205 protein-coding genes, 1 tRNA gene and 2 pseudogenes (2 of these 208 cut by a window edge) are annotated in these 224,393 nt (G+C 69.4%); 104 read left to right on the forward strand and 104 right to left on the reverse strand.

Features of this window, described 5'->3' with window-relative positions:
* The 10 genes from ACWFRU_RS15255 to ACWFRU_RS15300 all read right to left on the reverse strand — a co-directional run.
* A protein-coding gene (locus ACWFRU_RS15255; RefSeq protein WP_453687071.1) for a phage tail tube protein crosses the window boundary here: on the reverse strand, positions 1-524 show its 5' portion. The gene continues 463 nt to the left of window position 1, outside the view; 524 of the gene's 987 nt are visible here — the first part of the coding sequence; its start codon is at positions 522-524; its stop codon lies off the left edge, out of view.
* A 455-nt stretch (positions 525-979) separates the two neighbouring features.
* A complete protein-coding gene (locus ACWFRU_RS15260) occupies positions 980-1,348 on the reverse strand; it encodes a hypothetical protein (RefSeq protein ID WP_453687073.1) in 369 nt (122 codons plus the stop codon).
* Positions 1,349-1,419: 71 nt separating this feature from the next.
* Positions 1,420-2,622: a phage major capsid protein gene (locus ACWFRU_RS15265; protein ID WP_453687074.1), complete on the reverse strand. Its 1,203-nt coding sequence runs from the start codon at positions 2,620-2,622 to the stop codon at positions 1,420-1,422.
* Positions 2,622-3,278: an HK97 family phage prohead protease gene (locus tag ACWFRU_RS15270; RefSeq protein ID WP_453687076.1), complete on the reverse strand. Its 657-nt coding sequence runs from the start codon at positions 3,276-3,278 to the stop codon at positions 2,622-2,624. The genes ACWFRU_RS15265 and ACWFRU_RS15270 overlap by 1 nt, the downstream gene beginning before the upstream one ends.
* Complete coding sequence (locus ACWFRU_RS15275; RefSeq protein ID WP_453687078.1) at positions 3,271-4,539, reverse strand: phage portal protein; 1,269 nt, start codon at positions 4,537-4,539, stop codon at positions 3,271-3,273. The genes ACWFRU_RS15270 and ACWFRU_RS15275 overlap by 8 nt, the downstream gene beginning before the upstream one ends.
* A gap of 112 nt (positions 4,540-4,651) precedes the next feature.
* Positions 4,652-6,202 carry a terminase large subunit domain-containing protein gene (locus tag ACWFRU_RS15280; protein ID WP_453687080.1) on the reverse strand — a complete coding sequence of 517 codons (1,551 nt, stop codon included), beginning with the start codon at positions 6,200-6,202 and terminating at the stop codon, positions 4,652-4,654.
* Positions 6,203-6,216: 14 nt separating this feature from the next.
* Entirely contained in the window at positions 6,217-6,585 is a 369-nt protein-coding gene (locus ACWFRU_RS15285; protein ID WP_453687592.1) for a phage terminase small subunit P27 family, read from the reverse strand.
* Between the two features lie 268 nt (positions 6,586-6,853).
* A complete protein-coding gene (locus ACWFRU_RS15290) occupies positions 6,854-7,201 on the reverse strand; it encodes an HNH endonuclease (protein ID WP_453687082.1) in 348 nt (115 codons plus the stop codon).
* An 82-nt stretch (positions 7,202-7,283) separates the two neighbouring features.
* A tRNA-Lys gene (locus ACWFRU_RS15295) sits at positions 7,284-7,356 on the reverse strand.
* Positions 7,357-7,774: 418 nt separating this feature from the next.
* Positions 7,775-9,562: a recombinase family protein gene (locus tag ACWFRU_RS15300; protein ID WP_453687084.1), complete on the reverse strand. Its 1,788-nt coding sequence runs from the start codon at positions 9,560-9,562 to the stop codon at positions 7,775-7,777.
* Positions 9,563-9,578: 16 nt separating this feature from the next.
* Between ACWFRU_RS15300 and ACWFRU_RS15305 the strand changes: the two genes are divergently transcribed.
* The 3 genes from ACWFRU_RS15305 to ACWFRU_RS15315 all read left to right on the forward strand — a co-directional run bounded on the left by ACWFRU_RS15305 (position 9,579) and on the right by ACWFRU_RS15315 (position 11,653).
* Positions 9,579-9,815 carry an SCO4848 family membrane protein gene (locus ACWFRU_RS15305; RefSeq protein ID WP_453687086.1) on the forward strand — a complete coding sequence of 79 codons (237 nt, stop codon included), beginning with the start codon at positions 9,579-9,581 and terminating at the stop codon, positions 9,813-9,815.
* A 53-nt stretch (positions 9,816-9,868) separates the two neighbouring features.
* On the forward strand, positions 9,869-11,110 hold the full coding sequence (locus tag ACWFRU_RS15310) for a metallophosphoesterase (protein WP_453687088.1): 1,242 nt from the start codon (positions 9,869-9,871) through the stop codon (positions 11,108-11,110).
* A 147-nt stretch (positions 11,111-11,257) separates the two neighbouring features.
* Entirely contained in the window at positions 11,258-11,653 is a 396-nt protein-coding gene (locus ACWFRU_RS15315; RefSeq protein ID WP_363208830.1) for an ATP-binding protein, read from the forward strand.
* A 130-nt stretch (positions 11,654-11,783) separates the two neighbouring features.
* On the opposite strand, the gene ACWFRU_RS15320 is transcribed toward ACWFRU_RS15315, so the two are convergent.
* Together ACWFRU_RS15320 and ACWFRU_RS15325 are read right to left on the reverse strand one after the other, a co-directional pair.
* Positions 11,784-13,229, reverse strand: coding sequence for a sensor histidine kinase (locus ACWFRU_RS15320; RefSeq protein WP_453687089.1), 1,446 nt, complete (start codon positions 13,227-13,229; stop codon positions 11,784-11,786).
* Complete coding sequence (locus ACWFRU_RS15325; protein ID WP_453687594.1) at positions 13,226-13,891, reverse strand: response regulator transcription factor; 666 nt, start codon at positions 13,889-13,891, stop codon at positions 13,226-13,228. The genes ACWFRU_RS15320 and ACWFRU_RS15325 overlap by 4 nt, the downstream gene beginning before the upstream one ends.
* A gap of 267 nt (positions 13,892-14,158) precedes the next feature.
* Here ACWFRU_RS15325 and ACWFRU_RS15330 point away from each other — a divergent pair, with 267 nt between their 5' ends.
* Positions 14,159-16,666: an MMPL family transporter gene (locus tag ACWFRU_RS15330; RefSeq protein WP_453687596.1), complete on the forward strand. Its 2,508-nt coding sequence runs from the start codon at positions 14,159-14,161 to the stop codon at positions 16,664-16,666.
* 37 nt (positions 16,667-16,703) lie between these two features.
* Here the strand turns inward: ACWFRU_RS15330 and ACWFRU_RS15335 are convergent, their stop codons facing one another.
* Positions 16,704-17,633, reverse strand: coding sequence for an SMP-30/gluconolactonase/LRE family protein (locus tag ACWFRU_RS15335; protein ID WP_453687091.1), 930 nt, complete (start codon positions 17,631-17,633; stop codon positions 16,704-16,706).
* A 150-nt stretch (positions 17,634-17,783) separates the two neighbouring features.
* On the opposite strand from ACWFRU_RS15335, the gene ACWFRU_RS15340 reads away from it, so the two are divergent.
* Complete coding sequence (locus tag ACWFRU_RS15340; protein ID WP_453687598.1) at positions 17,784-18,239, forward strand: Lrp/AsnC family transcriptional regulator; 456 nt, start codon at positions 17,784-17,786, stop codon at positions 18,237-18,239.
* Here ACWFRU_RS15340 and ACWFRU_RS15345 read toward each other — a convergent pair.
* The 4 genes from ACWFRU_RS15345 to ACWFRU_RS15360 form a co-directional block, all read right to left on the reverse strand.
* Entirely contained in the window at positions 18,167-18,415 is a 249-nt protein-coding gene (locus tag ACWFRU_RS15345; protein WP_453687093.1) for a hypothetical protein, read from the reverse strand. The genes ACWFRU_RS15340 and ACWFRU_RS15345 overlap by 73 nt on opposite strands.
* 58 nt (positions 18,416-18,473) lie before the next feature.
* Positions 18,474-18,944: a VOC family protein gene (locus ACWFRU_RS15350; protein ID WP_453687095.1), complete on the reverse strand. Its 471-nt coding sequence runs from the start codon at positions 18,942-18,944 to the stop codon at positions 18,474-18,476.
* A 125-nt stretch (positions 18,945-19,069) separates the two neighbouring features.
* The gene (locus ACWFRU_RS15355; protein WP_453687097.1) at positions 19,070-19,564 is read right to left on the reverse strand and encodes a hypothetical protein; all 495 of its coding nucleotides are present in this window, start codon (positions 19,562-19,564) and stop codon (positions 19,070-19,072) included.
* A 5-nt stretch (positions 19,565-19,569) separates the two neighbouring features.
* Complete coding sequence (locus tag ACWFRU_RS15360) at positions 19,570-23,376, reverse strand: RHS repeat-associated core domain-containing protein (RefSeq protein WP_453687099.1); 3,807 nt, start codon at positions 23,374-23,376, stop codon at positions 19,570-19,572.
* 248 nt (positions 23,377-23,624) lie between these two features.
* Here ACWFRU_RS15360 and ACWFRU_RS15365 point away from each other — a divergent pair, with 248 nt between their 5' ends.
* Complete coding sequence (locus ACWFRU_RS15365; protein ID WP_453687101.1) at positions 23,625-23,918, forward strand: hypothetical protein; 294 nt, start codon at positions 23,625-23,627, stop codon at positions 23,916-23,918.
* A 63-nt stretch (positions 23,919-23,981) separates the two neighbouring features.
* On the opposite strand, the gene ACWFRU_RS15370 is transcribed toward ACWFRU_RS15365, so the two are convergent.
* The 5 genes from ACWFRU_RS15370 to ACWFRU_RS15390 form a co-directional block, all read right to left on the reverse strand.
* Positions 23,982-24,752, reverse strand: coding sequence for a succinate dehydrogenase iron-sulfur subunit (locus tag ACWFRU_RS15370; RefSeq protein WP_365823312.1), 771 nt, complete (start codon positions 24,750-24,752; stop codon positions 23,982-23,984).
* Positions 24,752-26,506, reverse strand: a complete 1,755-nt coding sequence (sdhA, locus tag ACWFRU_RS15375) for a succinate dehydrogenase flavoprotein subunit (RefSeq protein WP_453687103.1) — start codon at positions 26,504-26,506, stop codon at positions 24,752-24,754. The genes ACWFRU_RS15370 and sdhA overlap by 1 nt, the downstream gene beginning before the upstream one ends.
* 16 nt (positions 26,507-26,522) lie before the next feature.
* Positions 26,523-27,005 carry a succinate dehydrogenase hydrophobic membrane anchor subunit gene (locus tag ACWFRU_RS15380; RefSeq protein ID WP_351172835.1) on the reverse strand — a complete coding sequence of 161 codons (483 nt, stop codon included), beginning with the start codon at positions 27,003-27,005 and terminating at the stop codon, positions 26,523-26,525.
* Positions 27,006-27,013: 8 nt separating this feature from the next.
* A complete protein-coding gene (sdhC, locus tag ACWFRU_RS15385; protein ID WP_076684883.1) occupies positions 27,014-27,394 on the reverse strand; it encodes a succinate dehydrogenase, cytochrome b556 subunit in 381 nt (126 codons plus the stop codon).
* 149 nt (positions 27,395-27,543) lie between these two features.
* A complete protein-coding gene (locus ACWFRU_RS15390) occupies positions 27,544-28,077 on the reverse strand; it encodes a 2-oxo-4-hydroxy-4-carboxy-5-ureidoimidazoline decarboxylase (protein WP_453687106.1) in 534 nt (177 codons plus the stop codon).
* A gap of 400 nt (positions 28,078-28,477) precedes the next feature.
* Here ACWFRU_RS15390 and ACWFRU_RS15395 point away from each other — a divergent pair, with 400 nt between their 5' ends.
* The 3 genes from ACWFRU_RS15395 to ACWFRU_RS15405 all read left to right on the forward strand — a co-directional run bounded on the left by ACWFRU_RS15395 (position 28,478) and on the right by ACWFRU_RS15405 (position 31,426).
* Entirely contained in the window at positions 28,478-30,079 is a 1,602-nt protein-coding gene (locus ACWFRU_RS15395) for a beta-N-acetylhexosaminidase (RefSeq protein WP_453687108.1), read from the forward strand.
* Between the two features lie 173 nt (positions 30,080-30,252).
* Positions 30,253-30,759: a hypothetical protein gene (locus ACWFRU_RS15400; RefSeq protein WP_363208842.1), complete on the forward strand. Its 507-nt coding sequence runs from the start codon at positions 30,253-30,255 to the stop codon at positions 30,757-30,759.
* A 31-nt stretch (positions 30,760-30,790) separates the two neighbouring features.
* On the forward strand, positions 30,791-31,426 hold the full coding sequence (locus ACWFRU_RS15405; protein WP_453687111.1) for a hypothetical protein: 636 nt from the start codon (positions 30,791-30,793) through the stop codon (positions 31,424-31,426).
* 114 nt (positions 31,427-31,540) lie between these two features.
* On the opposite strand, the gene ACWFRU_RS15410 is transcribed toward ACWFRU_RS15405, so the two are convergent.
* Positions 31,541-34,192 (reverse strand): FG-GAP-like repeat-containing protein, encoded by a 2,652-nt coding sequence (locus tag ACWFRU_RS15410; protein WP_453687600.1) that lies wholly within the window; start codon positions 34,190-34,192, stop codon positions 31,541-31,543.
* Positions 34,193-34,610: 418 nt separating this feature from the next.
* On the opposite strand from ACWFRU_RS15410, the gene ACWFRU_RS15415 reads away from it, so the two are divergent.
* The 4 genes from ACWFRU_RS15415 (at position 34,611) to ACWFRU_RS15430 (ending at position 38,509) form a co-directional block, all read left to right on the forward strand.
* Positions 34,611-35,405 (forward strand): hypothetical protein, encoded by a 795-nt coding sequence (locus ACWFRU_RS15415; protein WP_453687112.1) that lies wholly within the window; start codon positions 34,611-34,613, stop codon positions 35,403-35,405.
* A 113-nt stretch (positions 35,406-35,518) separates the two neighbouring features.
* Positions 35,519-36,106 (forward strand): RNA polymerase sigma factor, encoded by a 588-nt coding sequence (locus ACWFRU_RS15420; protein ID WP_453687114.1) that lies wholly within the window; start codon positions 35,519-35,521, stop codon positions 36,104-36,106.
* Between the two features lie 664 nt (positions 36,107-36,770).
* Positions 36,771-37,436: an RNA polymerase sigma factor gene (locus ACWFRU_RS15425; protein ID WP_365823293.1), complete on the forward strand. Its 666-nt coding sequence runs from the start codon at positions 36,771-36,773 to the stop codon at positions 37,434-37,436.
* Complete coding sequence (locus tag ACWFRU_RS15430) at positions 37,436-38,509, forward strand: hypothetical protein (RefSeq protein WP_453687116.1); 1,074 nt, start codon at positions 37,436-37,438, stop codon at positions 38,507-38,509. Before ACWFRU_RS15425 ends, ACWFRU_RS15430 begins: the two co-directional genes overlap by 1 nt.
* 269 nt (positions 38,510-38,778) lie before the next feature.
* Here the strand turns inward: ACWFRU_RS15430 and ACWFRU_RS15435 are convergent, their stop codons facing one another.
* Complete coding sequence (locus tag ACWFRU_RS15435) at positions 38,779-39,600, reverse strand: L,D-transpeptidase family protein (protein WP_453687118.1); 822 nt, start codon at positions 39,598-39,600, stop codon at positions 38,779-38,781.
* A 166-nt stretch (positions 39,601-39,766) separates the two neighbouring features.
* Here ACWFRU_RS15435 and ACWFRU_RS15440 point away from each other — a divergent pair, with 166 nt between their 5' ends.
* Positions 39,767-41,347: an acyl-CoA mutase large subunit family protein gene (locus ACWFRU_RS15440; RefSeq protein ID WP_453687120.1), complete on the forward strand. Its 1,581-nt coding sequence runs from the start codon at positions 39,767-39,769 to the stop codon at positions 41,345-41,347.
* Between the two features lie 137 nt (positions 41,348-41,484).
* Positions 41,485-42,138, forward strand: a complete 654-nt coding sequence (leuE, locus tag ACWFRU_RS15445; RefSeq protein WP_453687122.1) for a leucine efflux protein LeuE — start codon at positions 41,485-41,487, stop codon at positions 42,136-42,138.
* Between the two features lie 51 nt (positions 42,139-42,189).
* Here the strand turns inward: leuE and ACWFRU_RS15450 are convergent, their stop codons facing one another.
* Positions 42,190-42,654, reverse strand: coding sequence for a MarR family winged helix-turn-helix transcriptional regulator (locus ACWFRU_RS15450; RefSeq protein WP_453687124.1), 465 nt, complete (start codon positions 42,652-42,654; stop codon positions 42,190-42,192).
* Positions 42,655-42,711: 57 nt separating this feature from the next.
* On the opposite strand from ACWFRU_RS15450, the gene ACWFRU_RS15455 reads away from it, so the two are divergent.
* Positions 42,712-42,879, forward strand: a complete 168-nt coding sequence (locus tag ACWFRU_RS15455; protein WP_453687126.1) for a hypothetical protein — start codon at positions 42,712-42,714, stop codon at positions 42,877-42,879.
* On the opposite strand, the gene ACWFRU_RS15460 is transcribed toward ACWFRU_RS15455, so the two are convergent.
* Genes ACWFRU_RS15460 through ACWFRU_RS15470 form a run of 3 tightly spaced genes read right to left on the reverse strand, consistent with a single transcriptional unit; the run spans position 42,863 to position 46,328 of the window.
* The gene (locus ACWFRU_RS15460; protein WP_453687128.1) at positions 42,863-44,005 is read right to left on the reverse strand and encodes an acyltransferase family protein; all 1,143 of its coding nucleotides are present in this window, start codon (positions 44,003-44,005) and stop codon (positions 42,863-42,865) included. The genes ACWFRU_RS15455 and ACWFRU_RS15460 overlap by 17 nt on opposite strands.
* The gene (locus ACWFRU_RS15465) at positions 44,002-45,351 is read right to left on the reverse strand and encodes an alpha-2,8-polysialyltransferase family protein (protein ID WP_453687130.1); all 1,350 of its coding nucleotides are present in this window, start codon (positions 45,349-45,351) and stop codon (positions 44,002-44,004) included. The genes ACWFRU_RS15460 and ACWFRU_RS15465 overlap by 4 nt, the downstream gene beginning before the upstream one ends.
* Positions 45,351-46,328 (reverse strand): glycosyltransferase family 2 protein, encoded by a 978-nt coding sequence (locus ACWFRU_RS15470; RefSeq protein WP_453687131.1) that lies wholly within the window; start codon positions 46,326-46,328, stop codon positions 45,351-45,353. Before ACWFRU_RS15470 ends, ACWFRU_RS15465 begins: the two co-directional genes overlap by 1 nt.
* 198 nt (positions 46,329-46,526) lie before the next feature.
* Here ACWFRU_RS15470 and ACWFRU_RS15475 point away from each other — a divergent pair, with 198 nt between their 5' ends.
* The 13 genes from ACWFRU_RS15475 (at position 46,527) to ACWFRU_RS15535 (ending at position 63,344) form a co-directional block, all read left to right on the forward strand.
* Entirely contained in the window at positions 46,527-47,864 is a 1,338-nt protein-coding gene (locus ACWFRU_RS15475) for a DUF6716 putative glycosyltransferase (protein ID WP_453687133.1), read from the forward strand.
* Positions 47,865-47,926: 62 nt separating this feature from the next.
* Positions 47,927-49,213: a cytidylyltransferase domain-containing protein gene (locus ACWFRU_RS15480; protein WP_453687135.1), complete on the forward strand. Its 1,287-nt coding sequence runs from the start codon at positions 47,927-47,929 to the stop codon at positions 49,211-49,213.
* A gap of 26 nt (positions 49,214-49,239) precedes the next feature.
* The gene (locus ACWFRU_RS15485) at positions 49,240-50,178 is read left to right on the forward strand and encodes an N-acetylneuraminate synthase family protein (protein WP_453687601.1); all 939 of its coding nucleotides are present in this window, start codon (positions 49,240-49,242) and stop codon (positions 50,176-50,178) included.
* 42 nt (positions 50,179-50,220) lie between these two features.
* Complete coding sequence (locus tag ACWFRU_RS15490) at positions 50,221-51,330, forward strand: hypothetical protein (protein ID WP_453687137.1); 1,110 nt, start codon at positions 50,221-50,223, stop codon at positions 51,328-51,330.
* Positions 51,331-52,794: 1,464 nt separating this feature from the next.
* Positions 52,795-54,069 (forward strand): M20 family metallopeptidase, encoded by a 1,275-nt coding sequence (locus ACWFRU_RS15495; protein WP_453687139.1) that lies wholly within the window; start codon positions 52,795-52,797, stop codon positions 54,067-54,069.
* 288 nt (positions 54,070-54,357) lie between these two features.
* Positions 54,358-55,413: a BMP family lipoprotein gene (locus ACWFRU_RS15500; RefSeq protein WP_453687141.1), complete on the forward strand. Its 1,056-nt coding sequence runs from the start codon at positions 54,358-54,360 to the stop codon at positions 55,411-55,413.
* Between the two features lie 209 nt (positions 55,414-55,622).
* Positions 55,623-56,678, forward strand: a complete 1,056-nt coding sequence (locus ACWFRU_RS15505; RefSeq protein ID WP_453687143.1) for a BMP family lipoprotein — start codon at positions 55,623-55,625, stop codon at positions 56,676-56,678.
* Positions 56,679-56,894: 216 nt separating this feature from the next.
* On the forward strand, positions 56,895-58,520 hold the full coding sequence (locus tag ACWFRU_RS15510; protein WP_453687603.1) for an ABC transporter ATP-binding protein: 1,626 nt from the start codon (positions 56,895-56,897) through the stop codon (positions 58,518-58,520).
* Complete coding sequence (locus tag ACWFRU_RS15515; RefSeq protein ID WP_453687145.1) at positions 58,517-59,659, forward strand: ABC transporter permease; 1,143 nt, start codon at positions 58,517-58,519, stop codon at positions 59,657-59,659. Before ACWFRU_RS15510 ends, ACWFRU_RS15515 begins: the two co-directional genes overlap by 4 nt.
* Entirely contained in the window at positions 59,656-60,918 is a 1,263-nt protein-coding gene (locus ACWFRU_RS15520; protein ID WP_453687147.1) for an ABC transporter permease, read from the forward strand. The genes ACWFRU_RS15515 and ACWFRU_RS15520 overlap by 4 nt, the downstream gene beginning before the upstream one ends.
* Positions 60,915-61,304 carry a cytidine deaminase gene (locus ACWFRU_RS15525; RefSeq protein WP_453687149.1) on the forward strand — a complete coding sequence of 130 codons (390 nt, stop codon included), beginning with the start codon at positions 60,915-60,917 and terminating at the stop codon, positions 61,302-61,304. The genes ACWFRU_RS15520 and ACWFRU_RS15525 overlap by 4 nt, the downstream gene beginning before the upstream one ends.
* Before the next feature lie 134 nt (positions 61,305-61,438).
* The gene (locus ACWFRU_RS15530; RefSeq protein WP_453687151.1) at positions 61,439-62,716 is read left to right on the forward strand and encodes a thymidine phosphorylase; all 1,278 of its coding nucleotides are present in this window, start codon (positions 61,439-61,441) and stop codon (positions 62,714-62,716) included.
* A gap of 235 nt (positions 62,717-62,951) precedes the next feature.
* On the forward strand, positions 62,952-63,344 hold the full coding sequence (locus tag ACWFRU_RS15535) for an STAS domain-containing protein (RefSeq protein ID WP_453687153.1): 393 nt from the start codon (positions 62,952-62,954) through the stop codon (positions 63,342-63,344).
* Here ACWFRU_RS15535 and ACWFRU_RS15540 read toward each other — a convergent pair.
* Both ACWFRU_RS15540 and ACWFRU_RS15545 read right to left on the reverse strand, forming a co-directional pair.
* A complete protein-coding gene (locus tag ACWFRU_RS15540) occupies positions 63,231-64,238 on the reverse strand; it encodes a sigma-70 family RNA polymerase sigma factor (protein WP_453687154.1) in 1,008 nt (335 codons plus the stop codon). The genes ACWFRU_RS15535 and ACWFRU_RS15540 overlap by 114 nt on opposite strands.
* A gap of 122 nt (positions 64,239-64,360) precedes the next feature.
* Positions 64,361-65,662, reverse strand: a complete 1,302-nt coding sequence (locus ACWFRU_RS15545; protein ID WP_453687156.1) for an MFS transporter — start codon at positions 65,660-65,662, stop codon at positions 64,361-64,363.
* Between the two features lie 62 nt (positions 65,663-65,724).
* Here ACWFRU_RS15545 and ACWFRU_RS15550 point away from each other — a divergent pair, with 62 nt between their 5' ends.
* Positions 65,725-66,723, forward strand: a complete 999-nt coding sequence (locus ACWFRU_RS15550) for a LysR family transcriptional regulator (protein WP_453687158.1) — start codon at positions 65,725-65,727, stop codon at positions 66,721-66,723.
* Positions 66,724-66,739: 16 nt separating this feature from the next.
* Here the strand turns inward: ACWFRU_RS15550 and ACWFRU_RS15555 are convergent, their stop codons facing one another.
* On the reverse strand, positions 66,740-67,504 hold the full coding sequence (locus tag ACWFRU_RS15555) for an alpha/beta hydrolase (protein WP_453687160.1): 765 nt from the start codon (positions 67,502-67,504) through the stop codon (positions 66,740-66,742).
* A gap of 102 nt (positions 67,505-67,606) precedes the next feature.
* On the opposite strand from ACWFRU_RS15555, the gene ACWFRU_RS15560 reads away from it, so the two are divergent.
* Both ACWFRU_RS15560 and ACWFRU_RS15565 read left to right on the forward strand, forming a co-directional pair.
* Positions 67,607-68,776, forward strand: a complete 1,170-nt coding sequence (locus ACWFRU_RS15560) for an adenosine deaminase (protein ID WP_453687162.1) — start codon at positions 67,607-67,609, stop codon at positions 68,774-68,776.
* Between the two features lie 142 nt (positions 68,777-68,918).
* Positions 68,919-69,338, forward strand: coding sequence for an ATP-binding protein (locus tag ACWFRU_RS15565; protein WP_453687605.1), 420 nt, complete (start codon positions 68,919-68,921; stop codon positions 69,336-69,338).
* Positions 69,339-69,427: 89 nt separating this feature from the next.
* Here the strand turns inward: ACWFRU_RS15565 and ACWFRU_RS15570 are convergent, their stop codons facing one another.
* The 5 genes from ACWFRU_RS15570 to afsQ1 form a co-directional block, all read right to left on the reverse strand.
* Complete coding sequence (locus ACWFRU_RS15570; protein ID WP_453687163.1) at positions 69,428-69,631, reverse strand: PspC domain-containing protein; 204 nt, start codon at positions 69,629-69,631, stop codon at positions 69,428-69,430.
* A 111-nt stretch (positions 69,632-69,742) separates the two neighbouring features.
* On the reverse strand, positions 69,743-70,333 hold the full coding sequence (locus tag ACWFRU_RS15575; protein WP_453687165.1) for a VanZ family protein: 591 nt from the start codon (positions 70,331-70,333) through the stop codon (positions 69,743-69,745).
* Positions 70,334-70,386: 53 nt separating this feature from the next.
* Positions 70,387-70,989 carry a hypothetical protein gene (locus tag ACWFRU_RS15580; RefSeq protein ID WP_453687167.1) on the reverse strand — a complete coding sequence of 201 codons (603 nt, stop codon included), beginning with the start codon at positions 70,987-70,989 and terminating at the stop codon, positions 70,387-70,389.
* Positions 70,986-72,566 carry an ATP-binding protein gene (locus ACWFRU_RS15585; protein ID WP_453687169.1) on the reverse strand — a complete coding sequence of 527 codons (1,581 nt, stop codon included), beginning with the start codon at positions 72,564-72,566 and terminating at the stop codon, positions 70,986-70,988. Before ACWFRU_RS15585 ends, ACWFRU_RS15580 begins: the two co-directional genes overlap by 4 nt.
* Entirely contained in the window at positions 72,563-73,240 is a 678-nt protein-coding gene (gene afsQ1, locus ACWFRU_RS15590; protein ID WP_030779097.1) for a two-component system response regulator AfsQ1, read from the reverse strand. The genes ACWFRU_RS15585 and afsQ1 overlap by 4 nt, the downstream gene beginning before the upstream one ends.
* A 182-nt stretch (positions 73,241-73,422) precedes the next feature.
* Here afsQ1 and ACWFRU_RS15595 point away from each other — a divergent pair, with 182 nt between their 5' ends.
* Positions 73,423-74,202, forward strand: coding sequence for a SigE family RNA polymerase sigma factor (locus tag ACWFRU_RS15595; RefSeq protein WP_453448097.1), 780 nt, complete (start codon positions 73,423-73,425; stop codon positions 74,200-74,202).
* A gap of 176 nt (positions 74,203-74,378) precedes the next feature.
* On the opposite strand, the gene ACWFRU_RS15600 is transcribed toward ACWFRU_RS15595, so the two are convergent.
* Positions 74,379-75,017: a uridine kinase family protein gene (locus ACWFRU_RS15600; RefSeq protein ID WP_453687171.1), complete on the reverse strand. Its 639-nt coding sequence runs from the start codon at positions 75,015-75,017 to the stop codon at positions 74,379-74,381.
* A 123-nt stretch (positions 75,018-75,140) separates the two neighbouring features.
* On the opposite strand from ACWFRU_RS15600, the gene ACWFRU_RS15605 reads away from it, so the two are divergent.
* Positions 75,141-75,545, forward strand: a complete 405-nt coding sequence (locus ACWFRU_RS15605; RefSeq protein WP_453687173.1) for a hypothetical protein — start codon at positions 75,141-75,143, stop codon at positions 75,543-75,545.
* A gap of 118 nt (positions 75,546-75,663) precedes the next feature.
* Here the strand turns inward: ACWFRU_RS15605 and ACWFRU_RS15610 are convergent, their stop codons facing one another.
* The 3 genes from ACWFRU_RS15610 to deoC are packed head-to-tail and all read right to left on the reverse strand — an operon-like array spanning position 75,664 to position 78,946.
* The gene (locus ACWFRU_RS15610; RefSeq protein ID WP_453687175.1) at positions 75,664-76,551 is read right to left on the reverse strand and encodes an aldehyde dehydrogenase family protein; all 888 of its coding nucleotides are present in this window, start codon (positions 76,549-76,551) and stop codon (positions 75,664-75,666) included.
* Complete coding sequence (locus ACWFRU_RS15615; protein ID WP_453687177.1) at positions 76,544-77,983, reverse strand: aldehyde dehydrogenase family protein; 1,440 nt, start codon at positions 77,981-77,983, stop codon at positions 76,544-76,546. The genes ACWFRU_RS15610 and ACWFRU_RS15615 overlap by 8 nt, the downstream gene beginning before the upstream one ends.
* 3 nt (positions 77,984-77,986) lie before the next feature.
* Complete coding sequence (gene deoC, locus ACWFRU_RS15620; protein ID WP_453687606.1) at positions 77,987-78,946, reverse strand: deoxyribose-phosphate aldolase; 960 nt, start codon at positions 78,944-78,946, stop codon at positions 77,987-77,989.
* Between the two features lie 145 nt (positions 78,947-79,091).
* On the opposite strand from deoC, the gene ACWFRU_RS15625 reads away from it, so the two are divergent.
* Positions 79,092-79,742, forward strand: coding sequence for a PH domain-containing protein (locus ACWFRU_RS15625; protein ID WP_453687178.1), 651 nt, complete (start codon positions 79,092-79,094; stop codon positions 79,740-79,742).
* A 27-nt stretch (positions 79,743-79,769) separates the two neighbouring features.
* On the opposite strand, the gene ACWFRU_RS15630 is transcribed toward ACWFRU_RS15625, so the two are convergent.
* From ACWFRU_RS15630 to ACWFRU_RS15645, 4 genes are all read right to left on the reverse strand, one after another.
* Complete coding sequence (locus ACWFRU_RS15630; RefSeq protein WP_453687180.1) at positions 79,770-81,017, reverse strand: hypothetical protein; 1,248 nt, start codon at positions 81,015-81,017, stop codon at positions 79,770-79,772.
* A gap of 155 nt (positions 81,018-81,172) precedes the next feature.
* Positions 81,173-82,825, reverse strand: a complete 1,653-nt coding sequence (locus tag ACWFRU_RS15635; RefSeq protein ID WP_453687608.1) for a phospho-sugar mutase — start codon at positions 82,823-82,825, stop codon at positions 81,173-81,175.
* A 597-nt stretch (positions 82,826-83,422) separates the two neighbouring features.
* Positions 83,423-84,244, reverse strand: coding sequence for a purine-nucleoside phosphorylase (locus ACWFRU_RS15640; RefSeq protein ID WP_453687182.1), 822 nt, complete (start codon positions 84,242-84,244; stop codon positions 83,423-83,425).
* A gap of 112 nt (positions 84,245-84,356) precedes the next feature.
* Positions 84,357-84,794: a gamma-glutamylcyclotransferase gene (locus tag ACWFRU_RS15645; protein ID WP_249588135.1), complete on the reverse strand. Its 438-nt coding sequence runs from the start codon at positions 84,792-84,794 to the stop codon at positions 84,357-84,359.
* A 140-nt stretch (positions 84,795-84,934) separates the two neighbouring features.
* Here ACWFRU_RS15645 and ACWFRU_RS15650 point away from each other — a divergent pair, with 140 nt between their 5' ends.
* Together ACWFRU_RS15650 and ACWFRU_RS15655 are read left to right on the forward strand one after the other, a co-directional pair.
* A complete protein-coding gene (locus ACWFRU_RS15650; protein WP_453687184.1) occupies positions 84,935-86,383 on the forward strand; it encodes an NAD(P)H-quinone dehydrogenase in 1,449 nt (482 codons plus the stop codon).
* A gap of 210 nt (positions 86,384-86,593) precedes the next feature.
* Entirely contained in the window at positions 86,594-87,571 is a 978-nt protein-coding gene (locus ACWFRU_RS15655; RefSeq protein WP_363208891.1) for a DeoR/GlpR family DNA-binding transcription regulator, read from the forward strand.
* On the opposite strand, the gene ACWFRU_RS15660 is transcribed toward ACWFRU_RS15655, so the two are convergent.
* Together ACWFRU_RS15660 and ACWFRU_RS15665 are read right to left on the reverse strand one after the other, a co-directional pair.
* Complete coding sequence (locus ACWFRU_RS15660; RefSeq protein WP_453687186.1) at positions 87,557-88,207, reverse strand: TetR/AcrR family transcriptional regulator; 651 nt, start codon at positions 88,205-88,207, stop codon at positions 87,557-87,559. The genes ACWFRU_RS15655 and ACWFRU_RS15660 overlap by 15 nt on opposite strands.
* A 164-nt stretch (positions 88,208-88,371) precedes the next feature.
* Positions 88,372-90,144 (reverse strand): acetyl/propionyl/methylcrotonyl-CoA carboxylase subunit alpha, encoded by a 1,773-nt coding sequence (locus ACWFRU_RS15665; protein ID WP_453687188.1) that lies wholly within the window; start codon positions 90,142-90,144, stop codon positions 88,372-88,374.
* Positions 90,145-90,493: 349 nt separating this feature from the next.
* On the opposite strand from ACWFRU_RS15665, the gene ACWFRU_RS15670 reads away from it, so the two are divergent.
* On the forward strand, positions 90,494-90,970 hold the full coding sequence (locus ACWFRU_RS15670; RefSeq protein ID WP_453687190.1) for a hypothetical protein: 477 nt from the start codon (positions 90,494-90,496) through the stop codon (positions 90,968-90,970).
* Positions 90,971-90,993: 23 nt separating this feature from the next.
* Here ACWFRU_RS15670 and ACWFRU_RS15675 read toward each other — a convergent pair whose 3' ends face one another.
* The 4 genes from ACWFRU_RS15675 to ACWFRU_RS15690 form a co-directional block, all read right to left on the reverse strand.
* The gene (locus tag ACWFRU_RS15675) at positions 90,994-91,614 is read right to left on the reverse strand and encodes a nucleoside triphosphate pyrophosphatase (RefSeq protein ID WP_453687192.1); all 621 of its coding nucleotides are present in this window, start codon (positions 91,612-91,614) and stop codon (positions 90,994-90,996) included.
* A gap of 66 nt (positions 91,615-91,680) precedes the next feature.
* Positions 91,681-91,809, reverse strand: a complete 129-nt coding sequence (mmpB, locus tag ACWFRU_RS15680) for a morphogenic membrane protein MmpB (protein ID WP_363208896.1) — start codon at positions 91,807-91,809, stop codon at positions 91,681-91,683.
* 96 nt (positions 91,810-91,905) lie between these two features.
* Positions 91,906-92,112 (reverse strand): acyl-CoA carboxylase subunit epsilon, encoded by a 207-nt coding sequence (locus tag ACWFRU_RS15685; RefSeq protein ID WP_453687194.1) that lies wholly within the window; start codon positions 92,110-92,112, stop codon positions 91,906-91,908.
* 35 nt (positions 92,113-92,147) lie between these two features.
* Positions 92,148-93,803, reverse strand: coding sequence for an acyl-CoA carboxylase subunit beta (locus tag ACWFRU_RS15690; protein ID WP_453687196.1), 1,656 nt, complete (start codon positions 93,801-93,803; stop codon positions 92,148-92,150).
* 137 nt (positions 93,804-93,940) lie between these two features.
* Here ACWFRU_RS15690 and ACWFRU_RS15695 point away from each other — a divergent pair, with 137 nt between their 5' ends.
* The 5 genes from ACWFRU_RS15695 (at position 93,941) to hutH (ending at position 100,385) form a co-directional block, all read left to right on the forward strand.
* Positions 93,941-94,837, forward strand: a complete 897-nt coding sequence (locus tag ACWFRU_RS15695) for a biotin--[acetyl-CoA-carboxylase] ligase (protein ID WP_453687197.1) — start codon at positions 93,941-93,943, stop codon at positions 94,835-94,837.
* A gap of 245 nt (positions 94,838-95,082) precedes the next feature.
* Complete coding sequence (locus ACWFRU_RS15700) at positions 95,083-96,261, forward strand: adenylate/guanylate cyclase domain-containing protein (RefSeq protein ID WP_453687199.1); 1,179 nt, start codon at positions 95,083-95,085, stop codon at positions 96,259-96,261.
* Positions 96,262-96,357: 96 nt separating this feature from the next.
* The gene (locus ACWFRU_RS15705) at positions 96,358-97,167 is read left to right on the forward strand and encodes an enoyl-CoA hydratase/isomerase family protein (RefSeq protein ID WP_453687201.1); all 810 of its coding nucleotides are present in this window, start codon (positions 96,358-96,360) and stop codon (positions 97,165-97,167) included.
* A 118-nt stretch (positions 97,168-97,285) separates the two neighbouring features.
* A complete protein-coding gene (locus ACWFRU_RS15710) occupies positions 97,286-98,455 on the forward strand; it encodes a diguanylate cyclase domain-containing protein (protein WP_453687203.1) in 1,170 nt (389 codons plus the stop codon).
* A 391-nt stretch (positions 98,456-98,846) separates the two neighbouring features.
* Positions 98,847-100,385, forward strand: a complete 1,539-nt coding sequence (hutH, locus tag ACWFRU_RS15715) for a histidine ammonia-lyase (RefSeq protein ID WP_453687610.1) — start codon at positions 98,847-98,849, stop codon at positions 100,383-100,385.
* Between the two features lie 72 nt (positions 100,386-100,457).
* Here hutH and ACWFRU_RS15720 read toward each other — a convergent pair whose 3' ends face one another.
* Together ACWFRU_RS15720 and ACWFRU_RS15725 are read right to left on the reverse strand one after the other, a co-directional pair.
* Complete coding sequence (locus tag ACWFRU_RS15720; protein ID WP_453687205.1) at positions 100,458-101,246, reverse strand: PepSY domain-containing protein; 789 nt, start codon at positions 101,244-101,246, stop codon at positions 100,458-100,460.
* Between the two features lie 124 nt (positions 101,247-101,370).
* Positions 101,371-101,694 (reverse strand): hypothetical protein, encoded by a 324-nt coding sequence (locus ACWFRU_RS15725; protein ID WP_453687207.1) that lies wholly within the window; start codon positions 101,692-101,694, stop codon positions 101,371-101,373.
* A gap of 110 nt (positions 101,695-101,804) precedes the next feature.
* On the opposite strand from ACWFRU_RS15725, the gene ACWFRU_RS15730 reads away from it, so the two are divergent.
* From ACWFRU_RS15730 to ACWFRU_RS15740, 3 genes are all read left to right on the forward strand, one after another.
* The gene (locus tag ACWFRU_RS15730) at positions 101,805-102,176 is read left to right on the forward strand and encodes a hypothetical protein (RefSeq protein ID WP_453687209.1); all 372 of its coding nucleotides are present in this window, start codon (positions 101,805-101,807) and stop codon (positions 102,174-102,176) included.
* A gap of 251 nt (positions 102,177-102,427) precedes the next feature.
* On the forward strand, positions 102,428-103,690 hold the full coding sequence (locus tag ACWFRU_RS15735) for a L,D-transpeptidase (RefSeq protein WP_453687211.1): 1,263 nt from the start codon (positions 102,428-102,430) through the stop codon (positions 103,688-103,690).
* Between the two features lie 209 nt (positions 103,691-103,899).
* Positions 103,900-107,244 (forward strand): S8 family serine peptidase, encoded by a 3,345-nt coding sequence (locus ACWFRU_RS15740; RefSeq protein WP_453687213.1) that lies wholly within the window; start codon positions 103,900-103,902, stop codon positions 107,242-107,244.
* A 12-nt stretch (positions 107,245-107,256) separates the two neighbouring features.
* Here the strand turns inward: ACWFRU_RS15740 and ACWFRU_RS15745 are convergent, their stop codons facing one another.
* Positions 107,257-107,634, reverse strand: coding sequence for a YybH family protein (locus tag ACWFRU_RS15745; RefSeq protein ID WP_453687215.1), 378 nt, complete (start codon positions 107,632-107,634; stop codon positions 107,257-107,259).
* Positions 107,635-107,694: 60 nt separating this feature from the next.
* On the opposite strand from ACWFRU_RS15745, the gene ACWFRU_RS15750 reads away from it, so the two are divergent.
* Positions 107,695-108,105, forward strand: a complete 411-nt coding sequence (locus ACWFRU_RS15750; RefSeq protein WP_453687217.1) for a winged helix-turn-helix transcriptional regulator — start codon at positions 107,695-107,697, stop codon at positions 108,103-108,105.
* Complete coding sequence (locus ACWFRU_RS15755; protein ID WP_453687219.1) at positions 108,102-108,872, forward strand: globin domain-containing protein; 771 nt, start codon at positions 108,102-108,104, stop codon at positions 108,870-108,872. Before ACWFRU_RS15750 ends, ACWFRU_RS15755 begins: the two co-directional genes overlap by 4 nt.
* 34 nt (positions 108,873-108,906) lie before the next feature.
* On the opposite strand, the gene ACWFRU_RS15760 is transcribed toward ACWFRU_RS15755, so the two are convergent.
* A complete protein-coding gene (locus ACWFRU_RS15760; RefSeq protein WP_453687221.1) occupies positions 108,907-109,824 on the reverse strand; it encodes a helix-turn-helix domain-containing protein in 918 nt (305 codons plus the stop codon).
* Between the two features lie 118 nt (positions 109,825-109,942).
* Between ACWFRU_RS15760 and ACWFRU_RS15765 the strand changes: the two genes are divergently transcribed.
* From ACWFRU_RS15765 to ACWFRU_RS15775, 3 genes are all read left to right on the forward strand, one after another.
* Entirely contained in the window at positions 109,943-111,001 is a 1,059-nt protein-coding gene (locus ACWFRU_RS15765) for an NAD(P)-dependent alcohol dehydrogenase (RefSeq protein WP_453687223.1), read from the forward strand.
* Positions 111,002-111,172: 171 nt separating this feature from the next.
* Complete coding sequence (locus tag ACWFRU_RS15770; RefSeq protein WP_453687225.1) at positions 111,173-111,511, forward strand: DUF1330 domain-containing protein; 339 nt, start codon at positions 111,173-111,175, stop codon at positions 111,509-111,511.
* A 139-nt stretch (positions 111,512-111,650) separates the two neighbouring features.
* The gene (locus ACWFRU_RS15775) at positions 111,651-112,037 is read left to right on the forward strand and encodes a VOC family protein (protein WP_453687227.1); all 387 of its coding nucleotides are present in this window, start codon (positions 111,651-111,653) and stop codon (positions 112,035-112,037) included.
* On the opposite strand, the gene ACWFRU_RS15780 is transcribed toward ACWFRU_RS15775, so the two are convergent.
* Positions 112,034-112,837, reverse strand: a complete 804-nt coding sequence (locus tag ACWFRU_RS15780) for an alpha/beta fold hydrolase (protein ID WP_453687229.1) — start codon at positions 112,835-112,837, stop codon at positions 112,034-112,036. The genes ACWFRU_RS15775 and ACWFRU_RS15780 overlap by 4 nt on opposite strands.
* Before the next feature lie 67 nt (positions 112,838-112,904).
* On the opposite strand from ACWFRU_RS15780, the gene ACWFRU_RS15785 reads away from it, so the two are divergent.
* Positions 112,905-113,840 (forward strand): aminoglycoside phosphotransferase family protein, encoded by a 936-nt coding sequence (locus tag ACWFRU_RS15785; protein WP_453687231.1) that lies wholly within the window; start codon positions 112,905-112,907, stop codon positions 113,838-113,840.
* Between the two features lie 65 nt (positions 113,841-113,905).
* The gene (locus ACWFRU_RS15790) at positions 113,906-114,322 is read left to right on the forward strand and encodes a helix-turn-helix domain-containing protein (RefSeq protein ID WP_453687233.1); all 417 of its coding nucleotides are present in this window, start codon (positions 113,906-113,908) and stop codon (positions 114,320-114,322) included.
* Between the two features lie 24 nt (positions 114,323-114,346).
* Here ACWFRU_RS15790 and ACWFRU_RS15795 read toward each other — a convergent pair whose 3' ends face one another.
* The 3 genes and pseudogenes from ACWFRU_RS15795 to ACWFRU_RS15805 form a co-directional block, all read right to left on the reverse strand.
* Positions 114,347-114,955, reverse strand: a complete 609-nt coding sequence (locus ACWFRU_RS15795) for a ClpP family protease (protein WP_453687235.1) — start codon at positions 114,953-114,955, stop codon at positions 114,347-114,349.
* A 5-nt stretch (positions 114,956-114,960) separates the two neighbouring features.
* Positions 114,961-115,602, reverse strand: coding sequence for an ATP-dependent Clp protease proteolytic subunit (locus ACWFRU_RS15800; RefSeq protein ID WP_453687237.1), 642 nt, complete (start codon positions 115,600-115,602; stop codon positions 114,961-114,963).
* A gap of 147 nt (positions 115,603-115,749) precedes the next feature.
* Positions 115,750-115,896 (reverse strand): annotated as a pseudogene (locus ACWFRU_RS15805) (peptide-methionine (S)-S-oxide reductase MsrA); the annotation flags it as partial.
* Positions 115,897-115,943: 47 nt separating this feature from the next.
* Here ACWFRU_RS15805 and ACWFRU_RS15810 point away from each other — a divergent pair.
* Together ACWFRU_RS15810 and ACWFRU_RS15815 are read left to right on the forward strand one after the other, a co-directional pair.
* Complete coding sequence (locus tag ACWFRU_RS15810) at positions 115,944-116,270, forward strand: recombinase family protein (protein WP_453687239.1); 327 nt, start codon at positions 115,944-115,946, stop codon at positions 116,268-116,270.
* The gene (locus tag ACWFRU_RS15815) at positions 116,258-117,430 is read left to right on the forward strand and encodes a recombinase family protein (RefSeq protein WP_453687241.1); all 1,173 of its coding nucleotides are present in this window, start codon (positions 116,258-116,260) and stop codon (positions 117,428-117,430) included. Before ACWFRU_RS15810 ends, ACWFRU_RS15815 begins: the two co-directional genes overlap by 13 nt.
* Before the next feature lie 220 nt (positions 117,431-117,650).
* On the opposite strand, the pseudogene ACWFRU_RS15820 reads toward ACWFRU_RS15815, so the two are convergent.
* The 3 genes and pseudogenes from ACWFRU_RS15820 to ACWFRU_RS15830 form a co-directional block, all read right to left on the reverse strand.
* A pseudogene (locus tag ACWFRU_RS15820) lies at positions 117,651-119,141 on the reverse strand (replication initiator).
* A gap of 1,009 nt (positions 119,142-120,150) precedes the next feature.
* Positions 120,151-120,417, reverse strand: coding sequence for a DUF7848 domain-containing protein (locus tag ACWFRU_RS15825; RefSeq protein WP_453687243.1), 267 nt, complete (start codon positions 120,415-120,417; stop codon positions 120,151-120,153).
* Entirely contained in the window at positions 120,414-120,761 is a 348-nt protein-coding gene (locus tag ACWFRU_RS15830; protein WP_453687245.1) for a hypothetical protein, read from the reverse strand. The genes ACWFRU_RS15825 and ACWFRU_RS15830 overlap by 4 nt, the downstream gene beginning before the upstream one ends.
* Positions 120,762-121,067: 306 nt before the next feature.
* Here ACWFRU_RS15830 and ACWFRU_RS15835 point away from each other — a divergent pair, with 306 nt between their 5' ends.
* Entirely contained in the window at positions 121,068-122,189 is a 1,122-nt protein-coding gene (locus tag ACWFRU_RS15835) for a helix-turn-helix domain-containing protein (protein ID WP_453687247.1), read from the forward strand.
* A 186-nt stretch (positions 122,190-122,375) separates the two neighbouring features.
* Here ACWFRU_RS15835 and ACWFRU_RS15840 read toward each other — a convergent pair whose 3' ends face one another.
* The 5 genes from ACWFRU_RS15840 to ACWFRU_RS15860 form a co-directional block, all read right to left on the reverse strand.
* Entirely contained in the window at positions 122,376-122,960 is a 585-nt protein-coding gene (locus tag ACWFRU_RS15840; protein WP_453687249.1) for a hypothetical protein, read from the reverse strand.
* Between the two features lie 70 nt (positions 122,961-123,030).
* Complete coding sequence (locus tag ACWFRU_RS15845; protein ID WP_453687251.1) at positions 123,031-123,987, reverse strand: hypothetical protein; 957 nt, start codon at positions 123,985-123,987, stop codon at positions 123,031-123,033.
* 182 nt (positions 123,988-124,169) lie between these two features.
* The gene (locus tag ACWFRU_RS15850) at positions 124,170-124,586 is read right to left on the reverse strand and encodes a hypothetical protein (protein ID WP_453687253.1); all 417 of its coding nucleotides are present in this window, start codon (positions 124,584-124,586) and stop codon (positions 124,170-124,172) included.
* Positions 124,587-124,770: 184 nt separating this feature from the next.
* Positions 124,771-125,487, reverse strand: coding sequence for a peptide-methionine (S)-S-oxide reductase MsrA (gene msrA / locus ACWFRU_RS15855; protein ID WP_453687254.1), 717 nt, complete (start codon positions 125,485-125,487; stop codon positions 124,771-124,773).
* A gap of 110 nt (positions 125,488-125,597) precedes the next feature.
* Positions 125,598-126,716: a hypothetical protein gene (locus tag ACWFRU_RS15860; RefSeq protein ID WP_453687255.1), complete on the reverse strand. Its 1,119-nt coding sequence runs from the start codon at positions 126,714-126,716 to the stop codon at positions 125,598-125,600.
* A gap of 90 nt (positions 126,717-126,806) precedes the next feature.
* Between ACWFRU_RS15860 and ACWFRU_RS15865 the strand changes: the two genes are divergently transcribed.
* Entirely contained in the window at positions 126,807-127,961 is a 1,155-nt protein-coding gene (locus ACWFRU_RS15865; protein WP_453687257.1) for a cystathionine gamma-synthase, read from the forward strand.
* Between the two features lie 13 nt (positions 127,962-127,974).
* Here ACWFRU_RS15865 and ACWFRU_RS15870 read toward each other — a convergent pair whose 3' ends face one another.
* The 3 genes from ACWFRU_RS15870 to ACWFRU_RS15880 all read right to left on the reverse strand — a co-directional run bounded on the left by ACWFRU_RS15870 (position 127,975) and on the right by ACWFRU_RS15880 (position 129,314).
* Entirely contained in the window at positions 127,975-128,229 is a 255-nt protein-coding gene (locus ACWFRU_RS15870; protein WP_453687259.1) for a hypothetical protein, read from the reverse strand.
* Positions 128,226-128,708 carry a sigma factor-like helix-turn-helix DNA-binding protein gene (locus ACWFRU_RS15875; RefSeq protein ID WP_453687261.1) on the reverse strand — a complete coding sequence of 161 codons (483 nt, stop codon included), beginning with the start codon at positions 128,706-128,708 and terminating at the stop codon, positions 128,226-128,228. Before ACWFRU_RS15875 ends, ACWFRU_RS15870 begins: the two co-directional genes overlap by 4 nt.
* Positions 128,709-128,810: 102 nt before the next feature.
* Entirely contained in the window at positions 128,811-129,314 is a 504-nt protein-coding gene (locus tag ACWFRU_RS15880) for a MarR family winged helix-turn-helix transcriptional regulator (RefSeq protein ID WP_365819893.1), read from the reverse strand.
* A gap of 145 nt (positions 129,315-129,459) precedes the next feature.
* On the opposite strand from ACWFRU_RS15880, the gene ilvA reads away from it, so the two are divergent.
* The 3 genes from ilvA to ACWFRU_RS15895 all read left to right on the forward strand — a co-directional run bounded on the left by ilvA (position 129,460) and on the right by ACWFRU_RS15895 (position 132,828).
* Positions 129,460-130,689: a threonine ammonia-lyase gene (gene ilvA, locus ACWFRU_RS15885; protein ID WP_453687264.1), complete on the forward strand. Its 1,230-nt coding sequence runs from the start codon at positions 129,460-129,462 to the stop codon at positions 130,687-130,689.
* A gap of 259 nt (positions 130,690-130,948) precedes the next feature.
* Positions 130,949-131,962: an ATP-binding cassette domain-containing protein gene (locus tag ACWFRU_RS15890; protein WP_453687266.1), complete on the forward strand. Its 1,014-nt coding sequence runs from the start codon at positions 130,949-130,951 to the stop codon at positions 131,960-131,962.
* Entirely contained in the window at positions 131,959-132,828 is an 870-nt protein-coding gene (locus tag ACWFRU_RS15895) for an ABC transporter permease (protein WP_453687268.1), read from the forward strand. The genes ACWFRU_RS15890 and ACWFRU_RS15895 overlap by 4 nt, the downstream gene beginning before the upstream one ends.
* Before the next feature lie 61 nt (positions 132,829-132,889).
* Here the strand turns inward: ACWFRU_RS15895 and greA are convergent, their stop codons facing one another.
* Both greA and ACWFRU_RS15905 read right to left on the reverse strand, forming a co-directional pair.
* Positions 132,890-133,387 carry a transcription elongation factor GreA gene (gene greA / locus ACWFRU_RS15900; RefSeq protein ID WP_367044595.1) on the reverse strand — a complete coding sequence of 166 codons (498 nt, stop codon included), beginning with the start codon at positions 133,385-133,387 and terminating at the stop codon, positions 132,890-132,892.
* A 211-nt stretch (positions 133,388-133,598) separates the two neighbouring features.
* Entirely contained in the window at positions 133,599-134,006 is a 408-nt protein-coding gene (locus ACWFRU_RS15905) for a DUF4307 domain-containing protein (protein WP_453687270.1), read from the reverse strand.
* 117 nt (positions 134,007-134,123) lie between these two features.
* Between ACWFRU_RS15905 and mca the strand changes: the two genes are divergently transcribed.
* Both mca and ACWFRU_RS15915 read left to right on the forward strand, forming a co-directional pair.
* Entirely contained in the window at positions 134,124-135,005 is an 882-nt protein-coding gene (gene mca / locus ACWFRU_RS15910) for a mycothiol conjugate amidase Mca (RefSeq protein ID WP_453687272.1), read from the forward strand.
* Positions 134,998-135,237, forward strand: a complete 240-nt coding sequence (locus ACWFRU_RS15915; protein WP_453687273.1) for a hypothetical protein — start codon at positions 134,998-135,000, stop codon at positions 135,235-135,237. The genes mca and ACWFRU_RS15915 overlap by 8 nt, the downstream gene beginning before the upstream one ends.
* On the opposite strand, the gene ACWFRU_RS15920 is transcribed toward ACWFRU_RS15915, so the two are convergent.
* Positions 135,234-138,437 carry a tetratricopeptide repeat protein gene (locus tag ACWFRU_RS15920; RefSeq protein ID WP_453687275.1) on the reverse strand — a complete coding sequence of 1,068 codons (3,204 nt, stop codon included), beginning with the start codon at positions 138,435-138,437 and terminating at the stop codon, positions 135,234-135,236. The genes ACWFRU_RS15915 and ACWFRU_RS15920 overlap by 4 nt on opposite strands.
* A 164-nt stretch (positions 138,438-138,601) precedes the next feature.
* Between ACWFRU_RS15920 and ACWFRU_RS15925 the strand changes: the two genes are divergently transcribed.
* On the forward strand, positions 138,602-140,614 hold the full coding sequence (locus ACWFRU_RS15925; protein ID WP_453687277.1) for a thioredoxin domain-containing protein: 2,013 nt from the start codon (positions 138,602-138,604) through the stop codon (positions 140,612-140,614).
* 45 nt (positions 140,615-140,659) lie between these two features.
* Here the strand turns inward: ACWFRU_RS15925 and ACWFRU_RS15930 are convergent, their stop codons facing one another.
* From ACWFRU_RS15930 to trhA, 4 genes are all read right to left on the reverse strand, one after another.
* Complete coding sequence (locus tag ACWFRU_RS15930; protein ID WP_453687279.1) at positions 140,660-141,403, reverse strand: Mut7-C RNAse domain-containing protein; 744 nt, start codon at positions 141,401-141,403, stop codon at positions 140,660-140,662.
* A gap of 74 nt (positions 141,404-141,477) precedes the next feature.
* Positions 141,478-142,140: a TetR/AcrR family transcriptional regulator gene (locus ACWFRU_RS15935; RefSeq protein WP_453687281.1), complete on the reverse strand. Its 663-nt coding sequence runs from the start codon at positions 142,138-142,140 to the stop codon at positions 141,478-141,480.
* A 5-nt stretch (positions 142,141-142,145) separates the two neighbouring features.
* Entirely contained in the window at positions 142,146-143,702 is a 1,557-nt protein-coding gene (locus ACWFRU_RS15940; protein WP_453687283.1) for an MFS transporter, read from the reverse strand.
* 135 nt (positions 143,703-143,837) lie between these two features.
* On the reverse strand, positions 143,838-144,596 hold the full coding sequence (gene trhA / locus ACWFRU_RS15945) for a PAQR family membrane homeostasis protein TrhA (RefSeq protein ID WP_453687285.1): 759 nt from the start codon (positions 144,594-144,596) through the stop codon (positions 143,838-143,840).
* Positions 144,597-144,905: 309 nt separating this feature from the next.
* Here trhA and ACWFRU_RS15950 point away from each other — a divergent pair, with 309 nt between their 5' ends.
* Both ACWFRU_RS15950 and ACWFRU_RS15955 read left to right on the forward strand, forming a co-directional pair.
* Positions 144,906-146,780, forward strand: coding sequence for a phosphoenolpyruvate carboxykinase (GTP) (locus ACWFRU_RS15950; protein WP_453687287.1), 1,875 nt, complete (start codon positions 144,906-144,908; stop codon positions 146,778-146,780).
* 190 nt (positions 146,781-146,970) lie between these two features.
* Positions 146,971-148,713, forward strand: coding sequence for an Ig-like domain repeat protein (locus tag ACWFRU_RS15955; protein WP_453687289.1), 1,743 nt, complete (start codon positions 146,971-146,973; stop codon positions 148,711-148,713).
* Between the two features lie 69 nt (positions 148,714-148,782).
* Here ACWFRU_RS15955 and ACWFRU_RS15960 read toward each other — a convergent pair whose 3' ends face one another.
* Together ACWFRU_RS15960 and ACWFRU_RS15965 are read right to left on the reverse strand one after the other, a co-directional pair.
* Positions 148,783-149,193: an SCO4983 family protein gene (locus ACWFRU_RS15960; RefSeq protein WP_453687290.1), complete on the reverse strand. Its 411-nt coding sequence runs from the start codon at positions 149,191-149,193 to the stop codon at positions 148,783-148,785.
* An 81-nt stretch (positions 149,194-149,274) separates the two neighbouring features.
* On the reverse strand, positions 149,275-150,486 hold the full coding sequence (locus ACWFRU_RS15965) for a pyridoxal phosphate-dependent aminotransferase (RefSeq protein WP_453687292.1): 1,212 nt from the start codon (positions 150,484-150,486) through the stop codon (positions 149,275-149,277).
* A gap of 250 nt (positions 150,487-150,736) precedes the next feature.
* Between ACWFRU_RS15965 and ACWFRU_RS15970 the strand changes: the two genes are divergently transcribed.
* The 3 genes from ACWFRU_RS15970 (at position 150,737) to ACWFRU_RS15980 (ending at position 153,437) form a co-directional block, all read left to right on the forward strand.
* Positions 150,737-151,570 carry a S1 family peptidase gene (locus ACWFRU_RS15970; RefSeq protein ID WP_453687294.1) on the forward strand — a complete coding sequence of 278 codons (834 nt, stop codon included), beginning with the start codon at positions 150,737-150,739 and terminating at the stop codon, positions 151,568-151,570.
* A gap of 187 nt (positions 151,571-151,757) precedes the next feature.
* Positions 151,758-152,630 carry a trypsin-like peptidase domain-containing protein gene (locus ACWFRU_RS15975; protein WP_453687295.1) on the forward strand — a complete coding sequence of 291 codons (873 nt, stop codon included), beginning with the start codon at positions 151,758-151,760 and terminating at the stop codon, positions 152,628-152,630.
* 195 nt (positions 152,631-152,825) lie between these two features.
* Positions 152,826-153,437 (forward strand): hypothetical protein, encoded by a 612-nt coding sequence (locus ACWFRU_RS15980; RefSeq protein ID WP_453687297.1) that lies wholly within the window; start codon positions 152,826-152,828, stop codon positions 153,435-153,437.
* A 29-nt stretch (positions 153,438-153,466) separates the two neighbouring features.
* On the opposite strand, the gene ACWFRU_RS15985 is transcribed toward ACWFRU_RS15980, so the two are convergent.
* Together ACWFRU_RS15985 and ACWFRU_RS15990 are read right to left on the reverse strand one after the other, a co-directional pair.
* On the reverse strand, positions 153,467-155,065 hold the full coding sequence (locus ACWFRU_RS15985; RefSeq protein WP_453687299.1) for an N-acyl-D-amino-acid deacylase family protein: 1,599 nt from the start codon (positions 155,063-155,065) through the stop codon (positions 153,467-153,469).
* Between the two features lie 387 nt (positions 155,066-155,452).
* Complete coding sequence (locus tag ACWFRU_RS15990; protein ID WP_453687301.1) at positions 155,453-156,760, reverse strand: amino acid deaminase; 1,308 nt, start codon at positions 156,758-156,760, stop codon at positions 155,453-155,455.
* Between the two features lie 166 nt (positions 156,761-156,926).
* Here ACWFRU_RS15990 and ACWFRU_RS15995 point away from each other — a divergent pair, with 166 nt between their 5' ends.
* The 4 genes from ACWFRU_RS15995 (at position 156,927) to ACWFRU_RS16010 (ending at position 160,781) form a co-directional block, all read left to right on the forward strand.
* Entirely contained in the window at positions 156,927-157,982 is a 1,056-nt protein-coding gene (locus tag ACWFRU_RS15995; RefSeq protein WP_453687612.1) for a sugar kinase, read from the forward strand.
* Positions 157,979-158,737: an IclR family transcriptional regulator gene (locus tag ACWFRU_RS16000; RefSeq protein WP_453687303.1), complete on the forward strand. Its 759-nt coding sequence runs from the start codon at positions 157,979-157,981 to the stop codon at positions 158,735-158,737. The genes ACWFRU_RS15995 and ACWFRU_RS16000 overlap by 4 nt, the downstream gene beginning before the upstream one ends.
* Positions 158,738-158,744: 7 nt before the next feature.
* Positions 158,745-159,155 (forward strand): RidA family protein, encoded by a 411-nt coding sequence (locus tag ACWFRU_RS16005; RefSeq protein WP_365819936.1) that lies wholly within the window; start codon positions 158,745-158,747, stop codon positions 159,153-159,155.
* A 132-nt stretch (positions 159,156-159,287) separates the two neighbouring features.
* Positions 159,288-160,781, forward strand: a complete 1,494-nt coding sequence (locus tag ACWFRU_RS16010; RefSeq protein WP_453687305.1) for a GntP family permease — start codon at positions 159,288-159,290, stop codon at positions 160,779-160,781.
* A 63-nt stretch (positions 160,782-160,844) separates the two neighbouring features.
* On the opposite strand, the gene ACWFRU_RS16015 is transcribed toward ACWFRU_RS16010, so the two are convergent.
* Entirely contained in the window at positions 160,845-162,185 is a 1,341-nt protein-coding gene (locus ACWFRU_RS16015; RefSeq protein WP_453687307.1) for a M14 family metallopeptidase, read from the reverse strand.
* A 161-nt stretch (positions 162,186-162,346) separates the two neighbouring features.
* Here ACWFRU_RS16015 and ACWFRU_RS16020 point away from each other — a divergent pair, with 161 nt between their 5' ends.
* Positions 162,347-163,678, forward strand: coding sequence for an Nramp family divalent metal transporter (locus ACWFRU_RS16020; RefSeq protein ID WP_453687309.1), 1,332 nt, complete (start codon positions 162,347-162,349; stop codon positions 163,676-163,678).
* An 85-nt stretch (positions 163,679-163,763) separates the two neighbouring features.
* Here the strand turns inward: ACWFRU_RS16020 and ACWFRU_RS16025 are convergent, their stop codons facing one another.
* Positions 163,764-164,732, reverse strand: a complete 969-nt coding sequence (locus tag ACWFRU_RS16025) for a chitinase (RefSeq protein WP_453687614.1) — start codon at positions 164,730-164,732, stop codon at positions 163,764-163,766.
* Positions 164,733-165,027: 295 nt separating this feature from the next.
* Between ACWFRU_RS16025 and ACWFRU_RS16030 the strand changes: the two genes are divergently transcribed.
* From ACWFRU_RS16030 to ACWFRU_RS16080, 11 genes are all read left to right on the forward strand, one after another.
* Positions 165,028-165,945 (forward strand): hypothetical protein, encoded by a 918-nt coding sequence (locus ACWFRU_RS16030; RefSeq protein WP_453687311.1) that lies wholly within the window; start codon positions 165,028-165,030, stop codon positions 165,943-165,945.
* A gap of 93 nt (positions 165,946-166,038) precedes the next feature.
* On the forward strand, positions 166,039-166,752 hold the full coding sequence (cpaB, locus tag ACWFRU_RS16035; RefSeq protein ID WP_453687313.1) for a Flp pilus assembly protein CpaB: 714 nt from the start codon (positions 166,039-166,041) through the stop codon (positions 166,750-166,752).
* Positions 166,753-166,843: 91 nt separating this feature from the next.
* On the forward strand, positions 166,844-168,454 hold the full coding sequence (locus ACWFRU_RS16040) for an AAA family ATPase (protein WP_453687315.1): 1,611 nt from the start codon (positions 166,844-166,846) through the stop codon (positions 168,452-168,454).
* A gap of 116 nt (positions 168,455-168,570) precedes the next feature.
* Complete coding sequence (locus tag ACWFRU_RS16045) at positions 168,571-168,900, forward strand: TadE/TadG family type IV pilus assembly protein (protein WP_453687316.1); 330 nt, start codon at positions 168,571-168,573, stop codon at positions 168,898-168,900.
* A gap of 9 nt (positions 168,901-168,909) precedes the next feature.
* Positions 168,910-170,268: a CpaF family protein gene (locus tag ACWFRU_RS16050; protein WP_453687318.1), complete on the forward strand. Its 1,359-nt coding sequence runs from the start codon at positions 168,910-168,912 to the stop codon at positions 170,266-170,268.
* A 60-nt stretch (positions 170,269-170,328) separates the two neighbouring features.
* Complete coding sequence (locus ACWFRU_RS16055) at positions 170,329-171,270, forward strand: type II secretion system F family protein (RefSeq protein ID WP_453687320.1); 942 nt, start codon at positions 170,329-170,331, stop codon at positions 171,268-171,270.
* Between the two features lie 38 nt (positions 171,271-171,308).
* Entirely contained in the window at positions 171,309-172,184 is an 876-nt protein-coding gene (locus ACWFRU_RS16060) for a DUF5936 domain-containing protein (RefSeq protein WP_453687615.1), read from the forward strand.
* 499 nt (positions 172,185-172,683) lie between these two features.
* Positions 172,684-172,902, forward strand: a complete 219-nt coding sequence (locus ACWFRU_RS16065) for a hypothetical protein (protein ID WP_363208956.1) — start codon at positions 172,684-172,686, stop codon at positions 172,900-172,902.
* Positions 172,899-173,507 (forward strand): pilus assembly protein TadG-related protein, encoded by a 609-nt coding sequence (locus ACWFRU_RS16070; RefSeq protein ID WP_453687322.1) that lies wholly within the window; start codon positions 172,899-172,901, stop codon positions 173,505-173,507. The genes ACWFRU_RS16065 and ACWFRU_RS16070 overlap by 4 nt, the downstream gene beginning before the upstream one ends.
* A gap of 32 nt (positions 173,508-173,539) precedes the next feature.
* On the forward strand, positions 173,540-174,139 hold the full coding sequence (locus ACWFRU_RS16075) for a hypothetical protein (protein WP_453687324.1): 600 nt from the start codon (positions 173,540-173,542) through the stop codon (positions 174,137-174,139).
* 3 nt (positions 174,140-174,142) lie between these two features.
* Complete coding sequence (locus ACWFRU_RS16080; RefSeq protein WP_453687326.1) at positions 174,143-174,823, forward strand: OmpA family protein; 681 nt, start codon at positions 174,143-174,145, stop codon at positions 174,821-174,823.
* A gap of 285 nt (positions 174,824-175,108) precedes the next feature.
* Here ACWFRU_RS16080 and ACWFRU_RS16085 read toward each other — a convergent pair whose 3' ends face one another.
* On the reverse strand, positions 175,109-175,462 hold the full coding sequence (locus ACWFRU_RS16085; RefSeq protein ID WP_453687328.1) for an antibiotic biosynthesis monooxygenase family protein: 354 nt from the start codon (positions 175,460-175,462) through the stop codon (positions 175,109-175,111).
* 182 nt (positions 175,463-175,644) lie between these two features.
* On the opposite strand from ACWFRU_RS16085, the gene ACWFRU_RS16090 reads away from it, so the two are divergent.
* Together ACWFRU_RS16090 and ACWFRU_RS16095 are read left to right on the forward strand one after the other, a co-directional pair.
* Positions 175,645-176,400: a class I SAM-dependent methyltransferase gene (locus ACWFRU_RS16090; protein WP_453687329.1), complete on the forward strand. Its 756-nt coding sequence runs from the start codon at positions 175,645-175,647 to the stop codon at positions 176,398-176,400.
* Between the two features lie 118 nt (positions 176,401-176,518).
* Positions 176,519-176,944, forward strand: a complete 426-nt coding sequence (locus tag ACWFRU_RS16095) for a winged helix-turn-helix transcriptional regulator (protein ID WP_453687331.1) — start codon at positions 176,519-176,521, stop codon at positions 176,942-176,944.
* Between the two features lie 270 nt (positions 176,945-177,214).
* Here the strand turns inward: ACWFRU_RS16095 and ACWFRU_RS16100 are convergent, their stop codons facing one another.
* Positions 177,215-177,544 carry a DUF192 domain-containing protein gene (locus ACWFRU_RS16100; RefSeq protein WP_453687333.1) on the reverse strand — a complete coding sequence of 110 codons (330 nt, stop codon included), beginning with the start codon at positions 177,542-177,544 and terminating at the stop codon, positions 177,215-177,217.
* Positions 177,545-177,881: 337 nt separating this feature from the next.
* Between ACWFRU_RS16100 and ACWFRU_RS16105 the strand changes: the two genes are divergently transcribed.
* Positions 177,882-178,454: a hypothetical protein gene (locus ACWFRU_RS16105; RefSeq protein WP_453687335.1), complete on the forward strand. Its 573-nt coding sequence runs from the start codon at positions 177,882-177,884 to the stop codon at positions 178,452-178,454.
* Between the two features lie 15 nt (positions 178,455-178,469).
* Here ACWFRU_RS16105 and mgrA read toward each other — a convergent pair whose 3' ends face one another.
* Positions 178,470-179,507 (reverse strand): L-glyceraldehyde 3-phosphate reductase, encoded by a 1,038-nt coding sequence (mgrA, locus tag ACWFRU_RS16110; protein ID WP_453687337.1) that lies wholly within the window; start codon positions 179,505-179,507, stop codon positions 178,470-178,472.
* A 153-nt stretch (positions 179,508-179,660) separates the two neighbouring features.
* On the opposite strand from mgrA, the gene ACWFRU_RS16115 reads away from it, so the two are divergent.
* From ACWFRU_RS16115 to ACWFRU_RS16130, 4 genes are all read left to right on the forward strand, one after another.
* Complete coding sequence (locus ACWFRU_RS16115) at positions 179,661-180,422, forward strand: isoprenyl transferase (protein ID WP_365820672.1); 762 nt, start codon at positions 179,661-179,663, stop codon at positions 180,420-180,422.
* Positions 180,423-180,750: 328 nt separating this feature from the next.
* Positions 180,751-182,073 (forward strand): PhoH family protein, encoded by a 1,323-nt coding sequence (locus ACWFRU_RS16120; RefSeq protein WP_453687339.1) that lies wholly within the window; start codon positions 180,751-180,753, stop codon positions 182,071-182,073.
* Between the two features lie 407 nt (positions 182,074-182,480).
* Positions 182,481-183,209: an aggregation-promoting factor C-terminal-like domain-containing protein gene (locus ACWFRU_RS16125; protein WP_453687341.1), complete on the forward strand. Its 729-nt coding sequence runs from the start codon at positions 182,481-182,483 to the stop codon at positions 183,207-183,209.
* Between the two features lie 125 nt (positions 183,210-183,334).
* A complete protein-coding gene (locus ACWFRU_RS16130) occupies positions 183,335-184,687 on the forward strand; it encodes an AI-2E family transporter (protein WP_453687343.1) in 1,353 nt (450 codons plus the stop codon).
* Between the two features lie 69 nt (positions 184,688-184,756).
* Here ACWFRU_RS16130 and ACWFRU_RS16135 read toward each other — a convergent pair whose 3' ends face one another.
* Positions 184,757-185,290: an alkyl hydroperoxide reductase gene (locus ACWFRU_RS16135; RefSeq protein WP_363307894.1), complete on the reverse strand. Its 534-nt coding sequence runs from the start codon at positions 185,288-185,290 to the stop codon at positions 184,757-184,759.
* 15 nt (positions 185,291-185,305) lie between these two features.
* Positions 185,306-185,860, reverse strand: a complete 555-nt coding sequence (locus ACWFRU_RS16140) for a redoxin domain-containing protein (RefSeq protein WP_160506938.1) — start codon at positions 185,858-185,860, stop codon at positions 185,306-185,308.
* A gap of 129 nt (positions 185,861-185,989) precedes the next feature.
* Here ACWFRU_RS16140 and ACWFRU_RS16145 point away from each other — a divergent pair, with 129 nt between their 5' ends.
* Positions 185,990-186,928, forward strand: coding sequence for a LysR substrate-binding domain-containing protein (locus tag ACWFRU_RS16145; protein ID WP_453687345.1), 939 nt, complete (start codon positions 185,990-185,992; stop codon positions 186,926-186,928).
* Between the two features lie 36 nt (positions 186,929-186,964).
* Here the strand turns inward: ACWFRU_RS16145 and ACWFRU_RS16150 are convergent, their stop codons facing one another.
* The 3 genes from ACWFRU_RS16150 to ACWFRU_RS16160 are packed head-to-tail and all read right to left on the reverse strand — an operon-like array spanning position 186,965 to position 190,601.
* Positions 186,965-189,394: an FtsX-like permease family protein gene (locus ACWFRU_RS16150; protein ID WP_453687347.1), complete on the reverse strand. Its 2,430-nt coding sequence runs from the start codon at positions 189,392-189,394 to the stop codon at positions 186,965-186,967.
* On the reverse strand, positions 189,391-190,077 hold the full coding sequence (locus ACWFRU_RS16155) for an ABC transporter ATP-binding protein (protein WP_453687349.1): 687 nt from the start codon (positions 190,075-190,077) through the stop codon (positions 189,391-189,393). The genes ACWFRU_RS16150 and ACWFRU_RS16155 overlap by 4 nt, the downstream gene beginning before the upstream one ends.
* On the reverse strand, positions 190,074-190,601 hold the full coding sequence (locus ACWFRU_RS16160; RefSeq protein WP_160506940.1) for a PadR family transcriptional regulator: 528 nt from the start codon (positions 190,599-190,601) through the stop codon (positions 190,074-190,076). The genes ACWFRU_RS16155 and ACWFRU_RS16160 overlap by 4 nt, the downstream gene beginning before the upstream one ends.
* A gap of 237 nt (positions 190,602-190,838) precedes the next feature.
* Between ACWFRU_RS16160 and ACWFRU_RS16165 the strand changes: the two genes are divergently transcribed.
* Positions 190,839-193,103, forward strand: a complete 2,265-nt coding sequence (locus tag ACWFRU_RS16165) for a transglycosylase domain-containing protein (RefSeq protein WP_453687351.1) — start codon at positions 190,839-190,841, stop codon at positions 193,101-193,103.
* Positions 193,104-193,173: 70 nt separating this feature from the next.
* On the opposite strand, the gene ACWFRU_RS16170 is transcribed toward ACWFRU_RS16165, so the two are convergent.
* The 4 genes from ACWFRU_RS16170 to ACWFRU_RS16185 form a co-directional block, all read right to left on the reverse strand.
* Positions 193,174-195,252 (reverse strand): SpoIIE family protein phosphatase, encoded by a 2,079-nt coding sequence (locus ACWFRU_RS16170; RefSeq protein WP_453687353.1) that lies wholly within the window; start codon positions 195,250-195,252, stop codon positions 193,174-193,176.
* Positions 195,253-195,307: 55 nt separating this feature from the next.
* Positions 195,308-196,000: a class I SAM-dependent methyltransferase gene (locus ACWFRU_RS16175; protein WP_453687355.1), complete on the reverse strand. Its 693-nt coding sequence runs from the start codon at positions 195,998-196,000 to the stop codon at positions 195,308-195,310.
* Between the two features lie 127 nt (positions 196,001-196,127).
* Complete coding sequence (gene fomD, locus ACWFRU_RS16180) at positions 196,128-196,814, reverse strand: cytidylyl-2-hydroxypropylphosphonate hydrolase (RefSeq protein ID WP_453687357.1); 687 nt, start codon at positions 196,812-196,814, stop codon at positions 196,128-196,130.
* Positions 196,815-196,892: 78 nt separating this feature from the next.
* Positions 196,893-198,305 (reverse strand): class II fumarate hydratase, encoded by a 1,413-nt coding sequence (locus ACWFRU_RS16185; protein ID WP_453687359.1) that lies wholly within the window; start codon positions 198,303-198,305, stop codon positions 196,893-196,895.
* A gap of 120 nt (positions 198,306-198,425) precedes the next feature.
* On the opposite strand from ACWFRU_RS16185, the gene ACWFRU_RS16190 reads away from it, so the two are divergent.
* Positions 198,426-199,991 (forward strand): ricin-type beta-trefoil lectin domain protein, encoded by a 1,566-nt coding sequence (locus ACWFRU_RS16190; RefSeq protein ID WP_453687361.1) that lies wholly within the window; start codon positions 198,426-198,428, stop codon positions 199,989-199,991.
* Positions 199,992-200,074: 83 nt separating this feature from the next.
* Here ACWFRU_RS16190 and ACWFRU_RS16195 read toward each other — a convergent pair whose 3' ends face one another.
* Positions 200,075-201,742, reverse strand: a complete 1,668-nt coding sequence (locus ACWFRU_RS16195; RefSeq protein WP_453687363.1) for a fumarate hydratase — start codon at positions 201,740-201,742, stop codon at positions 200,075-200,077.
* 168 nt (positions 201,743-201,910) lie between these two features.
* On the opposite strand from ACWFRU_RS16195, the gene ACWFRU_RS16200 reads away from it, so the two are divergent.
* Both ACWFRU_RS16200 and ACWFRU_RS16205 read left to right on the forward strand, forming a co-directional pair.
* A complete protein-coding gene (locus ACWFRU_RS16200; RefSeq protein ID WP_453687365.1) occupies positions 201,911-202,591 on the forward strand; it encodes a DUF1707 SHOCT-like domain-containing protein in 681 nt (226 codons plus the stop codon).
* 148 nt (positions 202,592-202,739) lie between these two features.
* Entirely contained in the window at positions 202,740-203,120 is a 381-nt protein-coding gene (locus tag ACWFRU_RS16205; RefSeq protein ID WP_361055699.1) for a WhiB family transcriptional regulator, read from the forward strand.
* A gap of 124 nt (positions 203,121-203,244) precedes the next feature.
* Here the strand turns inward: ACWFRU_RS16205 and glpX are convergent, their stop codons facing one another.
* A complete protein-coding gene (glpX, locus tag ACWFRU_RS16210; protein WP_363208983.1) occupies positions 203,245-204,276 on the reverse strand; it encodes a class II fructose-bisphosphatase in 1,032 nt (343 codons plus the stop codon).
* Between the two features lie 226 nt (positions 204,277-204,502).
* Between glpX and ACWFRU_RS16215 the strand changes: the two genes are divergently transcribed.
* Positions 204,503-205,021 (forward strand): DUF4245 domain-containing protein, encoded by a 519-nt coding sequence (locus ACWFRU_RS16215; RefSeq protein ID WP_453687368.1) that lies wholly within the window; start codon positions 204,503-204,505, stop codon positions 205,019-205,021.
* Between the two features lie 92 nt (positions 205,022-205,113).
* Here the strand turns inward: ACWFRU_RS16215 and ACWFRU_RS16220 are convergent, their stop codons facing one another.
* From ACWFRU_RS16220 to ACWFRU_RS16235, 4 genes are all read right to left on the reverse strand, one after another.
* Positions 205,114-205,704, reverse strand: coding sequence for a malonic semialdehyde reductase (locus ACWFRU_RS16220; RefSeq protein WP_453687369.1), 591 nt, complete (start codon positions 205,702-205,704; stop codon positions 205,114-205,116).
* A gap of 144 nt (positions 205,705-205,848) precedes the next feature.
* Positions 205,849-206,100, reverse strand: coding sequence for an exodeoxyribonuclease VII small subunit (locus ACWFRU_RS16225; RefSeq protein WP_453687371.1), 252 nt, complete (start codon positions 206,098-206,100; stop codon positions 205,849-205,851).
* Between the two features lie 63 nt (positions 206,101-206,163).
* Entirely contained in the window at positions 206,164-207,414 is a 1,251-nt protein-coding gene (gene xseA / locus ACWFRU_RS16230) for an exodeoxyribonuclease VII large subunit (RefSeq protein WP_453687373.1), read from the reverse strand.
* A 154-nt stretch (positions 207,415-207,568) separates the two neighbouring features.
* The gene (locus ACWFRU_RS16235) at positions 207,569-208,960 is read right to left on the reverse strand and encodes an APC family permease (RefSeq protein ID WP_453687375.1); all 1,392 of its coding nucleotides are present in this window, start codon (positions 208,958-208,960) and stop codon (positions 207,569-207,571) included.
* A gap of 76 nt (positions 208,961-209,036) precedes the next feature.
* Between ACWFRU_RS16235 and ACWFRU_RS16240 the strand changes: the two genes are divergently transcribed.
* The gene (locus tag ACWFRU_RS16240; protein ID WP_453687377.1) at positions 209,037-210,029 is read left to right on the forward strand and encodes a 4-hydroxy-3-methylbut-2-enyl diphosphate reductase; all 993 of its coding nucleotides are present in this window, start codon (positions 209,037-209,039) and stop codon (positions 210,027-210,029) included.
* A 35-nt stretch (positions 210,030-210,064) separates the two neighbouring features.
* Positions 210,065-210,811 carry a polyphosphate--glucose phosphotransferase gene (gene ppgK / locus ACWFRU_RS16245; protein ID WP_453687379.1) on the forward strand — a complete coding sequence of 249 codons (747 nt, stop codon included), beginning with the start codon at positions 210,065-210,067 and terminating at the stop codon, positions 210,809-210,811.
* Positions 210,812-210,857: 46 nt separating this feature from the next.
* Here ppgK and ACWFRU_RS16250 read toward each other — a convergent pair whose 3' ends face one another.
* Positions 210,858-211,502, reverse strand: a complete 645-nt coding sequence (locus ACWFRU_RS16250) for a DUF6542 domain-containing protein (RefSeq protein ID WP_453687381.1) — start codon at positions 211,500-211,502, stop codon at positions 210,858-210,860.
* Positions 211,503-211,699: 197 nt separating this feature from the next.
* On the opposite strand from ACWFRU_RS16250, the gene ychF reads away from it, so the two are divergent.
* The 3 genes from ychF to ACWFRU_RS16265 all read left to right on the forward strand — a co-directional run bounded on the left by ychF (position 211,700) and on the right by ACWFRU_RS16265 (position 213,747).
* Positions 211,700-212,788 carry a redox-regulated ATPase YchF gene (gene ychF / locus ACWFRU_RS16255; RefSeq protein WP_453687383.1) on the forward strand — a complete coding sequence of 363 codons (1,089 nt, stop codon included), beginning with the start codon at positions 211,700-211,702 and terminating at the stop codon, positions 212,786-212,788.
* Positions 212,789-213,067: 279 nt separating this feature from the next.
* Positions 213,068-213,352 (forward strand): hypothetical protein, encoded by a 285-nt coding sequence (locus ACWFRU_RS16260; protein WP_453687385.1) that lies wholly within the window; start codon positions 213,068-213,070, stop codon positions 213,350-213,352.
* Positions 213,334-213,747, forward strand: coding sequence for a PIN domain-containing protein (locus tag ACWFRU_RS16265; protein ID WP_453687387.1), 414 nt, complete (start codon positions 213,334-213,336; stop codon positions 213,745-213,747). The genes ACWFRU_RS16260 and ACWFRU_RS16265 overlap by 19 nt, the downstream gene beginning before the upstream one ends.
* A gap of 337 nt (positions 213,748-214,084) precedes the next feature.
* Here the strand turns inward: ACWFRU_RS16265 and ACWFRU_RS16270 are convergent, their stop codons facing one another.
* From ACWFRU_RS16270 to brxD, 3 genes are all read right to left on the reverse strand, one after another.
* On the reverse strand, positions 214,085-214,825 hold the full coding sequence (locus ACWFRU_RS16270) for a DUF3800 domain-containing protein (RefSeq protein WP_453687388.1): 741 nt from the start codon (positions 214,823-214,825) through the stop codon (positions 214,085-214,087).
* 94 nt (positions 214,826-214,919) lie between these two features.
* The gene (locus ACWFRU_RS16275; RefSeq protein ID WP_453687390.1) at positions 214,920-217,055 is read right to left on the reverse strand and encodes a DEAD/DEAH box helicase; all 2,136 of its coding nucleotides are present in this window, start codon (positions 217,053-217,055) and stop codon (positions 214,920-214,922) included.
* The gene (gene brxD, locus ACWFRU_RS16280; protein WP_453687392.1) at positions 217,055-218,377 is read right to left on the reverse strand and encodes a BREX system ATP-binding protein BrxD; all 1,323 of its coding nucleotides are present in this window, start codon (positions 218,375-218,377) and stop codon (positions 217,055-217,057) included. The genes ACWFRU_RS16275 and brxD overlap by 1 nt, the downstream gene beginning before the upstream one ends.
* A 245-nt stretch (positions 218,378-218,622) precedes the next feature.
* Between brxD and pglW the strand changes: the two genes are divergently transcribed.
* Together pglW and pglX are read left to right on the forward strand one after the other, a co-directional pair.
* The gene (pglW, locus tag ACWFRU_RS16285) at positions 218,623-223,152 is read left to right on the forward strand and encodes a BREX system serine/threonine kinase PglW (RefSeq protein WP_453687394.1); all 4,530 of its coding nucleotides are present in this window, start codon (positions 218,623-218,625) and stop codon (positions 223,150-223,152) included.
* Positions 223,149-224,393, forward strand: the start of a protein-coding gene (pglX, locus tag ACWFRU_RS16290; protein WP_453687395.1) for a BREX-2 system adenine-specific DNA-methyltransferase PglX. The gene runs 2,376 nt beyond the window's last position; 1,245 of the gene's 3,621 nt are visible here — the first part of the coding sequence; it begins with the start codon at positions 223,149-223,151; its stop codon lies off the right edge, out of view. The genes pglW and pglX overlap by 4 nt, the downstream gene beginning before the upstream one ends.

The following is a 224,393-nucleotide window of genomic DNA, read 5'->3' on the forward strand; positions in this document are numbered from 1 at the left end:
GCGGGATACGTGGGCGCGATGATGTCACCCGGAACCTTGGAGTGGGTCACGTCCCGGAAGTCAAAGCCGACCGTGAGAATGGAAGCCTCTTCGGTCTCGGCAGTCAGTTCCCACTCAGTGGCGACACACCCCAGGTGCTTGTAGGCAACCTTCGTACCGTCCACGGTGGGGCGAACCATCTGCGCCGAGAACGAAGGCGACTGCACGTCAGACGAAGTCTCAAAGACCCACGTACGCGTACCGTCTCCGTTGCTCGTGACCGTGGCCTTGTCGAACGCCGCAGCGAAGAGAGACCCTGCCCCCGCGTCGAGAAGGTCAATCTCAAGCTCGCCTTCGCCACCCATGTTGACGATGTTCCGGCGGTCAGCGCGGTTGGTCTGCATACCGGCACGGAAGCCGACAGACTCAATGAACTCACGGGTTGTCTTCCACGAGTCGGCGTGGCCTTCGTACCCCTCAACGGTGCCGGACAGCGTCCCGTAAGTGGACTCCTGCCCAATGCCAATGCTTGCGTCAAGCGCCATGCTTGCGCCCCCTTCTACTGGTAAACGCGACCACGAACGCGGACGCGAACTGTGAGAGCGCTGTACGCTCCGTCAGTCGTCTCGGAAGTCTCGACTGAGGCTGACTCCGGCCGAAGGTCTACGAGCCCCGTCACGGCCGTTCTGTCGACCGTTGCGCACGCGTCAGTGATGCTGTCCCGCAGCACGTACACGGAGCGTTCCGCGTCGATCGGATTACCGGGGGTGATAGCTACGGCGTGAACTTCCACGTAGCCCGTGACGTTCGTGGGCTTCCGGCCTTCTCGCATGCCGGCTGACGCAAGGTCGTCGTCAGTGGACGCGCCTAGCCACACCTGTTGCCGCCGGGAATCCTCACCGGTCTGTGCGTAGGTGCACTGAACTCCGGCCGGAACCGAAGCCTTGAGCCGATCGAACAGCGCGGACTTCGTCTCAAACATGAACGCCACGCGGTCCCCCTACATGAAAATGAACGGCAACCGCGCGCGGAACAGATTCAGCTTCGCGTTCACTTCCGGCAGCGAAGTCGGACGGAACGAGCCCCCGGCTTGTGCAAGCTGAATGCTTCCGAATTCGGATTGAAGCTGTAGCGCGCGGTCAGGAATGCGGGACACAGTGTCAAGCACGTACTGACGCGCAATCGTGCGCACGCACCAACGGATGATTTCCGGGGTGGGGTTGTCCACGGTGTCCCACTTCTGCCCGCAGTAGACTTCAACGGTCTCAACCGCGAAGTCGATTGCTTCGGACAGAAGCGCGTCACTGAACAGCCCGGAGTCTTCCAAGCCGTCCAGCGCGCGAATGTCTGTAATATCGGCGTACGCCACGTGACCCCCTCAGCGGGGAAGGGGGCAACCTACTCTTGAGAGTGGGCTGACCCCCTTCCCGTCAAGCGGGATTAGGCACCCGCACCAATGGTCAGAACCTTCGCGGAGCGCTCATCCACAAGGAGACCGTCCGCGCGCTGAATGAACCGATACACGATCTGGTCATTCATGAACTTGTAGTCAACGGAGCGCTCAACGCGGAGCGGACCGGCAAGGCGGACCCGGTACTTGCTCAGGTCACCGAACAGAACCTTCGTCTCAGGCACACCGTCATCAGTCAGGACCGGCTTACCGTTGAAGGTGTCCGGAGCGCCGGCCACGAGACCGGAAGCCCACAGATACTGACCGTTCGCGTCCTTGAGCTTGCGCATGAGCGCGGCAGTCTTGTCCGCCACGACGTACTTAGCGTCCCGGCGGTACGACTGAGTCAGCTCGTACGACAGATCAATGAGCGCGTCAGCAACCACACCGTCAGCCGAGTCAAGCGCGAACGCGGCAGTGGCAGCGGGGGCAGACGTGATGATGCCCTTCGGCTGACCCGTACCGGTGCCGGTCAGGAAGTGTCGGCCCATACCGTCACCGATGGCCGGACCCGCGTCCCCGACAAGGAAGCCGACAAGGTCAAGCGCCTGATCCGCGATGAACTCACTAGACACCGTGGACGCGTACGCGTACTTGTAGGCGCCCACCGAAACCTGATAGGTGCTCGGAGCACTCTCAGGGATGGTGCCGTTCTCGCCAACGATGGACGCGGAGGCGCGACCGTTGACAACGGTAAAGTCGATCGGCTCACCGCTGGACGTGGTCACGATGCTCGCACCGTTGCGCATGATCGTGGAGCGCTCAACAGCCTGAGCGAGGAGCTGACCGAACAGGGTCCGGCTCAGGACGTTCGGGTTGCCGGGACGGTCAACAGCGCGGGTCTCAACGTCACCGTGCTCCGACCGGAACTCAAGCATCTTGCCGAAGCCGTCAGCCCCGCCCAGGGACCGAAGCAGAGTCGCAGCGTCCGCAAGCTTGTCCTGAGTGTCCTTCTTGCTGCCGGAGCCCTTGAGCCCCTGCATGAGCGAAGTGACGTTCTCAGTCGCAGCGAGAGCGTCAACGCCACGCTTGATCCGACCGTCAAAGTCCGCAATGGCAGTGAGAAGGTTGGTCTCCTTCTCGCGCGCCTCAGCGGACATGTCCTTACCGGCGAACTCGTCAGTCAGAGAACGAAGCTCAGACGTTGCACGCTCACGAGCCTCAAAGTTGGCGCTCAGGGTCTTCGCGTCCATTAGGCACCCGCCCTTTCATGAGCGCGGAGAAGCGCCCGTTCGTTGAAAAAAGGAACCGGCTCCGATGTGTCGGAAGCCGGTGTGTCGTTTCGCTCTTCAGATTCGGGCGGAGGGGGAGCGAAGTCCCCTATGCCTAGCGCCTGTTCGACGGACCGAAGCGCTGCCTGAGTAGTCGGGTAAGCCGGGTTAACCACCGGTCCGACTTCGGCAACGTCCATGGCCGTAATCTCCCGAACGGGGAGACCGGTCTCAGGGTCGTCGTCATCTGCCCGACGCTGCCCACCGTCCAGCACGCGGAAGGTGAAGGAGCTACCGCGAAGGTCCCCACGCTTGAGGAGAGCGGCAACGTCACGGCCGGTCGTGGTGTCGGGTAGGTCAATCTCGTAGAACCCGCCCTCACGGTCTTCACCGACCCGGAGCGTTCCCGCACCCGTCCGCCCAAGCAGGGCATTGACGTTGTGGTTGAACGTGGCAAGTACGTCGTTCTGTCGCAGCGACGGAGCCCCAGCACCCGGAACGATCCGCTCACGGAAGCCGCCCAAGTCGTGACTCAGCTCGTTGAAGCGGTAGGCGTAACCGCGCATCACGATCGCGCCGTTGTCCGCCTTGCGCTCTTCCGGTGGGCTGACCGCGAACCTACGCTCAAGGTCAGTCATCGGTACCCCCTTCGTCTTCCGGCTCGTCTTCGGCCGGCTCTTCGTCCGGCTCGTCTTCGGCCGGTGGTTCGATAGCGGGGGGCTCAACGGCGGGCTCAGGTTCGGGCTCAGGCTCCGCGCCAACCTCAGCAAGGTTCATGGGGACGCGGTACGCCTTACCCAACTTGTCCGGCAGCGGGGGAAGATCCTCAGCCGCGCGGACTTCGTCAATGCTGTAGATGCCGTTCTGCAATCCGAGTGAGTACAACTCCATACGTTCCTTCGGAGCGCCACGCTTGATCTCGTCAAGGTCGAACTTCACGAAGCGGAAGCGGTCGGCAGACTCCGCGTACAGAAGGCGCGTGAACCCTGCCTCAATGCGCTCAAGCCACGGGCGCAGAGAGAACATGCTGAATGCGATGTTCTGTTCAGCGAGACCGGAGCCCCACGAAGTGGAGTTCGTAGCGTCGCTGATCAGGTGAGGCGGAACACCGAAGATGCGCGCAATCTCAGGAACCTGAAACTGTCGCGTCTGCAAGAACTGTGCTTCGTCGGGGCTCATGGCCACCTTGGAAAACTTCGCACCTTCGGTCAGCAACGCGACGCGGTGAGAGTTGTCAACGCCTGTGTTCGCTGTGCGCCACGCTTCACGCGCGCGCTTCAATCCGTCCTCAGACATGGTGCCCGGAACTTCAACAACCGCACCGGGGACAGCGCCGTTCGCGAAGAACTTGCTCCCGTACTTCTGTGCAGCGAGAGCGAGACCGATGGACTCACGCGCGTACGTGATGGGGGAGCAGCCGGCGAACTCACCGGGAAGCATCATCCCGGGAATGTGGAGAATGTCCCTAGGCGTGAACCACCCAAGCAGTACTTCATTGCCATCGTCGTCTACGTCGAACGCCTCAAACACCTTCCGGCGCTGACCGTCCACCATGACCATGTGCGGGATGATGGCCGTAGGGTCAAGCACGTCAAGCCCTACGATGTTCGGACCCTGCCAACGAACGGCAAGGTACGCGTTCCCATCAAGCAGGAGACTGAGAACGGTCTGAGACAGAATGTCAATCCTGCCCATACCCCCCGGCTCCGCGTTCGGGTAGTCCAGCCAATCGGGGGACGTGATCGCACGCTGAGACCCACCACGCTTCGTGTACGTGGCGACGGGCAGCGTGGCAATCGTCTCCGAGAGCAGACGGACACAGCCGAAGACCGCACTCACTTGAAGCGCGTCGGACGGAGTCACCCGCTCACCAGAAGCAGCGGTCAGGGTGCCGTACAAGCTTGGGTCATACGGCACCCACTCACGCGATTCGGTCGGGGTCTCCTTCGGGCGGATCAGGTCTGACCAGAAACCCACCGGGTCCCCCTTCCTGCCTACTCTTGAGAGTGGGCTAGTCGTCGAACATCCCGGCTTCTCCGCCGATGATGTGAACGCCTTCGTCGTCTTCGTACGTGGCGAGAATCGCCGTATTGACGAAGTCCCCGTTGTCTTCGCGCCACATCACAGCGCCGTGAACGGCAAGGATCATGGCAACGGCAAGGTCAATCTTTCGGCGCGACGAAGCATGTTCCTTCGTGATGCGCGCACCACGAGCGTCTTCACGAATGACCGCGTTACCGATGTGGCGAGCAAGAGACGGGTTGCCGTCGTGGCTCATCCGACCGTCACGAGCCGCGTCGTACACGGCCTGAGTGGCAGGCACCATGCGCGCGAGTGAGTTCGTCGGAAACGCCTCAACCGGGAAGCCCTCAGCCTCAAGGTTGTCTAGCGTCTCTTCCCAGCGGTACGGGTCAGCGACAAGGTTCACGACCCGGTACATGTCCAACGCTTCCCGCAATGCCTCACGCACGTCGGGCATGGGCACGCGCCAATGAGCGTCACCCTGGGGCGCTTCCCAGTGGCCTAGGACGAACACCCGAAGGTCTTCAACGCGGCAAGCCACGAGCGCTGTGCTGTCACCCTTCCATGACCCGTCAAAGCCCAACACAACGGCTTGACCGGGTAGAAGGTCGTCGTCCCCTGCAAGGCTGTCCCACAGCCCGTGAGGCAGCCACGTAGACGCGCCACGCACGAACTGAGACAAGCGGTAAATCCTGAACGACGCTTCCGTTGACCGCTGAGCGGCTGCCTTGAAGTCGTCTTCGTTCAGAATCTCGTACGACGGGTTACACGCTTTCCAGACTTCCGGGTCAAGGTGGTCCACGGTGTCACCGATGCGCGGACCCCATGAGCGGTAGAACAACGTGGGGTCACTGACCTCACCAGAGTTCACACGCTCACCGGTCTCGCACAGTGCGGCGAACGGTCCGTCAGGATCAGGGCCGGCGGTCGACACCACCCAAGTCATGGGTTGGTTACGCGCGGCAGAACCCAGCGTCAGCGCGTCGAACAGATCGGCGTTCTTGCTGAACGCGTACTCGTCCAACGACACAGCGCACGGGTTCAAACCCTGTTGCCGCCCCGCGTCCGCGCTCACGACCCGGTACGTGTTGTCCTTGTACCGGATAATGTCGCGCTGCACGTCGCACACGGCGCTGAGCTTCGGGGACGCGTTGACCATTTGTTTGGCCGCGTCGAAAACCATACGCGCCTGATTGCGGTCATTCGCCGCAGCGATCACCTGACGTTGCATGTCCGCGCGATCAGCGATCAAGTGGTAAAGCATGATGGCTGCCGCAATCGTGCTCTTCCCGTTCTTACGGGCAATGCACACAACGGCCATACGATGCTTGCGCTTCCACTGACCGAACGCGTCTTGCTCAAGCCGGTATGCGTCAACGAGGAGTTCACGTTGCCACGGAAGGAGTGTGAACTTCTGTCCGGCGAATGAGCCAGTCAGATAGCAGAACTCCTCAATCCACTTCGTGACGCGGAACCCCTCCGAAGGGAACGGCGCGTCAGCGGGAATGTGTCGGGCGATGACCGGATCAATCTTGCTCACCGGTCACCCCCTGCCTAGAAGTCTTCGGGTCCCGCTTGAACCTTGCGGGCTTCGGCAGCCACGATTCCGAGACGCATACGCGCTTCGGGAGTGAAGCCAATGACGGTCTCGATAGCGCGAAGTTCCTTCTCCGTGCTTTCCACGTACCGCATTGCCGGGTGAACAACAGGCTGACCCGTACTGCCAATCGTCATGAGACCGTCAGCGTCCACAGCGTCAAGGAGCTGAGAGCGTCGGTCGTACAGTTCCGCGTACCGAAGGATCAGGTTGCGGTCGGTGTCGGGGGAGTAGGCGCCTGAGCCGGCTTGCCAGACTGAGCGCCAAATCTCCTTGCCCGTGTTACCCAGGTGACCCGGAGCACGGGGAGCGCGACCTTCGTACACAACCGGTGCCTCAGCCTCAGCGGCGTAGTTGGCGTTTCCGGTGCGTAGCTCAGGGCTCTTAGCGTGGCTCATGGCACCCCCTAACGGAGCGTTCATCCCCCTTAGCGGGTGCCTTCGTGGCGGGTACAAAGTGGGGCATTCGTGCTGTCACCCCAGGTGAGCGGCAGTCACGCTCAGCCAAAAACGACCATGCACCTAGCGCGCGTTTTTCGAGCTGGGGCCAGGATCGCTGAGAGGAATTGGCGGGAACTTTCGGAGCGCTCTCCCCCTAGAAGGGGCGCTTGCCGAAGTCCACTGCCGTCTTCGTCTTGTGGCATTGCTTGCAGAGCACTTGCACATTGGTGCCAATGTCTTCGCCACCCTTGGCAAGGGGCAACACATGATCAATGTCTACCTGAGAAGGCAGGAACCAACCCATGCATGTAGTGCACTGCCCAGCAACAGCCTTGCGCACAGCCCTGCGAAGACGAGCGGCAGCATTGTTGCCACGCGCTATTGCCTCGCGCCTCTTGATGTGAGACTGCACGGACCTACGTGCTGTGTAGTGGCTGTGGTGCAGTGCGCACCTACCACTGTGGGTAGCCCACTCCCTACATTCGAGACACCGTGTACGCATGGGCTACCCACCCCCCTTCTGTAGGTACCCCCTATGGGTGAGTACCCCCCTACCCACTCTTGAGAGTAGGCATCACTACGAGTGGATCAGGTAGGACTTGAACCTACAACGCACGGGTTAAGAGCCCGCTGCTCTGCCGATTGAGCTACTGATCCGAAGTGCTGTGGCTCAACCCGGTGAGAGACCGGGGAACACGCAGACACTCATGAGCCGGTGGGTTCTGACCGCCGTATCTGATGTGGAAGGGTGCGCGTTACCTCTTCCGGCTCACTACTACTAGAGCGGAAGGGATTCCTAGAGCGGAGGGGATTCCCGCGCGGGGGTTGCTGTGGTCCGCCGGCTGACAGCGGGTGGTGCAAGTTTGTAGGTTTGCAGTCTCGTCCCGTTTCTCTATAGCTTTTCTATAGTGTTACCAAGATCAGGTACAGAACTGCACTACTGCATAAGTCCAGGTCACGAAGGGGATTCTCACGGGGGGTCATGCAGGATCACGGTAGGTAGTTAGCCTAACTAACAACCTGAGGTTACAAAAAGAGGCCCGACCCCGAAGGATCGGACCCCTTCCGCTGTGGCCTAGAGACTTGCTAGCTCCGTCTCGGTTGTCTCGCTGTCCTCTTCGTCCTCTTCGGGCAGCGTTGCCCACAGAAGGCTGACACGCTCCTTCATCGGGACGAACTTGTTGGTCTCCGGGTCACGACCCCTGCCCACGCGTACACCGTCAAGGAAGAACCCCAGGAATTCGCGGCGTGCGTACACGTCCCACTTCGCCCATAGGCTTTCGGGGTTGAGGGGGTCGGAGCCGCTGAACCATTCCGCCGGGACCTGTGTGCTGCTGTTGATCAGCTTGTCTAGCTCCTCAAGGCGTTCGGTGCATTCGGCTTCGTAGGTGCGGTACTGCAATACCGTCGCACGCCACGTCTCAAGCTCCTGCCTACCCTTGTAGAGCCCCGCCTTACGGTCGTCTTGGAGATCCGTGATTGAGCGCCGGACGTTGTCTAGGTGGGCTTGTGTCTCGCGTCGGTCATCTGCCACGCCGGCCAAGTCGCGTTGCAGCGCGAACCGTTCCGCTGCTGCCGCTACCCATGCCTGATCGTCTTCGTCTTCCATATCGGCTGTGGCTAGGCGCTGCCATACCCGCCGGGCAACGAACTCGTCGATTTCGCTTCGCTTGACGGTCAGCCCGCCGTGCCCCTTGGGGTTGGAACACATGTAGTTGCCATCCGCCGTTTCCCCGTTGCGTTTGGTGCCCCCAGGACTTTGCCCCATGGACCCCTCACAGATTCCGCACCCAAGGAACATCCACCCGCTTAGAAGTGTCGCCTCAACGTCGGTGGTGGGCTTGCGATCGGGGTTCAGCTTGCCGTTGCGCTTCTCTTGTAGCTCAAGCCACTTTGAGCCCGTGAGAATGCCCGTGTGTGGCCTCAGGGGCTTTCCGGTGTCGTCGCGCCGAATGACGTTGACGTGAGCCTTGCCGCGCTTCACTCGCTCGAATGCGAAGCCCCCAATGGCAGGGTGGTTGAGGATCCAGCGGACCGTCTGAGCGCGCCACGTGATCGGCTTGTCTGTGGGGTGGATTCGGCGTTTCTGGATTGCCGCTAGTCGTCTTTCCGTGGCCCGCTTCTCTGCCATTCCGGGGGGTGGGATGTTCTCCTTCTCGAACGTCGTTGCTATGGCGTTGTCCGATACTCCGGCAAAGGACATCTTGGCCATGCGCTCAACTAGCTCAACGTGCTTCGGGTTCTCGTCGTCAGGCTCAAGGACCGACACAACGAGCTTGCCCACCTTCTTTCGCGCGGTCCTCATGCCGAACGGTGCTGACGAAGAATGCACTCCGCCCACTGCCGCAATCTCGTCCTTCGCTCCCTTGAGGCGTTCGGCTTTCAGGTCGCTGTCCTGTTTGGCGAGCGCGGCTATGAGCGCGAAGATTGCGACACCGATTGGGGTGGACGTGTCTAGGAACGGCTCAAGCACCGACATGAAGCGCACGCCGTGTTCTTTGAACTCCTTGTCAATCTCAAGCGCGTCGTGAGCCCCCTTGCGCGTGAGCCGTGACAGTTCGTTGACGACGACAACGTCACCTTCGCTGCCGCGTACGCGGGTCATCATCTTCTCAAAGTCTGCGCGGACAACGTTGGGGTCCCACCCGCTTCGGCCCTTGTCAACGAACTCGCCGGCGACGACCCAACGTACGCTAGGGCTCTGTGCGTCGCGTGCAGCGACCAACGCACGTCCGGCGGCAAGTTGGGACTCCGTGGAGACTTCGGAGCCGTCAGCGCGTCCAGCGGACTGCCGCGCGTACAGGAAGACCCGGATCACGTCGAGTTCGGCGTCAGGGACGTTGTGGGACACGAAGGGTGACATGCCTAGATCTTGGCTCATGGGTGCTGGCCTGCGCTTTCATTTGTCGGGGTTGGTGGTGCTGGTTAGTTTCTCGTGGATCACTTTCGTCAAGAACCTGTGGAAGGACGGCAGTGGGCTCGCCTTCGATGACGCAGGCGACCCGACCGCATACTTCTGGGTGCACCTGACGCTCGCCGTCGTCTCCTTTGTCTTGGGGACGGTGGTAGGGGCCATCGGGTTGCGCGGAGTCCGTGCTCTGCGCCGTACGTCATAGCTGATCGCTACAGCTGATCGGTCACTTCGGGCACTGCTGAGGGGCGCACCACCGTGGTCATCCTGTTCGTGCTGATCGGCCTCGCCGCGCTCGCGGCCCTCGCCGCGATGCAGTGGTACGCCTGGCGGCGCCTGGTGCGGGACACCACGTCCGGGCCGGGGTTCGCCCGGCGTGCGGGCGCCGTGGTCTTCGTTGCGGGGCCGCTGCTGATGTTCGCGGCGGTCGCGAGCGAGCGGGCCGGAGCGCCGTTCTGGCTGCAGAAGGTGCTGGCCTGGCCCGGCTTCATGTGGATGGCGCTGTCGATCTACCTGGTGCTCGCCCTTCTTGCCGGTGAGGTCGTACGGCCCTTCTTCTTGCGGCGGCGTACGAAGTCGACCTCTACGGAGGGCCCCGCCCCCGACCAGCCGGAGGGCGACCCCGCACCCACCCCTGACCCTGCCCCCGCTCCGGTGCGGGCACAGCCGACCGCGCCCTCGCGCCGTCTCTTCGTCTCCCGCGTCGTCGGCGGGACCGCCGCGGCCGTCGCCGTCGGAACGGTCGGTTACGGCAGCTACGGGGTCCTGCGCGGCCCTCGCGTGAAGCGCGTCACCGTGCCGCTGGCCAAGCTGCCGCGCGGGGCGCACGGGTTCCGGATCGCGGTGGTCAGCGACATCCACCTGGGGCCGATCCTCGGACGCGGCTTCACGCAGCGCGTGGTGGACACGATCAACGGCACGCAGCCCGACCTCATCGCGGTCGTCGGCGACCTGGTCGACGGCAGCGTCGAGGACCTGGGTCCCGCCGCCGCGCCGCTCGCGCAGCTGCGGGCGCGGCACGGGGCGTACTTCGTGACCGGCAACCACGAGTACTTCTCGGGTGCCGAGCAGTGGGTCGACCACGTACGCGAACTCGGCCTGCGGCCCCTGGAGAACGCCCGCACCGAACTGCCCGGCTTCGACCTCGCGGGCGTGGACGACATCGCGGGCGAGAGCGAGGGCCACGGGCCCGACTTCGCCAAGGCGCTGGGCGACAGGGACCGCTCGCGGGCCTCCGTGCTCCTCGCCCACCAGCCGGTCGTCATCCACGACGCCGTCAAGCACGGCGTCGACCTCCAGCTCTCCGGGCACACCCACGGCGGACAGCTCTGGCCAGGCAATTTCATCGCCGACCTGGCGAATCCGACGCTCGCGGGACTGGAGCGTTACGGCGACACGCAGTTGTACGTGACGCGTGGGGCGGGTGCGTGGGGGCCGCCGGTGCGGGTGGGCGCGCCGTCCGACATCACGGTCGTCGAACTGGCCTCCCGCCAGGCGTAATCGCGCGTTGGTTCGATGCGGGACGAACCTGGCCGGATAAGGCCGGGCCATAGGGTGACGGTGTGACACCGGGCACTACCTCTGCGCAGCATTAAGTGTCGGAAGTGTGTGCGGTTCTTGGCGTTTCGGTGTGCCATAGGGGGAACATTGTTGCGACGACAGGCTTTCCGGCTGCCTCCGCATCCGGCATCCGTATCGCTCGCCCGGCTCCGCGTCCATGATCATCTCGCTGCCTGGGGACACAAGGAGGAGAGCGCGGCGCTGCATGACGCCGTGCTCCTCGTGTCGGAGCTCGTGACGAACGCGGTGTGCCACGGCCTGGTCCACGACCGGGAGTTCGAGGTCGCCGTCACGGTGCTCGCCGACGGAGACTGCTTCATAGAAGTGTCCGACGAGAGCCCGACGAGACCGGAGCTGCGGGAGGCGGGGCCCCTGGAGGAGGGCGGCCGCGGCCTGCGCCTGCTCGACGCGCTGGCCGAGGCGTGGGGCGTCTGGCAACGGGGGCGGCACGGGAAGACGGTGTGGGCCCTTGTACGGGCCTGAGGCGCCCCCTGAGCGGCCTTACGCCCCTCTCTGAGCCGAGGCCCCACCCTGCCCCGCCCGCCTCAACCGTCCGCCCACCTCAACCGTCCGCCCGTCTCAATCGCCCACCCACCTCAATCGCCCACCCACCTCAACCGCCCGCCCGCGCAGGCAACGTGACCGTCACCGTGAGCCCCGCCCCCGGCGCCGTCTCCACCCCCACCTCGCCGCCGTGCGCCGCGACGACCCCCTGCACGATCGCCATCCCCAGCCCACTGCCCGCACCCCCGCCCGCGCGAAAGAACCGGTCGAACACGCGTGCCGCGTCCGCCTCCGCGAGGCCCGGCCCCCGGTCGGCCACGCGCAGCCGCACCACCCCGTCCTGCCGCTCCACGCCCAGCGTGACCGGGGCGTCGGCCGGCGTGTGGACCCGTACGTTGGCAAGCAGATTGCCGAGCACCTGGCGCATCCCCGACTCGTCCGCGCGGATCAGTACCGCCCCCTCGGCGCGGACCGTGAGCGGACGCTCCGGCTCCTGCACCCGCAGATCGTCGGCGGCATCCCGTACGAGACGGCTCAGGTCGACGTTCATGAAGCGCAGTTCCGGCTGCTGGTCGAGGCGGGCCAGGGTGAGCAGCTCGTCGACCAGGTGTCCCATCCGGTCGGTCTCGGCGATGACGCGGCTCCACGCGCGCGTGCGCTCCGCCGGGTCACGGAGCATCCCCTTGTCGTACAGCTGCAAGTAGCCGCGGATCGCCGACAAGGGCGTACGCAGCTCGTGCGAGGCATCGGCCACGAAGCGGCGCAGCTGTGCCGAGCTGCGTTCGCGGGTCTCGAAGGCGGACTCCACCTGGTGCAGCATGGAGTTGAGGGCCAGGCGCAGCTGTTCGGTCTCCGTCACCGGGGCGCGGCTCGACGGGACGCGCCGGGTGAGGTCGCCCTCGGCGATGGCGGACGCGGTCTCGACCATGTCCTCCAGAGGCCGCAGCCGGTGATGCGCCGAGATCATCGTCAGGACGGCGAGCAGCCCCAACAGGACCACTCCGAAGGCGGCGTCGAGCTTGAGCGCCTTCCTGACGCCCGATTCCACGTCCTGCGTGTCCGCGGCCATCAGGACCGTCGTGCCGTCGGCGAGCTTCGCGCCCACCATGCGGTGGGCGTCACCGTCCAGGATGATGTCCTGCGGCTCGGAACGGTCGGCGACCTCCTCGGCGTCGTCGGCGGCGGCGGCCAGGGCGCGCTGGCGCGCGGTCGGGGCGAGCGCGCCGATGGCGACGGGCTCGCCCCGCTCGTCCACCGCCACGAACACGGTGTTGCCGCGCGGCAGGGCGCTCGCACGCTCCTTGCCGCCGGGGGAGAGCTTGTCGAGGGCGATGCCCAGTTCGCTGAGCCGTTCGATCTCCTTCATGGTGAGCCCGGTGTTCAGGAGCGAGTCGCGCGACTGCGTCAGGTCGGCGTCCACGTTGTCGAGCAGGTAGTGGCGCATGCCCATGACGCTCACACCGGTCGCCACGATGACGCCGAGGGCGAGGAGTGCCACGTTCACCCATGTGAGCTTGGCGCGCAGCGAACTCATGCCGCGGTGCGCACGCCTCATGCGAGGCCGTATCCCACACCCCGCCGGGTCGTGATCACCGGTGGGCCGAGCGCGTCCAGCTTGCGCCGCAGATAACTGATGTAGGTCTCCACGACGGTCGACTCGGCGGGATGCTCGTACTGCCAGACGTGGCGCAGGAGCTGCTCCTTGGGCACCACCCGGCCGCCGTTGCGCACAAGGAAGCGCAGCAGGGCGTACTCCGTGGGTGTGAGCTGCGCTGTGCGGCCGGCGCGGCGCACCACGTAGGCCGTCTCGTCCAACTCCAGGTCTCCGTAGCGCAGCGGTGGCCGCTGGGGGAGCACGTCGCCCGCCCTGGTGCGGCGCAGGACCGCTCCGATGCGGGCGATGACCTCGTCGATGTTGAACGGCTTGGTGATGTAGTCGTCGCCGAGACCGAGGGCGCCCACGACCTCCGCGGGCGCGTCGCGGGCCGTCACGAAGAGCAGGGCCGCCTCGGGGCACCGGGCCCGCAGTTCCCCGGCCAGGGCGCGGCCGTCGCCGTCCGGCAGCATCACGTCGAGCAGCGCCACGTCGGGCCGGGTGCGCCCGGCGAGCGCGAGGGCCTCGTGGACGGTGCCCGCCACCATCACGTCGAAGCGGTGGTAGCGCAGGGCGATGGCGAGCACGTCGGCGATGCTCGGCTCGTCCTCGACGACGAGCACGGTGGCCCCGGCGCCGGGACCGCCGGGGCCACCGCGTCCCTCCGGCCCGGTACGCACTCCGACATCAGTTCCCTGCTGGCCTTCGGCGTGGCTCATGACCTCAGTATCGGCGCGGGCGTTGTACGAAGACCCGGTCCGTGCCTTGGAGTTACTTGAGAATCATGGCCGCGCGGCGCCTTCGCGGCGTGGTGGCGCCGATGCTGAGGCTCCTGAGGCACGGACCCGGGGGACCTGGCGAACGCGGAGGAGGAGTGGATCGTGGCGGCATTGGCACGGTGGTGCTATCGGCACCGTCTGGTGGTCCTTGTGCTGTGGGTGGGGGCTCTGTTCGGCCTGGGGGCCGCGGGGGCATCGGCGGGAACGAACTACTCGAATGTGTTCTCCCTGCCGGACACCGATTCCAAGCGCGCGTACGACCTGATGACGAAGGCCTTCCCGGAGAGCGCCGGAGACACCGACACGGTCGTCTGGCGCGTCGACGAGGGAGCCTCGGCCCGTGACGCGGACGTACGTTCCCGTGTCGAGCCGGCGCTCAAGGAGATCGCCGGCATGAAGGGCGTCGGCGAGGTCGCCAGCCCGTACGCCTCCGAGCGGGCGGGCGCGGCCCAGATCAGCGCGGACGGGCGCATCGCCTACGCGCAGGTGACCTTCGCCGAGGAGGCGAACTCGGTCCCCAAGGAGCTCGTGCAGGACGTCGTGGACACGGCTCAGAACGCCGAACGCGCCGGCCCGCAGGCCGAACGCTCCGGTCTGCAGGTCGAACTGGGCGGCCAGGCGATCACCCGCATCCAGGAGCCGCCCACCGGCATCGCCGAGATGGTCGGCATCGCGGCCGCGGCCGTCGTGCTCTTCCTGGCCTTCGGTTCGCTCTTCGCGATGGCCCTGCCCATCGTCATCGCCGTCTTCGGAGTGGGCCTCGGCATGCTCTCCACGATGCTGCTCAGCCACGTCACCGACATCCCCGAAGTGGCCCCGCTGCTCGGCTCGCTGATCGGCCTGGGCGTCGGCATCGACTACGCCCTCTTCATCGTCACCCGGCACCGGCGCGGCATCCTGCGCGGCATGGACCCCGAGGAGTCCGCGGTGCAGGCCCTGAACACCTCCGGCCGCGCCGTGCTCTTCGCGGGCGGCACGGTGTGCATCGCGCTCGCCGGGATGCTGGTGATGAACATGCGCTTCCTGGACGGCGTGGTCATCGCGGCGTCCCTGACGGTGGTCCTGAGCGTCCTCGCGGCCATCACCCTGCTGCCCTCGCTCCTCGGACTCCTTGGCCCCCGGGTGCTCAGTCGCAGGCAGCGGCGCCACCTCGCCGCCACGGGACCGGAGCCCGCCGAGGCGAGCGGCCTCGCGGCGCGCTGGTCCTCGTACGTACAGAAGCGGCCGCGTTCGATCGCGGCGCTCGCCTTCGTGGTGATGGCCTTCCTCGCGCTGCCGTTGCTCTCCTTGCGGCTCGGCGCGACCGACCAGGGCAACCACCAGGAGTCGACGACGACCCGGCAGGCGTACGACCTGCTGGCCGACGGATTCGGTCCCGGATTCAACGGCCCCCTCCAAGTAGTGGCCGATCAAGCCGGCACCGGGAACCTGGTGGCGACCATCCGCGAGACGGAGGGCGTCGCGAGGGTGGCGGCCGCCCCGCCCGCGAACGGTGTGTCGGTCATCAACGTGGTCCCGACGACCTCCCCCCAGTCCGAGGAGACGGACCAGCTCATCGACCGTCTACGGGGAGACGTGATTCCGCAGGCCGGAGTCGACGCCCATGTAGGCGGTGTCACCGCGGTCTTCAAGGACTTCGCGGCGGTGACCGGCGATCGACTGCCCTACTTCGTAGGAGCGATCATCACGCTCGGCTTCCTCCTGCTGCTGGTCGCGTTCCGCTCGCTGGTGGTGCCGCTGACGGCGGCCCTGATGAACCTGATCGCGGCGGCGGCATCCTTCGGTGTGCTGGTGGCGGTCTTCCAGTGGGGCTGGGGCACGGAACTCCTGGGCATCGGCAAGGAGGGCCCGATCACCGCCTTCCTGCCCGTCATCATGCTGTCGCTGCTCTTCGGGCTCTCGATGGACTACCAGGTGTTCCTGGTGAGCCGCATGCACGAGGAATGGGTGCACACCAAGGACAACGCCCGCGCGGTGCGGGTGGGCCTCGCCGAGACGAGCAGGGTCATCAACTGCGCGGCGCTGATCATGATCTGCGTCTTTTCCGCGTTCGTCCTGAGCGGCGACATGGAGGGCGCGATGGCGGGCATCGGTCTGGCCGCGGCGGTCGCCCTGGACGCGTTCATCCTGCGCACGGCCCTCGTCCCGGCCGCGATGCACCTGCTCGGCCGTGCCAACTGGTGGCTCCCCGCGGGCCTGGAGAAGCGCCTTCCGCACCTGGCGGTGGAGCCGCGGGAAGAGGAGGCCGAGCCGACGCCCGCGCCGCACTCGCCCGCCCTCCACTCGTCCGTCCCCCACTCACCCGTCCCCCACGCGCGCGTGGGGGAGCCGGAGGGCGAAGGTGGTGGCTCCGTAGTGCACGGTTTCATCCGCACAGCGGAGGGCGACCCGGTGGAGGGTGCGACGCTGACCCTCCTCTCCAAAGGAGGCAGCCAGCTGGACCGCGTGACCTCCCTCGCGGACGGCTCGTACATCGTCGCGGCCCCGTCGGCGGGCGCCTACCTGCTGGCCGTCACGGCCCCCGGCCACGTGTCCCGCGCACGGCACCTCATGGTCGCGGACGAGCCACTGGTGTACGACGTGGAGCTGGTGGCGGGGGAGATGGACACGGTGAACTAGCCGGTGGGGGCGTGGACGCGGTGAACTAGCCGGTGGATCAGGGGCGCACGGCACGGACCCTCGGCAGTCCGGTCACCGACATCACGAGCGAGTAGAGCGAGGTCGTGGCCGTGATGAAGAGCCGGTTGTTCCTCGGCCCGCCGAAAGCGATGTTGGAGACGGCCTCGGGGACGGTGAGCCGCCCGATGAGGGTGCCGTCGGGGTCGTAGCAGTGCACCCCCTCGTGGAAGGCGGCGGCCCACAGCCGGCCTTCGTCGTCGAAGCGGATGTTGTCGAAGCCGGCCTTCGACTCGGCGAAGACGGCGCCGTCCGTGAGGGCCGTCCCGTCCTCGCTCACGTCGAGGACCCGGATTCTCGACGCGCGCGAGTCGGACACGTACAACTGCCGCTCGTCGGGCGAGAAAACGAGGCCGTTCGGTCCGTCGAAGCCGTCGGCGACGATGCGCACGTCGCCGGTCACGGGGTCGATCCGGTAGACGTGACAACCACCGATCTCGGGGGCCGCGCGATGCCCTTCGTAGTCGCTGGTGATCCCGAAGTCCGGGTCGGAGAACCAGATCGACCCGTCCGAACGGACCACGGCGTCGTTCGGGCTGTTGAACCGCTTGCCCTCGAAGCGGTCGGCGAGAACCGTGACGCGGCCGTCGTGTTCGGTACGGGTCACGCGCCGGTTGCCCTGCTCGCAGCAGATCAGGCGGCCCTCGCGGTCGAGGGTGTTGCCGTTCACGTACCCGGCGGACGACCGGAAGACCCCGACGGCGCCGGTCGTCTCATCCCAGCGCAGCAGCCGGTCGTTGGGGATGTCGCTCCAGATGAGCTGGCGCCAGGCGGGCAGATAGAGCGGCCCTTCCGCCCACCGGCAGTCGTCGTACAGCACCTCCAGCTTGGCGTCCCCGTTGGCGCACCGCCCCGTGCGGAAGCGCTCGTCCAGAACCTCGTACGACGTAGGGACTTTCTGGGAAGACATAACGACCCCTGTCTCACGCAATGAGTGAACATCATTCGGTAGCGAGATGATATTGCAGTACGAGGTATGGTGTGCGTCAAGAGCTGATGAACGGACGGCGGGACCACGAACGGATGGCAGGACCATGAACGGATGGCGGGTTCGCAACTGATGGACGACACCGACCGCGCGCTGCTCGCACTGCTGCAGGAGGACGCCGCCCAGCCCTACGCGACCCTGGGCAAGGCGGTGGGGCTCTCGGCGGGCGCGACCCACGAGCGCGTACGCAAGCTGCGTGAGCGCGGGGTGATCCGCCGTACGACGATCGACGTCGACCCGGCGGCCGTGGGCCAGGGCGTGCTCGCCTTCGTCATGGTCGACTCGACGGCGTGGATGGGGGACCGCGCGGCGGACTTCGCCGCGATCCCCGAGATCCAGGAAGCGCACGTCATCGCGGGCGCGGCCAGCGTCCTGGTGAAGGTCCGCACGGGGACGACGGAGCAACTCCAGGACGTGCTGCGGCGGCTGTACGCGATCGACGGGGTGAGCGGGACTCAGGCGACGGTGTCGCTGGAGACGTTCTTCGAGCGGCCGGTGTCGCCGGGGGTGTCGCCGGGAGCGGCCTGAGGGGTGGTGGCGGCGGTGGTGGTGTGCGCCTCGAAGCGGCGCACACCCGGTACGGCCGCCGTCCCCGCGCACGCGAGCCCCACCACGGCCGCCGCGATCCGCAGAGGGGCCGCCGTGCCCCATGCGTCCGCCGCGAGCGGGAGCGGGCGCTTCTCGGGGATGCTGCGCCGAATCATGATGGGAGCGGCGGAGGCGGACGGCGGGGCGCGCTAAGGCTGACGCGCGCCCCCTGGCTCAACTCCGCGCCAGCTCGGGCCGCTTGCGGTAGTCGGTGAACCCGATGACGTTCCCCCAGGGGTCGGCGACCTCGACGGTCCACCCGGTGGCCACGGAGGCGGGCGGCGCGAGCGCCTTGATCCCGGCGGCCTCCAGTGCCCGCCCGGCGGCCCGGGCGTCCCCCACCTCAAGCCACACCCGCGGCATGGCCCACGCGGTGGGCCGATGCTCGACCCCCTCCTCCACCCGCAACAGAATCCCGGGCGTCTCCTTGCCCACCTTCAGGATCGCGAGCCCGATCTCGTCGATCCGGTGCGTCACGGGAAACCCGGCACGCTCGTAGAAGGCGACGGCCTCACCGAGGTCGCCGACGGGAAACAGGACGTTGTCGAAGCCGAGCAACTCGATCGACCGGTCTTCGGCCGACTGGTCAACGGATTGACGAACGGGCTGCTCAACGGACAGGCCGACCGAGTGGTTGTCTGACATTCCGCCAGCGTAGATCGTTATGTCCGAATTTAGTCGTACCGTCACAGGTTGTTGGATGCGTGGACCCCGTTCTCACCCGCCCGGACCAGCGGTTGACGGACCCGTCGCCGGAGCACTCGCTTCACTCAATCCCAGGGCTCGCGCACCGGCTTGCGTTTCCACCATTCCCCGAGTTCGGCCTCGGGCTTCTCCTTCGTGGGACGCACCCAGGGGCGCAAGGAGAGTTCCGGGTCCGGGACGGTCTCGGCACGGAAACGCGAGTCCAGCCGCGCTAGGAGCCGACCCAACGCGCCCTCGCGCGCCTCGGCCGGCAAGGAATTCCTCATCACATCCTCAAGGGAGTCACGTGAGTCCAGGTCGTTGCTATAGGCGCTGACGGGATAGAAATCCTCGCTCGACCAACCCGGTTCCAGACGGCGCACCAGACGTTCCCAGGAGGCGAACAGATGGGCCACCGAGTAGACAGGCTCGGTCATGGATTCCCGTGCCTTCGGCGCGAGTCCTGACCGTTCCGCCTCCAGCCGCTCCACGTCATAACGTGCGATGGCATTCAGCACCGGGCCTGACAGGCCGACCCACGCAGACCTGCTTTCGGGCGCCGCCCAGAACACGCTCTCCAACCCACTCACTCCTTTAGTTGCTTCAGGAAATACTCGTAACCGCCGCTGGGCTGCATGAACGTTCCATTGTCCCCCTCGCGGATCAGCATCGTCCCGCTCGCATCGTCCCACCAGGCGAAACGGGGATTCCCCGATGTGGTGCTGCGCATGCGGATACCAGGAGCGCCGGTCATCATGTTCTCCAAATGCTCCGCTACATCCCGATCGTCGACTCCTGGAATTCCTCGCTTGTTGATGTCTCCGTGTGCGGCGATCTTGTCGGCGAGAACTGGCAGGTTGCCCTGTTGGCTCGCGGGGTCCGGTTTGCCCATCTCGTAGAGACCGAGCGGGTCGCAACGGAGCAGAGGATCGACGACGTAACGGAAGGGGTTGGGGGCGGGCCCCAGGCCCAGAGGGTCGGGGGTGGCGTAGCGACCCGTCTCCGGGTCGTAATAACGGTGGACGTTGTAGTGCAGACCCGTCTCGGGGTCGAAGTACTGTCCGGGGAAGCGCAGCGGTGTGTAAGCGCTGTTTCCGTCCCGCCAGGCGGTGATACCCCACAGGGTGCACCGGCCGTGCCAGGCGATATGGCCGTCCTCGTCGATAAGTTCGGTGGGAGCGCCCGCGAGATCGGTGGCGATGGCGAAAAACCGTGCGTCGATTTCCTCGCTGGTGGCAGTGAGGATTCGTTCGGTCTGTGCGATGGGGCGCAGACCGTCGTGCTCCCAGGTCAGTGCTACGGCGTGCAGGCGCGAGTGATCGGTGGTGAGTTGCTCGCAGAGGGTCGTGCCGTCCCAGGTGAAGTCGGTCTGTTCCACAACGGTCGTGCCGTCCGCGCCGAGTCGCTGCTTGGAGATCCGGCGCCCCATCGGGTCGTAGCGGTACCTCCACAGCGTGCCGTCCGGGGTGCGGACCGAGGTGAGCCGGTCCTCCGCGTCCCAGGTGTACGTCCAGGTCTCCGGCTTGCGGGAGAGGCGGCGTCGGTGGCGGCGCACCACTCGTCCCTGGTCGTCGTAGCCGTATCGGGTGCCGCCGGCCCGGAGCAACCGGGTGCCCTCGGAGACGCGTCGCCCCGCTGCTGTCTGTCCGGGGTGCCTGCTCGGCCAGTCGGCGGTCGCTTGCGTGCCGTCGTCGTCGTAGGCGTACGACTCGCTCCAGCCTTCTGCTCGGACGGCGGTGACGCGGCCGGCCGCGTCACGCTCGTACGTTCGGCTCAGACCGTCCTTGCCGTCGATACCGGTGAGGTGTCCGTCGGCGCGGTAGCGGTAGGAGCGGTCACGAATGGTGTGCCCGCCGCCGGTGGTGATCGACTGGGCAGTGATCCTGCCGGGACCGTCGTAGGCCTGGGTCAGTGACAGGGTGTCGTCGACGTCGAGCGCGAGTAGTCGCCCCGCGGCGTCGTAGCCGAAATCCAGGGTCCGGCCCGCGGTGCTCACTCGCGTGCGGTCACCCCGCCCGTCGTAGCTCCAGGTGCTGGTCGCGCCGGTTGGGGTGGTGCGGTTCAGGGTCCGGCCCGCGGCGTCGTGGGCGAAGGTGAGCGTTCGCCCGTTGACGGTCTCGGAGACGAGGCGGCCCTGCGCGTCCCGGTGCAGCGTCACGCTCGCGTCGGGGCCCTCGGCTGCGCAGAGCCGGTCGGACAGGTCGTAGGTGTACGTACTGACGGCGCCGTCCGCGTCCTTGGTGACCATGCGCCCGAACACATCACGGGTCATGCCGACGGTCTGCCCGACGGCATTGGTCCGCAGGATGACCTGGCCCTTGGCGTCGTGGCCGTACGTCTGTGTGCGACCGTCGAAGTCCGTCTCGGAGAGGAGCCGGCCCGCGATGTCGTACGCGTAACTCCAGCGTCGCCCGTCCGGTCGGTTGACACCGAGAAGGCGCAGCGAGGGGTCGTACTCAAAGGTGTGACGGACACGGTCGGGTCCGGTGCGCGCCGCGAGCAGGTTGAAGTGGGTGTACTCGAACCGTGTCACCGCGCCCATGGCATCGGTGTGGCTCGACCGGTTGCCCTCGGGGTCGTACGTCCAGACCTCCGCCTGCCCGTCTGCCCCGACCCGGCGCAGGAGTTCGCCGTCTGTGCCCCATTCCATGCGGGTCGTGTTGCCGAGGGGGTCGGTGACGGTCGCCACTCGGCCGAAGGCGTCATGGGCGTATCGCGTGACACCGCCCAGAGGATCGGTGACGTGCTCGGCCAGACCGGCCGCGTCGCACCGCACGCGGGTGAGGTGGCCCGTCGGGTCGGTGACCGAGGACAGGTGACCGGCGCTGTCGTAGGTGTAACGGATCGTGGCGCCGCCGGGCTTGACGATGGTGAGGCAATTGCCGCGGGCGTCGTACTCCCGGCGTGTGACTTGCCCGTCCGGGCCGGTGATGGCGATCGGGCTGCCCTGGACGTCGTATGCGAGATGTACCGTCGCACCGTCCGGGCGAGTGACCTCCAGGAGCCTGCCGAGGCTGTCGTACGCCTTGCTCGTGGTGTGACCGAGCTGATCCGTCCAAGACCTCAGGTGGTGGTGCTCGTCCCAGGTGGTGCGGGTCGTACCACCGAGAGGGTCGATCTCGGCGACGACCTGGCAGTTGTCGTTGACCACGAACTTCGTGACGGCGCCCTCGGCGGTGGTGAGGGAGGTGACCCGGGCGCGGGGCCAGGCCGGATCCGTGCCTTCGTAGTCCAAGGTGAGGGCGCTATGCCCGGCCTCACCGCCCTCCGCGACGCAGCGGTCCTCGGAGTCGTACGTGTAGCTGTAGCTGCGGCCGTTGCGATCGGTCCAGGAGGTGACGCGGTACCGGTCGTCGTAAGTGAACCTCGCAGTATGGCCGTTGGCGTTGACGACCCCGGTGAGGCAGTTGTCGGAGTATTCGTACCTCCGCAGCGCGACGTCCGATCCGTCTTCGCCCCCACCTGCCAGGTGCAGAGCGGTGACGCGCCCATCGGTGACCGTCAGCTTGAGGTGGTAGCCGCCGCTGTGCCGGATCGCGAGAGGAGTGCCGTCCAGAGCGTAGTCAAAGTCGACGGTGTTGCCGTTACGGTCAGATATTCGCTCCAGCAGGGCGATGCCGTCGACAGGTACACCGAAGCGGCGGCTATGCCCGGTGAGCGGGTCGTCAACGCGGTAGCCGCCGTCGTCGAGACGGGTCAGGGGACGACGGGGACCGGCCTCGGGAAGGGCCGGCTCCAGTGCGCTCTCGGGGTGGGGGTAGCCCAGGAGTAGCCCGTCCTCGGTGACATACACCACCCCGTTGGTGTGGGTCTCAAGGCGCTGATCGATGGTCGAGGCCCAGGTGGGGCCGAACCACCAGCCGGTGCGGTAGCCGGAGGAGACTCGGCGGGTGAAGGCCAGCGGCAGTGAGCCGGGCAGGGCGACATCGGTCTCCGGCAGGAACATGAAGCCGGTCGCCATGTCAATCGGGTCGGACCCCTTGCTGTTCACCGCGTCCGCGGCTCGATTGTCAGCGCCCTTGGCGCCGTCGGCGAGAGCATCCGGCGCGTTCTTGCCGAGCCCCTTGAGTCCGGCCTTCAGTCCCTTCAGTCCGCTCTTGAGGCCCTTCATTCCCTTGGCGAGGCCTCGGAGGGAGGTCAGGCCCTTCATGCCGGGGATGCAGTCCAGGGCGGCGAAGGCGACGTCGAGTAGACCTGCTTCCCCGTTGGCGTATTTATGGAGGGTGTCGGCCAGGACGACAAGCGCCGCGATGAGGACGATGGCGCCGAGGATGGGTCCGCCGATGATCATCGCGATGACGCCGAGGACGGCGACCGCAAGCGAACCAAACGCTATCTCTGGGGCTCGCGAGGAGACCAGGCGGGTTTGCGTCGACGGGAAGTCAACGGGCATGCGGATTGCAGCGATTCAGGCTCAATTCCCTGCGAAATCCCCGTACCGGGTGTGATCGGGGATGACCGGTTCTGTGACGCCGAGTGGCCGGCGTAGCGGCGTCGTTTGCCGTCGCAGGCTTCGCTGAGGTCTCGGGCCTCAGGCCTGAGACGCGTGTGTCTTCACCTAGTGGCCCGCACCGTACTCGAACGAGTGAGGCTTCGGGATTCCCGCTCGGCACTCTGAGGCGCAAGGCGAGACTCCGTCGCATGGGAGCAATCACGAGCGCCGCATCCGGGAACGGGCGCGAGGACCAGTCGCCGTACCGCTGGCCGGGCGTACTTGCGGGGCTCGAGGCTCGAGCAGGCGTCCCGCATTTCTGGCGTGTCGAGCAGGACGAGGAGAAGGGGTTGCCGGTCGTCTACGTCTTTGAATTCGACCCGGCCACGCGGTCCTGCGGGCTGATCGGCATCTTCCACGACCGGCTCAAGCTTTCCTCGCCCTTCGACGTCGAGATCGACCTGGCCGCCGTGAACCGCCGCCCCGGACTGCCGCTCCCGTAAAGGCGAAGGCCCCGCCCCCGGTGCGAAACCGGGAACGGGGCCCACGTACAGCCAGAGGCGTACTCAGAAGCGGCGCGTGATCAGTGCGCGCTTGACCTCCTGGATCGCCTTCGTGACCTCGATGCCTCGCGGGCACGCGTCCGTGCAGTTGAACGTCGTGCGGCAGCGCCACACGCCGTCCTTGTCGTTGAGGATTTCGAGGCGCTGCTCGCCCGCTTCGTCACGGCTGTCGAAGATGAAGCGGTGCGCGTTGACGATCGCCGCCGGGCCGAAGTACTGGCCGTCGTTCCAGAAGACCGGGCAGGACGACGTGCACGCGGCGCACAGGATGCACTTCGTGGTGTCGTCGAAGCGCTCGCGGTCCTCGGGCGACTGCAGGCGCTCGCGCGTCGGCTCGTTGCCCGTCGTGACCAGGAACGGCATGACGTCGCGGTACGCCTGGAAGAACGGGTCCATGTCGACGACCAGGTCCTTCAGGACCGTCAGACCCTTGATCGCCTCGACCGTGATCGGCTTGGACGGGTTGATGTCCTTGATCAGGGTCTTGCAGGCCAGGCGGTTGCGGCCGTTGATGCGCATGGCGTCGGAGCCGCAGATGCCGTGGGCGCAGGAGCGACGGAAGGTCAGCGACCCGTCCAGGTCCCACTTGATCTTGTGAAGGGCGTCGAGGACACGCTCCTTCGGGTCGATCTCGATCTCGAAGTCTTCCCAGGTCGCGTCCGCCGAGATCTCCGGGTTGAAGCGGCGGATGCGGAAGGTGACCGTGATGTACGGGGAGTCGGCGAAGCCGGCCTCGGGCTTGGCGTCTTCCTTGTCGAGGGTCGGGGTTGCCATCAGTACTTACGCTCCATCGGCTGGTAGCGGGTCTGGACGACAGGCTTGTAGTCGAGGCGGATCGACTCGGCGCCGTCGTCGCCGACCTCGCGGTACGCCATGGTGTGGCGCATGAAGTTGACGTCGTCGCGGTTCGGGAAGTCCTCGCGGTAGTGACCGCCGCGCGACTCCTTGCGGGCCAGGGCCGACTGCGCCATGACCTCGGCCAGGTCGAGCAGGTTGCCCAGCTCGATGGCCTCCAGGAGGTCGGTGTTGAAACGCTTGCCCTTGTCCTGGATCGAGACGTTGAGGTAGCGCTCGCGGAGCTCCGCGATCTTCTCCACCGCCGTCTTGATCGTCTGCTCCGTGCGGAACACCATGACGTTGGCGTCCATGGTCTCCTGCAGCTCCTTGCGGAGGTCGGCGACCCGCTCGTTGCCCGTGGCGTCGCGCAGGCGCTCGACCTGGGAGACGACGAGCTCCTCGGCGTTCTCGGGGAGTTCGACGAAGTCGTTCTTCGCCGAGTACTCCGCGGCGGCGACGCCCGCGCGCTTGCCGAAGACGTTGATGTCCAGGAGCGAGTTGGTGCCCAGGCGGTTGGCGCCGTGGACGGAGACGCAGGCGACCTCGCCCGCCGCGTACAGGCCGGGAACCACCGTGGTGTTGTCCGCCAGGACCTCACCCTCGACGTTCGTCGGGATGCCGCCCATGGCGTAGTGCGCGGTCGGCTGGATCGGGATCGGGTCCGTGTAGGGCTCGATGCCGAGGTAGGTGCGAGCGAACTCCGTGATGTCCGGGAGCTTGGCGTCCAGCTGCTCCGGCGGGAGGTGCGTCAGGTCCAGGTACACGTGGTCGCCCTCGGGGCCGCAGCCGCGGCCCTCTCGGATCTCCGTGTAGATGGAGCGGGACACCACGTCGCGGGACGCGAGGTCCTTCATGACCGGCGCGTACTTCTCCATGAAGCGCTCGCCGTCCTTGTTGCGGAGGATGCCGCCCTCACCACGGGCGCCCTCCGTGAGAAGGATGCCCATGCGCCAGATGCCGGTCGGGTGGAACTGGAAGAACTCCATGTCCTCCAGCGGCAGACCGCGGCGGTAGCAGGCCGCCTGGCCGTCGCCCGTCAGCGTGTGCGCGTTCGACGTCACCTTGAAGAACTTGCCGGTGCCGCCCGACGCGTAGACCACGGCCTTCGCCTGGAAGATGTGGATCTCGCCGGTCGCCAGTTCGTAGGCGACGACGCCCGCGCTCTTCTTGACGCCGTCGACCTCCACCAGGATCTGGTCGAGGACGTAGAACTCGTTGAAGAACTCCACGCCCTCCTTGATGCAGTTCTGGTAGAGCGTCTGGAGGATCATGTGGCCGGTGCGGTCGCCCGAGTAGCAGGCACGGCGGACCGGGGCCTCGCCGTGGTTGCGGGAGTGACCGCCGAAACGGCGCTGGTCGATCTCACCCTTGGGCGTACGGCCGAACGGCAGGCCCATCTTCTCCAGGTCGAGGACCGCGTCGATGGCCTCCTTCGCCAGGATCTCGGCGGCGTCCTGGTCGACCAGGTAGTCGCCGCCCTTGATCGTGTCGAAGGTGTGCCACTCCCAGTTGTCCTCCTCCACGTTGGCGAGCGCGGCGGCCATGCCGCCCTGCGCCGCGCCCGTGTGGGAGCGGGTGGGGTAGAGCTTCGTCAGGACCGCGGTGCGGCTGCGCTTCGTCGACTCGATGGCCGCGCGCATGCCCGCGCCGCCGGCGCCGACGATGACAGTGTCGTACTTGTGAATCTTCACTGGGTTCGCCTCGGCTTTAGCGGATGTTCGGGTCGAAGGTGAAGATCACCAGCGTGCCCAGAAGGATGGTGAACACCGTGGCGGTGTACAGCAGGCCCTTGAGCCACAGGCGCGTGTTGGCGCGCTCCGCGTAGTCGTTGATGACCGTGCGCAGGCCGTTGGCCCCGTGCAGCATCGCGAGCCACAGCATCAGCAGGTCCCAGACCTGCCAGAACGGCGAGGCCCAGCGACCGGCGACGAACGCGAAGCCGATCTTGCTCACTCCGCCGTCGAGCACCAGCTGGATCAGCAGGTGGCCGAGGACCAGGACGACGAGGACGACGCCGGACAGGCGCATGAAGAGCCATGCGGCCATCTCGAAGTTGCCGCGGGTCGAGCGCGGGGTCTTGGAGGTGCGCTTGCGCGGCGCCTCGATGAGGGGGGCCGGGTTGTCGACGTCATAGAGCGAGGCGCCTTCGACGGGGCCCACTCCGGCTTTGTCGAGCGTGGTGTCGGACATGTCTGGCGTCAGCTCCCGAAGACTTCGCGGACGGCGTGGCCGAGGACCGGGTAGAGCGCCCCCACCATCAGGACGACCCAGATGCCCACGACGGTCCAGAGCATCTGCTTCTGGTAGCGCGGGCCCTTCGACCAGAAGTCGACGGCGATGACACGCAGGCCGTTCAGCGCGTGGAAGAGGATGGCGGCGACCAGGCCGTACTCAAGGAGTGCGACGAGGGGGGTCTTGTAGGTGCTGACGACATCGTCGTACGCCTCCGGGGAGACGCGGACGAGAGCGGTGTCCAGCACATGCACGAACAGGAAGAAGAAGATGAGGACGCCGGTGACTCGGTGAGCCACCCAGGACCACATTCCTTCCCGGCCGCGGTACAGCGTTCCAGCCGGCACGGCAGAACCCTCCGGGAGCGGGGATTGGGGCCAGCCGGCTTGGGTGGTCGGACGGGCCCGGCCGGGTACGGTCCACCGGCCGCTCGTCATCGTATCGACGAGTTGTCGGTTCGCTCGCGCGGGGTAGCCAGGTGTGATCAAACAGGCAATCAAACAGGCACGTACGGGCTATTCAGGTCGTGTGCGAGCCGGGCGAGCCGTCCGCGGGCCAGCTTCCGCATTTCCTCGGCCGCGATGACCCGCTCCTCCTCCGGGTCGTTGGTGAGGCGGGTGCGGATTCCGGCGAGCAGATGGTCGAGGGCCTGGGTCGGCGGGACGTCGTCCAGGCAGATGACGAACACGTGCCCGAACCGGCTTTCGTACGCGGCGTGCGCGGCCCGCAGGGCGGTGTGGGCCGCGGTGTACGTCCCCTGCCGGGGGAGCACCGGACGCAGAGGTTCGCAGGCCAGGGCCTCGGCGAGGTCGGCGGGCGGCAGGTCGTACGCCGCTTCGTCGGACGCGGCGAGCAGCGCTTCCAGGTCGGGGTAGGGCCGGTGGTCGACCAGTCGACGGGCCCAGAGGTGGCTGCCGCAGCAGGTGAGCAGCGCCGTTTCGGCGGCGCCGGGCTCGGCTGTGTTCAGTTGCTCCGGGACGGGGCTCGGTGAACGGTGCGGGGACAGCGGGGGCTCCTGGGCAGGGGGCATCGACGAGGGAGGCGTGGGGGATTTGTCGTAACGCTAGCGAGGCTTGGTGGGGGCTGTCTGACGGATGCGTGAATTTCACCCGGATGGGAGAGTTTCGCTTCGCGTGGTGGACGGTACCGGTGCGGGGGGCGTTTTACCGTGGCCGGATGACTGCCGCCTGCGCTGCTGCTCGTCTTGTCCCCGCCGGCCCGGGGAGGGTTTCGTACGCCGCCGCTGCGCGGCGGATGCTTCCCGCCCACCCACCCGTTCGCCCGGCGGCTGGTCCCCGTGCCGCCGCTGCGCGGGCGTCTGCGCCTGCCCGATCGGTCGTTCACCTGGCGGCCGGTTCCTGTGCCGCCGCTGCGCGGCGGATGTCTCCCGCCCACCCGCCCGTTCGCCCCGCAGCCGAAGGCGGTCAGCGATGAAGCAGCAGCGGCGTTTCGCCTTCGCCTCCGCGGGGCTCGTCGCCGGGGCCGTCGTGCTTGCCGTGGCCGTCTGGCCCGGTGGTGGGGGCAGGGGCGCGCCCGCGGCTTCGCCGTCCGACAGCAAGGCCGCCGTCGCCCCGACCCCCTCGCCCACGAAGTCGTACCCCCTCTCCAAGGCCCCCGCCACCATCCCCGCCGTACGCGAGCACAGCGCGGCGCGCGGGCCGGGATGGAAACCGGAGAGCGGCGGGCGCGTCGTCATCGGTGACGAAGATCTCGCCGACGAGGGCAAACTGCTCGCCGGTGAGCTGAAGCTCTCGTACGCGGGTGACGCCAAGCCCCGCAAGGGAGACGTGGAGCTCGCGCTCACCCCGGACGACGCCGACGCCTCCGACGGCAGGGACGAGTCGTACACCCTCTCCGTGAAGGGGCAGCGGGTGAAGATCTCCGCGCCCGAGGAAGCGGGCGTCTTCTACGGGACCCGCACCCTGAAGCAGGAGGTCCGCGGCGGCGGGACCGCGCCCGAGGGCGTCGTACGCGACGAGCCCGCCAAGCCGCAGCGGGGCTTCATGCTCGACATCGCGCGCAAGCACTTCGACGCGCAGTGGATCGAGGACCGCATCCGTGAGCTCGGCGACCTCAAGTACAACCAGCTCGGCCTGCACTTCTCCGACGACCAGGCCTTCCGCATCGAGTCCGAGTCGCACCCCGAGATCGTCTCGGGCGACCACCTCAGCAAGGCGCAGGTCCGCCGCATCCTCAAGCTGGCGGCGAGCCGGCACATCACGGTCGTGCCCGAGATCGACTCACCGGGCCACCTCGGCACGGTCATCAAGGCGCACCCCTCTCTCCAGCTCCGCGACACCCGCGGCGTCCCCGCGCGCGGCGCGATCGACATCTCCAAGCCGCTGGCCGCGGAGATCGTCGACGATCTGCTCGAGGAGTACGCGGACCTCTTCCCGGGGCGCTACTGGCATCTCGGCGCCGACGAGTACCAGGCCCTGACGGTCAGCAACCCGGAGGCCAGCTACCCGCAGCTCGCCGCCGCGGCCCGCGACAAGTACGGCCCCGACGCCCGCGTCCAGGATCTCGCGACCGGCTGGCTCAACGACCGGGCCGAGACGATGCGCCCCTACGAGCGCGGGCTCCGGGCGTGGAACGACGGGTTCTTCCGCGGCGGGGTCGAGCAGGCCGACGACGACATCGACGTCGCGTACTGGACGGGCAAGGAGATCGGGTCGAGGGAGCCGGCCGAGTACCTGAAGGAGGGCCGGAAGGTGATCAACTACAACGACGAGTACCTCTACTACGTACTCGGCCAGCCCAACACCTTCCGCTATCCCACCGGCCAGCGGATCTACGAGCAGTGGACCCCGCTGGTGATCCGCGGCACGAAGCCGGTGGACGCGAAGTACGACGACCAGATCCTCGGCGGCTCCCTCGCCGTCTGGTGTGACCTGGCCGGCTCGCAGACGCAGGAGCAGGTGGCGCAGGGCATCCGGATGCCGCTGAAGGCGACGGTCCAGAAACTGTGGGACGCACGCGAACCGAAGCTCTCCTGGGCGGAATTCGTGAAATTGGCAGACAGGGTGGGCTAGTCCCTGGCCATCGGCCCACGAGATCCGTTCTGTCCGCCCAAGAGATCCGTTTCGGCCTTCTGGTGGCGAACTTGCCTACGTCTGTGGTGTATTCGGCCCAAAGAAGAGCGCGGTCGGCGAGCGCAATCGCCGGGCGCGATCGAGCAGGGTCGAGTACACGGGGAGACGCGGGCATGGGCTACTGGGGTTATTACGTCGTGGGCAGAAGCGAGCGGCCGCTCGTGGAGCTCTCGGCGGTGGCCGGGGTGCGGGACGAGCTCAGCCTCCTCGTCCAGCGGGACGACGGCTGGCAGGTGTGGGAAGTGCCCGGCGGCGACGGCACGCGCGACGTCGGCAACATGAACACCCTGGCCCTGGAGACGGGTTCGCCCGCCCTCTTCGGATACGTCATGGACAGCGACTGCGTGGTCGTCGAGGCGGCGGCCCCGGAGAGCGGGGTATGGACGACGTGCCTGGCCCGCGAGGCGATGGCCGGGTACCTCGGCGACGACGGCCTGAGCCTCGACGACTACTTCCTGGAGCCGCGCGACGCCGCGGACCGTGCGGTGACCTGGGCGGCGGAGTCGGGCCGGACCGTGGCCCCCGGCACGCTGCTCGACGTGCTCAACGCCGCCGCCGAACCGTCGGCCGAGGAGCTCTTCTTCCGCTTCCTGGACCGGCTCGGCGTGGTGCCCCAGTGACGTTACCGGGGGCGCGCACGCAGTAGGGGACATGCATTGTCCCCGACGGGAGGCGTACGACATGGGCGGCGCGAGTCTGGTCGAGCTGATTGCCGAGGCCGACGAGAGAGGTCTGGCGGCGAGCGGGCTCGCCTGCCTCGACCGGTGTGTGCCGCTGCTCGGCGGTGATGACGAGGTGCTGCGCCCGCTGTGGGGGAGCCTCGCGGAAGGCGGCGCCTGGGACGTGGCGCTCGCGGACGCGCGGGTGAGGCTTGGCGGCTCGGACGTCCTCGAGGACCCTTCCGCCGACGAGGCGAGCACTCTCGCCTACCGCATGCTCGGCGCGGTGCCCTCCCGGCGTTCCGCCGCCGCGCTCCGGGAGTGGGCCGACGCCTGCTCCGTGGCCGCGCTGCAGATCCACCGGCTGCTCGACACCGGGCCGGACGGAGGCGCTCGGGCCTCGGCCCTGAATGCGCGGCGCGCGGAACGCACGGAGGGAATGTCCCCCCTCGTCGCCGCCGAACTGCGACGCCAGGTACGAATCTTGGAGCTTCTCGCCAACCGGGGCGCGGACGGCGGAGTGGGCGCGGGCGCGGGTGGTCTCCGGCAGGCGCTGGACATCTCGACGGAGGGACGCCGGGTCCTGCGGGCCGTGGTGTCACGGCGGGAGCGGGGGAGCAGGGTCTGACCGGGGTTCGGCTGGGGTCCGGCTGGGGTCTGACTGTGCAGAAAAATCCCGCGGAGGCCGGTGTGACCGGCGCGGCCGCGGGATTTTTCTGCAACTCCCCCCCCGTAACCCCCCTTACGGCGTCAACGTCTGGCCCAGGTGGGCCGCTGCTGGCGTGCCGAGCTGCGTGCGTCCGTAATAGACGCCGCTCGACGTCGAGACGCCGGAAGCGCCCGTGTCGAGTTGGAGGAGCGTGCCGTTGCCCTCGTCCTCGCCGTCCACGCCGATGGCGAGGTCCGCGCGGCCGTAGCCCGAGAGGTCGGTCAGGACCACCGAGGAGCCCAGGCGGTCCGCCGACTCCGTGGAGCCCGTGATGCCCTCCGTGTCCTGGCTGAACGCCTGCGCGCCCGTGCCCGTCAGGCCCGATGACGTGCCCTTCAGGAGGAGGCTCGTGCCCGCGTCCTTCTTCGCCGAACCGGAACGCGTGATGTCCTCGTTCGGGGCGCCCGTCAGGACGTCCGCGTAACCGTCCAGGTTGAAGTCGCCCGCCGAGACCGACCAGCCCATCGCGTCGCCCGACTCGGCGGCGCCCGGGACTCCGGACGTGTCCTGGTGAATGGTCTTGAGGCCTGTGGTCGTGAAGCCCGTCGACGTGCCCGGGACCACCGTCACCTGGCCGCCCGCGTACGCGCCCGACTCCGCCGTGTACGGCTGGCCGATGACCAGGTCGTCGTAGCCGTTGCCGTTCACGTCGCCCACGGCCAGCGAACGGCCGCCCTTGACGGAGAGCGAACCGACCCTGCTCAGGCCCGACTTGGTGCCCTTGAACCACTGGACCTTGCCGATTCCGGCCTGGTCGCGGTAGTTCAGGGCCACGTCCGCGTACCCGTCACGGTTGAAGTCGCCGGAGGCGGCGTCGGCGTACGAGATGGCCGTGTCGCCCGAGGTGAGCGTGCCGCCCACCTCGCTGCCCGCCTTGAAGCGCGCCGCCCACGTGCCGCCCGTGCCGGTGGACGCCGAGAAGACGTCCGCCTTGCCGTCGGCGTTGAAGTCGCCGACCGCCACGGCCGAGCCGAACTTGGCGCCCGGGTAGTGGAAGTCGTCCGCGAGCTGCATGTCCGTGCCGGTGTCGAAGGCGGGGCCGTAGAGGATCGTGACCGCGCCGCGGTCCTTGTTCGTGGTGTCGTCCTCGCCGGGGGCGCCGATCGCCAGGTCCGCGTGGCCGTCGCCGTTGATGTCGCCCCACGCCGTGGCCGCCGCCCAGTTGTCGCCCGCCTCGGAGGCGCCGGGGACGCCGGGGCTGGACTGGGTGAGCGTCTTCTTGGAGCCGGCCACCGGGCCGTCGAGGCCGCCGGGGACGATCGTCAGCGTGCCGACGCCGCCGGACGCCTTGGGCGTGCCCGCCACCAGGTCCGTGATGCCGTCGCGGTCGAAGTCCGCCGTGGGGATCGCGGAGTTGCGGCCCGCGCTCGCCGCGTATCGGCGGATCTCGCCGAGCTTGGAGTACAGGTTCTTGCCGGGGCAGAGGGTCGCGAAGCCGTCCCGGTGGCCCGAGATCGTGTTGAGGGAGGGGGTGTCGCCCTTCTTCCACACGCCCGTGTCGTCGGCCGCCGTCAGCGTGACCTTGGCGGACGGGTCGCCTCCGTACTGGCCGAGCTTCCAGGCCGCGACGCGGGAGACCGACTCAAGGGCGGCGCGGGTCGGCTTGCCCGCCTTCTTGTACGTCTCGCCCGGGGCCGGGTTCTCGTTGCCCTCGAAGTCACCGAGGACCGCGATGCCCGCGGACTCACCGTTGAAGCCGAACGTGTGCGCGCCGCGCACCGGCAGATCGGTGCCGCCGCCGCGGCCCTCGAAGACCTGGCCGCACTTGTCCACGAGGAAGTTGTAGCCGAGGTCGTTCCAGCCCTCGGTCTCCACGTGGTACGCCATGATGCCGCGGACGAGGGACGCCGACTGGGCGCAGCTGTAGTCGTTCGTGCCCACCGTGTGGTGCACGAAGACCGCCTCTACCTTCTCGATGTACTCCGGCGGGTCCTCGACCTGGGACTCGTCCGCGCCCCAGGCCGCCCTGCTGATCATGGGCGGCTTGGTGACCGTGGAGGGGGGAGCGGGCGGAACCGTGGGCTCCGGGTCGGGCGATGGTGAGCCCGAGGGGGTGGGGGACGTGGGCGGCTCGGTGCCGGGGTCCGAAGGGGCCGGCGAGGAGGGCGCTTCCGTGGGCGCCTCGCTCGGGGCGTCCGTGGGGGCGTCCGTCGGGGCGGGCGCGCTCGGCTCCGGCTCGGGCGTCGGCGGCACGGGCGTCTCGTCCTCCGCGAACGCCACCGGCGCCATCGCGGAACCGTCGAGTGCCGGGTTGTTCGCCTCCTTGGACGTCACGCCAGGGTCGACGAGGTTGACCTCAAGTCCCTTGGGCAGCGCGGCACTCGCCGTGCCGTCGGCCGCGACCACGCGGACCTCCACGCCGTCCGACGGGCCGACCCACAGCGGCTCGGACGCGGCACGCATGCCCGCCTCGGCCTTCTCGGGCAGGTGCAGCTCCAGGTCCAGGTGCTGCCAGCCGGTCCACTTGCCGCTCTCGACGGAGCGTGTGCGGACCTGGGCCGTGCCCTCCAGCTCCTTCGTCACGCCGGTCCACGAGACACCGAGCAGCGAGAACTGCTCCGTCGACGTGCGCGGCAGCTCCCTCTCCTTGGCGCCGTCCGCCTTCAGCGCGATGTCGTGCACGCTCACCGGACGCTTGTCGCGCCAGACGCCGCCGGGCCGGCCCTCCTCCGAGGGATCCGCCATCGCGTACGTGACGGCCCCCGCGCCGCCAAGGACGACGGCCCCGATCGTCAGCCACGCCCTGCGCTTGAGACTCAGTGGTCTGTACGCGTGCGTGCTTCGCGCTGCTTCGCGCGGTTTGCGCGGGCTCAAATGCCCCACCCCTCAACGTAATTGCCGGTTGACCCGGTTGACCAAAGCGAGTGCGTACGACTGGCCGGAGGATCAAACGGTTGTACGAGCGCGGGCGAAATGTGACGTGACGTATCCCGCACTCCGGAGGTGTGACAGATCGACGGATCATTGCGCTGAGTCACCTGACAGGTGTGAACGAGGAGTGTGGGTGGGGGCCGTGGTTTCAGGGGTGGGGATTCCAGGGGTGGAGAAGAGACGCCGTGGGCTGCGGGGCCGGTGGGTGCGAGGGGTTGCCTGCTGTCTCGCGATGGGGGCGCTCGCGGCCTGTGGTGCGGAGGGGAAGGTGTACGAGGGGCTGGTCGAGCGGACGCCCGCCGAGCCTTCGGCCCCCGCCGACGAGGTGCGGGGCGGGCGCCTCGCACGCGAGGCCATGGAGCTCCTCAAGAACGCCGACTCGGTGCGCATCGGGGTCGAGATGACCAGCCCCAAGGGTCACCAGGAGGTCTCGGTGCACATGGACCGCCAAAGCAACTGCACGGGCACCTTCGACTCGGGGCCCATGCAGCAGGGCGAGTTGGTCATGATCGGCGGCGGAGACGCGTACATCCGTTTCTCGGACGCGTCGCTCGACGCGATCCGGGACGCCGCCGTGGCGCGTGGCCCGCGGATCGCGGCCACGGCCCGGGAGCGGACGGATCTCGCCCGCGGCAAGTACATGAAACTCCCGAAGGGGGGCGCGCGTTCGGGAGCGGGCTCGCCGACGAAGATGTGCGATCTCGACAAGGCGTTCAGCCAGCTCGGCGGCTCGGGATCGGACGCCGACATGGAGGGCGCCCGCGCGCTGCCGGAGAGGCGGTGGCACGGCGAGCAGGTCACCCCGCTGGCCGCGACGGACAGCGGGCACGACATGACGGCCTATCTGGCGACGGGCGACAAGCCGTACATCGTCGGCATGACGCAGGAGCGTGGCGACGAAATGATGGAGATGCGGATGTCCGACTACGACAAGCCGGTCGCCGCGCGCGCTCCCGACCCCTCCCTCGTGCTCGACATGGAAGCGCTCGGCATGGGCCCGGGCGGCGGCTCGCTGTTCGAGGTCTGAGACGCCGTCCGCATCCGTGACCATCACCTGTGACATTTCTGTCGGCTCTGGCGCAGCTCAGCGTGGGGGCACGGACACGGTGAGCTGTGTCGCGTCGGTACGGATGGGAAAGCGTGGGTCGAGGAGGGGAACCCCGTCGCGCACGGGCGCGGGACGAGGAGCTCGGTGCCGCGGTCGCGCGGGCGCAGGAGGGTGACGAGGCGGCCTTCGCGGTCGCGTACCGCCTGGTGCAGCCGGGGCTCGTCGGCTATCTGCGGGGGCTGGTCGGCCACGACGGCGAGACCGCGGAGGACATCGCGGCCGAGGCCTGGCTGGAGATCGCCCGCGATCTGGGGCGGTTCCGTGGTGACGGCGCCGGCTTTCGCGGCTGGACGGCGACGATCGCGCGCCACCGGGCCCTTGATCACCTGCGGCGCCAGAAGGTCAGGCCGCGGCCGTCCGCCCTCGACCAGGACGTGCTCGATCTCCCCGGGCCGCTCAGCACCTCGGAGCAGGCGCTGGAGTCGATCTCCACGGGGGAGGCGCTCGCGCTGATCGCCGGGCTGCCGCGGGACCAGGCGGAGGCGGTGCTGCTGCGGGTCGTGGTGGGGCTGGACGCGGGGGCGGCGGCGCGGGTGCTTGGCAAGCGGCCTGGGGCGGTACGGACTGCTGCGTACCGAGGGCTTCGGCGGCTTGCGCGGCAGTTGGGGGGTTCGCGGTGATCCGGCGGCCTCGGGTGGCCGCCGGGGTGCCACGCCTTGCCAGGTGGCTGGCGGAGGCGATTCGCGTGGAGCGGGTTGACGTGGAGGCTCAGGGGCGGGCGCTTGCCGCGTATCGCTCGGCTCGCGAGGCTGCCGCGCATCCTCCCCCGCCGACCCGTCCCGGCGATGATTGGCGCGGTTGAGGGGGGGTGGGGGGAGGGGGCTCGCGTCGTTCTTTTGTCTGCGCGTGGGTGGGGGCTTGTCGCGCAGTTCCTCGCGCCCCTGACGGGGCAGGTGCTCGTCGTCTTTGTCTGCACGTGCGTCTTGGCTGAGCGCGCAGTTCCTCGCGCCCCTGACGGGGCGCGTGCCCGTCGTTTTTGGTTGCGCGTGCGTCTTGGCTGGGTGCGCCGTTCCTCGCGCCCCTGGAAGGGTGTCCCCGCCAAGGTGAACGGCCGGGGTCGCCACCCCCCACAGGAGAGACCCCGGCCGTCACGCGGACGGACCGCACGCGGCCCGTACTTCCTTCAGCGCCGCGCGTGCGTTTTCTGTCACACCGCGTACTGTCACGCGCTAGTTGCACGTTGTACCAAACATGGACGTGAGCCCACTTCAGCCCGTAGCGTGCTGCTTCGCGCCAGGCTGCGGGGTCAGGACCGCAACCGGTGTAGGCGCATAGGGAGAAGTTGTGCTGGGGGACGACGCGGAACTGACCGCCGCGGTGCTTGCGGCGCAGGACGGGGACGAGACCGCGTTCCGGACTGTGTACCGCGCCGTGCACCCGCGGCTGCTGGGCTACGTGCGCACACTGGTCGGAGACCCGGACGCGGAGGACGTCGCGTCCGAGGCCTGGCTGCAGATAGCCCGCGACATCGACCGGTTCAGCGGCGACGCGGACCGGTTCCGCGGCTGGGCGGCACGCATAGCGCGCAACCGCGCCCTCGACCACATACGCATGCGGGGTCGCCGCCCGGCGATAGGCGGCGACGAGACCGAGCTGACCGGAAAGCCCGGCGAGGCGGACACCGCCGACGAGGCGATGGAGTCCCTCGCCACCGGCGACGCCCTCGCCCTGATAGCCCAGCTCCCGCAGGACCAGGCGGAAGCGGTCGTTCTCCGGGTCGTCGTCGGCCTCGACGCCAAGAGCGCCGCCCAGACCCTCGGCAAGCGCCCCGGCGCGGTCCGCACCGCCGCGCACCGCGGCCTGAAGCGGCTCGCCGAACTGCTCGGCGCGGAGGGCCCGCCGAGCGAGGGTGCGCTGGACGCCGTACCGCCCCAGAGGGAGCGGCGTGGGCGCGCGGTGACATCCGCCGGTGTGACGCATTCGCGTTCGCGGGCGCAGAAGGACATGTGATGGCCGACGAGGACTACAGGTGGCTGGACCGCGACGCGGCGGAGCGTTTGCTGAGCGGTGAGTCCATCGACGGCACCGACCCTCACACCAAGGAACAGGCCGCACGGCTGGCCAAGGCCCTGGCCGCCCTCGCGGCGGACGAACGCGCGGGTTCCGTCGTACCCGCCGACGTCTCCGCCGAACTCCCCGGTGAGGCCGCCGCGCTCGCGGCGTTCCGCGAGGCCCGCGGCCCCCGGGCGGCTTCTACGCGCGTGGGAGCGGGCGAAACCGTACGTATCGGCCGCTCGGCGCCGCCGCCCCCAGCACGCTGGGCCCGCCCCCTGCGCTACGGCCTCGCCGCCGTGCTCGCCGGCTGCATGGTCGGCGGGGTCGCCGTCGCGGCCGGTACGGGCGTGCTGCCCTCGCCGTTCGGCGACCGGGACCAGCCGGGCCCCGCCGCCTCCGCGTCCTCCGTGGCCTCGCCCGAGCCGCTCGCGTCCCCGTCCGAGGGGGCGAGCAGCACCCCGGACATCGAGCCCGACGACGTGACCACCACCCCCGAGGACCCCACGCGCGAGCCCGGCAGCAGCGCCCCGCCGCGCAGGACCGAGGACTCCGCCGGCGCGTCCAAGGGCGGCACCGCGGGCACCACGCAGCCCGGCTCCGGTGATTCCCGGCGCGAGGACGAGGCGAAGGACTGGTACCGCAAGGTGGTCTCCGCCTGCCGTGACTACCGCAGCGGAGAACTCCAGGGCGAGAAGAGGCGCCGCCTGGAGGAGGCCGCCAAGGGATCGCAGCGGGTGACCGAGTTCTGCGGCCGGGTCCTGGACGGATCGGGCAGCGACCGCGAGCCCGACGGCGGCGGCAGCGGCGGCAGCGGTAGCGGCGGCGGTGGCGGCGGCGGTGACGACGACGGCGACAAGGGCGGCGACGGCGACAACAGCGACGGCGACGGGCCGTCCGGCGGCGGCAACGACCACTGGGGCAACGGCGGCAGCAAGCCCGTCCCGCCGGTCGGCGGGCCCGCCCTCCCGCGGCCGACGCCGACCCCCACCGCCTCCTACAGCGCACAGCCCGTGCTGCCCGGCTCCTGACTCACCTGCCTTGCACTCGCCTCTCACTCGCCTCTCACCCGCGTCTGACCTGCTCAAAGAACGTGGTCAGCGTGGGTGTGACGTTTTTTGGAGCAGTGACGCAGTAAGAAGTGAGCCGACTGGTCATCGGCCCGCGCACGAGCCAGGGGTTCCCCCCGTACCTTTGGCTCAGTGCCACCAGCGTGGGCGGGAGACGTTCCCCCGATCCCGCCCACGCTGATTAATCCACCTGAAGACACTGGTCGATCACTTGTGAAGACGTCGGTCAGTCACTTGTAGACCACGACCTTGTCGCCCTTCCTCACCTGCGCGTACAGGCTCGCGATCTTCTGTTCGTCCCGTACGTTCACACAGCCGTGCGAAGCGCCGGTGTAGCCGGTCGCCGCGAAGTCCGTCGAGTAGTGCACGGCCTGGCCGCCGCTGAAGAACAACGCGTACGGCATGGACGAGTCGTACAGCGTCGAGACGTGGTGGCGGGACTTCCAGTAGACGGTGAACGTGCCCTCGCGGGTGGGCGTGCCCCGCGAACCGAAGCGCACGTCCATCGTCGAGACGGTCCGGCCGTCGATCATCCAGGTCAGCGTGCGGCTCTCCTTGCTGATGCACAGGACGCGACCGGTCAGACAGGCTTTGGCGGGCTTCGACGGCGGGATGCCGCCCCCGGAGTAGAGCTCGTACTTCGTGGGCTCGTGCGTCATGGCGAGCAGCCGCTGCCAGGTGACCGTGTCGGTCGTGCCCGTGGCGGGCAGCCCGCGTTTCTCCTGGAATCCCTTGACCGCGGTGGTCGTGGCCTCGCCGTACGTGCCCGAGGGGTCCTCGTAGAGCCATTCGACCTCGCGGAGCCTGGCCTGCAGCTCCCGCACCTGGTCACCGCGCTGTCCCGGGGCCATCAGGGTCTTCGGCGGTGCCTTCGGTGGCGCCTTCGGGGTCGAGGTCCGCTCCGGTCCCGGTTTCTCGGACGGCCCGTCCTGTCCGCCGCCGCCCCCGTCCGTCTTCGTGGGAGAGATCCGGATCGGCTGCGCCTTCCCGTCCGAGTCGACGGCCTGCGCCTTGCAGCCGGCCACCAGGGCGACCGTCACCACGGCCCCCACGGCTATCGCACCTTTGCGCACAATGACCCCCGGGATCGCTCTACCGACCGACAGACTCACCGGGAGTGTTCCCAGCGAGTGACCACTCCTGCACGTTGCCGCATGCTGGTGGATGACCGCTATACCGGAGAAGTAACGAAGGATCTCTGGCAGGAGGCACACAGCGATGGCGCGTGAGTCGGAGTCCGGACTGCCCGTCGAGCCCGTGTACGGCCCTGAGGCCCTCGACGGCTGGGATCCCGAGGTGAAGCTGGGCGCCCCCGGCGCGTATCCGTACACGCGCGGCGTCTACCCCTCGATGTACACCGGGCGCCCCTGGACTATGCGCCAGTACGCCGGCTTCGGTACGGCCGTCGAGTCGAACGCCCGCTACAAGCAGCTCATCGAGAACGGCACGACGGGCCTGTCGGTCGCCTTTGACCTGCCGACGCAGATGGGCCACGACTCGGACGCCCCGATCGCCTCGGGCGAGGTCGGCAAGGTGGGGGTCGCGATCGACTCGATCGACGACATGCGCATCCTGTTCGGCGGCATCCCGCTGGACAAGGTCTCGACGTCGATGACGATCAACGCCCCGGCCGCGCTGCTGCTCCTGATGTACCAACTGGTGGCCGAGGAGCAGGGAGTCGACGCGGGTGAACTGACGGGCACGATCCAGAACGACGTACTGAAGGAGTACATCGCCCGCGGCACGTACATCTTCCCGCCCAAGCCGTCGCTGCGTCTGATCGCCGACATCTTCAAGTACTGCCGGGCCGAGATCCCGCGCTGGAACACCATCTCCATCTCCGGCTATCACATGGCCGAGGCGGGCGCGACGCCCGCGCAGGAGATCGCCTTCACCCTCGCCGACGGCATCGAGTACGTCCGTACGGCGGTCGCCGCGGGCATGGACGTGGACGACTTCGCCCCGCGCCTGTCCTTCTTCTTCGTGGCGCGTACGACGTTCCTGGAGGAGGTCGCCAAGTTCCGTGCCGCACGCCGCATCTGGGCCCGCGTGATGCGCGAGGAGTTCGGCGCGAAGAACCCCAAGTCGCTGATGCTGCGCTTCCACACCCAGACGGCCGGGGTCCAGCTCACCGCCCAGCAGCCGGAGGTGAACCTCGTCCGCGTCGCGGTCCAGGGCCTTGGCGCGGTCCTCGGCGGAACTCAGTCCCTGCACACGAACTCCTTCGACGAGGCGATCGCGCTGCCGACCGACAAGAGCGCGCGCCTGGCCCTGCGCACCCAGCAGGTCCTGGCGTACGAGACGGACGTGACCGCCACGGTCGACCCGTTCGCCGGGTCGTACGTCGTCGAGAAGATGACGGACGACGTCGAGGCCGCGACGCTCGAACTCATGGAGCGCGTCGAGGACATGGGCGGCGCGGTGGCGGCCATCGAGAACGGCTTCCAGAAGAACGAGATCGAGCGCAGCGCCTACCGCATCGCGCAGGAGACCGACTCCGGCGAGCGCGTCGTGGTCGGCGTCAACCGCTTCCAGCTGGACGCCGAGGAGCCCTACGAACCCCTCCGCGTCGACCCCGCCATCGAGGCCCAGCAGGCGGCCCGCCTCGCGAAGCTGCGGGCGGAGCGGGACCAGGCGGCGGTGGACGCGGCGCTCTCGTCGCTCCAGGAGGCGGCCAAGGGGGAGGCCAACGTCCTCCACCCGATGAAGGACGCGCTGCGGGCGCGGGCGACGGTGGGCGAGGTGTGCGACGCGCTGCGGGAGGTGTGGGGGGCGTACGAGCCCTCGGACGTGTTCTGACGCACGCCCGTCGACTGACCGACGCCACAAGCGTCTGACCGACGTCACAAGCGTCTGACCGACGTCACAAGGAGCGTGGTGTCCGATGTGCGGACACCGCATCCTTCATGTCGTACGCGCGTGCGAGACTCCGCCCCATGCTGGGTGTCACCGATCTTCCGACCTATCTCGCGGGCCTCGCCCTGATCATTCTGCTGCCGGGGCCGAACTCGCTGTACGTGCTGTCCGTCGCCGCGCGCCGCGGCGTGCGCACCGGCTATACCGCCGCCGCGGGCGTCTGGTGCGGTGACGCCGTCCTGATGACGCTGTCCGCGGCCGGAGTGGCTTCCCTGCTGCAGGCCAACGCGCTGCTGTTCGGGATCGTGAAGTACGCCGGTGCCGGCTATCTGACCTGGCTCGCGATCGGGATGCTGCGGGCGGCCTGGGGGCTGTGGCGCGAACGGCGGCAGCCGGTGACCGAGGCGGGCGCCCAGGCCCAGGAGGGCGCCGCCGAGCGCCCGTTCCGCAGGGCCTTGGTGATCAGCCTGCTCAACCCGAAGGCGATCCTCTTCTTCATCGCCTTCTTCGTGCAGTTCGTCGATCCGGACTACGCGTACCCCGCGCTGTCCTTCCTCGTGCTCGGCGCCCTCGCCCAGCTCGCGAGCGTCCTCTACCTGACCGCCCTGATATTCAGCGGCACCAAGCTGTCGGCCGCCTTCCGCCGCCGCAAGCGGCTCTCGGCGGGAGCCACTTCGGCGGCGGGCGCGCTGTTCCTCGGTTTCGCGGCGAAGCTGTCGCTCGCCAGTGGGTGAGTGCCGAGAGCCGGCCGGCGGTGAGCGGCACTGAGCGGCACCGAGCGACGCTCAGTGGTGCCAGGCCGCCCCTCCCACGTTGTGGATCATGCGCTGGAGGACCTTGAGGGTACGGACGTACTCCTCCTCCGGGATGCCCGCGTGGATCTCCGCGCGCAGCTTCTGCTGGCGCACGGCGGCACTTTCCCGCAGGGCGCGGCCCTCGTCGGTGATGCGGATGCGGCCGTCGCCCACCTCGGCGAGGAGGCCTCGGTCGCGCAGGGCGTCGATGTCGTGGTCCAGCTTGCCGTCGCCGACATCGAGGTAGCCGCGCAGGATGCCCACGACCTCCGCGCGCTCGCGGTCGTCGCTCGTGAGCAGTTGGTTCAGGATCCACCACTGGGGCTGGGTGAGCCCGGCCTCGGCCAGCGTGGTGCGGATGTGGTGGACGACGGCGTCGCCCGTGGCCGATGCCCAGTAGCCGATGGGCTGGTTGATGAGGTCTTCGTCGCTGTGGGAGTACGTGAAAGTGTCCATGCCCAGAACGTAGAACCTCAAGTTTGATTGAGGTCAACTGTCCGTACTCTTGCCCCCATGGATGAAGGCGAGACGCTGGAGCGGTTGGTCCAGGAGCTGGTGGACGCCATCGGGGAGGCCGGGGCCGTCATGGACGAGGCCATGGACGTGGCCCGCGCGGTGTCGGCGGACGGCACCGCCGACACCGCCGACACCCCCGCGGACGGAGTCACTTCCGGGTCATGAGCCCGTTGCGGATCAGCGGCGTGAGCCGCTCCTCCACGAAACGGTTCAGCAGCCAGGCGAGCAGCAGCATCGCCGCGACCGTCAGACCGAGCGTCGCGTACGAGGGAAGCCCGAGCCCCCGGTGCAGCGCGCCCACCGTCACCCAGCCCAGGTGCTCGTGCACCAGGTAGAACGGGTACGTCAGGGCGCCCGCCACCGTCAGCCACTTCCAGTCGGCCCGGTGCAGCGCGCCGAGCGCGATGAGCAGCACCGCGGCGAAGCCCGCCGTCACGACGGCGATGATGCCGAAGGACGTGCGGTAGGAGAAGAACTCCGGGGCCGGCGCGTGCCAGAGGCGGTCCACCGCGTAGTGCTGGCCGATCAGCCAGCTCACGCCCACGATGCCCCACGCCGTCAGGTCCTTGCGGTCCCGGTGGACGAGGTAGATGCCGATGCCGCCGATGAAGAAGGGTGCGTACTCGGGCATGAGGACGAGGTCGAGCAGCGGCTCGTCCACACCCTCCGCGATGACCGCGGCCAGCGTCCACACCGCGCAGAACAGGATGACGCGGGCCCGGTTCGCGCCCGGCATCACGACGAAGAGCGCGAAGAGGGCGTAGAAGCGCAGCTCGGCCCAGAGCGTCCAGCAGACCCCCAACACCCGGTCCACGCCGAGCGGTTGCTGGAGCATGGTCAGATTCACCAGGGCGTCGCTCGGCGAGACCGCCTTGTACGTCACGACGGGCAGCGCGAAGACCGCCGTCACCAGGATGATCGCGGCCCAGTACGAGGGCAGCAGACGCGAGGCGCGTGAGGCGAAGAACGCGCGCAGCGGACGGCCCCAGCCGCTCATGCAGATCACGAAGCCGCTGATCACGAAGAAGATCTGGACGCCGAGGCAGCCGTACGCGAACCAGGCGTGCGCCGTGGGGAACTGAAGCTGCGGTGAGCTGCCCCAGGCCTCGCTGATCTCGCCGTCACGTCCGCCGTAGTGGTAGGCGGCGACCATCAGGGCCGCGATGAGCCGCAGTCCGTCCAGGGCGCGGAGGCGGGGGCGCGCGCGCCGGACGGTGGGAGTGGTGATCGTGAGCGCGAGCGTGTCCGCCCCCGAAGATTCCTTCGGGAGCGTCGGTGTGGGAGAGGTCATCCGAGTGCGGTCCGCTTGATGGAGCGCTGGACCGAGCGGGCGCGGCGCGCGACCCGGCGTACGGCCGCGTTGCGCGGGATGAACGAGAGCTGCGTGGGCAGCGCTCCGGGCAGGGCGAGGGCCGTGAGGCGGCGCCGCTTGAAGTAGCGCCAGGTGTGCGGGGTCAGGTGCGTCGAGAGGTACCGCTCGGCGGCCTGGCGGCGGCGCGGGTAGATCTGCGGCTGCATGGCGAAGCCGACGGCGACGAGCAGCTCGCCCAGGTCGGCCACCGGCATGCCGGGCTGCCGGCCGGTGACGGCGCCCTTGTCGGCGAGGTCCGGGATCAGCGCGTCCACGATGGTGACCGGCACGCGGTTGCTGTTCTGGTAGGGCGCGAGCCGCTCCAGGAGGGTCTCCGTGCCGGTGCGGGCGACCGGCAGGCCGTAGAGCGCGGACGCGGTGAGCAGCGCCGTCGAGAAGCAGCCGATGACGAGCGCGGGACGCATCCGCTGGTACAGGACCTCGGCGAGGACCGGCGAATCGAGGACGGTCAGCTCCACGCCGATCGCCTCCGCCTCCTTCTCCAGCATGCGCGACCAGCGGGCCGGGGCGGTCGGATGCGGCTTGAACACCACGCGTGTGTGGCCGAGTTCGGCGGCGCCGCGCACCATGCGTACGTGCAGCTCCTCCTCTTCCTCGGCGGTCAGGATGCCGAGGGCGGAGAGGTACTGACCCAGGAGCAGGGCGGGTTCGTGCAGGTCCGGCACCTCGTCCTCACCCACGGCGAGGTGGTCGAGCACCTTCACGAACGCCTCGGTCGGCACGATCTCCGGCTCGACGTCGAACTCGGTCAGGAGCAGCGGGGTCAGGCCCGGCACCAGGTCCAGGTGCAGGAGGCGGCGTACGCGCGTGCCGACCAGCGGGTCGATCTTGTTGCGGGTCGGGCCGTAGCTCATCAGGCCGTCCGCGTAGACGTCCACGGGCGCGCCCGTGAAGATCTGCGTCAGCGCCAGGGCCGGGTTGACCTGGATCGACTCGACGGCCAGCTCGATGTCGTCGTCACCGAGGCCCCACAGGAGCCGGATGTACCGCTCCCACATCGGGACGTCGTCCGCCCGGGGGGCCCAACCGCCCGGGTGGAAGGGCGAGATGGCCTCGTTCCAGGACCGTACGTCGTCGAACCGGTCCCGCAGGCGGTCGAAACCCGGCATCTCGTCCACGGCGACCGTGGTCTCCGGCGTCGCCGCGTTGTTGCTGACCAGGAGGATCCGCCGGTCGGCGGGAGCGAAGCGGTCGGCGTCGATCGCGGCGGCCAGTGTGGCGGTGCCGTACAGCGTGGACGCGAGGAAGATCTGCGTCGTCGCCATTACGCGGCCACCTCCGCCGACACCGGGCGCCGACGCAGCCGGCGAAGGCGGGTCGCCCGCTGTATGTCCATGGAGTCGAGGGCGTCGTCGAGAACGCCCTGCGGCATCCGCGTCAGGGCGGCCGCACTCAGTGACTTCAATTTCCGCGCCACTTGTGGCTCGAACCTTTCGATGGATCCCAGATGGTGGGAAATGATCGCGCAGTAAGTACGGACTGCCTTCGGCAGGAGTTTGTCCGCGTCCCGGTCCGCCGCGGTTTCACGGACCACCTGGTCGAATGCCCGAATGAAATCGAGCTGTCGTACGTCGCCGATCTGTGTCAGTGACGAGGCGACCCCGCGCCGGTAGAACACGCCGAGAAGTCCCACCGCGGCGAAGGATTCCGCCTCGCGGTGCAGGCGCCAGATCCACGGCCGGTCCTCCGCGGTGCGCAGACCGTCCGTGAAGTGCAGCAGGCCCTGGTCGGCCAGGCGCCGGTGGTAGATGCCCGCCCAGGCGTACGCGTAGTCGACGGACGTCGACCGGTCGGCGGGCAGGATGACGTCCCGCGGCGGCATGACGACACCGCGTCTGCCGTGCGGGACACGGTGGATGCTGCGGGCCCGTGCGGTGCACTGCACATGGTCGGTACGCACGAAGTCGCAGCCCAACTGCTCGATGGCGGCGACGAGTTGCGCGTAATAACCCGGGGCGAGCCAGTCATCACCGTCGAGGAAGGTGAGGTACTCGCCGCGCGCCGCGTCAAGGCCCGTGTTGCGGGCGGTCGCCAGACCGCCGTTCGTCTCATGGCGGAGATGGACGGCACCGGGCAGCTCGCGCGCGGCGCGCTCCAGGATCTCTGGAGTCTCGTCCTTCGAACAGTCGTCGACGAGAATGAATTCGAAGTCTTCGCGTGCGTTCGCCCGCAGACTCCTCAAGGTGTCGGGCGCGTATTGCTGCACGTTGTAGAACGGCACGATGACGGAGAGCTTAACCACGTGGGTGACGTTAGGTGTCGGCCCGGCATTCGTCTTGGCCGAAGGTGAGATGCCAGGTGAACGACGCATGGCGGAATGGTTAACCCGCCTGCTGACCGGCCTTTTCCCGGGCCGATTCGCCATTCGTCGGCGTGCTGTTAACCGTTTGTTGCACCTGAGTTGGGCCGCCAATCGGAATGCCTTCCTAGCGTCTTGGCTGTGCCAGCAAGCAACAGCGGGACGACACGGATCACCGTGCTCGCCGACTCCGACACCCGGTGGAAATGGGGCGCGCTCACCGCGAGCCGCCTCACCGGCGAGGGAGCGGATTCGGGTGAGGCAGCGGACATGCGCCTCGATGGACGCCTCCTGAGAGGCCGGGCCACGCCCACCGTCCGTCAGCTCGAAGAGGTCGGGGTGCGCGCGGACTCGCTCCGCGAGGTCACCGCCGTCGAATTCCTGCGCGAGGTGGAGCGCGACGCGCCCGACGTGATCGTGCTCGCCCTCGTGGGCGGCGCCGTCCAGGCGGTCCTGCACGGGCTCGCCCGGGTGGCGGAGTCCCTGGACCGGCGCCCCGTCGTCGTCACCGGCTATGTCGGAGTCGTCTACGAGAAGCTCGCCGACGGTCTGCTCCTTCGCCACGGCGCGGACGTCGTCCTCGCCAACTCCCGCCAGGACGCGGAGCGTTTCCGCGCCGTGTACGAGGGAGTGGGCGCCGACGCGTCGAGTGTCGTGGAGAGCGCGCTGCCGTTCCTCGGCGGGGCCGCGTATCTCGACGGGGGCGAGAAGCGCGACCCGTACACGGTCGTCTTCGCCGCACAGCCCTCCGTGCCCGACAGCCGCGCACACCGCACGTACCTGCTGCGCCGCATGGTCCAGCACGCACGCCTCCACCCGGACCGCGAGGTCCTGATCAAGCTGCGCAGCAAGCCCGGCGAACACACCACGCACATCGAGGAACTGCCCTACCAGAAGCTCGCCAAGGGCGAGGACCTGCCACCGAACTGCCGTCTCGTGTACGGAAACATGGGCGAGGTCCTCGACCGCACCGACCTGCTCGTCACGGTCAGCTCCACCGCCGCGCTCGAATCCCTGCACCGCCGCATCCCCACCGCGGTCCTCACCGACCTCGGGGTGCGCGAGGCACTCGGCAACCACCACTTCATCGGCTCCGGATGCCTGGCGTCCTGGGACGAGATCGACGCCGGGTACAGCCCCGAGGCCGCCCCGGAGTGGGTCGCGCGGCAGGGCGTCGCGCCGGACGGGACGTACGAAACGGCGTTCGACGCGGCACGTGAGCGCGTGGCGTCGCTGCTCGCCAGGCCCTCGCTGCCGCCGATCGCCCCGTACTACAGCCTCACCACCGCCCCCGGATACCTCCCCGGCATCCTGGCCCGCCACCACCTCGGCCCGGACGGCGCCCCGCTGCCCGGCGCGCCCGCCGCGGACCGCGAGCCCGGCCCCGTGCGCCAGGCCGTCCGCAGCGCGGCACGCGGCGCCTACCGGCACGGGGTGCAGCGCGTGGCCCCCGTCATCCGGCGGATGGGCGAGCTGTGAACCGCGATCGAGCCGCGGACCCAGGGCGTGCCGTGATCCCCCACCCCTCTCAAGGAGCCCCCATGTCTCTCCCCGCCCCAGGGAGCGCGCCCGTACGCCGCGTCCTGGCCGTCATCCCGGCCCGCGGCGGATCCAAGGGCGTGCCCGCCAAGAACCTCGCCCCGGTCGGCGGCGTGCCCCTGGTGGCGCGCGCCATCCGCGAGTGCCTGGCCGCGCGGCTCGTCACGGACGTCGTCGTCTCCACGGACGACCACGTGATCGCCGAGGCCGCGCGCTCGGCCGGCGCCGAGGTGGTCCTGCGGCCCGCGGCGATCGCGGGGGACACCGCGACCAGCGAGGCCGCGGTCCTGCACGCCATGGACGCCCACGAGGCGCTGCACGGCACCTCCGTGGACGTCGTCCTGCTCGTGCAGTGCACCAGCCCCTTCATCGTCCGTGAGGACGTCGACGGCGTGGTCGGCTCGATCATCGAGGGCGGCGCGGACACCGCGCTGACCGTCGCCCCCTTCCACGGCTTCGTGTGGCGGGACGCCGACGACGAGCCCAAGGCCCTGGACGCGCGCCGCACCGGCGAGGTGGGCGGCACCACGAAGGTGGCCAGCTCCACGGCGACCGACGGCGGCTACGGCATCAACCACGACAAGTCCTTCCGCCCGCGCCGCCAGGACCGCCCCCAGGACCTCCTGGAGACCGGCGCGGTCTACGCCATGGACGTGGCCGGCTTCCGCGAGCACAAGCACCGCTTCTTCGGGCGTACCGAACTGGTCCGTACGGACCCGGCGCGCGTCCTGGAGATCGACGACCCGCACGACCTGGCCCGCGCCAGGGCGCTCGCGCCGCTCTTCGACTCCGGCCGGGCCGACGCCCTTCCGACCCGCGACGACATCGACGCGGTCGTACTCGACTTCGACGGCACCCAGACGGACGACAGGGTGCTGATCGACTCCGAAGGACGGGAGTTCGTCTCCGTGCACCGCGGGGACGGCCTCGGCATCGCCGCCCTGCGTGACGCGGGCATCCCGCTGCTGATCCTGTCCACGGAGAAGAACCCGGTCGTCGCCGCGCGGGCCCGGAAGCTGCGGCTTCCCGTCCTGCACGGCATCGACCGCAAGGACCTCGCACTCAAGCAGTGGTGCGAGGAGCAGGGCATCGCTCCCGAGCGCGTGCTCTACGTCGGCAACGACGTCAATGACCTCCCGTGCTTCGGCCTTGTCGGCTGGCCCGTGGCGGTCGCGAGCGCCCACGACGTCGTGCGCGGCGCCGCACGCGCGGTCACCGCTCTCCCCGGTGGTGACGGCGCGATCCGAGAGATCGCCGCATGGATTCTCGGCCCCTCCCTCAACAAGTAAGGAACGTTCCTGCCATGAGCTCTACGATCTCCAACTCCCGTCTGCGCAGCTTCGGTTCGAAGACGGCCGGCCCCGGCCGGCCCGTCTACATCACCGGCGAGATCGGCATCAACCACAACGGCGAGCTGGACAACGCCCTCGCCCTGATCGACGTGGCCGCCGACGCCGGCTGCGACGCGGTCAAGTTCCAGAAGCGCACCCCGGAGATCTGCACCCCGCGCGACCAGTGGGACATCGAGCGCGACACCCCCTGGGGCCGGATGACGTACATCGACTACCGCCACCGCGTCGAGTTCGGCGAGTCCGAGTACCGCGCGATCAGTGACCACTGCGCCAAGCGCGGCATCGACTGGTTCGCTTCCCCGTGGGACACCGAGGCCGTCGCCTTCCTGGAGAAGTTCGACGTCCCGGCCCACAAGGTCGCCTCGGCCTCCCTCACGGACGACGAGCTGCTGCGCGCCCTGCGCGCCACGGGCCGCACGGTCATCCTCTCCACGGGCATGTCGACCCCGAAGCAGATCCGCCACGCGGTCGAGGTCCTCGGCTCGGACAACATCCTGATGTGCCACGCCACGTCGACGTACCCGGCGCAGGCCGAGGAGCTGAACCTCCGCGTCATCAACACCCTCCAGCAGGAGTACCCGAACGTCCCGATCGGCTACTCCGGCCACGAGACGGGCCTGCAGACCACGCTCGCCGCGGTCGCCCTCGGCGCCACCTTCGTGGAGCGCCACATCACCCTCGACCGCGCCATGTGGGGCTCGGACCAGGCGGCGTCGGTGGAGCCGCAGGGCCTGACCCGCCTCGTCCGCGACATCCGCACCATCGAGGCCTCCCTCGGTGACGGCGTCAAGAAGGTCTACGAGTCGGAGCTCGGCCCGATGAAGAAGCTGCGCCGCGTCGCGGGCGTCGTCGCCGAGGCCGACGCGGCCGAGGGTGCCGACCGTGAGCCGGTCGCGGTCTGAGCGCGAGACCACCCCACTAGGACAGGACACGGTCATACGACGATGAGCCCCCGAACCGGGCCGACGGCCCCCACCGATGCGGCGCCCACCACCCTGGCGTTCGTAGAGAGCCCTGTGCAGCTCCTCAACGTCCTTGAGTGGGCGCATTCGGCGGGGGCGACCGGCCCGGCCGGAGGGCTCACCGTCGTCGTCCTCTCCCCGAACGACCCCATGACCCGCGGCCAGCTGCGCCGCATGGCCCAGCTGGCCCGCGACGAGGGCCTGAACGTCCGCTGGGAGGAGGCGCGCGGCGGCGCGGCTGCTCCCTTCCAGACCATCGGCGGCCTGACGGGCCCGCTGCGGGCCGCGGACCGGATCGTGATCGGCGATCCGTTCTCGCGCTACGTGCAACTGCTCCTGACGATCACGCGGGCCCGCTCGCTGGTGGTCGTGGACGACGGCACGGCCACGATGGAGTTCATCTCCCAACTTGCGGCCGGGGAACGGCTGGTGCGCTGGCACCGGCGCGGCGGCCGCCCCGGCATACGGGACCTGGCCTTCGCCCCGGTCTCGTCCTCCGCCCGCCGCCGCCTGACGCCCGGCGGGAAGCGGTCGGTGGAGGTCTTCTCCTCGATGCCGATCGAGTCGGCGCCGGACGGTGTCGTCGTCACGGCCAACACCTTCGCCTGGACGCGGGACCGCTTCGGCCCGCCGCGGGTGTCGAAGGGGGCGGACCTGGTGGGTACGTCGCTCGTGGAGACGGGCGTGGTGGACCCGGACCGCTACGTGGAAGCGGTCCGCTCCCTGTCCCGCGCCCACGGCGCGACGCGCTACTTCGCCCACCGCCGCGAAAGCTCCGAGAAACTCCACCGCCTGGCGGTGGAAACGGGCCTCCAGGTGGTACGCCCGGACCTCCCCCTCGAACTGATCGCCCGCCGCGGCCCGATCGGCCGCACGATCCTGAGCTTCCCCTCAACCGTGGTCCACACCCTCCCCCTCGCCCTGGCGGGCACGGAGGTCCGCGTCGCGGTCTGCGACATCGACCCGGCCTGGCTCACGGAAACCGCCTCACCAAGGGCCCAGGGCTTCCTGTCAGGCGTAACGGGAACGGCAAAGGACGCACACCGCCTGGCATCGGTGACCCCGCCCCGGGGCGTCGCGGCTACGGCGTAGGACGAGCTTCGCTCTCCGCGCTACGGGGGCTTCGGTCGGCCGGTGGCTTTGGTGGGCGCCGGGGGCCGTCCGGTGTCGCGAGGTTGGTGGTTCCGGCCGGGAGTCAAGGGCGCTCCTACGTCGCGTCGGCTACGCCGATTCCGCTGCGCTCCACCCTTGACACCCGCCCCTCCACCACGCGAGGGAAGACAACCGGACGGCCCCAGGGGCGGGACTCTCGACCAGGCCCGATTGTGTGTCGGGGTGTGCGTGCCGAGTGCGGACTGGTTCGGTTGGGGCGGCCGGGGGTGGTGGGGTGCGCGGCTGCTCCGGGGAGGGGTGCCGGTCTCGTCAAGCGGGTGAGGGTCTCGTTGAGTGGGTGTCTCTGCGGGCCCGCCCCATCCTGAGTGCGTCGCCCCCTCGCGGATCTCTCGCCGACCACCTCGTCACGATCTCTCGCCGGAGTCTTTCGCGTCGGCCCGTCTATCAGTCGCCTAGGTGGGTTACGGAGGTGCGGGATGCAGCGAAGTCCCGCGAGAAGGAGGCCTGAGGGCGCGGTTCGTGGGACTTCATTGCGATCCGCGCCCGTAGTGCATCGAAAAGGCACGGGACGCATCGGGAGGGTCGGTGGGTCGTGCATCGGGAGGGGTCGTGGCGCATCGGGGGGGCGTGCGATCGGGACCCCACCGGCGGGGCTCCGGTGGCTGGACCGGGACCTACTTCGGGGAAGTTGTGTTCTGACAGTTGGGGGGCGCGCGGGTTCGCTAACGCGCCTTCTGCGGATTAGGTGCCCGACCCCCTCCCACCCCGGCAGGGCCCCGCCCCCGCACCGCGCGCAACCCCATGGGCCGGTCCCACCCCCGCAGCCTCCGCAAGCCCCGAGACCGGCCGCGCACCCCTTCACCCCCGGGTCACCCCCGACGAACCAGTCCGCAGTCGCTTGACGAGACCGGCACCCATCCCCGGAGCGGCCGCGCCCCCCACCGAACCAGTCCGCACTCGGCACGCAAACCCCACCCAGATGACGGGCCTGGTCGAGAGTCTCGCCCCTGGGGCCGTCCGGTTGTCTTCCCTCGCGTGGTGGAGGGGCGGGTGTCAAGGGTGGAGCGCAGCGGAATCGGCGTAGCCGACGCGACGTAGGAGCGCCCTTGACTCCCGGTCCGGAACCACCAACCTCGCGACACCGGACGGCCCCCGGCGCCCACTAAAGCCACCGGCCGACCGAAGCCCCCGTAACGGTCAGCGAGCGCCCGCCCCCACCCCGAACTCCGTAGGAACCGCGACGCGGGAAGCCGTGCATGCGGGCCCGTGTGACCAGCGCTTCGGCTCCCGCAAGGAGCCCTGAAAAGCCTCAGAGCCTACCCAGCTCAACTAGCGCCCATGCGCCACGCGGCCACTTTTTCTTACCCTATCGGGCTGAACTTTTGTTGATCGTGGGTCAGTTGGCCCACGCGCCGCCCTACCCTTCAGAGGGTGAACCAACTGATGTCGCAAGAGTCCGAGCGAGGGTCCGGGGCCGATCTGCCCGGGGAAGCAGCGGGGGACGCCCCCGGGGAAGCAGCGCTCCCCGGTGCGCTCCCGGACGACCTGCGCGCCGAACTGATCGACTTCCGCCGCGACTTGCACATGCACCCCGAGCTCGGGAACCAGGAGTTCCGCACCACCGCGGCCCTCAAGGCCCGGCTCGAGCGCGCGGGGCTCGAACCCCGCGTACTCGCCATCGGCACGGGACTCGTCTGTGACATCGGGGTGGGGGACGAGGAGCAGCGTGGCGGCGGCGTCCGCCCCATGCTCGCCCTGCGTGCCGACATCGACGCGCTGCCCATCCCCGACACCAAGCTCGGCGCCCCGTACCGCTCCACCGTGCCCGACCGCGCCCACGCCTGCGGTCACGACGTGCACACCACCGTGGTGCTCGGGGCCGGGCTCGTTCTCGCCGAGCTCGCGAAGCAAGGGCAACTGCCGCAGCCCGTGCGGCTGATCTTCCAGCCCGCGGAGGAAGTGCTGCCCGGCGGGGCGCCCGACGCCATCGAGTCGGGGGTGCTCGAAGGGGTGGGACGCATCATCGGCGTGCACTGTGATCCCCGTGTCGACGCCGGGAAGATCGGGCTGCGGCACGGCGCCATCACCTCCGCCTGCGACCGGCTCGAAGTCTCGCTCGACGGGGCGGGAGGCCATACCGCCCGGCCTCACCTGACCACCGACCTCGTCACGGCCGCCGCCAAGGTCGTCACCGAGGTTCCCGCGCTCGTCGCCCGCCGCATCGACGCCCGTTCGGGGCTCGCGGTGACCTGGGGCCGCATCGAGTCCGGGCACGCCTGCAACGTCATCCCGCAGCACGCCGAACTCTCCGGCACCGTCCGCTGCCTGGACCTCGACGCATGGCGGAAGGCCCCCGACCTGGTGCACGGCGCGATCCAGGAGATCGCCGACCTGTACCGCGCCAAGTCCGAGGTCAACTACATCCGCGGGGTGCCTCCCGTGGTCAACGAGCCCGGCATGACGGACCTGTTGAGCGAGGCCATGCGGCTGCGCCGCGGACCGCACTCCGTCGAGGACACCGAACAGAGCCTGGGCGGCGAGGACTTCTCCTGGTACCTGGAGCACGTGCCGGGCGCCATGGCCCGCCTCGGCGTCCGTACGCCCGGCGAGCGCACCGTCCGCGACCTCCACCAGGGCGACTTCGACGCGGACGAGTCGGCGATCACGGTCGGCGTCGAGATGTTCACCGCCGCCGCGCTGCTCGACGGAGCCCGGTAGGCAGGCCCGGTAGACAAGCCCGGTGGGTAAGCACTGCTATCGGCCGGTTACGGCGGACCCGTTCATCCGGACGTAACCGGCCCTCGGCACGAATAGGTAACGGCAGTGCGAAACCCCGTTCCCCTCCCTTTCTACGCGCGTTACTGTGCGCCGAAATCAGGCCCTTCAAGGGTGCTTTGGGGAACGTAAGGGGTGCGTCCTATGCGTCTTCGTCGAGGATCTTGTGGAACCCGGAACTCCCGTGGAACCCGGGACTTCCGTGGAACCCGCCGATCGAAGCTCTCCCAGGTGGCCGTCGTGGTGGCGTCCCTCGCCCTCGCGGCCTCAGCGTGCGGCAAGACCAGCAGCGAGGCATCGGAGGAGGACGGCAAGGACGACAAGTCCGGAGGGTCGTCGAAGTACTCGGACAAGGGCATCGGCCTCGCGTACGACATCGGCGGCCAGGGCGACCAGTCCTTCAACGACGCCGCCTACGCCGGATACGCGAAGGCCCGCAAGGACTTCAAGATCGGCGGCGTGGACATGGAGCCGGGCGACGGCGAGTCCAGTGCCGACAAGGTGCAGCGGATCGAGCAGCTGGCGAAACAGGGCTACGACCCGGTCATCGGGGTGGGATACATCTACGCGCCCGCGATCAAGGAAGTGGCGTCGAAGTTCCCGAAGACCACCTTCGGGATCATCGACGACAACACCGTCAAGGCCGACAACGTCGCCGACCTGGTCTTCCATGAGGAGCAGGGGTCGTATCTCGCGGGCGTCGCCGCCGCGAAGGCCACCAAGGCCGATCACGTCGGGTTCATCGGCGGCGTGGACATCCCGCTCATCCACAAGTTCGAGGCCGGCTTCGTGCAGGGCGTGAAGGACACGAACCCCAAGGTCAAGGTCGAGAAGCAGTACCTGACCGAGAAGCCCGAGGACGGCGGCTTCAGCAGTCCCGACAAGGGGGAGAACGCAGCCAGCGGCCAGATCGAGTCGGGCGCCGACGTGCTCTACCACGCGGCGGGGCTCTCCGGGCAGGGCGTGATCCAGGAGGCCGGCTCGCAGAAGGTGTGGGCGATCGGCGTCGACTCCGACCAGTACAAGCAGAAGGCCCTGGCCAAGTACAAGGACTACATCCTCGGCTCCGCCCTCAAGGACGTCGGCGGGGCGGTGTACGACCTGACGAAGTCCGTCGTCGAGGGCAAGCCGATCACGGGCGAGCAGCGCTACGACCTGAAGTCGGGTCGCGTCGGCTTCGCCGACAGCAACCCGAAGTACACGGCGATGAAGGACGTGGTCGCCGCCGTGGAGAAGGCCGAGAAGGACATCGTCGACGGAAAGGTCACGGTCAAGACCACCCCGTGACCACCCGGCCGTAGCTGTGGGGCGCCCCTTGCGTGAGGGGCGCCCCACAGTGCGTACATGATCCCGCAACCTCGCGGCCACAGCTCGATAACGGACGGGACAGAAGGGTTCTTATGTCAGGTCTACGCGCGTTACGCTGCGGCGAAATCAGCGCCAGGTGAGGCGCTCGTACGTGCTTGTGCTTGCTTGTACATAAGGAGTTCCTCTCTATGCGCCGGGTTTCCCGAATCGCCGCAGCGGGCGTGGCCACCGCCGCACTCGCCGTCTCCGCCACCGCTTGCGGCGGCACGTCCAGCGACGCCGCAGGCTCCAAGAGCGACGGCAAGAGCAAGGGCGTCGCCATCGCGTACGACGTCGGCGGCAAGGGCGACCAGTCCTTCAACGACGCCGCGACCGCCGGCATGGACAAGGCCGCCAAGGACCTGAAGATCGGCAAGAAGGCCGTCGAGCCGAACGACGGCGAGTCCGACGCCGACAAGGCCCAGCGCCTCACCCAGCTGGCCAAGCAGGGCTACAACCCGGTGATCGGCGTCGGTTACGCCTACGCCCCCGCGGTCAAGGAAGTCTCCGCCAAGTTCCCGAAGGTCACCTTCGGCATCGTCGACGACGAGACGGTCAAGGCCAAGAACGTGGCCGACCTGGTCTTCAGCGAGCAGGAGGCCTCGTACCTCGCGGGCGTCACCGCCGCCAAGACGACCAAGAGCAAGACCGTCGGCTTCGTCGGCGGCGTGGACGTCCCGCTGATCCACAAGTTCGAGGCGGGCTTCACGCAGGGCGTCAAGGACACGAACCCCAAGGTCAAGGTCGTCAAGCAGTACCTGACGGAGAAGGCCGAGGACGGCGGCTTCACCAGCCCCGACAAGGGCAAGACCGCCGCGCAGGGCCAGATCGAGGACGGCGCCGACGTGGTCTACCACGCCGCCGGTCTCTCCGGTCAGGGTGTCATCGAGGCCGCCGCCGCCAAGAAGGTCTGGGCGATCGGTGTCGACTCCGACCAGTACAAGCAGGACGCGCTCGCCAAGTACAAGAAGTACATCCTGACCTCCGCGACGAAGGACGTCGCCGGGTCGGTCTACAACCTGGCGAAGGCCGTCGCCGACGACAACGCCGAGGGTGGCGTCGTCCGCGCCGACCTCAAGTCCGGTGGCGTCGCGCTCGCCGACTCGAACCCCGAGTTCAAGAAGAACGCCGACCTCCAGGCCGCTCTGAAGAAGGCCGAAGAGGGCATCATCAGCGGCAAGATCAAGGTCAAGGCCACGCCGTGACGGCTGGCGTCACCACTGCGTGACGACAGCGCGGTGACCACCTCGACAACGGTCGCCGCAGCCGTAACAACAGCGTGATGGTCGCGGAACGGGGTGTGGGGGACGATGGTTTCCCCCGCGCCCCGTTCGCGCGGCCCACTGCCCAACTCCCGTCGAACCAGGGGCGCTACGCGCGTAGGTGGCCCCTTTCCTGAGGATTCCCGAGGAGAGTGCGCCATCGACGCGTCCACCAGGCCCGACAAGGGCCAGACCACCGCCCAGGCCGTTGCCGTTGAACTCACCGGCATCACCAAGCGCTTCCCGGGCGTGGTGGCCAACCACGACATCCGCCTGATCGTCCGCAAGGGCACCGTGCACGCCCTCGTCGGCGAGAACGGCGCGGGCAAGTCGACCCTGATGAAGATCCTCTACGGCATGCAGAAGCCGGACGAGGGCACCATCGCCGTCGACGGCACCCAGGTGAGCTTCGCCGGCCCCGCCGACGCCATCGCCCGCGGCATCGGCATGGTCCACCAGCACTTCATGCTCGCCGACCAGCTCACGGTCCTGGAGAACATCGTTCTCGGCAGCGAGAAGCTGCACGGCATCGGCGGCGCCGCCCGCCGCAAGATCGCCGAGATATCCGAGCGGTACGGCCTCGGGGTACGCCCCGACGCCATGGTCGAGGACCTCGGCGTCGCCGACCGCCAGCGCGTGGAGATCCTCAAGGTCCTCTACCGCGGCGCCACGACGCTCATCCTGGACGAGCCGACCGCGGTCCTCGTGCCGCAGGAGGTCGACGCGCTCTTCGACAACCTGCGCGAGCTGAAGTCCGAGGGCCTGTCCGTCATCTTCATCTCCCACAAGCTGGGCGAGGTCCTGTCCGTCGCCGACGACATCACCGTCATCCGGCGCGGCACGACGGTGGGCACGGCGATCCCCTCCGAGACCACCCCGCGCCAGCTCGCCGAGCTGATGGTCGGCAGCGAGCTGCCCACCCCGGAGACGGCCGAGTCGACGGTCACCGACCGCGCGATGATCGAGGTCGAGGGGCTCAAGCTGCTCGCCGACGGCGAGTCGGGCCGCGCCCTCCTCGACGACATCTCCTTCACCATCCACGAGGGCGAAGTGCTCGGCCTCGCGGGTGTGGAGGGCAACGGGCAGACCGAGCTGATCGACGCGCTCATCGGCCTCAAGCACGCCGACTCCGGCGTCATCCGCATGGCCGGGAAGGACATCACCGACCTGGCCACGCGCCACCGCCGCGAGCAGGGCGTCGGCTACATCCCCGAGGACCGCCACCGCCACGGCCTCCTCCTGGAGTCGCCGCTCTGGGAGAACCGCATCCTCGGGCACGTCACCGAGAAGCCCAACTCCCGCGGCAAGGGCGGCTTCTGGCTCGACCCCAAGGGCGCGCAGGCCGACACCCGGCGCATCGTCGAGGAGTACGACGTCCGTACGCCCGGCATCGACGTCACGGCGGCCTCGCTCTCCGGCGGCAACCAGCAGAAGCTGATCGTCGGCCGCGAGATGAGCCACAAGCCCCGCTTCCTGATCGCCGCCCACCCCACCCGGGGTGTGGACGTCGGCGCGCAGGCCCAGATCTGGGACCAGATCCGCGAGGCCCGGCGGGAAGGACTCGCGGTCCTCCTCATCTCGGCCGACCTGGACGAGCTGATCGGCCTCTCCGACACCCTCCGCGTGATCTACCGCGGGCGGCTCGTCGCCGACGCCGACCCGGCCACCGTCACGCCGGAGGAGCTCGGCTCGGCCATGACCGGCGCGGCCTCCGGTCACCTCGAACACGTAGAAGAAGACCCCGAAGAGGGCTCTGGCGACGCTTCGGAGGACGAGGCCCGATGAAGAAGTTCGACAAGGAGCGCGTGCTCCTCGCGGTGGCCGGACCGGTCATCGCGCTCGTCGTGGCCGTGGCGCTGACCTCGGTCGTGCTGCTCGCCTCGGGCAAGAGCCCGATCGAGCCGTACACGCTGATGCTGGAGCAGATCAGCTACTCCGACGTCCAGGTCCTGACCATCAACCAGGCCGGGATGTACTACCTGGCGGCGCTCGCGGTGGCCGTCGGCTTCCGCATGAACCTGTTCAACATCGGTGTGGACGGGCAGTACCGCCTCGCCGCGATGACCACCGCCGTGGTCGGCGCGCACGTCGCGCTCCCGGCCCCGCTCCAGATCCCGCTCCTGATGCTGGTCGCCATGCTCACCGGTGCCTTCTGGGCGGGCATCGCGGGCATCCTGAAGACCACCCGCGGGGTCAGCGAGGTCGTCGCGACGATCATGCTCAACGCCATCGCGACGAGCGTCATCGGCTACATGACCCTCACCGAGAACTTCGGTGTCCCGGTCGGCAACAACCAGACCACCGGCGAGATGCACGAGTCCGGCTGGTTCCCCGGCATCAGCATGGGCGAGTCCGGCGAGATCTACGGCTTCGTGATCATCGCCGCGCTCGCGGGCGTCCTGTACTGGGTGGTCCTCAACCGCACCCGCTTCGGGTTCGACCTGCGCGCCACCGGCGCCTCCACGTCGGCCGCCGCGGCGTCCGGCGTGAACGCCAAGCGCATGGTGCTCAGCGCAATGCTGATCTCCGGAGCGGTCGCCGGCCTCGCCGGCATGCCGATCCTGCTCGGCGACACCCACACCTACAGCCTCAGCTTCCCCGCGGGGCTCGGCTTCACCGGCATCGGCATCGCGCTCCTCGGCCGCAACAACCCGGTCGGCATCGCGTTCGCCTCGCTGCTCTGGGCCTTCCTCGACAAGGCGTCGCCCGCCCTGGACTACGCGACCCCGGTCGCGTACGACAAGGAGATCGCGGTGATCATGCAGGGCCTCATCGTGATCGCGGTCGTCGTCTCCTACGAGGCCGTACGCCGTTGGGGCCTCAAGCGTCAGCAGCGCCGCGTCGGCGAGGAACTGGCCGCCGCGGCCCGCAACAACGGCAACAACGGCAACAACGACACCGTGAAGGAGGTGGCTGCCCGATGAGCTCGGCAACCGTAGCCAAGCCCCCGGCCAAGCAGCCCGCGCCGGGCCGCCGCCGCATATCGCTCCCCGTCCTCCTTCTCGTGATCGCGGGCGTCCTCGTCCTGACGTCCGTGGTCCGGCTGATCACCGACGCGAACGGCATCACCTCCACCGGCCAGATGTCGACCGCGCTGCGGCTCGCCGTGCCGATCGGCCTCGCGGGCCTCGGCGGTCTGTGGGCCGAGCGCGCGGGCGTGGTCAACATCGGCCTCGAGGGCATGCTGATCCTCGGCACCTGGTTCGGCGCGTTCGCCGGTTACCAGTGGGGCCCGTGGGTCGGCATCCTGTTCGGCATCCTCGGCGGCGCGCTCGGCGGTCTGCTGCACGCGATCGTCACGGTCACCTTCAACGTGAACCACATCGTCTCCGGTGTGGCCATCAACATCCTCGCCCTGGGCGTCACGCGCTATCTCTCCACCTTCGCCTTCGAGGGCAAGGAGGGCGGCACGTCGAAGCAGTCGCCGCCGGTGGACTCGCTCGGGGAGTTCTCCGTGCCGGGTCTCTCCGACTGGCTGCAGGACCTGAACGAGAAGCACTGGTTCCTCGTCTCGGACATCGCGGGCCTGCTCGGCGGCCTGTTCACGAACCTGTCGCCGCTCACGGTCATCGCCATCGCGATGGTGCCGCTGAGCTGGTGGGTCCTGTGGCGTACGTCGTTCGGTCTGCGCCTGCGCTCCTGCGGCGAGAACCCGGTCGCCGCCGAGTCGCTCGGCGTGAACGTCTACAAGTACAAGTACCTCGCCGTGATCATCTCCGGTGGTCTGGCAGGCCTGGGCGGCGCGTTCCTGTCGCTCGTCGCCTCGAACATCTACCTGGAGGGCCAGACCGGCGGCCGCGGCTACATCGGCCTCGCCGCCATGATCTTCGGCAACTGGATGCCCGGCGGACTCGCGCTCGGTGCCGGCCTGTTCGGTTACACCGACAGCCTGAAACTCCGGGGCGGCGGCACGAACGTGCACGCGCTGCTGCTGCTCCTGGCAATCCTCCTGGTCATCGGCGCGGCTTACCTCATCTGGCGCAAGCGTTACATCCCCGCGGCGATCACCGCGGCCGTCTCGGCGCTGATGTTCGCGTGGTACGGCTTGACCGACGAGGTGCCCAACCAGGTCGTCACCGCGACGCCGTACGTCGTCACGCTGCTCGTGCTCTCGCTCTCCGCCCAGCGGCTGCGGATGCCGAAGGCGGACGGCCAGCCCTACCGAAAGGGACAAGGAACGTGACCGAGACCGACTGGGACGCGTTGCGGGATGCTGCGCGCGAGGCCATGTCCCGTGCGTACGCGCCTTACTCGGGCTTCCCGGTCGGTGCCGCGGCCCTCGTGGACGACGGCCGCACGGTGTCGGGCTGCAACGTGGAGAACGCGTCGTACGGCCTCGGCCTGTGCGCCGAGTGCGGCCTCATCTCGCAGCTCCAGCTCACCGGGGGCGGCCGTCTGACGCACTTCACCTGCGTCGACGCCAAGGGCGAGATCCTGATGCCGTGCGGCCGCTGCCGCCAGCTGCTCTACGAGTTCGGCGGCCCGACGCTCCTCCTGGAGACGGCCGCGGGCATCCGGACGCTGGAGGACATGCTGCCGGACGCGTTCGGCCCGCAGCACCTCAACTGACGTACGGCCCCTGCCGGTTGCGATCCGGTCGGCAGGGGCCTTCTTCATCTCGCGGCTCTATGCGCGTAGAGTTTCGCGATCACTGTGTTGGACCTGTTGTAGATCACCGTTGTAGGCGCAAGAGGGGTTATGCCATGGACGTCATCTCCGTCATCCGTACGAAGCGGGACCGCGGCGAGCTGAGCGGCGAGCAGATCGACTGGGTCATCGACGCGTACACGCGCGGCGTGGTCGCCGACGAGCAGATGTCGGCCCTGGCCATGGCGATCCTGCTGAACGGCATGAACCGCGGCGAGATCGCCCGCTGGACCGCCGCGATGATCGCGAGCGGCGAGCGCATGGACTTCTCGTCGCTCTCCCGCCCCACGGCCGACAAGCACTCCACGGGCGGGGTCGGCGACAAGATCACGCTGCCGCTCGCCCCGCTGGTCGCGGCGTGCGGCGCGGCGGTGCCGCAGCTCTCGGGCCGCGGTCTCGGCCACACGGGCGGCACCCTGGACAAGCTGGAGTCGATCCCCGGCTGGCGCGCCCTCCTCTCGAACGAGGAGATGCTCTCCGTCCTCGACGGCGTGGGCTCGGTGATCTGCGCGGCGGGCGACGGCCTGGCCCCGGCCGACAAGAAGCTGTACGCGTTGCGGGACGTGACGGGAACGGTCGAGGCCATCCCGCTCATCGCTTCCTCGATCATGTCGAAGAAGATCGCGGAGGGTACGGGCTCGCTGGTCCTGGACGTGAAGGTCGGCACCGGCGCCTTCATGAAGACGCTGGAGGACGCGCGTGAACTGGCGTCCACGATGGTCGGCCTGGGCACGGACCACGGCGTACGCACGGTGGCGCTCCTCACCGACATGTCCACGCCGCTGGGTCTGACGGCGGGCAACGCTCTTGAGGTCCGCGAGTCGGTGGAGGTCCTCGCGGGCGGCGGCCCGGCGGACGTCGTGGAGCTCACCCTCGCCCTGGCGCGCGAAATGCTGGACGCGGCGGGTCTGAAGGACGTCGACCCGGCGAAGGCGCTGGCGGATGGCTCGGCGATGGACGTCTGGCGCCGGATGATCTCCGCCCAGGGCGGCGACCCGGACGCGGCCCTCCCGGTGGCCCGGGAGACGCACGTCGTGACGGCGCCGTCGTCGGGCGTCCTGACCCGCCTGGACGCGTACGACGTCGGCGTCGCCGCGTGGCGGCTCGGCGCGGGGCGTGCGCGCAAGGAGGACGTGGTGCAGGCGGGGGCGGGGGTTGAGCTGCACGCCAAGCCGGGGGCTCAGGTGCGAGCGGGGGAGCCGCTGATGACCCTGCACACGGACACCCCCGAGCGCTTCGAGTACGCCTTGCAGGCGGTGCGGGGTTCCTTCGACATCGCGCCGGAGGGCACGGAGTTCTCGGCGACGCCGATTGTGTTGGACCGCATCGCGTAGGGGTTTGCTTTCCCCCACCCCGCCCCTTCCCGAAACCATGGGGCTCCGCCCCCTGGACCCCCAAAAGATGTCCTCAAACGCCGGACGGGCTGGATTGCCAGCCCGTCCGGCGTTTGAGGACGAACTCGGCGGAGCCGGTGATTGCGGTCACCAAGGCCCCCGCGCCAGAGCGGGTTTTCGGGAAGGGGCGGGGTGGGGGAGACGGCCCGCCGCAGGCGAAACGGTGGGCCTACCGATGAGTTCCGGCGGCCGGCCCAGTCATCCCAACGTGAACCCCAAGACGACGCCGACCCTCACCCTGACCGGCACCCTCGACCGAGAGGCCACGCACCGCCTCTGCGAAGAGGCCCGCGCCACGCTGCAAGCGACCGGCGCGGAAGTCCTCGTATGCGACGTGGCGGACCTGGGCCCGCCCGTACTCGCCGCGATAGACGCCCTCGCCAGACTTCAGCTCACCGCCCGCCGCGCAGGCGGCCGAATCCGCCTGCGGAACCCGGCCCCGGCCCTCCGCGAGCTACTGGACCTCGTCGGGCTCCCCATTGAGGTCGAGATGGGTCGGCAGGCCGAACAGCGGGAACCACCGGGGCGTGTCCAGGAAGCAGTGGAAGCCCGCGATCCGCCCCTCTGAGATCTCGATGACCTGAATCGCCCACGGCGTGAACCCGCCCTTCTCGGGGTCGGGCTTGTAGTGGGCGAAGCCCGGCGTGCCGTTGACATTGACCGGGAACAGGCGGCTGTCGGCGCAGGAGGCGCCCATCGTCGACATGAAGCCGGTGATGTCGGCCGTGCCGCGCAGCCACAGGTCGAACGGGGGCATCGTCATGATGGCGTCTTCGTGCAGCAGCGCCGTCAGCGCCGCCATGTCGTAACCCTCGAAGGCGGCGACATACCGCTCGAGCAGCTTCTGCTGCTCCTCGTCCAGTGGGTCGGACACGGCGGTGTCGTCGCCCGGCCCCTCGGCCAGCGTCGCCCGCGCCCGCTGCAACGCGCTGTTGACGGAGGCCACCGAGGTGTCGAGGAGCTCGGCGGCCTCGCTGGCCTTCCACGCGAGGACCTCACGCAGGATCAGCACCGCCCGCTGCTTGGGCGGCAGTTGCTGCAGGGCGGCGACGAACGCGAGCCGCACCGACTCCTTCGCCACGGCGGCCTCGGCGGGGTCGCTGACGGAGGGCAGCACGCGCGCGTCCGGCATCGGCTCCAGCCATACGTTGTCCGGGCGCGGGGTGAGCGCGGCCTGCGCGAGCGGCGCCGACGCGGTCAGGTCCATGGGGCGGGCCCGGCGGTTGCCCGCGTTCAGCATGTCCAGGCAGACGTTCGTCGCGATGCGGTACAGCCAGGACCTCAGGCTGGAGCGGCCCTCGAACTTCTCGTAGCTCCGCCAGGCGCGGACCATCGTGTCCTGCACCGCGTCCTCGGCCTCGAAGGCGGAGCCCAGCATGCGATAGCAGTACCCGGTCAGCTCGACCCGGTGTTTCTCCAGCGTGACGTCGAGCTCCGACGTCGTCCCTGCGATGTCAGTCATACCAACCCACCCACCCCTGCGGCTGCCACGAAAGTCCCGGCACTTTGGAAGCTACCGCAGCCCACTGACAACGGCCCCCGGAGTAGGAAAAACCGCAGGCGGGAGAGGGTCGCCCGGGACGGTCAGTGCGCCGCCACGAGCCGCTGCCGGTCCCGCCGCTCCTGGACCCGGGCCACGTGCGACCCCCAGACGGTGAGGGACACGACTCCGCCCACCGCGAGCAGCCCGAGGCCCACCGTCCCGGCCCAGCCCCCCGCGTGGAAGGCGACCGCGCCGAGCGTGCCGCCCGCGCTGGAGCCCAGGTAGTACGCGGACTGGTAGAGCGCGGAGGCCTGCGCGCGCCCCTCGGTGGCCGTACGGCTCACGGACGAGGAGGCGACCGCGTGACCCGCGAAGAAACCGGCGGTGATCAGGACGAGCCCGAGCAGCACCATGACCAGGGAGTCGGAGAGGGAGAGCAGCAGACCGCCGGCCGTCGTGCTCACCGCCAGGTACAGCGCCCCGCGCCGCCCGAGCCGCGTCACGAGCTTGCCCGCGGCGGCCGACGAGACCGTGCCGACGAGGTAGACCAGGAAGATCGAGCCGATGATGCCCTGCGGGAGCGAGAACGGCGCCTCGGTGAGGCGGTAGCCGATGACGGTGTAGACCGCGCCGAACACCGTCATGAACAGCGCGCCGATCGCGTACAGCCTGCACAGCAGCGGGTTGGAGAGGTGCGAACGGATCGTGCGGCCAAGGGCCTTGGGGTTGAGCGAGCCCGGCGTGAAGTGGCGCGGCGCGGGAAGCAGCGCGCGGAAGGCGAGGGCGCACAGGACGGCCACGACACCCACGACGCCCACGGCCACGCGCCAGCCCCATGCCTGCGCGACCCAGCCGGTGATGATGCGCCCGCTCATGCCGCCGATGGAGTTCCCCGCCACGAACATGCCGATCGCGGCGACCAGCGCCTTGGGCCTGACCTCCTCCGCGAGGAAGGCCATCGCGGACGCCGGGAGCCCGGCGAGCGCGGCGCCCTGGACGGCGCGCAGCGCGATGAGCGCGCCGATGGAGGGCGCGAAGGGGACGAGCAGACCCACGACCACCGCGACCGTCAGCGAGACGGTCATGAGCGTGCGCCGCCCGAAACGCTCGCTGAGCGCGCTCAGGGGCAGTACGAAGAGGGCCAGCGCGCCCGTGGCGGCCGACACCGTCCAGCTCGCCGAGCTCGCGCTGACGCCGAAGTCGGCGGAGACGAGGGGGAGCAGCGCCTGCGTGGAGTAGAGGAGGGCGAAGGTCGCGACGCCTGCGAGGAAGAGGGCGAAGCTCATCCGCCGGTAGCCGGGGCCGCCGGGGTCCAGGCGTGTGTCGGCGGGTTCGGTCTGCGGGGACGACGGGGAGAGGGCGGCCGCGTGGGTGACGGACGCCCCGCTACTGGCAGGAGGCATGCGTCGAACGTAGGCACACGAGACTCATCCGTCCAATGCATGAACTGGTCATAATCGTTCCCATGGTGCATGAGCGCAGTTCAGAGCGGCGTCTGTCGCAGAGCAGTTACGTAGGAGACATCGGCGCGGCGGTGTCCGCGCCGGCCGAGCTGACGCCGGAGTCCTGGTCCGCGCTGCTCTCGCCGCGGCTCGCGTACTTCGCGGGGGTCGCGCGGACGGAGCATGTGACACGGGCCGCGCAGGAGATGCAGGTGCCGCAGTCGACGCTGTCGCGTGCCCTCGTCCGTCTCGAACAGGACCTGGGCGTCGACCTGTTCGCACGCCACGGCCGTACGGTGTCGCTGACCCCGGCGGGCCGCACGTTCCTGGCCTCCGTCGAGCGGGCGCTAGGTGAGGTGGAGCGGGCCGCGGAGTCCGTGCGGGCGGACGCGGACCCGGCGTCGGGCAAGGTCGCCTTCGGCTTTCTGCACACCATGGGCTCGGAGACCGTGCCCGGCCTGATCCGCGCCTTCCGCGCGGATCATCCGCGGGTCCGCTTCAGCCTCGTACAGAACTACGGGGAGGCGATGATCGAGCGGCTGCGGGCGGGGGAGCTCGACCTGTGCCTGACGTCGCCCGTGCCGGACGCGCCCGATCTCGCCGCCCGCCGCCTGGACGAACAGCGGCTGCGCCTGGTCGTGCCGGACGACCACCGCCTCGCCTCCCGGAAGCGGGTGCGTCTCGCGGAGGCGGCGGACGAGGCGTTCGTGACCCTCGAACCCGGCTACGGCCTGCGGCGCATCACGGACGACCTCTGCCAGGAGGCGGGCTTCAGGCCGCGGGTCGCCTTCGAGGGGGAGGAGGCGGAGACGCTCCGTGGCCTGGTGGCGGCGGGGCTGGGGGTGGCCCTGCTCCCACCACCGGCCGTCCCACGCCCCGGAGTCGTGGAGCTGACGGTGACGGGGCAGCGGGCGGTGCGGGAGATCGGGGTGGCCTGGCTGGACGGGCATCCGGATACACCGCCGGTGGCGGCGTTCAAAAAGTTCCTGCTGGGGAGGCGGGGGCGGCTGCTGCCGGAGTAGGGAGCCGTGAGCCCCCTCAGTGCCGCATCGACTTCCCGAACCCCGCCGCCAGCGGCATCCGCAGCCCCAGCGGCGGCGGGGCCGCCAGCGCGTCCTCCAGGGGGCGCGCGTACGCACGGCCGAACAGTGAGCCCAGGACGAAGTCCGAGGCCAGCGCCTGGACTTCGTCATGGTGCTGCTGCAGCCGGTGGCCGTCGGAGTGGACCTCGAACCGGCACACCTCGCGGTTCGCCTTCTTCGCCCGCGCCGCGAGTCGGAACGACAGCTCGGGGTCGGTGCGCTCGTCGTTCGTGCCGTGCACGATCAGGACCCGCCGCCCGGCGAGCTGCCTCACCGGCTCGGGGGAGGCGGCCACGTCGTCCTCGGGCAGCCAAGGGGCCAGCGCCAGGACGGAGTTGACCGCTTCGTGGCCGCCGGCCCGCAGAGCGGCCCGGCCGCCCATGTCCCGGCCCACGAGGCAGATCGAGACGTCGCCGTAGAGTCGGACGATCTCGTCGGCGGCCCACTCCGCGTCCCGCGCGAGCTGCGCCTGCGCACCGTTCCACCCGCGGCTGCGGTAGTGCACGACGTGCACGGCGAGCCCCTCCTCGCGGCCGTCCTGGGCGAGCCTGCGGCCGAGCGCGCGCACCGCGGACGCGGCGAACGGGGACGGCTTGCGGTCGGAGGTCTCGTGGCCGCCCGGGAGCAGCAGCACGGCGCCGCTGACCGCCGAAGGACGGGCGCCGATCACGCGTCCGAGCCTGGCCGCGCGCGCGGAATCGGGCGTCGCTTGCTGTGCCATGACAGAACAGTGTCAGAAGCGATGGTGTACGCCACCCGTCCGCGGGGTCACTGTTACGTATCGACCCGTGAGATCTACGCGCGTAGGCGCTAGAGTGCCGAGATGACGAGCCAGACCACCAAAGCCGGTCAGACGGACCGCGAAACGCCCAGCGCCGACCAGATCCGCCGCGCCCCGAAGGTGCTCCTGCACGACCACCTCGACGGCGGCCTGCGCCCCGGCACGATCGTCGACCTCGCCCGCGAGTCGGGGTACGAGGGTCTGCCCGAGACCGACCCCGACAAGCTGGGGATCTGGTTCAGGGAAGCCGCCGACTCCGGTTCGCTGCCGCGCTATCTGGAGACCTTCGCCCACACCTGCGCCGTGATGCAGACGAAGGACGCCCTCAAGCGCGTGGCGGCCGAGTGCGCCGAGGACCTCGCCGAGGACGGCGTCGTCTACGCCGAGATCCGGTACGCCCCCGAGCAGCACCTGGAGCAGGGCCTCACCCTCGAAGAGGTCGTCGAGGCCGTCAACGAAGGTTTCCGGGAAGGCGAGCGGCGCGCGAAGGGGAACGGTCACCGCATCCGCGTGGGCGCGCTGCTCACCGCCATGCGGCACGCGGCCCGCGCCCTGGAGATCGCCGAACTCGCCAACCGCTACCGCGATCTGGGCGTCGTCGGCTTCGACATCGCGGGCGCGGAGGCGGGCTTCCCTCCCACCCGGCACCTCGACGCCTTCGAGTACCTCAAGCGCGAGAACAACCACTTCACCATCCACGCCGGTGAGGCCTTCGGTCTGCCGTCCATCTGGCAGGCCCTCCAGTGGTGCGGCGCCGACCGCCTCGGCCACGGCGTGCGGATCATCGACGACATCCAGGTCGCCGACGACGGCACCGTGAAGCTCGGCCGCCTCGCCAGCTACGTACGCGACAAGCGCATCCCCCTGGAGATGTGCCCGAGCTCCAACCTGCAGACGGGCGCCGCCGACTCGTACGCCGACCACCCCATCGGTCTGCTCCGCAAGCTGCACTTCCGGGCCACGGTGAACACCGACAACCGTCTGATGTCCGGCACCAGCATGAGCCGTGAATTCGAGCATCTGGTCGGGACTTTCGGCTACACGCTCGACGACATGCAGTGGTTCACAGTCAATGCGATGAAATCAGCGTTCATTCCTTTCGATGAACGCCTGGCCATGATCAATGACGTCATCAAGCCCGGATATGCCGAGCTGAAGTCCGAATGGCTGTTCCGTCAGACCGCCTCCACCAGGGCTTCTGTCGACGTGTAACAGGAAATGAAGCAGTTCGGACGCGGCCGGGAACATTAATTCCCGGCCGCGTTTTTGCTGTTTCGCTGTTTGCGGACCGCCCCTTCACATGTTTACGGTCATGGGCCGCTCGAAAGTCCCCGTCATCAAGGACGCATTGAAGATGAAGCAGTCTGCCGCCAAGACCCTCGGTGTCGCCGCTCTCGGCGCCGCCTTCGCCGCCGCGGGCGCGGGTGCCGCCACCGCCGCGCCGGCCCTGCCCGACGCCACGGGCGCCCTGGGCTCCGCCACCGCCATGCTCCCCATGGAAGCGGTCGGCGAGAAGCTGCCCGCCGGCGGCCCCGAGGCGATCTCCGCCGGCCAGAACGTGCTCGGCAGCACCCTGCAGGCCTCCGCGCCGACCGTGGACAAGCTCGGCGAGAGCATGAAGGACGCCAGCGACCGGGGCAAGCCCGCCGCGGCCGACCCGGTCTCCGGTCTGCTCGGTGGCCTGCCGGTCGCCGGCGCCCTGCCCACGCAGGGCCTGCCCCTCCAGGGCCTGCCCACCGAGGGCCTGGGGCTGAACGGTCTGCCGCTCGGCTGATCCTCGCGGTCCCCGCACACGCCGATGGGGCGCACCCCTTGTTCGAGGGTGCGCCCCATCGGCGTATGTGTGCGGCGGGGGCCGCCGGTTCACCAGGCTGCCTGCCTGGCCTTGTTCTCGGAGGGCAACAGGGCCCAGAGCGCGATGTAGAGCAGGAACTGCGGTCCTGGCAGCAGGCACGAGACCACGAAGATCACGCGCATCGTGGTCGGCGACGTGCGGAAGCGCTTGGCGAGGGCGGCACACACTCCGCCGATCATCCGGCCGTGGGTGGGGCGGGCAAGGGCGGTCATGGTGGCTCCTTCGTGAACCGTGGCGATGAGGCCCGGGGCGTTTCCCGATGCGTTCCGGGGGGTTTCCCCGATGACTCAAAGCTACGTTCACGAAGCGGGCGAAGCGTCGCTCTAAGGTGCGATACCGACCCTGGGAATCGTCGGGGTCGGCCCCTGAGAAGCGTCCTCCCGCAGGAGGGCCGCCCGCTGCTCCCCGTCCGTACGGCGGCGGAGCCTGGCCCTGGCCGCGGGCACCACGGCGAGATGCGCGAGGGCCACGCCCACCGAATTCAGGAACAGCGAGTCGATGTCGACGACCTGCCCGGGGACCCCGGTCTGCAGCAGTTCGATGCCGAGCGAGATCAGCGCGCCCGCCGCGACCGTCCGCACCAGCGAACCGAGCGGTGACACGTGAACCCGCCCACCGGCGAGCGGAAGCAGCACACCGAGCGGGGCGAGGAGCAGCAGACTGCCGCCTATCTGCCGGGCGGCCTGCACAGGTCCGAGCGCCAGATCCGCCTTGATGCCGGCGAACGGCTGAAGATTCGCCGCGCTGACCCACGGCACGTCCAGTGGACGCAGAGTGAGCCAGCCGACGAACAGAAGATGCGCGACGAGGAGGAATCCTCCTGCCGCACGGAAGCGGATGGCGGCCCCGTGGCCGCCCGAGCCTTGACGCACGCCCCCCAAGACGCGCCCGACGGCAGGATCGGTTCCGCGCATTCACTCCCGGAACACGCGCTGTCCTGATCGCACACCGTGACTGTCTTGATCGACTACTTCACGGTCTCCGTGGGCGGAGCCACCGTCCCGGGACGCTGACGGACCGCCTGCGTGCATTCGTAGCGGCGCAGCGGGGCGTCACCGGGGCCGCCCATGATCACCTGACGGTCGTCGCCCGCCGCCGCGCTGTCCGCGAACGTGCAAACGATCTGTGCCAGCGCGAACGCCGAAAGATCCTCTGGGGACGTGCTGAACCGCAGCGCGTCCTCGGGGTCGCCCTTCCCGGGTCCGCTGACGACCGTGCCGCCGCGTACGTCCGTCGCGAAGCCCGCCTGCTTCTCCGGGGCCGAGGGCGCCTGCGACAGCTCGTCGAGGAGCGCCTGCGCGATCCGTACCCGGTCCGTCGTCGCCTTCTCGGTGGGAATCCGCACCGACCGGTCGACGGTCACGAGCTGCGCCGCGCACACCAGGAAGACCTGCACGGGAACCCCGCTGGTGGACTGCGACGCGATGCTCGACCCGGACATCACGCAGGGCACCCGGGAGGGCCCCGGGCCGAAGTCCGTCGGCACCTCCGTCGAGCGGATGCCGCAGCCCGCGAGGAGCGTGGTCAGCGCGGTGGCGAGCAGCGCGGCGCGCAGCCGTCGGTGGTTCATCGCTTCTCTCCCTCGACGGTGTCGCCGCCGTCCGCGCCCTGAGCGGGCTCGTCCTCGGGCAGCGGCTCCGACGGGTCGCGCGGCAGCCACAGCGTGAACACCGCGCCGCCCTTGGGCGAGTTCGCGGCGGTGATCTCCCCGCCGTGGATGTGGGCGTTCTCCAGGGCGATGGAGAGCCCCAGGCCACTGCCCTCCGACCGCGGCCGGGAGGCGCTCGCCTTGTAGAAGCGGTCGAAGACGTGCGGCAGTACGTCCTCGGGGATGCCGGGGCCTCCGTCACGCACCGCGATGACGAGCTTCTCGCCCGCGATCCGCACCGAGACCTCCACCGGGGAGCCGCCGTGCTTGAGCGCGTTGCCGATCAGGTTCGCCAGGATGACGTCCAGACGACGCGGGTCGAGCCGCACCATGATGCCGCGCTCCGCGTCCAGCTCGACCGCGTCGAGCCAGGCACGGGCGTCGATGCACGCCGTGATCTGGTCCGCGATGTCGACGTCGTCCAGGACGAGCCTTGCCGTACCCGCGTCGAAGCGGGTGACCTCCATCAGGTTCTCCACCAGGTCGTTCAGCCGGCGGGTCTCGCTGACCACGAGCCGCACGGCGGGCTCGATCATCGGGTCGACGGACCCGGTCTCGGCGTCCAGCTCCTCTTCCAGGACCTCCGTCACCGCGGTGATCGCGGTCAGCGGCGTACGCAGCTCGTGCGACATGTCGGCGACGAAGCGCCGCGACGCCTCGTCACGGGCGCTCATGTCGTCGACCTTCTTCTCCAGGCTCTCCGCGGTCCGGTTGAACGTCCGTGACAGATCGGCCAGTTCATCCGTGCCCGACACCCGAAGGCGCGTGTCCAGCTTGCCCTCGCCGAGCCGCCGCGCGGCGACGCCGAGCCGGTGCACCGGCTTGAGCACGGTGGTCGCGGCGGCCTGCGCGAGCAGCGCGGAACCGATGAGCGCGAGCCCCGTCGCGATGGCGAGGGACCAGCCGAGCGAACTGAGGTCCTTCGCCTCCGGCTCGAGGGACTTGAGCATGTAACCGGTCGGCCCGCCGCCGATGACCTTGGCACCGCCCACGAGATACGGGGTGCCGCCCTCGACGGTCCGCTGCCAGTACAGGTGATACGGACTCTTGTTGCTGGAGGTGAGCGGCTGCTCCTTGTTCACCGTCTTGCGCAGCGACTTGGGCACGTCGGCGAGCGTGAAGGCGTCCAGGTCGGAGTAGCCGACGATCGTGTCACCGTCGGCGTCCTTCCCGATCAGGAGCACGCTGTAGCGCTGGCTGCTGTTGGCCATCGTCCCGGCGGCCTGCTGCAGTTCGTCCTGGGTCGGATTGGGCGGCAGCGCACCGGCGCGGGTCTGCATCTCCTGCTGGAAGTCCTTCAGGGCCGCGTCCTGCGCGCGCGTCAGGACCGCCTCGCGGTTCAGCCAGTACGCGATTCCGGACGCCGTCACGGCGGCGGTGAGCGCCACCAGGCCGAACACCACCACGAGCCGGAGCCTGAGGCTCGTGAAGCGCAGCCCCGCCATGATCGCCTTGCGCGCCGCGGCCCAACCGCGGAGCTTGTCCTGCGGTTTGGTCACTGAGGAGTGTCCAGCCGGTAGCCCACTCCACGCACCGTACGGATCAGCGTCGGCGAGGACGGAACGTCCTCCACCTTCGCGCGCAGCCGCTGCACACACGCGTCGACCAGCCGGGAGTCACCGAGGTAGTCGTGCTCCCACACCAGACGCAGCAACTGCTGCCGCGAGAGCGCCTGTCCGGGCCTGCGGCTCAGCTCCAGGAGCAGCCGCAGCTCGGTCGGCGTGAGCTGCAGGTCCTCGCCGTTCTTCGTGACGGTCATGGCGGCGCGGTCGATGACGAGCGAACCGAAGGTCGCCGCGTCATTGGCCTCGCGCTCACCGCGCCGGAGCACCGCGCGGATACGGGCGTCGAGCACCCGGCCCTGCACGGGTTTCACCACGTAGTCGTCGGCACCGGACTCGAGCCCGACGACGACGTCGATGTCGTCGCTGCGCGCGGTCAGCAGGATGATCGGCAACTGGTCGGTGCGCCGGATGCGACGGCACACCTCGAAGCCGTCGATGCCCGGCAGCATCACATCCAGCACGATCAGGTCCGGCCGCTGCTCACCGAGCAGCTTCAGGCCGTCCTCGCCGGTGGCAGCAGTGGCCACCCGATGCCCTTGGCGGGTGAGCGAAAGCTCAAGGGCCGTACGGATGGCGTCGTCGTCCTCGATCAGCAACAGGGAAGGCACGGACGTCATTCTGTCCCATGGCACGGGCACAGTTCGACTGTTGGTCGGCTCCCACACTTCTCCCCTACACATGGAAGGCCTGTTGCAGGCCTGTGACAGTCGGCGGACACCGTCATGAAGTGGGTCCGGCAGAGTTTTGGTCACACGGAAAACAGCCGGACTCCACCGACGGGGGGCGCGAGATGAACACACTGCACAGCACCAGCTCAAGCGCAGTAATCACGCGTCTCCACGACGTGATCCGGCCTGCCGAGAGGCACGAGAAGTCCGGTGCCGTGAGCGGGCGGGGGTGCGCTCGCGGCACCGGGCGTCAGCACACCGCGTACATGACGGTGGTTGACGCGTTCCCGGGGGCGACCCGCGGGGACAACGGGGGAACCGATGGGGGGGCTCACGGGGGAGCCGCGTACAGGGAGGACACGGGGGAGCGCACCACAGCGTCGGAGGCGGAGTTCACCGCCTACGTCCAGGAGCGTCGTGCCTCCCTGTACGCAACCGCCTATCACCTGACCGGTGACCGTTTCGAGGCCGAGGACCTGCTCCAGAGCGCCCTCTTCTCGACGTACCGGGCCTGGGACAGGATCAGCGACAAGGCCGCGGTCGGCGGGTACCTCCGCCGCACCATGACCAACCTGCACATCAGCGCCTGGCGGCGCCGCAAGCTCAACGAATACCCGACCGAGGAGCTGCCGGAGACGGCGGGCGACACGGACGCGATGCGTGGCACCGAACTCCGTGCGGTTCTCTGGCAGGCCCTGGCCCGCCTCCCCGAACTGCAGCGGACGATGCTGGTCCTGCGTTACTACGAGGGCCGCACGGACCCCGAGATCGCGGACATCCTCGACATCAGCGTGGGCACGGTCAAGTCCAGCATCTGGCGCTCCCTGCGCCGGCTGCGCGAGGACGACGTCCTCAGCTTCGGCCGTGACCAGGAGGAGTCCTTCGGCGAGTTGGTCGCCTAGGGATCACCGGGGGGCCGCCGCTCCCGGGGGGAGGCGGCGGAAGCAGGGGGGACACGGGGGAAAACGGGGATCACGGGGGATCCACGGGGGAAAGTGGCGGGACCGGAAGGCCGGGGGGTCTTTCCGGTCCTTCTGCTTTTGGTGCGACGGTCCGGTGAACCGCTCCCCACGCGGAGCTACGCGGCGTCTGCGCGCGCCTTGGCGCACCGGCCGGCGGCAGCGGCCGCGAGCCGTCCCAGGGCCTCGTCCTTGCCGCAGGGGTGCGCGCCGAGGGCGGTCTGCCGGGCGACGATCGCGCGCTCGGCCCGCATCAGCCGCCAGCCGCGCCGCAGCAGGAACGCCACGGACTTGCGCCCCTCGCGCAGGTCCCGCAGAAGCCGCCGCCGGAAGGTGGTGGACGGCCGCCCCCGCAGACAGATCGCGTCGGCGAGCACCCCGATCTCCCGGCACCGCTCCACGATGTCCGCCGCGAAGATGCCCTCCGCGATGAAGAGGGGTGTGCGCTCGATGTCCATCGCCGTCTCGCCCGTACGCGAGCTGGTGGCGATGTCGTAGACGGGGACGCGCGTACGTCCCGTGCGGCACAGCTGCTCGATGGCGGCGACGGCGACGTCCGTGTCCCAGGAGCCGGGGGAGTCCCAGTCGATGTCCGTGCTGCCGGGGACCTGCGGCAGCGTCGGGTCGTCGTGCTCCTTGTAGAAGTCGTCGAGGCACAGGACGGGCAGTCCCGTGAGGGCCGCGAACGACGACTTGCCTGAGCCCGAGGGGCCGGCGAGCAGCACGACTCGGGTGGGTATCGGGGGATGGGAACTCACGAGAGAACAGTGTGCTGCATTGAGCCGCCCAGGCGACCCGAAGGGTAGGGCTTTGGTGCCCGTACCGCCCCTCAACTACGCTACGCGCACATCTGATTACTCAAAAGGACAAGGGCGGAACCCATGGCACGGCACGCAACAGCCTCCAAGCACCTCTCCCGCGTTCTGCTGCGGGCGGGTCTGACGGTCACCGTCGCGGGCACGGCGCTCGGCATCGGTGGCGCGGCGACGGCGAACGCGGCCCCGGCCCCCGCGCCCCCGGCCTCCGACAACCTGCCCGCGGCCGGGGCGGGTGTGCTGCGGGCGGTGGAGGAGGTCAGCGCGGGCGGGCTCGGGCCCGTCAAGGAGCTGAAGCTCAACCCGCTGGCGGGTACGGGGTCCGACCCGCTGGACAACGCGCTCGGCACCCAGATCGCGGACTTCAAGCCGCTGTCGACGGCGCCGCTCACGGCCCCGCTGGCCCAGGGCGGGGGATCGCTGAGCGACCTGCCGGTGGTGGGTCCGGCCACGGGGCTGCTGCCCGGCTAGCCGAGCGTCCCGGTGAGGTGACGAAGCCCCGGCCCTCCTGGACGGAGGAGGACCGGGGCTTCGCCGTGCGCAGTGGCTTCAGATGACCTCAGGCGGCCTCAGGCAGCCTCGGGTGGCCTCAGTACGAGGAGCCCGACGCGCCCAGTGAACCCGTGGGGTGCCAGACCGTCTTGGTCTCCAGGAAGGCCGTCAGGCGGTGCGTGCCCGGGTCGGCCGACCAGTCCACAGGCTGTGGACGGACGACGCGCTTGAGGTTGTCCGCGGCGGCGACCTCGAGCTCCTTGGCCAGGTCGTCGTCCTCGACGCCCGCGAGGTCGATCGCGTTCACGTCTTGGTGCGCGGCGAGCGACGGGGTGATCTCCGCCGTCCTGCCGGACAGGATGTTCACGACGCCGCCCGGCAGGTCGGAGGTGGCGAGCACCTCGCCGAGCGAGAGCGCGGGGAGCGGGGAGTCCTCGCTCGCGATCACCACGGCGGTGTTGCCGGTGGCGATCACGGGGGCGATGACGGACACCAGGCCGAGGAACGACGACTTCTGCGGGGCGACCACCGTCACCACGCCCGTCGGCTCCGGCGAGGAGAGGTTGAAGAAGGGGCCCGCGACGGGGTTCCCGCCGCCCGCGAGCTGGGCGATCTTGTCGGTCCAGCCCGCGTACCAGACCCAGCGGTCGATCGCGGCGTCCACCTCGGCGGCGGCCTTCGACTTGGAGAGCCCCTCCGCCTCGGCGACCTCGCGCACGAACTGGTCCCTGCGGCCCTCCAGCATCTCCGCGACGCGGTACAGGATCTGGCCGCGCAGATAGGCCGTCTTGCCCGCCCAGCCGCCCTGCGCCTTGCGCGCGGCGGAGACCGCGTCACGCGCGTCCTTGCGGGACGAGAGGGGGGCGTTGGCCAGCCACTTGCCCTTGGAGTCCGTCACCTCGTACACCCGGCCGCTCTCGGAACGCGGGAACTTCCCGCCGACGTACAGCTTGTAGGTCTTCAGGACCGTGAGTCGCTCAGACATCGAGGTAAGCCTCCAGGCCGTGGCGGCCGCCCTCGCGGCCGTAACCCGATTCCTTGTAGCCGCCGAAGGGCGAGGTCGGGTCGAACTTGTTGAACGTGTTGGCCCAGATGACGCCCGCGCGCAGGCGCTCGGCGACCGCGAGGATGCGGGAGCCCTTCTCCGTCCAGATGCCGGCGGAGAGGCCGTACTGCGTGTTGTTGGCCTTGGCGACGGCCTCTTCCGGAGTACGGAACGTCAGCACCGAGAGCACCGGGCCGAAGATCTCGTCGCGGGCGACGGTGTGCGCCTGCGTGACGTTCGTGAAGAGGGTCGGCGCGAACCAGTAGCCGGAGGAGGGCAGTTCGCACGGGGCGGACCAGCGCTCGGCGCCCTCCGCCTCGCCCGTCTCGGTGAGCGCGGTGATGCGGGCGAGCTGCTCGGCGGAGTTGATCGCGCCGATGTCCGTGTTCTTGTCCAGCGGGTCGCCCAGACGCAGGGTGGACAGGCGCCGCTTGAGCGCGTGCAGCACCTCGTCCTGGACCGACTCCTGTACGAGGAGGCGCGATCCGGCGCAGCAGACCTGGCCCTGGTTGAAGAAGATGCCGGTGACGATGCCCTCGACGGCCTGGTCGACGGGGGCGTCGTCGAAGACGATGTTCGCGCCCTTGCCGCCCAGTTCGAGCGTGACCTTCTTGTCGGTGCCCGCGACCTGGCGCGCGATGGCCTTGCCGACGGCGGTCGAGCCGGTGAAGGCGACCTTGTCCACGTCCGGGTGGGCGGTGAGGGCCGCGCCCGCGTCGCCGTACCCGGGAAGGATGTTGACGACGCCCTTGGGCAGGCCCGCCTGGCGGCAGATGTCCGCGAAGAACAGGGCGCTCAGGGGCGTGGTCTCGGCGGGCTTCAGGACGACCGTGTTGCCCGTCGCGAGCGCCGGGGCGATCTTCCAGGCGAGCATCAGGAGCGGGAAGTTCCAGGGGATGACCTGGCCCGCGACACCGAGCGGGCGCGGGTTCGCGCCGTACCCCGCGTGGTCGAGCTTGTCGGCCCAGCCCGCGTAGTAGAAGAAGTGCGCGGCGACCAGGGGGAGGTCGGCGTCGCGCGTCTCCTTGATGGGCTTTCCGTTGTCGAGGGTCTCCAGGACGGCCAGTTCGCGGCTGCGCTCCTGGATGATCCTGGCGATCCTGAAGAGGTACTTGGCGCGCTCGGCGCCCGGCAGGGCCGACCACTTCTCGAAGGCCTTGCGAGCGGCCTTCACCGCGCGGTCGACGTCTTCGGAGGAGGCCTGCGCGACTTCGGAGAGGACCTCTTCGGTGGAGGGCGAGACGGTCTTGAAGACCTTGCCGTCGGCCGCCTCCACGAACTCGCCGTCGATGAACAGGCCGTACGACGGCGCGATGTCGACGACGGAGCGGGACTCCGGAGCGGGTGCGTAGTCAAAGGGCGTGGAAGTCATGGGTCAGTCCACCGTGACGTAGTCGGGGCCGGAGTAGCGGCCCGTGGCCAGCTTCTGGCGCTGCATCAGCAGGTCGTTGAGGAGTGATGAGGCGCCGAAACGGAACCAGTGGTTGTCCAGCCAGTCCGTGCCCGCGGTCTCGTTCACCAGGACGAGGAACTTGATGGCGTCCTTGGTGGTACGGATGCCGCCCGCGGGCTTCACGCCGACCTGTACCCCGGTCTGCTCGCGGAAGTCGCGTACGGCCTCCAGCATCAGGAGGGTGTTCGCGGGGGTGGCGTTGACGCCGACCTTGCCGGTCGAGGTCTTGATGAAGTCCGCGCCCGCCAGCATGCCGATCCAGGAGGCGCGGCGGATGTTGTCGTACGTGGACAGCTCGCCGGTCTCGAAGATGACCTTCAGGCGGGCCTCGCCGGAGGCTTCCTTCACGGCGCGGATCTGCTCGAACACCGTCATGTAGTCGCCGGAGAGGAAGGCGCCGCGGTCGATGACCATGTCGATCTCGTCGGCGCCCGCCGCCACGGCCTCGCGGACGTCGCCGAGCTTCACGTCGATGGCGGCGCGGCCCGCGGGGAAGGCGGTCGCGACGGAGGCGACCTTGACCCCGCTGTCGCCGACGGCCTCCTTGGCGGTGGCCACCATGTCCGGATAGACGCAGACCGCGGCGGTCCTCGGGGTGCCGCGGTCGGTCGGATCGGGGTTCACGGCCTTCGCGCCGAGCGCCCGGACCTTGCCCGGGGTGTCGGCGCCCTCCAGCGTCGTCAGGTCGATCATCGAGATGGCGAGGTCGATGGCGTACGCCTTCGCCGTCGTCTTGATCGAACGGGTGCCGAGCGCTGCGGCGCGTGCCTCCAGGCCGACCGTGTCGACGCCGGGCAGCCCGTGGAGGAAGCGGCGCAGCGTGCGGTCCGACGCTGTGGCGTCCGTCAGCGCGTGTGCGATGGGGGCGGATGCATGGGGCATGGTCACGAGGGGAGCATATCTACGCGCGTAGCGGCTGTACAGAGGTGGGTCGCTCCGGGTAATCCGCAGGGCGTGCGTCCCCGCGTACGTCCCCGCGGGCGTCCCCGGGGGAGTCCCGCTGCGGACCTCAGGCAGAATCAGGGGCATGACCGACCCCCAGCACCCCGTGGCTGAGCCCGAGTACAAGGACCGGACCTACCGGTCGTCCGGCGGTATCGCCGGAGGCGTCCTGCTGCTCGCCCTCGGCGGCTGGCTCGGCATCGACGCGATGATCCGGGGGGAGGGCCGCACCCCGTGGCTCGCGCTCGCCGGCCTGCTCCTGGCGGTGCCGGTCGTCGTCGCCTTCACCGTGCGCCCCGCCGTGTTCGCGAACGACGACCGACTGCGCATCCGCAACCCCTTCCGGACGATCACGCTCCCGTGGGCGTCCGTCTCTGGCCTGCGCTCCGGGTACTCCAACGAGGTCTTCACCCAGTCCGGCACCAAGTACCAGCTCTGGGCCATCCCGGTCTCCCTGCGCGGACGCAAGAAGGCCGCCCGCAGGAAGGCGCAGGGGGTGGCCGCGGGCGATCCGAGCGTCGGCGGCCCCGGCCTGCGCGCCTCGATGAAGTCCGGTCATTCGCAGCCCGTGCGCGCGGCCGGGGACCAGATCATGGACGACCTGCGCGAACTCTCCGAACTCCGCGCGACCGCGAAGTCCGCGCAGGGCGAGCCCGAGGTGCGCTGGGGCTACGAGATCCTGGCGCCCGCCGCGGCCGGTGCGGTGCTGCTCGTGGTGCTGCTGGCCGTCGCTTAGCTGCCGGCCGTCGCCTGGGGGCTGGCCTTACGGCGGGCCCATCCACGCAAGCAGCATGTGGCCGCCGAACGCCGCCGAGGTGAGTGCCGCGGTTGCCGTCACCGTCACGGCGACGTGCGTCCGAGCGCGGGACAGCGCCGCCGCGAGCGGCAGCAGCAGGGGGAAGCAGGGGAGCAGGAAGCGGGCCCGGGGGAAGTAGACCCCTTTGCTGCCGAGCACGATCAGGAGCAGCAGCCCTGTGAAGACCAGCAGTGGCAGAGGCTGCCGGTCGCCCACCGACAGGACGAACAGCGCCGCCGACGCGAGCAGCGTCGCCGTCACCATCACCAGGAACAGCTGCGGCCGCTGTTCCGACAGCAGGTCCGTCGCGGTCCGCAGAGTCGCCGCCCCGCCGTCCCACTCGTTGCGCCACAGCTTCTGTACGGCGAAATAGCCGTCCCAGCGGCCGAGTCGCAGCCCCACCCAGCCGACGTACGAGAGCCAGCCGAGCGGGGCCAGCAAGGCCCCCAGGAGCATGCGCGGGCGGCCGGTGCCGCCCACTGCGCACCGCGCGCGCCACAGCGCGAGCAGGGCCGTCAGGGACACCGCCGCCGCGAGCGCCACACCCGTGGGGCGGGTCAGCCCCGCGAGCGCGGCCAGCGAACCCGCCCAGATCCAGCGACCGGTGAGCACGGCGTACAGCGCCCACGCGGTCAGCGCCGTGAAGAGCGACTCCGTGTAGCCCATCCACTGCACGAGCGCGACGGGGAGCGAACCCCACAGGACGGCGAGCAGGACGCCCGCCCTTCGTCCGTACAGGCGGTCGCCCACCGCGAAGATCCCCCACGCCGCGAGGAAGGAACAGGTGACGGCGATCGCGAGCCCCACGGCCCCGCGCGGCTCCGGCACGAGCAGACTTCCCGCCCTGATGAGCAGCGAGTGCAGGGGGAAGAAGGCGAGGTTGTTCGCGTCGATCCGGGTGCCCAGAGTCTCCGCGTACCCCTCGTCGGCGATCTTCAGATACCAGTCGCAGTCCCACGATTCCGCCAGCAGATGCCAGACGTCCCGGCCCTCCCCGCGCGCCCACAATGCGAAGACGAGGGCGCCGAAGAGGCGTACGGCGGCGTACGCGAGGAGAGCGGGCGTCGCGCGGCGCAGGGCGCGGACTGCGCGTGCGCGGCGGCCGGGGGAGCGGCCCGGAGTGGCGCGGGGGCGGCGGGACGGGGCGACGACCCGGGGCGTCGCGGCGGACGCCGGTGCGGTCGGGGTGGTCTCAGGGGTCGGTCCGTACGGCACTGCGGCAGCTCCTGGAACGTGATCGTGCGCTGCCGGTCACCCTTCCTGGGGGACCGGCAGCGCACCGGATCACTGCGGCGGCTGCGCCGATCGAACCACCCGGACGGGTGGCGGCCCTGCGGCCACCCGCCCGGGGGCGGGTGCTTCGTCGCCCGCTAGATGCCCGCGGCGGCGGACAGGTCGCGCTTGATCGCCGTGAGGAGTTCCGTCGCCTCGGTGCGGGCGGCGGGCAGGCCGGCCTTCGCCGCCACCGGGACCACCACCTCCAGGTAGCACTTCAGCTTCGGCTCCGTGCCGCTCGGGCGGACGATGACGCGGGCGCCGTCGAGCGTGTAGCGCAGGCCGTCCGTGGGCGGCAGCGTGTCCGTGCCCTGGGTCAGGTCCTCGGCCTTCGTCACGGGCAGGCCCGCGAGCGACGTCGGGGGCTGCTCGCGCAGGCGGCGCATCGCGTCCGCGATCAGCGAGAGGTCCTCCACGCGGACCGACAGCTGGTCGGTGGCGTGCAGGCCGTGCTCCACGGCCAGGTCGTCCAGGAGGTCGAGGAGCGTGCGCCCCTGCTCCTTCAGCTCGGACGCCAGCTCCGTGAGGAGCAGCGCCGCCGTGATGCCGTCCTTGTCGCGTACGCCTTCGGGGTCCACGCAGTAGCCGAGGGCCTCTTCGTAGCCGTAACGCAGGTCCTCCACGCGGGCGATCCACTTGAAGCCGGTGAGGGTCTCCTCGTATCCGAGACCCGCCTTCTCCGCGATCCGGCCGAGCAGGGACGAGGAGACGATCGACTCGGCGAACGTGCCGCGGGCGCCCCGGCGCACGAGATGCGCCGCCAGGAGTGCGCCGACCTCGTCGCCCCGGAGCATGCGCCAGTCGGCGCCGTCCTTGACCGCGGCGGCGCAGCGGTCCGCGTCCGGGTCGTTGGCGATGATCAGGTCCGGGTCCACCTCGCGGGCCTTCGCGAAGGAGAGGTCCATCGCGCCCGGCTCCTCCGGGTTGGGGAACGCGACGGTCGGGAAGTCCGGGTCGGGCTCCGCCTGCTCGGCGACGAGCTCCGGCGCGGGGAATCCCGCCCGCTCGAACGCCGCGAGGAGCGTGTCCTTGCCGACGCCGTGCATCGCCGTGTAGACGGTGCGGGCGGTACGGGGGGAGCCCGGGGCCAGGACGGCGTCCGTGCGGGCCAGATAGGCGTTCAGGACGTCGTCACCGAGGGTTTCCCAGCCGGTCTCGGGGCGGGGTACGTCGTGCAGGCTCGGCACCGCGTCGATCCGCGCCGCGATCTCCGCGTCCGCGGGCGGCACGATCTGGGAGCCGTCGCCGAGGTAGACCTTGTAGCCGTTGTCGCGCGGGGGGTTGTGGCTCGCCGTCACCTCCACGCCCGCCACGGCACCGAGGTGCCGTATGGCGAAGGCGAGTACGGGGGTGGGGAGCGGGCGGGGGAGCACCGCAGCCCTGAGTCCGGCGCCGGTCATCACGGCGGCGGTGTCGCGTGCGAAGTCCGCGGACTTGTGGCGGGCGTCGTAGCCGACGACGACGAGGCCGGCGGTCTGACCCTGGGCCTTCAGGTACGCGGCGAGGCCTGCTGCCGCGCGGATGACCACGGAGCGGTTCATGCGCATGGGGCCCGCGCCGAGTTCGCCGCGGAGGCCGGCGGTGCCGAACTGGAGGGTGCCGCTGAATCGGGCGGCCAGTTCCTCGGTGCCCGCGGTGTCCGTGGCGTCCGCGGTCTCGATGAGCTTCGCGAGTTCCTCGCGGGTCTCGGGGTCCGGGTCCTCGGCCAGCCAGGCCTGGGCCCGCGCGATGAGTTCGGAGTCGTCCAGCACGGTTCTTCAGCCTCTCGTATGCGGGGTTCTGTGCGGGCCGGGTATGGCTACCCGGGCCCGGGGCGGGTGCGGGGGCGCCCCGGGGTGGGTCCCCGGTGCGTCTACCCGTTGCGGTCCGGGGGGCTTGCCTGGCTTGCGCCGCGGGTGCGTCGGTCTTCGGTGTGGCCCGGGGGGCCTGCCTGTCCTGGGCCGGGGGTGCGGGTGGCTGGTGCGGCCCGGTGGGGCCTTTCTGTCCCACCGCTTCGCGGTGGATCTTTCCCGCCCACCCACCCGTTCACCCCGCGGCCGCAAGGGCTCACGCACCCGCCCGACGCTCCGGGGCAATCGGGTGGGTGGGCGGGAAAGCCCGTGCGGCAACCAGCGCTCCGGGCCGCCAGGGCACAGTGCGGGCGCGCTCGCCCCGGAGAGGACCCCCGGCCAACCGAAGCGCCCCCCAGGTCACGGCTCCCCGCCGGGCAAGGAGCCTGCCAGGCCAAGGGCACCCGCCGAGCAAGGCGCCCCGCCGAGCAAGACGCCCCGCCGGGCAAGGGCCCCCGAGCAAGACGCCCCGCCAGAAAAGGGCCCCGCCAGGCAACGCCCCCCGCAGGGGAAAAACTAGATGCGGCCCAAAACATCGCCCAGGAGTTCGCCCATGCGCGTGGCGCTGTCGCGGCCCGCCTGGAGGACCTCCTCGTGGTTCAGGGGCTCGCCCGTCATGCCCGCGGCGAGGTTCGTGACCAGGGAGATGCCCAGCACCTCCGCGCCGGCCTCGCGGGCGGCGATGGCCTCCAGGACCGTGGACATGCCGACCAGGTCCGCACCGATGGTGCGGGCCATGCGGATCTCCGCCGGAGTCTCGTAGTGCGGGCCGGGGAACTGCGCGTAGACGCCCTCTTCGAGGGAGGGGTCGATCTCCTTGCAGAGGGTGCGCAGCCGCGGGGAGTACAGGTCCGTGAGGTCCACGAAGTTCGCGCCGACGATCGGCGACGTCGCCGTCAGGTTGAGGTGATCGCTGATCAGGACCGGCTGACCGGGACGCATGCCCTCGCGCAGACCGCCGCAGCCGTTCGTCAGCACGATCGTCTTGCAGCCCGCGGCCACCGCCGTACGCACGCCGTGCGCGACGGCGGCGACACCACGGCCCTCGTAGTAGTGGGTGCGGCCCAGGAAGACGAGGGCGCGCTTCTCACCGATCTTGATGGAGCGGATGCGGCCGCCGTGTCCCTCCACCGCCGGCATCGGGAAGCCGGGCAGCTCGGTGACGGGGAACTCGGCGTCGGGCTCGCCGAGCGCGTCCACGGCCGGAGCCCAGCCGGAGCCCATCACGAGGGCCACGTCGTGGGTCTCGGCGCCCGTCAGCTCACGCAGGCGCGTGGCGGCGGCGTCGGCGGCGGCGTACGGGTCGCCCTGGTCGTCCGAAATAACTGAAGCGTTCACGCGGACGAGAGTAGCCGCTCTCGCCCTACGCGCGTAGATGACGATGCCCACGGGATTCGGATCGTTGTCTTGTCGTTTCCGACGAGAGTCCCCGGCGAGTGAGCGCAAGGCCCTAGCAGGGCCGCTTGCGCAGCTCCATCACATAGTCGTGCGGCGCCCCCGCGGTCTCCGCCGCGTCGGCCAGCTCCCCCAGGTAACGCGCTGACGGCAGGCCGCCCTCGTAACCATTGAGGACGTACACCCAGGCGGGTTCCTCGCCGTCCAGGGTGTGCACGCGCACCCGCATCCTGCGGTAGATGTCGAGCCCCACGCCCTCCCAGCGGTCCATGGAGTCCTCGTCCATGGGGGCGACGTCGTACAGCGTCACGAAGACCTGCGAGCGAGGCGCCTCCACGATGGTGGCGAGCGCGCCCTCCCACCCCATGTGCTCCCCGCCGAATGTCAGCCGCCAGCCGTTCAGCCAGCCCGTCTGGCGCAGCGGCGAGTGCGGGGCGCGGCGGGACATGAGCCGCGGATCCAGATTGCCGGCGTACGCGGCGTAGAGCGACATGTGGTCGAGGGTACGGCAGGCGACGCGTGCGTCCCCTCGGTGCGCACGGGCCCCTCCAGCAGGCCGACGAGCAGGCCGGTCAGTAGGCAGAACGGCCGGATGGAGCCCCCGGGGCGAAGCACCTTGAAGCGTGCGGGACAATGGAGTACGTGACTCGGATCGTGATCATTGGCGGCGGACCCGGCGGATACGAGGCGGCACTCGTTGCCGCCCAGCTCGGCGCGGAGGTGACCGTCGTCGACTGCGACGGTCTGGGCGGGGCGTCGGTGCTCACCGACTGCGTCCCGTCCAAGACTCTGATCGCCACGGCCGAGGTGATGACCACCTTCGACTCCTCGTACGAGGAGCTGGGCATCATCGTCGCGGACGACACCCCGCACATCGACACCCCCGCGCGCGTGGTCGGCGTCGACCTCGGCAAGGTCAACCGCCGTGTGAAGCGCCTCGCGCTCGCCCAGTCCCACGACATCACCGCGTCCGTCACGCGTGCGGGCGCGCGCGTGCTGCGCGGCCGTGGCCGCCTGGAGGGCCAGCAGGACACCGACGGTTCGCGCAAGGTCATCGTGCGCGCGGCCGACGGCACCGAGGAGACCCTCGTCGCCGACGCCGTCCTGATCGCCACCGGCGGCCACCCGCGCGAGGTCCCGGACGCCCAGCCCGACGGCGAGCGCATCCTGAACTGGACCCAGGTGTACGACCTGGACGAGCTCCCCGAGGAGCTCATCGTGGTCGGCTCCGGCGTCACCGGTGCCGAGTTCGCCGGCGCCTACCAGGCGCTCGGGTCGAACGTCACGCTCGTGTCGAGCCGCGACCGCGTGCTGCCCGGCGAGGACCCGGACGCCGCCGCCGTCCTGGAGGACGTCTTCCGGCGCCGCGGCATGAACGTCATGTCCCGCTCGCGCGCCGCCTCCGCCAAGCGCGTGGGCGACCGCGTGGAGGTCACGCTCGCCGACGGCCGCGTCATCTCCGGCACGCACTGCCTGATGGCCGTGGGCGCCATCCCCAACAGCAGCGGAATGGGCCTGGAGGAGGCCGGGGTCAAGCTGAAGGACTCCGGGCACATCTGGACCGACAAGGTCTCGCGCACCTCCGCGCCCGGTGTGTACGCCGCCGGTGACGTGACCGGGATCTTCGCGCTGGCCTCCGTCGCCGCCATGCAGGGTCGCATCGCGATGTACCACTTCCTGGGCGACGCGGTGCAGCCGCTGAACCTGAAGACCGTGTCGTCGAACGTCTTCACCGACCCCGAGATCGCGACCGTCGGCTACAGCCAGTCCGACGTCGACGGCGGCAAGATCGACGCCCGCGTCGTCAAGCTGCCGCTCCTTCGCAACCCGCGCGCGAAGATGCAGGGCATTCGCGACGGCTTCGTCAAGATCTTCTGCCGTCCGGGTACGGGCATTGTGGTGGGCGGTGTGGTTGTCGCACCGCGTGCGTCGGAACTGATCCACCCCATCTCGATCGCGGTCGACAACAATCTGACGGTCGAGCAGATCGCGAATGCGTTCACCGTGTATCCATCCCTTTCGGGCTCGATCGCCGAGGTCGCGCGTCAGCTCCACACGCGGAAGTCGGCGGGCGAAGCCTGATCGCGGACCGATCGTCGGTTGAACGCCGAATGATCGGGGCCGGTACGGGGTAACAACTCCGCGCAGGTCACGGGCTGTTGTCGCCCATTCGCCCGGCATAGGCAGGGTGAGTAGGCACCTATACCACTTCCCACCCTGCCGTGCGAACAACTTCTGTAATTCGGCGCAAACTGCTGAAAGCAGACGGTCGTTGGGGTTACTGTCAGTTTCGTGTTCGCTGCAGAACGTCGCCAATTGATCCTCGAAATGGTGCGGGCCAACGGAGCGGTATCGCTCCGGGAGCTCGCCCGCGTCGTCCAGACCTCCGAAGTGACCGTACGGCGGGACGTGCGCGCTCTGGAGGCAGAAGGACTCCTCGACCGCAGACATGGCGGTGCGGTATTGCCGGGCGGATTCACGCGGGAGTCCGGCTTTCCGCAGAAATCACATCTCGCGACCGCCGAGAAGACGGCCATCGCCGATCTCGCGGCGGGACTCGTCGAAGAAGGCGAAGCCATCGTCGTCGGGGCGGGTACGACCACGCAGGAGCTGGCCCGACGGCTCGCGCGGGTGCCCGGTCTGACCGTCGTCACCAATTCCCTTCTGGTGGCACAGGCCCTGGCCCACGCCAACCGCGTCGAGGTCGTCATGACCGGCGGCACCCTGCGCGGTTCCAACTACGCGCTCGTGGGCAGTGGGGCCGAACAGTCCCTGCAGGGCCTGCGGGTCTCGCGCGCCTTCCTGTCGGGCAGTGGTCTGACCGCCGAACGCGGGCTCTCCACGTCCAACATGCTCTCGGCGAGCGTGGACCGTGCGCTCGTCCAGGCCGCGGCCGAGGTGGTGGTCCTCGCCGACCACACCAAGCTCGGCACCGACACGATGTTCCAGACGGTGCCGACGGACGTCATCACGCGCCTGGTCACGGACGAACCGCCCACGCACGACGACCGCGCGGCCACCGAGCTGCAGGCCCTGGCCGATCAGGGCGTACAGATCGCCGTGGCCGGCGGGGCCGCGAGCCCCAACTCCGGACCGGGGGTGGATTCCGTCCCGGCGCGGCAACCGCGTCGGGACGTGCCACTGCCGGGACAGCGCCGTAACCACGGCGGTCACGGGGCAGGGCCCGGGGCGCAGTTGCGCAGTGCGGTGCTCGGGGAGCAGCAGCCCGGGGAGCGGGCCGCGCGGGTGGCGGATCTACGCCGCCGCTGAACCGGCCGTCCGGTCGCCGTCGCAGTCGTCCGGTGCCTCGGATGCCGATCCTTCGGCCTTCAGGCCGCGCAGGGTCAGCATCAGGAGGCGGTCGGCCAACTCGGGCTCGTCGGGGGTCTCTTCGGCGGCCAGCGCGATCGCGTTGGTCAGCTGCATCAGATCGCCGATCGAGACGCCGGGGCGTACGGCTCCGGCTTCCTGGGCCCGCACGAGCAGGGCCGTGCCCGCCTCACGCATGGGCCTGCTGCATCGGGAGAGTGCCGAACTGTCGTCGTGCGACGCCGACATGAGGGCGCGGGAGAGCCCGCGGTACTCACCCGCATGAGTGATGATGGCGCGGAGCCAGGTCACCAGGGCCGAGCAGGGCTGCGGATCTTCGAGCAGCGCGCGGGAACGGTCCAGGAGGTCGCTCACCGCCTCTTCGAAGACGGCGCTCATCAGGGCGTGCCGGTTGGGGAAGTGGCGGTAGAGGGTGCCGATGCCGACGTTCGCGTGGCGGGCGATGTCTTCCAGCGAGGCGCTTGTGCCGTGCTCCGCGAAGGCTTTGCGGGACTCTGCGAGGAGCCGGTCGTAGTTGCGGCGCGCGTCCGCTCTTTTCGAGCGGGGGCGCTCTTGCGGGCTCTCTGCCTCTGCCATGGCGTGCCTCCCTGGACGTACGCGTGCTTCAAGTCTGCCCGAAGCGTGCGTGGCCCTCGTCACCGGCTTCGCCGAGTTCGTCCTCAAACGCCGGACGGGCTGAATGCTCCGCTGGCCGGGCTGGAAGCTCCAGCCCGGCCAGCGTACGAGCAACGCGCCGCGGGTCAGTCCTTGATCTCGCAGATCACCGCGCCGGAGGTCAGGCTCGCGCCGACCTCTGCCGTGAGGCCCTTGATCGTGCCCGAGCGGTGCGCGTTCAGGGGCTGTTCCATCTTCATGGCCTCCAGGACGACGACCAGGTCGCCCTCCTGCACCTCCTGGCCCTCCTCGACAGCGATCTTCACGATCGTGCCCTGCATGGGGGACGCCAGGGTGTCACCGGAGGCCGCCGGGCCCGACTTCTTGGCCGCGCGGCGCTTGGGGCGGGCCCCGCCCGCCGCTGCCGTACGGGCGATGGTCATGCCCAGCGAGGAGGGCAGCGAGACCTCGAGACGCTTGCCGCCGACCTCGACGACCACCGTCTCGCGGCCCGGCTCCTCGTCCGTCTCGGCGTCGGCCGTCGCGGAGAACGCGGGGATCTCGTTGACGAACTCGGTCTCGATCCAGCGGGTGTGGACCGTGAACGGGTCGGCGGAGCCGGTCAGTTCGGGGGCGAAGGCCGGGTCCTTGACGACCGCGCGGTGGAACGGGATGGCCGTGGCCATGCCCTCCACGTTGAACTCCGCGAGCGCACGCGCGGCCCGCTGCAGCGCCTGCTGACGCGTCGCGCCGGTCACGATCAGCTTGGCGAGGAGCGAGTCCCACGCCGGGCCGATGACGCTGCCGGACTCCACGCCCGCGTCCAGACGCACGCCCGGACCCGACGGCGGGGCGAACTCGGTCACGGTGCCGGGGGCGGGCAGGAAGCCGCGGCCCGGGTCCTCGCCGTTGATGCGGAACTCGAAGGAGTGGCCGCGCATCTCGGGGTCGCCGTAGCCCAGTTCCTCGCCGTCGGCGATGCGGAACATCTCGCGGACCAGGTCGATGCCGGTGATCTCTTCGGTGACCGGGTGCTCCACCTGGAGACGGGTGTTGACCTCCAGGAAGGAGATCGTGCCGTCGGTGCCGACGAGGAACTCGACGGTGCCGGCGCCCTCGTAGCCCGCTTCCTTCAGGATGGCCTTCGACGCCGCGTACAGCTCGGCGTTCTGGGCCTCGCTCAGGAACGGCGCGGGGGCCTCCTCCACCAGCTTCTGGTGGCGGCGCTGGAGCGAGCAGTCACGGGTGGAGACGACGACCACGTTGCCGTGCTTGTCGGCCAGGCACTGCGTCTCCACGTGCCGCGGCTTGTCGAGGTAACGCTCCACGAAGCACTCGCCGCGGCCGAAGGCGGCGACGGCCTCGCGCACCGCGGAGTCGTACAGCTCGGGCACCTCTTCGAGGGTCCGGGCCACCTTCAGACCGCGCCCGCCGCCACCGAAAGCGGCCTTGATCGCGATCGGCAGGCCGTGCTCCTCGGCGAAGGCGACGACCTCGTCGGAACCGCTGACGGGGTCCGGCGTACCGGCCACCAGCGGGGCACCCGCGCGCTGCGCGATGTGCCGGGCCGCGACCTTGTCACCGAGGTCACGGATTGCTTGCGGCGGCGGGCCGATCCAGATCAGGCCCGCGTCCAGAACGGCCTGCGCGAAGTCGGCGTTCTCCGAAAGGAAGCCGTAGCCGGGGTGGACCGCGTCCGCCCCCGCGTCCTTGGCCGCTGCCAGCACCTTGGAAATGTCCAGGTAGCTGGTGGCCGGAGTGTCACCGCCCAGCGCGAACGCCTCATCTGCCGCACGTACATGCAGAGCATCCCGGTCAGGATCTGCGTAGACGGCTACGCTCGCGATCCCTGCATCCCGGCATGCCCGAGCAACGCGGACAGCGATTTCGCCACGGTTGGCGATGAGCACCTTGCGCACGATGGCTCCCTCCTTGAAACAAGCCGAGTTTAGGGACTGCCGACACGACCTTTCGACCCGTCCCCAATGGTGAGCTTGCCCACACGGAGCGTGATCCGGGTCTGCCCGTACCGCGAAATCCCTTGTCGCACCACGGTACGCAGGGCCCCTTCCCGGCAGACTAACGTCCCGGTGTGGTCAAGGTCTCTGTGAGAGCGTGCTGCGGCAGGGGGCCAATCTTTGTGGAGTCCCTACGAATGGCCCAATGATTCTTTGCCATGGGCCGGGCCCTTGTCCCTCGGTTTACCCGTTAGTAGCGTTCGCGATGTCTGGCACGTACTGGCGGTAACAGCGGAAGAGGGTGGGCGCCGTGGCGCGTAGACCGGTGGCCTTGGTGGGCGCGATCGTGCTCCTGGTGGAGGCGGTGGGCATCGCACTCCTCAACTGGTTCCTCGGGCTTGTCGTGAACAAGCAGGACATGTCCCTCGCCGGGCTCGACCCGCACGCCATGTCCGTCTCGACGTGGATCGCGGGCGGCGTCTTCGGCCTCTATCTCGCGCTGTGCGGCGTCGTCATGGCGCGCTCGGGGATCAGCGACCGCGCGCCGGGCCGCTACGGCCGGCTGCTGCTGATCAGCGCCGCCGTGGTGCACGCGCTGCTCGGGGCGTTCTCCGTGGGCCTGGTGGGCTGGCCCGCCTTCGCCTTCATGATGGTCGTGCTCGGCCTGATCGTCCTGACGCTCGTGGCGTACGACAGGAAGCCCGGTGGGGCCTCCGACGAGCCGCGCACCGGCAACGGGACCGCGGGCGGCGCCGCTCCGGAGAACGGCGCCCCACAGCCCGCCTGAGCGTGTTGAGGGATCGCGCGGTCCTACTCGGCGGCCCACAACTCCGTGATCCCGACGCCCAATTCGGACAGCAGGCGGCGCAGCAGCGGCAGCGAGAGGCCGATGACGTTGCCGTGATCGCCCTCGATCGAGTCCACGAAGGGCGCCGAGCGGCCGTCGAGCGTGAACGCGCCCGCCACGTGCAGGGGTTCGCCGCTCGCCACGTACGCGGCGATCTCCTCGTCCGAAGGGTCACCGAAACGGACGACGGTCGACGCGACCGCCGACACATGGCGGCCCGCCGCGGTGTCGTACACGCAGTGGCCGGTCTGCAGGACGCCCGCGCGTCCGCGCATCGACTTCCAGCGGGCCGTCGCCTCCTCGGCGTCGGCGGGCTTGCCGAGCGCCTGACCGTCCAGTTCGAGGACCGAGTCGCAGCCGATGACCAGGGCGCCCTTCGCGTCCGGGCGCGCCGAGACGACCGATGCCTTGGCCTCGGCCAGGGCCAGGGCCAGCTCGGCGGGGGTCGGTGCGGAGACCGCGTCCTCGTCGACCCCGCTGACGATCACCTCGGGGGCGAGACCGGCCTGGCGCAGGAGGCCGAGCCGGGCGGGGGACTTGGAGGCGAGGACGAGGCGGCGGGGCTGTCGGGGCTGATCACTCATGCGGTCAGGTTAGCGAGCCGCGGCGGGCCACCGGGCGGATGCCTCGGCGGACGCCTTCGTGACGTCTCAGTGGATGCCCAGGACGAACATCGCGATGACCATGGCCAGGGCGAGGACGAGCCCCGCACGGCGCATCTTCACCTGCATGTCCCGCATGTCTTTCGGCGGGTTGTCCTCCGGGTCCGACCACAGCATGCAATCGATACTGCGCGCGGTGACGGCGGGGCGCCTGAGTACGCGTACTCAGGCGCCCCGGCCCGTCTCACTCATTCCCGGGCCGTGGCGCCGGGCTCAGCCGGGCCAGTAGGTGCGGCCCCACGACGTCGGCCCCGGGGCGGGCAGCCGGTGACGGGCCACCCGCGCGGGGTCCGCCCACGCGTCGAGCACCGGGGGCGCGCCGGACGGCTGGTTCGCGACCGCCGCGGCGCGCGCCTGGACCACCGCGAGCGCGGCGGCCAGCTCCTCCGGGGTGGGATTGCCCCGTACGACCTTGATCATGGACGGACTCCTCGCTCTCCTCGCTGCGGCACGGTCTACAGGGGGATGTTGCCGTGCTTCTTCGGGGGAAGGGATTCCCGCTTCGTACGCAGCTGACGCAGGCCGCGCACCAGATGGGAGCGGGTCTCCGACGGCATGACCACGGCGTCGATGTAGCCGCGCTCGGCCGCCGTGTACGGGTTGAGGAGGCGGTCCTCGTACTCCTGGATCAGGCGGGCGCGGGTGGCCTCCACGTCGCCGGAGGCCTCGGCCGCCGCGATGGTCTTGCGGTGCAGGATGTTCACCGCGCCCTGCGCGCCCATCACCGCGATCTGCGCGGTCGGCCAGGCCAGGTTGAGGTCGGCGCCCAGGTGCTTGGAGCCCATGACGTCGTACGCGCCGCCGAACGCCTTGCGGGTGATGACGGTGATCAGCGGGACCGTCGCCTCGGCGTAGGCGTAGATCAGCTTCGCGCCGCGGCGGATGATGCCCGTGTGCTCCTGCTCGACGCCCGGCAGGAAGCCCGGCACGTCGACGAAGGTGATGACGGGGACGTTGAACGCGTCGCAGGTGCGGACGAAGCGGGCGCCCTTCTCGGACGCGTCGATGTTCAGGCAACCGGCGAACTGCGTCGGCTGGTTGGCGACGATGCCGACCGGGCGGCCCTCGATCCGGCCGAAGCCGGTGATGATGTTCGGCGCGAACAGCGGCTGCGTCTCGAAGAACTCGGCGTCGTCCAGGACGTGTTCGATCACCGTGTGCATGTCGTACGGCTGGTTGGCGCTGTCCGGGATGAGGGTGTCGAGCTCGCGGTCCTCGTCCGTCAGCGCCAGGTCCGCCTCCTCGGGGAAGGCGGGGGGCTCGCTGAGGTTGTTCGAAGGCAGGTAGGAGAGAAGGGACTTGACGTACTCGATCGCGTCCTTCTCGTCGCCCGCCATGTGGTGCGCGACACCGGAGGTGCTGTTGTGGGTGCGGGCGCCGCCGAGTTCCTCGAAGCCGACGTCCTCGCCGGTGACCGTCTTGATGACGTCGGGGCCCGTGATGAACATGTGCGAGGTCTGGTCGACCATGACGGTGAAGTCGGTGATCGCGGGCGAGTAGACCGCGCCGCCCGCGCAGGGCCCGACGACCAGGCTGATCTGCGGGATCACACCGGACGCGTGGGTGTTCCTGCGGAAGATCTCCCCGTACATGCCGAGGGCCATGACGCCCTCCTGGATGCGGGCGCCGCCGGAGTCGTTGATGCCGATGACCGGGCAGCCGGTCTTCAGGGCGAAGTCCATGACCTTGACGATCTTCTGGCCGAAGACCTCGCCGAGCGCACCGCCGAAGACGGTGAAGTCCTGCGAGAACACGGCGACCGGGCGGCCGTCGACGGTGCCGTAACCGGTCACGACCCCGTCGCCGTACGGACGGTTGGCCTCCAGGCCGAAGTCGGTCGAGCGGTGCTGCGCGAACTCGTCGAACTCGACGAAGGAGCTCTCGTCCAGAAGCAGTTCGATGCGCTCGCGCGCCGTCAACTTGCCCTTGGCGTGCTGCTTCTCGACCGCGCGGGCCGAACCGGCGTGCTTGGCCTCCTCGATGCGGCGCTGCAGATCAGCGAGCTTGCCCGCAGTCGTATGGATGTCGATACCTGCCTCCGGGGCGGTGGTGGTGGAGGTATCGCTTGCGGCGCTCTGCACGGGCACGTTGGGCTCTTCCGGCTCGGACATAGGGATGCGGCTCCCTGCCTGCTCAAAGGGGCGACTGGCGGCTTGCGGCTGCTGGTGATCGCTTGCTACTGACTCGTAGGGTATCGGCGTGCCTACGGATCGGCAGTGCGGCGTTTACCACACCTAAGGTGGCTTGCATGACGCCGCGAGATGCTTCAGACGACCCTTCGGACACTCCTTACGGCACGGGTGACGGCCGGTGGTCCGACCTCGACCGACCGCCCCTGAACGCCGCGTCGCTGCGGCGCGCGCTGCTGCGGGACGGGGGTCTTTGGACCTCCCTGGATGTGGTGCCCGCGACGGGGTCGACCAACACGGATCTGGCCGCCCGCGCGGACGAGCTTCCCGAGGGTGCGGTGCTCGTCGCCGAGGAGCAGAGCTCGGGGCGTGGCCGCCTCGACCGCCGCTGGTCGGCTCCCGCCCGCTCGGGCCTCTTCTTCTCGGTGCTCCTGAAGCCGGGGCCCGCGGTCCCGGTCGCGCGCTGGGGGTGGCTGCCGCTGCTGACCGGGGTCGCCGTCGCCACGGGTCTCTCGCGGGCGGCCGGCGTGGACACGGCCCTCAAGTGGCCGAACGACCTGCTGGTGACGGTGGCCGGAGAGGAGCGCAAGGCCGGGGGCATCCTCGCCGAGCGGGCGGGCTCCAAGGACGGCGGGGGCGTCGTGATCGGCATCGGCATCAACGTGACCCTGCGCGCGGACGAACTGCCGGTGCCCACGGCCGGGTCCCTCGCGCTCGCCGGGGCGGCGAGCACCGACCGGGACACGGTGCTGCGGGCGGTGCTGCGTTCCCTTGAGCAGTGGTACGGCGACTGGCGCGAGGCGGAGGGCGACCCGGCGGCCTCCCGCCTCCAGGAAACCTACGCCGCGGGCTGCGCGACGCTGGGCCGCAAGGTCAGGGCAGAACTACCGGGCGACCGGTCGATCACGGGCGAGGCAGTGGCGGTGGACGGCGACGGCCGCCTCGTGCTCGCTACGGGGGACGGGGTGCAGGAGCCGGTGGGGGCGGGGGATGTGGTGCATTTGAGGGGGGTGTAGAGGGTGAAGGGGGTGTAAAGGGAGCCGCGGGGCAATCGGGCGGGTGGGCGGGAAAAGCTTGTTCGTCCAGGTGAGGATGCGGGGCAAACGGGCGGGTGGGTGGGAAAAGGGTGTTCGCCCCCACCCCGAAGGGGAAAGCGCTGTCCAAGGCGCCCCCGCCCGAGAAAGGCGTGAGCTGCGGCACACCTGCCGTAAAGTTGGCGCCGGTCGATACCTGACCGCGGCAGATCGGAAGGGCAGCAGGCGTGACCGTCGACGACACGGGCTCCGGCACGGGTGCATCCCCCGGCCCCGACGGTGAGCCCGGACGTACCGCAGGGGCCGCCACAGACGCGTTCGACTCGATGGACCCCGGGGACGAGAAGCCGGGGGATCCGGAGAAGGACCCCCTGGCCCTGCGCCTCGAAGGGCTGATCCTCGGCGCGGACCGCCGCTACACCCCGTTCCAGGCGGCCCGCAGCGCCGGCGTCTCGATGGAGCTGGCTTCCCGCTTCTGGCGGGCCATGGGCTTCCCCGACATCGGCCAGGCCAAGGCCCTGACCGAGGCGGACGTACTGGCGCTGCGCCGCCTCGCGGGCCTCGTCGAGGCGGGACTGCTCAGCGAGGCGATGGCGGTGCAGGTGGCGCGGTCGACCGGGCAGACCACCGCCCGCCTGGCCGAATGGCAGATCGACTCCTTCCTGGAGGGCCTGACGGAGCCGCCCGAGCCGGGCATGACGCGCACCGAGGTCACGTATCCGCTGATAGAGCTGCTCCTGCCCGAGCTGGAGGAGTTCCTCGTCTATGTGTGGCGGCGCCAGCTCGCCGCCGCCACCGGCCGCGTCGTACAGGCCGCGGACGACGAGGAGATGGTCGACCGGCGCCTCGCCGTCGGGTTCGCCGACCTCGTCGGCTTCACGCGGCTCACCCGGCGCATGGAGGAGGAGGAACTCGGCGAACTCGTCGAGGCCTTCGAGACCACGGCGGCGGACCTGGTCGCGGCGCACGGCGGACGGCTCATCAAGACGCTGGGCGACGAGGTGCTGTACGCCGCCGAGAACGCGGGCGTCGCCGCGGAGATCGCGCTGCGGCTCATCGAGACCATGGCCAACGACGAGACGATGCCCGAGCTGCGCGTCGGCATCGCGTTCGGCACGGTCACCACGCGGATGGGCGACGTCTTCGGCACGACGGTGAACCTCGCGAGCCGCCTCACGTCGATAGCGCCCAAGGACGCGGTCCTGGTGGACGGCGCGCTCGCCGAGGAACTGACGCGGACGGGCGATGCGCCCGCCTCCGAGACCGAGGCGGCGGAGGCGGCCGAGCAGGCGGAGAAGGAGGGCACGGAGCCCCCCTCGTACCGCTTCGCCCTGCAGCCGATGTGGCAGCGGCCCGTACGAGGCCTCGGCGTCGTCGAGCCCTGGCTGCTGGCCCGGCGCAGCTGACGGTTTTTTCCCGCTCGGCCACCCGATTGCCCCGTGGCGGTGGCATGATCCGCAGGGCGTCCGGGTAACGGGCGTTAACCGGACGTGGAGGCAGTCATGGGTGGCGAGCAGGGCGGCGAGCAGCGGTACGGGGACTTCGTCGGGGTCAGGCGGCACGACCACGTCGCCGAGCTCGTCCTCGACCGGCCCAAGGCCATGAACGCGGTGTCCACGGACATGGCCCGCTCCATCGGCTCGGCCTGCGCCGCCCTCGCCGAGGACCGTGACGTCCGCGTCGTGGTCGTCACGTCCACCCATGAGCGGGCGTTCTGTGTCGGCGCCGACCTGAAGGAGCGCAATTCCTTCTCCGACGCCGAGTTGGTGCGCCAGCGGCCCACCGCACGGGCCGCGTACACGGGCGTACTCGAACTGCCGATGCCGACGATCGCGGCCCTGCACGGCTTCGCGCTCGGCGGTGGCTTCGAGCTGGCGCTCGCCTGCGATCTCATCGTCGCCGACCCGACCGCCGTGGTCGGGCTGCCCGAGGTGTCGGTCGGCGTGATCCCGGGCGGCGGCGGCACGCAGCTGTTGCCGCGCCGCGTGGGCGCCGCGCGTGCCGCCGAGCTGATCTTCACCGCGCGGCGTCTTGAGGCGGCCGAGGCGCGGGAGTTGGGGCTCGTCGACCAGCTGGTGGGCGAGGGCGAGGACCGTACGGAGGCGCTCGCGCTCGCCGCGCGGATCGCCGCCAACTCGCCCGTCGGGCTGCGCGCCGCCAAGCGTGCCCTGCGGCTCGGGCACGGGCTCGACCTGCGGGCCGGCCTCGAGGTCGAGGACGCGGCCTGGCGCTCGGTGGCCTTCTCCGGTGACCGGGCGGAGGGTGTCGCGGCGTTCAACGAGAAGCGGAAGCCGCAGTGGCCCGGGGAGTGAAGTGGGAATGCGGCGGGAGTGAAGTGGGCGGAGGGCCCGGGGAGGGTCCGGGGAGCAGTCCACACGCTGCGTAATGTTCCAAACGCCCAAAATGCCGTATATCTCCTAGCCTAGGGAGATGGGAGAGGATGCCCGGCTGCGGGCCGTGGTCGTGCTGGCGCAGGGGATGGCCGCCGCGCACACGCCGCGTGAGTCCTGGCGGGCGGCAGCGCGCGGCGCGTGCCGTGCGCTGGCCGGGAGTTTCGCGGCGCTGTCCGTCTGGGAGCGTGACCTCGGACGGCTGAGGGTGCTCGTGAACGTGGGCGAACGGGCCGAGGGGGAGGAAGAGTTCCCGGAGCGCGAGGCGTATCCGGTGAACGAGTTCCCGGAGATCACCGAGTTCCTGCACGAGCGCTGGGCGGGCGGGGGCGAGCCGCATGCCTGGGTCGAGACGGCGCGGGGGCCTTCGGAGGCGACCGCCCCCGGTTACTGCCACCAGCGTGTCGCCGCGTTGCGCAGGCGCGGCCGTGGCTGCTGTGTGGTCGCGCCGATCGTGCTGCACGGACGGGCGTGGGGCGAGCTGTATGTGGCTCGGCCGGTGGGGGCGGCGCCCTTCGGGCGGGCGGACGCGGACTTCGCGACGGTGCTTGCCTCGGTCGTCGCGGCGGGCATCGCGCAAACCGAGCGCCTGGAAGAAGCGCGCCGGCTCGCCTTCACCGACGCGCTGACGGGCCTCGCCAACCGGCGCGCTGTCGATCTGCGGCTGGAGGAGGCGGTGGAGCGGCATCGGGCGGAGGGCGTGGTGGTGAGTCTGGTCGTGTGTGACGTGAACGGACTGAAATGGGTCAACGACACCCAGGGGCACGCGGTCGGTGACCGGCTGCTCGAACGTTTCGGCTCGGTGCTTTCCCTGTGCGGGGCGATGTTGCCGGGGACGTTGGCCGCGCGGCTCGGCGGTGATGAGTTCTGTCTGCTCTCGGTGGGTCCTTCGGCCGATGAGGTGGTGCGCGTCGCGGATGAACTCTGCGTACGGGCCGCCGAGTTGGAGCAGGGGGACGGGGTCGCCTGCGGGGTCGCCTCCACGGAGGATCCGATCGGCGAGGTGCGGTCGGCCCGGCGCCTGTTCCGCCTCGCGGACGCGGCCCAGTACCGCGCGAAGGCCGCGCGGGCGGCGAAGCCGGTGGTTGCGGGGCGCGAGGGGGCCGACGATCCGGTGGTCCGGCTCGCCGATTCCGCGGGGGCGCGTCCTGCTGGGGAGAGGCGGCGGTTTCGGGGGCGAAGTCGCGGGGCTCCGGGGGGTGGGGGGTGAGGGGGTGCGGGGGTGCGGGGCCGGGTGTGTTCGTTGTCCGCGGCGCGGTGGGGGTTGCTCGCGCAGTTCCCCGCGCCCCTTTACGGGGCTGGTGTGCGTTGTTCGGCGCACCCGCCGTGGGGGCTTGTCGCGCAGTTCCCCGCGCCCCTTGATGGGGCTGGTGTGTGTCGTCGTCGGGCCCGCCGCGGGGGCTTGTCGCGCAGTTCCCCGCGCCCCCTCTCCGTGCGGCGCCGTGGGGGCTGGCCGCGCCGTTCCCCGCGCCCCTTGGCCGTGCGGCGCCGTGGGGGTTTCTCGTGCCGTTCCCCGCGCCCCTTGCGGGGCTCGTAACAGGCTCAGGCTGTATTCGACCGTGACACTTGGCGATTCAGTCCGTACGCTGCTGAATATGGATATGCATACCGTGGTCCTGGGGACGTCCGGGACGTCCGCTGCGGACGTTATTGCTGTTGCGCGCGGGAACGCTCGTATCGAGCTGTCGGGTGAAGCCGTGGCCGCCCTTGCTGCCTCGCGTGAGATCGTCGACGCCCTCGCGGCCAAGCCCGAGCCCGTATACGGCGTGTCGACCGGCTTCGGCGCGCTCGCCACCCGGCACATCGGCCCTGACCTCCGTGCCCAGCTCCAGCGCAACATCGTGCGCTCGCACGCGGCGGGGATGGGCCCGCGCGTGGAGCGCGAGGTCGTGCGCGCGCTGATGTTCCTGCGGCTCAAGACGGTCTGCTCCGGCAGGACCGGCGTACGGCCCGAGGTCGCGCAGACCATGGCCGACGTGCTCAACGCGGGCATCACGCCCGTCGTGCACGAGTACGGCTCGCTCGGCTGCTCCGGCGACCTGGCCCCGCTCAGCCACTGCGCGCTCACGCTCATGGGCGAGGGCGACGCGGAAGGGCCCGACGGTGAGCTGAAGCCGGCCGGTGAACTGCTCGCCGCGCACGGCATCACCCCCGTAGAGCTGCGCGAGAAGGAGGGCCTGGCCCTCCTGAACGGCACCGACGGCATGCTCGGCATGCTGGTGATGGCCCTCGCCGACCTCGACGCCCTCTACAAGTCCGCCGACGTCACCGCGGCCCTCACCCTTGAGGCGCTCCTCGGCACCGCCAAGGTCCTCGCCCCCGAGCTGCACGCCATCCGGCCGCACCCGGGCCAGGGCGCCTCCGCCGCCAACATGCTCGCCGTTCTCGAGGGTTCGGGGCTGACCGGCCACCACCAGGACGACGCGCCGCGCGTCCAGGACGCCTACTCGGTGCGCTGCGCCCCGCAGGTAGCGGGCGCCGGCCGGGACACCATCGCCCACGCCCGTACGGTCGCCGAACGCGAGCTGGCCGCCGCCGTCGACAACCCCGTGGTCCTGCCCGACGGCCGCGTCGAGTCCAACGGCAACTTCCATGGCGCCCCCGTCGCCTACGTCCTGGACTTCCTCGCCATCGCCGCGGCCGACCTCGGCTCCATCGCGGAGCGCCGCACCGACCGGCTGCTCGACAAGAACCGCTCGCACGGCCTGCCGCCGTTCCTCGCGGACGACGCGGGCGTGGACTCGGGCCTGATGATCGCCCAGTACACGCAGGCGGCGCTGGTGAGCGAGATGAAGCGCCTCGCCGTCCCGTCGTCGGCCGACTCGATCCCGTCCTCCGCGATGCAGGAGGACCACGTGTCGATGGGCTGGTCGGCGGCCCGCAAGCTCCGTACCGCGGTCGACAACCTGACCCGCATCGTCGCCATCGAGCTGTACGCCGCGACGCGCGCGGTCGAACTCCGTGAGGGCCTCACGCCGGCCCCCGCGACCCGCGCGGTCATCGAGGCGGTCCGCAAGGCGGGCGTCCAGGGTCCGGGCCCCGACCGCTTCCTCGCCCCCGACCTGGCGGCGGCGGACGAGTTCGTGCGCTCCGGCGCGCTGCTCGCCGCGGTGGAGCCGGTGACGGGTCCGCTGGCCTAGCGGCGGCGTCCATACGTGGAGGAGGGGTGCCGCCGGAGCCCGGCGGCACCCCTCCTCGTACGTGGTCGCTGGTCAGTCGCGGTCGACGTGCTCGCGGGTGATGCCGCCCTTGACCGCGTCGATGTCGAAGTCGGTCTTGTTCCAGTCGTCGGTGACGACGTCGACGGACCAGACGAGCGTCTTGTCGTCGTTGTCGTCCAGGCCGATCGACGTGACCGTGCCCTTCTTCTTGTCCGTCGCGGCCTTCGCCGCCTGCTCCGGCGTCTGCTTGACGCGGGACAGCCAGTCGGCCGTCTCCTTCTTGTCGTCGGCGTCCTGGTCCTTGTCGGGGGCGGAGCTGATCACCTTGCCCGAGACCGCGTCGATGCGGACGTCGTGCACGGTGCCGTCCTTCTCGGCGACCTCGGCGACCCACTGCGGGCCCGCGGAACTGCCGCTCGGGCTGGGGCTCGCACTCGCACTCGCACTAGCGCTGGGGCTCGCGCTCGTGTCGTCTTCGCCGTCGTCGTCCTTGTCGTCGTCGACGCCCTCAAGGTCGAGATCGGTCAGCTTGCCGCCCGGGACCTTGCCCACCGCGGCGGACGCCGCCTTGTCGTAGGTGACCTTGGTGTCGGCGAGCAGCGCCTTGCGCTCCTGCTGGTCCTGCGTGAGGGTCGCGCTGCTCGTGGGGCTCTGCGACGGCGCCTCCTTCGGGACGGTCTTCGCCGCCTTGGAGGTCGCTTCGGAGGACGCCTTGTCGCTGTCCGACCCGCAGCCCGTCACCAACGACGCCGAGGCCGCGACGGCGCACAGGGCGCCGACGAGACGAAGACGGCGGGCGCGGGGGGTAGCGGATGTCTTGTGCCGGGGCTCGAATCTCATACCGCATGCCTAGCCCTCACCCCGTACGCGGCCATGTTGCCGCGCGGCCAGGTCACCCAACTGCACGGCGTGCGCCCCGCTTCCCGGCGAACGGGTCCTCAGCGGGGTGAGGCGAACGGGGCTCTCAGTAGGCCGGGCCCTGCCGCTCCCGGCGGACCGAGAACGCCACGAAGCCCGCCCCCAGGCCCAGGAACGCCGTCCCGCCGATCAGGTACGGGGTCGTGTCGACGCCGGCGCCGGTGTCGGCGAGGCGGTCTTCGGAGGCTGCGGCGGCGGTGTTCTCCGAGTTCAGCGTCGCGCGGCGCTGTTCGGTGTGGACGACCCGGGAGGAGTCAGGGGCCTCCGTGGATCTGAACGTCGCCGTCGCATTCGCGGAGGGAACGAACCACAGGGCGCCGAGAAGGGTCCCGGCGGCAGTGGCGGTGAGCAGCGATCGACGTGCGGACACGGAATCGGATCCCCCTTGTGGCGCTGGCGAATTGGCCGTGTGGGGCGATGGTAATGAAAGGCGCGGGTCGCGGGAAAGTCGCGGGGGCCATGGGTCGTACGCTCCGACCCATGAGCACATCAGAGTCATCACGTTTTGTACGTCTCCGCGTCGAATTGGTGGTCGAGGTCGACGACTCCGGCGAGCTGGCCTCGTCGGCCCTGCGCCGTATCGCGGAGGACGAGCACATGCCCGCCGAGGAGCGGCTGCACGCCGAGACGGCCGTCAAGGAGGACGACGCGGAGGCGCTCGCCTATCTGGTGGACCCCTTCGACCTGGTCAGCGAGGTGCCGGGGGTGGAACTCTCGCAGGCCTCCTGGAGCAGCGAGCAGATCGACTACGACCCCGATTCGCCGGACTGGGACCCCGACGAGGATGATGACGACGAGGACGACGACACGGCCGGGGAAGTTGTGGCCGGGGGCGGTGGCCGGGGGTTGTAGGCGGTGGACGGAAAGTAGTACGTCTACCGGACGGAAAAAACGGAACCCGTAGCCCCGGACGGCAACCGCCGCCCGGGGTTCCGTCGTCTCAGAGGTGCACGGCTGTCACCGGCGCACCGCATGACGTGGTGTTCCCCACATCTTCCGCAGAAGTGGAACGGGACGAACCGGGCAGGACGTTATGCGGGATTACGGGGACTCCCGGCGTTCTTGGCGTGTTGGGGATTTCGGCAACGATGGAGAAGCGTGTGATGACGGACAGTAGGCGGCGGCGCGGACGGCGCAAGGGTCTTGCGGCCGTGTCCGCTCTGGTCGGCGGCGTCCTTGTGCTCTCGGCCTGCAGTGGCGACGACGGCGACAAGAGCAGTGCCGGCGGCGGCAAGGAGTCGCAGAACCAGGTCGACGAGGCCGCCGCCAAGAAGACCTCCGAGGCCGACATCAAGATCGCGCCCAAGGACGGCTCCGACAACGCGAGCATCAACAGCGCGGCCAAGGTCACGGTGAGCAAGGGTTCCCTCACGGACGTCACGATGACGACCGAGACGGGCACCGCGGTCGAGGGTCAGATAGCGGCGGACAAGAAGAGCTGGAAGCCCAGCGGCCAGCTCGAGCGGGCGACCACGTACAAGATCTCCGCCACCGCCAAGGACTCGGACGGCCGCAAGGCGCACGAGAACTCGAAGTTCACGACGGTCTCGCCGAACAACAGCTTCATCGGGAACTTCACGCCCGAGGACGGCTCGACGGTCGGCGTGGGCATGCCGGTGTCGATCAATTTCGACAAGGCGATCACGAACAAGAAGGACGTTCAGTCGAACATCAAGGTGTCGTCGAGCAGCGGCCAGGAAGTCGTCGGCCACTGGTTCGGCAACAACCGCCTGGACTTCCGCCCCGAGGACTACTGGCAGGGCAACTCCACGGTCACCATGAAGCTGTCCCTGGACGGTGTCGAGGGCGCTGACGGCATCACCGGCGTCCAGGAGAAGACGGTCCAGTTCAAGATCGGCCGTAACCAGGTCTCCGTCGTCGACGCCAAGACCAAGCAGATGAAGGTCATGCGGGACGGCAAGGTCATCAAGACCATCCCGATCTCCGCGGGGTCGCCGGAGAACAAGACGTACAACGGCAAGATGGTGATCTCCGAGAAGTTCAAGGAGACCCGGATGAACGGCGCGACGGTCGGCTTCACGGACGACGACGGCAAGGGTGAGTACGACATCAAGGACGTGCCGCACGCCATGCGTCTGTCGAACTCGGGCACGTTCATCCACGGCAACTACTGGGGCGCGAAGTCCATCTTCGGCGGCGCCAACACCAGCCACGGCTGTGTCGGCCTGGAAGACGCCAAGGGCGCGAACGACAAGAGCACCCCGGGCGCCTGGTTCTACGACAACTCGATGATCGGTGACGTCGTCGAGGTCCGGAACACCGGCGACAAGACGGTCCAGCCCGACAACGGCTTCAACGGCTGGGTCATGGACTGGGCGCAGTGGAAGGCCGGTTCGGCCGTCTGAGACCCGAGTAGTACCTCCTCCACACATACGGCGGCGGCCCGCACCCCACAACAGGGGTGCGGGCCGCCGCCGTTGCGCCGACCGATGGGCCGTCTTCCGCCAACTCGTCACTTCTGACGCGCTATTGAGCAGTTGTTCGACCCTGGGCAATACTGCCTCGTCCAGGGGCGAGAGCCCCTTGACCTCCAGGGGGAGACTTGCGCAGAAAAGTGAAGAGAGCCTACGGGGCCACGATCGCCACAGCGGCGGCCGTGGCCCTCGCCGCGGGCATGACCAGCCCGGCGACGGCGGCGAAGCAGTCGCCCGACGCGATCCCGGCAGCCGCGCAGGCGGCGGGCCTCAAGAGCGCCGGACAGACCACGCACCGCATCACCCTCATCACCGGCGACCGCGTCACCGCCGACGCCAAGGGCCGCGTCACCGCCTTCGAGCGGGCGAAGGGGCGGGAGCGGATACCCGTACAGACCAAGCGCGTCGGCGGTCACAGCCTCGTGATCCCGGCCGACGCGCAGCACCTGATAGCCACCGGCAAGATCGACCAGCGGCTCTTCGACGTCACCGAGCTGAGCAAGAAGGACAACCGCAGGGCCCAGAAGAAGGGCCTGAGGCTGATCGTCGGCTACAAGGGTGCCGCCGCCGAAGCCAGGGCCGATGTGCGCGCCGCGGGTGACACCACGGTCCGCAGGACCCTGAAGTCCCTCAACGCCGACGCCATCACGACGCCGAAGCAGGACGCCACCGACCTGTGGTCCGCGCTCGTCGCCGACAAGGGCGACGCCACCGCGTCCGGCGTCAGCCGCGTATGGCTGGACGGCGTCCGCAAGGCGAGCCTCGACAAGAGCGTCAAGCAGATCGGCGCCGACAAGGCGTGGGCGGCCGGATTCGACGGCAAGGGCGTCAAGGTCGCCGTCCTGGACACCGGCGTCGACGCCACGCACGCCGACCTGAAGGACCAGGTCGTCGCCGAGAAGAACTTCACGCCGGCGGCGGACGCCAAGGACCGCTACGGCCACGGCACCCACGTCGCCTCCATCGCGGCCGGCACCGGCGCGAAGTCGGGCGGCAAGCTCAAGGGCGTGGCGCCCGGCGCCAAGCTCCTGAACGGCAAGGTCCTGGACGACAGCGGCTCCGGCGACGACTCCGGGATCATCGCGGGCATGGACTGGGCGGCCGAGCAGGGCGCCGACATCGTGAACCTGAGCCTCGGCGGCGGCGACACCCCCGGTGTCGACCCGCTCGAAGCCCAGGTCGACAAGCTCTCCGCGGACAAGGGCATCCTCTTCGCGATCGCGGCGGGCAACGACGGAGAGCCCGGCAGCGTCGGCTCCCCGGGCAGCGCGGACGCGGCCCTGACCGTCGGCGCCGTCGACGACAACGACAAGCTCGCCGGCTTCTCCAGCCAGGGCCCGCGCGTCGGTGACGGCGCCATCAAGCCCGATGTCACCGCGCCCGGCGTGGACATCACGGCGGCCGCGGCCCCCGGCAGCGTCATCGACCAGGAGGTCGGCCAGAAGCCCGAGGGCTATCTGACGATCTCCGGCACGTCCATGGCGACCCCGCACGTGGCGGGCGCCGCCGCGCTGCTCAAGCAGCAGCACCCGGACTGGAAGTACGCCGAGCTCAAGGGCGCGCTCACCGCTTCCACCAAGGGCGGCAAGTACACGCCGTTCCAGCAGGGTTCGGGACGCATCGCGGTCGACAAGGTCATCAAGCAGTCGGTGATCGCCGAGCCGGTGTCGCTCTCCTTCGCCACCCAGGCGTGGCCGCACACCGACGACAAGCCGGTCACGAAGAAGGTGACGTACAAGAACCTCGGCAAGGAGGACGTCACCCTCGACCTGACGGTGACGGGCACGAACCCCAAGGGCGCCCCGGCTCCCGCGGGCTTCTTCAAGCTCGGCGCGAAGACCGTGAAGGTCCCCGCGGGCGGCAGCGCCGCGGTCGACCTGACCACCGACACCAAGCTCGGCGGAACGGTCGACGGCGCCTACTCCGCGTATGTCGTGGCGAGCGGCGGCGGGCAGTCCGTGCGCACGGCGGCCGCGGTCGAGCGCGAGGTCGAGTCGTACGAGCTGACGCTGAAGCACATCGGGCGTGACGGCCAGGCGCCGAAGTACTACGACAGCGACCTGGAGGGCGTCTCCGGGCTCGCCTCGCAGAAGTCCTACGACCCGTTCGACGCCTCCGGCACGGTCAAGCTCCGTGTCCCCAAGGGCGGTTACGTGCTGAACACCGGCATGTACGCCGACCCGACGGACTTCACCAAGGGCGCCGACTGGATCGCCCAGCCGAAGCTGAGCGTCACCAAGGACACCACGGTGACGCTGGACGCCCGCAAGACGAAGCCGGTCGACATCACCGTCCCGTCGGCGGACGCCAAGCCGTACTTCGCCTCACCCGAGTTCTCGGTCGACACACCGCACACCGGCTACTCTTTCGGCTGGTGGCTGGACGGCGGGTACACCAACTTCCGGTCCGCGCACCTGGGGCCGCAGGTCACCGACGGCTCGCTGTACCAGCAGTGGGACGGGCACTGGGTCGAGGGTGACCTCACCGAGTACAACACCGTGCTCGGCGGCAAGGTCAAGCAGGTCGCCACGGGCTACACCAAGCACTTCAAGGCGTCCGAGCTGGCCACGGTGAAGGCGAACCTGGGCGCGTCGGCCAAGGGCAAGAAGGGCACGTTCAACGCCATGGGCTGGCTCCCCGGCAGCTCGGGCGGCTCCTCGATCGGCATCCCGACCCAGCTGCCCGGCACCCGGACGCTGTACCTGTCCACGGCCGACGGCGTGAAGTGGAACATGAACTTCGAGCAGCAGTCCGGGGTCGACCCGGACGGCTGGCCGATCATCGACGCGGCCTACACGCTGGGCGCGGCGCAGCAGTTCGCGGCGGGCAAGAGCTACGAGAAGACGTTCAACACCGCCGTCTTCGGCCCGCGCATCGGCGGCAACTACGGCGTCTTCCGCCAGGACAACGAGATCATCGGCAATCTGCCGCTGTTCGCCGACGGCAAGACGCACGTGGGCTCCTCGCTCTACTCGTCGGTGAAGACGACCCTCCACAAGGGCTCCACCAAGATCGGCGAGAACAAGGACCCGCTGGTCGGCGGCGCCACGTTCAAGGTCCCGGCGGCCGAGGCCGAGTACAAGCTGGCGACGTCCGTGAAGCGCAGCGTCAAGGTCGCCGCGGCCTCCACCCGCATCGACGCGAGCTGGACGTTCCGCTCCAAGAAGGCCGACAACGCGAAGCTGCCGCTCTCCACGGCGCGGTTCGCCGCGGCGGTCGACCTGAGCAGCAGGGCCAAGGCCGGCGAGACCCAGTCCGTGCCGGTGACGGTGCAGGGCGCGGCCGCGGGCTCGAACCTCAAGTCCCTTGCCGCGTACGTGTCCTACGACTACGGCCAGACCTGGAAGAAGGCCACCGTCAGCGGCGGCAAGATCAAGGTCAAGAACCCGGCCGCGGGCAAGGGGATCTCCTTCCACGCCAAGATCACGGACAAGAAGGGGAACAAGTCGACGCTGTCGATCTACAACGCCTACTACGGCAAGTAGCAGGCAGCTGACCTAGCCGTTCGCCACGGGCGCGGCACCGAAAGGGCTGTCGATCACATAGCGCCAGCAGCCGTCGGTGCCGCGCCTGGCCACGTCCGTGGCGGTGGACCGCACCACGCCCTCGATCTCCCAGTCGACGACGAGCAGCGCGATGTCGCCGCAGACGTGCACATGGCGGGGGCGCACGGAGATCGGCAGGCCGATCGCGAGGAACGGCCCGTTCTCCCTGGTGATCTCGGCGATCCCGTGCACCGGGGGCCCCGACTCCGGCACGAACGCGGCGTCCTCCTCGTACAGCTCGCGCACCGCGTCCGGATCGCCGCTGTTGAACCGCTCGGCGAAGGCCGCGGGGACGTCCTCGGCTCGTGTGGGCAGGGGCATGTTCGGCATGTGCGACTCTCCTGGAGAGGCTGGAACGGCTTGGTTCCGGCAACCGTAGGAGGCGCCCTCGTGACTCACCGAACGGTAAGCGAGGGACCGGACCGTCAGGGGCTCCCGAACGACCCCAGGGCGCGGGTCACCACACCCACGCCCGCCTGCCCCGTGGAGATCACCCTGGCCGCTCTGCGCGGCCGCTGGACCACCTTGATCGTCCGCGAGCTGCTGCGGGCCGGGCCCTACGCGTACAGCGAACTGGCCTCCACACTGCCGGAGTTGTCGGACAAGGTGCTCACAGAGCGGCTCGCCCAACTGGTCGCCGCGGGTGTCGTCCTGCGCACCAGGACACCCGGCTGGCCCCCCACGGTCACCTACGAACTCACCCCCCACGGAAAAGAACTCGGCCCGGTCCTGCAGGCGTTGTGGGACTGGGGAGCACGCGTGCCGGCACCACCCACCGCAGAGGAAGCCGACGTCACATGACCGCCCACACCGTCGAGTACATCCGTTACCGCATTCCGCCCGAGCGTTCCGCGGAGTTCCTCTCCGCCTACACCCGCGCCGCCACCCCGCTCGCCGCGGCACCGCAGTGCGTCGACTTCGAACTGGCCCGCTGCGAGGAGGACTTCGAGCACTACATCCTCCGCATCACCTGGACGTCGACCAAGGACCACCTGGAGGGCTTCAGGGCTTCGGAGCACTTCCGTGACTTCTTCGCGGAGATCCGCCCGTACGTCGAGAACATCGAGGAGATGCGCCACTACACGCCCACCGTCGTACGCGGCACGGGCGCCTCGACGCCGACCCTCTACACATGGGCGGGCGGCGAGGAGAACCTCGCCCGGCTGACCGAGGTCTTCTACGAGAAGGTGCTCAAGGACGACCTCCTCGCCCCGCTCTTCGAGGGCCTGCCCGCCGAGCACGCCCGGCACGTCGCCCAGTGGCTCGGCGAGGTCTTCGGCGGCCCGCACGTGTACTCCGAGGAGCACGGCGGACACGCCCAGATGGTCGGCAAGCACCTCGGCAAGGGCATCACCGAGCCGCAGCGCCGCCGCTGGGTCAACCTGATGCAGGACGCGGCGGACGACGCGGGTCTGCCGACCGACGCCGAGTTCCGCTCAGCCTTCCTCGCCTACATCGAGTGGGGCACCCGCCTCGCCGTCTACTTCTCGGGCCCCGACGCGACCCGCCCCACCGACCAGCCGGTGCCGCTGTGGAACTGGGGCGCGGCGCCCCCGTACCAGCCCTGAGGGCCCGCGCGGCAGGCGTCCCGGGGGAGGTGGGCTACTGCTCCGTGCCCGGGACGCCCGCCGCACCGGTACGCGTCGCGTCCGCGCCCCAGCTGGCCAGCAGCCGCAGCGCCTCCGCCGACGCCGAGTCCGGCTCCGCGTGGTACGTCATCAGTGACTGATCGTGGTCGTCGGGCAGCCGCAGCGTCTCGAACGACAACGTCAGATCGCCCACCAGGGAGTGGTGCAGGCGCTTGACGCCGTGCCCCTTCTCCCGCACGTCATGCGTGGCCCACAGGCTCCGGAACTCCTCGCTCTTCACGGAGAGCTCACCGACCAGGGCCGAGAGCAGCGGGTCGTTCGGATAGCAGCCCGCGTCCATCCGCAGATAGCTCACGATGTCCGACGCCTTCTGCTCCCAGTCCCGGAACAGGACGCGCGACTCCGGCCGCAGAAAACAGATCCGCGCCCAGTTCCGCTCCTCCGGCGCCAGCGCGCCCCAGTCGCCGAAGAGCGCGGCGGCCATGCGGTTCCAGCCGAGGATGTCCGTGCGGCGCCCGGCCACATACGCGGGGATGCCCTCCATCGTGTCCATGAGCTGGAGCAGCGCCGGACGTACGCGCTGCGGGCGCACCGCGCGCTTCTTCTTGTGCTGCGTCGGCTTGGCCAAGTGCGTCAGATGGGCGTGCTCGGCGTCCGTGAGGCGCAGGGCGCGCGCGATCGCGTCCAGCACCTCGCCCGACACATTGCGGCCGTTGCCCTGCTCAAGACGGGTGTAATACGCCACGGACACCCCCGCGAGCTGCGCCAGCTCCTCGCGGCGCAGCCCCGGCACCCGCCGGTGACGCCCGAAGTTCGGCAGGCCGACGTCCTCCGGCTGCAGCCGGGCCCTGCGGGTGCGCAGGAACTCGCTGAGCTCGGCCCGGCCGTCGAGGGGCTCGGGGGCGGGGGAGTGCGCGGCCTGATCGTCCATGCTTCCCAGTATCAGGGCTCGCGGGCGCGGCAGCCTGTCCCCGCCAGTAGTAGGACCACTGGACGTAGGCAGAGCTGTGACCTGGGTAGATGTCCACATGGCTGGCACGGTTGATGGCATGACCGCACAGACCAGCACCACCACCGTTTCCGCTTACGCCGCCCCGTCCGCCAAGGCCCCCCTGGAGCGGACCACCATCCCGCGCCGCCCGGTGGGCGAGACCGACGTGCTGATCGAGATCAAGTACGCCGGCATCTGCCACTCGGACATCCACCAGGCCCGCGACGGCTGGGGTGAGGGCATCTTCCCGATGGTCCCGGGCCACGAGATCGCCGGTGTCGTCACCGAGGTCGGCTCCGCCGTCACCAAGTTCGCCGCAGGCGACCGCGTCGGCGTCGGCTGCATGGTCGACTCCTGCCGCGAGTGCGATAACTGCCGGGCGGGCCTCGAGCAGTACTGCGTCAAGGGCAACGTCCAGACGTACAACGCCCTCGGCAAGGACGGCGAGCCGACCTACGGCGGCTACTCCACCCACGTGGTCGTCGACGAGGCCTTCACCCTCCGCATCCCCGACGGCCTCTCCCTCGACGTCGCCGCGCCCCTGCTGTGTGCGGGCATCACCACGTACTCCCCGCTCCACCGCTGGAACGCGGGCCCCGGCAAGAAGATCGCCGTCGTGGGCCTGGGCGGTCTCGGTCACATGGCCGTCAAGATCGCGCACGCCATGGGCGCCGAGGTCACCGTCCTCTCGCAGTCCCTGCGCAAGAAGGACGACGGCCTGCGCCTGGGCGCCGACCACTACTACGCGACCAGCGACGAGGCCACCTTCGATGAGCTCGCGGGCTCCTTCGACGTGATCCTCTCGACGGTCTCCGCGCCGCTGCCGCTGGACAAGTACCTGGGCCTGCTGCGCTCCGAGGGTGCCTTCGTGAACGTCGGCGCCCCCGAGGAGCCGGTCTCGCTCAACCTGTTCTCCGTGATCGGCGGCGGCAAGACCCTCGCGGGCTCCATGATCGGCGGCATCCGGGAGACCCAGGAGATGCTGGACTTCTGCGCCGAGCACGGCCTGGGCTCGGAGATCGAGCTGATCGAGGCGAGCCAGATCAACGAGGCGTACGAGCGTGTCCTCGCCAGCGACGTGCGCTACCGCTTCGTGATCGACGCGGCCACGATCTGAGGCGGTGACGCGGGCGTCGACACGGGCGTCGACATGCGCGTGACGCGGGCCGGGGCATTACCTCGGGCGTAATCGACGGCGTAGGCGGGTCCCGGCAGGATCGGAGCATCAAATCCGCAGGATCCGAACGATCCGCACGATCCCCAGGGAAACGACGTCCGGGAGGACCCCATGAGCGCCTACGCCATCGCCCATCTCCGGCCCACCGCCGAGCCCGGCGAGGACGTCTTCACCTACATCGAGCGGTTCCAGTCGACACTGGACCCCTTCGACGGCCGATTCCTGGTCCACGGCGGCCAGTTGGACGAGGTCGAAGGCTCCTGGCCGGGCTACGCCGTCGTCATCGCCTTCCCGGACCGCGCCACCGCCCACGCCTGGTACGAGTCCGACGCGTACCAGGAGCTCGTGCCGCTGCGCACCCGCACCATCGTGGGCGAGGTCATCATCGTCGACGGCGTGGCGCCCGACTACGACCCGGCGGACATGGCGGCCCGGATGCGCGGCGCGTGACCGGAATTCGCCTCGGCCCATTGCCCTAGGACGCATTGCGCACCAGGTGGGGGGTCGTGTGACCGATGCGGGGCGCGGGGCCCGTGCCTAGTGTGAAGGGCGTCCACGGGGGCCCAGACGCACGGGAAGAGGTCACACGATGTCCATCGAGCTCAACCACACCATCGTCACGGCGACGGACAAGAAGGCGTCCGCCCAGTTCCTCGCCGACATCCTGGGCCTCAAGGTCAGCCCGCAGTACGGCCCGTTCATCCCCGTCGAGATCCCCAACGGCGTGACGCTGGACTACGTGGACAGCGACGGCCGGCCGATCACCCCCCAGCACTACGCTTTCCTGGTCTCCGAGGACGAGTTCGACACCATCTTCGGGCGCATCAAGGATGCGGGGCTCACCCACTGGGCCGATCCGTACCACAAGGTCGTGAACGAGATCAACAATAACGACGGTGGCCGGGGCGTCTATTGGGATGACCCGGACGGCCACAGCCTGGAGATCCTCACGAGGCCGTACGGCAGCGGAAGTTAAGCCCGCTCCTCCGACAGGAAGCCGAGTACGAGCGGCGTCGCGACCTCCGCGAACTCCTCGAAGTACGCATGCCGCGCACCGGAGATGAGCCGCATCCGAGCCCCGCGGATGCGCTCTGTGAGCAGGGGCGCGTTGGCGGCCGGATTGAAGAGGTCATCGGTGCCGTGCACGACGAGCGTCGGCGCCGTGATCCGCGCCAGCGCTTCCCAGGCGTCGTGCCGGGCGCTGGCCCGCAGATGGCGCCGGCGGGCATGCGGGGGCATGTCCGGGTCGCCGAGGGTGTGGAACAAGGCCTTCCCGGGCCCGCGCTCCCGCTCGGCGATCCAGCCCGGGGTGTACATCAGCTCCTTCAGGGCGCGGTGCGCGGCCGCCGGATCGCCCTGGGTGAGGGCCGCGCGCACCTCGGGCCCGCGCTCGACGCCGTGCGGCGCCCCCGGCGACGTACAGCCGAGGACGAGCCGGTCGACCCGCTCGGGGTGATCGGCGGCGATCCACTGGGCCACGCGGCCGCCCATCGACGTGCCGTACACATGGGCGCGCTCGATGCCCGCGTGGTCGAGCACGGCGACGACGTCGCGGGCGAAGCCGGGCGTGCTGTAGCTGTCGGTGTCGGGGCAGCCGCTTTCGCCGGTGCCGCGCCAGTCGAGTACGACGGTCCGGTACGCGGCGGCGAAGTCGTCCCGCACCGGGTCCCACCAGCGGCGGCTGTTGGACTGCCCGCTGAGCAGGACCAGGGGGCGGCCGGAGCCGTGGACCTCGTAGTGCAGGGCGGTGCCGTCGGCGGCTTCAGCGAGGGGCATGGGGTGAACGGTAGCCACCGGCCGCCCTCGGCCTCCCCGCCGGGGCGGCAGGCCCTAGGGTGCCTGGATGACCGGGACATCCATCGAGGTACCAGAGGACTTCGCGCTCGGCACGGTTCAGCGGGAGGGCGAGCGGGGCCGGGCGTGGCTCGCGACGCTGCCGGGTCTGGCCGTCGACCTGCTCCGGCGCTGGGACTGCGAGCCGACCGAGGCGGCCACGCACGGGCAGGTCGGCATCGTCGTCCCCGTGAGACGGCGGTACGACGGGACGCCCGCCGTCCTGAAGATCTCCTTCCCGCACCCCGGCAACGCGCACGAGCCGGACGCCTTCGCGGTCTGGTCGGGCCGGGGCGCGGTCCGCCTGTACGAGCGGGACGACGCACGGTTCGCGATGCTCCTCGAGCGGGCGGGAGCGAAGGCCGGGGCAGCAGGCGTGGGTTCGCTGGCCGACGTCGAGGACACCGACGAAGCGGTGGCCGTCGCCGGGCGCCTGGCGCGCCGCCTCGCCGTCCCCGCCCCCGCTGGGCTGCCGCGCATGAGCTCGCTCGTGGCCGAGTGGGAGTGCGAACTGCGTGACGAGGACCGGGAGTTGGGTTCGCCGTTGCCCGCGCGCGTGGTGGCCGCGGCGATCGAGACCGTACGGGACCTCGGCGGGGACCAGCCGGACACCCTGATCCACGGCGACCTGCACTTCACCAACGTACTGAGGTCGGAACGCGAGCCCTGGCTGGCCATCGACCCCAAGGGCTACGTCGGCGACCCCGCGTACGACTCGATCACCCTGCTGCGCTCCCGCTTCGAACCCCTGCTCACCGCACCCGATCCGCGCGCCGCCGCCCTGCGCCGCCTCGCCGTCTTCGCCGACGCGGCGGAGGTGGACCGCGAACGGGCCAGGCGGTGGGCGCAGGCGCGGGCGGTGACGGCCGCGCACTGGGGGCTGCGGCACGGGGACCCCGCGTGGGTGATCAAGGCCACGGAGGCGCTCGCGGAAGCCTTGACGTGAGGCGTTCGCCGGGGGCGGAACGCTGATCGCTGCCCCGGAGGCCAGGTGGCTTCTACGCTGGGAGGGTGAGCAGCCAAGAGCGTTCCCACAGCCCGGAGCAGGCCCCGAATACGGAGCGGCAGGCCCGCGTCATTCCGTTGCGCCCACGGACAACTCCCGTACCACCGGCGGCGAAAGAGCCCCTGTGGCGGGACGTGGTCGGTGATGTGCTGCGCCGCGAGCGCCTCGCCCAGGAGCGGACGCTCAAGGATGTCGCCGAGGCGGCCCGCATCTCGATGCCGTACCTCTCCGAGCTGGAGCGCGGCCGCAAGGAGGCTTCATCCGAGGTCCTCGCGGCCGGCGCCCGGGCACTGGGCCTGAGCCTGGCGGACCTACTCTCCCTGGCCCAGACCGAGTTGACCCGCTACACGCAGCGCTCGCAGCACGCGCAGCGCACGCGGTCGACGCGCCCGAGCCAGGGAGACATCCGCCTGGCAGCGTAGGTATGGCCAGGGATAGGGCCAGGGCTATGCGGCGGAGGCGAGCATCCGCCGACTGAGGACCTCGTCGGCCAGCCCGTACGCCACCGCGTCCTCGGCGGTGAACACCTTGTCGCGGTCCATGTCCGCGCGCAGAGTGGCGACATCGTGCCCCGAGTGCCGGGACAGCACGTCCTCCACCTGCGAGCGGATGCGCAGCATCTCCTTGGCCTGGAGACTGAGGTCGGAGACCGTCCCCTGCTGCCCGCCGCTCGCGGGCTGCCCGAGCAGGACGCGCGCGTGCTCGAGCACGAATCGCCGCCCGGGGTCGCCGCCCGCGAGCAGCACGGCGGCGGTGGAGGCGGCCTGCCCGACGCAGAACGTCGAGATCGGGGCGCTGATGAAGCTCATGGTGTCGTAGATGGCCATGAGTGAAGTGAAGGAACCACCGGGCGAGTTGATGTAGACGGCGATCTCACGCTCGGGGTTCGACGATTCGAGATGGAGCAACTGCGCGATGACGACATTGGCCACGCCGTCGTCGATCTCGGTGCCGAGGAAGATGATCCGCTCCGAGAGCAGCCTGCTGAAGACGTCGTAGGCGCGCTCTCCCTGGGGGGTGCGCTCGACGACGGTGGGAATCGTGTACTGGCTCATGTCGGTCAGACCCCCAGTCCCATGCGCGGCTTGGAGGCCGCGGGCCGCACGTCGGCGAGCGAGTCGAGCACCTGGTCGACCATCCCGTACTCCTTGGCCTGCTCGGCGGTGAACCACCGGTCGCGGTCGCCGTCACGCGAGATGACGTCCTCGGTCTGCCCGGTGTGCTCGGCGGTGATCCGCTCCACGGACTTCTTCGTGAACTCCAGGTTCTCGGCCTGGATCGCGATGTCGGCGGTGGTCCCGCCGATGCCCGCGGACGGCTGGTGCATCATGATCCGCGCGTTGGGCAGGGCGTACCGCTTGCCGGCGGTGCCGACGGTCAGCAGGAACTGCCCCATGCTGGCGGCGAACCCCATGGCCAGGGTCGACACGTCGTTCGGGATCAGCCGCATGGTGTCGTAGATGGCGAGCCCGGCGGTGACGGAACCGCCGGGGCTGTTGATGTAGAGACTGATGTCGGTCCGCGGGTCCTCGGCGGACAGCAACAGCATCTGCGCGCACACGCGATTCGCGGAAACCTCGTCGACCTGCGTTCCGAGGAAGATGATCCGCTGGGTCAGCAACTGCGCGGCAAGATGATCGTCGAACCGCGACGAGGGCGTCTCGCCCTCGGCGGCGTGCGGGGCCTTGACGATGGGTGGCATCGATCGTCCTCCAGACGGTGGAAGCGGCACACCTGCCGGCCGCTGTCGTGTCCCACCACCTTCGACCGGCCACCCACGCCACGTAAGACTTCTTGGCCTGCGGCAGATTCGCTGACGGCAGAGGGCCGCCGCGGGACGATGACCGCGTCAGCCGTCCGAAGGTGCCGGAGCGATCCCCGTGGGGCAAGCCCGGCCCCAGTTTGTTTCTGAGGGGCTGTCCAGTTGCAGGCCCGTGCCGCCGATGCCGCAGTAGCCGTCGGGGTTCTTGTCCAGGTACTGCTGGTGGTAACTCTGCTTTTCGGGCAGTATTAGAACTGCCCGACAGGCAGGGGGAGTTCGACATGATCAAAGGCGATCAGTTAGTCCCGGTGGTGGCCTACGCGAGGATCTCGGCTGACCTGGAGAGGGACGGCCACGGGGTCGAGGACCAGCACAACGTCAACGACGAGACTGCGGCAGCGCTCGGCCTGAGGATCGTTCACTACTACACAGACAACGATCTCTCGGCAGCGAAGGCCAATGTCGTACGGCCGGACTTCGAAGGGATGTTGAAGGCCCTCAAGGCCGGACAGCTCCCGGACGGCCAAAGGTACGTGGGGCGATCGTCGTCGCGGATGACCGACTGGTGCGGCGAGTCGGCGACTACGAACGGTTCGTGGACGCTTTGACGTATGAGGACGGACGGGTCTACGCGGACGCCAAGGGGCTCAAGGACCTCTACAACGAAGACGTCGAGTCCATGGGGTTGTTCGGCGTCGTCATCGCGAAGGCGGAAGTGCGCAAGATCAAGCGGCGCACGCGTCGCTCGCACCGTCGTCGCGCCGAGCAAGGCATTCCCGTTGGCGGTACGCGGCCGTTCGGCTGGAAGGCTGACAAGCGGACACTTGAGCCGCAGGAAGCCGGGCTGCTGGCTAAAGCGGCGCGCGAAGTGATCGCGGGGAAGTCGCTCCACTCCATCCTTGCTGAGTGGAGTGACGAGGGGGTGCGGACTGTTCACGGGAATGTGTGGCGCAGTCGATCACTCAAACTCTCCCTCTGGAACCCTCGATTGTGTGGATGGCGAAGGCACAACGGAGACTTGGTCAGGGATGCTGGTGGTGTCCCAGTGGTCGGGCAGTGGGAACCCATCATCACGCCGAAAGAATGGATGGCCATTGATGCCCTCTTTTCCGCTCGGCTTGGTGCCAATATCAAGGCCGATGGCACAGTCACTGACTACCGGACTCCGTCACATCTTCTGACTGGGATTCTCCGATGCGGAAAGCCGAAGGCTGACGGGCAGATCTGTAACGCTTCCTTGAGGGTGAGCACCCGGGCGGATCTATCGGGTGGATACCTCTACCAGTGCCCGAGCCGATCCATGGGCGGTTGTGGTGGCAGTGCCCGTAACGGAACCAAGGTGGATAAGTACATCACGGAGGCTGTACTCGCGAAGCTGGAGGAGCGTGCGGCCGTCAAGAGCGAGACGGACTCCGTGTGGGGCGGAGAGGGCGAGCTCAACCGGCTGATGGCCAAGCAGCGAAAGATGTTGCAGGCGTGGCAGGAGGACCAGATTTCCGATGAGCTGTTCTTCCCTGAGAACCACAAGATGGAGTCCCGTATCAAGGATCTGCGCAAGGAGCGCACGCAGCACGCCTTGCGTGTTCAGCGGGCTTCGGTGGTGACTGAGGACGTACGACAGCAGTGGGAGTCAGGCAGGCTCGATATGGCGCAAAAGCGTGCACTCATTCGTGAGGCGCTGCATGCGGTGATCGTCCGTCCCGTAGGTGGCGGAGGCAGGCGCCCGTTCAATCCTGATCTACTCGACTGTAAGTGGACCGAGGGTTAGATCCACATGCGAATGGAGGGGGCGCGAGTCTTGGCGCCCCCTCCATCTTTCATTCAGCCGAGTCGGCGTGGCCGATGGCCCTTGTTGTGGATTCTCTTTCCGTCACGTTCGTCGATGAGGTCGACGCCGAGAATGGTCGATATGCGATGCCAACGCTCCTCGCTCCAAGCTGGTGCTTTGGCCGCTTGCGCCTTACCCCATTCCCGAGGGCTCAGGTGAGTCATTCTCGCCACCCCGACCCCTCACAGAGCTGATCCTCCCGTGCTTCCCGAGCCAGTTGCCGGGACTCCGCGAGATCTTCGGCGATGCCTGCCGCGAAGAGGGCAGCGCCCGGGGTGTAACCGGAGCCGGAGTAGCGCCAGGCGGATTCCTTGATCAGATTGGGATCGTCGTCTTGCCCGGGACCGCCGCGGGCGTAGTCGGCCCGTTCCTCGCGCAGGGCCGCGTACGTGGTCGAGTACCGGCGGGACTTGGTCAGGATGTGCCCCCGGAAGCCGAGCGCATGAGCACACGCACGCAGCCGCAGGGGTGCCAGTTCCACCAGGCCGCCCAAGCGCCAGCAGGTGCCCATCAGAGCCCGGATGTGAGGCGGAACGACCGCAGCCCGGATGTCCGCCAGACTCCACACGGCGTGATCAAGTCCGGCCCCGGTGTCGGCGGCGCCCTTGGATACGTACTTGGCTACGTAGGCGGCCACCGCGTCATCGCTAACGCCGTCGTCATCGCCGAACCCGTGAATCGGCCGCACATCCAACTGCGCTCCAAGCGAGACCATTTCAGCCCCGTAGGCCCCCGACTCGGGGAGTCGCACACTGGCCGTGGAGGCAGCCGACCGAACGGCATCTGTCAGCAGTTCGCCCGTGGCCCATTCCGGGGGCGGATCACCGGGACCGCTCGGGCCGTCGAGGCGGACAACGGCATGGAAGTGCACCGCCGCCCGCTTCTGATACTCGGCGACCTTCGCGAACGACACCACCAGGTGCTCACCCAGACGCGAGCGGGGTACCCCGCCAGCCGATGCCAAGAAGCGGCGCACGCCTGTGGTGAACCGGTCCCATAGCCGCCCCGCGTGCGCATGCCACAGCACGTGCCCCGCGTAGTCGTAGCAGTCCGCACACAGCGGCCGACCCGTCAGTGGATCGTCATCGTCGTGCACGCGGGCGCAGCCCAGCCGCCGCCCGTGCTCACACCGAGGATCGTCCCGACGAGGACGGCACCGCTCCCCCTCGCGATGCACCGGCCCGAACGAAGGTGCGGTCAGGGTGACGAACAGGCGGGGCCGTTCCCTGACTTGAGCGGGCACACTCTTGCCGCCAAGCAGACCGGAGCGCACCAGGTGGAAGGTGTCCCCGGAGTGTTAATAGGAGCACGGCGCGCAGACCGAGGAACGCCGGTTGCGGCAGCGCACGGCCAGCCTTTCGCCGGGCTCACCGGCCGTCGAGTAGGCAGAGACCGCCTCGCCAGTCAGGGCGTCCCACGTGGTGGTGGAGCCGGACAGGTGGACCGGATGAGCACAGCCACCGATAGCCGTGATCTGCTCTAACCAGCGGGAGAACAGTGGATCGCTGACAATTCTTATGACGTCACGGTTCTCCTCTGAGAGGGCTTGTGTTCGTTCTTGCTCCAGCACCGCAGTACGTTCCTGCGGGATGGACGTCGATGTGGACAGACGGGTATTGCGTGTGGTGCTGGCGTCGAATTCGGCAGACATGACGCGGCCTCCAAAGCCGGAAGTCGGGAAGTAGGTTGCGTTTATCCATGAGCGGTCCTCTCCTCTGCGCTAACAGGGCGCTTTGATCACAGGCGCCCAGTTCAGGCGCGTTCAACTTGCCTTTTCATTCTACGAGTTGGGACTGACAACGACCCCTGGATATTGGCCCGGAAGAAGCTCAGGGAGGACGCCCCAGCGGCGTGAATCCCGCGCCGAAGCCGGAGGCTCGCGCCCCATCAGCTCGTGCCGCACCCGGGCTGAGTGCTGCCCGGACGCCCCGCGTTTGGACTCAGCGGGGCAGAGGTGGCGGAGATTGTCTTCACTTACTCAAGGGCGCGCCTGCGGCGCGCCGGGCGGCTTCGGCCGTACCGGCCGGGCGTGCGGCCTTCGGCCGTTCCCGTCCGGACGGCCACCGCCCGGCGACCGCAGGCAACCCCGTGACGTGGACAGCAACCGCATCCCTGCCGCTGTCCAACCTGGTGACCGGGAGCGACAGCCCAAGGGCGGACGACTTGAGAGCGTGAGCCCTCTCCTCGCGCGGAATCCCGCACGAGGCGACCCCAGAGCTCGCCCGCGCAGCAACCGAGGTCCACCCAGGTCCTGGCCGGGGCCGACCGCCTTCGAGGCTTTAGGCAGCCGCCATGGGGCGAGCCTCGCAGAACAGGGGGCCGATCGGGCCATTGCGGGCAGGCTCCAAGAGACTGCCCGATTCGCTGGCGAGCGTAAGGCCCCCTGTTCACTCGCCCCATGGCAGCTCCCGCCCAAAGCCTCTACGGCCGGCGGCGCGATCGCCGCGCACCATTACCCCAGCTCAGGCCCACGCCCTGATGAGGTAGGAACGCCCGCCGACGCACCGGGCGCGACACGGTCCCGGCTCTCCCACAGGCAAGAGAGAACCGGGGCCGCAGCGGCAGACCGGGGGAACTAGCGCCCACCGCTCTCCCCTTCCAGGCCAGGGGAGCCAACGGGCGGAACTGACGGAGTGAGGCCACGCCAGCCCCGCCCTGCTCTACGTCAGCGTGTCCGCTGCACCCACCGCAGGATCAGTGATCGTTGCTCCGAAGAACTGAAATGCTGTCAGCTCATAGCCGGTATGGCGCGTCATGCCCGCGTGCCTGAGGCACCACAACTGCGCCTCGTCTGGATCAGTCGAATCCACCGAGTGCTCACTACAGACGAGGCACTTACCTACGTGCCGCACGGCTGTCCCAGGCATGGCCGCCAGCGTCCATTCGAGCGGCACGAAACGGCCCCGTGGCAAGCTGCCCTCACTCACCCGGACGCCCCCGCCGGAAGCTGCGGATCGTCGTCGTCCTCGTAGCTGTCGTCCACATCGGATTGATCGAAAGCGGACAAGCGATCTCCCCGGCTCTCCGCAATCCGGTGGACCTCCCGAAGCGACTCGGTCAACCGGGCGGCCACGAAGCGGAGTTCCTCAGGTGTGGCCTTGCGGTCAGCGAGCGTGTCCGCCGCATGCCCGAGCAGATCAGCCGCCATGCCCAGCTGGACGCTCTCGATGTTGTCGGCCATCCGCGCCATGAAGCCCGTACCCGGACCCACGAGAACGCAAGGGTTCCCCTCCAGCGTTGACCACGGCAGCACCCGTGTCTGATCCTTCATGCCGTCACCTCCGCCCATAGATCAGTCGGAGCCGGAGGGCGGCCCACAGGAAAGGAGCGGATGACGCCAGCTCGCCGACTGGGTGGCACCCCGGAGGGGGAAGAAGAGCCCGTAACGACGGCTTTGCGACCCGGGCGACACAGTGCGGCATGTTGACGCTCCTCATTAGCGTTGACCATGCCCCGGGGCCGGTCGTGACGGGCGCCGGGGTCTGTCTCGCCATCCTTGCCATAGGGCGTGCACTAGCGGGAGTTGACAGCCGTTGACAGCTACGCTGGAGAGCGCGGTCAACACCAGGGGAAGCACATGAGCGCCGACTTCGGAATCAAGCTCCGCGGACTCCTCACGGACAGAGGGATGAGCCTGCGCGCCACTGCCCGCGCGCTCAACTACAACGTGGCCTATCTGTCTCGTGTCTCCAATGGCCGTCAGCGCCCCTCCGTCCAATTGGCCGAAATACTGGATGAATTCCTTCGGGCTGACGGGGAATTGGTGCAATTGGCCACGCCGAGAAGTGCAGGCCCGGCAGTTGAGTTCAGTGGGCCGGATTCGGATATCTCGCACATGAAAGAGAGTGCTACATTCACTCTTCGGCACGCCGACCAGCACGGCGGGGATTCCGTGGCGCCCGTCGCAGTTCAAGTTTGGCGCTCTGCCCAACGTAAGCTTGATGCCGGAGAAATCCCGGACGCGGCGCAACCACGCTACCTGGCCGCCGTGTCGGAAGCCGCCGAAGTCGCTGGATGGCTTCTCTTCGATGCTGGGGAGCGCGACGCCGCCCGCAACGCGTTCCTCGAATCGCACATGCTGGCCCGTCACGCGGGTGAGCGGCCCCTTGAGTGGTTTGCCTTGGACATGCTCGCCATGCTCGACACAGAGCGAAATCGTCCAGGGGGAGTTCTCCGCATAGCTGACGAGGTCTTGTCGCAGCGTCGAGTTCCTCCACGCGTGGCACTGCTCGCACGGGTCAGGCGGGGTAGGGCACTTGCGCAGATAGGGGAGCGCCAGCGCGCCTTGGCCGACCTGAGCTCGGCACGTGGAGGGCTAGATGGCTCCCTAGATCCGCGAGACCCAGAGTGGACATGGTGGGTGAACCAGCAAGAGGTCAGAGGGCATTCGGGGCATGCCTTCTTGAGTCTCAGCGATCTGGGTTCGGCTATCCCCACGTTTCACGAGGCGCTCGAACGCGCCACGCCGAGGGGTGCCATGCTCTACCGCATTGAGCTTGTGCGTAGTTACGCGCAAGGGAAAGCATGGAAAGAGGTTGAGGAAGAGATCCACAAAATCTTGCCTCTTCTGGACACCATCAGCTCAGGTCGGAACCGTCTTCTCTTGCGGGATGCGCTGCGGGTGGTCGATCAAGCAGCTTCAGTTCCTGCGGGCCTCTCAGCGCTTGTCCGGGACACAGCCGCAACTATTACTTCCTGAGGAAGTAGCTCTCCCTCCCGGTTGCCGAGGTGCCCAGCTAGGCCATCCATATGCGCTGCCAAGTGATGGCGTAAATTCTTGCGCACTCCGAAATTCGTAAGAACCCGGGCGCGGGCGAGAGGAATGCATCAGAATGGAAGGTGTGCCCCGAAAAGAATTGGCGGGGCCCGCCGAATCAGGGGCAAATCAATTCTTCTGTTTTTCCTTTTCTGGCAAGGTCTTGATGGCGCCAGTAAACTTTAGACCCTCGTTGGTTAGTGGGTTCGTGTCGTCCAGGACGATCAATTGAATCAACTCTCCGAACAGCAGGGCGAGGCGCACAAAACGGGCTAGAGCCAGAATGGCACCTGCTTCGAATAGCCAACTTCCGAGATCATTTGATTTGAGGCGACTGTCGAACGCGTATGCAACAAGGAAGAGAGTGGTGGCCAGAACGGAACCCAAAAATACCCCACGCCACGCGCGTGCGAGATTCTCTGGATGTCGACGCTTCAACTCCTTGACACGATCGCCCCGGTTAGTTAGGTACTGAGCCACCGTCACGCTAGCGAGCGTTCCGGTAAGGGAAACAACAGTGGCTGTCGCGCCATATAGGCTCGGTCGTTTTTCTGTGGGAATGCTGTGTAGTAGAGCTGGTGTCGACCAAAGAAAGTGGGCGCCAAGGTGGGCAGCGACAATGACGATTACAGTCGCAAGATCGTAGCCACTGCGAGACAACCATTGGCGCCCAAAGCGAATGAACGGATGTTTGAGTTTTGAGAGAACGTTCATGGCCCCACCTCCCATGTAAGGCAGACCTTAGCGCCTCCCACTGACAGTGCGCTCCACCTGCACGTATCTGCTACTCGACGCCGTCTAGCTCGACCCGCAACTCTTCTGCTGCAGCAATGATCGCTCTGACGGCGGACGAGTTGCGTATAGGCTCTCCATCGTCCCCTGTCAGTGGTACAGATTTTTTCGCCGTAATTCTCTGAGATATGAAATCTACTTCTTCTTGGTGGGACCTTGAACCTTCGTCGTAGGTTACCAAGGTGGCGGATACTGATTCGGCGGAGCTTGTAAGATTCTGAAGCTTCAACGCCTCGTCTTTCAGTGTCCTGCGGGCTTGGTCGTAAGCCTTTCCCCTCGGCACGCGCAGAGTGACTGTGACGAAAATGTCGCCGTACGTCCGCCTTAGGCGCTTGAGGGTGTCAGCCATAATTTCGGAGCCGACATGCTCCAAGGCTTCTGCTTGGGATGTGCTGATACGCACTTTCGTCTCGGATACGCCGTCCGAAGCCCGGAGCTTTTTGCGTTGTCCTTTAGTGAGCGCGGCTTCTGCTCGGATAAGGCCCTTGGGTTCGTCAAAGAGTTTTTGCCCGTCAAGTTGCAAATTCTCCAGCCACTCACCGAGTGCAGTGTGTGTAGGTGAAGAAGTGGAGCCGCGGATAATGCCGACAATGTTCTTTCTGTCCAGGAATACTATTACCGTCGTTTCTACCAACTCGCCTATCGAGTCCGGATTGACGGGCTCTGCAGCTTCCTCTTGCCTGAGGATTTCGAGCCATGAGTTTTCGTCGCGTGGCTCCATCAGCTTCAGTGCATACGTTTCATCCACCGTGAGGACCTCGCCGATTAGGCGCCTAGTCGGTCCCTGGTATGTGCGATCTATGACGCTTCGAGAGGCCAACTTTCCCAGGAAGTCTTGCCAGTCGGCGTCTGGGAGTCGAACAATGTCTTTCGTTCCATCCAATTCCTTCACGACGCGAAAGAAGGAAACAGTGCGACGGGCTGCATTCTTCTTTGACCCGCTGGACATAGCCCGCTCCCGTTATCTCGACTAGTGCCATCCTGCGGCGATTTCCCACTCAGGGCGCGGTTAGGTTATCACCGAGTGTTCATCTGGGTGCGACAAACGGTTATATGGATGAGTCATCTTGGCGACCTCGTGGTTGTGAGGCGCTGAGATGTTGATCAATTGCTGCTATGTGATCTGTTAGATCACTGGACAGCGACGCCAGGTATCAGCGCCACTAGCCCGGACAGGAAACTGCCTGCTGCTGCCAACGTGACGAGGGTGGCCTTGCCATCTGAGAACAGCCCTGAGCAGAACTCACGTACTCGCCGTCGGAAGATCAGCATCTTGAGCTTTTGCCATCGATGCTGGTGGATATGGCAGCCCATGAGGATGCCGGTTGCGTTGTTGCGGCAGCCGTCCTTCCGTCCTCTGACGGGAGCTCCGCAAGTCACCGGGGCTTGGAAGAAGGACCAGAGGAGGACGACGGCGGACAGGGCGATGATCGCTGCCGGGCCTGCTGCCTCATTGATCCACGCTGCGATGAGTAGGGCGCCAGCCAAGACGCCCCACCACTGCCCTAGACCGCCAAGCAGACTGCCTCTTGCCCCCGAAGTCGCCATGCTTGTAATCGTGGCGAGGAGCTTGATGGTTCACGCATTAAGCGGGCGGTATGGCCGAATATGCCTTGAGGACGGCTAGCGCCTTGCGCAGTCACCAAGCTTGAACGATGCGTGGAACGGCTGTGCCGCCGTACTGACTCACAGTCGGCGGCACAGTCTGTTCGGTCGAGCGGGAGCTGAAGTCCTACTGTTCCGAGGCCTGAGGCGCCGGAGCGATTCCCGTCGGGCAGGCCCGGCCCCAGTTCGTCTCCGACGGGCTGTCCAGCTCGAGGCCCGTGCCGCCGATGCCGCAGTACCCGTCCGGGTTTTTACTGCTCGAAAGGTACTGCTGGTGGTAGCCCTCGGCCGGCCAGAACGGGCGGGGGGCCGCCGGGAGGATCGTGGTGGTGATCGTGCCGAGGTTCGCCGCGGTCAGGACCTGCTGGTACGCGTCCAGGGAGGCCACGGCCGCGGCCTCCTGGTCGGCGGAGTGGGTGTAGATCGCCGAGCGGTACTGGGTGCCCACGTCGTTGCCCTGGCGGAAGCCCTGGGTGGGGTTGTGGGACTCCCAGAAGAGCTTCAGGAGTTCGGCGTACGAGACGACGGCCGGGTCGAAGACGACGCGGACCACCTCCGCGTGGCCGGTCAGACCCGAGCAGACCTCCTCGTACGAGGGGTTCTCCGTGAAGCCGCCCTGATAGCCGACGTACGTCGTCCAGACGCCCTCGGTCTGCCAGAACTTGCGCTCGGCCCCCCAGAAACAGCCAAGACCGAAGTCCGCGATCTCCAGGCCGTCGGGGTAGGGGCCCAGGAGCGGGTTGCCGAGGACCGTGTGGCGGGACGGGACCTCGAATTCGGGGGTCGCGCGGCCCTTGAGGGCCTGCTCGGGGGTGGGGAGCTCGGGCGTACGGCCGAAGAGCATGGGGGCTTTCCTCCTGAGGGGCGAGGGTGACGTGGTCGGGCGGGCGGGTATTCCTTCAACGTGCCGGGGGCTTGTCGCATTCCTGCGACCGGCCCCGCCCGCATGCCGCCTCAGTGCGACAGCGTCGCCGGGCTTCCGCCGTTCGCCTCGTACCCCGCGACCGCGAGCGCGCGGTACACCGCGTAGTCCGCGGCCGGGTCGTGGGAGACAGTCCAGGGCAGGGCGCCGACGTGGCCGTCCACGTGGACCAGCTGGTTCATCGCCTCGCCCCAGCGCTCGCTGCGGACCAGGAAGAAGACCAGGAGATGCCGCACGTGCGCCAGCATCGGGTCATCGGGACGGGCCGAGTGCACGGCGTAGAGCGCGCCCTCGATCGCCTTGGTGACGACCTCGCTCTCGTAGAACCCGCTGACGAGATTCACCTCGGGAAGGTGCTCGTACACCGCGAACAGCGGGGTCGCGGACAGGAGGGAGCCCTTGGGCGCGCGGGCCGCCGCGGCCTCCGCGAAGTCCGCCGCCAGCTCGCGCGAGCCGTGCCACTTCTCGCACCAGTAGTGCAGGGCCGCCAGATGCGCCCCCATGTGCGCGGGCGCGCGGTCCAGGATCTTCAGCCACAGCTGCTCGAACTCCGCGCGCGGATACGCGAGGCCACGCGCGATCGAGAGCTCGATGATGTACGGAATGGGGTCGCCGGGGGAGAGGAGCGCCGCCTGCGCGCAGGCCTCCTTCGCCTCCTCCAGGATGATCCGGAACTCGTCCGTCCCGGAGGTCGACGACCGCCAGGCCTGCTGGACGAGGAACTCGGCGTGCACCGCGGCGCCGCCCGCGTCCTTGGGCGCCTCGGCCCGCCACACCCGCAGCCACTGCCCGCCGGGCTGGTCGCTGACCCCGCCGGGCCGCTCCTGCAGCTCCAGGGACGCCGCGCCCGCGAACGCTTGCACGCGCTGCCAGCGGACCTCGCCGTGCACCTCCGTGCCCGCGAGCAGCTGCGAGGCCGCCTTCCAGCTCTGCGACTGCTGGACCACGTCGAGGACGTCCAGCAGGTCGCGGTCCGGGCCCGGCATGCGGATGTCCAGCTCCTCCTGACGCGCGAAGCCGTAGTCCGCGGGGTCCGCGGCGTCCGGCGAACCGGGCGCGACCTGGCGGATTCCGCCGCGCCTGCGCAGCAGGAACGGGCCGAGCACCGCCCCGATCATGATCGCCGCCATCAGCACCCAGAGAATCTCCATGAGTACAAGCGAACCAGACTGGTCTGACACTTGGCGAACCAGTCTCGAACTCGTCGGCTCTTCCCCCGTCCCGGACTAGGCTCTGGCCACATGAGTGACAGCTTCAGCAGCCAGAGTTTCGAGACCGTCGCGATCCACGCGGGCAACACCGCCGACCCGCTCACGGGCGCGGTCGTCCCGCCGATCTACCAGGTGTCGACGTACAAGCAGGACGGCGTCGGCGGTCTGCGCGGCGGCTATGAGTACAGCCGCAGCGCCAACCCCACCCGCACCGCCCTGGAGGAGAACCTGGCGGCCCTGGAGGGCGGCAGGCGCGGGCTCGCCTTCTCGTCGGGTCTCGCCGCCGAGGACTGCCTCCTGCGTACGCTGCTCGCTCCCGGCGACCACGTGGTCATCCCGAACGACGCGTACGGCGGCACGTTCCGCCTCTTCGCGAAGGTCGTCTCCCGGTGGGGCGTGGAGTGGTCGGTGGCCGACACCTCCGACCCGGCGGCGGTACGGGCCGCGGTGACCGACCGCACGAAGGCGATCTGGGTGGAGACCCCCTCCAACCCGCTGCTCGGCATCACGGACATCGCCGCCGTCGCGCAGGTCGCCAAGGAGACGGGGGCCCGGCTCGTCGTCGACAACACCTTCGCGAGCCCTTACCTCCAGCAGCCGCTCGCGCTCGGCGCGGACGTCGTCGTGCACTCCCTGACGAAGTACATGGGCGGGCACTCGGACGTCGTGGGCGGCGCCCTGGTCGTCGGTGACCCCGAGCTGGGCGAGGAGCTGGCGTACCACCAGAACGCGATGGGCGCGGTGGCCGGGCCCTTCGACGCGTGGCTGGTCCTGCGCGGCATCAAGACGCTGGCCGTCCGCATGGACCGGCACAGCGAGAACGCGACGAAGGTCGCCGAGATGCTGTCGCGGCACGCGCGCGTGACGCGTGTCCTCTACCCGGGGCTTTTGGAGCACCCCGGTCACGAGACCGCGGCCAAGCAGATGAAGGCGTTCGGCGGGATGGTGTCCTTCCAGGTCGCCGGGGGCGAGGAGGCCGCGGTGGCCGTCTGCGACCGCGCCAAGCTGTTCACCCTGGGGGAGTCGCTCGGTGGCGTGGAGTCCCTGATCGAGCACCCGGGGCGGATGACGCACGCCTCGGTGGTGGGCTCGGCCCTGGAGGTGCCGGCCGACCTGGTGCGGCTCTCCGTGGGCATCGAGTCCGCGGACGACCTGCTGGCCGATCTCCAGCAGGCGCTGGGCTAGAGCGCGCCGCGGGTCACCAGCGGGTGAGGGGTGGAGTCGTCTCCGAGGGCGGCTCCACCCAGGGCTGCTCGACCGACGCCCACACCACGAAGACGACCGCCGCCACGAGCAGCATGAGCCACAGCAGTCGGCGCACCGCCCTTCTGCGCCGCAGCATGCGTCCGCCGCGGCGGACGGCTTCCTCGTGGAGCTCGGGCGGGGCCGACGGGGGTGTGCCGTCGTCCAGGAGGTGGCGGACCTCGCCCGCCTTGCGGTCGTACTGGTTCATGACGGGGCCGCCTCCCCCAGGGGAACGGTCGGCGCGGGGCCGCGCGGCGGGTGGAGCACCGTCTCCATGGCGCGGGCGCAGATCGTCTCCACCCGGTCGGTGGGAAGGCCGAGCAGCGCCGCCGTCTGTTCCTCGGCGACGCCTTCGTAGAGTCGCAGCACGAGGATCAGCCGCTCCTGGGGCGTGAGCCGGGCCAGGACGCCGCCGTGGCTGCGGTGCCGGCGCCAGGCGCCGCGCGCGAAGCGGACGGCGAGCTGCTGGCGGGTGCGGTCGTACGGGTCCTCGCCGCGCATCCGGTCCCACGTCGCGTACGAGTGCGCGAGGGACGCGGTCAGCAGGGCACGCGCGCGTGGGTTGGCGTCGGGCGGCTCGGTGGTGAGCAGCGTCGCGGCATGCAGCAGCCGCCCTGCCGCGCCCGCGACGAACGCCTCGAACTCCCGGGCCCGGCGGGCGTTCAGGAACGCCTGCCGTTCGCGCACCGCGCCTCCCGCCTGGAGGGGACCGGGCCCCCGGTCTCATATGAGGCCAGGCACCTGGGCCAGGTCAAGAGGCGGGAGCCCCCGGGAGTCAGGGCTCGGGGCTCAGGACTCAGGCGCGTCCGGAGCCGACTGCGAGGTCTGGCGGGCGGAGAGCGCCGAATTGAAGCGCGTGAGGAGCGTGCAGAAGCTTTCGCGCTCCTCCGGGGACCAGTCACCGGTCAGCTCGGCCATGAGGTCACGCCGGGAGGAACGCACCTCGTTCAGGCGGGCCTCGCCGCGCGGCGAGAGCTGGAGCACCACGGCACGGCCGTCCTCGGGGTGCGAGGTGCGCTTGACGAGCCCCGTGTCGACCAGCGGGGCGACCTGCCGGGTGACCGTCGAGGAGTCGATGCCCATGCTCGCCGCGAGCGCCTTGACGCCCATCGGCCCTTCCTTGTCGAGGCGGTTGAGCAGCAGGTACGCGGCGCGGTCCATGGAGTTGCGGACCTGTCCTACGCCGCCGAGGCGTGTCTGCTCCGCACGGCGGGCGAACACGGCCACCTGGTGCTGCAGCGTGTCGAGGAGGCCGGGATCGCTGGCGGTCGTCATGTCCGGAGTTGTGGGCATGGCCGGGGGCTCACTTCATGCGAGGGCGATGGGTTGGGGGACAGGGTACGCGGCCGGGACGCGGGGCGTACCGGCGCTGCGCAAACCAGTCTCGCCCCGTGGTCACCGCAGGAGGAGACGGGTGTGAACTGGGAGACTGGCAGTCATGAGCTTCCGCACGCGTCACTCCTTGCCTTCGGTCACCCTCGACGATGTGCGCGGCGCCCAGAAGATGCTCTCGGGTGTGTCCAGGGTGACGGCGATGGAAGGCAGCAGACACCTGTCGCACCTGGTGGGCTCGCCGGTGCACTTCAAGTGCGAGAACCTCCAGCGGACGGGCTCCTTCAAGCTGCGCGGCGCCTACGTACGGATCGCGGGCCTGCTCCCCGAGGAGCGCGCGGCCGGGGTGGTCGCCGCGAGCGCGGGCAATCACGCGCAGGGCGTGGCCCTCGCGTCCTCGCTGCTCGGCGTGCGGTCCACGGTCTTCATGCCGGTCGGTGCCCCGCTGCCCAAGGTCGCGGCCACCCGGGAGTACGGCGCGGAGGTGCGCCTGCACGGCCAGGTCGTCGACGAGACGCTGGCCGCGGCCCAGGAGTACGCGGACGAGACGGGCGCGGTCTTCATCCACCCCTTCGACCACCCCGACATCATCGCGGGGCAGGGCACGGTGGGCCTGGAGATCTTGGAGCAGTGCCCCGAGCTGCGCACCCTGGTCCTGGGGGTCGGCGGTGGCGGCCTTGCGGCGGGCATCGCGGTGGCGGTGAAGTCGCTGCGACCGGACGTCAAGATGATCGGTGTGCAGGCGGCGGGTGCCGCGGCGTACCCGCCCTCGCTCGCGGCCGGGCACCCGGTGTCGATCGACAACCCGGCGACGATGGCGGACGGCATCAAGGTCGGGCGCCCCGGCGACGTTCCGTTCAAGATCATCGATGAGCTTCTCGACGACGTGGTGACCGTCTCCGAGGACGAGCTGTCCAGCGCGCTGCTGCTCTGCCTCGAGCGGGCCAAGATGGTCGTCGAGCCGGCGGGCGCGAGCCCTGTCGCGGCGCTGCTGAGCAGGCCGCGGGATTTCGAGGGCCCGGTGGTCGCGCTCCTGTCGGGCGGCAACGTCGACCCGCTCCTGATGCAGCGCATCCTGCGCCACGGCATGGCCGCGGGCGGCCGCTACCTGTCGCTGCGCCTGCGTCTCACGGACCGGCCTGGGGCGCTGGCCACGCTCCTCGGGGTGTTGTCAGTGGTCGACGCTAACGTCCTCGACGTGGGCCACGTGCGGACCGATCCGCGCCTCGGACTCACGGAGGTGGAGGTGGAGTTGCACCTGGAGACCAAGGGGCCCGCGCACTGCACCGAGGTGGGTGCGGCGCTGCGCGACGCGGGCTACACCGTCATCGGCTGACCACGCCCGCCATTGACTGACCGCGCCCGCCAGCGGCTGGCCGCGGAGAAAATCGCCTGCGTCAGGGTGCGGTCGCCCACTAGTTTGCGTTGTCCACAGGCTCCACCAACCCCGTTGAAGAGACGCGATGTATCGCGTTATGGTGTGTCTCACGTCACTGGTCGCCGGGCGCTCGATACCCGGCAAATCTAAGCTTTTCCGTAGAAAGTCACCGAAAGCTTTTCCGTAGGAAGTCACCCAAACCACTGGGAGAACCCACATGCCAGGCGCCATCTACGCCGAAGGCCTTGTGAAGACCTTCGGCGACGTAAGGGCTCTGGACGGCGTCGATCTGGATGTCCCGGAAGGCACCGTGCTCGGCCTTCTCGGGCCGAACGGCGCGGGCAAGACCACGGCGGTGCGCTGTCTGACGACGCTTCTGACGCCGGACAGGGGCCGCGCGGTCGTCGCGGGCATCGACGTACTGAAGCATCCGAACGAAGTGCGGCGGTCGATCGGTCTCTCGGGCCAGTTCGCCGCCGTCGACGAGTACCTGACGGGCCGCGAGAACCTCCAGATGGTCGGCCAGCTCTACCAGATGAAGGCGAAGGAGGCGAAGGTCAGGGCGGGCGAGCTGCTCGACCGCTTCAATCTCGCCGACGCCGCGGACCGCCCCTCCAAGACGTACTCGGGAGGCATGCGCCGCCGCCTCGACCTCGCGGCCGCGCTCGTCGTGTCGCCCCCGGTGATGTTCATGGACGAGCCGACCACGGGCCTGGACCCGCGCAACCGGCAGCAGCTCTGGGAGGTCATCCAGGAGCTGGTGTCCGGCGGCACGACCCTGCTGCTCACCACGCAGTACCTCGAAGAAGCCGACCACCTGGCGCACGACATCTGCGTCATCGATCACGGCCGGGTCATCGCGCGCGGCACGTCCGACCACCTCAAGGCGCAGACGGGCGGCGAGCGCGTCGAGGTCGTGGTGCACGACCGCGAGGACATCACCTCGGCCACGGAGGTCCTGCGCGGCCTCGGCAAGGGCGAGGTCGCCGTCGAGGACCACACCCGCAAGCTCACGGTCCCGGTCTCCGGCGGCGCCAAGCTGCTCGCCGAGGTCATCCGCGAGCTGGACGCCCGCGGGGTCGAGATCGACGACATCGGGCTGCGCCGCCCGACCCTGGACGACGTGTTCATCTCGCTGACGGGACACGCGGCCGAGACGGCGCCCAACGGAGAGAACGGCGAGGACGGCGCGACCGCCGCGGACGCCAAGGACAAGGGGGACGCGAAGTGAGCGCCGTATCCGACACCCGACAGCTCCTGGCGCCCCGGCCCAAGGGCGGCATCGTCCAGTCGGCCAGGGACTCGCTGGTCGTGGCCCGCAGGAACCTGATCCGCATGACCAGGATTCCCGAGATGATCCTCTTCGGGGTCATCCAGCCGGTGATGTTCGTGGTCCTGTTCACGTACGTCTTCGGCGGGTCCATCAACATCCCGGGCGCACCCGCCGGCAGCGCGAGCGCCTACAAGGAATTCCTGATGGCGGGCATCTTCGCGCAGACCGTCACCTTCGCCACGGCGGGCGCGGGCGCGGGCATCGCCGACGACATGCACAAGGGCCTGATCGACCGCTTCCGGTCGCTGCCGATGGCGCGTGGCGCCGTTCTGACCGGCCGCACCCTCGCGGACCTGGTGCAGACGGCCGTGACCCTGGCCGTGCTCGCGGCGGTGGCCCTGCTCGTCGGCTGGCGCACGCACGAGAACCTCGGCAAGGTCCTCGCCGGCTTCGGCCTGCTCCTGCTGCTCGGCTACGCGTTCACCTGGATCGGCGCACTGATCGGCCTGTCCGTCCGGACCCCCGAGGCGGCGACCTCGGGAGGACTGATCTGGCTCTTCCCGCTGACGTTCATCTCGAACGCGTTCGTGCCGGTCAACGGCATGCCGAAGTTCCTGCAGTACGTCGCCGAGTGGAACCCGTTCAGTGCCACGGTGGCGGCGGCCCGGGAACTGTTCGGCAACACGATCGAAGGGGTCCCGAAGTCGGTGACCGGAGCCTGGCCGATGGAGCACCCCGTCTGGGCGTCGCTGACCTGGTCCGTGCTCATCATCGTGGCGTTCCGCACGCTCGCGGTCCGCAAGTACCGCCGGGCGGACGGCTGACCACGCGAAAGGCCCCCCGCACGCTCGGTGCGGGGGGCCTTCCGTGTCGCCGACGCGGGCCTTAGGCCTGGTACGGCTTCGCCTGAAGGATCTTCACCGAGGCGAGCTTGCCGTTCGGCAGTTCGTACTGAGCGTCCTCGCCGATCTTCTTGCCGTTCACACCGCTGCCGAGCGGGGACTGCGGCGAGTACGTCTCGATGTCGGAGCTCGCGTACTCGCGCGAGGCGAGCAGGAACGTCAGGGTGTCGTCCTCGTCGCCGTCAAAGGCGATCGTCACGACCATGCCGGGCGCGACCACGCCGTCCGCGGCCGGCGCCTCACCGACCTTGGCGTGCTCCAGGAGCTGGGTCAGCTGTCGGACGCGGAGCTCCTGCTTGCCCTGCTCCTCCTTGGCCGCGTGGTACCCGCCGTTCTCGCGCAGGTCGCCCTCCTCACGTGCCGCCGCGATCTTCGTAGCGATCTCGGTGCGCGCGGGACCAGACAGGTACTCCAGCTCGGCCTTGAGCTGGTTGTACGCCTCCTGGGTCAGCCAGGTGACGTTCTCGCTGGTCTGGGTCACAGGTGCTCCTCGTAGGTACTGGGAATACAAAGCATCGCCCTACCCAGAAGGATGTTCCCTAACGGGTGGGCGAAACCACGAGCCTAACAATTCAGGCGCGTGAGGGGGAGGACATAAGCCATCAGAAATACGTCGACGCAGGTGAGCGCCGGTACAGACGGGGCGTCGGTCGGTCAGCGTGACGCGAGGGACCGGCCGAGGCGGGTCGAAGTCAGTCGGAGTGGCAGCCGAGCAGCTCGGCGCTCGTCCCCTGCGCCTTCGTGCGCAGCGTGACGACCCTGTCGATCCGGCCCGCGTTCTGGTCGAAGCGGAAGTCCGCGCGACCCACCTCTTCGCCGTCCTCGGCCTGGGAACGCAGGGTGCAGTAGCCCTTCGCGTCCGCGTCCTTGCGCACTTCCAGGTGCACCTTGACGGCACTGTCCGAGACGACGTCGAACTTGATCACTTCGCCGCTGACCTTGGTGCCGGAGACGTAGTCGTATCCGAACCAGCCGATCATCAGGAGGAAGAGCACACCGAGGACCGAGCCGATGACCTTCAGCTTCCGGTCCGCGCGCTCGTCGGCCGTGCGCTCGCGGCCGTACCGGCCATCGGGGAGCTTCTCGCTCACGGCCGCCATGATCGTCCTCCAGTAAAAGGGGATGCCGGAATTTTCTGCCCCCCGGTTCCGTCACTATAGAAGCCGTTCATTGCGCCGAATTGACCAGGGCGGCGCCGGATCACTGAGGATCGAGTCTTGACTGAGCAGCTGCGACTGATGGCCGTGCACGCCCACCCCGACGACGAGTCGTCGAAGGGCGCGGCCACCATGGCCAAGTACGTGTCCGAGGGGGTGGACGTGCACGTCGTGACCTGCACGGGCGGGGAGCGCGGCGACATCCTCAACCCCAAGCTCCAGGGTGACAAGTACATCCAGGAGAACATCCACGAGGTGCGCAGGAAGGAGATGGACGAGGCCCGCGAGATCCTCGGCGTCAAGCAGGACTGGCTCGGTTTCGTCGACTCCGGCCTGCCCGAGGGCGACCCGCTGCCGCCGCTTCCCGAGGGCTGCTTCGCCCTGGAGGACGTCGACAAGGCGGCCGGCGAGCTGGTCCGGCAGATCCGCTCCTTCCGTCCGCAGGTCATCACGACGTACGACGAGAACGGCGGCTATCCGCACCCCGACCACATCATGACCCACAAGATCACGATGGTGGCGTTCGACGGTGCGGCGGACGCCGAGAAGTACCCGGAGAGCGAGTACGGCCCGGTCTTCCAGCCGCAGAAGCTCTACTACAACCAGGGCTTCAACCGGCCGCGCACCGAGGCGCTCCACCAGGCCATGCTCGACAGGGGCCTGGAATCGCCCTACGGCGACTGGCTGAAGCGGTGGGACGAGTTCGAGCGGGTCGAGCGGACGCTGACCACGCACGTTCCCTGCGCCGACTTCTTCGAGGTCCGCGACCGGGCGCTGATCGCGCACGCCACCCAGATCGACCCCGAGGGCGGCTGGTTCCGGGTGCCCATGGAGCTCCAGAAGGAGGTCTGGCCCACGGAGGAGTACGAGCTCGCGAAGTCGCTCGTCGATACATCCCTCCCCGAGGACGACCTCTTTGCGGGCATCCGCGACAATGCCTAGCGTGAACGTACATCTGGCAATGACGCATCTCGTCCCTCTCGCCAAAGAGGTCGACGATGACAAGGTGACCCCGGGTGTTCTCGGGTTCATCGTCTTCGCGGTGATGGCTGTCGCCGTCTGGGGGCTGATGAAGTCGATGAACAAGCACATGCGGAAGGTCGACTTCAAGGAGCCCGCGGAGCCGGCCTCCGGTGAGGCGAAGCCCGCCGAGGCCGAGTCCCGCAAGGGCTAGCCCGCCTTCGCCACCGTCACTCCCATCACCTCTCGGGAGTGGCGGTTCGGCACCATGCCCAGGCGCCAGGCCTGCCAGCCCGCCTCCAGGTCGGCGCCGCGCTCCAGGAGCAGGCCGAACGCCTCCATGTAGTCGTCCAGCTTGCCGTCGCGCGTCGGATGACCGGCGCGCGCCAGCTGCCTGAGCTCCTCCTGGGCGACGGCGGTGCCGATCTCCCAGCCGCCGGGCGATCCGTACGGCAGCAGGGTGCAGCGCAGGAAGCGGGCCCAGTCCTCGCCCCTGCGGTCGCCGTACGACGCGAACAGCTCGGCCGCCTCGTCGCACAGGGCCAGCGCCTGCTGGGCCCGCGCGTTCCCCGCGTCCACGACCGCGAGCTCCAGGCACGTCCAGGCCTCGCCGTGCGCGACGCCGATGCGCTGGAAGTCCGCGCGGGCGTCCACCAGGAGCTGGCGCGCGAAGCCGGAGTTGCGCAGCGAGCCCGTCTGCACGGCGCGCTGGTCGCGGGTCACCCGGGCCGAGTGGTGGCGGGCACAGGCCAGGCCGTACACGTCGCGCATCCGCGAGAACATCGTGCGTGAGCGCTCCAGCTCGCGCACCGCCTGGTCGAGGCTGCCCGCCTCCTCCAGGGCCTGGCCCAGGTAGTAGGCGCTCCATGCCTCGCCGCGCGCGTCCTCGTTGTCGCGGTGCCGGGACACCGCCTGCCGCAGCCCGTCGACCGCGGCCGACGCGTCGCCGTCCACCATCCGGGCCCGCGCGAGCTGCGTCAGGGCCCAGGCCTCGCCGCGGCCGTCCCGCGTGCGCCCGTACAGGTCCAGGGCGCCCCGCAGCTGCTCCTCCGCGCGCGGCACGTCGCCCATGCGCAGGCAGAGCTGGCCGAGCTGGAAGTGCGCCCAGGCCTCGCCGTGCAGGGAGTCGTTCTCGCGGTGCAGGGTCAGCGAGGCCTCGAGGAGCCCCAGCGCCTTGTTCAGGTTGGAGCGGTCGCGCTCCACCGCGGCGAGGGCGTGCATCGTCCAGGCACGGTCACCGGCGAGTTCGTCGGCGCCCTGCAGTTCGAGGGCCTCGCTCAGGCGCGCGGCGGCCTCCGTGAGATTGCCCTGGTGGTGCAGGGTGATCCCCAGCGAACACAGGGCGAGGGCGGCGCCCGCGTCCTGGTGGGCCTCCATGTAGAGGTCCACGACCGACGTCAGGGTCGTCCGCGCCTGGTCCAGCTCGCCGAGCTGACGGGACGCGATGCCGGTGCGCCACCGCACGCTCCGGGAGAGAAGCCCCTGGTCGACGGCCTGTGTCAGCTCGCTGATCTCGCCCAGGCGGTAGAGGTCGCCGCGCAGCAGGCAGTAGTCGCACAGCGCGCCCAGGAGATTCAGCACCGCCTCCTGGTCGACGCCCTCCGCGTGCCGCAGGGCCGCCGTGATGAAGCTCGACTCGTCGTCGAGCCAGCGCAGGGCCGCCTCCAGGGAGGAGAATCCGTGCCGGTCGAACTGGCCGGCCCGCGTCGACATCTTCCCGTCGACCAGGCGGATCACCGATCCGGCGAGCTCGCTGTAGCTGACGACCAGGCGTTCCTGCGCGGCGGTGCGCTCCGCGGGCTCCTCCTCGTCGATGAGCCGGGCGAGCGCGAAGGCCCGTACGAGATCGTGCAGGCGGTAGCGGCTGCCGCGCACATGGTCGACGAGGCCCGCGCGGGAGAGCGCGGTGAGCTGGCGGGCCGCCTCCTGCTCGTCGGCGCCGAGCAGGGCAGCGGCGGCGGCCGCCCCCATGGAGGCGCGTCCGGCGAGCGCGAGCCTGCGCAGGAGTCGCCGGGCGGACTCGGACTGGTCGGTGTAGCGCAGCCACAGGACGCGCTCCACGGGCGCGACCTTTTCGAAGGGGCCGTACGCGGCGAGGTCGGAGGCGAGCTGACGGGGCGTACGCGAGCCGATCGAGGACCCGGCGACGCGCAGGGCGAGCGGCAGACCGCCGCACAACTCCCTTATCGCGTCGGCGGATTCGGCGTCGTAGGGCCCGGAGGAGTCCTCCGCGGTCTCCCGCAGGAGCTGCTCCGAGCCTGCCGCGTCGAGCGGCTCCACCGGCAGCTGGTGCACCCAGGCGGGAAGGTCGGCCGGGAGTTCCAGGGGCTTGCGGGTGGTGACGAGGACGAGGCTGTCGGAGCGCTCCGGCACGAGGGTGCGCACCTGCTCCGGGTCGCTCGCGTCGTCGAGGACGATGGTCACGGGGAGCCCGGTCAGATACTGGTGATAGAGCTCGCTGAGCCGCTTGACCTGCTGTTCCTGCGAGGAGCGCTCACGGAACAGGAGCTGTTCGCGCGGGGCGCCCAATCGATTCAGCAGATGCAGGAGCGCGTCCCGCGTCGACAGCGGCTGGGAGCTCTCGCCCCGCAGGTCCACGACGCAGGCGCCCCGGAACTGGTCCCGCAGATCGTGCGCGGCCCGCACGGCGAGCGAGGAGCGCCCGGAGCCGGGCGCGCCATGCAGCACGACGACGGTGGGCCGCGTCTCGGTGCTGGCCCGCGCGGCGTGCACCCACTGGGCGACACGCGCCAGCTCGGTGCGCCGCCCGGCGAACGTGCCCTCGGGCTCCGGCAGTTGGGCGAAGGACTGCTCCAGTACGCTGCGCCTGCGTGCCGCCGCGCTCTTGTCCGTGCCCCGCAGCTGCGGCGAGGCCTTCTTCTTGCCGGTGGGCGCCTGGAGCACGCGCTGCTGGTCGAGGAAGGGCCGGATGCCCCGCACCTCAAGGGCCGTGAGCCACTGCAGCCGCAGCTGCTCGGGCCCGCCCGGCTGGCTGATGGCGCCGGCGCGGCGGCTGGCCGCGGGCACATGGGAGGCGGTGACCTTCACGACGGTGGTGGCCGCGCCGACGACGCCGACGGCGGCGCCCGCACCCATCGCGGTCGAGACCCCGGTCCCGAGGGCGAGGTCGGCGAGGCACGCGCCCACCGCCGCGACGGCCGCGACCAGCAGGGGAGTTCCCGCCCCCTCTCTGGCATACCGCTGCCCGAAGGAGAGCTGCCCGGCCTCCGCCTCGTCGACTGCCTGCGTATAGGCGGCGTACTCCTCGGCGGCGGTCTGCCCCATGGCGTCCAGCGCGCCCCGGGCCCGCGAGAGCAGCACGCCCCCGTCGATACGTCCGCCGGAGCGCCGCACCTCTTCTTCCACCGCCCGCACCAACAGCCGCTCGGCTTCGGCCCGATGGCTGTCCCGCATATGGCTCCCCCTCCGAGTGCAATGGTCTCCTGCGCGCACAAGTGTCCTGCGTACGGGCCTCCGGCGCGAGGGAGTCCACGGATCACGTGCGACGGGACGGCGCGGCTCGCCGCGTGGACGTGGCACCCGCGCGGCTCCCTTCCGTGTGCGCGAGGATGGAAGGCATGCCGAACCGACTGGCCCATGAGACGTCCCCCTACCTCCTTCAGCACGCCGACAACCCCGTCGACTGGTGGCCCTGGTCGGCGGAGGCCTTCGAGGAGGCCCGTGAGCGGGGCGTGCCCGTCCTGCTCAGCGTCGGGTACAGCAGTTGCCACTGGTGTCACGTCATGGCGCACGAGTCCTTCGAGGACGCCGACACGGCCGCCTTCCTGAACGAGCACTTCGTCAACGTCAAGGTCGACCGCGAGGAGCGGCCCGACATCGACGCCGTCTACATGGAGGCCGTACAGGCCGCGACCGGGCAGGGCGGCTGGCCCATGACGGTCTTCCTGACGCCCGACGCCGAGCCCTTCTACTTCGGCACGTACTTCCCGCCCGAGCCGCGGCACGGCATGCCCTCCTTCCAGCAGGTGGCCGACGGGGTCCGGCGCGCCTGGGCGGACCGGCGCGACGAGGTCAACGACGTCGCCGGGAAGATCGTGCGGGACCTCGCCGACCGGCAGCTCGCGTTCGGCTCGGACGAACTGCCCGGCGAGGACGAACTCGCCCAGGCGCTGCTCGGCCTGACGCGCGACTACGACGCCTCGCACGGCGGCTTCGGCGGCGCCCCCAAGTTCCCGCCGTCCATGGTCGTCGAGTTCCTCCTGCGGCACTACGCCCGCACCGGCTCGGAGGGCGCCCTCCAGATGGCCGCCGACACCTGCGAGCGGATGGCGCGCGGCGGGATCTACGACCAGCTCGGCGGCGGCTTCGCGCGCTACTCCGTGGACCGGGAGTGGGTCGTGCCCCACTTCGAGAAGATGCTCTACGACAACGCGCTGCTCTGCCGGGTCTACGCCCACCTGTGGCGGGCCACGGGCTCGGACCTCGCGCGGCGCGTCGCCCTGGAGACCGCCGACTTCATGGTGCGCGAACTGCGCACGAACGAGGGCGGCTTCGCCTCGGCGCTCGACGCGGACAGCGAGGACCCCGCGACCGGCAAGCACGTCGAGGGCGCGTACTACGTCTGGACGCCGGAGCAGCTGCGCGAGGTGCTCGGCGACGCGGACGCCGAGCTGGCCGCCACGTACTTCGGGGTGACCGGGGAAGGGACCTTCGAGGAAGGCGCCTCGGTGCTCCAACTCCCGGCGGAGCCAGGTGTGGTGGCCGATGCCGCGCGGCTCGGCTCCATCCGGGAGCGGCTGCTCGCGGCCCGCTCGCGGCGGCCCGCACCCGGCCGTGACGACAAGGTCGTCGCCGCCTGGAACGGTCTCGCCGTCGCCGCGCTCGCCGAGGTCGGCGCGTACTTCGACCGGCCTGACCTGGTGGCCGCCGCGGTCGGTGCCGGTGACCTTCTCGTACGCCTCCACATGGACGACCGGGCGCGGCTCTCCCGTACGTCCAAGGACGGTCAAGTCGGCTCCAACGCGGGCGTCTTGGAGGACTACGCCGATGTCGCCGAGGGCTTCCTCGCGCTGGCCTCCGTGACGGGGGAGGGGGTCTGGCTGGAGTTCGCCGGGTTCCTGCTCGACCACGTGCTCGCCCAGTTCGTGGACGCGGAGTCCGGGTCCCTGTACGACACCGCCGCGGACGCCGAGCAGCTGATCCGGCGGCCGCAGGACCCCACGGACAACGCGGTGCCGTCCGGGTGGACGGCTGCCGCGGGGGCGCTGCTCTCGTACGCGGCGCAGACCGGGGCCGAGCCGCATCGTCTCGCGGCGGAGCGGGCGCTCGGCGTGGTGAAGGGGCTCGCGCCCCGGGCGCCCCGGTTCATCGGGCACGGCCTCTCGGTGGCCGAGGCGGCGCTGGACGGTCCTCGCGAGGTCGCGGTGATCGGGCCGGTCGGTGGGGACCTGCACCGTGCCGCGCTCCTTGGGACGGCGCCGGGGGCTGTCGTCGCCGTCGGCCCCGCGGGCAGCTCGGAGTTCCCGCTGCTCGCGGGGAGGGAGCTGCCCGCTGCCTATGTCTGCCGCCGGTTCGTGTGCGACGCGCCTACCACTGACGTGGGGGAGCTGGCGGCGAAGCTGTCGGGCTGAGGCTGGGGCTCCGCCCCAGACCCCGCTCCTCAAACGCCGGAGGGGCTAACAAGCGTGACCTGACCGGCCGGAGAACTCCTCCACCGCCCCCGCCACAATCCCCTCCAGCCGGTCATGATGCGCCCCCCGCCAGTACACCCGCCCGCACTCCCCGCACTCCGCGAACACGTCGTACGACCCCCGCGTGCCGCCCTCCAGACGGTCCGCCACGTCCTCCTTGGTCGCCGCCCGCAGGGAGCCGTTGCAGGCCGTGCAGCGGGTCCAGGGGGCCAGCACGGGCGCGAAACGGCCCAGGACGTCACGGAGTTGCTCGTCCGGCGCGTCGCTGTAGACGTACGCCCCGGCCCACAGCTCGCGGCGCCGCAGCAGACCCCGGTCCCGGCTGAGCAGCACCCGCCGCTCGGCGGCCGAGCGCGTGGCGAGGGCGGGGTCGCCGATGTCCGTGCTCTCGTACGCCGCGTCGACGCCCAGGAGGCGCAACCGGCGTGCCAGCGTGCCGAGATGGACGTCGAGGAGGAAGCGGAGGGGAGCACCGGGGATGGTCTGCGGGCGGGTCACGGCGCGGACCTCCACCGACTCGCCCGCCGCCGGGATGTGCGCGACCGGGACCTCGTCGCCGTCCACGACGAGCGAGCCGACCTCGGTCAACGGCACCCCGAGCGACTCGACGACGTGCCCGAGCGTGGACACGCCGTCCGTAACTGCCGTGGTGGGCCCGCCCCTTCGCCCATGCGGAACGAAAAGCCCCAGCTCGGGGGCGAAGCGGACGAGGATCTCCGGACCGTTCATGCGGCCAGGATGGCATGAGAGGAGCAGCGGCACCCGAGGATTTCCCACGGTCCGCCGGGACCGCGGGGCCGGCGTCAAGCCTCGGGCGCCCCCGTCCCGAAGCCCGTGGTCAGCATGGACAAGGCGCGGTCCACCAGCTCGCCCAAGTCGTCCTTGTGGCCGTGTTCCGCCCAGTACGCCGCCGTCTCCGTGAGCGCCGCGATGAGGCTCATCGCGAAGACCCTGACCTCCAGCTCCCCGGGGTCGCGGCCGGCCCGCTCCGCGATGACGCGGCACAGCATCCGGCCGGTGACCGACATGCTCTCCAGGAGCCGGGAGCGCACGGCGGGGACCTCGATCATCAGACGCGTGCGCAGACGTGAGACCTCCGGCTCCTCGGTGAAGCCGAGGCCCACCGCCCGGCGCAGCACGTGCCGCAGGGACTCCACGATCGGCTCGTCCACGGGGCGCGCCCGCAGCTCGTCCTCGAGGAGCGGGTCGTACTCGTCGGTGAGGACGATGTCCTCCTTGGTCGGGAAGTAGCGGAAGACGGTCGACGCCGACACCTCCGCGGCCTCCGCGATCTGCTCGACCGTCGTCGCCTCGTACCCCTGCTCGTCGATCAGCCGGTACGTGGCCTCACGGATCGCGATGCGCGTCTTGAGCTTCTTCCGCTCACGGAGCCCGAGCTGTCCCATGTGTCCCATCTGTCCCAGCTGAGGGTTGTGCGCGGAAGGGGTGATTCGTGCGGCCGTCATGGCTCTCATTGTCGGGCATCCTCCGGTTGCCGTGCCAGGTCGGCGTCGTCCGGCGGCGGGGGCGCCTTCGGCAGCAGCGCCGCCACGAACAGCGCGGTGACCAGCGCCGCGATGCCGCTGACGAGGAGGACGGTCACCATGCCGTCGATGTACGCCTCGTCGGCGGAGGCGGCGAGGCGCGACACCCCGAGCCGTTCGGCGACCGCGTGGGCGGCCACCACCGACTCGCCCGCGGCGTCCGCCGCCGCGTCCGGGATCTTGCCGGTGTCGAGCCGGTTCACGTACACGCTGGAGAGCAGCGAGCCGAGCAGCGCGATGCCGACGGCGCTGCCCACCTGCCGCACGGTCATCATGAGCCCGGAGCCGGAACCCGCCCGCTCCACGGGAAGCGCCCCGAGGGCCGAGTCCATGGACGGCACGACGGCGAAGCCGAAGCCGAGGCCGGCGATGGTGAGCCACAGCGCGGTGAAGCCGTACCCGGAGTCGGCCGTCGTGCGGCTGCCGAGGATCGCCGCGAAGGCGAGCACGATGAGCCCGGCGCTGATCACCGCACGCGGGCCGAACTTCCGCACGACGGGCTCCGCGCCCCGCGACGCGACGATGAGACCGCCCATCATCGGCAGCATCCGCACGCCGGTGCCGAAGGCGTCATGGCCGAGCACCGCCTGCAGGTACTGCGGAAGCACGAACATCAGGCCCGACAGGACGAACATGACGAGCGTCGCCGCGATGGTGTTGAGCAGGAAGCCGCGGTTGCGCAGCAGCGACATGTCGAGCATCGGGCGCGGCATCTTCCGCTCGCGCAGGACGAGCGCGGTGATCAGGACGGCCGCGCCGCCGAACATGGCGAGGATCAGCGGGTCGCCCCAGCCGCGTACGGGGGCCTCGATGATCGCGTAGATGAGCGCGCCGAGCCCTGCCGCGGTGAGAGCGGTGGAGGCGACGTCGACCTTCGGGGACGACGGGTCGGTCGTCTCCGGGAGCAGGAAGACGCAGGCGGTGATGCCGATCGCGACCATCGGGACGTTGATCAGGAAGATCGAGCCCCACCAGAAGTGGTCCAGGAGCCAGCCGCCCACGATCGGCCCGAGCGGCGCGCCGAGCGCCGATGCCGCCGAGACGATGCCGACGGCCTTGGTCCGCTCGCCGGGTGCGAAGAGCGCGGGCAGCACGGCCAGGGCGAGGGGCATGACGAGCGCGCCGCCCATGCCCATGACCGCGCGCGCCACGACGACCAGCTCGATGGAGTCGACGAGGGTGCCGATCAGCGAGCCCAGAAGGAAGATCCCGAGCCCGGTGATCAGCATCCTGCGGCGGCCGAACCGGTCGCCGAGGAGTCCGGCCGGGAGCATCAGGGCCGCGAACACGACGACGTACGCGTCCGCCATCCACTGTTGCTCGCCCGTACTCGCGTCCAGCTGCCCGGCCATCGTCGGCAGGGCGACGTTGAGGATCGTCATGTCGAAACCGAGCACGAGCATGCTCGCGACCAGGGCGGCGAGCGCCCACCAGCGGCGTGGGTCCTGCCGGTGCGTGGCAGACGAGTTTGTGACAGTGGCCATGAATTGAGAGTAACTCTCAAATAGGAGTCACGGTCAAGTCGTATGAGCTCCGGCGCGCCCAGGCGCACGCACATGGCCGCGGCTCGAAAGCCGCGGCCATGAGGAGGAGGGGGCGGGCGCAGTGCCCGTCAGGTGCTATCCGTGCTGGTACGCCACCATCGAGATGCCCACGTAGTGCACCGCGAAGGCGGCCAGCGTGAGGGAGTGGAAGACCTCGTGGAAGCCGAAGAACCGCGGGGACGGGTTGGGGCGCTTGATGCCGTAGATCACGCCGCCCGCGCTGTAGAGCAGGCCGCCCACGATCACCAGGACCAGAACGGCGATGCCGCCCGCCCGCATGAAGTCGGGCAGGAAGAAGACCGCGGCCCAGCCCATCGCGATGTAGCACGGGGTGTAGAGCCAGCGCGGCGCGCCGACCCAGAAGACCCGGAAGAGGATGCCGGCCACCGCCGCGCCCCATACGCCCCAGAGGAGCCACTGCCCCTTCGAGCCGGGCAGGAGCAGCATCGTCAGCGGGGTGTACGTGCCCGCGATGATCAGGAAGATGTTGGCGTGGTCGAGTCTGCGCAGCACGCCGTCGGCGCGCGGACTCCAGGTGCCCCGGTGGTAGATCGCGCTCACTCCGAAGAGCAGGCAGGCCGTCAGGACGTAGATCCCGCAGGCGATCCGCGCGCGCGTGGAGTCGGTGAGCGCCAGAAGCGCGAGGCCCGAGACGAGCACGGCGGGGAACATTCCCGCGTGCAGCCAGCCGCGCATCTTGGGCTTCACTTCTTCGAGGTCGGGAAGCGGCAGGGCGTCGAGCACGGACGATTCGGAGCGGGAGGCCGAGTCGGCGGCCGGATCGCGGCTGGTGTCCTGGTTGTTCGTGATCGCGTCAGGGACGGGAGCGGTCATATCGGCATCGTACCTACGCAACCGTAAGTTAGGCATCAGTCATGGGGGGACCGTGACGCACGAGTGGCGATGCTCACGGTGATACCCGAGCGTACAAGTGACGGATTCGTGACCGGAAGGCCCACCTGGCGAGTGGCGATACTCACGCCGCTCACCTGTGAGGCCCTCTGGACATATGCGCGGATGCGTCGGATGATCAAATGAGTGCGGTCGGCACCGGATGAGCGCCAGAGGGAACACCACGTGAAGCGTCCGGGTCGCAGCCCCCACGGGGCAACAAACCTATAAACCCCTCGTATAGGAGCAATCGTGGCGCGCGACATCGCGGCTCCCCTTCTCGCAGAGCCTTTGGGCACTGTCCCCACCAACCACCGGGAGCTCGTCTCCTGGGTCAACGAGATCGCCGAACTGACGCAGCCGGACAGCGTGGTCTGGTGTGACGGATCCGAGGCCGAGTACGAGCGCCTGTGCGAGGAGCTCGTCGCCAAGGGCACGTTCAAGAAGCTCGACCCGATCAAGCGCCCCAACTCGTACTACGCGGCCTCCGACCCGACCGACGTCGCGCGCGTCGAGGACCGCACCTTCATCTGCTCGGCGAAGGAAGAGGACGCGGGCCCGACCAACCACTGGAAGGCCCCCGCCGAGATGCGGGCCATCTTTACCGGAGAAGGAAACAGTTTCCAGGGCTCGGGCGGCGAGGGCGGCGTCTTCCGCGGCTCGATGCGCGGCCGCACGATGTACGTCGTGCCGTTCTGCATGGGGCCGGTCGGCTCACCGCTGTCCGCCATCGGTGTGGAGATCACCGACTCCGCGTACGTCGCCGTCTCCATGCGCACCATGACCCGCATGGGTCAGGCCGTCCTGGACGAGCTCGGAGAGGACGGTTTCTTCGTGAAGGCCGTCCACACGCTCGGCGCGCCGCTGGCCGAGGGCGAGGCCGACGTGCCGTGGCCCTGCAACTCCACGAAGTACATCTCGCACTTCCCCGAGGACCGCGAGATCTGGTCGTACGGCTCGGGCTACGGCGGCAACGCCCTGCTCGGCAAGAAGTGCTACGCCCTGCGCATCGCCTCCGTCATGGCGCGCGACGAGGGCTGGCTGGCCGAGCACATGCTGATCCTCAAGCTGACGCCCCCGCAGGGAGAGTCGAAGTACGTCGCGGCAGCGTTCCCGAGCGCCTGCGGCAAGACCAACCTCGCCATGCTGGAGCCGACGGTCCGCGGCTGGACCGTCGAGACCATCGGCGACGACATCGCCTGGATGCGCTTCGGCGAGGACGGCCGGCTCTACGCGATCAACCCCGAGGCCGGTTTCTTCGGCGTCGCCCCCGGCACCGGCGAGCACACCAACGCCAACGCCATGAAGACCCTGTGGGGCAACTCGGTCTTCACGAACGTCGCGCTCACCGACGACAACGACGTCTGGTGGGAGGGCATGACGGAGGAGACTCCCGCCCACCTCACCGACTGGAAGGGCAACGACTGGACGCCGGAGTCAGGCGTCCCCGCGGCCCACCCGAACGCCCGCTTCACCACGCCCGCCTCACAGTGCCCGATCATCGCGCCCGAGTGGGAGGACCCCAAGGGCGTGCCGATCTCGGCGATCCTCTTCGGCGGCCGTCGCGCCAGCGCGGTGCCGCTGGTGACGGAGTCCTTCAACTGGCAGCACGGCGTCTTCCTCGGCGCCAACGTGGCCAGCGAGAAGACCGCCGCGGCCGAGGGCAAGGTCGGCGAGCTGCGCCGCGACCCCTTCGCGATGCTGCCCTTCTGCGGCTACAACATGGGCGACTACATGGCCCACTGGGTCAAGGTCGGCGCGGACAAGCCCGACCAGTCCAAGCTGCCGAAGATCTACTACGTGAACTGGTTCCGGAAGAACGCCGAGGGCAAGTTCGTGTGGCCCGGCTTCGGCGAGAACTCCCGCGTCCTGAAGTGGATCGTGGACCGCCTCGACGGCAAGGCGGACGGCGTCGAGACGCCCATCGGCATCCTGCCGACCGTCGACTCGCTCGACACCGAGGGCCTCGACCTGGACAAGGCTGACCTGGAGTTCCTGCTCACGGTCGACAAGGAGGTCTGGCGCGACGAGGCCTCGCTGGTCCCCGAGCACCTGAACACCTTCGGCGACCACACGCCCAAGGAGCTGTGGGACGAGTACCGCGCCCTGGTGCGGCGTCTCGGCTAGACGTACCGCGCATTCCGGATGAGCCCCGCACAACGGCGTGCGGGGCTCATCCGCGTGTACGTGCGGGGCTCATCCGCGTATATCCGCATCTCGCATACGCCGCCTTCACATGCCCCTCACATGTTTCAATGACCCCACACGGGGGGCCGCTGATCGACGCGCGCCCCAAAAGAGCCTGTGGGGGGCCAAGTTGAAGAAGTCTCAGCGGTTAAGACGTGCGACGGGCGCCGCGCTCGCGGTGGTCCTCGGTTCGGCCGGCCTGGTCGCCGTCGGGACACCCGCCGCACATGCCGCAACTCCGTCGGACGAGGTGGCGAAGCTGCCGATCTCCTCGTACTCCGCGATCGCCGTCGACTCGGCGCACGAGCGGGTCTTCGTCTCGGACAACTACCGGGGCAGCTACAGCAACCCCGGCCTCATCGCGGTCTACGACTTCCAGGGGCACAAGCTCAGCTCCTGGACCACGACGAACCGGGTGTCGGGCCTGGCGCTCAGCGCGGACAGCTCCACGCTGTACGTCGGGGAGCGCACCCGGATCGCGGAGTACGACACCACGACGTTCAAGCTGACCGCATCCACCAACGCGTACGACGAGACCTGTGGCCGCGAGGTCGCCGTCACGGGCAGCAAGGTGTGGTGGACGTCGCAGTCCAGCGACAACATCTCCGACTGTCCCGCGGCGCAGAGCAATCTGGACAGCCTCGTCGGCGGCACGCTCGCCCGGACCGGCTGGAACGCCAAGGGCAGGCTCAACCTGGAGGCCGCTCCCGACGGCGCCAACCGGTTCTTCATGGGGCAGGAGGCCGGCCCCGGTGACGCCGACCCGTTCCTGGCCTCCTTCAACACCGACGGCGACAACCCCGTACGCGACGCCGTACGACGCTTCGCCGACAGCGAGGGCAAGGGTGCGCTGCAGCTGAAGGACCTGGCGGTCAGCGCCGACGGCAAGCGGGTGGCGGTCGCGGACGCCGCGTACGGCACCCGGCTCCTGAACGCGGGGGACCTCTCGGACACCGGCACGCAGTACCAGGCGCTGCCCGAGGGGGCCAAGTCCTCCGCGGTGGCGTTCAGCGGCGACGGGAAGTACGTGGCACGCGGCGCCGCGGCCTCCGGGAGCACCGCCGATCTCCTCGTGCAGCCCGCCGATCCGGCGGACGGCACGACACCGTTCGAGTTCGCCTTCGAGGGCACGCTCGACGGCAACCGTGTCGTGCCGCGCGGCCTCGACTGGTCCAAGGACGGGCAGCGGCTGTTCGCCGTGACCACGAACGCGCTCGGCAACGAGTACTGGCTGCACATCATCAAGCCCCCGGCCGCCCAGTACGACTCGCGCTTCTCCGGCACCCTGAGCACCACGCCGTCGAAGCCCGTGGTCGGTGAGCCGCTCGGCATCCGCGGCAAGCTGGAGCTCGACGGGCCCGCGCCCGCGGAGCCGGTGAAGGTCGAGGCGGTCCGCAAGGACGCGGAGGGCACGACGGAGGTGGCGTCCGCCAAGGTCGCCGCCGACGGCAGCTTCACCGTCCTCGACGTACCGGACCGGCTCGGCGAGGCGACGTACACGCTGCGGTTCCTCGGCGATGTCACGCACCGCCCCGCCGAGGACGTCACGCTCACCGTCGACGTGGCGAAGGCGCCGACCTCGATCGAGCTGACGGCGCCCGCCGAGGCGACCCGTGCGGGTGGCGTCGAGATCACCGGGAAGCTGACCGGGCAGGGGCGCGCGCTGCCGTCCGGGATCGCCCTGAAGGTGACGCGGACCGACCGGTTCGGCACGACGGGCGAGCTGACGTCCGCGTCGGTCGCCGCCGACGGCACGTTCAAGGTCAGGGACCTGCCGAACAAGCGGGGCAAGACCGTCTACGCCGTCAGCTACGAGGGCGACGACCTGCACTCGGGCTCGTCGGCCGAGGCGACGGTGCGGGTGACCGGCTAGCGCGGTAGGTGGCGCCCGGTCCGAACGCCTCGAGGCGTTCGGACCGGGGCCGTTCATGGGAGCGGCAGCTCAGTGGGCGCCGACCAGCCGGGCCGCGCCCGCGTGTGCGTCCATGCGGTGGGCGGCGAGGATCGCCGCCGCGGTGTCGGCGCGGGACGCGGCCACCACCAGGGCCCGGCCCGCGAGGGCGTGGGCGCGCTGGTGCAGGGCGCTGAGGTGCGGTTCGTGGATCGCGGTCACCACGGCCGAGCGGACGGGCGGCAGACCGCCGCGCAGCCGGGCCACCTCGGACGAGAGCTGCTCGGCGGCGTCGTCCAGGTCGGCGGAGGGCGCGAGGGCGCGCAGTTCGTCCGTGACGGCGAGGAGCGCCGCCAGATGCGCGGCGAGCTGGATGTCCAGCTCCTCCTCGCGGGAGCGGTGCGGGAAGTCGCCCGGGTCGGCCATGGCGTGGACCGACTTGGTGCGGATCGGCTCGTACATGGGATGGCCTCCTGGCGGGTAGCTTGAAAGCCATCCTACATTAGATTCTGTCTAAAGTTGAGTCGGGTTAACGGTCCGGGGCTAGGGCTGGCTGTAGCCGTCCAGGAAGTTGCCGATGCGGGTCACGGCCTCGGCCAGATCCGTCGCCGTGGGCAGCGTGACGACCCGGAAGTGATCGGGCTCGGGCCAGTTGAAGCCGGTGCCGTGCACGACCATGATCTTCTCGGCCCGCAGCAGGTCGAGCACCATCTGGCGGTCGTCCTTGATCTTGAAGACCTTCGGGTCGAGCCGCGGGAAGAGGTAGAGCGACCCCTTCGGCTTCACGCAGCTCACACCGGGGATCTGCGTAAGGAGGTCGTACGCCGTGTCGCGCTGCTCCACGAGCCGCCCGCCCGGGAGTACGAGGTCGGTGATGGTCTGCCGCCCGCTGAGCGCGGCGACCACACCGTGCTGGCCCGGCATGTTCGCGCACAGACGCATGTTGGCGAGGATCGTCAGGCCCTCGATGTACGAGGACGCGTGCGCCTTCGGGCCCGAGATGGCCACCCACCCGACGCGGTAGCCGGCCACCCGGTACGCCTTCGACATGCCGTTGAAGGTGAGGGTGAGCAGGTCGGGGGCGATGGCGGCGGTGGGCGTGTGGGTCGCGCCGTCGTAGAGGATCTTGTCGTAGATCTCGTCCGAGCAGACCAGGAGGTTGTGGCGGCGGGCGATGTCGGTCAGGCCGCGCAGCATGTCCTCGCTGTAGACGGCGCCCGTCGGGTTGTTCGGGTTGATGATCACGAGCGCCTTGGTGCGGTCGGTCACCTTGCGCTCGATGTCGGCGAGGTCCGGCATCCAGTCCGCCTGCTCGTCGCAGCGGTAGTGCACGGCCGTGCCGCCGGAGAGCGAGACCGCGGCCGTCCACAGCGGATAGTCCGGAGCCGGTACGAGGACCTCGTCGCCGTCGTCGAGCAGGCCCTGCATGGCCATGACGATGAGCTCGGAGACGCCGTTGCCGATGAAGACGTGCTCGACGTCGGTCTCGATGCCCAGCGTCTGGTTGTGCATGACGACCGCGCGGCGGGCGGCGAGGAGGCCCTTCGCGTCGCCGTAGCCGTGCGCGTCGCCGACGTTGCGGAGGATGTCCTCCAGGATCTCCGGCGGGCACTCGAACCCGAAGGCCGCGGGGTTGCCCGTGTTGAGCTTCAGGATGCGGTGGCCCGCCGCTTCCAGCCGCATCGCCTCCTCGAGTACCGGGCCCCGGATCTCGTAACAGACGTTGGCGAGCTTCGTCGACTGGATGACCTGCATGTCCGCGAGCTTACGGGCGCGTAAGGACACCCGCCTCGTGTTTTGCGCCACGTCGGGGAGGGGAGTGTCCCCCGGCCGTGTGACGGGAGGCGGAGGGGGCCGGTCCGATGTGCCGCTGACCCGGGAGTGTCCTCTCAGCGGTCAGTTGTGTCCGCATGCGGTCTTGTTCTCGCGGCCGAGTACCCCCAACAATGCGCATGACAAAACCGAAGCAACTTCGGTCGCATAGTCAACAGAGGGGACCCCCCACATGCACAAGCCTCTCGTCGTCGCGTGCTTCTCCGCCCTGCTCCTCGGAGCAACGGCGGTGCCCGCGACGGCCGTCAGCGACGCACGGCCCGCCAAGGCGAAGGCGGTTGACTTCGCGGGCACGGTGGCGCTGAGCAACTGTTCCGGCTCCGTCGTCCGGGTGCCGGACTCGAAGCCGGAGGACCCGGCGCTCGTGATGTCCAACGGCCACTGCCTGGAGGCCGGATTCCCGGCGCCCGGCGAGGTCGTGGTCGACAAGCCGTCCTCGCGCGGCTTCACCCTCCTCGACGCCGCCGGCGGCGACGCGGGCACGGTCAAGGCGAGCAAGATCGCCTACGGGACGATGACGGACACCGACCTCTCGCTCTACGAACTCACCAGCACGTACAGCGAGATCGAGAGCAAGTTCGGCATCAAGGCGCTGGAGCTGAACGCGGCGCGGCCGGAGCAGGGCACGGCGATCACCGTCGCCTCCGGCTACTGGAAGAAGATGTACAAGTGCAGCATCGACGGCTTCGCCCACCGCCTCAAGGAGGGGAACTGGACCTGGAAGGACTCGGTCCGCTACACCCCCGACTGCAAGACGATCGGCGGCACTTCGGGCTCCCCGGTGATCGATGACGCGACCGGCAAGGTCGTCGCCGTCAACAACACCGGCAACGAGAGCGGCGAGGAGTGCACGGACAACAACCCGTGCGAGGTCGACGAGAACGGCAAGGTGACGGTCCGCGAGGGCATCAACTACGCCCAGCAGACGTACGGCATCGTGCCGTGCGTGGCCCCCGGCAACAAGATCGACCTCAGCCGAGAGGGTTGCGAGCTTCCGAAGCCGTAAGGAACGCGACGACGACGGGGGCGGCCTGCTCCGGGCCGGGCCGCCTCCGCCGTCGCGACGAAATGCAAGAGTTCTCGCCCCTTGTCCCTTATCCGTGCCCCCCAAAGAATGCCCATGACAACCACACAGGGCACGGCCACACGGCTCCAACGGCCGGCCACACTCGGCTACAAGGGGGGCTCCACACATGAAGAAGGCTCTCGCGGGCGGCTTACTCGCCCTCACCCTCGTAGGGTTCGGCTCCGCACCGGCGGTCGCGGCTCCGGCCGACGCACCCTCGAAGCCGACGGCGGGAGAGGCCGCGGCGAAGGGCGTCGACTTCGCCGGGACCGTCGCGCTCAGCAACTGCTCGGGCTCCGTCGTCCGGGTGCCCCAGTCCAAGTCGGACGACCCGGCACTCGTCCTCTCCAACGGCCACTGCCTGGAGAGCGGATTCCCGGCGGCGGGCGAGGTGATCGTCGACCAGCCGTCCACCCGCACCTTCAAGCTGCTCGACGCGAAGGGCGCGGAGAAGGCGACGCTCACGGCGAGCAAGATCTCGTACGCGACGATGACCGACACCGACATCAGCCTCTATCAACTCACCACGAGTTACGCCGACATCAAGAAGAAGTACGGCATCAAGGCGCTGGAGATCGAGGACGCCCACCCGGTCAAGAAGCGGGCGATCACCGTCGTCTCCGGCTACTGGAAGAAGACGTACACCTGCAAGATCGACGGGTTCGCGTACCGCCTCAAGGAGGGGGAGTGGACCTGGAAGGACTCCGTCCGCTACACCCCCGAGTGCCAGACCATCGGCGGCACGTCCGGCTCCCCGGTGATCGACCACAAGACCGGAAAGGTCACCGCGGTGAACAACACGGGGAACGAGGACGGCGAGCGCTGCACCCTCAACAACCCCTGTGAGGTGGACCGCAAGGGCAACGTGACGGTCCGGCACGGCATCAACTACGCCCAGCAGACGTACGGGATCGTTCCGTGCGTCGGCCACGACAGCAAGATCGACCTCACCCGCAAGGGCTGCAAGCTGCCGCGTCCGGCGGCCGCCGCCCAGAGGTAGCGGGAACAGCAGGAAAATCCCACTCCTAGCCCGCACGGTCGGCGTGGAGTGGGATTTTCCTGCGCTCGGCCCCCGACGCGATCCGCTCCCGCCGCGAACCGGACCCGCCGCCACCCGGTGACGGCGGTCCGCTCCGGTGAGACGTTGCCCGCGGCACTCGTCGCCGGACGGACCGGCGGGGAGGAAGGGGACACCATGACCAAGATGATCGGTCACGTGGAGTACGCGAACGACGAGACGGAAGCGACCGAACTGCTCACCGAGTACAGCGAGTCGATCGGCCTCCCCTGGGGGCTGATCCCGCAGCGCAAGCGCGAGGCCTCTGTGCGCGTCGCGACCTACGAGGACAAGAACAACGGTCTGGCGGCGGCCAGGAAGACCCTCGACGACGACGTGGCCGAACAGCGGCGCGCGGAACGGGTGGCGGAACGCACGGCGGAGATCAAGAAGCAGGCCGACTCCTTCGTGAACGCGGTCGGGGCGAAGAGCAGCGCCGGCTCGCTCCTCGACCTGTGCAGGCACCACTACGAGCAGGCCAACCACCCCAACTTCACCTTCGGCTCCGGCATGACGGAGGCCGAGTACGCCTCCTTCCAGGAGGAGTGGGAGGAGGCCGCCGAGTTGGCCGCGCAGCGCTACAACCAGTTCACGAACCTCTACTCGACCGCGATCCAGGACAAGGAGGCCCTCGGCAAGGGGCAGGTCGGGGACACCCTGGCCACGCGCGGCCGGCAGGGCAACGTGTTCGTGACGATCGTGGGCGCGAAGTTCAACGCCCACATCGACATCAAGGGCAAGAAGAAGTGAGGAAAGCGGGTCGGTGGTAGCGGCGGGACCTACGGGGTGCGGCGCACGGAGCGGCCCGCGAGGACGTCCGTGCGGTGGCCGTCCTTCATGACGAACTCGCCGTCGATCAGGACGTGCGGGATGCCCGTCGGGAGGGTGCGGGGCGCGTCGAAGGTGGAGCCCGCCGCGACCGTCTCCGGGTCGAAGAGGACCAGGTCGGCGCGGTAGCCCTCGCGGACGAGACCGCGGTCGGCGAGACGCAGGCGGGCCGCCGGGCGCCCGGTGAGGTGGGCGACGCACTCCTCCAGGGTGAGGACGCCGAGCTCGCGTACGTAGCGTCCGAGGTACTGGGGGAACGTGCCGTACGCGCGCGGGTGCGGCTTGAAGCCCTGGAGGATGCCGTCGCTGCCGCCCGTGTGCACGGGGTGCCGCATGATCGCCTGGACGTTCTCCTCGTGGCCGACGTGCTGGAGGATCGTCGAGCCGAGCTTGTCGTTGACGAGGAGGCGCCGGGCGGTGATCCAGGGCTCCTCGCCGCGCTGGGCCGCCGATGCCGCGATGGTCTTGCCGACGCAGGAGGCGAGCCCCGGGTCGGAGACACCGGAGATCTCGATCGTGTCCCACTCGATCGGTACGCCGTGACAGCCGTCGGCGCCGATGACCTCCATGTGGTGGCGGATCTTCTCGGCGGTCGCGTCGTCCTGGAGGCGGGCGAGGATCGCGTCGGGCCCGCCCTCGCTGGCCCAGCTCGGCAGCATGGCGACGAGGGTCGTGCAGCCGGGGGTGTAGGGGTACGTGTCGAGGGTGATGTCGGCGCCGTGGGCGAGGGCGTCGTCGAGGAGCGCGAGCAGGTCGGGCGCCTTGCCCTTGTTCACGCCGAAGTTCATGGTGGCGTGGGCGAGGTGGAGGGGGCAGTTCGCGGTACGGGTTAGGTTCACCATCTCCTCGTACGCCTGCAGTGCGCCGGCGCCGTAACTGCGGTGGTGGGGGCAGTAGTAGCCGTTGAACTGGGCCACGACCCTGCAGAGTTCGGTGAGTTCGGAGTCGTCGGCGTACATGCCGGGGGTGTAGGTGAGCCCGGAGGACATCCCCACGGCGCCCTGCTCCATGCCTTCGGCGACGAGCTGCTTCATGCGCTCGACCTCGGCGGGGGTCGCCGGGCGGTCGTCCCAGCCGAGCGCGTACATGCGGACGGTGCCCTGCGGGATGAGGTAGGCCGCGTTGACGGCGGTGCCCTGCCGGTCGAGGCGGTCCAGGTACTCGCCGACCGTGCGCCAGTCGAAGTCGATGTCGCTGCCGTCGCCGTTCCAGCCGGTGATGGCCTGGCGGACCTGGGCGAGGGTGCGGTCGTCCACGGGGGCGTAGCTGAGGCCGTCCTGGCCGATGACCTCCAGGGTCACGCCCTGGGCGGCCTTCGCGCTGTGGTCCGGGTCGCGGAGGAGGGCGAGGTCGCTGTGGGCGTGCATGTCGATGAAACCGGGGGTCAGGGCGAGGCCCTGGGCGTCCAGGGTCCGGGCCCCCGAGAGGCGGGGGCCTGCGCCTTCCCTCCGGATCTCGGTGATCCTGCCTTCGCGTACGGCGACGTCGGCTCGGTACGAGGCACCTCCGGTGCCGTCGATGACGCGTGCGTCCCGGATGACCAGGTCCATGGCGGTGCCTCTCTTCTCGCTTGGCTGCGGGCTGTACGTGGTGCACCCGGCCTCCGGCCGGATTGCTGCTCCCACCCGCACCACCCGTGCGGCTCTCGATATCGGGTGCGGGTGGCCCTGGTGGGGCTTGAGCACCGTTGGCGGCTGCCGGGTGATCGGGTGGGAGGGGTCCCGTCGCGGAGCGACGGCTCCCCAACCGCCCGGTGTGGGGAGCGGCGCCCCCGCCCGCCCACCCCGCGCTGGGGGGTGGGCGGGCGGGAGAGGTTCCGGCGCGGAGCGGCGGGTTGGGTTCTTCGTCCGCGGACCCGGCCGCGGGGTGATCGGGTGGGTGGGTGGGAAAGATCCGCCGCGGAGCGGCGGTTCAGGACCCCGCCCAAGACCCAGGGGTCAGAAATAAGTGCGGACGTACTCCGTGACCGTCCCGTCCGCCTCGACCAGAGGAATCAGCTGCCACTTGTCGAACGACGTGCACGGGTGCGAGAGCCCCAGACCCACCCAGTCACCCACCGCGAGATCCGCCTCCGGAGAAGTACGGACCCACCCGTGCTGATCGGAGAGCCCCGTCACCGTGACCCCCGTCGCGGGCCGGTCCACCCCGCCCCGGTGGACGACCTGCGCCTCGGGCAGGTCGATGTCGTACGCCGCGTCCCGCTTCCCCGCGTTCGTGAACGCCTGCTCGGGCGTGGGCCGGGACACCACCTGCGTCCAGAGGCGGAACGCGGGGTGCAGCGCCCCCTCGTCCGGGATGCGGTTGAAGGGGGTCAGATGGCGGTAGTGGCCGTCGTCATGAGAGACGTACGCCCCGGAGCGGAGCAACTTCAGTACCGGCACCGACAGTTCGGGAATCTCCTCGAACACGTCCGCCACCGCGTCGAACCACGCGCTGCCCCCCGCGCTGACGACGATCTCGTCCAGATCCGCGAACCGGTTCGCCTTGTCGAACTCGACGGCGAGCGCGGTGAGCCGGCCGAGCCAGGCCCGTACGCGCTCGGGATTCGCCTCCGGCACCTCGCCCTCGTAACCGGCGACGCCCACGAGCCGCAGCGTGTCCGCCGCCGCGACCGCGTTGGCGATCTCCACGCACTCGGCCTCCGTACGCACACCGGTACGCGCCCCGTCACCCGCGCCCAGCTCCACCACGACGTCGACGGGACGCGTCGCGCCCGCCTCGCGCAGAGCGGCGTCCATCAGGGCGACACCGGCCTCGGAGTCGACGTAGCAGATGAAGCGGAAGGAGGGGTCCGCGTCCAGCTCACCGGCGATCCAGCGCAGCGCCGCCGCGTCCACCAGCTCGTTGGCGAGGAAGATCCGCTCGATGCCGTACGCACGCGCCACCCGCACCTGGTGCGGCACGGCCAGGGTGATGCCCCACGCGCCCCGCTCGATCTGACGGGCGAAGAGCTGCGGCGCCATGGACGTCTTGCCGTGCGGGGCGAAGGCGAGGCCGTGGCGCTCGGAGTACGCCTCCATCAGCGCGAGGTTGTGTTCGAGGCGCTCGGCGGAGAGCGCGAGGACGGGGGTGGTGAAACCGCCCGTGAAGAGGTTCCGGCGCTGGGCCGCGAGCTCGCCGACCGTCAGCCCCTCCGCGTCCGGCGGCAGGCCCTTGAAGCGGTGGTCGACCCGCTCGTCCGCGAGCCTGTCGAGCTCCCGGGCGAGTCGTCCGGCGGAGCGGTCGACTGCGTTGTCGGCGGCCATGGCGCCTCCTCGAAAAGGTGCGTTGCGTGATGTGCAACGGTCATTGCGTATGTCGCTTACTGCTGTCTAACATCCGAGCCAACGCCGGGTCAACGGATCCCGGCAGTCGGTTGGCAGTCGGTTGAGGGGCAGGAAGATCGTGACCGCAGAGGCCGCGCAGGCAGCGATGGACGCGCAGGCAGCAGTGGACGTCGTCGCGCTCGGCGAGTCCATGGTCACGTTCCTGCCCTCACGCGCCGGACGCCTCGCCGACGTCCCCTCCTTCGACCGCGGGATCGGCGGCGCCGAGTCGAACGTCGCCTGCGCGCTCGCCGCCGCCGGGCACCGCACCCGCTGGGTCAGCCGCGTCGGCGCCGACGGCTTCGGGGACCACCTCGTCGAGGCGATCGCCCGCTACGGCGTGGACACCGGGTCCGTCGGACGTGACCCGCACCGCCCCACCGGCATCTACTTCCGCACCGCCGACGACCGCGACACCGACGCCCACGAGGTGCTCTACTACCGGGCGGGCTCCGCCGCCTCCGCGATGGCGCCCCACAGCGTGGACCGCGAGGCCCTCGACGCCGGCCGCATCCTGCACCTCTCCGGCATCACCGCGGCCCTCTCCGCGGACTGCCTCGCCCTCCTGCGCGAGCTGACCGCACCCCGCCCCGGCCGCCCGCTGGTGTCGTTCGACGTGAATTACCGCCCCGGACTATGGAGCGGGGCGACGGGCGAAGGCCCCCGCGTCCTGCTCGACCTCGCCCGCGGCGCCGACCTCGTCTTCGTCGGCGAGGACGAGGCCGCCGACGCCTGGGGCGTCACCGGCGGCCCCGAAGCCATCCGCGCCGCCCTTCCCGAGCCCGCCACCCTGGTCGTCAAGCAGGGCAGCGACGGAGCCACCGTGTTCACCGAAGGTGAGCCCGCCGTCTTCCAGGCCGCGCTCAAGGTCGATGTCGTCGCCCCCGTCGGCGCCGGTGACGCCTTCGCCGCCGGGTTCCTCTCCGCCACCCTGCGCGGCCTGCCCGCCGAACGGCGCCTGCGCCACGGGCACCTCATGGCGGCCGCCGCGCTCACCGTCGCCGGCGACCTCGCGACCCCTCCCGCGAGGGCGCACACCGATCGCCTTGCCGCACTGGACGCCGAAGGCTGGGGGACACTTCGTCTCGGCCCGGGCTGGACGGACGGCGTCCCCGAGAACGACGCCGAGAACACCGAGGCCAAGGAGGAGGCACGTACATGAGCCAGACCGTCGACCGCGCCCTGTCCATCCTGCCGCTGCTCGCCGAAGGCCCCGCAGACCTCGGCCAGGTCGCCGAGCGCCTCGAAGTGCACAAGTCCACCGCCCTGCGGCTCCTTCGCACGCTGCACGAACACGGCCTGGTCTACCGCCAGTCCGACCAGCGCTACCGCCTGGGCGCCCGCCTCTTCGCGCTCGCCCAGGAAGCCGTCGAGAACCTCGACGTACGCGAGATCGCGCACCCCCACCTCCTCGCCCTCAACGAGAAGTGCGGGCACACCGTGCACCTCGCGGTCTACGAGGAGCAGGAAGTCCTCTACATCGACAAGGTCGAGAGCCGCTATCCGGTGCGGATGTACTCGCGCATCGGGAAGCCGGTGGCGATCACCGTCGCCGCCGTCGCCAAGCTGCTGATCTCCGACTTTCCCGAGGCCGAGCGCCGCGCGATCGCGGAGAAGCTCGACTACCCCACGTACACGTCCCGTTCGACACCCAACGCCGCCGCGTTCCTCAAGGAGCTCAGCGCCGTACGCGAACAGGGCTGGGCCACCGATCTCGGTGGCCACGAGGAGTCCATCAACTGCATCGGGGCCCCCATCCGCGGTGCGGACGGCCGGGTCGTCGCCGCCATGTCGGTCTCAGCGCCGAACGTCGTCGTCACCGCCGAGGAACTCCTCACGCTGCTCCCGCTGGTGCGCCGTACGGCGGACGCCATCAGCCGGGAGTACTCCGGCAAGTCACCCCTCAAGGAAGCCTGAGCACGTCATGACCGAGAAGATCGCCCTCACCCCGGCCACCCACACCACCCCGCCCGCGAAGTTCTCCCACGGCGTCAAGAAGGGCAACATCCTTCAGGTCGCCGGTCAGGTCGGCTTCCTCCCCGCCGAGGAGGGCAAGGCCCCCACCCCCGCGGGCCCGACCCTGCGCGAGCAGACGCTCCAGACGTTCGCCAACGTCAAGGCGATCCTCGAAGAGGGCGGCGCGACCTGGGACGACGTGATGATGATGCGCGTCTACCTCACGGACGTGGACCACTTCGCCGAGATGAACGAGATCTACAACGCCTACTTCGAGGAGCAGGGCCTCAAGGCCCCCGCCTCGGCCCGCACCACGGTCTACGTGGGCCTGCCCAAGGGTCTCCTCATCGAGATCGACGCGCTCGCCGTCCTGAGCTGACGCAGCCCGTCCCCTGACCCACCACCCCCCGCAAGCCGCAAGTCTTCACGGCGCGGCGCCCAACTCCCCCCTTCGGGCGCCGCGCCGTGATCCCCCCTGCCCTGAAAGCTTCATGCACTTACGAGGTCAAAGATGTCCCCGTCGTCCCCCTTCGCCGCGCTCGCGGCCGCCGCCCCCGCCGAGGCCCCACCCCACACGGGCGGAATCCTCACCCTGATCGACGGCACCGCAGGTCTGCTGACCGTCGCCGCGCTCGGCATCGTGCTTCTGCTCTTCCTGATCATCAAGGTCAGGCTGCAGCCCTTCGTGGCGCTGCTCGCGGTGTCCATAGTCGTCGGCCTCTCGGCCGGCCTCTCCGTCACCGAACTCTTCGGCACGGTCCAGAAGTCCGACGCGGTCTCCGTCATCGAGTCCGGCATGGGCGGCATCCTCGGCCATGTGGCGATCATCATCGGCCTCGGCACGATGCTCGGCGCGATACTCGAAGTCTCGGGCGGTGCCGAGGTGTTGGCCTCCCGCCTCCTCGGCCTCTTCGGCGAGAAGCGTGCCCCGCTGGCCATGGGTCTGACGGGTCTGATCTTCGGCATCCCCGTCTTCTTCGACGTGGGCATCTTCGTCCTCGCGCCGATCGTGTACGCCGCCGCGAAGCGCAGCGGCAAGTCGATCCTGCTCTACTGCCTGCCCCTGCTCGCGGGTCTGTCGATGACCCACGCGTTCCTGCCCCCGCACCCCGGCCCGGTCGCCGCGGCCGGTCTGCTCAAGGTGGACCTCGGCTGGGTCATCCTGATGGGCCTGGTCTGCGGCATCCCCGCCGTCATCGCCGCCTGGGTGTACTCCGCCTGGATCGGCAAGCGCATCTTCGTGCCCGTCCCGCAGGACATGGTCGAGGCCGCCGACGAGGCGCGGCAGGCGGTCGTCGCCGAGCAGCGTGCGGCCGGTGTCGAGCCGCGCGAGAAGCCGGTGCCGCTCGGCATGGTCTTCGCGATCATCGGGACGCCGCTGTTCCTGATCCTCCTCGCGACCTTCTCGTCGATCGCCTTCGACCCCTCGACCTTCCGGTCGGTCATCGAGTTCTTCGGCAGCCCCTTCGTCGCCCTGACGATCGCCCTGCTGATGGCGTACTACCTGCTCGGCATCCGGCGCGGCTGGTCGCGCAAGTCCCTGGAGACGGTGTCGACCTCGTCCCTGAAGCCGGTCGGCAACATCCTCCTGGTGGTCGGCGCGGGCGGCATCTTCGGCGCGGTCCTCAAGGCGAGCGGTGTCGCGGCCGCCCTCTCGGACACCTTCCAGGACGTGGGCCTGCCGATCATCGTCCTCGCCTACCTGCTCTCCCTGGTGCTCCGTGTCGCCCAGGGCTCGGCGACGGTGGCGATCGTGACGACGGCGGGCATCGTGGCCCCCCTCCTCTCCGAGGGCGACTACTCCCAGGCCTTCATCGCCCTGGTCATCATGGCGATCTCGGCGGGCTCGATCTTCGCCTCGCACGTGAACGACGGCGGCTTCTGGATGGTGGCGAAGTACTTCGGCATCTCGGAGCGCGACACGCTCAAGACGTGGACGGTCCTGGAATCGGTCCTCTCGCTGGCCGGCTTCGCGGTCGCGGCCGTGGTGAGCCTGTTCGTGTAGCGGTCCGTACGTCCGTGGGGGCGCCCGGCGATCTTGCCGGGCGCCCCTGCTCGTCGTGCGGGATCAACTCGTGCAGTACTGCTGCTCCTTGCCGATCGACCGGTACATGCAGTCCGAGTTCTCCAGGAGTTGCAGGACCGCGTCCCTGTTGCGGCTCGTCTCGCGCTCGATCACCTCGTCGGGCGGGTAGAAGCCGCCGCCGCCCGCGGACGACGGGTACATCTCGAAGGTGTAGCTGAAGATCTTCTGGTTGCCCCAGAGCCAGTCGTTGATCGACCCGTCCGTGATGTAGAGGTCGCTGGACTGCTGCGGCGTGTAGCCGTTGCTCGCGGCCATCTTCCGGCCGATGGCGGCATGCGCGTCGCGGTCGTCCTGGGTGAGGCCGGGGCCCGTGTCGCTGTACGTGTAGCCGTACGGCCACAGGACCAGCTCGCTGTACGTGTGGAAGTCGATGGACGCCTTGATCTGCTGCTTGCCGCCGACGACGCGGCTGCGCACGAAGTTGGCGACGACCTGCGTCTCGGGCGCCGACTCCGCGCGCGGGCCGCGGTAGGTCTCGGAGCCCGTGGAGCCGGACGAGCCGCCGCAGCAGCCCCACCGGTAGGCCCAGTTGCGGTTCAGGTCGGTGCCGACGTTCGACGAACCGCTGTTGGGCTGGCGGTTCTTGCGCCAGCTTCGGTAGGAGCCGGACGCGATGTCGTACTCGCCGCCGTCCGGGTTCAGGTCTGGCACGATCCAGATCTCGCGCTCGTCGACCATCTTCTTGACGCGCGCGTCCGTGCTGTAGTCGTCGCCGAGTTCGCGCAGCAGGTAGAGCGCCATCTCGACGGTCAGGTGCTCGCGGGCGTGCTGGTGGTGGGTGAAGAGGACCTCGGGCTCGGCTTCATCCGTACCCACGTTGTCGCTGATCTTGATGGCGACGATGTCCCGGCCCGAGTAGGACTTGCCGATGACCCTCTTGCTCATCAGGGTCGGATGGGCCGCGATGCGCTGGTTGATCTCCGCGTTCATCTCCGCGTAGTTGTGGTACCTCGCGTCGGCGGGCGGGAAGTCCTTGGCCTCCACGGGCTCCCCGTTCGTACGCTTCGGGGGTCCGGCCAGGGCCTTGAGCTCGTAACCCGCGTCACGGAGCGCGGCGGCCTCGCGGCCGTCGGCCGAGACGACCACCGCGCGGGCGTCGACCTCGTCGATCGCGACGCCGGTGCGGGCGAGCGCGGTGCGGGCGGCGGGATCGTCGCCGAGGGGGATCTCGTACTGGCGCGTTTCGTTGTCGGCGGCCGCCTCGCTCTGCGAGGTCCGGCCGGCGGTGTCCGGTGAGGCGTTGGCGGTGATGGGCGCCGCCACGGCGAGGGCGAGAAGGGCCGCGAGGGCAGCGGATCTTCTGCCGCGTATGCGGAGTCGCATGAAGTCTCCTGGGGGTGGGGGGGTGGTTCAGTGCGACGCGTGCGGTGCGGGGTTGCTGTGCGGGTCGCGCGGGCCCATCGTGGGGGCCTGGCATGCTCCGGTCAACGCTGTCTTCGGCCAACCCCTTGTGTGACGAGCCGCCATGAGGTTTCTTGATCGGCATGGCTGACACGACAGGCAGTGGCACTGCCACGGGAGATGCGGCTCCCCGGCCCCGCAAGTCCAGCTGGAAATACATCGGACCCGGCATCGTGGTCGCCGCCACCGGCGTCGGCGCGGGCGACCTCGTCGCGACCCTCATCGCGGGCAGCAACTTCGGCTACACCCTGCTCTGGGCCGCCGTGATCGGCTGCGTGGTGAAGATCTCGCTCGCCGAGGCGGCCGGCCGCTGGCACCTGGCGACCGGACGCACCCTCTTCGACGGCTGGGCGAGCCTCGGCCGCTGGACGACGTGGTTCTTCGTCGTCTACGTCGTCATCTGGGGGTACGTCTACGGGGCCGCGGCCATGTCGTCGTCGGGGCTGCCGCTCCAGGCCCTCTTCCCGGACGTCATGGAGCTCAAGTGGTGGGCGATCCTCACCGGCCTCGTCGGCCTGGTCTTCGTCTGGTTCAACAAGTACGCCGTCTTCGAGAAGGTCATGACGGTGCTCGTCGGCATCATGTTCGTCGTCACCGTCTACCTCGCCATCCGCGTCACCCCGCACCTCGGCGACGCCTTCGCGGGCCTGCTGCCGGTGCTGCCCGACGAGAAGGACTCCATCCTCAACACGCTCGGCCTGATCGGCGGCGTCGGCGGCACGATCACCCTTGCCGCGTACGGCTACTGGGTCAACGCCAAGGGCTGGACGAACACGGGCTGGATGAAGGTGATGCGGCTCGACAACCGCGTCGCGTACATCACCACCGGCATCTTCGTCGTCGCCATGCTCTTCGTCGGCGCCGAGCTGCTGCACTCCGCGAATGTCGCCATCGCCAGCGGCGACAAGGGCCTCGTGCAGCTCTCCGGCATCCTGGAGAAGGAGTACGGGGACGCCACCGCCAAGCTCTTCCTGATCGGCTTCTTCGCCACCTCCTTCACCTCGCTGATCGGCGTCTGGCACGGCGTGAGCCTGATGTTCGCCGACTTCGTGGAGCGCTACCGCAAGCAGCGGGCGGGGGCGGGCGACAAGGCCCTGTCCGGTGAGGAGGTGGCGTCCGGAGCCCGCGAGAAGTCGGTTCCGTTCCGCGCCTACCTGCTGTGGCTGACCTTCCCGCCGATGATCCTGCTCTTCCAGGGGCAGCCGTTCCGCCTCATCATCATCTACGGCGTGCTCGGCGCGGCCTTCATGCCGTTCCTCGCGCTCACCCTGGTCTGGCTGCTCAACTCGTCGCGCACGCCCAGTGAATGGCGCAACGGATGGCTCAGCAACGGCATGCTGGCAATTGCGGGCCTGCTGTTCCTGGTCCTGTGCGTCAAGCAGATCACCGACCAGGACTGGAGCAGTTTCTTCTAGCGCACCGCGGGGAGCACCGCAGCGCCGCCGGGGGAGCGGCGGCGCTGCAGGCGTGCGGGGGCGGTCGCCCGTCTCGGGTCGCCCGTTACGGCAGACCGTGGACGTGCGGGCCGACCGCCTTGGACCAGGAACTCCCGTCGGCCGCGTCCCAGTTCGTCGACCAGGTCATCGCGCCCCGGATGCCGGGGTACGTCTTGGACGGCTTGAAGGAACCGCAGCTCGTGCCCTTCGCCAGGCAGTCCAGGGCCTGGTTCACGACGGACGGCGAGACGTAACCGCCGCCGGCCGCCTTCGCCGAGGCCGGGACGCCTATGCCGACCTGTGACGGGTCGAGGCCGCCCTCCAGCTGGATGCAGGCGAGCGCGGTGAGGAAGTCGACCGAGCCCTGGCTGTAGACCTTGCCGTCACAGCCCAGCATCGAACCGCTGTTGTAGTACTGCATGTTGACGACCGTGAGGATGTCCTTCACGGCGAGCGCCGTCTTGAAGTACTCGTTCGACGTGGACTGCATGTCGATCGTCTGCGGCGCCATGGTCAGCACGAACCCCGAACCGGCTTTCCCTGCCAGGGACTTCAGGGCCTGCGACATGTACGTCGAGTTGAGCCCGTTCTCCAGGTCGATGTCGACGCCGTCGAAGCCGTACTCCCGCATGAGCGCGTACGCCGAGTCCGCGAAGGCGGTCGCCGACGCGGAGTCGTTGACGGACACCGCGCCCTTCTCGCCGCCGACCGAGAGGATCACGGACTTCCCGGCTTCCTGCTTGGCCTTCACGTCGGCCTTGAACTGCTCGACGGTGTACCCGCCGAGCCCGGCGGAGTCCAGGTTGAAGGCCAGCTCGCCCGGCGTGCCGGTCGCGTCCGCGAACGACACCGCGATGATGTCGTACTCGTCCTGCACGTCGCTCAGCTTCTGGACGGTGGCGCCGTTGTCGAAGTTCTGCCAGTAACCGGTCACCGCGTGCTTCGGCACGGCGCGGGTGTCCGCGTCGGCTTCGTCGGCGCCGCCGGTGAGCAGGCCGGTGAGTGCGAGGGCGAGTGCCGTTGTCAGACCGATGACGGACCCTGCCTTCCTGCGTGTCCTGCCGCGTGCGTGGTCCACTTCTGCCTCCGGTGGGGGGAATTGGGGCGCTCGGAGAGATTTGGCCGGGCGGTACGAGGGGGGATGCCTGGTGCCTTGCTTGGTCGTACAAGCTGGTCCAGACCAATTGCGTTGTCAAGACCTCTGGCGTCACCCGGACCCCGCGAGTCCGGCCAACCTCTGCGTGAACAGTGGGAAGTTGGGTGTTGAGGTGGCGATGACCTGGATAAGGTGCTGAGGCAGAAGTGCACGAAGACCGGGGGGTGTGCGTATGCCGACCGCCATAGCCGTCACCGGCCCTGACCTGGTGCTGCCGTCGCCCGACCGGCACACCCCGTCCGCGGCCGTCCTGCAGAGCGCCGTCCAGTCACCGCGGACGTACTCCCTGGACCAGGCGCTGACCGAGATGCACACGCTCATCGAGCACCACGGCTATGTGATCGTCCTCTGTCCCGCGTCGGCGCCGCCCGCCCTCGTCCAGCGCATGCACGCGATCCGCTCCGTCCTGGAGAGCGACCGCATCGCGATCCTGCGCCCCGACCTGCCGCCGCTCGGCCTCGCGGTCCTCGCGCTCCAGCTCCGCCAGCTCTCGATCTGCGACTTCAGCCCGGGCGTCCTCGCCTCGGCGGCCCGGCTCCTGTCCCACTACATCTACGCGGGCGCGCTGCTCGGCTCGGTGGCGAAGCTGGACCGGGTCCCGGTCACGCTCCAGTCCCACGCCAAGTCATGGGTCCCGGGCGCCCAGTTCGCCGTTCTCGCCACGCCACGGCCCGAGCTGATCAAGGTGACGGGCGACGCGACGCTGCCGGGCCCCGGCTTCGGCACGAAGATGCTGTACGCCACCGGACAGCTCGGCTCCGACTGGGTCACCGAGACGCTCGCGTCGGCCTGGCGGACCCAGGGCGTCGCGGAAACCCGGCTCCCGGGAGATTCCGCGCGCTGGTGGGCCACGGGCAAGCTCGTCGAGTTCGCCGCGGCGATCCCCGACATCTCGGTGCTCTACCAACTGGTGTCGTCCGTCCGGCGGGACGACTGCCACTGGTGCGGTCTCGAACTCATCGGCGACCGCTGCGGGTTCTGCGCCGCGCCCCTGCTGTCACCGCCGGAACGCGCGGCGCCCGCCGCCGCCCCCACTCCCGCCCCTGCCTCGGCTCGCGCCGTACGCGCGCTTCCGCGAGGCAGGACGTAAGACCAGGCTCCTGTGGGTACGACCCCGAACTGAACGCGCGCCACAACGATCACTGTCCGTAGCCGCCCGCACCCGATCGAGGTAGTCCGGTCCATGAACTCACGCCAGCGCCGCGGCGTCATCCTGCTGGTCCTTTCGGTCCTGGCCGCGTTCGGCGCGTTCGCGGGCGTCCTCTCCGTGATCCGGGACGTGAACTCGAAGGTGGGCCCCGAGGTGGCCGCGTACAAGCTCAAGGGGGACATCGCCCCCTACAAGGAGCTGAGCGCCGACCAGTTCGAGAAGGTCGAGATGCCGGAGAGGTGGCTCTCGGACAACGCCGTCACCGATCTCCGCCAGGTCCGCGGCAAGATCGCGGTGACCGAGCTGCGCAAGGGCTCGCTGCTCCAGACGGACATGATCGTGAACCGCCCCGAACTGGAGCCGGGCCAGCAGGAGATCGCCATCATGATCGATGCGGCGACGGGCGTGGCGGGCAAGATCACGCCCGGCGCGACGGTCAACATCTACGCCACGTTCAAGGGCGAGACCGACAACGCCAAGGACCAGTCGAAGGTCATCGTCGAGTCCGCGAAGGTGCTCGACGTGGGCAAGCTGACGGCCCTCGACCCCGACCAGGACGACCGCAGCAGCCGTCGTACGGCGACGGAGGCGGTGCCGATCACGTTCGCCCTGGACACCGCGGACGCGCAGCGCGTCGCCTACGCGGAGTCGTTCGCCACGCATGTCCGCCTGGCCCTGGTGGGCCAGGGCGGGGAGGCGGCGATCCCGCGGGGCGACCGGACGTACACACTCGACGAGGACAAGTAGGGGGCCCGCGGATGAGGCGACGCACGCATGTACCGCCGTTGCGCGGCGGAGCTCTCCCGCCCACTCGCCCGGGCACCCGGCGGGGTGACGCATGACCACCCGCATCCTCCCCGCCGTAGGGGACCTGGAAGCCGCCCGCGCCCTCTCGACACTGACCGGGCAGCTTCCCGACGCCGAACCCGCGCTCCCCGTCGCGGACTCCACCGCACTGCTCGACCACCTGGCGAGGCTCGCCGCGGAGTCCATTGATGAACTCCCCGAAGTCGTCCTCATCCACGAGCGCATCGGCCCCGTCCCCGCCCTGGACCTGATCCGCGACCTCGTGCTCCGCTTCCCCGCGGTCGGCGTCGTGCTGATCACCGCCGACACGAGCCCGGCCCTGCTGACCGCCGCGATGGACTCCGGCGCCCGCGGCATCGTCGGCTTCCCCCTCGCGTACGACGCCCTCGCCGAGCGCGTGCAGGCGGCGGCCGCCTGGTCCGCGGGGATGCGCAGGCACCTGGGCAGCGCGGGCATGGAGCTCTACTCCGGGCCGGGGGAGGCCCCAGGCGGCGGCCACGTCGTCGCGGTGAGCGGGGCCAAGGGTGGCGTCGGGACCACCCTCGCCGCAGTCCAACTGGCGCTCGCCGCACGGGCTTCGGGCCGCACCGTCGCCCTCCTCGACCTGGACCTCCAGGCAGGCGACGTCTCCTCCTACCTGGACGTGCAGTTCCGCCGCTCCATCGCCGACCTCGCGTCGATCACCGACATCACGCCCCGCGTACTCCAGGACGCCGTCTACACCCACGAGACCGGCATCGGCCTCCTCCTGGCCCCCGGGGAGGGCGAACGGGGCGAGGAGATCACCGACCGGGTGGCTCGCCAGACACTCAGCGCCCTGCGCAGCCGCTACGACGTCGTGCTCGTCGACTGCGGCACCTACGTCACCGGGGCGAGCGCGGCGGCCGTCGAACTCGCCGACCAGGCGATCCTGCTGGTCACCCCGGACGTCGTCTCCGTACGCGCCGCCAAGCGCATGGTGCGCCTGTGGGACCGCCTCCAGATCCGCAAGGCGGAGGAGACGCTCACGGTCGTCAACCGCCACGGCAAGGGCGCGGACATCCAGCCCTCCCTGGTGGAACGGGTGACGGGGACGAAGGTGGCCCGTACGACGATCCCCGCGAACTTCAAGGAACTCCAGGGCGCGGTCGACGCGGGCCGCATGCAGGACCTGGACAGCAAGTCCACGGTCAAACAGGCGCTGTGGGCGCTGGCGGGCGAGCTCGGCCTGGTGGACCCGGAGGCGGCGTCGCCCGGCGGGGCCAAGCGCTTGACCCTCCGCAAGCGCGCCGGCGGCGACCGGGGCGCGGTCACCCTGGAGTTCGCCGGGATGTTCCCGCTGCTGCTCGCGGTGATGGGCCTGCTGTGGCAGTGCGCGCTGTACGGCTACACGTTCTCCCTCGCGGGCAACGCGGCGGACGAGGCGGCGCGGGCCGCCACGGCCGCGTACGCGGTGGGAGAGGGTGGCGCGGCGGCCTGCGAGGCGGCGGCCAAGGAGCATCTGCCGTCGGCGTGGCAGGGCGCGGAGGTGGCCTGCACGGACGAGGGAGCGGTGTGGAAGGCCCACGTGGACGCGGACGTCCCGCTGTTCTTCCCCGGGATCGACGCGGGGTGGAGCGTGAGCGGGGAGGCGGGGGCGGCGAAGGAGGGTGAGGACGGGTGAGGGGCTGCCGCCGGCTCGGGCGCACCGCCGATCACAGGCTCCGACACGGGATGCCCCGCCGGAAGGGCCTCGGAAGCGGTCTCAGGGGCGGCCTGAGGAGCGACCGGGGCGTCTCCATGCTCGAATTCGCCGGTTTCCTCCCCATCCTGCTCCTCATCGGCCTGGCCACCATCCAACTGGGCCTCGTCGGATACGCCGTCAACCAGGCGGGCTCGGGCGCCCGCGCGGCGGCCCGCGTCGCCTCCCAGGGCGAGGGCGGGGAAGCCGCGGGCATGGCGGCGATGGACGGGAACCTGGACGCCCAGGTCGCCATCAGCGGCGGCGGCGCCACGACCACGGCGGACGTCACCGTCCAGGTCCCCACGCTGCTGCCCTTCGTGGACGCGGGCTGGTCCGTCACGAAGTCGGCCACGATGCCCAACGACGAAGACGAAGAGGGGAGCTGAGCAAGCCAGATGAGCCTCCGCGACCGCGTGGCGACCCCGCACGACCACGGCAAGGGCAGCGGCCCGAGCCGCGACGACAGCCTCGTCGCCGTCTACCGCGCCAAGCTCCTCGAAGAGATCGACCTCGCCGAGATGTCGTCCCTGACGGCGGCGGACCGCCGCGTCCGCCTGGAACGCGTCATGGGCCACATCATCAGCCGCGAGGGCCCCGTCCTCTCGACCTCGGAACGCTCCCAGCTCATCCGCCGCGTCGTGGACGAGGCCCTGGGACTCGGCGTACTCGAACCGCTCCTCGCCGACGCCTCCATCACGGAGATCATGGTGAACGGCCCCGACTCGATCTTCGTGGAGCGAGCCGGAAGAGTGGAGCAGCTCCCTCTCCGCTTCGCGTCGAACGACCAGCTCATGCAGACCATCGAACGCATCGTCTCCACGGTCAACCGCCGCGTGGACGAGTCGAATCCCATGGTCGACGCGCGCCTGCCCACGGGCGAGCGAGTGAACGTGATCATCCCTCCGCTGGCCCTGACCGGCGCGACACTGACCATCCGCCGCTTCCCCCGCGCGTACACGCTGCACGAGCTGATCGGCCTCGGATCGCTCGACGAGCACATGCTGCTCCTGCTCTCCGCCTTCGTGCGCGCCCGCTTCAACATCATCGTCAGCGGCGGAACGGGCTCCGGAAAGACGACGCTCCTCAACGCGCTCTCCGGTCTCCTCCCTGCCCACGAACGCATCATCACCATCGAGGACTCGGCGGAACTGCAACTCCAGCAGGACCACGTGATCCGCCTCGAATCGCGCCCGCCGAACGTCGAGGGCAAGGGCCAGATCACCATCCGTGACCTGGTCCGCAACAGCCTCCGCATGCGCCCCGACCGCATCATCGTCGGCGAGGTCCGAGGCGGCGAGACGCTCGACATGCTGCAAGCCATGTCCACGGGCCACGACGGCTCCCTCGCGACGGTCCACGCGAACACGGCCGAGGACGCCCTGATGCGCCTCCAGACCCTCGGCTCGATGTCCGAGGTCCAGATCCCCTTCGAAGCCCTGAAGGACCAGATCAACTCGGCGGTGGACGTGGTCGTCCAACTGGCCCGCCTCGCGGACGGCTCCCGCAAGGTCGCCGAGATCGTCCTGCTCGTCTCGCACGGCCGCGAACAGTTCCGTATCGCCCCGGTGACCCGCTTCGTGCCGCGCCAGCCGGGCGGCAACGGCCTGGACCGCCGCGTGCACGGCTACTTCGAGCACCTGCCGCTGCCGCGCTCCGTCGCCGAGCGGCTGTACGTCGCGGGCGAACCGGTGCCGCCCGGCTTCGGTGTGGCGCAGGCGATCGACGTACTGAACACGAGAGAGGCGATCGGCTGATGACGGCGACGAGAAGGACGGCCGGCTGATGACGGCGACGAGAAGGACGGCGGGGGTCTGATGGACAACCCAGCGCTCCTGGCCATCGGTGCGACGGTCCTGACCTGCACGCTCGCCGTCGCGGGGGTCCACGCGTACGCGTCGGGCCGCGCCCAGCGCCAGGAACTGGTCGACCGGCTGTCGATCGGCCCCGGCACGGCCGACGCCGGCGGCCGTGGCCGCCGCTTCTCCGCGGTCGACCGCCGCCTGCGCCGCACCCGCCTGGGCCGCGCCATCCACCTGCGCCTCTCGGCGACGGGTCTGGACCTCACGGCGGGCGAGTTCTTCATCTACGTCGTGGCGGTCGTCGCCGCGCTCTGGCTCATGGCGGCGGCCACGCTCGCCCCGTTCTTCGGCCCGATCGCGGGCATCGTGGCGGTCTGGAGCGCGGTGGTGTTCCTCAACTGGCAGCGTCAGAAGCGCATCGAGGCGTTCATCAACCAACTCCCCGACGTGGCCCGCATCCTGGCCAACGCGACGGCGGCAGGCCTGGCCCTGCGCACGTCCCTGGCGATGGCGGCGGAGGAACTCGAATCCCCGGCGGGCGAGGAACTGTCGATGGTCGCCGACCAGTTGACGCTGGGCCGCTCGATCGACGACACGCTGGGCGAACTGGCGGCGCGCCTCCCGTCCCGCGAGCTGGTGGTCCTCGTCACCACCCTGGTCCTCTCCAACAAGGCGGGTGGCTCGGTGGTGAACTCCCTCAGGAACCTCACCCAGACCCTGGAGGACCGCAAGGAGACGCGCCGCGAGGTCCGCACGATGCTCTCGGAGGTCCACGCGACGGCCTTCACGGTCCCGCTCCTGGGCCTCGGCTCGCTGCTCCTCATCAACTCCTCCAACGAGGGCGCGCTGGCCCGGGTGACCGGCTCACCGATGGGCCAGACGCTGATCCTGATCGCGCTGGGCCTGTACGGGGTGGGCTTCTTCGTGATCAGGCGACTCGGCAAGATCGAAGTGTAGGGAGGGGGAGGGGAACAGTGGACCTGTTCGGTCTGGCGATGGCGGCAGTGATGGGCCTGGCGGTGGCAGGGGCGTGCCAAGGCATCCGCATGTACCGGGCGGAGGCGAAACTCCCCTCGGACCTGGCGATAGCCCTGGAGGTCGGCGCCACGCGCGTCTCGACGGCGGGCTCGGCGGTGGACCGCCTGGGCATGCGCTTCGCCCCCCTGGTCCTGCGCCTGATGGGCCCGAAACGAGTGGACGCCAAGCGCCGCAAGATCGACATGGCGGGCAACCCGGGAGGCCTGACGATCGACCGCTACGCGGCACGCAGGGCGGTCTACGGCATCTTCGGCGTGGTGATGGGCCTGGTGTTCCTCACCAACGGCGCCGCGCTCTTCGGCCTCCTGACCTTCGCCTTCGGCGTGACGGCGGCGGACGCGCTGATCTGGCAGGCGATACGGGAACGGCGCGAGGTCATCGACCGCACCCTGCCGGATTTCCTGGACGTACTGGCGGTGGTGGTCTCGGCGGGCCTCGGCTTCCGCCAGGCGCTGGACCGCGTGGCGGAACGGTACGAGGGCCCGTGGGCGGACGAACTGCGCATCACGCTCCGCCAGATGGACATGGGCGTGAGCCGCCGCCAGGCCTTCGACGAGTTGCGCCGCAGGAACGCCTCCGAGCAGGTCTCCCAGTTCGTCTCGGCGCTCCAACAGGGCGAGGAACTGGGCTCCCCGATCGCGGACACGCTGATCCAACTGGCAACGGACATGCGCCGCACGGACGCCCAGAACTCCCGCCGCAGGGCCGCGAAGACGATCCCCAAGGCGACGATGGTGACGCTGGTCTTCATGCTTCCGGCCACGATGATTCTGATCGCGGCGGGAATGTTTCTCGGCTCGGGTTCGGACTTCGGCTCGATTCTGGGGAAGTGAGGAAGTCATGAGCGGTCGGGACCACTGCGGCTCGGACGCCGATATCAAGCCAGTCCACGAAATATCTTCGCGCGTGCAACGACTTATGGGACAGTCACCCGAGGGGTGGAACCATTCCAGTACCCCCGGGCGCGGCCCTATGTGCGCACCGCTCCCTCAAATGACCTTTGCAAAAGCTGAGTTCACGGTACTCGCGGAAGGGGACGTCGTGAAACGCAAGGACCCACCGAGCGACCCGACCCACACCTCCACCGCAAGCCTCCGGAGCGCGTGATGACCTCGCCACCGGGGAAGAGAACTCGCCAACTTCCGCGCCGCAGAAGGTATTGGTTGCGGAGAGTGGCTGTTGGGTCACAAGATCTCGCGTACGTTGCCTATGACGACAGCGGCGTCGGAATCGATTGCGCCGGCAGTGCGATGCGCGGTGTGTTCCGCGACGCGGGCGCGAGTGCGGATGCGTGTACGTGTGCGTGTATCGGGTGGGAGAGAAGGGGCCGTCGTGCTGAAGGAACGCGTACTCAGAGTCTGGATCGACTGGACGGTGACCGTGACTTCCCGGGTCCGGGGGAGGGAGCGGGATGCGGGGGCTGGGTTTGTGGAGTATGCGGGGTTGATGATTCTTATTGCGGGGATCTTCACGTTGATCGACGGCCTGGGGCTGGACGGTCAGATCTCCGGGGCGATCGGCGAAGCGGTGGCATCCGTCGTCGGCGGTTGACAGCCAAGGAGTGGCGCAGCGACCGAGGGCAGACTCTCCCCATCTACATCTGGATGACGGGGATTCTGCTCTTCGTTGCGTTCGCCTTCTTCGCCTTTGCCCAAGCTGCGTCAGCCCGTAATGGTGCTCAATCCGCTGCTGACGCGGCGGCTCTGGCGGCTGCCCAAGACTCCAGGGACGAACTGGTCGAGGGGCTGGGCCTCGCCATCGGCGACGGCGACGAATGGCTGGACTGGCTGAACGGCGACAATTTCGACGGCGCCGGGGCGCAAGGCGCGGCCGATGCGCTGGCTGCTGACAATGATGCGCACGTGACCGGGTTCGGTCCGGATGAGGTGAACGGCTTTCCGGGTTACACGGTGGGGATCGAGACCAACTACACCGTTGGCGACTCGATCATTCCGGGCACGGAGACCACACACGCAACAGCCGAGGCCACTGCCATCATCAAGCCCCGTTGTGAGGCCGCTCCGTCGTCTGATCCGGAGAAGGTCGTGGAGTTCGACTGTGAAGACGGCGATTCATTCGAGATCGATCCGGAAGACTTCGATATGGATGATCTCCCGGATGCGTCCGTCCTCTTCGCCGTGCACCTGGCCGACTAACAAGTGATCGACGAGAGAAGGAAACCTCAGCAATGAATATCCGGCGCACCATGAAGGCCCGCAGGGCAATGACCGCTGTGGCGATCACGACTGGCCTGGTCCTCACGGTGGCCGGCTGCGGGGGAGGCGGGGACGACAAGCCCGAGCCCGACAAGAGCGCGAGCTCCTCATCAGCTCAGAAGGGCGGAGATGACGACGACAAGGAGGGGGAGTCGCAGCCTCCGGCGCAGGACAAAGTACTGGCTGAGTCCAAGCAAGACGACATCTCACTCGTAGTCACGTCCGCAGTGCGCGATGAGGGAGGCTTCGTCACGGTCTCCGGCAGAGTGACCAACAACGGCTCACGACTGTGGGTGGCCGCCGACTGGCGTGGCGACGAGCGGGAGCTGACGAAGAACGCATCGTCCGTCGCGGGCGCAAGCCTGGTGGACAAGGTGGGAAAGAAGAAGTACCTCATCCTTCGCGACACGGGCGGCCGTTGCCTGTGCACCCGGTTCGTGGGCGGCATCAGGTCGGGGGACACCGCCGATTGGTACGCCCAGTTCCCGGCGCCACCAGAGGGAACTTCCAAGGTCGAGTTCCATGTCGGCAACATGCCCCCCGCCTCCATCGAAATCTCCGAGGGCGAGTGACCCATGGGCCACCCACGACCACGCACCCGAATCCACGCCCGCACCCACACCCGCACCCTCGCCACAGCCACAATCACCCTCACGGCCCTGGTCTTCCTCACCGGCACCCCCGCCTTCGCCGACGACGAAGATCCCAGCGCACCCCCGGGCAGCACCACCACATCCCCGCCCCCCGAGGTCGACTCCAACAGCCCGGGGCTGAAGCTGGCCGACGGTGCGACCCTTGCCCCGGCGAAGGTGCTCGACATCAAGTCGGTCGTCGAGGACCTCGGCGGCGAGGAACGCCGTGAGGACACCAACACGGACGTGAAGTTCGCGCTGCAGGCGGAAGTCCTCTTCCCCAAGGACAGCAACAAACTGAACCCCGAGGCGAACGCCCGTATCAAGGCGATCGCGGAGGAGGCCAAGGCGCAGAAGGCGACGACCGTCAGGGTCTTCGGCTTCACGGACAACCTCGGCTCCTACAGCCACGGCAAGACCCTCTCCCGCAAGCGCGCGGAAGCGGTGCACGACAAGCTGGCGAACTACTTGGGCCCCGAGGTCACGTATTCCGTACGTGGCTACAGCGAGGACTATCCGATCGCGGACAACACCTCCGAGCAGGGCCGCAAGAAGAACCGCCGCGTCGAGGTCACGTTCCCGCGGGGAGAGACAGGAGCCAGCGACGCGGGCACGCAGAGCTAGGCGGCGGCAAAGCCCACCGGCAAGCTACTTGCCGCACTCCGCCAAGTAGCGGTCGAAGGCGTGATCCTTGGTGTCCCGCGCGACGGTGTCCGTGGAACGTCGTCAGCTCCGGGTGGGGGCTCGTCTGCCGGGACGGCACGTGGCGCAGGGAACGGCCCGACGACTCGCTCTCGCGCCCGCGCGAACCCTCACCGAGCGAGTGGCCGCGCCAGGGCCCGGGCAAGATCCCAAACCCCCGGGGCCTCACCCCCGACGACCCCGCTGCACAAAAACTCCCACTGACCGTCAAGGGAAACGTACGACCACGTCGTACAGCCCCGGATTCGCCGTGACCGGGGTTTCCTTGGAGTCGCGCGCGGCGTTCGCGCGGTTCGCGAACGCCGGGTCCGCGCCTGCCGTCTCCCACGCCTCCTGGCTCTCCCAGTGCGCCACGTTCACGAGCTGGAAGCGGCCGTCGGGGGACTGGGCGCGATGCAGTTTGGTGTCGATGAAGCCCGGCTTCTCGCTCATGATGGCGGCCCGCTGCTCCCACTTCTCGGCGAAGGCGTCGACGTCCTCGGGAGCGATCTCGAAGATGTTGATGAAGGTGACGGGCGAGGGGGCCGACGCGTCGCCCGGCCGCTGGTTTTCTGTGGTCATGATCGGACCCTATGCGCGTCCTAATTAAGGCTGGGTAAGGGCTAGTTGAGGTGGTACGGAGTTGGTGCCGGGCCCCCCAACGCCAAGTGCCCGGCCCCACCCCCGCCGCCCCGTGGCCTTGCAAGATCGTTTCGTCCATGGCAGTCCCCGCCGATGGCCTCGTGTGATGCGAAGATCGGGCCATGAGCGGTTTCGACGTACTTGTGGCGGAAGCGGAGTCGGCCCCGACCGAGGGGTGGGACTTCTCGTGGTTCGAGGGGCGGGCCACCGAGGAGCGGCCCTCCTGGCGTTACGCCCACGCCATGGGGGAGCGGCTCGGGCACGCCACCGCATCCCTCGACATCCAGACCGGCGGCGGCGAGGTCCTCGCGTCCGCGCCTTCCCTGCCGCCGCTCGTCGTCGCCACGGAGGGCTGGGCGCCGAACGTGGCCAAGGCGACCTCGCTGCTGCATCCACGGGGCGCGGTGGTCGTGGCCTCGCCTGAGGACGCGCCGCTGCCCTTCGCGGCGGAGGCGTTCGACCTGGTCACCAGCCGGCATCCGGTGAAGGCCCACTTCGACGAGATCGCTCGCGTGCTGCGCCCCGGCGGTACGTACTTCGCCCAGCACGTGGGCCCCGCCAGCGTCTTCGAGGTCGTCGAGTACTTCCTCGGTCCGCAGCCCGAGGACGTACGGAACGCACGCCATCCCGACGGCGAGCGGGCCGAGGCGGAAGCGGCGGGCCTGGAGATCGTCGACCTGCGGGCGGAACGGCTGCGGATGGAGTTCTACGACATCGGCGCCGTCGTCCACTTCCTGCGCAAGGTGGTGTGGATGGTGCCGGACTTCTCGGTGGAGCGGTACTGGTCGCGGCTGCGGGAACTGCACGACCAGATCGAGACGGACGGCTCCTTCGTCGCCCACAGCACCCGCCACCTCTTCGACGCCCGCAAGCGATAAGCGATAAGCGATAAGCGGCAGAGGCCGGGGCCGGAGCAGGGGCAGGGGCAATACCGGGTCGGGTCCCCTTCGGTACTGTCGACCGGGGAACTGGCTCTGCGGACACGAGGAGTGGACCATGCCGATGAGCGGCGCGGAGGGCAAGTCGGGGAGCGGCGACGGGCGTTCCGGGGGGAGCGGCAAGGAGACCAAGACCATGTACGTCTGTGGGCTCGACGCCGCCGTGGACGTCGTCGGCGGCAAGTGGAAGCCGATGATCCTCTGGGCGCTGTACGCGGGCAAGACGCTGCGCTTCGGCGAGCTCCGGCGGCACATCGCCGGCATCAGCGAGAAGGTCCTCATCCAGCAGCTCCGCGAGCTGGAGTCCGACGGCATCGTGCATCGCGAGGTGTACCGGGAGGTCCCGCCGAAGGTGGAGTACTCGCTGACCCCCCTCGGCACGTCCCTGAACGAGGCGCTGATCCCGCTGGGCGTGTGGGGCGACGAGAACATGCAGCAGCTCGTTGCCAACCGCGAGTGCAAGAAGGACGGCAAAGCCGCCTGACGGGAAAAGCGGGCCGATGGTTGCCTGCCGGGGACGATCGTTAGCCAAGCGTGGCGAGCGAGCCGAACAAGCCAAGTGAACCCGGAACAGGTGGCGTTGATTCCGCATCGTTATCCGGACTGGCTCGATCCGGCGGCGAGAATCACGTAAGTTCAGACCAAGGCGAATTCGCGTGAGCAAAGCCACGTGTGCGGTGCCGCGCGGTGGAGGGGGCTGCGCGGCCCCGCGCGCCCCCTCTCTCCGTACCTCTCGGCCTTCTGCGCGGCCGGGTCACACCTCGATCCGCACCTGCACCCCCCGGCGCACGCCCCACCCCGCCATCGCCCCGGCCTCCGCCTCCAGGACGTGCCGGGCCCGCGGCCGGGGGCGGCTGATCCGCCAGGGCCGCATCGTCCGCACGGACAGCACCCGCAGCTCCCGGTCCAGGTACGCCACGTCGACGGCGAACCGCATCCGCACCGTGTGCACGCTGCTCGCCGGGCTCAGCAGCATCGCCCCGGTCACCCCGTCACGGCCGAGCAGCCCGCGCCGCCGTGCGCCCGCGGAGTCCGCGATCTCCAGGGGGAGCGTGCGGCCGGTCGGGAGCAGAAGCATCGCCATGCCGGCTGAAGCTAGCGGCCCCCACACCCGCCGCGTCAAGCGGGCGCCCCATGCCCCGTCCCTCCAATGGGCTACCGCCGCGCAGGCCGGAATATGCCGCCAAGGCCGAAATGCGGTGCGGGAGCAGGGCCGTGGAGTTGCCGGGCGATTTCGGAGAGTAGTTGTGGCACGCCGATGCGCGCGACTTCCCTCACGAAGGGTTATGGTGGAAACCCCCCCTCGGGCCGGTCCATCTCCCCCCCCATGGACCGGCCCGATTTTTTTGTGCCCGCAGGGCCGGGGATGCGCGCCAGCCCGCATGATCGTCCGCGCGGACCGTGCGGCTATCGTCAGGGACATGTCGAATCAGGTCCCCCCATTCCCCCCGCCTCCCGAGAACCCCCAAGCGGGAATACCCGCCTACCCGGGCCCCGCACAGGACCCCGGCCCCGGGTACGGACAGGGGTACGGGCCCGCTTACGGGCATGAGTACGGACCCGGTTACGGGCAGGGATACGGGCAGGGCTACGGGCCCATGCCGCCGCAGGGGAAGCCGAGCGGTGTGCGCGCCGCGCAGATCATCATCTGGGTGCTGTCCGGGATGTGCCTGCTCGGTTCGATCATCGGCGGCGCGGTCTACGGGCCCGAGGTCGCGGGCGCGGTCCTCGGAGCCAACTTCCTGCTGATCGCCCTGTTCGTGCTGTCCTTCCGCTTCAAGGTGCCCGGTCACGGGAAGCGTGTCGCGTCGATCGTGCTCAGCAGCGTGCAGATCCTGGTGGGGCTCGGCTCCCTCAGCCGAGGTGCAGGCCCGGGCGGCCTCGTCCTCGTCGGAAGCTCGATCGCGCTCGTGATCCTGCTCAGCCAGGGTTCCGCCGGCGCCTGGTTCAAGCGCCCGCGCACCCCTGCCCCGGGGCAGGGATACGCGGGCTGAGGCGTTCCGCCAGGACTAGCCGCGGCCGGCCCAGATGTTCGTCCCCGGCGTCGACACCGCGAACGTGTCGATCTCGGTGAGTTCCTCGTCGGTGAGCTTCGGGCCCGCCAGCGCCGCGACGTTCTCCTCCAACTGCTTCACGCTGGAGGCGCCGATGAGCGCGGAGGTCATCCGCTCGTCGCGCAGGACCCAGTTGAGGGCCAGTTGTGCGAGCGACTGGTCGCGGCGGGCCGCGATGTCGTTCAGGCCGTTGAGACGGCGCACGACCTCGTCGCTCAGGAGGCCGGGGTCGAGCGACTTGCCCTGCGTGGCGCGCGAACCCTCCGGGATGCCCTTCAGGTACTTGTTCGTGAGCAAACCCTGCGCGAGCGGCACGAACGAGATGCAGCCCATGCCCGCGTCCTCGAGGGTGTCGAGCAGGCCGTCGTCCTCGGTCCAGCGGTTGATCATCGAGTACGAGGGCTGGTGGATGAGCGCGGGAACGCCCATCTCCCGCAGCAGGCGCGCCGCTTCGGCGGTCTGCTCGCTGTTGTAGGAGGAGACACCGACGTACAGCGCCTTGCCCTGCTGTACGGCGGAGGCGAGCGCTCCCATCGTCTCTTCGAGCGGGGTCTCGGGGTCGAAGCGGTGCGAGTAGAAGATGTCGACGTAGTCGACGCCCATCCGCTTGAGCGAGGCGTCGAGGGACGACAGCAGGTACTTGCGCGAACCCCACTCGCCGTACGGGCCGGGGTGCATGAGGTAGCCCGCCTTGGTCGAGAGGACCAATTCATCGCGGTACGGGGCGAAGTCCTGGGCGAACAGCTTGCCGAAGTTGAGCTCGGCCGAACCGGCCGGGGGGCCGTAGTTGTTCGCCAGGTCGAAGTGCGTGACGCCCAGGTCGAAGGCGCGGCGCAGGATCGCCCGCTGGCTCTCCAGGGACTTGTCGTCGCCGAAGTTGTGCCACAGGCCGAGGGAGACGGCGGGCAGCTTCAGACCGCTGCGGCCCGTGCGCCGGTACTCCATGGTGTCGTATCGGTCCGCTGCCGCTTGGTACAGAGACGTGTCGTTCATGGGTATGAAGCTACTTCAGCCATGCAACTTCCGAGGGCCAGGCCCGCATCGCCAAGGGGCGGAGGACCGCGTCACCCGAGGGCGGAGGCCCGCCCTCGCAGCGGTAGGCTTTCGCCTTCGGGGACTGCCATCTGCATGGAGGGGCTGACAGAAGTGAACCTGCGCGACCTGGTGTACGGACTTTACGCACGCCGGGTGGAAGGCCGCCTCGACCACGATCAGGTGCCCAAGCACATCGGGGTCATCCTCGACGGCAACAGGCGCTGGGCGAAGGCATCCGGCGGGACCACCGAACAGGGCCACCAGGCGGGTGCGTACAAGATCGAGGAGTTCCTCGGCTGGTGTGCCGAGACGGACGTCGAGGTCGTCACTTTGTGGATGCTGTCGACGGACAACTTCGACCGCCCCGAGCAGGAGCTCATCCCGCTCCTCGGCATCATCGAGGACACGGTCCGCAGCCTCGCCACCGACGGCCGCTGGCGTGTGCACCACGTGGGCACGATGGACCTGCTGCCCGCCCGCACCCAGGCCGTCCTGAAGGAGGCCGAGCAGGCCACCCACGGCAACAAGGGAATACTGGTCAACGTGGCCGTCGGGTACGGCGGCCGGCAGGAGATCGCCGACGCGGTCCGCTCGCTGATCCTGGACCACGCGGACAAGGGCACGAGCCTGGAGGACGTCGCCGAGACCGTCGACGTCGACCTGATCTCCAAGCACCTCTACACCCGCGGCCAGCCGGACCCCGACCTGGTGATCCGAACGAGTGGTGAGCAGCGCCTGTCCGGCTTCATGCTCTGGCAGTCGGCCCACTCCGAGTACTACTTCTGTGAAGTCTTCTGGCCCGCCTTCCGCAAGGTCGACTTCCTTCGCGCACTGCGTGATTACGCGGCCAGGCACCGGCGCTACGGCGGCTGACGCCCCACGAGGCACGCCAGGTGCTCACGTCGGTGGGGCGTGAGTAACCCAGAGTTCACGGACGCGCCGTCATATGCCCTGGCATGGCTGCGCACGTTCGAGGGAATAAGCCTTCCAGGTCGACATCCGATTCACGGATGTCGTATCTCAGCGGGCGGCATGGGGCCGTCCGCCCGGGAGGCCCTTTGCACCAGGACGACCGTGCGGTGAGTACGGGCGAAGTGGAGGGCCGGAGCTCGGCCCGCGCATGCGGCACGAGACCGGTCCGGACTTCTCCCGGCATCCTTCCCGTCGCTCCCCGACCTCATCCGAGGGGGTACGTCCTTCCGTGGTGACCAGCACAAAGCGCCGCATGCCCGACAGGCGCACCTATGTTCTCGACACCAGCGTTCTGCTCGCTGACCCGAACTCCATGTACCGCTTCGACGAGCACGAAGTCGTGCTGCCCGTCGTCGTGGTCACGGAACTCGAGGCGAAGCGGCACCATCCCGAGCTCGGTTACTTCGCCCGGCAGGCCCTGCGCCTCCTGGACGACTGCCGGGTGAGGCACGGTCGCCTGGACGCGCCGATCCCGATCGGCGACCTGGGCGGCACGCTGCGCGTCGAGCTCAACCACTCCGATCCCGGCGTGCTTCCGGCCGGCTACCGGTTGGGGGACAACGACTCACGGATTCTCGCCGTAGCGCGCAACCTCCAGGCAGAGGGATACGACGTCACCGTCGTGTCGAAGGATCTGCCCCTGAGGATCAAGGCGTCCTCGGTCGGCCTCCTCGCGGAGGAGTACCGCGCCGAGCTCGCCATCACGGACTCCGGCTGGACCGGAATGTCCGAACTGACCCTCTCCGGCGAACAGGTCGACCTCCTCTTCGAGGAAGAGACCCTGCATGTGCCGGAGGCGGCCGACCTGCCCGTCCACACGGGCCTCACCATCCAGTCGGAGAGGGGCAAGGCGCTCGGCCGTGTCACGGCCGAGGGCAATGTCCGTCTCGTGCGCGGCGATCGGGAGGCCTTCGGCATCAAGGGGAGGAGTGCGGAGCAGCGCATCGCGCTCGATCTGCTGCTCGACCCGGACATCGGCATCCTGTCGATGGGCGGCCGGGCGGGCACCGGCAAGTCGGCTCTGGCGCTCTGCGCGGGACTTGAGGCGGTCCTCGAGCGCCGCCAGCACCAGAAGGTGATGGTCTTCAGGCCGCTGTACGCGGTGGGCGGGCAGGAGCTCGGCTATCTGCCCGGCACCGAGGCCGAGAAGATGGGCCCCTGGGCCCAGGCGGTCTTCGACACGCTGGGCTCGGTCGCGGGCAAGGCGGTCATCGAGGAGGTGACGGCGCGCGGCATGCTCGAAGTGCTCCCTCTCACCCATATCCGCGGGCGCTCGTTGCATGACGCGTTCGTGATCGTCGACGAGGCCCAATCCCTGGAACGGAACGTCCTTTTGACCGTTCTGTCCAGGATCGGGGCGAACTCCCGGGTCGTGCTGACCCATGACGTCGCCCAGCGCGACAACCTCCGAGTGGGGCGGTACGACGGGGTAGTTGCCGTCGTCGAGAAGCTGAAGGGCCATCCGCTCTTCGCCCACGTCACGCTCACCCGCTCCGAGCGCTCGCAGATCGCGGCGCTCGTGACCGAAATGCTGGAGGACGGCCAGATCTGACCAGTTCACCCTGGTTACGCGGTAGTTGGCGCCGCCCGGCGAAGCGAAGGAGCTTAGCCGGGCGGCGTCTTGGCGTCCGCCCTTTTCCGAAAAACTCCTGGGGCAAACGAGGTGTGAGCTTTCACACGGCACGGAGAATTGCCTTGCGGCATCCGGCTGGGGCAGAGTCTGGGTCCTGTCAGGCCCCGCATGCGACACACCGGTACCCCCTGCGGTACTGCAACTCGGAAACACCAGAACTTCATAGTGGTCGTCGCATGCCGCCCGAGCACCACGCGGCGCTCCCACAACGGGGGTTGCCCACCGGGCCCGTGCCTCCCGTGACCGAGATACCAGCGGAGGCCAGCGTCAGGGGCACGATTGCGTCCGCGAGGTCACCTATGCGGGCGATGCTGGAAGGAAACCGTGTGAGCCGGATTTCGGTCCGGGGATTCGCCGTGGCATCCGCCACCGCGGTCACCACTGTTGGCGCTGTCGTCGGTGTCGCCTCGGGCAGCACCCCGGGCGCCTCGAATGACAACGACTTCGAGGCGACGGCAAGCGACGCGACTCTCCTCGCAGACATCCCCGCGGGTCAGCAGGCCCAGGTGCAGACCGCGTCCCTGACGCAGCAGGCCGACGCACAGGCCATGGCTGCGGACACGGCCGCGAAGAAGTCCGCGGCAGAAGCGGCCCGCAAGAAGGCCGCCGAGTCGGCGATCGCGAAGCAGAAGGCCGCGGAGAAGGCCGAGGCCGCCGAGAAGGCGGAGAAGGCCGCGGCCAAGAAGGAGCGCGAGCAGGCCGAGACGAAGGCCAGCCGTTCTTCCGCGCGCGACGCCTCGGACTTCGCCCCGCAGTCCTCGTACTCCGTCTCGCAGGTCCAGGCGATGGCACGGCAGATGGTCCCCGGTGACCAGTTCCAGTGCTTCAGCAACATCGTCAACCACGAGTCCACCTGGAACTACAAGGCCAGCAACCCCTCCTCGGGTGCCTACGGCCTCGTCCAGGCGCTGCCCGGTTCCAAGATGTCCTCGGCCGGTGCCGACTGGCAGACGAACCCCGCCACGCAGATCAAGTGGGGTCTCGGCTACATGAACGACCGCTACGGAAGCCCGTGCGGAGCCTGGGACTTCTGGCAGGCGAACAACTGGTACTGAGCCGTCAGGCGCTCAACCTTCTGAGGCCCCTCACCGTCCTTCGGTGGGGGGTCTCAGCCGTGTACGGTCATTCCGACAACTTCCAGGGGGGAGTGGTGGGGCAAGACGGGGGAAGAGGACGGATCATGTCGCGAGTGCCAGGGTGGATCGGCCGGATCGGTGCCGGGCTGTCTCAGGTGGGGGAACGGATGGGGCGCGACGAGCCCGATTCCGGCCCTGAGGACGGCTTCAGGACCTCGCGGCGAGCTTTCGCCGATGAGGCCGCCGCCGCCGAGGGCGACGCTGCCGCGGAGGAGCAGGTCGTGCCCGCCCCGCCCTCGTACGCCCCGGACATAGCGGCACGGCCCGACCCCGTCGCGGCGGTGCCGTGGGGGATGCGGGTCGCGGCCGAGGCCGGCTGGCGCCTTCTTGTCCTCGCGGGCACGCTCTGGGTGCTGATGAAGGTCATCAGCGCCGTGCAGCTCGTCGTCTTCGCCTTCGTCGCCGCGCTGCTCATCACCGCGATGCTCCAGCCGACGGTGGCCCGGCTCAGGCGGCTCGGTCTGCCGAGGGGGCTCGCGACGGTCCTCACGGCCGTGCTCGGCTTCGTCATCATCGGTCTGGTCGGCTGGTTCGTGGTCTGGCAGGTCATGGACAACGCGGACACGCTCTCCAGTCAGGTCCAGGACGGCATCGACGATCTGCGCAACTGGCTGCTCACCAGCCCGTTCCACGTCACCGAGGACCAGATCAACGACATCGCCAAGAGCCTGCGCGAGGCGGTCGGGGCGAACACCGAGGAACTGACGTCGGCGGGTCTCGAAGGGGTCACCGTCATCGTGGAGGCCATGACGGGCATCCTGCTCGCGATGTTCTCGACGCTGTTCCTGCTCTACGACGGCAAGCGCATCTGGCAGTGGGTCCTGAAGCTGGTCCCGGCGCCCGCGCGGCCCGGCATCGCGGGCGCGGGGCCGCGTGCCTGGCGCACGCTGACGGCCTATGTGCGCGGCACGGTGATAGTGGCTCTGATCGACGCGATCTTCATCGGTCTCGGGATCTACTTCCTCGGAGTGCCGATGGCGGTGCCGCTGGCCGTCTTCATCTTCCTGTTCGCGTTCATCCCGCTGGTGGGCGCGGTCATCTCGGGTGCGCTCGCCGTGGTGGTGGGCCTGGTGACCCAGGGCGTCTTCACCGGGGTGATGACGCTGGTGGTGGTCCTGGCCGTGCAGCAGATCGAGGGCCACATCCTGCAGCCGTTCATCCTCGGCCGTGCCGTACGGGTGCATCCGCTCGCGGTGGTGCTCTCGGTGGCCGCGGGCGGCCTGGTCGCCGGGATCGGCGGGGCGGTGGTGGCCGTGCCGCTCGTCGCCGTGACGAACACGGTGGTGGGTTACCTGCGGGCGTACTCCCGCGAGGCCGCCCTCAAACAGGCGCCGCAGCCGCGGGGCGCCACCGCGCTGGACGTCGCGCCGGTGGAGCGGGAACGCACCGCCGAGTAGACCCGGGCAACGCGAAGGGCCCCTCCGACCAGAGGTCGGAGGGGCCCTTCGCGTATCGAACGACGCGTCCTACTCGGAGAGCACTGCCTCAGAGTCCAGCGTCACGCCGACCGCCTGGATCACGGCGGCGATCTTGAAGGCTTCCTGGATCGTCTCGCGGTCGACCCCGGCCTTGCGCAGGACCTGCTCGTGCGAGTCCAGGCACTGGCCGCAGCCGTTGATCGCGGAGACCGCGAGAGACCACAGCTCGAAGTCGACCTTCTCCACGCCCGGGTTGCCGATGACGTTCATCCGCAGGCCGGCGCGCATCGTCCCGTACTCCGGGTCGGAGAGCAGGTGGCGCGTGCGGTAGAAGACGTTGTTCATCGCCATGACGGCCGCGGCCGACTTGGCGGCGGTGTACGCCTCGGGGGAGAGGTTCGCCTTCGCCTCGGGCTCCAGCTCGCGCAGCACCTTCGGGGAGCGGGAGGCGATCGCGCAGGCGAGCACCGTGCCCCAGAGCTGCTGCTTGGGCAGGTCCGAGTTGCCGATGACCGAGCCGAGGTTCAGCTTCAGGTCCTTGGCGTAGTCCGGTACGGCGGACTTCAGTTCGTCGAGTGCCATGTCAGTACCTTCCGTTCACTCGCCCGAGAGCAGCGCGACCGGGTCGAGCGTCTCGTCGCCCTGGGTCCAGTTGCAGGGGCAGAGCTCGTCGGTCTGGAGGGCGTCGAGGACCCGGAGGACCTCCTTGGGGTTACGGCCCACGGAACCGGCGGTCACCATCGTGAACTGGATCTCGTTGTTCTGGTCGACGATGAAGACGGCGCGCTGAGCGAAGCCGTCCGCGCCCTCGATGCCGAGGTCACGCATGAGCTCGTGCTTCGAGTCGGCCAGCATCGGGAAGGGCAGGTCCGTCAGGTCCGGGTGGTCCTTGCGCCAGGCGTGGTGCACGAACTCGGAGTCACCGGAGAAGCCGAGGATCTGGGCGTCGCGGTCAGCGAACTCGTCGTTCAGCTTGCCGAAGGCGGCGATCTCGGTCGGGCACACGAAGGTGAAGTCCTTGGGCCACGCGAAGACGATCTTCCACTTGCCCTCGTAGGTCTTGTGGTCGATCTGCTTGAACTCGGCGCCCTTCTCCAGGGAGACGCAGGCGGTCAGATCGAACTGGGGGAACTTGTCACCGACAGTGAGCACGGACTCTCCTTGCAGCGTAGGAACCCGGGTAAGGGGCTCCAGGGGGTTGGACTGCTGTCGATCGTGGCACAGAGTGCATTGATTAGGGAAATAGCTACACTCTGTTCTGTTGATCGGAGGTGGCTATCAGTGCGAGCCATAAATAGGGGCAAGCAGCCCAGCCTGGCCCAGCTGCGTGCCTTCGCGGCCGTGGCCGAACATCTGCACTTCAGGGACGCGGCGGTAGCAATAGGGATGAGCCAGCCCGCGCTCTCCGGTGCCGTGTCCGCCCTGGAGGAGACACTCGGTGTCACCCTGCTCGAGCGTACGACCCGCAAGGTGCTGCTCTCGTCGGCCGGCGAGCGCCTCGCGGTGCGGGCCAGGGCCGTGCTCGAAGAGGTCGGGGCGCTGATGGAGGAGGCCGACGCGGTGCGCGCGCCGTTCACCGGGGCGCTGCGGCTCGGCGTGATCCCGACGGTGGCGCCTTACCTGCTGCCCACGCTCATAGGACTCGTCCACGAGAAGTACCCGGACCTGGACCTCCAGGTGCACGAGGAGCAGACCTCCTCGCTGATCGAGGGGCTCGGTGCCGGACGGCTCGACCTGCTCCTTCTCGCCGTGCCGCTCGGCGTGCCCGGCGTCACCGAACTCCCCCTGTTCGACGAGGACTTCGTGCTCGTCACGCCGCTCGACCACTGGCTCGGCGGCCGGGAGGGAATCCCGCGCGAAGCCCTGCGCGAGCTGAACCTGCTGCTGCTCGACGAGGGGCACTGCCTGCGCGACCAGGCCCTGGACATCTGCCGGGAGGCCGGGCGCGCCGACGCCCCCGTGACCACGACGGCCGCCGGGCTCTCCACCCTCGTACAGCTGGTGGCCGGCGGGCTCGGCGTGACGCTGCTCCCGCGCACCGCGGTCCGCGTGGAGACCAGCCGCAGCAATCAGCTGCTCACCGGGTACTTCGCGGACCCGGCGCCGACCCGGCGGATCGCCCTGGCGATGCGTACGGGCGCCGCGCGCGCGGCGGAGTACGAGGCGCTGGCCGCCGCGATGCGGGGGGCCGTGAAGCCGTTGCCGGTGCGGGTGGTGTGACCCCGCACCGGCAACGTACCGCCCCTGGTGGGGGAGTTACTCCGTGCGCAGGCCGTCCGGGCGCATCATGCGCCACAGCGGCGGCAGGCTGAGCACGGTCACGACCGCGACGAGGGCGGCGCCCGCGACCGTCAGGGGGGCGAAGAGCCACCAGTCGGTGACCGACTTCTGGATCATGCGGACCATGACCCAGCCGAGGCCGAGCCCGCCCGCCACGGCGAGCGCGAGGCCGATCGCGACCGGGATCGCGGTCTGCCACAGGATCGACCACGCCATCGACGCGCGGCGCGTGCCGAACGCGGTGAGGGCGGCGAGGAGGCGCTTGCGCTCCCGCAGTTGCTCGATCATCGAGACCAGCATGGACGCCGCGATGAGCGCCATCGTCGCCATCGCGCCGATCTGCAGGCCGGTCTGGATGGTGGCGTACTGCTTGTCGCGCTCGACCGCCCGAAGCGTCATCACCTGGAGGAACGGGTCGACGTGGGCCGCGGTGTTGCGGATGTACTCCTCGGCGTCCGGGGATTTCGGGTCCACCTGGATCATCGCCGTCGTCGAGGCGTCCTTCATCTTGGAGACGTCGATCGCGCCGGGCGTCGCGTAGATGCCGTCGTGCAGGTCGCCGCCCGGGTCGGGGCGGGCCTTGACCGTGCGGGCGTCGGCGGGCAGCGTCCAGGGGACGTGCCGCTTGCCGGGGTCGTCCCAGCTGTCGACGCTCAGGTCGACCGGCTTGCCGGGGCGGGCCGACTTGTCCACCCACGCGTTCAGCCTCTTGTTGCCGGTGTGCACGACGAAGGTGTCGCCGTCCCGGCACGAGCCGATGCGGGCCAGCTCACGCAGGTTCGCGCAGGTGCCGACCGTCAGCTCCGTGAGGGGCCGGAAGTCCTCGCCGCTCTCCAGCTTGCCCGGCCGCACGACGTACGAGGTGGTCGTGGCGATGACGTTCTTGACGCCCTTGGTGGCGCGGAACTTCTCGATCATCCGTCCGGCGAGCGCACCGTCGCCGACTTCCGCGCGCACCGAGATCTTGGCCCGGGCGGGGTCGTTGTCCGTCGTCGTGTTGAAGTCGTCGTGCATCGCGACGAACAGCATCTGCAGGGCGATGGCGCCCGCCACCGCGACCGTGATGCCGCTGACCGCACGTGCCGCCGTACCGCTGCTCAACTGGAGCCTTCGGGTGGCCAGTTGCCAGGGCACGGGCCCGCCGCCGCGCAGCCGCGTCACGCTGGTCTCGACGAGCCAGGGCAGCAGCACCGCCAGGCCCACCAGGGTGAGCGTCGCGCCGGCGCCGATGGCGAAGACCGGCGGGGCGTAGTCGCCGCCGACCCGGCCCGCGGCAAGGAGGATGCCGAGGCCGACGAGCGGCATCACGACGCGCCACCACAGGCGGCGCTTGCGCGGCTTGGTGTTGCGCACGACGCCCAGCGGCTCGATGGAGACGGCCCGCAGCGAGATCAGCGTGACGACGACGGAGGTGACCGGCACGGCGAGCAGGACGAGGACGGCGAGACCGGGCACCGGCACCACGTCGGAGGGGAACGCGCTGATCTTCCACCCTTCGAGGGTGCCGATCACCTCGCGCACGCCCAGGAAGAACAGACCGCCGAGCGCCAGGCCGAGCAGCGCGCCGCACAGGGCCTCGCCCGCCGCGATCCGCCGCACGCTGTGGGCGTCCGCGCCGACCAGACGCAGCGCGGCCAGACGCCGGTCGCGCCGGTCGCCGCCGAAGCGGACCGCCGTGCCGACGAAGATGACCACTGGGGTCAGCAGGACCACGCAGATCAGGACGACCAGGACGATCAGCAGCGGGTCCAGGGGTTCCGCGGGTTCCTTGTAGCCGAAGTCGGCCACGCGGTGGCCGCCCTTGGCCGGGGTGAGGGCGTCGGAGCCCGCGTAGTAGTAGAGCTCCCTGGGGTTGGTCAGGCCCGCGTCGCCGATGGTGCCCGTGACCCGGTACTCACCGAACCGCTCCTTCAGGAGGGCGCCGTCGGAGCTGTCCAGGAGTTCGCGCAGGGCGGGCGAGACGACCATCTCGCCGTCCGCCGGGATCTTCTCAAGGCCGGGCGGCAGGGCCGGGTGCGCGCCGTCGGCGCGCAGCACGCGGCCGCTCACCGTCGCGTCGCGGAAGTCGGTGGGAAGGTCCCGCTGGAGGACCGTGGAGTCCGAGCGCTCGACCTTCTTGCCCGAGAACTGGTCCTCGGCCGAGCGGGCCACCGAGCGGTCCTCGCGGTGCTGGAGCAGCGTGGGCACGGACGCGGCGCCGAGCAGCAGGGCCACGCCGAGGCCGACGCCGACCGCCGTCAGGAGGGTGCGGGTCCAGCCCTCGCGGCCGCCGCCGACGGCGAAGCGGATGCCCATGGCGAGGTCGCGGACGAAGGCGCGGGGTCCCCCCTTGGACACGGTCGCGGTGGCGTCGGCGAGCGGCGGCCGGGCCACCGTCTCGGCCTTGGCGCGCGAGTCGAGACTCATATCGCCCGCTCCATGTCCCGTGACCTGCCGTCGCGTACGACGATCTCGCGGTCGGAGTAGGCGGCGACCCGCGTCTCGTGCGTGACCAGGACCACGGCGGCGTTCGTCGAGCGCGCGGCGTCGGTGAGCAGTTCCATGACGCGCTCGCCGTTGAGGGAGTCCAGGGCGCCGGTGGGTTCGTCGGCGAAGAGCACGCGCGGGCTCGTGGCGAGCGCGCGGGCCACGGCGACGCGCTGGCCCTGCCCGCCGGAGACTTCGCCGGGCCGCTTGGCGGCCACGTCCTCGACCTCCAGGTGCTCCATCCACGTACGGGCGGTCGCCTCGGCGTCCTTGCGCTTGGCGCCGTTGAGCCGCAGGGGGAGCGCGACGTTCTCCACGCACGTCAGCTCGGGGACGAGCTGCCCGAACTGGAAGACGAAGCCGAACTCGCTGCGGCGCAGGGCGCTCAGCGTGGCGTCCGGCAGGCCGGTGAGCTCGCGGCCGTTGTACGTGATGGAGCCCGAGTCGGGCCTGACGATCCCCGCGAGGCAGTGCAGGAGCGTGGACTTTCCGGAGCCGGAGGGGCCCATCACGGCGACGACCTCGCCGGGGTGGATGGAGAATTCGGCGTCGTCGAGCGCGGTGGTCGGACCGTACGCCTTGCGGAGCCCGGAGGCGGTGAGAAGGGAACCGGCGGGGGTCATGCGGAGCGGACCTCCTGGGCGAGCTTGCCGAGGCGTGCGGCGGCGAGTTCCAGCCAGCGCAGATCGGCTTCGAGATGGAAGAGGGCGTGGTCGCAGATCAGCTGGTCGGCGAGGTCGCCCTTGCGCTTGCGGTCGGTGAGTATGCGCATCAGGCGCAGGTGTTCGGCGCGCTGGGCGTCGAGCATCTCCGAGGCGTCGCGCTCGGTGAGGAGCGCGAGGACGACCTTCGTGTAGAGGGTCGACTGGAGGTAGGGCTCGGGCTTCTCGGGGGTGGCGAGCCAGCGCTCGACATCGGTGATGCCGGCTTCGGTGATCGCGTACCGCTTGCGCTCGGGGCCGCCGCCCGCCTCTATGCCGTCGACCTCAACGAGGCCGTTCTTCAGGAGGCGGGACATGGTCGAGTAGACCTGCCCGTAGTGCAGAGGCTTGTCGTGCCCGAACTTCTCGTCGAAGGTGCGCTTGAGGTCGTAGCCGTGGCGCGGGCCCGACTCAAGAAGGCCGAGGAGGGTGTGACCGATGGACATGCGGAGCACTCTACACCGTGTGTATACGTGGCATGTATACCTGTCACGGGGTGCTCACAGGTTCGAAACGCGGGCAACCTTCTGAGGCTTGTGTTCGTCGGTAATCAGGGACAGGTGCTCATTGTCACGTCCGGAAAAGACCGGATCGGCAGGCGTTTGTCCCAGGGTGCGGTGTTAGCTTCATGAGCTGACTCGACGTACGCATGAGGACTAGACGGAAGCGGAGCACTCAGAGCCATGGGCCGAGCGGAAGAGCGACAGGCGCGGCAGCGCGGCGCGCGCCGGGCAGCGCGCGTACGCCCAGCCGGCGGCGGCAAACCCAAGCGCACGGGCATACGCCGCTTCTTCACGCTGAAGAAGATACTCGGGACGTTCTTCGGGATCTGCCTGCTGGGCATGCTCGGCTTCGTCGTCCTCTATATGATGGTCGACGTGCCCGAGGGCAACGCGGCGGCCAAGCTCCAGAGCAACGTCTACAAGTACAAGAACGGCGATGTCATCGCCAGGACCGGCGAGCTGAACCGCGAGGTCGTCGACCTGGCCAAGGTGCCCAAGAAGGTCCAGCGCACGTTCGTGGCCGCCGAGAACAAGTCCTTCTACAAGGACAAGGGCGTCGACTTCAAGGGCACGGCCCGCGGCCTGATCAACACCGTCACCGGCAAGGGCAAGCAGGGCGGCTCGACGATCACCCAGCAGTACGTCAAGAACTACTACCTGACGCAGGACCAGACGGTGACCCGTAAGTTCCGGGAACTGGTCATCTCGCTGAAGGTGGACCAGAACAGCAGCAAGGACAAGATCCTCGCCGGGTACATCAACACCAGCTACTACGGCCGCGGCGCCTACGGCATCCAGGCCGCCGCCCAGGCGTACTACGGCATCGACGCCGAGAAGCTGAACGTCACGCAGGGCGCCTACCTCGCCGCGCTCCTCCAGGCCCCTAGCCAGTACGACTACAGCTCCGCCACGCCCGCCAGCAAGAAGCTGGTCAAGGCCCGCTGGAACTACGTGCTCGACAACATGGTCGAGGAGAACTGGCTGTCGGCGAGCGAGCGCGAGGGCCTGACGTTCGACAAGCCGGACGAGCCCAAGGCGGCGCCCGGCCTGGAGGGCCAGGCGGGCTATCTCGTGAAGGAGGCCAAGGCCGAGGTCATGAAGGCCGGCCACCTCAGCGAGGAGCAGTTCGACGCGGGCGGCTACACGATCACGCTCAACATCGACAAGAAGAAGCAGAAGCTTCTCGAGAAGGCCGTCGACAAGAAGCTGAACGACCAGCTCGACCCCGACAAGCGCAAGGCCGACGCCCGGGTGCAGGCGGGCGCCGCGTCCGTCGACCCCAAGACCGGCAAGGTCCTGGCCATGTACGGCGGCGAAGACTACGTCAAGCACTACACGAACAACGCCACCCGGCGTGACTACCAGCCGGCCTCCACCTTCAAGCCGCTGATCCTCGCCGCGGCCCTGGAGAACGGCGCCAAGACGCAGTCCGGCCAGCCGATCACGGCGAGCACGGTCTACGACGGCACCAGCGAGCGCCCGGTCAAGGGCAGCGACGTCGCCTTCGCGCCGCCGAACGAGGACGACAAGAGCTACGGCCCGGTCACCGTCCAGAAGGCGATGAACAAGTCCATCAACTCCGTCTTCGCGCAGATGGGCGTGGACGTCGGCATGGACGAGGTCCTGGAGACCGCGGGCAAGCTCGGCATGGACGTCGAGGATCTGCCCGCCGTGCCCGCCCAGACCCTGGGCACCATGGGCGCGAGCCCGCTGGAGATGGCGGGCGTCTACGCGACGCTCGACAACCACGGCAAGAAGGTCACCCCGCAGATCGTGGCGTCCGTCGAGCACAAGGACCGCACGATCGAACTGCCGGACGCGATCGGCGAACAGGTCGTCGAGCGCGGCACCGCCGACTCGCTCACCTCGGTCCTGACCGGCGTGGTCGACGACGGAACGGGCCGCGCGGTGCGCAGCCCCGTACAGGACGTGGCGGGCAAGACCGGTACGTCCGACGACAACAAGTCGGCCTGGTTCACCGGCTACACGCCGAAGCTGGTCACCTCCGTCGGCCTGTTCGGCGAGGGCGCCGCGGGCACCGCCGAGCAGAGCAAGCAGGTCTCCATGAGAGGCGCGGGCGGTCTGCCGCGTGTCGACGGCGGCAGCTTCCCGGCGCAGATCTGGGCGGCGTACACCTTCGACGCGATGGGCTCGCCCAGCGAGTTCGATCTGGACACCTCGATGGGCGCGGCCGTCGCGCCGCCCCCGGAGCCGACGACGCAGGCCCCCAAGGAGCCGACGGAGGAGCCCTCGGAGACCGAGGACCCGACGACGAAGCCGCCGACGGACGACCCGACGACGGAGAAGCCGACGGAGGAGCCGACCACCGAGGAGCCGACGGAGGAGCCCACCACCCAGGAGCCGACGGACGATCCGGAGGAGCCGGACCCGACGGACTCCATCGAGATCCCGGAGAACCCGAACGGGCGGCCCGGCAGGGACTGACGGCCCCATGGCACGGCGAAGGCGCCGGAAGCATCCGCTTCCGGCGCCTTCGCCGTGCACCGCAGCGCGCTCAGCTGTGGTTCAGCTCGAACCAGACGACCTTTCCGGTGCTCAGGCGCGTCGCGCCCCAGCGCCGGGCCAGCTTGTTGACCAGGTAGAGCCCACGACCGCCCTCGTCCGTGGCCCGCGCCTGGCGCAAGCGCGGCAGTTGCGGCACGTCGTCGCCGACCTCGCAGCGCAGCACGTCCGTACGCAGCAGGCGCAGGGTCACGGGGCGTGACGCGTACCGCACGGCGTTCGTGACGACCTCGCTGACCAGGAGCTCCAGGGAATCGGTCAACTCCTCCAGACCCCAGCGCTCCAATGCGCTGCGGGCCAGGCGGCGGGCGCGGGCGGGCGTGGCGTCCTCCGGTTCCAGGAACCAGTACGCGACGTCGCTCGGCGCGATGCCGTCGAAGCGGGCGGCGAGCAGCGCGATGTCGTCGTCCCGGTCGCCGGGGCCGAGCATGTCGAGCACGTCGTCGCAGAGGGCCTCAAGGGGCGGCGGATGGTCATGGCCCGTCAACTGGGCGGTGGCGGCGAGCCGTTCGCGAAGCTGCTCTATGCCCGTCCACACGTCGCGCAGACGGGACTCGACGAGGCCGTCCGTGTAGAGCAGCAGCGTGGCGCCCGCGGGCGCGTCAAGCTCCACGGCCTCGAAGTCCACGCCGCCCACGCCGATGGGGGCGCCCGGCGGGACCCGCAGGACCTCCGCGCGGCCGCCCAGGTGCAGCAGGACGGGCGGCGGATGACCGGCGTTGGCGATGGTGATGCGGTGCGCGACCGGGTCGTAGACCGCGTAGAGGCAGGTCGCCATGCGGTCCGAGCCGAGCCGCTGGGCCTGCTCGTCCAGGTGGTGCAGGACCTCCTGGGGCGGCAGGTCGAGCCCGGCCAGGGTCTGTGCGGTCGTCCGCAGCTGACCCATGATCGCCGCCGATGTCATGGAGTGCCCCATGACGTCACCCACGACGAGCGCGACCCGGCTGCCGGGCAGCGGGATCGCGTCGTACCAGTCGCCGCCGACCCGGGCCGTCTCGGCGGCCGGGAGATAGCGGGACGCGAGGCGCACGCCGGTGGGGCGCGGCAGGGTCTCGGGCAGCATCGTGCGCTGCAGTTCGTCGGCGATGTACGCCTCGCGGCCGTAGAGCACGGCCTTGTCGATGCCGAGCGCGCTGTGCGTGGCCAGTTGGGCGGCGACGAGGAGGTCGTCGTTCTCGAACGCGGGCCGGTCGGGGCGGCGCAGGAACACCGCCGCGCCGATCACCCGGCGTCTGCCCCGCAGCGGCGCGAGGATCGTGCGCTGCCCCGAGGGCACGGAGCGCCCCTCGCCGAGCAGTTCGGGCAGCGCGGCGCGGGCGGCGGGGGCGTCGGCGAAGACCGGGCGCACGCCGCGCAGGACCTCGGCGAGGGCACCGCCGGGGCGCACCTCGCACAGCTCGGTGGTCGTCACCAGGTCGCTCTGCACCTGGAGGGAGGGCATGACGGCGCCGTCGGTGTCGGGCTCCTCCGCCCCTTCCTCGATCGAACGCAGCCGGTCGGTGCGGCGCAGCCGCAGGATGAGCGCGCCGCTCGGCCGCTCCTCGCCGACCGGCAGCGGGTCGCGCAGATAGACCAGTATCGCGTCGGAGAACGTCGGCACCGTGGCCCGGCACAGGCCCATGACGATCTCGTCCAGGTCGATGCCGCGGGCGATGCGCCGGGTCGCGGCGCCCACGAAGCGCAGCCGGTCGCCGTCGCGCCGCATCGCCGCGGGGCCCGCGGGTCGTGGCTGTCCCGTACGCCGCTCCTCACCGCCGGGGGCGCCCGTAAGGACGCCGTCGGGCTCGTCGTGTCCGCCGCCCTGCCCGTCACCCTGCCCGGTTCCCTGGTCGGGGCGCGGCCGGTGCGGGTCGGGCTGCTGTCCGGGGAGCCCGGACGGCTGGGAGTGCTCGTCACTCGGGCTCGCGGTGCAGTCGCCCGTACGGGCCTGGGCCTGTGCGGGGAGAGCGGCCGCGCCCGGGGTGTCCCGCGCCTTGCGGGCACGCGCCTGCGCCCCGCGGGGTTCCGCGGGGGCGGCGGGCCGGGCAGCTCGGGGCTGTCGGCCCTCGTCGGGGATGGAGTGCTCCGTCACGCGTTTCGAATCCGTCCGTCCGGGGCTGCGCCTTGGTGTCCGGTGGCTACGTTGGTCAGCCGCGTCGGCAGTGCATAAAGAGCTGGTGCTCGGGTGGTACTTCGGTGCTCGCCGGGGCGTAGGAGTACGTGTCCTCTTCGAGGATGTCGAAGCCCGCGTCACGTACGACCTGCCGCAGTTCCTCCCGCAGGTAACCGGATACCCGGATTGTGTGCCCCAGGAACGGAATCCCCGCGTCGTCCAGGTCGGCCTCGACCATGGACAGCGCGAGCAGGCCGCCGGGGCGCAGCAGTCCGTGCAGCAGCCGCAGAGCGTACGGGATTTCGGCGCGCGGCAGCATCAGGAGAGCGAAGAATGCCGCGATCCCGTCGAACGTCCCGATGCCGTCCGGGCCTTCGGCGCGCAGTGCCGCCACGTCGAGCTGCCGGAATTCGGCGTTGTGCGCGGGCACGTTCTTCCTGGCGAGGTCGAGCATGCCCGAGGAGAGGTCGATGCCCAGGACGAGGTGCCCGGCGTCGGCGAGTTGACGGGAGGTCGGGACGCCGGTGCCGCAGCCCACGTCGAGCACCCTGGAACCGGGCGGCAGTGCGTCGGCGAGCCGGCGGCCCGCGGCCAGCTGCCCGTCCTTGTGGGGGAAGGCCTCGTCGTAGTGCCTGCCGATGGCGTCGAAGGCCTCGGCCTGGCCCGTCCGGTCGGGCAGCGGGCCGGGTGGCCCGCCGTACCCGTCGAACTCGCTCGCCTCGCTCACGTTCTGCCGCCCCTCGATGACATCCTGTCAGGCAACGCGCAAGCTCAGGGAGTTGCTGCTGAGTTGCTGCTGTGCGCCCTTGCGGAGGACGATCCTACGTTTGAACCATGGGGGCGCATCAAGGGTCTCATGACGTCACATGCGCGGGCGTGCGGTCCCAGTCATCCGGAAGGGGTGGAATCGCCCAGTCCGGATCGGGCCGCCAGTGCTGCCAGTTGTCCGAAAAGGGCCGGCCCCACGAGCGGATCACGTCGATGGCGGCCTGCCCGGCCGCCCGTACCTCCCGTGCCTTTTCGGCGCCCATCAGGCCGGCGCGCTGGGCCTGGGCGAACTCGTCCTCGTCGTGCCACTGCCACGTCCGGTCCGGCCGTACGGAGATGTCCAGAAAGTGATCCTCGGAATCGATGCCTCCGGCCCAACGGGTGCGTGGCTCCTCGAGGTTCACGTACCAGCTCCTGAACCGCCATCCCGGGTCCCAGAAGAGCCACACCGACCACGGTTCCGCGGGGCGTGCCAGCTTCAGCACGCCGGTGCCGGACCAGTGGCCCCTGCGCAGGGCGCGAGGCTTCGTGTAGCGGGTGGCGAGTGGCTCCTGATGGACGGAAGTCCCGTCGGCCATGACGGGTTTCACGCATTCCGTGCCGGGCGCCATCCAGACGGCGAGCAGCTCTTCGGTGTCCCGTACGACCGTGACGGGCCGGCAGATGTGAATGCCGTTCCCGGCGTTCTCCTTGTACCGCCACAGGACGTGGGAGCCGGGGGCCCAGCGTGCTGTTTCGCTGCTCGTCGTTGGCGGCGTGGTGAGGTCTGTCATGCAGAGATATTAGTCGCCGCCCGGACAAGGTTTTCAGAACTTGTCCGGGCGTAAAGGAAAACAGCCTGGGAGAGCGCCCTAGGGATGCGTCATCCGCAGCACGTCCAACGCCTCGTCCAACTGCGCCAGGGTGAGGTCGCCCCGCTCGACGTACCCGCTCTCCAGAACGACCTCCCGGATGGTCTTCCGCTCGGCGAGGGACTTCTTGGCGACCTTCGCCGCCTCCTCGTATCCGATGTACTTGTTCAGCGGGGTGACCACGGAGGGCGAGGACTCGGCGTACTCCCTGGCCCGCTCGGCGTTCGCGGTGATTCCGTCGACCGTCCGGTCGGCGAGGAGCCGCGAGACGTTGGTGAGGAGCCGCACGGACTCCAGGACGTTCTTGGCGATGACCGGCAGCATCACGTTCAGCTCGAAGTTGCCGGCGGCGCCCGCGGCGGCGACCGTCGCGTCGTTGCCGGTGACCTGCGCGGCGACCATGAGCACCGCTTCGGGGATGACCGGGTTCACCTTCCCCGGCATGATCGACGAACCGGGCTGCAGATCGGGCAGGTTGATCTCGGCGAGCCCGGTCCGCGGCCCCGAGGCCATCCAGCGCAGGTCGTTGGCGATCTTCGTGAGGCCGACCCCGATCGTCCGCAGCTGCCCGCTGGTCTCGACGATGCCGTCGCGTGCGCCCTGGGCCTCGAAGTGGTCCCTGGCCTCGGTGAGCGGAAGCCCCGTGGCCCGTGCCACCTCCTCGATCACGGCCGCCGAGAAGCCGGGCGGGGTGTTGATGCCGGTGCCCACCGCCGTTCCGCCGAGCGGCAGTTCGGCGAGGCGGGGCAGCGAGGCCTTCAGCCGCTCCACGCCGTAGCGCACCTGGGCCGCGTATCCGCCGAACTCCTGGCCCAGGGTCACGGGCGTGGCGTCCATCAGGTGCGTGCGCCCGGACTTCACCACGTCGGCGAACTCCGCCGACTTCCGCTCCAGGGCGGTCGCCAGATGTTCGAGCGCGGGGATCAGGTCCTGGGTCACGGCGCCGGTGGCCGCGATGTGGATCGAGGAGGGGAAGACGTCGTTCGAGGACTGGGACGCGTTCACGTGGTCGTTCGGGTGGACGCTGCGGCCGAGCCGCTCGGAGGCCAGCGTCGCGAGGACCTCGTTGGTGTTCATGTTGGACGACGTGCCGGAGCCGGTCTGGAAGACGTCCACGGGGAAGTGCTCGTCCCAGCGGCCTTCGACCACCTCGCCCGCCGCGTCCGCGATCGCCTCGGCGACGTCCTTGTCGAGCACCCCGAGGTCCGCGTTGACCTTCGCGGCCGCCGCCTTGACCTGGGCCAGCGCGGCGATGTGCGCGCGCTCCAGGCGCTGTCCGGAGACGGGGAAGTTCTCCACCGCCCGCTGCGTCTGCGCCCGCCACTTGGCGTGCGCGGGGACCCGCACCTCGCCCATGGAGTCGTGTTCGATCCGGTACTCACCGCTTGCGCTTGCGCTGGCGTCGCTGGTCATGCCTCGAACCTACCTCTCCGTCAGACCTCGCTGAAAAGTTGAGCACTTGTCTTGTTCTAGGTATTCCCCCTGCTCCTACTCACCAGTAAAACCGTGGGTAACACCAACCGGGGAGGCGCAATGAAGCGCACCAGACAGGGCCGCCGGGGCAGGCCGCGACGTATGTTCGCGGCGGCCGTGGCGATGGCGGCGGTGCTCGGCACCGCGGCGGGCGCGCCCGCCCAGGCGGCGGACGGCGCGGCGGACGGCAAGGACCGCGGGAGCGCCGCTCCCGCCTCCACGCCGCTGCCGCCGGAGCTGGAGAAGATCAGGGCGGCCGAGGCCACCGAGCTCTACGGCGACCCGGCCGAGCGCCCGCTCGCCGACCGCAGGACCGGCCTCATCTCGCTCGGCGACAGCGAGATCTCGGGGGAGGGCGTCGGGACGTACGAACCCGGCACCGACGGCCCCGACAACTGGTGCCACCGCTCCCCGGACGCCGCGATCCACCGCACCGGCATCCCCGCGGACGAGACGTACAACGTCGCCTGCTCGGGAGCGCAGACCGTCAACATCAGGATCGGCGGCCAGCAGCAGTACCCCGACGAGCTGGTGCAGAGCGACAGTCTCGCCGTCAAGGCACGCAACACGAAGATCAAGGCGGTGCTGCTCGTCATCGGGGCCAACGACGACCTCCAGTTCGCGCCCGTGATGACCGACTGCGTGACGCGTTTCCTGCTCAGCCAGGGCGCCTGCGCGGGCAAGTACACGGCGGGCTGGCAGGCGCGGGTCGACGCGCTCGTGCCCAAGGTCGAGCAGTCGATCCGCGACCTGAAGACCGTCATGAGGGACGCGGGATACGCGGGCGACGACTACAAGCTGGTCGTCATGGGCTATCCGAGCCCGATCGGCCCCGACTTCCGGGACAACCCCAGGTTCCCCGGCAAGCTGGCGTGCGGCGGCCTCGGCTACGACTCCGACACCGAGTGGGGCCGCAACTACGCCGTCCCCACCTTCGAGACCGGCATGCGCAAGGCGGTCAAGGCCGCGGGCGCGACCTACCTCGACAACTCGCGCCTCTTCCACGGCCATGAGGTCTGCATGGAGGACACCTGGGCGCGCGGTCTCTACGTGGACCTCTCCAACCCCTTCCCGCCGGACTCCAATTCGGTCCGCCAGTCCTTCCACCCCAACGCCCGCGGCCACGCCGCCTTCGCCTCCTGCCTCACGCAGCTGTACGACTCAGGCCTCAGCGAGGCCGGTTGCGCGGACCCGGCGAGCACGGGCAGCCCGAAGCTCTACCCGGGCGGCTGGGACGACGCGTACAAGCCGCTCAAGAACGCGGGCACGGGGACCTGCCTGGACGTCGACGCGTCCAAGAGCCGCAACGGCACCAAGGTCCAGGGCTGGGACTGCACCGGCAACCGCAACCAGACCTGGTGGTACGACGGCGGTCCCGGCGGGCAGCGTTCGCTGCACACGGGGCTGACCCAGGACCGCTGCCTGGACGTGCCCGACGGCGCGTACAAGGAAGGCACCGCGGTCACGCTCTGGAACTGCCACGGCGGCGGCAACCAGAAGTTCGTCCGTGACGCGGGCACCGTGCGTCCCGCCGCCGACACCGGGCTCTGTCTGACCCTGGTGGGGGCCAAGGAGCCGGTGCGGCTGCAGAAGTGCACGGGGGCGGCGAACCAGCGGTTCGCCTAGGCGCCCGCCTTCGCGGGAACTGCGCGACCTGCGCCGCGGGTGCGTCGTGGCTGGTCGCGCAGTTCCCCGCGCCCCTCAAAAGATCAGGCCAGGCCGGGACCGCGCACCGGGATGGACGTGAACGTCGGCTCCGGGGCCGGGTTCTGGAAGAAGTCGTTGCCCTTGTCGTCGACCACGATGAAGGCCGGGAAGTCCTCCACCTCGATCTTCCACACCGCCTCCATGCCGAGCTCCTCGTACTCGACGACCTCGACCTTCTTGATGCAGTCCTGGGCCAGACGCGCGGCGGGGCCGCCGATCGAGCCCAGGTAGAAGCCGCCGTGCGCGTCACAGGCGTCGGTGACCTGCTTGGAGCGGTTGCCCTTGGCGAGCATGACCTTGGAGCCGCCCGCCGCCTGGAACTGCTCCACGTAGGAGTCCATGCGGCCGGCCGTCGTCGGGCCGAAGGAGCCGGAGGCGTAGCCCTCGGGGGTCTTGGCGGGGCCCGCGTAGTACACGGGGTGGTCCTTCAGGTACTGCGGCATCTCCTCGCCCGCGTCGAGCCGCTCCTTGATCTTGGCGTGCGCGATGTCGCGGGCCACGACGAGGGGGCCGGTGAGCGAGAGGCGGGTCTTCACCGGGTGCTTGGTGAGCTCGGTGAGGATGTCGTCCATGGGCTGGTTGAGGTCGATCTTCACGACATCAGCAGCCTCGTCGAGGTGAGAGTCCTCGGTGTCCGGCAGGAAGCGCGCCGGGTCCGTCTCCAGCTGCTCCAGGAAGACGCCCTCGGCGGTGATCTTCGCGGTGGCCTGGCGGTCGGCCGAGCAGGACACGGCGATCGCGACGGGCAGCGAGGCGCCGTGCCGGGGCAGGCGCACCACGCGCACGTCGTGGCAGAAGTACTTGCCGCCGAACTGCGCGCCGATGCCGATCTTCTGCGTCAGCTCGAAGACCTTCTCCTCCAGCTCCTTGTCGCGGAAGCCGTGGCCGGTGGGCGAGCCCTCGGCGGGCAGCTCGTCCAGGTAGTGCGCGGAGGCGTACTTCGCGGTCTTCAGCGCGAACTCGGCGCTGGTGCCGCCGACGACGATCGCCAGGTGGTACGGCGGGCAGGCGGCCGTGCCCAGCGAGCGGATCTTCTCCTCCAGGAACTTCATCATGGAGGTCTCGTTCAGGACGGCCTTCGTCTCCTGGTAGAGGAACGACTTGTTCGCCGAGCCGCCGCCCTTGGCCATGAAGAGGAACTTGTAGGCGCCGCCGTCGGTCGCGTACAGCTCGATCTGGGCCGGGAGGTTGGAGCCGGTGTTCTTCTCCTCCCACATGTTCAGGGGGGCCATCTGCGAGTAGCGCAGGTTCAGCTTCGTGTACGCGTCGTAGATGCCGTGCGAGAGCGCCTTCTCGTCCTCACCTTCGGTGAGGACGTTCTGGCCGCGCTTGCCCATGACGATGGCCGTGCCGGTGTCCTGGCACATGGGGAGCACGCCCGCGGCCGCGATGTTCGCGTTCTTCAGCAGGTCGAGCGCCACGAACTTGTCGTTGCCCGACGCCTCCGGGTCGTCGACGATGCGCCGCAGCTGGGCCAGGTGCGCGGGCCGCAGGTAGTGCTGGATGTCGTGGATCGCCTCGGCGGCGAGCGTGCGCAGCGCCTCGGGATCGACCTTGAGGAACGTCCGCCCGTCGGCCTCGAATGTGGAGACACCCTCGGAGGTCACCAGCCGGTACGGGGTGGTGTCCTCTCCCAGGGGGAGCAGATCGGAGTACTCGAACTCTGGCATTACGGCCATTCCTCACTCGGCAGACAGCGGCGCGGCCTCCATTGGCGACGCGCCAACCAGCGTAGAACGCGACGGGACGGCCGGGCTTGTGAGGTAAGGCTCAGTAGGGCTCACCGGGTTGTCCACAGGGGTAGTCGCGATCTATCGCGTTTGGGTACGCTGAATGGTGTGGACCTAGACAAGCGCCCTCAGCAGACCCACCCGGAACCGCGGCCCGCCGGCCTGCGCGCGTCGGACGCCGACCGGGACCGCACGGCGGACATCCTGCGCGAGGCGCTAGCCGAAGGGCGGCTGACCGCCGAGGAGCACGGCGAGCGGATCGACGGGGTCTATCGCGCCAAGACCATGGGTGAACTGGAGCCGCTGGTCAGCGACTTGCCCGCGGCGAGCGGCGCGGCGCACCCGACGGTGACGCCCGAGCCCGTGCCCTCCCGGCCGTCGGACGGCGTGGTGCCCCCGGTCGCCGACGAGAACATGGTCGCGGTCTTCAGCAGCTCCGCCCGCAAGGGCCGCTGGCGCGTGAGCCGCCGCACGCACGCGTACGCGATCTTCGGCAACGTGGAGATCGACCTCAGCGAGGCGATCTTCGAGCAGCGGCAGGTCGTGATCAAGGCGGTCTCCGTCTTCGGGAACGTCGAGATCCGCGTCCCGGAGAACATCTCACTGCGGGGCAACGGCACGGGTGTGCTCGGCAACTTCGAGGTGGACACGCTCGATTCGGCCGAGCGGGACGCACCGGTCGTCTTCGTCGACGGTTTCGCGGTCCTCGGCAACATCGAGGCGAAGGCGAAGCGAGGCAAGATCATTCGGGACCTGCACAAGCATCTGCGCAAGCATTTCGGCCACTGAAGGCAGGCGTCTCGGCCACTGAGGGGCGTATCCGGGCCACTGACGGCGTGAAGTTCCGTTCATCGGAACTCAGTGCATAGGCGTGTGCACAGCGGGTAGAGCTGCTGCATCGTCTCTCGCTCGCGAAGCCGTCGTCAGGAGTAGACCCGTGCTGCAGCCGTCGCATCAGTCCCTGCAGGTCGCCGCTGTTCCGGCCCAGCGTGGACCAGTGCGAGATCGGAACCAAGACGCCCCATGGCATACCGAGGCGGTGTGCCGACGAGACGAGGCCGGGCTGTTCTTCGCCCCGTCAAAGGAACCGACCGCCTCACGCCTGTCCCGGGAGGAAGCCGCGAAGCGCGTCTGCGGCGGCTGTCCGGTGATGGTCGAATGCCGGGAGCACGCCCTGCTCCAGCCCGAGCCGTACGGCGTCTGGGGCGGCCTCACGGCCGCGGAGCGCCGCGTGGTGCTCGCCAGGCGGCGCCGGCGCGAGGTGGAGCTCAAGAAGGCCGCGCACACGACCGCCGGACCGATAGCCGCGGCCGGCTAGTTCTTCGGCCCGTTCGTCGGGCCGTTCTCCGGTCGGTTCTTCGGCCGGTTCTTGTGTACGCCGAAGGGGGCGTCCCCCGCACGGGGCGCCCCCTCCGGTGTGCGCAACTCGCGCGCCCCTGAGCCTACTTGGCGCGGTCGAAGTCGATGGCGCTGTAGGCGCGCAGCTTCGCCAGCCGGTGGTCGGAGTCGATCTTGCGGATCGTGCCCGACTTGGAGCGCATGACCAGGGACGAGGTCGAGGCCGTCTCCGCGGCGTAGCGCACGCCCTGGAGCAGCTCGCCGTCCGTGATGCCGGTCGCGACGAAGAAGACGTTGTCCCCGCGGACCAGGTCGGTCGTCGAAAGCGTGCGGTCCAGGTCGTGGCCCGCGTCGAGCGCGCGCTGGCGCTCCGCGTCGTCCTTCGGCCACAGCTTGCCCTGGATCGTGCCACCGAGGCACTTGATCGCGCAGGCCGAGATGATGCCTTCGGGGGTGCCGCCGATGCCCATGAGCATGTCGACGCCGGTGCCCTCGCGCACGGCCATGATCGAACCGGCGACGTCGCCGTCCGAGATGAACTTGATGCGCGCGCCGGTCTCGCGGATCTCCTTGACGATGCCCTCGTGGCGGGGGCGGTCCAGGATCATCACCGTGACGTCCTCGGGCGAGCGGCCCTTGGCCTTGGCGACGCGGCGGATGTTGACGGACGCCGGGGCGTTGATGTCGACGTAGTCGGCGGCCTCCGGGCCCGTGACCAGCTTGTCCATGTAGAAGACCGCGGACGGGTCGAACATGGCACCGCGGTCGGCGGCGGCGAGCACGGCGATGGCGTTCGGCATCCCCTTCGCGCACAGGGTGGTGCCGTCGATCGGGTCGACGGCGATGTCGACCTCGGCGCCGGTGGAGTCGCCGATGCGCTCCCCGTTGAAGAGCATCGGGGCCTCGTCCTTCTCGCCCTCACCGATGACGACGACGCCGTTCATCGAGACGGTGGAGACGAGGGTCCGCATGGCCCTGACGGCGGCGCCGTCGGCGCCGATCTTGTCGCCGCGGCCGACCCAGCGGCCCGCGGCCATGGCGGCGGCCTCGGTGACCCGGACGAGCTCCAGGGCGAGGTTGCGGTCGGGAGCCTCGGGAGAGACTTCGAGCTCGGAAGGGAGATGATGCTCGGTCATCGGAGAGCACCTTTCTGCTGATACAAAAAAGTGGCGCGCCCGTAGGGCGTCCTTGGAAGGGCGGGGGTGGGAGACGGGAGGGCGGCCGGATGAGGGTTTGGATTGACTCTATCCGTAGGCCGACAAAATGAGCAGAGGGCCCCACGCATGAGCGGATCGGGTGCCGGGGGGAGGTCAGGGGACCACCGGGGGAAGAGCTGTGCCCGGGGCCTGAGAACATGGGTGCGTGGCAGGCAGACAAGGCAAGCAGACCGTACGGAACATGCTGTGGTCGATGGCGGTGATCGCCCTCGTCGCCGGCGTGATCTACGTCTTCATCCCGCACGACGACTCCAAGGCCCCCGTCAAGCGCGTCGACTACAGCATCGAGCTGCTGACCGCGCGACGGGCGGCGGCGTACCCCGTGGCCGCCCCCGAGGGCCTGGCCAAGGCGTGGAAGCCGACGTCGGTGCGGTTCGACGGCTCCAAGGGCGACAGCTGGCACCTGGGGTTCCTCGACCCGTCCGGTGAGTACGTCGCGGTCAAGCAGTCCACGGCCAAGCCGGTCAAGTTCATCGAGGAGGCCACGCAGCGGGCGGTGCGGACGAAGGCCACCGAGAAGATCGGCGGCCAGACGTGGCACCGCTACGAGGGGCAGACGTACGACGCCCTGGTGCGCGAGGACAAGGGCGCGACGACGGTGGTCGCGGGCACGGCGTCGTTCGGGCAGCTGACGGAGATGGCGCAGGCGCTGAAGACATCCTGAGTGGTTGTTGTTGTTCGTGGTGGTGGGTGGTACGAGTGAGGGCCCCGGCGGTAGTCGCCGGGGCCCTCACTCGTACTGGGTGTATCTCGGACTCAGACGGTCTGGATGACCTGGTCGAGCTCCAGGCGCGGGGAGCGCGGGAACCAGGCGTTCTCGGCGGGCTTGCCGATGTTGACGACCATCAGCGGGGTGTGGTCGTCGTCCAGGAACTCCTTCTGGACGCCGGCGGCGTCGAAGCCGGTCATCGGACCCGCGGCCAGACCGGCGGCGCGCACGCCGATGATGAAGTAGGCGGCCTGCAGCGCGGCGTTGAGGTGCGCGGCACCTTCACGGGCCGGACGCTCCGAGAAGAACACGTCCTTGGCCTGCGGGAAGTGCGGGAACAGCGCCGGCAGCTCCTCGTGGAACTCGTTGTCCGCGGAGAGGATCGCGACGAGCGGGGCGCCCGCGGTCTTCGGCTGGTTGCCCTCGGCCATGTGCTGGACCAGGCGCTCACGGGCCTCGGGGGAGCGGACCAGCGTGATGCGCAGCGACGACAGGTTGAAGGCGGTCGGGCCGAACTTGACCAGGTCGTAGATCGCCTGTACCTGCTCGTCGGTGACCGGCTCATCGGTGAAGGAGTTCGCGGTGCGGGCCTCGCGGAAGAGCAGGTCCTGTGCGGCGGGGTCAAGGACGAGAGACATGGATCAACCTTCTCGGTGCGTGCGTGGATCAGCTTGCGTCACCGACGGTACGGCGTTGCGGTTTAATCTTCAACAAAATCCGGAGCTTGGTGATCCGCTTCACAGCCGTGGGGTGTGGTGGTGTGGGGGGGGCGATCCTCTGTCTCAGGCGTCCTCGTCGCCGTCCGCCTCCGCGTCACCACCGGCAAGGGCGGCGTCCAGGCGGGCGCGGGCGCCGTCCAGCCAGCGGCGGCACACCTTGGCCAGTTCCTCGCCGCGCTCCCACAGGGCGAGCGACTCCTCCAGGGTGGTGCCGCCCGTCTCCAGGCGGCGTACGACCTCGATGAGCTCGTCCCGCGCCTGCTCGTAGCCGAGTGCGTCCGCCGGGCTCGCGGCCTCGTCCGTCTTGCTGGTCATGTGCCCCACCCTAAATGTCGGTTCGTACGGCTTGTGCGGCTCGCGCGTCCTGCGTCCTGCGTCTTACTTCGCTGCTTCGGCTGCTTCGGTTTCCACGGCTGCTTCGGCTCCCACGGCTCGTACGGTGAACTCGCCCTCCGCGACCCGCGCCCGCAGCTCCTCGCCGGGGGTCACCTCTTCCGCGGCACGCACCACCGCGCCGTCCGGCTTCTGCAGCACCGCGTACCCCCGCTGGAGCGTCGCGGCGGGGGAGAGGCCCACCACGCGCGCGTGGGTGTGCGTCAGCTCCGACTCGGCGCGGTCGAGCAGATGCCCGAGCGTGCGGCGGCTGCGGTCGACGAGGGCCGAGACCTGCTCCTCGCGCTCCTCGATCATGCGGTGGGGATGCTCCATGGAGGGGCGGGCGAGGGCGTGCGCCAGGCCGCGGTCCTCGCGGTCGAGGAAGGCGTCCATGCAGCGCCGGGCCCGGTCCCGCAGCCACCGCACGCGCTCGTACTCCTCGCCGACGTCCGGCACGACCTTCTTGGCGGCGTCGGTGGGGGTGGAGGCGCGCAGGTCGGCCACGTAATCGAGCAGGGGGTTGTCCGGCTCGTGGCCGATCGCGGAGACGACGGGCGTACGGCAGGAGGCGACGGCCCGGACGAGCTGCTCGTCCGAGAACGGCAGCAGATCCTCGACGCTGCCGCCGCCGCGCGCCACGATGATCACGTCCACGGCGTCGATCGCGTCGAGATCCTTCACGGCCTGGACGACCTGCGGTACGGCGTGCACGCCCTGTACGGGGACGTTGCGTACCTCGAAGCGGACGGCGGGCCAGCGGTGCCGGGCGTTCTCGAGCACGTCACGCTCGGCGGCGGAGGCGCGGCCGGTGACGAGCCCGATGAGCTGGGGCAGGAAGGGGAGGGCCTTCTTCCGGTCGGCCGCGAAAAGCCCTTCCCCGGCAAGGCTTTTCTTCAACAACTCGATCCGCGCGAGGAGTTCTCCCACGCCGACGGGCTTTATCTCGACGGCGCGCAGGGACAGCTGCCCCCGTGGCGCGTACCACTCGGGCTTGGCGTGGACCACGACGCGGGCGCCCTCGGAGACGACGTCCGCGACGGCGTCGAACACCTGGCGGTAACAGGTGACGCTGACGGAGATGTCGTGCGAGGGGTCGCGCAACGTCATGAACACGACGCCGGCGCCGGGCCTGCGGGACAGCTGGGTGATCTGCCCCTCGACCCACACGGCACCGAGCCGATCGATCCACCCACCGATGAGCCGCGACACCTCGCCGACGGGCAGCGGAGCATCAGCGGACGTATTCAAGGCCATGCGACGAGCGTATCGGCAGGGTCTGACAGGACGGGGTTTCCGTTGCGGCGAGAGGCGGCGGCCGTGCTTCTCCGCCCACCGTTGTTCCTGCGTCGAGGACTGGACCCGGAGTTTCGGGTGGGTGGGCGTAAAACATCCGCCGTGCAGCGGCGGCCTAGGACTCCCCACGACGAGCCCGCTGGCCAAAGAGCACAACGAGCCCCACGACCAACCAGACGGCGCCCACGATCTGCGCGGACCCCGCAGCCTCCACGATCACCGCGATGGTGATCGCAGCCCCCAGCACGGGAACCAGCAGATGCCGCCACCAACTCACGGGACCCCCCTGCCGGCGGACGGCGAACCACCCCACCACGCTCGCGTGCAGCAACACGAACGCCGTCAACGCCCCGACATTCACCACCGACACCAGGTGATCCATCCCGTCGTCCCGCCGAGCCGCCCACACCGCGGCCACCAGCGTCACGACGGCCGCGCACAGCAGCGCGAGCCGAGGTGTCCCCGAATCGGTCTTGGACAGCGCGCCCGGCAGCCGCCGGTCACGCGCCATGGCGTACAGCAGCCGCCCCGCGGCCGCCTGCCCGGCCAGCGCGGCGAACGCCGCGCCGATCGCCTTGCTGACGGCCACCAGATCGTGCAGCCAGTCCCCGACCCCGGAGTCGACCGCATCGTAGAAAGCGGACCCCTGCTTGGCCGGCTCGGCGGCCAGCTGCGCCGACGACATCGGCTCGAGGAGCGCCACCAGATACGTCTGGGCGACGAAGAGCACACCGGCGAGCGCCAGACACACCAGCACCGCCCGCGCCACCTTCGCCGAGCCCCCCGTCACCTCCTCCGCGAACGAGGCGATCGCGTCGAAGCCCAGATACGAGAGCACCGCCACCGACACCGCCCCTACCACGGCGCCCAGCGCGAACGCCCCCTGCGAGCCGTCCCCGCTCAGCGGCGAGAGCCAGTCCCGCTGGGCCCCGTCCTGCACCAGGACGACGATCGCCGACACCATGAAGACAAGGAGGACCACGATCTCCATCGCGAGGACGAGGAAGCCCACCCGCGCGGCCGCCCGTACGCCCCACAGGTTCAGCGCGGTCGTCACCAGGACCGCGATCGCCGTCCACACCCACCGGGAGACGGAGGGCACGAGCGCCTCCATCGCGATCCCGGAGAAGAGATAGGCGACGGCGGGGATGAGGAGATAGTCGAGCATCGCCATCCACCCGGCGATGAACCCCGGGCCGTTGCCGAGCCCCACGCGCGCGTAGGCGAAGACCGACCCCGCCTGGGGGACGACCTTCACCATCTGGGCGTAGCTGAACGCGGTGAACGCCATCGCGATCGTGGCGATGATGTAGACGAGCGCCACGGCGCCGTGCGACTTGGCGTCCAGCGTCCCGAATACTCCGACCGGCGCCATCGGGGCGATGAACAGCAACCCGTAGACGACGAGATCACGGAAGCCGAGACTGCGGCGGAGGCCGTCGCCCTCGTCGGTGGTGCCGGGGTGGGCACCGGTTGTCGCGTCTGAGTTGCCGGAGTAACCGGACATCGTGCCTCCGTAAGTGAACGCAGGCCCCCAGTCTCCCCAAGAAGCCGATCTTTGACGCGCTGGGCTCGGCCTTACGATGGGGGGTATGACTGCTTCGACTCCTGCCCGCCGAGTCCTGCTCGCCGCCCCCCGCGGCTACTGCGCGGGTGTGGACCGTGCCGTGATCGCCGTCGAGAAGGCCCTTGAGCAGTACGGGTCTCCGATCTATGTCCGCCACGAGATCGTTCACAACAAGTACGTGGTGCAGACCCTCGAGAAGAAGGGGGCCATCTTCGTCGACCAGACGGCGGAGGTCCCCGAGGGCTCCATCGTCATGTTCTCCGCGCACGGCGTGGCGCCGACGGTCCACGCGGAGGCCGCCGAGCGGAAACTGGCGACGATCGACGCGACGTGCCCCCTGGTCACGAAGGTCCACAAGGAAGCCGTCCGGTTCGCCAAGGACGACTTCGACATCCTCCTCATCGGCCACGAGGGCCACGAGGAGGTCATCGGCACGTCCGGTGAGGCGCCCGACCACATCACGCTGGTCGACGGCCCCGACGACGTCGCGAACGTCGAGGTCCGCGACCCGGACAAGGTCGTCTGGCTCTCCCAGACCACGCTTTCGGTCGACGAGACCATGGAGACGGTCGACGCCCTCAAGACCAAGTTCCCGGGCCTGATCTCCCCGCCCAGCGACGACATCTGCTACGCCACGCAGAACCGCCAGGTCGCGGTGAAGAAGCTGGCGGAGGACGCCGAGCTGGTCATCGTGGTCGGCTCCAAGAACTCCTCGAACTCGATCCGCATGGTCGAGGTCGCCCTGGACGCGGGCGCGGCCGCCTCGCACCTCGTCGACAACGCCGACGAGATCGACGAGGCCTGGCTTGAGGGCGTGACCACGGTCGGCCTCACCTCGGGCGCCTCCGTCCCCGACATCCTGGTGGACGGCGTCATCGAGTGGCTCGCCGAGCGGGGGTACGCGGACGTGGAGACGGTGAAGACGGCCGACGAGTCGATCACCTTCTCGCTGCCGAAGGAGCTCCGCCGCGACCTGCGCGCCGAGGCCGCGGAGCTGTCGAAGAAGTAACGCGAAGGCGTGGCCCGGGTCGTACGGTGGGTCTCATGCAGATCTTCGGTGTGGACATCGGCGGATCAGGGATCAAGGGCGCTCCCGTGGACCTGGACCGTGGTGACCTGGCAAAAGAGCGGCACAAAGTACTGACACCGCAACCGGCCACGCCCGACGGCGTGGCCGACAAGGTGCGTGAGGTGGTCGAGCACTTCGGCTGGACGGGCCCCATCGGCGCCACGTTCCCCGGCGTGATCACGGACGGCACGGCGCGCACCGCGGCCAACGTGGACAAGAGCTGGATCGGCACGGACATCGAGAGCCTGATCGCGGACCGGCTCGGCACCACCGCGCCGGTCACCGTCCTGAACGACGCGGACGCGGCGGGCGTGGCCGAGATGCACTTCGGGGCGGGACGCGGCCGTACGGGCACGGTCATCCTGCTCACCCTCGGCACGGGCATCGGCAGCGCCCTCTTCACGGGCGGCCGCCTCGTGGCGAACACGGAGCTCGGCCATCTGGAGCTGCACGGCCACGACGCCGAGAAGAAGGCGTCGTCCAAGGCCAAGGAGGACGAGGACCTCAGCTGGGAGCACTGGGCGCACCGCGTGCAGAAGTATCTGGCGCACGTGGAGATGCTGTTCTCGCCGGAGCTCTTCATCATCGGCGGCGGGGTGAGCCGCAAGTCACACAAGTTCCTGCCGCTGATCAAGGACATCAGGGCGGAGATCGTCCCCGCGGAGCTGCAGAACAACGCGGGGATCGTGGGAGCGGCGATGGCGGCGGCGGAGAAGGACTGACGCGAAGTGGGCTTCGGGGCTGGTCCTACGAGGCTTCGGGCAGGTCCTACGAGGTGGGCATGCGCCTCTTCGCCGAAACCGCCGGCCCCCGTGGCGGGGCGGTGACGGGGAAGGCGGCGCGTGCCCGGCGCCGCTGCCCCATGAGCTTGACGCGGCGCACGATCGCGACGAGAGCGGCGACGAGCGTCCCGGCGTACAGCCAGCCCGCGTGCAGCGCGAGCGATGTGATGAGCCCCATGAAGTGACCGCCGAAGCCGCCGCCGTTGCCGCCCGAGAGGGGCACGAGCCCGACGGCGAAGGCGATCGGCGCGGCCACCGGCGCGGTGACCAGGTCGGCGGGCCGCACCCAGTACGCGGTCAGCGCGCTCACGGGCAGGAAGAGCACGCCGTACGCGACCACGGAGCTGCCGAAGAGCAGCCACAGCAGGCAGGCGAGCAGGAACATCGTCGCGGCGCAGAAGAGCCCGCTGCCGAGCCCCGTGAGACGCGGGTTCGGCATCGCGCGCAGTCTGCGGTAGAGCGGCAGAGCGCGCAGTTTGCGTACGACGGGCGGGACGGGGCGGCGGGGACGGGGCGCGGCGCGATAGACCGACCCCGCCGCGTCGGCGGGCCTGCCCTGCGGGGGCAGCGGTGCGGTGCGTCGCGGCGGCCGGGCCGGAGGCTTAGGGGGACGCGTCCTGTGTTGCTCCACCGGACCAACCTAGGACGAGCCATACCGATAATCCTGCACGGGACACGCCCTTTGGCTGACCTTGGCCAAGCGTTCGATACAAGTCCGGCACGCCGACGAGGGCGGGGTTGGCACGCCGTAGACTGGGGGATCGCCCTACGGTCGCTCCGGCCCTCCGGGCCGTCCACCCACAGCACTCACGTACGGGAAGTCGCAACGTGTCGCTCACGATCGGAATCGTCGGTCTGCCCAATGTCGGCAAGTCGACCCTTTTCAACGCCCTGACCAAGAACGACGTCCTTGCGGCCAACTACCCGTTCGCGACGATCGAGCCGAACGTCGGCGTGGTCGGCGTCCCGGACCCCCGCCTCACGAAATTGGCGGAAATCTTCAGCTCCCAGAAGGTCCTCCCGGCGACGGTCGACTTCGTAGACATCGCGGGCATCGTGCGCGGTGCGAGCGAGGGCGAGGGCCTGGGCAACAAGTTCCTCGCGAACATCCGCGAGTCGGACGCGATCTGCCAGGTCATCCGCGCCTTCAAGGACGAGAACGTCGTGCACGTGGACGGCAAGGTCTCGCCCAAGGACGACATCGAGACGATCAACACCGAGCTGATCCTCGCCGACCTCCAGACCATCGAGAAGGTCCTCCCGCGCCTCCAGAAGGAGTCGCGCATCAAGAAGGACGTCGCCCCGAAGGTGAAGGCGGTCGAGGAGGCCCAGGCGATCCTGGAGAAGGGCGACACGCTCTTCTCCCAGGGCATCGTCCAGGGCTCGGGCAAGGAGGAGCTCCTCCACGACCTCCACCTCCTGACGACGAAGCCCTTCCTCTACGTGTTCAACGTGGACGAGGACGAGCTGACGGACGACGACTTCAAGGCCGAGCAGAGCGCGCTGGTCGCCCCCGCGGAGGCGATCTTCCTCAACGCGAAGCTGGAGTCGGACCTCGCGGAACTGGACGAGGAAGAGGCCCTCGAACTCCTCCAGTCGGTGGGCCAGGAAGAGCCCGGCCTGGCCACCCTCGCCCACGTCGGCTTCCGCACCCTCGGCCTCCAGACGTACCTCACGGCCGGCCCCAAGGAATCCCGCGCCTGGACGATCCCCCAGGGAGCCACGGCCCCCGAGGCCGCGGGCGTGATCCACACGGACTTCCAGAAGGGCTTCATCAAGGCCGAGGTCATCTCCTTCGAGGACCTGGTGGAGGTCGGCTCGGTGGCGGAGGCCCGCGCGAAGGGCAAGGCGCGCATGGAGGGCAAGGAGTATGTGATGCAGGACGGGGATGTGGTGGAGTTCCGGTTCAACGTGTAGCGGCTGACGTATCACCACGTCGCTGATCTGGCAAACATGCAGGTCAGAGAGGGTCCGGCTCTTCGGGGTCGGACCCTTAGTTTTTCCGTGCTGGGATGATGCTGGGATAGCTGACCCCTCGTCACCTGTCGTCATCCCTGGTCATCCGTACCGTGCTGGGATTGTGCTGGGATGGGATGGGGGTGCCCGTGCTGGAATTTGCGCGAGCAGGGCACAGGCCGAGCTGCGAAGCTAGTGCGGGCGTGGCACTTTTCCTACTCATTTGACACAATCGGGGGCATGGCTGAGACGACGTACAGCATCGGGGAAGGCCCGGCGACGCGGGTGAGCCTGTCGCTGCCGGAGGGGACGGCGGAGGCGATCCGGGCGCGAGTGGGGAAGCGGGAGTTCTCCGCGTTCATCGCCGAGGCGGTCGAGCGTGAGTTGCGCGGGCAGGTCCTGGACGAGTACCTGGCGGACTACGAGAGCCGCAAGGGGCCGGTCTCCGAGCCGGCTCGTCAGCGGGCGCGGCAGGTCTTTGACGAGGTGTTCACCGAGGAGGCCGAGTGGCCCGCCGCAGGCTGAGTCACGAGGGGACGCTCGTCCTGGACAGCGAAGGGCTCTCGAAGCTGCTCGCCGATGACGAGCAGGTGGTGGCTCTAATCGCTGAGGCACGCTCGCGCGGCATGGAGGTCGTGATCAGTGCGCTCACCATCATCGAGGCCGTCCATGCCCGTACGAGCAAGTCCCGCCTGAACTGGGTGCTTTCCGGGCTGCGGGTCGTCCCGGTCGGTGAGGAAGAGGCAAGGGCGGCCTCGAAGCTGCTGATGAATGCCGGGTTGCACGGACACAAGTACGCGATTGATGCGGCCGTCGCCGAGGCCGCGCTGCGACAGCACCGCCCCGTGGTCATGCTGACTTCCGATACTGATGACATGACCAAGCTGTGCGGCGAGCGGGTCCGGCTTGTGGCGGTGTGACCTCCCCTTGTTGCGCGGGGCGACAAGTATCCCGTGGGTTCCCGGTTTCGGTAATCGGGGCCCCACTGCTCTGTTCCGGCCCCGATCAACTGCCAAGCCCGCTCGGGTCTCAGTCGGTTCTGAGGCTGTGCGGGGTTGGACGCGCTGCGCGTGGCTTGGGATGCGCAACGTTGCGTGGCGCGTCGTGACCGGTAGAGGTGTGTGGGCCAGGCTGGCCAGGCGTCACTGACGCGCACTGCCGCCGTGCTGTGGTCCGTGCTAGCCTGCGCAGCAGGGACGTCTTCAAGCAATGACGCCCGATTCGCCTCAGGCCCCGCGCAAGCGGGGCCTTTGTGCATCACGAGTCCTGCTGGTCATCCTCTGGCTCGTGGAGTTCACACTCTTCGTGCACCACTCGACCGGCGACGTACGACCACAGCCGCTCACTTGTCTGCCGCGCTCGCGGGCTGGAGTCCTGGCCGGAGGCAAGCCTGCGATACAGGTAGGCGACGAGGTCCGCGGCCTGGAGAAGGCGGCTTGCGCGGGACGGGGCGAAGTGGATGGTGTCGACGATCTCCGGGAGCCGGTCACCCCCTATCCCATCGATGCCGTCGCGCTGGTAGAGGCGGAAGTGCTGCTGGTGTTCCGCCGCCCCGTCGATCTCGTCGGCGATGATCAGCGTCCACTGCCCGTAGGCGCGCGCCTGATCGTTGACGCGGCGCAGCAGAGCCTTCAGGACGCGCTGGTGGGGCGGCACGGGCAGTTCCGCCCGAGACGGGTACCGCTCGAGATCCAGACCCTTGATGATGATCTGCACGTCATGTGCACCGATCGCCTTGAGCGCATCACCGTAGACACCGATCCGAGCGCGCACCATGTCACCTTCCTTGGTGCGCATGGCTGCCCAGTCCTCCCTGGCCTGAAGCAGCGCGTGTCCGTGGAGTTCGGCGGATTCGTCGACCGGGTATGACTCCGACGCCTTGCGGACCACCGCGTCGAGGGCACGCTGCAGCGGACGCACGTGATGCTCGGTGATGACCAGGGCCACCATCCAGTAACGCTGACGGTCGTACGACTCGTCGACATAGGTCAGTAACACCGGGTGATTGTGGCACACAAGTTCCGTAGGGCATGCCCTTGTTGACCCCAGGGCTGGAGGCTCGCGTGGGGACTCCCTTCCAGGTTTCTGCACGTCACTGCCGTGTCTCCCAGCGCACCGCCTCGTCAAGGACGGACCGGGCACCGTCGAAGTCCGCCAGGCGAGCGGCGACAGTGCGTGCGGCGAGGTGCTCGGGCAGGGCTGCCGAGAACTTCAGGCCCTGTACGGCACGGGGGTTGACCTCAGGCAAAACCAGGCGGTCGACGAGGTCGGCGCGGGCGGCCTGCCAACTCTGCGGTGTCGTTGCCGCGCTCAGGCGGATCCGGGCGTCGTCGGGCTGTTGTACGGGGTCGGCGAGGGTGCCGAGGGAGGCGATGAGGGTGGCGTTGGCGCGGAAACCTGCCCAGGTCCACCACTCGAGCTTGTCGCCCTCACGGAGCAGGAGTGTTCCGTGCGCGTCCACGTGCGCGGCGCGGTTCTCGCGGAGTTCGGCGAGGCGCGCCTGTGCCCGCCGGGTGAGGCGGACAGGCGGGTCCGCACCGAGGAGTACGTCGCGCATGGCGCGGGTGAGCGGGAACGAGAGACCGCTGAGCCCGTAGCTGTCCCAGCGTGCGCGGCCACCGCTGTCGGCGGGTTCGACGAAGGCACGTCTGCGGGTGAAGTCGATATGGCCGACCTGCCAGCTACGTCCGCCGAGGAGGAGCAGGCGTGGCCCTTCACGCTGTTCGAGCAGAAGCCGGGGGTCGATGGTGCCGAGGTCCTTGCGGCCGAAGTAGACGGTGAACTGCGGCGGGGCGGTGAAGGCCGCGGTGAGGGCCATGAAGTGGCGGCGGCCGAAGTGCTTTTCGGCCTGGGGACCGATGAAGAGGAGCCCTTCGTCGGTGTCGAGGAAGCCCTCGTCGACCAGGTACTTCATGATCGGCGTCGCGCTCTTGTCGAAGAGGGCGAGACCGTTCCACTCCTCGTGCCAGGTGCGGTCGCCGAGTGTGTGCTGCAGGGCCGCGGCGAGGATCTGCTGGGCGATGAGGTGGCGCGGCTGTGGCGGCGGGACGACAGGCTCGATCCAGTGGCGGCCCCACAGCAGGAGCAGCGCCGCGGCTTTCAGGAGGGCGGCCTCTTCTGTCGCGAGGAAGAGCGCATTGCGTACGGTCCCGGTGCGCCGCCCCGTGCGGCCCAGACGCTGCAGGAAGGCGGCGACGGTGTCCGGGGCGCCGATCTGGATGACCCGGTCCAAGTCACCCACGTCGATGCCGAGTTCAAGGGTCGAGGTGGAGACGATCACGCAGTTGCGGGCCTCGGCGAAGGCTTCTTCGGAGCGGCGCCGCTCGTCGAGGGAGAGGGAGGAGTGGGAGAGATACGTCGTCACGCCGCGGAGGCGGAGTTTTTCACCGAGTTCCTCGACCGATGCGCGGGAGTCGCAGAAGACGAGACGCTTCTCGCCGCCGTGGAGGAGAGAGATGAGTTTGGCGGCGTTGTCGAGGGAGCCCACGTAGTCGAGTTCGATGTCGCCAGGTGGTGGCTCGCTCCCTTCGGGCGCCTCGAGGCGAACCCCGGGTGCGACGACACGGCCCGCACGCTCGTATGGTTGTGCCCCTTGCAGCCAGTGCAACAGGTTCTCGGGGTTGCCGACGGTGGCGGACAGGCCGACGCGCTGGATGCGCCGGCCGGCGAGGCGTTCCAGTCGTTCGAGCACGGCGAGCAGGTGCCAGCCGCGGTCGTCCGAGGCGAAGGCGTGCACCTCGTCGACGACCACGGCCCGCACCCCGCCGAGCATGTGCTTGTGGTCGGTTTTCTCGCTGATGAGCTGTGCTTCGAGGGACTCGGGGGTGGTCAGGAGAATGTCAGGGCTTTCGACTCTCATCCGCTTGCGGGCGGATTCCCTGGTGTCTCCGTGCCATAGCCCGGCCGTACGGCCGAGCCATCCCGCGTAGGTCTCCAGGCGCGGTTCGAGGTTGTTGAGGAGGGCTTTGAGGGGGGCGAGGTAGAGCACCGAGGTGCCCTGCCAGTCGCCGTCTTCCATGGCAGCGAGCAGCGGGAAGGAGGCCGCCTCGGTCTTGCCGCCCGCGGTGGGGGCGAGCAGCACGGCGTCCTCGCCGTCCATCAGCGGGTCGATGGCGGCCTTCTGCAGGGGACGCAGATCGGGCCAGCCGAGGGTGTTGACGATGTGGTGCAGGAGTACGGGATGCAGGCGATCCACCGGATCCGGGCGCTCCGCCCGGTCCGAAGTCATCACAGCTCTAGGCCGATGTCATCGGCGGCTGCCGCGTTGCGTTCCACATCGGTCAACTCGTTGTGGGAAACGGTGAGGTGGTAGTGGATCCGCGGGTCGAACTCGTCGAACTGGTCGATCCGGTCGAGGACGTCCCCGACGAGTTTCTTCAGGAAGATCCGGGGGGTGACGCCGACCTTCCCGCCCAAGTGCCCGCCGACGGCCTTGGCGAGGTCGCCGATGTACGCCCCGTCGGCCACCTCCCGAATCCGTACCGGATCGCCTGCTCCGGCGGCGTACAGGTCCCGGACCTTCAGTCCGAGCTGGACGAGGCGCTCCTCGGTGAAGCCCGGAAGCCGGATCTGCACGGCACGCGGGTTGTCGAAGCGCGAGTCGGTGGAGAAGTCAGTGGCGAGCCGCTGCGCGAGGGGGGCAAGTCGCTGGACGCCTTGCGGTCCGTCGTAGAAGGCCGGGGTGCCGGTGATCACCAGGTAGAGGCCAGGGAACCGTCCCGAGTGCACCTCGTCGATGAGCTGGCGCAGCGCGTTGAGGGCCTTGTCGCGGGCGTCGGAGCGGACCCGCTGCAGTGTCTCAACCTCGTCGAGTACGACGACGAGGCCGGCGTGACCGGTGTCGCGCAGGACGGTGAGCAGTCCCTGAAGAAAACCGAGGGCTCCGAAGTGGTCGAGGTCACCACGCACCCCGGCTGCCTTGCGCGCGGCGGCGGCCACGTGCGGTTGCCCGCCGAGCCAGGCGAGGACGGCGGCGGCCGACGTGTCGTCGCCGGCCTCGAGCGCCTGCCGGTAGCCGCGCAGCGCGGCGGCGAAGGCTGGCGCGTGCCGGGAGACCTCGGCGAGCCGCGCCGACATCAACCGGTCCACGGCATCGGCGAGCGCGTCCTCGGCGGCACCGTCGGCCAGGGCGTCCTCCTCCAGTGCGTAGAACCAGCCGTCGACGACCTGCTGCAGCGCGCTGGGTGGGAAGGCCGAGGTGGTGAGCCGCTCGATGAGCCGCCGGTAGACGGTTTCGAGCTTGTGCAGGGGTGTCTCGTTCTCCGACACCTGGATCTCGCAGACGGCGAACCCGCGGGCCTTGCCCCGCTCGCCGAGCCACCGGGTGAAGAACGTCTTGCCGGAGCCGTACTCGCCGCGCACTGCTTTGAAGACGGAGCCACCGCCCGCGACGACTGCCAGCTCCTCGTCCAGGGCGGGGGCGAATCGGTCGAGACCGGTCGCGAGCAGATCGAGCCCCTGCTCGGGTACGGCTCCCCGCCGCAGTGCGTCCACGACGCCTCGTCGCCGTACGGCGCTGACCTGACCACGTACGTCATTCACAGGCGCCATCCTCGCAAACCTGACCCGCCCGCTGCCTGGGGTCGGCGTGCGCGAGGGCTTCAGTCACGAGGCGGCGGGGCCGAAAGGCCCGTGCACGGGATGGGCGGTACACCGGTGAGCAGAGTGATCGCGCCCGTACAATCGAGCGGGGTGGGCTGCCGGGATTCCGGACTTGGGCAGCTCTGTGTGACCGTTCACCGCCAACCGGGGCCGGCCCTGAAGGCGGGGTCGCGCGGGATCGGAGAGTCAGGCTTATGAAGAAGGGCCGCTGGACGGCCGTCGCTCCTTCCGAGTTCCCGCATGAGCAGGGGGCGCTCGAGAGGATCCTGACGCCTCTGCCGGACGACGGTCCGTGGCGGGCGTGGTCCAACTTCACCTTCGTCAGCCAGACGGGCCATGTCCGCGAGGTCGACCTCCTGGTCGTGACGCCGGGCGGCGTGCACATGATCGAGCTGAAGAGTCTGCACGGCCGGGTGGAGCGACGTGGCGGCCAGTGGGTGCAGATCCCACCGGGCAGCCGGCGCGGATACGGCAAGGGCCTCGGCGATCCCCTGCGCCTGACCAATCAGAAGTCCAAGGAACTGGCTTCCCTGCTGCGCAGGTACGGCGTGAAGGCGTACATCACCGAGGGTGTGTGCTTCACCGAGGACGGCCTCGATCTGGCGCTGCCGCCGCACGAGTTGAACGCCCACATCTACAACGGCGTCCCGGCCCTTCTCACGGAGCTCCGGCTGCCGCCGCGCGAGGACCGGTTCAGGATCTCGTCCCAAGCCGGCGCCGACATCGGCAGGGCGCTGGTCCAGGTCGGTATTCAGCAGGTGGTCAGAGAGGCGAAGGTCGGCCCGTTCATCCTGGACAAGCGGCCCTTCGACACGGGTGCCACCTGGGCGGATTACTTGGGCAGGCACGAGCAGCTGTCCGAGACCGTGCGGGTACGGGTTCATCTGCGGCCCCGTAATTCGAGCAGCGAGGCGCGCAAGGCGCTGGTCGAGGCGGCACGGCGGGAGGCCGACACCCTGAAGCGGATCCACCATCCCGGTGTGGTGCGCATCCGGGACTACTACCCCTCCGACCATGAAGCCGGCCCGGCGCTCACCTTCGATCACCATCCGGAGCGGCTTCACCTGGACGAGTTCCTCGACCGGTGGGGCGCGAAGCTGAGCCTCGAGGACAGGCTGGGGCTCGCCCGCCAGATCGCCGAGGCGATGAAGTACGCGCACGGCAAGCGGCTCTACCACCGCGCCCTCACACCACGCTCCATTCATGTCATCCCTCGCTACAAGGGGGCAGCAGGGCTGGAGTTGAGCGAGGAGGAGCGCTGGCGGCAGCCCCTGGTGCAGGTCTCCGACTGGCAGCTGGCCTCTCGTACGGTCACCTCCAGCGGAGTCTCCGTGGCGCCGTCCACAGTCTCGGACGGCAGCGTCGACGACGCCGCGGACCCCTACCTGGCTCCGGAGCTGACTGCCCCGAAAGCAGATCCAGCTCGCATGGATGTGTACGGCGTCGGCACGCTCGCCTATCTGCTCACCACCGGCAACTCTCCCGCCGCGACGCGCACAGAGTTGCAGGCCCGTGTGGAGAACGGTGAGCGGCTCGCCCCGTCGGCGGTCAAGGACGGTATCCCGCCGTTCCTCGACGACCTGATCGACGCCGCCACCGCCCAGCAGCCGGACCAGCGGCTCGACGCGGTGGGTGACTTCCTCGAAATGCTGGCGGAGGTCGAGCAGGACCTGCGGCCCGCCCCCGTGCAGGAGGAAGAGCAGCCGGAGCAGGAGCCCGTCGACGACCTCGACCCGCTTGAGGTTCCGCCGGGCACGCTCTTGCAGGGGCGTTGGCGGGTGCGCCGCCGCCTCGGTACGGGCTCGACGGCGCGCGCACTTCTCGTGCTGGATGAACAGCAGGGGAAGAGCGACGCGTTCGCGGTGCTGAAGGTGGCGCTCGACGACGACAAGTCGGAGGCGTTGCAGCGTGAGGCGGAGACCCTCGGCCGACTGCGGGACTCGAGCATCATCCGGCTGCTCGTACCCGGCGCGTTCACCGTGGGTGGGCGTACGGTCCTGGCCACCGAGTACGTGGGCAACATCAAGGCCGAGGCCGACGACAAGCGCGACGACCGCACCGCGCGCGACGAGACCATGGCGCGGGTCCTGGGACGCCAGGGCCGCCTCACCATGGACGACCTGGAGCGCTACAGCGACAACCTGTTCAACGCCCTCTACTACCTGGAGGGCGAGAGCGTCTGGCATCGCGACATCAAACCGGACAACATCGCGATCCGGATCCGTCCCAACGGCACCCGGCAGGCACTGCTCCTCGACTTCTCGCTGGCCGCCGCCTCGGCCCGCGAGACCGGCGCGGGCACGTCCGGCTATCTCGACCCGTTCGTCGGCACGGTGATGCGGAACCTGTACGACGACGCCGCGGAGCGGTACGCACTCGCCGTGACGCTGCACCAGATGGCATCGAACGAGCTGCCGCAGTGGGGTGACGGCTCGGTCACCCCGCGGATGACGGACCCGAAGGAGTGGCCGTACCCGACGATCGCGTCGGAGGGCTTCGAGGATGAACTGCGTGACGGGCTCACCGAGTTCTTCCGCAAGGCACTCGCGCGGGATGCGAAGCAGCGCCACAAGGACCTGCGGGACATGCGCACGTCCTGGCAGCGGGTGTTCCAGGACGCGCAGCGGTTGGCTGCCAGCGCCGGACACGAGTCGCTCAGGCGGCAAGGGCAGGGGCCCGCACCTGACGGTGAGGCCGACACCGCCGAGCTGCGGGACCAGCTGGCCGAGGTCGCCACCCGCGACACCCCGCTGGTGCGTGCAGGGCTGACCCCGTCCGCGTACTCGATCCTGCGGGACATGAAGCTGACCACGGTCGGTGAGTTCCTCGACCGGGCCAGCCGTACGTTCATCAACCGGCCGGGGCTCGGCGCCCGGACGCGTACGGAGATCCAGCGTCGGCAGAAGGAGTGGCGTACCCGCCTTGGCTCGCAGCCCGAGCCGGAGCTGGAACCGCAGCCGTCGCCAGGGCCGAGGACGCCGCTCGAGGAGAAACTCGAGCGGCTGGTCAGTGCGGGCACCGACGCTCAGGACATCGACCATCTGCTTGCTCGGATCATTCCGCCGGCCTCCGGCAGGACGAAGCGTCTGCACGAGGTGGCCGTGCACCTGCTGCGTGCGCCCGGCGCCGACGGGAAGCTGCCCGCGCTTCCGGTGTGGCCGCTGCAGAAGGATGCCACGCACGCCGTCGGGTTCGCCGACCAGTCGACGTTCTCCAGGGAGTTGAAGAAGCTCCGCAAGCTCTGGGCCGAGGACGAAAGCCTGCTTGAGGTGCGAGCTGCGGTTCTGGAGCAGCTCCGCGTGCTCGGCCGGGTCGCCTCCGTTGACGCGCTCGCCAGCTGGCTGCTCGGCACTCGCGGCTACTCCCTGGGTGACCCGGAGATGCGTCGGGCCGCCGCCTTCGCCGTATTGCGTGCGCTGATCGAACGCGAGCAGCATCTGCCCGTCGGTGAACAGGCTTTCCGGCACTTTGCCCCGTACAAGGCGACCGATCCGGTACGCCGCGCGGGCTTCCTCGCGGTGGAGGTCGACCCGGACAACGAAGCAGACGGCCCTGACAGCCCGGCCGCGCCCGCACTGCTGAGCTATGTGAGGCGGCTCGGTGATGCCTCCGACCGGCTCGCGGGACGGGACTCGCTGCCGGGTTCGAGCACGGTCCTCGCCGAGTTGAGCGCGGTGCGGCTGCCCGAGGGCGACTTCTCCTGGGACGACCGGCGCGTCGCCACCCTCGCCGTCCAGGCGAGCCAGAACGCCGCGCTGACTCCGAGGCTCGAGATCTACCCGCGCGACCTGGGACTCGTCCGCGCCCTGCGGCTCACCCAGGCGGGCCTGGTCCGCATCCTGCCGGGACTGCCCGAGAAGCAGCAGCCAGGGCTGCCGCTGCGCGAGGTACTCGAACGGGTCAACGACCGCTTCCCCGGTCTGCCGGCGCTCGCCGGGATGAAGGACAAGCCCGAGGAACTGCTCAAGGCGCTGCGCGAGGCGGGGTTCGACCTCAAGTACGCGGCCGACAAGAAGGCGTTCCTGCCCCGGAAGTTCGAGGCGGTCCTGTCGTACACGTCGGTCTTCAGCGGCAGCGGTTCCGGGACCAGCAGCACGCTGGACTGGGAGACAGCCGCGGCGCGGGCCGATGCGCAACTGGCAGGCGCCGCGCGGCGCGATGGGTTTCGGGTGCTGACCGTGCGGGCGCGGAGCGCGCCGGTGGTGGGACGGGAGCTGCGCCGTCAGTACGGGGCGCGGGCGGTGTCGGTGACCGAGCTGTTCCTGAAGGGACTGCGGGGCGAACTCACGCCCGGGCGTGCGATGCCGAAGTGGGAGGTCGTCGTCAAGGCGGACGTGCTCCCCGCCGGGCAGCGGCCCACGGGGTTCTCGAACCTGGTGGGGACGGTGTGGCAGGTCGTGCAGGGGCTGCTGGAGGGGGAGTTGACGGCTTCGGTTTCGGCCTCTGATGACGGCCGTGTCGTCCCCGTCCTCCTCACCGACGCCGCTGTCTTCGCCCGCTACGACGGTATGCACGTCCTCGACTGGCTGACCGCACTGGCCAGGCGCGGCGGTCGTCCCTTGTGGGTCCTTGTCGCCCAGGACGACGAGACCGCCGTGCCGAATCTTGCCGGACGCCCCGTCCCGTACCTCGAGGCCCAGCAGGAGTGGATCGCCATCCCCAAGTCCTGGACCCGCCTGCACGAGCCGCACGACCCGACCGCCCTCGAAGGAGTCACCAAGTGATCGACCGCAAGGCGCTGCTGTCCGACCTGCAGGCACAGGTCAAGGCGGCGGAGACGGATCTTGAGGGTCAGGTGAAGCGGGAGGAGGCGGTACTCGGCCGACTCCGGGCCGAGTACGACGCGTCGAAGAAGGTCGGTCGTACGGCGGCGACCTGGCAGTCCTGGCTCGATGAGCGGATCACGCAGGTGGCGGTGGCGTGGGTCCTCGGGACGGTCTTCGTGCGCTTCGTCGAGGACAACGGCCTGGTGCCGGAGCCGTACATCACGGCGCCGGACATCGCGGGGCGCGAGGTCGCGCAGGCGCGGTACGACGAGTACGTGGACAAGGCGGACGACCCCACGTACCGAGGCTGGTTCGAGCGGGCCTTCGAGGAGCTGGCGGAGGGGCCAGCGGGGGCGCTGCTTTTCTCGGAGCATAATCCGCTGAAGCAGATTCCGCTCTCGCACGAAGGGGCGGGGGCGCTGCGGGACTTCTGGCAGCGGACGGTCGAGGACGAGGAGGGGCGGGCGGTACTGGTCCACGACTTCAGGGATCCGCTGTTGGAGAACGGTGACGGGACGAAGGGGTGGGATACCCGGTTCCTCGGCGACCTGTACCAGGACCTGAGCGAGGCCGCTCGCAAGAACTATGCGCTGTTGCAGACCCCGGAGTTCGTGGAGGAGTTCATCCTCGACCGGACGATGAACCCGGTGGTACGGGAGCGAGGCGTCGAGGGCCTGAAGATGATCGACCCCACGTGCGGGTCGGGTCACTTCGTCCTCGGCGCCTTCAAGCGGCTGGTGCGGGATTGGGCCGCGCGGCGGCCGGAGCTGGACGCGCATGCGCGGGTGCGCGGGGCGCTGGAGTCGGTGCACGGGGTGGACGTCAACCCGTTCGCGGTGGCGATCGCGCGGTTCCGGCTGCTGATCGCGGCGATGGCGGCGGCGGGGGTGCGGACGCTGGGGGAGGCGGCGGGGTACGACTGGCCTATGCAGTTGGCGGTGGGGGACAGCCTGTTGCCGACGGAGCACGAAGAGACGGGCCTGTTCGCGGTTGGCGACGTCGCGTCCGCCTTCCAGAAGTGGTCGTACACGACCGAGGACATCTGGGACCACCCTGAGTACCTGTACCGGGGAAGGTACGACGTGGTGGTCGGCAATCCGCCGTACATCACGGTCAAAGACTCCGCGATGGCGAAGCTGTACAAGGACCTCTACAAGTCATGCGCCATGCAGTATGCCCTGTCCGTGCCGTTCGCTGAG

This window comes from Streptomyces sp. NPDC055099, from assembly GCF_053607685.1.

Excerpts from the sequence above, each read along its gene's own strand:
- ACWFRU_RS15415 (WP_453687112.1), top strand. The coding sequence starts at position 34,611 with ATGGGGGCGCTCGCGGCCTGTGGTGCGGAGGGGAAGGTGTACGAGGGG.
- ACWFRU_RS16235 (WP_453687375.1), bottom strand. The coding sequence starts at position 208,960 with ATGTCCGGTTACTCCGGCAACTCAGACGCGACAACCGGTGCCCACCCC.
- ACWFRU_RS15400 (WP_363208842.1), top strand. The coding sequence starts at position 30,253 with ATGGGCTACTGGGGTTATTACGTCGTGGGCAGAAGCGAGCGGCCGCTC.
- xseA (WP_453687373.1), bottom strand. The coding sequence starts at position 207,414 with ATGGCCTTGAATACGTCCGCTGATGCTCCGCTGCCCGTCGGCGAGGTG.
- ACWFRU_RS15830 (WP_453687245.1), bottom strand. The coding sequence starts at position 120,761 with ATGAAGGATCAGACACGGGTGCTGCCGTGGTCAACGCTGGAGGGGAAC.
- ppgK (WP_453687379.1), top strand. The coding sequence starts at position 210,065 with ATGCAGATCTTCGGTGTGGACATCGGCGGATCAGGGATCAAGGGCGCT.
- ACWFRU_RS15800 (WP_453687237.1), bottom strand. The coding sequence starts at position 115,602 with ATGCCACCCATCGTCAAGGCCCCGCACGCCGCCGAGGGCGAGACGCCC.
- ACWFRU_RS16080 (WP_453687326.1), top strand. The coding sequence starts at position 174,143 with ATGGGCCACCCACGACCACGCACCCGAATCCACGCCCGCACCCACACC.
- ACWFRU_RS15550 (WP_453687158.1), top strand. The coding sequence starts at position 65,725 with ATGGTGCATGAGCGCAGTTCAGAGCGGCGTCTGTCGCAGAGCAGTTAC.
- ACWFRU_RS15410 (WP_453687600.1), bottom strand. The coding sequence starts at position 34,192 with ATGGCGGATCCCTCGGAGGAGGGCCGGCCCGGCGGCGTCTGGCGCGAC.
- ACWFRU_RS15710 (WP_453687203.1), top strand. The coding sequence starts at position 97,286 with ATGGGAGAGGATGCCCGGCTGCGGGCCGTGGTCGTGCTGGCGCAGGGG.
- ACWFRU_RS16130 (WP_453687343.1), top strand. The coding sequence starts at position 183,335 with ATGTCGCGAGTGCCAGGGTGGATCGGCCGGATCGGTGCCGGGCTGTCT.
- ACWFRU_RS15345 (WP_453687093.1), bottom strand. The coding sequence starts at position 18,415 with ATGATTCGGCGCAGCATCCCCGAGAAGCGCCCGCTCCCGCTCGCGGCG.
- ACWFRU_RS16045 (WP_453687316.1), top strand. The coding sequence starts at position 168,571 with ATGCTCGAATTCGCCGGTTTCCTCCCCATCCTGCTCCTCATCGGCCTG.
- ACWFRU_RS15985 (WP_453687299.1), bottom strand. The coding sequence starts at position 155,065 with ATGGACCTGGTCATCCGGGACGCACGCGTCATCGACGGCACCGGAGGT.
- ACWFRU_RS15495 (WP_453687139.1), top strand. The coding sequence starts at position 52,795 with ATGTCGCAAGAGTCCGAGCGAGGGTCCGGGGCCGATCTGCCCGGGGAA.
- ACWFRU_RS16105 (WP_453687335.1), top strand. The coding sequence starts at position 177,882 with ATGTCGAATCAGGTCCCCCCATTCCCCCCGCCTCCCGAGAACCCCCAA.
- ACWFRU_RS16055 (WP_453687320.1), top strand. The coding sequence starts at position 170,329 with ATGGACAACCCAGCGCTCCTGGCCATCGGTGCGACGGTCCTGACCTGC.
- ACWFRU_RS15265 (WP_453687074.1), bottom strand. The coding sequence starts at position 2,622 with ATGGACGCGAAGACCCTGAGCGCCAACTTTGAGGCTCGTGAGCGTGCA.
- ACWFRU_RS16220 (WP_453687369.1), bottom strand. The coding sequence starts at position 205,704 with ATGTCTCTCGTCCTTGACCCCGCCGCACAGGACCTGCTCTTCCGCGAG.
- ACWFRU_RS15845 (WP_453687251.1), bottom strand. The coding sequence starts at position 123,987 with ATGTCCAGCGGGTCAAAGAAGAATGCAGCCCGTCGCACTGTTTCCTTC.
- ACWFRU_RS15555 (WP_453687160.1), bottom strand. The coding sequence starts at position 67,504 with ATGGCACAGCAAGCGACGCCCGATTCCGCGCGCGCGGCCAGGCTCGGA.
- ACWFRU_RS15370 (WP_365823312.1), bottom strand. The coding sequence starts at position 24,752 with ATGGCAACCCCGACCCTCGACAAGGAAGACGCCAAGCCCGAGGCCGGC.
- ACWFRU_RS16160 (WP_160506940.1), bottom strand. The coding sequence starts at position 190,601 with ATGTCCATCGGTCACACCCTCCTCGGCCTTCTTGAGTCGGGCCCGCGC.
- ACWFRU_RS15610 (WP_453687175.1), bottom strand. The coding sequence starts at position 76,551 with ATGTCTGAGCGACTCACGGTCCTGAAGACCTACAAGCTGTACGTCGGC.
- ACWFRU_RS15565 (WP_453687605.1), top strand. The coding sequence starts at position 68,919 with ATGAAGCAGTCTGCCGCCAAGACCCTCGGTGTCGCCGCTCTCGGCGCC.
- mmpB (WP_363208896.1), bottom strand. The coding sequence starts at position 91,809 with ATGCTGTGGTCGGACCCGGAGGACAACCCGCCGAAAGACATGCGGGAC.
- ACWFRU_RS15765 (WP_453687223.1), top strand. The coding sequence starts at position 109,943 with ATGACCGCACAGACCAGCACCACCACCGTTTCCGCTTACGCCGCCCCG.
- ACWFRU_RS15365 (WP_453687101.1), top strand. The coding sequence starts at position 23,625 with ATGGGAGCAATCACGAGCGCCGCATCCGGGAACGGGCGCGAGGACCAG.
- ACWFRU_RS15350 (WP_453687095.1), bottom strand. The coding sequence starts at position 18,944 with ATGTCAGACAACCACTCGGTCGGCCTGTCCGTTGAGCAGCCCGTTCGT.
- ACWFRU_RS15810 (WP_453687239.1), top strand. The coding sequence starts at position 115,944 with ATGATCAAAGGCGATCAGTTAGTCCCGGTGGTGGCCTACGCGAGGATC.
- ACWFRU_RS15490 (WP_453687137.1), top strand. The coding sequence starts at position 50,221 with ATGAGCCCCCGAACCGGGCCGACGGCCCCCACCGATGCGGCGCCCACC.
- ACWFRU_RS15645 (WP_249588135.1), bottom strand. The coding sequence starts at position 84,794 with ATGTCGCTCTACGCCGCGTACGCCGGCAATCTGGATCCGCGGCTCATG.
- ACWFRU_RS15405 (WP_453687111.1), top strand. The coding sequence starts at position 30,791 with ATGCATTGTCCCCGACGGGAGGCGTACGACATGGGCGGCGCGAGTCTG.
- ACWFRU_RS15575 (WP_453687165.1), bottom strand. The coding sequence starts at position 70,333 with ATGCGCGGAACCGATCCTGCCGTCGGGCGCGTCTTGGGGGGCGTGCGT.
- ACWFRU_RS15705 (WP_453687201.1), top strand. The coding sequence starts at position 96,358 with ATGGGTGGCGAGCAGGGCGGCGAGCAGCGGTACGGGGACTTCGTCGGG.
- ACWFRU_RS16015 (WP_453687307.1), bottom strand. The coding sequence starts at position 162,185 with ATGCGACTCCGCATACGCGGCAGAAGATCCGCTGCCCTCGCGGCCCTT.
- ACWFRU_RS15380 (WP_351172835.1), bottom strand. The coding sequence starts at position 27,005 with ATGTCCGACACCACGCTCGACAAAGCCGGAGTGGGCCCCGTCGAAGGC.
- ACWFRU_RS16155 (WP_453687349.1), bottom strand. The coding sequence starts at position 190,077 with ATGACCCCCGCCGGTTCCCTTCTCACCGCCTCCGGGCTCCGCAAGGCG.
- ACWFRU_RS16090 (WP_453687329.1), top strand. The coding sequence starts at position 175,645 with ATGAGCGGTTTCGACGTACTTGTGGCGGAAGCGGAGTCGGCCCCGACC.
- ACWFRU_RS15535 (WP_453687153.1), top strand. The coding sequence starts at position 62,952 with ATGAGTTCCGGCGGCCGGCCCAGTCATCCCAACGTGAACCCCAAGACG.
- ACWFRU_RS16195 (WP_453687363.1), bottom strand. The coding sequence starts at position 201,742 with ATGCCAGAGTTCGAGTACTCCGATCTGCTCCCCCTGGGAGAGGACACC.
- ACWFRU_RS15695 (WP_453687197.1), top strand. The coding sequence starts at position 93,941 with ATGACGCCGCGAGATGCTTCAGACGACCCTTCGGACACTCCTTACGGC.
- hutH (WP_453687610.1), top strand. The coding sequence starts at position 98,847 with ATGCATACCGTGGTCCTGGGGACGTCCGGGACGTCCGCTGCGGACGTT.
- ACWFRU_RS15605 (WP_453687173.1), top strand. The coding sequence starts at position 75,141 with ATGGCACGGCACGCAACAGCCTCCAAGCACCTCTCCCGCGTTCTGCTG.
- ACWFRU_RS15835 (WP_453687247.1), top strand. The coding sequence starts at position 121,068 with ATGAGCGCCGACTTCGGAATCAAGCTCCGCGGACTCCTCACGGACAGA.
- ACWFRU_RS15440 (WP_453687120.1), top strand. The coding sequence starts at position 39,767 with ATGGCGCGTGAGTCGGAGTCCGGACTGCCCGTCGAGCCCGTGTACGGC.
- ACWFRU_RS15720 (WP_453687205.1), bottom strand. The coding sequence starts at position 101,246 with ATGAGATTCGAGCCCCGGCACAAGACATCCGCTACCCCCCGCGCCCGC.
- ACWFRU_RS16190 (WP_453687361.1), top strand. The coding sequence starts at position 198,426 with ATGAAGCGCACCAGACAGGGCCGCCGGGGCAGGCCGCGACGTATGTTC.
- ACWFRU_RS15745 (WP_453687215.1), bottom strand. The coding sequence starts at position 107,634 with ATGCCGAACATGCCCCTGCCCACACGAGCCGAGGACGTCCCCGCGGCC.
- ACWFRU_RS16020 (WP_453687309.1), top strand. The coding sequence starts at position 162,347 with ATGGCTGACACGACAGGCAGTGGCACTGCCACGGGAGATGCGGCTCCC.
- ACWFRU_RS15990 (WP_453687301.1), bottom strand. The coding sequence starts at position 156,760 with ATGGCCGCCGACAACGCAGTCGACCGCTCCGCCGGACGACTCGCCCGG.
- ACWFRU_RS15785 (WP_453687231.1), top strand. The coding sequence starts at position 112,905 with ATGACCGGGACATCCATCGAGGTACCAGAGGACTTCGCGCTCGGCACG.
- ACWFRU_RS16005 (WP_365819936.1), top strand. The coding sequence starts at position 158,745 with ATGACCGAGAAGATCGCCCTCACCCCGGCCACCCACACCACCCCGCCC.
- cpaB (WP_453687313.1), top strand. The coding sequence starts at position 166,039 with ATGAACTCACGCCAGCGCCGCGGCGTCATCCTGCTGGTCCTTTCGGTC.
- ACWFRU_RS15980 (WP_453687297.1), top strand. The coding sequence starts at position 152,826 with ATGACCAAGATGATCGGTCACGTGGAGTACGCGAACGACGAGACGGAA.
- ACWFRU_RS15865 (WP_453687257.1), top strand. The coding sequence starts at position 126,807 with ATGAGTGACAGCTTCAGCAGCCAGAGTTTCGAGACCGTCGCGATCCAC.
- ACWFRU_RS16165 (WP_453687351.1), top strand. The coding sequence starts at position 190,839 with ATGGGCCGAGCGGAAGAGCGACAGGCGCGGCAGCGCGGCGCGCGCCGG.
- ilvA (WP_453687264.1), top strand. The coding sequence starts at position 129,460 with ATGAGCTTCCGCACGCGTCACTCCTTGCCTTCGGTCACCCTCGACGAT.
- ACWFRU_RS15995 (WP_453687612.1), top strand. The coding sequence starts at position 156,927 with ATGGACGCGCAGGCAGCAGTGGACGTCGTCGCGCTCGGCGAGTCCATG.
- ACWFRU_RS15870 (WP_453687259.1), bottom strand. The coding sequence starts at position 128,229 with ATGAACCAGTACGACCGCAAGGCGGGCGAGGTCCGCCACCTCCTGGAC.
- ACWFRU_RS15560 (WP_453687162.1), top strand. The coding sequence starts at position 67,607 with ATGACGAGCCAGACCACCAAAGCCGGTCAGACGGACCGCGAAACGCCC.
- ACWFRU_RS15920 (WP_453687275.1), bottom strand. The coding sequence starts at position 138,437 with ATGCGGGACAGCCATCGGGCCGAAGCCGAGCGGCTGTTGGTGCGGGCG.
- ACWFRU_RS15270 (WP_453687076.1), bottom strand. The coding sequence starts at position 3,278 with ATGACTGACCTTGAGCGTAGGTTCGCGGTCAGCCCACCGGAAGAGCGC.
- ACWFRU_RS15965 (WP_453687292.1), bottom strand. The coding sequence starts at position 150,486 with ATGCAGGTCATCCAGTCGACGAAGCTCGCCAACGTCTGTTACGAGATC.
- ACWFRU_RS15770 (WP_453687225.1), top strand. The coding sequence starts at position 111,173 with ATGAGCGCCTACGCCATCGCCCATCTCCGGCCCACCGCCGAGCCCGGC.
- mgrA (WP_453687337.1), bottom strand. The coding sequence starts at position 179,507 with ATGAACGACACGTCTCTGTACCAAGCGGCAGCGGACCGATACGACACC.
- ACWFRU_RS15335 (WP_453687091.1), bottom strand. The coding sequence starts at position 17,633 with ATGTCTTCCCAGAAAGTCCCTACGTCGTACGAGGTTCTGGACGAGCGC.
- ACWFRU_RS15860 (WP_453687255.1), bottom strand. The coding sequence starts at position 126,716 with ATGGAGATTCTCTGGGTGCTGATGGCGGCGATCATGATCGGGGCGGTG.
- ACWFRU_RS15960 (WP_453687290.1), bottom strand. The coding sequence starts at position 149,193 with ATGTACGAGCCGATCCGCACCAAGTCGGTCCACGCCATGGCCGACCCG.
- ACWFRU_RS15940 (WP_453687283.1), bottom strand. The coding sequence starts at position 143,702 with ATGGCCACTGTCACAAACTCGTCTGCCACGCACCGGCAGGACCCACGC.
- ACWFRU_RS16225 (WP_453687371.1), bottom strand. The coding sequence starts at position 206,100 with ATGACCAGCAAGACGGACGAGGCCGCGAGCCCGGCGGACGCACTCGGC.
- ACWFRU_RS15300 (WP_453687084.1), bottom strand. The coding sequence starts at position 9,562 with ATGTCACCCTTCGTGTCCCACAACGTCCCTGACGCCGAACTCGACGTG.
- ACWFRU_RS15615 (WP_453687177.1), bottom strand. The coding sequence starts at position 77,983 with ATGACTTCCACGCCCTTTGACTACGCACCCGCTCCGGAGTCCCGCTCC.
- ACWFRU_RS16040 (WP_453687315.1), top strand. The coding sequence starts at position 166,844 with ATGACCACCCGCATCCTCCCCGCCGTAGGGGACCTGGAAGCCGCCCGC.
- ACWFRU_RS15625 (WP_453687178.1), top strand. The coding sequence starts at position 79,092 with ATGACCGACCCCCAGCACCCCGTGGCTGAGCCCGAGTACAAGGACCGG.
- ACWFRU_RS16000 (WP_453687303.1), top strand. The coding sequence starts at position 157,979 with ATGAGCCAGACCGTCGACCGCGCCCTGTCCATCCTGCCGCTGCTCGCC.
- glpX (WP_363208983.1), bottom strand. The coding sequence starts at position 204,276 with ATGACCGAGCATCATCTCCCTTCCGAGCTCGAAGTCTCTCCCGAGGCT.
- ACWFRU_RS15455 (WP_453687126.1), top strand. The coding sequence starts at position 42,712 with ATGGATGAAGGCGAGACGCTGGAGCGGTTGGTCCAGGAGCTGGTGGAC.
- ACWFRU_RS16075 (WP_453687324.1), top strand. The coding sequence starts at position 173,540 with ATGAATATCCGGCGCACCATGAAGGCCCGCAGGGCAATGACCGCTGTG.
- trhA (WP_453687285.1), bottom strand. The coding sequence starts at position 144,596 with ATGACCGCTCCCGTCCCTGACGCGATCACGAACAACCAGGACACCAGC.
- ACWFRU_RS15545 (WP_453687156.1), bottom strand. The coding sequence starts at position 65,662 with ATGCCTCCTGCCAGTAGCGGGGCGTCCGTCACCCACGCGGCCGCCCTC.
- leuE (WP_453687122.1), top strand. The coding sequence starts at position 41,485 with ATGCTGGGTGTCACCGATCTTCCGACCTATCTCGCGGGCCTCGCCCTG.
- ACWFRU_RS15930 (WP_453687279.1), bottom strand. The coding sequence starts at position 141,403 with ATGAACGGTCCGGAGATCCTCGTCCGCTTCGCCCCCGAGCTGGGGCTT.
- ACWFRU_RS15465 (WP_453687130.1), bottom strand. The coding sequence starts at position 45,351 with ATGGCGACGACGCAGATCTTCCTCGCGTCCACGCTGTACGGCACCGCC.
- ACWFRU_RS15795 (WP_453687235.1), bottom strand. The coding sequence starts at position 114,955 with ATGAGCCAGTACACGATTCCCACCGTCGTCGAGCGCACCCCCCAGGGA.
- ACWFRU_RS15880 (WP_365819893.1), bottom strand. The coding sequence starts at position 129,314 with ATGCCCACAACTCCGGACATGACGACCGCCAGCGATCCCGGCCTCCTC.
- ACWFRU_RS15905 (WP_453687270.1), bottom strand. The coding sequence starts at position 134,006 with ATGGCGGCCGTGAGCGAGAAGCTCCCCGATGGCCGGTACGGCCGCGAG.
- deoC (WP_453687606.1), bottom strand. The coding sequence starts at position 78,946 with ATGCCCCATGCATCCGCCCCCATCGCACACGCGCTGACGGACGCCACA.
- ACWFRU_RS16085 (WP_453687328.1), bottom strand. The coding sequence starts at position 175,462 with ATGACCACAGAAAACCAGCGGCCGGGCGACGCGTCGGCCCCCTCGCCC.
- fomD (WP_453687357.1), bottom strand. The coding sequence starts at position 196,814 with ATGACAGACCTCACCACGCCGCCAACGACGAGCAGCGAAACAGCACGC.
- ACWFRU_RS15970 (WP_453687294.1), top strand. The coding sequence starts at position 150,737 with ATGCACAAGCCTCTCGTCGTCGCGTGCTTCTCCGCCCTGCTCCTCGGA.
- ACWFRU_RS15570 (WP_453687163.1), bottom strand. The coding sequence starts at position 69,631 with ATGACCGCCCTTGCCCGCCCCACCCACGGCCGGATGATCGGCGGAGTG.
- msrA (WP_453687254.1), bottom strand. The coding sequence starts at position 125,487 with ATGCTCTTCGGCCGTACGCCCGAGCTCCCCACCCCCGAGCAGGCCCTC.
- ACWFRU_RS15515 (WP_453687145.1), top strand. The coding sequence starts at position 58,517 with ATGAAGAAGTTCGACAAGGAGCGCGTGCTCCTCGCGGTGGCCGGACCG.
- ACWFRU_RS15925 (WP_453687277.1), top strand. The coding sequence starts at position 138,602 with ATGCCGAACCGACTGGCCCATGAGACGTCCCCCTACCTCCTTCAGCAC.
- ACWFRU_RS15480 (WP_453687135.1), top strand. The coding sequence starts at position 47,927 with ATGTCTCTCCCCGCCCCAGGGAGCGCGCCCGTACGCCGCGTCCTGGCC.
- ACWFRU_RS15975 (WP_453687295.1), top strand. The coding sequence starts at position 151,758 with ATGAAGAAGGCTCTCGCGGGCGGCTTACTCGCCCTCACCCTCGTAGGG.
- ACWFRU_RS16240 (WP_453687377.1), top strand. The coding sequence starts at position 209,037 with ATGGGGGGTATGACTGCTTCGACTCCTGCCCGCCGAGTCCTGCTCGCC.
- ACWFRU_RS15540 (WP_453687154.1), bottom strand. The coding sequence starts at position 64,238 with ATGACTGACATCGCAGGGACGACGTCGGAGCTCGACGTCACGCTGGAG.
- ACWFRU_RS15660 (WP_453687186.1), bottom strand. The coding sequence starts at position 88,207 with ATGGCAGAGGCAGAGAGCCCGCAAGAGCGCCCCCGCTCGAAAAGAGCG.
- ACWFRU_RS15320 (WP_453687089.1), bottom strand. The coding sequence starts at position 13,229 with ATGAGGCGTGCGCACCGCGGCATGAGTTCGCTGCGCGCCAAGCTCACA.
- ACWFRU_RS16095 (WP_453687331.1), top strand. The coding sequence starts at position 176,519 with ATGCCGATGAGCGGCGCGGAGGGCAAGTCGGGGAGCGGCGACGGGCGT.
- brxD (WP_453687392.1), bottom strand. The coding sequence starts at position 218,377 with ATGGCGCCTGTGAATGACGTACGTGGTCAGGTCAGCGCCGTACGGCGA.
- ACWFRU_RS15430 (WP_453687116.1), top strand. The coding sequence starts at position 37,436 with ATGGCCGACGAGGACTACAGGTGGCTGGACCGCGACGCGGCGGAGCGT.
- ACWFRU_RS15850 (WP_453687253.1), bottom strand. The coding sequence starts at position 124,586 with ATGGCGACTTCGGGGGCAAGAGGCAGTCTGCTTGGCGGTCTAGGGCAG.
- ACWFRU_RS16135 (WP_363307894.1), bottom strand. The coding sequence starts at position 185,290 with ATGGCACTCGACGAACTGAAGTCCGCCGTACCGGACTACGCCAAGGAC.
- ACWFRU_RS15735 (WP_453687211.1), top strand. The coding sequence starts at position 102,428 with ATGACGGACAGTAGGCGGCGGCGCGGACGGCGCAAGGGTCTTGCGGCC.
- ACWFRU_RS15650 (WP_453687184.1), top strand. The coding sequence starts at position 84,935 with ATGGAGTACGTGACTCGGATCGTGATCATTGGCGGCGGACCCGGCGGA.
- ACWFRU_RS15675 (WP_453687192.1), bottom strand. The coding sequence starts at position 91,614 with ATGAGTGATCAGCCCCGACAGCCCCGCCGCCTCGTCCTCGCCTCCAAG.
- ACWFRU_RS16100 (WP_453687333.1), bottom strand. The coding sequence starts at position 177,544 with ATGGCGATGCTTCTGCTCCCGACCGGCCGCACGCTCCCCCTGGAGATC.
- ACWFRU_RS16185 (WP_453687359.1), bottom strand. The coding sequence starts at position 198,305 with ATGACCAGCGACGCCAGCGCAAGCGCAAGCGGTGAGTACCGGATCGAA.
- ACWFRU_RS16030 (WP_453687311.1), top strand. The coding sequence starts at position 165,028 with ATGCCGACCGCCATAGCCGTCACCGGCCCTGACCTGGTGCTGCCGTCG.
- ACWFRU_RS15360 (WP_453687099.1), bottom strand. The coding sequence starts at position 23,376 with ATGCCCGTTGACTTCCCGTCGACGCAAACCCGCCTGGTCTCCTCGCGA.
- ACWFRU_RS15755 (WP_453687219.1), top strand. The coding sequence starts at position 108,102 with ATGACCGCCCACACCGTCGAGTACATCCGTTACCGCATTCCGCCCGAG.
- ACWFRU_RS15340 (WP_453687598.1), top strand. The coding sequence starts at position 17,784 with ATGGACGACACCGACCGCGCGCTGCTCGCACTGCTGCAGGAGGACGCC.
- ACWFRU_RS16050 (WP_453687318.1), top strand. The coding sequence starts at position 168,910 with ATGAGCCTCCGCGACCGCGTGGCGACCCCGCACGACCACGGCAAGGGC.
- ACWFRU_RS15395 (WP_453687108.1), top strand. The coding sequence starts at position 28,478 with ATGAAGCAGCAGCGGCGTTTCGCCTTCGCCTCCGCGGGGCTCGTCGCC.
- ACWFRU_RS15595 (WP_453448097.1), top strand. The coding sequence starts at position 73,423 with ATGAACACACTGCACAGCACCAGCTCAAGCGCAGTAATCACGCGTCTC.
- ACWFRU_RS15505 (WP_453687143.1), top strand. The coding sequence starts at position 55,623 with ATGCGCCGGGTTTCCCGAATCGCCGCAGCGGGCGTGGCCACCGCCGCA.
- ACWFRU_RS15450 (WP_453687124.1), bottom strand. The coding sequence starts at position 42,654 with ATGGACACTTTCACGTACTCCCACAGCGACGAAGACCTCATCAACCAG.
- ACWFRU_RS16275 (WP_453687390.1), bottom strand. The coding sequence starts at position 217,055 with ATGACTTCGGACCGGGCGGAGCGCCCGGATCCGGTGGATCGCCTGCAT.
- ACWFRU_RS16150 (WP_453687347.1), bottom strand. The coding sequence starts at position 189,394 with ATGAGTCTCGACTCGCGCGCCAAGGCCGAGACGGTGGCCCGGCCGCCG.
- ACWFRU_RS15730 (WP_453687209.1), top strand. The coding sequence starts at position 101,805 with ATGAGCACATCAGAGTCATCACGTTTTGTACGTCTCCGCGTCGAATTG.
- ACWFRU_RS15915 (WP_453687273.1), top strand. The coding sequence starts at position 134,998 with ATGCCTAGCGTGAACGTACATCTGGCAATGACGCATCTCGTCCCTCTC.
- ACWFRU_RS15780 (WP_453687229.1), bottom strand. The coding sequence starts at position 112,837 with ATGCCCCTCGCTGAAGCCGCCGACGGCACCGCCCTGCACTACGAGGTC.
- pglW (WP_453687394.1), top strand. The coding sequence starts at position 218,623 with ATGAAGAAGGGCCGCTGGACGGCCGTCGCTCCTTCCGAGTTCCCGCAT.
- ACWFRU_RS16060 (WP_453687615.1), top strand. The coding sequence starts at position 171,309 with ATGGCGGCAGTGATGGGCCTGGCGGTGGCAGGGGCGTGCCAAGGCATC.
- ACWFRU_RS16260 (WP_453687385.1), top strand. The coding sequence starts at position 213,068 with ATGGCTGAGACGACGTACAGCATCGGGGAAGGCCCGGCGACGCGGGTG.
- ACWFRU_RS15890 (WP_453687266.1), top strand. The coding sequence starts at position 130,949 with ATGCCAGGCGCCATCTACGCCGAAGGCCTTGTGAAGACCTTCGGCGAC.
- ACWFRU_RS15290 (WP_453687082.1), bottom strand. The coding sequence starts at position 7,201 with ATGCGTACACGGTGTCTCGAATGTAGGGAGTGGGCTACCCACAGTGGT.
- ACWFRU_RS15775 (WP_453687227.1), top strand. The coding sequence starts at position 111,651 with ATGTCCATCGAGCTCAACCACACCATCGTCACGGCGACGGACAAGAAG.
- ACWFRU_RS15840 (WP_453687249.1), bottom strand. The coding sequence starts at position 122,960 with ATGAACGTTCTCTCAAAACTCAAACATCCGTTCATTCGCTTTGGGCGC.
- ACWFRU_RS15580 (WP_453687167.1), bottom strand. The coding sequence starts at position 70,989 with ATGAACCACCGACGGCTGCGCGCCGCGCTGCTCGCCACCGCGCTGACC.
- ACWFRU_RS15935 (WP_453687281.1), bottom strand. The coding sequence starts at position 142,140 with ATGACGGCCGCACGAATCACCCCTTCCGCGCACAACCCTCAGCTGGGA.
- ACWFRU_RS15390 (WP_453687106.1), bottom strand. The coding sequence starts at position 28,077 with ATGCCCCCTGCCCAGGAGCCCCCGCTGTCCCCGCACCGTTCACCGAGC.
- ACWFRU_RS15530 (WP_453687151.1), top strand. The coding sequence starts at position 61,439 with ATGGACGTCATCTCCGTCATCCGTACGAAGCGGGACCGCGGCGAGCTG.
- ACWFRU_RS15305 (WP_453687086.1), top strand. The coding sequence starts at position 9,579 with ATGGGTGCTGGCCTGCGCTTTCATTTGTCGGGGTTGGTGGTGCTGGTT.
- ACWFRU_RS15690 (WP_453687196.1), bottom strand. The coding sequence starts at position 93,803 with ATGTCCGAGCCGGAAGAGCCCAACGTGCCCGTGCAGAGCGCCGCAAGC.
- ACWFRU_RS15760 (WP_453687221.1), bottom strand. The coding sequence starts at position 109,824 with ATGGACGATCAGGCCGCGCACTCCCCCGCCCCCGAGCCCCTCGACGGC.
- ACWFRU_RS15460 (WP_453687128.1), bottom strand. The coding sequence starts at position 44,005 with ATGACCTCTCCCACACCGACGCTCCCGAAGGAATCTTCGGGGGCGGAC.
- ACWFRU_RS15520 (WP_453687147.1), top strand. The coding sequence starts at position 59,656 with ATGAGCTCGGCAACCGTAGCCAAGCCCCCGGCCAAGCAGCCCGCGCCG.
- ACWFRU_RS16010 (WP_453687305.1), top strand. The coding sequence starts at position 159,288 with ATGTCCCCGTCGTCCCCCTTCGCCGCGCTCGCGGCCGCCGCCCCCGCC.
- ACWFRU_RS15685 (WP_453687194.1), bottom strand. The coding sequence starts at position 92,112 with ATGATCAAGGTCGTACGGGGCAATCCCACCCCGGAGGAGCTGGCCGCC.